Annotated in this window: 186 protein-coding genes and 1 tRNA gene (2 of these 187 running past the window's edge); 125 read left to right on the top strand and 62 right to left on the bottom strand. The window is 65.6% G+C overall.

Annotated elements, in window-relative coordinates; genetic code table 11:
• The 6 genes in view from hpaH to AB4Y40_RS19485 are tightly spaced (at most 34 nt apart) and all read right to left on the bottom strand, a layout consistent with a single transcriptional unit that may run on beyond the window.
• Positions 1–527 carry the 5' portion of a 2-oxo-hept-4-ene-1,7-dioate hydratase gene (gene hpaH, locus AB4Y40_RS19460; protein WP_368689333.1) on the bottom strand. It extends 277 nt beyond the left edge of the window, so only the first 527 of its 804 coding nucleotides appear in the window; its start codon is at positions 525–527; its stop codon lies off the left edge, out of view.
• Positions 527–937 (bottom strand): 5-carboxymethyl-2-hydroxymuconate Delta-isomerase, encoded by a 411-nt coding sequence (locus tag AB4Y40_RS19465; protein WP_368689162.1) that lies wholly within the window; start codon positions 935–937, stop codon positions 527–529. Before AB4Y40_RS19465 ends, hpaH begins: the two co-directional genes overlap by 1 nt.
• Before the next feature lie 24 nt (positions 938–961).
• Positions 962–1,825 carry a 3,4-dihydroxyphenylacetate 2,3-dioxygenase gene (gene hpaD / locus AB4Y40_RS19470; RefSeq protein ID WP_368689163.1) on the bottom strand — a complete coding sequence of 288 codons (864 nt, stop codon included), beginning with the start codon at positions 1,823–1,825 and terminating at the stop codon, positions 962–964.
• Positions 1,825–3,282, bottom strand: coding sequence for a 5-carboxymethyl-2-hydroxymuconate semialdehyde dehydrogenase (gene hpaE / locus AB4Y40_RS19475; protein ID WP_368689164.1), 1,458 nt, complete (start codon positions 3,280–3,282; stop codon positions 1,825–1,827). The genes hpaD and hpaE overlap by 1 nt, the downstream gene beginning before the upstream one ends.
• 34 nt (positions 3,283–3,316) lie before the next feature.
• The gene (locus AB4Y40_RS19480; RefSeq protein WP_368689165.1) at positions 3,317–4,072 is read right to left on the bottom strand and encodes a fumarylacetoacetate hydrolase family protein; all 756 of its coding nucleotides are present in this window, start codon (positions 4,070–4,072) and stop codon (positions 3,317–3,319) included.
• The gene (locus AB4Y40_RS19485; RefSeq protein ID WP_368689334.1) at positions 4,069–4,839 is read right to left on the bottom strand and encodes a fumarylacetoacetate hydrolase family protein; all 771 of its coding nucleotides are present in this window, start codon (positions 4,837–4,839) and stop codon (positions 4,069–4,071) included. The genes AB4Y40_RS19480 and AB4Y40_RS19485 overlap by 4 nt, the downstream gene beginning before the upstream one ends.
• Positions 4,840–5,027: 188 nt before the next feature.
• Between AB4Y40_RS19485 and hpaR the strand changes: the two genes are divergently transcribed.
• Entirely contained in the window at positions 5,028–5,426 is a 399-nt protein-coding gene (hpaR, locus tag AB4Y40_RS19490) for a homoprotocatechuate degradation operon regulator HpaR (RefSeq protein WP_368689335.1), read from the top strand.
• A 99-nt stretch (positions 5,427–5,525) separates the two neighbouring features.
• On the opposite strand, the gene AB4Y40_RS19495 is transcribed toward hpaR, so the two are convergent.
• The gene (locus AB4Y40_RS19495) at positions 5,526–5,837 is read right to left on the bottom strand and encodes a thioredoxin family protein (protein ID WP_368689166.1); all 312 of its coding nucleotides are present in this window, start codon (positions 5,835–5,837) and stop codon (positions 5,526–5,528) included.
• Positions 5,838–6,465: 628 nt separating this feature from the next.
• Between AB4Y40_RS19495 and AB4Y40_RS19500 the strand changes: the two genes are divergently transcribed.
• Positions 6,466–6,741, top strand: a complete 276-nt coding sequence (locus AB4Y40_RS19500; RefSeq protein WP_028207911.1) for a hypothetical protein — start codon at positions 6,466–6,468, stop codon at positions 6,739–6,741.
• A 47-nt stretch (positions 6,742–6,788) separates the two neighbouring features.
• Here AB4Y40_RS19500 and AB4Y40_RS19505 read toward each other — a convergent pair whose 3' ends face one another.
• From AB4Y40_RS19505 to AB4Y40_RS19525, 5 genes are all read right to left on the bottom strand, one after another.
• Positions 6,789–8,057 (bottom strand): winged helix-turn-helix domain-containing protein, encoded by a 1,269-nt coding sequence (locus AB4Y40_RS19505; RefSeq protein WP_368689167.1) that lies wholly within the window; start codon positions 8,055–8,057, stop codon positions 6,789–6,791.
• Positions 8,050–9,798 (bottom strand): FAD-dependent oxidoreductase, encoded by a 1,749-nt coding sequence (locus AB4Y40_RS19510; RefSeq protein WP_368689168.1) that lies wholly within the window; start codon positions 9,796–9,798, stop codon positions 8,050–8,052. Before AB4Y40_RS19510 ends, AB4Y40_RS19505 begins: the two co-directional genes overlap by 8 nt.
• Positions 9,799–9,844: 46 nt before the next feature.
• Positions 9,845–10,834 (bottom strand): DedA family protein/thiosulfate sulfurtransferase GlpE, encoded by a 990-nt coding sequence (locus AB4Y40_RS19515; RefSeq protein WP_368689169.1) that lies wholly within the window; start codon positions 10,832–10,834, stop codon positions 9,845–9,847.
• 267 nt (positions 10,835–11,101) lie between these two features.
• Positions 11,102–11,347, bottom strand: coding sequence for a hypothetical protein (locus AB4Y40_RS19520; RefSeq protein WP_028207914.1), 246 nt, complete (start codon positions 11,345–11,347; stop codon positions 11,102–11,104).
• A gap of 454 nt (positions 11,348–11,801) precedes the next feature.
• Complete coding sequence (locus tag AB4Y40_RS19525; RefSeq protein WP_368689170.1) at positions 11,802–13,451, bottom strand: methyl-accepting chemotaxis protein; 1,650 nt, start codon at positions 13,449–13,451, stop codon at positions 11,802–11,804.
• Between the two features lie 650 nt (positions 13,452–14,101).
• Between AB4Y40_RS19525 and AB4Y40_RS19530 the strand changes: the two genes are divergently transcribed.
• The 4 genes from AB4Y40_RS19530 to AB4Y40_RS19545 all read left to right on the top strand — a co-directional run bounded on the left by AB4Y40_RS19530 (position 14,102) and on the right by AB4Y40_RS19545 (position 19,311).
• Positions 14,102–15,001 carry a glutamate/aspartate ABC transporter substrate-binding protein gene (locus tag AB4Y40_RS19530; RefSeq protein WP_368689171.1) on the top strand — a complete coding sequence of 300 codons (900 nt, stop codon included), beginning with the start codon at positions 14,102–14,104 and terminating at the stop codon, positions 14,999–15,001.
• A gap of 609 nt (positions 15,002–15,610) precedes the next feature.
• Entirely contained in the window at positions 15,611–17,779 is a 2,169-nt protein-coding gene (locus AB4Y40_RS19535; RefSeq protein ID WP_368689172.1) for a TonB-dependent receptor, read from the top strand.
• 141 nt (positions 17,780–17,920) lie between these two features.
• Positions 17,921–18,604: a Fe2+-dependent dioxygenase gene (locus AB4Y40_RS19540; RefSeq protein ID WP_368689173.1), complete on the top strand. Its 684-nt coding sequence runs from the start codon at positions 17,921–17,923 to the stop codon at positions 18,602–18,604.
• Entirely contained in the window at positions 18,601–19,311 is a 711-nt protein-coding gene (locus AB4Y40_RS19545; protein WP_368689174.1) for a PepSY-associated TM helix domain-containing protein, read from the top strand. The genes AB4Y40_RS19540 and AB4Y40_RS19545 overlap by 4 nt, the downstream gene beginning before the upstream one ends.
• 58 nt (positions 19,312–19,369) lie before the next feature.
• Here the strand turns inward: AB4Y40_RS19545 and cobF are convergent, their stop codons facing one another.
• A complete protein-coding gene (gene cobF, locus AB4Y40_RS19550) occupies positions 19,370–20,143 on the bottom strand; it encodes a precorrin-6A synthase (deacetylating) (protein ID WP_368689175.1) in 774 nt (257 codons plus the stop codon).
• A gap of 160 nt (positions 20,144–20,303) precedes the next feature.
• Here cobF and AB4Y40_RS19555 point away from each other — a divergent pair, with 160 nt between their 5' ends.
• Positions 20,304–20,891 carry a LysE family translocator gene (locus AB4Y40_RS19555; RefSeq protein ID WP_368689176.1) on the top strand — a complete coding sequence of 196 codons (588 nt, stop codon included), beginning with the start codon at positions 20,304–20,306 and terminating at the stop codon, positions 20,889–20,891.
• Between the two features lie 16 nt (positions 20,892–20,907).
• Here AB4Y40_RS19555 and AB4Y40_RS19560 read toward each other — a convergent pair whose 3' ends face one another.
• Positions 20,908–21,735: an AraC family transcriptional regulator gene (locus AB4Y40_RS19560; protein WP_368689177.1), complete on the bottom strand. Its 828-nt coding sequence runs from the start codon at positions 21,733–21,735 to the stop codon at positions 20,908–20,910.
• A 136-nt stretch (positions 21,736–21,871) separates the two neighbouring features.
• Here AB4Y40_RS19560 and AB4Y40_RS19565 point away from each other — a divergent pair, with 136 nt between their 5' ends.
• The 6 genes from AB4Y40_RS19565 (at position 21,872) to AB4Y40_RS19590 (ending at position 27,709) form a co-directional block, all read left to right on the top strand.
• Positions 21,872–22,432: an N-acetyltransferase family protein gene (locus AB4Y40_RS19565; RefSeq protein WP_368689178.1), complete on the top strand. Its 561-nt coding sequence runs from the start codon at positions 21,872–21,874 to the stop codon at positions 22,430–22,432.
• Between the two features lie 202 nt (positions 22,433–22,634).
• Positions 22,635–25,004, top strand: a complete 2,370-nt coding sequence (locus AB4Y40_RS19570; RefSeq protein ID WP_368689179.1) for a HAMP domain-containing protein — start codon at positions 22,635–22,637, stop codon at positions 25,002–25,004.
• Positions 25,005–25,007: 3 nt separating this feature from the next.
• Positions 25,008–25,769, top strand: coding sequence for a methyl-accepting chemotaxis protein (locus AB4Y40_RS19575; protein WP_368689180.1), 762 nt, complete (start codon positions 25,008–25,010; stop codon positions 25,767–25,769).
• Complete coding sequence (locus tag AB4Y40_RS19580; RefSeq protein WP_368689181.1) at positions 25,766–26,299, top strand: hypothetical protein; 534 nt, start codon at positions 25,766–25,768, stop codon at positions 26,297–26,299. Before AB4Y40_RS19575 ends, AB4Y40_RS19580 begins: the two co-directional genes overlap by 4 nt.
• 17 nt (positions 26,300–26,316) lie before the next feature.
• Positions 26,317–27,303, top strand: a complete 987-nt coding sequence (locus tag AB4Y40_RS19585; RefSeq protein ID WP_368689182.1) for a chemotaxis protein CheX — start codon at positions 26,317–26,319, stop codon at positions 27,301–27,303.
• 40 nt (positions 27,304–27,343) lie between these two features.
• On the top strand, positions 27,344–27,709 hold the full coding sequence (locus AB4Y40_RS19590; RefSeq protein WP_028229743.1) for a response regulator: 366 nt from the start codon (positions 27,344–27,346) through the stop codon (positions 27,707–27,709).
• Positions 27,710–27,764: 55 nt separating this feature from the next.
• On the opposite strand, the gene AB4Y40_RS19595 is transcribed toward AB4Y40_RS19590, so the two are convergent.
• Positions 27,765–30,086 (bottom strand): FdhF/YdeP family oxidoreductase, encoded by a 2,322-nt coding sequence (locus tag AB4Y40_RS19595; protein WP_368689183.1) that lies wholly within the window; start codon positions 30,084–30,086, stop codon positions 27,765–27,767.
• Between the two features lie 190 nt (positions 30,087–30,276).
• Between AB4Y40_RS19595 and AB4Y40_RS19600 the strand changes: the two genes are divergently transcribed.
• The 9 genes from AB4Y40_RS19600 to AB4Y40_RS19640 all read left to right on the top strand — a co-directional run bounded on the left by AB4Y40_RS19600 (position 30,277) and on the right by AB4Y40_RS19640 (position 45,716).
• Positions 30,277–31,749: a PLP-dependent aminotransferase family protein gene (locus AB4Y40_RS19600; RefSeq protein ID WP_368689336.1), complete on the top strand. Its 1,473-nt coding sequence runs from the start codon at positions 30,277–30,279 to the stop codon at positions 31,747–31,749.
• Between the two features lie 11 nt (positions 31,750–31,760).
• Positions 31,761–32,081 carry an ArsR family transcriptional regulator gene (locus AB4Y40_RS19605; protein WP_368689184.1) on the top strand — a complete coding sequence of 107 codons (321 nt, stop codon included), beginning with the start codon at positions 31,761–31,763 and terminating at the stop codon, positions 32,079–32,081.
• Positions 32,082–32,270: 189 nt separating this feature from the next.
• Entirely contained in the window at positions 32,271–41,330 is a 9,060-nt protein-coding gene (locus tag AB4Y40_RS19610) for a hemagglutinin repeat-containing protein (RefSeq protein ID WP_368689185.1), read from the top strand.
• A 259-nt stretch (positions 41,331–41,589) separates the two neighbouring features.
• Positions 41,590–41,826, top strand: a complete 237-nt coding sequence (locus AB4Y40_RS19615) for a hypothetical protein (RefSeq protein ID WP_368689186.1) — start codon at positions 41,590–41,592, stop codon at positions 41,824–41,826.
• A 171-nt stretch (positions 41,827–41,997) separates the two neighbouring features.
• Positions 41,998–42,789: a hypothetical protein gene (locus AB4Y40_RS19620; protein WP_368689187.1), complete on the top strand. Its 792-nt coding sequence runs from the start codon at positions 41,998–42,000 to the stop codon at positions 42,787–42,789.
• A complete protein-coding gene (locus AB4Y40_RS19625; RefSeq protein ID WP_324141184.1) occupies positions 42,786–43,046 on the top strand; it encodes a hypothetical protein in 261 nt (86 codons plus the stop codon). The genes AB4Y40_RS19620 and AB4Y40_RS19625 overlap by 4 nt, the downstream gene beginning before the upstream one ends.
• Positions 43,047–43,079: 33 nt before the next feature.
• A complete protein-coding gene (locus AB4Y40_RS19630; protein WP_368689188.1) occupies positions 43,080–44,273 on the top strand; it encodes a hemolysin in 1,194 nt (397 codons plus the stop codon).
• Entirely contained in the window at positions 44,270–44,542 is a 273-nt protein-coding gene (locus AB4Y40_RS19635) for a hypothetical protein (protein ID WP_368689189.1), read from the top strand. Before AB4Y40_RS19630 ends, AB4Y40_RS19635 begins: the two co-directional genes overlap by 4 nt.
• Before the next feature lie 403 nt (positions 44,543–44,945).
• Positions 44,946–45,716, top strand: a complete 771-nt coding sequence (locus AB4Y40_RS19640) for a hypothetical protein (RefSeq protein ID WP_368689190.1) — start codon at positions 44,946–44,948, stop codon at positions 45,714–45,716.
• Positions 45,717–45,889: 173 nt separating this feature from the next.
• Here the strand turns inward: AB4Y40_RS19640 and AB4Y40_RS19645 are convergent, their stop codons facing one another.
• Complete coding sequence (locus tag AB4Y40_RS19645) at positions 45,890–46,192, bottom strand: hypothetical protein (RefSeq protein ID WP_368689191.1); 303 nt, start codon at positions 46,190–46,192, stop codon at positions 45,890–45,892.
• Between the two features lie 286 nt (positions 46,193–46,478).
• Between AB4Y40_RS19645 and AB4Y40_RS19650 the strand changes: the two genes are divergently transcribed.
• From AB4Y40_RS19650 to AB4Y40_RS19710, 13 genes are all read left to right on the top strand, one after another.
• Positions 46,479–47,114, top strand: a complete 636-nt coding sequence (locus AB4Y40_RS19650) for a polymorphic toxin type 22 domain-containing protein (protein ID WP_368689192.1) — start codon at positions 46,479–46,481, stop codon at positions 47,112–47,114.
• A gap of 157 nt (positions 47,115–47,271) precedes the next feature.
• Positions 47,272–49,317, top strand: a complete 2,046-nt coding sequence (locus tag AB4Y40_RS19655) for a hemagglutinin repeat-containing protein (protein WP_368689193.1) — start codon at positions 47,272–47,274, stop codon at positions 49,315–49,317.
• A 38-nt stretch (positions 49,318–49,355) separates the two neighbouring features.
• Positions 49,356–49,754, top strand: coding sequence for a hypothetical protein (locus AB4Y40_RS19660; RefSeq protein WP_368689194.1), 399 nt, complete (start codon positions 49,356–49,358; stop codon positions 49,752–49,754).
• 127 nt (positions 49,755–49,881) lie between these two features.
• The gene (locus AB4Y40_RS19665) at positions 49,882–50,349 is read left to right on the top strand and encodes a hypothetical protein (protein WP_368689195.1); all 468 of its coding nucleotides are present in this window, start codon (positions 49,882–49,884) and stop codon (positions 50,347–50,349) included.
• Positions 50,346–50,615 (top strand): hypothetical protein, encoded by a 270-nt coding sequence (locus tag AB4Y40_RS19670; protein ID WP_368689196.1) that lies wholly within the window; start codon positions 50,346–50,348, stop codon positions 50,613–50,615. The genes AB4Y40_RS19665 and AB4Y40_RS19670 overlap by 4 nt, the downstream gene beginning before the upstream one ends.
• A 110-nt stretch (positions 50,616–50,725) precedes the next feature.
• A complete protein-coding gene (locus tag AB4Y40_RS19675; RefSeq protein WP_368689197.1) occupies positions 50,726–51,268 on the top strand; it encodes a hemagglutinin repeat-containing protein in 543 nt (180 codons plus the stop codon).
• A 22-nt stretch (positions 51,269–51,290) separates the two neighbouring features.
• A complete protein-coding gene (locus AB4Y40_RS19680) occupies positions 51,291–51,479 on the top strand; it encodes a polymorphic toxin type 22 domain-containing protein (protein ID WP_368689198.1) in 189 nt (62 codons plus the stop codon).
• 903 nt (positions 51,480–52,382) lie between these two features.
• Positions 52,383–54,110 (top strand): ShlB/FhaC/HecB family hemolysin secretion/activation protein, encoded by a 1,728-nt coding sequence (locus AB4Y40_RS19685; protein WP_368689199.1) that lies wholly within the window; start codon positions 52,383–52,385, stop codon positions 54,108–54,110.
• Positions 54,111–54,188: 78 nt separating this feature from the next.
• On the top strand, positions 54,189–55,118 hold the full coding sequence (locus AB4Y40_RS19690) for a LysR family transcriptional regulator (RefSeq protein ID WP_368689337.1): 930 nt from the start codon (positions 54,189–54,191) through the stop codon (positions 55,116–55,118).
• 90 nt (positions 55,119–55,208) lie between these two features.
• Complete coding sequence (locus AB4Y40_RS19695) at positions 55,209–55,634, top strand: MarR family winged helix-turn-helix transcriptional regulator (protein ID WP_368689338.1); 426 nt, start codon at positions 55,209–55,211, stop codon at positions 55,632–55,634.
• 91 nt (positions 55,635–55,725) lie between these two features.
• Positions 55,726–56,811, top strand: a complete 1,086-nt coding sequence (locus AB4Y40_RS19700; RefSeq protein ID WP_368689200.1) for an HlyD family secretion protein — start codon at positions 55,726–55,728, stop codon at positions 56,809–56,811.
• 64 nt (positions 56,812–56,875) lie between these two features.
• Positions 56,876–58,411 (top strand): DHA2 family efflux MFS transporter permease subunit, encoded by a 1,536-nt coding sequence (locus AB4Y40_RS19705; protein ID WP_368689339.1) that lies wholly within the window; start codon positions 56,876–56,878, stop codon positions 58,409–58,411.
• 8 nt (positions 58,412–58,419) lie between these two features.
• Positions 58,420–59,883: an efflux transporter outer membrane subunit gene (locus AB4Y40_RS19710; protein ID WP_368689201.1), complete on the top strand. Its 1,464-nt coding sequence runs from the start codon at positions 58,420–58,422 to the stop codon at positions 59,881–59,883.
• Positions 59,884–59,912: 29 nt separating this feature from the next.
• Here the strand turns inward: AB4Y40_RS19710 and AB4Y40_RS19715 are convergent, their stop codons facing one another.
• Positions 59,913–60,848 (bottom strand): AraC family transcriptional regulator, encoded by a 936-nt coding sequence (locus AB4Y40_RS19715; RefSeq protein ID WP_368689202.1) that lies wholly within the window; start codon positions 60,846–60,848, stop codon positions 59,913–59,915.
• A gap of 149 nt (positions 60,849–60,997) precedes the next feature.
• Here AB4Y40_RS19715 and AB4Y40_RS19720 point away from each other — a divergent pair, with 149 nt between their 5' ends.
• The 7 genes from AB4Y40_RS19720 to AB4Y40_RS19750 all read left to right on the top strand — a co-directional run bounded on the left by AB4Y40_RS19720 (position 60,998) and on the right by AB4Y40_RS19750 (position 68,198).
• Positions 60,998–61,534, top strand: a complete 537-nt coding sequence (locus tag AB4Y40_RS19720; protein WP_368689203.1) for a carboxymuconolactone decarboxylase family protein — start codon at positions 60,998–61,000, stop codon at positions 61,532–61,534.
• Positions 61,535–61,688: 154 nt separating this feature from the next.
• Positions 61,689–62,873 (top strand): acetyl-CoA C-acyltransferase, encoded by a 1,185-nt coding sequence (locus AB4Y40_RS19725; protein ID WP_368689204.1) that lies wholly within the window; start codon positions 61,689–61,691, stop codon positions 62,871–62,873.
• 62 nt (positions 62,874–62,935) lie between these two features.
• Positions 62,936–63,370, top strand: a complete 435-nt coding sequence (locus AB4Y40_RS19730; RefSeq protein ID WP_158760710.1) for a MarR family winged helix-turn-helix transcriptional regulator — start codon at positions 62,936–62,938, stop codon at positions 63,368–63,370.
• 127 nt (positions 63,371–63,497) lie between these two features.
• Complete coding sequence (locus AB4Y40_RS19735) at positions 63,498–64,856, top strand: TAXI family TRAP transporter solute-binding subunit (RefSeq protein WP_368689205.1); 1,359 nt, start codon at positions 63,498–63,500, stop codon at positions 64,854–64,856.
• Between the two features lie 226 nt (positions 64,857–65,082).
• On the top strand, positions 65,083–66,441 hold the full coding sequence (locus tag AB4Y40_RS19740) for a DUF3300 domain-containing protein (RefSeq protein ID WP_368689206.1): 1,359 nt from the start codon (positions 65,083–65,085) through the stop codon (positions 66,439–66,441).
• Positions 66,442–66,467: 26 nt separating this feature from the next.
• Positions 66,468–67,412, top strand: a complete 945-nt coding sequence (locus tag AB4Y40_RS19745; protein WP_368689207.1) for a DUF2950 domain-containing protein — start codon at positions 66,468–66,470, stop codon at positions 67,410–67,412.
• Positions 67,413–67,610: 198 nt separating this feature from the next.
• Positions 67,611–68,198 carry a YSC84-related protein gene (locus AB4Y40_RS19750; RefSeq protein ID WP_042268112.1) on the top strand — a complete coding sequence of 196 codons (588 nt, stop codon included), beginning with the start codon at positions 67,611–67,613 and terminating at the stop codon, positions 68,196–68,198.
• 109 nt (positions 68,199–68,307) lie between these two features.
• Here the strand turns inward: AB4Y40_RS19750 and AB4Y40_RS19755 are convergent, their stop codons facing one another.
• Entirely contained in the window at positions 68,308–69,531 is a 1,224-nt protein-coding gene (locus AB4Y40_RS19755; protein WP_368689208.1) for a YeeE/YedE family protein, read from the bottom strand.
• Between the two features lie 332 nt (positions 69,532–69,863).
• Between AB4Y40_RS19755 and AB4Y40_RS19760 the strand changes: the two genes are divergently transcribed.
• On the top strand, positions 69,864–71,495 hold the full coding sequence (locus tag AB4Y40_RS19760) for a methyl-accepting chemotaxis protein (RefSeq protein ID WP_368689209.1): 1,632 nt from the start codon (positions 69,864–69,866) through the stop codon (positions 71,493–71,495).
• 142 nt (positions 71,496–71,637) lie between these two features.
• A complete protein-coding gene (locus AB4Y40_RS19765) occupies positions 71,638–72,909 on the top strand; it encodes a D-amino acid dehydrogenase (RefSeq protein ID WP_368689340.1) in 1,272 nt (423 codons plus the stop codon).
• Positions 72,910–72,937: 28 nt separating this feature from the next.
• On the opposite strand, the gene AB4Y40_RS19770 is transcribed toward AB4Y40_RS19765, so the two are convergent.
• The 3 genes from AB4Y40_RS19770 to AB4Y40_RS19780 form a co-directional block, all read right to left on the bottom strand.
• Positions 72,938–73,900 (bottom strand): TauD/TfdA dioxygenase family protein, encoded by a 963-nt coding sequence (locus AB4Y40_RS19770; protein ID WP_368689210.1) that lies wholly within the window; start codon positions 73,898–73,900, stop codon positions 72,938–72,940.
• Positions 73,901–74,113: 213 nt separating this feature from the next.
• Positions 74,114–74,190: transfer RNA gene (locus AB4Y40_RS19775), tRNA-Val, on the bottom strand.
• Between the two features lie 130 nt (positions 74,191–74,320).
• Positions 74,321–75,124, bottom strand: coding sequence for a DNA-binding transcriptional regulator (locus AB4Y40_RS19780; protein WP_368689211.1), 804 nt, complete (start codon positions 75,122–75,124; stop codon positions 74,321–74,323).
• A 192-nt stretch (positions 75,125–75,316) separates the two neighbouring features.
• Here AB4Y40_RS19780 and AB4Y40_RS19785 point away from each other — a divergent pair, with 192 nt between their 5' ends.
• From AB4Y40_RS19785 to AB4Y40_RS19820, 8 genes are all read left to right on the top strand, one after another.
• Positions 75,317–77,167 (top strand): bifunctional 3-(3-hydroxy-phenyl)propionate/3-hydroxycinnamic acid hydroxylase, encoded by a 1,851-nt coding sequence (locus tag AB4Y40_RS19785; RefSeq protein ID WP_368689212.1) that lies wholly within the window; start codon positions 75,317–75,319, stop codon positions 77,165–77,167.
• A 2-nt stretch (positions 77,168–77,169) separates the two neighbouring features.
• Positions 77,170–78,117: a 3-carboxyethylcatechol 2,3-dioxygenase gene (locus AB4Y40_RS19790; RefSeq protein ID WP_368689213.1), complete on the top strand. Its 948-nt coding sequence runs from the start codon at positions 77,170–77,172 to the stop codon at positions 78,115–78,117.
• Between the two features lie 26 nt (positions 78,118–78,143).
• Positions 78,144–78,932, top strand: a complete 789-nt coding sequence (mhpD, locus tag AB4Y40_RS19795; protein ID WP_368689214.1) for a 2-keto-4-pentenoate hydratase — start codon at positions 78,144–78,146, stop codon at positions 78,930–78,932.
• Positions 78,933–78,945: 13 nt separating this feature from the next.
• Positions 78,946–79,893, top strand: coding sequence for an acetaldehyde dehydrogenase (acetylating) (locus AB4Y40_RS19800; RefSeq protein WP_368689215.1), 948 nt, complete (start codon positions 78,946–78,948; stop codon positions 79,891–79,893).
• Between the two features lie 4 nt (positions 79,894–79,897).
• On the top strand, positions 79,898–80,923 hold the full coding sequence (gene dmpG, locus AB4Y40_RS19805) for a 4-hydroxy-2-oxovalerate aldolase (protein WP_368689216.1): 1,026 nt from the start codon (positions 79,898–79,900) through the stop codon (positions 80,921–80,923).
• Positions 80,924–81,017: 94 nt separating this feature from the next.
• A complete protein-coding gene (gene mhpT / locus AB4Y40_RS19810; protein ID WP_368689217.1) occupies positions 81,018–82,265 on the top strand; it encodes a 3-(3-hydroxy-phenyl)propionate transporter MhpT in 1,248 nt (415 codons plus the stop codon).
• Between the two features lie 65 nt (positions 82,266–82,330).
• Complete coding sequence (locus AB4Y40_RS19815; RefSeq protein ID WP_133183800.1) at positions 82,331–83,200, top strand: alpha/beta fold hydrolase; 870 nt, start codon at positions 82,331–82,333, stop codon at positions 83,198–83,200.
• 336 nt (positions 83,201–83,536) lie between these two features.
• Positions 83,537–84,880, top strand: a complete 1,344-nt coding sequence (locus AB4Y40_RS19820; RefSeq protein ID WP_368689218.1) for an MFS transporter — start codon at positions 83,537–83,539, stop codon at positions 84,878–84,880.
• Between the two features lie 7 nt (positions 84,881–84,887).
• Here the strand turns inward: AB4Y40_RS19820 and AB4Y40_RS19825 are convergent, their stop codons facing one another.
• The 3 genes from AB4Y40_RS19825 to AB4Y40_RS19835 form a co-directional block, all read right to left on the bottom strand.
• Positions 84,888–85,790, bottom strand: a complete 903-nt coding sequence (locus AB4Y40_RS19825) for a DUF1932 domain-containing protein (RefSeq protein ID WP_368689219.1) — start codon at positions 85,788–85,790, stop codon at positions 84,888–84,890.
• A gap of 60 nt (positions 85,791–85,850) precedes the next feature.
• Complete coding sequence (locus AB4Y40_RS19830; protein WP_368689220.1) at positions 85,851–87,152, bottom strand: cation:dicarboxylase symporter family transporter; 1,302 nt, start codon at positions 87,150–87,152, stop codon at positions 85,851–85,853.
• 170 nt (positions 87,153–87,322) lie between these two features.
• Positions 87,323–88,240 carry a LysR substrate-binding domain-containing protein gene (locus tag AB4Y40_RS19835; protein WP_368689221.1) on the bottom strand — a complete coding sequence of 306 codons (918 nt, stop codon included), beginning with the start codon at positions 88,238–88,240 and terminating at the stop codon, positions 87,323–87,325.
• Between the two features lie 115 nt (positions 88,241–88,355).
• Between AB4Y40_RS19835 and AB4Y40_RS19840 the strand changes: the two genes are divergently transcribed.
• The gene (locus tag AB4Y40_RS19840; protein ID WP_368689222.1) at positions 88,356–91,406 is read left to right on the top strand and encodes an FAD-binding and (Fe-S)-binding domain-containing protein; all 3,051 of its coding nucleotides are present in this window, start codon (positions 88,356–88,358) and stop codon (positions 91,404–91,406) included.
• 6 nt (positions 91,407–91,412) lie between these two features.
• Here the strand turns inward: AB4Y40_RS19840 and AB4Y40_RS19845 are convergent, their stop codons facing one another.
• The gene (locus AB4Y40_RS19845) at positions 91,413–91,688 is read right to left on the bottom strand and encodes a hypothetical protein (RefSeq protein WP_342918475.1); all 276 of its coding nucleotides are present in this window, start codon (positions 91,686–91,688) and stop codon (positions 91,413–91,415) included.
• 333 nt (positions 91,689–92,021) lie between these two features.
• Here AB4Y40_RS19845 and AB4Y40_RS19850 point away from each other — a divergent pair, with 333 nt between their 5' ends.
• Together AB4Y40_RS19850 and AB4Y40_RS19855 are read left to right on the top strand one after the other, a co-directional pair.
• Positions 92,022–92,357, top strand: a complete 336-nt coding sequence (locus tag AB4Y40_RS19850) for a response regulator (RefSeq protein WP_342918476.1) — start codon at positions 92,022–92,024, stop codon at positions 92,355–92,357.
• A gap of 177 nt (positions 92,358–92,534) precedes the next feature.
• Positions 92,535–94,271 (top strand): ATP-binding protein, encoded by a 1,737-nt coding sequence (locus AB4Y40_RS19855; protein ID WP_368689223.1) that lies wholly within the window; start codon positions 92,535–92,537, stop codon positions 94,269–94,271.
• Positions 94,272–94,278: 7 nt separating this feature from the next.
• On the opposite strand, the gene AB4Y40_RS19860 is transcribed toward AB4Y40_RS19855, so the two are convergent.
• Positions 94,279–95,523 carry a DUF1479 domain-containing protein gene (locus AB4Y40_RS19860; protein ID WP_368689224.1) on the bottom strand — a complete coding sequence of 415 codons (1,245 nt, stop codon included), beginning with the start codon at positions 95,521–95,523 and terminating at the stop codon, positions 94,279–94,281.
• Positions 95,524–95,622: 99 nt separating this feature from the next.
• Between AB4Y40_RS19860 and AB4Y40_RS19865 the strand changes: the two genes are divergently transcribed.
• From AB4Y40_RS19865 to AB4Y40_RS19890, 6 genes are all read left to right on the top strand, one after another.
• On the top strand, positions 95,623–96,594 hold the full coding sequence (locus tag AB4Y40_RS19865) for a helix-turn-helix domain-containing protein (RefSeq protein WP_368689225.1): 972 nt from the start codon (positions 95,623–95,625) through the stop codon (positions 96,592–96,594).
• Positions 96,595–96,798: 204 nt separating this feature from the next.
• The gene (locus AB4Y40_RS19870) at positions 96,799–98,043 is read left to right on the top strand and encodes a branched-chain amino acid ABC transporter substrate-binding protein (protein WP_368689226.1); all 1,245 of its coding nucleotides are present in this window, start codon (positions 96,799–96,801) and stop codon (positions 98,041–98,043) included.
• Between the two features lie 40 nt (positions 98,044–98,083).
• Positions 98,084–99,031 carry a branched-chain amino acid ABC transporter permease gene (locus AB4Y40_RS19875; RefSeq protein WP_368689227.1) on the top strand — a complete coding sequence of 316 codons (948 nt, stop codon included), beginning with the start codon at positions 98,084–98,086 and terminating at the stop codon, positions 99,029–99,031.
• Between the two features lie 39 nt (positions 99,032–99,070).
• Positions 99,071–100,345: a branched-chain amino acid ABC transporter permease gene (locus tag AB4Y40_RS19880; RefSeq protein WP_368689341.1), complete on the top strand. Its 1,275-nt coding sequence runs from the start codon at positions 99,071–99,073 to the stop codon at positions 100,343–100,345.
• On the top strand, positions 100,342–101,109 hold the full coding sequence (locus AB4Y40_RS19885) for an ABC transporter ATP-binding protein (RefSeq protein WP_368689228.1): 768 nt from the start codon (positions 100,342–100,344) through the stop codon (positions 101,107–101,109). Before AB4Y40_RS19880 ends, AB4Y40_RS19885 begins: the two co-directional genes overlap by 4 nt.
• Entirely contained in the window at positions 101,109–101,828 is a 720-nt protein-coding gene (locus tag AB4Y40_RS19890; protein WP_368689229.1) for an ABC transporter ATP-binding protein, read from the top strand. Before AB4Y40_RS19885 ends, AB4Y40_RS19890 begins: the two co-directional genes overlap by 1 nt.
• Before the next feature lie 35 nt (positions 101,829–101,863).
• On the opposite strand, the gene AB4Y40_RS19895 is transcribed toward AB4Y40_RS19890, so the two are convergent.
• Positions 101,864–103,051: a DUF2235 domain-containing protein gene (locus AB4Y40_RS19895; protein ID WP_368689230.1), complete on the bottom strand. Its 1,188-nt coding sequence runs from the start codon at positions 103,049–103,051 to the stop codon at positions 101,864–101,866.
• Between the two features lie 476 nt (positions 103,052–103,527).
• Between AB4Y40_RS19895 and AB4Y40_RS19900 the strand changes: the two genes are divergently transcribed.
• The gene (locus AB4Y40_RS19900; protein ID WP_368689231.1) at positions 103,528–104,727 is read left to right on the top strand and encodes a succinylglutamate desuccinylase/aspartoacylase family protein; all 1,200 of its coding nucleotides are present in this window, start codon (positions 103,528–103,530) and stop codon (positions 104,725–104,727) included.
• A 127-nt stretch (positions 104,728–104,854) separates the two neighbouring features.
• On the opposite strand, the gene AB4Y40_RS19905 is transcribed toward AB4Y40_RS19900, so the two are convergent.
• Positions 104,855–106,255, bottom strand: coding sequence for a GntP family permease (locus AB4Y40_RS19905; RefSeq protein ID WP_342918484.1), 1,401 nt, complete (start codon positions 106,253–106,255; stop codon positions 104,855–104,857).
• A 203-nt stretch (positions 106,256–106,458) separates the two neighbouring features.
• On the opposite strand from AB4Y40_RS19905, the gene AB4Y40_RS19910 reads away from it, so the two are divergent.
• Both AB4Y40_RS19910 and AB4Y40_RS19915 read left to right on the top strand, forming a co-directional pair.
• Positions 106,459–107,070, top strand: coding sequence for a BON domain-containing protein (locus AB4Y40_RS19910; protein WP_368689232.1), 612 nt, complete (start codon positions 106,459–106,461; stop codon positions 107,068–107,070).
• A gap of 158 nt (positions 107,071–107,228) precedes the next feature.
• On the top strand, positions 107,229–107,450 hold the full coding sequence (locus tag AB4Y40_RS19915; protein ID WP_342918486.1) for a hypothetical protein: 222 nt from the start codon (positions 107,229–107,231) through the stop codon (positions 107,448–107,450).
• A gap of 16 nt (positions 107,451–107,466) precedes the next feature.
• On the opposite strand, the gene AB4Y40_RS19920 is transcribed toward AB4Y40_RS19915, so the two are convergent.
• Positions 107,467–108,717, bottom strand: coding sequence for a helix-turn-helix transcriptional regulator (locus tag AB4Y40_RS19920; protein ID WP_368689233.1), 1,251 nt, complete (start codon positions 108,715–108,717; stop codon positions 107,467–107,469).
• Positions 108,718–109,101: 384 nt separating this feature from the next.
• Here AB4Y40_RS19920 and AB4Y40_RS19925 point away from each other — a divergent pair, with 384 nt between their 5' ends.
• From AB4Y40_RS19925 to AB4Y40_RS19940, 4 genes are all read left to right on the top strand, one after another.
• Complete coding sequence (locus AB4Y40_RS19925) at positions 109,102–109,329, top strand: hypothetical protein (RefSeq protein ID WP_254319783.1); 228 nt, start codon at positions 109,102–109,104, stop codon at positions 109,327–109,329.
• A 105-nt stretch (positions 109,330–109,434) separates the two neighbouring features.
• The gene (locus tag AB4Y40_RS19930) at positions 109,435–109,728 is read left to right on the top strand and encodes an H-NS family nucleoid-associated regulatory protein (protein WP_069261447.1); all 294 of its coding nucleotides are present in this window, start codon (positions 109,435–109,437) and stop codon (positions 109,726–109,728) included.
• Between the two features lie 566 nt (positions 109,729–110,294).
• A complete protein-coding gene (locus tag AB4Y40_RS19935) occupies positions 110,295–111,896 on the top strand; it encodes a peptide chain release factor 3 (protein ID WP_368689234.1) in 1,602 nt (533 codons plus the stop codon).
• A gap of 237 nt (positions 111,897–112,133) precedes the next feature.
• A complete protein-coding gene (locus AB4Y40_RS19940; RefSeq protein WP_368689235.1) occupies positions 112,134–114,497 on the top strand; it encodes a GNAT family N-acetyltransferase in 2,364 nt (787 codons plus the stop codon).
• Between the two features lie 30 nt (positions 114,498–114,527).
• On the opposite strand, the gene AB4Y40_RS19945 is transcribed toward AB4Y40_RS19940, so the two are convergent.
• Together AB4Y40_RS19945 and AB4Y40_RS19950 are read right to left on the bottom strand one after the other, a co-directional pair.
• Positions 114,528–115,073 carry a hypothetical protein gene (locus tag AB4Y40_RS19945; protein ID WP_368689236.1) on the bottom strand — a complete coding sequence of 182 codons (546 nt, stop codon included), beginning with the start codon at positions 115,071–115,073 and terminating at the stop codon, positions 114,528–114,530.
• A gap of 121 nt (positions 115,074–115,194) precedes the next feature.
• Positions 115,195–116,028, bottom strand: coding sequence for an IclR family transcriptional regulator (locus tag AB4Y40_RS19950; protein ID WP_368689237.1), 834 nt, complete (start codon positions 116,026–116,028; stop codon positions 115,195–115,197).
• Positions 116,029–116,261: 233 nt separating this feature from the next.
• Between AB4Y40_RS19950 and AB4Y40_RS19955 the strand changes: the two genes are divergently transcribed.
• From AB4Y40_RS19955 to AB4Y40_RS19995, 9 genes are all read left to right on the top strand, one after another.
• Positions 116,262–117,344 (top strand): sugar ABC transporter substrate-binding protein, encoded by a 1,083-nt coding sequence (locus AB4Y40_RS19955; protein ID WP_368689238.1) that lies wholly within the window; start codon positions 116,262–116,264, stop codon positions 117,342–117,344.
• A gap of 83 nt (positions 117,345–117,427) precedes the next feature.
• A complete protein-coding gene (locus AB4Y40_RS19960) occupies positions 117,428–118,939 on the top strand; it encodes a sugar ABC transporter ATP-binding protein (RefSeq protein WP_368689342.1) in 1,512 nt (503 codons plus the stop codon).
• On the top strand, positions 118,929–119,969 hold the full coding sequence (locus AB4Y40_RS19965; protein WP_368689239.1) for an ABC transporter permease: 1,041 nt from the start codon (positions 118,929–118,931) through the stop codon (positions 119,967–119,969). The genes AB4Y40_RS19960 and AB4Y40_RS19965 overlap by 11 nt, the downstream gene beginning before the upstream one ends.
• Before the next feature lie 15 nt (positions 119,970–119,984).
• Positions 119,985–120,314 carry a UxaA family hydrolase gene (locus tag AB4Y40_RS19970; protein ID WP_368689240.1) on the top strand — a complete coding sequence of 110 codons (330 nt, stop codon included), beginning with the start codon at positions 119,985–119,987 and terminating at the stop codon, positions 120,312–120,314.
• A gap of 42 nt (positions 120,315–120,356) precedes the next feature.
• Positions 120,357–121,670, top strand: coding sequence for a UxaA family hydrolase (locus AB4Y40_RS19975; protein WP_368689241.1), 1,314 nt, complete (start codon positions 120,357–120,359; stop codon positions 121,668–121,670).
• Between the two features lie 57 nt (positions 121,671–121,727).
• Positions 121,728–122,765: an aldo/keto reductase gene (locus tag AB4Y40_RS19980; protein WP_368689242.1), complete on the top strand. Its 1,038-nt coding sequence runs from the start codon at positions 121,728–121,730 to the stop codon at positions 122,763–122,765.
• 3 nt (positions 122,766–122,768) lie between these two features.
• On the top strand, positions 122,769–123,644 hold the full coding sequence (locus AB4Y40_RS19985; RefSeq protein ID WP_368689243.1) for an amidohydrolase: 876 nt from the start codon (positions 122,769–122,771) through the stop codon (positions 123,642–123,644).
• A gap of 157 nt (positions 123,645–123,801) precedes the next feature.
• Positions 123,802–124,545, top strand: a complete 744-nt coding sequence (locus AB4Y40_RS19990; protein WP_368689244.1) for an SDR family oxidoreductase — start codon at positions 123,802–123,804, stop codon at positions 124,543–124,545.
• Between the two features lie 69 nt (positions 124,546–124,614).
• The gene (locus tag AB4Y40_RS19995; protein WP_342918499.1) at positions 124,615–125,463 is read left to right on the top strand and encodes an ureidoglycolate lyase; all 849 of its coding nucleotides are present in this window, start codon (positions 124,615–124,617) and stop codon (positions 125,461–125,463) included.
• A gap of 89 nt (positions 125,464–125,552) precedes the next feature.
• On the opposite strand, the gene AB4Y40_RS20000 is transcribed toward AB4Y40_RS19995, so the two are convergent.
• Positions 125,553–125,996, bottom strand: a complete 444-nt coding sequence (locus AB4Y40_RS20000) for a PaaI family thioesterase (RefSeq protein ID WP_069261437.1) — start codon at positions 125,994–125,996, stop codon at positions 125,553–125,555.
• 277 nt (positions 125,997–126,273) lie between these two features.
• On the opposite strand from AB4Y40_RS20000, the gene AB4Y40_RS20005 reads away from it, so the two are divergent.
• Complete coding sequence (locus tag AB4Y40_RS20005; protein WP_368689245.1) at positions 126,274–127,833, top strand: methyl-accepting chemotaxis protein; 1,560 nt, start codon at positions 126,274–126,276, stop codon at positions 127,831–127,833.
• An 84-nt stretch (positions 127,834–127,917) separates the two neighbouring features.
• Here AB4Y40_RS20005 and AB4Y40_RS20010 read toward each other — a convergent pair whose 3' ends face one another.
• A complete protein-coding gene (locus tag AB4Y40_RS20010; protein WP_368689246.1) occupies positions 127,918–129,003 on the bottom strand; it encodes an AGE family epimerase/isomerase in 1,086 nt (361 codons plus the stop codon).
• A gap of 134 nt (positions 129,004–129,137) precedes the next feature.
• On the opposite strand from AB4Y40_RS20010, the gene AB4Y40_RS20015 reads away from it, so the two are divergent.
• From AB4Y40_RS20015 to AB4Y40_RS20045, 7 genes are all read left to right on the top strand, one after another.
• Positions 129,138–129,824 carry an MgtC/SapB family protein gene (locus AB4Y40_RS20015; RefSeq protein WP_368689247.1) on the top strand — a complete coding sequence of 229 codons (687 nt, stop codon included), beginning with the start codon at positions 129,138–129,140 and terminating at the stop codon, positions 129,822–129,824.
• Between the two features lie 251 nt (positions 129,825–130,075).
• On the top strand, positions 130,076–130,912 hold the full coding sequence (locus AB4Y40_RS20020; protein ID WP_368689248.1) for a hypothetical protein: 837 nt from the start codon (positions 130,076–130,078) through the stop codon (positions 130,910–130,912).
• A gap of 201 nt (positions 130,913–131,113) precedes the next feature.
• A complete protein-coding gene (locus tag AB4Y40_RS20025; RefSeq protein ID WP_165822904.1) occupies positions 131,114–131,269 on the top strand; it encodes a hypothetical protein in 156 nt (51 codons plus the stop codon).
• A gap of 209 nt (positions 131,270–131,478) precedes the next feature.
• Entirely contained in the window at positions 131,479–132,093 is a 615-nt protein-coding gene (locus tag AB4Y40_RS20030; RefSeq protein ID WP_368689249.1) for a flavin reductase family protein, read from the top strand.
• Positions 132,094–132,197: 104 nt separating this feature from the next.
• Positions 132,198–132,494 carry a hypothetical protein gene (locus tag AB4Y40_RS20035; RefSeq protein ID WP_368689250.1) on the top strand — a complete coding sequence of 99 codons (297 nt, stop codon included), beginning with the start codon at positions 132,198–132,200 and terminating at the stop codon, positions 132,492–132,494.
• 271 nt (positions 132,495–132,765) lie between these two features.
• A complete protein-coding gene (locus tag AB4Y40_RS20040; RefSeq protein WP_368689251.1) occupies positions 132,766–133,959 on the top strand; it encodes a porin in 1,194 nt (397 codons plus the stop codon).
• A gap of 428 nt (positions 133,960–134,387) precedes the next feature.
• Positions 134,388–136,922, top strand: a complete 2,535-nt coding sequence (locus AB4Y40_RS20045) for a transglycosylase domain-containing protein (RefSeq protein WP_368689252.1) — start codon at positions 134,388–134,390, stop codon at positions 136,920–136,922.
• Between the two features lie 101 nt (positions 136,923–137,023).
• Here the strand turns inward: AB4Y40_RS20045 and AB4Y40_RS20050 are convergent, their stop codons facing one another.
• Together AB4Y40_RS20050 and AB4Y40_RS20055 are read right to left on the bottom strand one after the other, a co-directional pair.
• Positions 137,024–139,036 (bottom strand): Cache 3/Cache 2 fusion domain-containing protein, encoded by a 2,013-nt coding sequence (locus AB4Y40_RS20050; protein ID WP_368689253.1) that lies wholly within the window; start codon positions 139,034–139,036, stop codon positions 137,024–137,026.
• Between the two features lie 277 nt (positions 139,037–139,313).
• Positions 139,314–141,785 (bottom strand): heavy metal translocating P-type ATPase, encoded by a 2,472-nt coding sequence (locus AB4Y40_RS20055; RefSeq protein WP_368689254.1) that lies wholly within the window; start codon positions 141,783–141,785, stop codon positions 139,314–139,316.
• Positions 141,786–142,090: 305 nt separating this feature from the next.
• On the opposite strand from AB4Y40_RS20055, the gene AB4Y40_RS20060 reads away from it, so the two are divergent.
• On the top strand, positions 142,091–143,545 hold the full coding sequence (locus AB4Y40_RS20060) for a DUF1254 domain-containing protein (protein WP_368689255.1): 1,455 nt from the start codon (positions 142,091–142,093) through the stop codon (positions 143,543–143,545).
• A 330-nt stretch (positions 143,546–143,875) separates the two neighbouring features.
• Positions 143,876–147,673 (top strand): DUF748 domain-containing protein, encoded by a 3,798-nt coding sequence (locus AB4Y40_RS20065; RefSeq protein WP_368689256.1) that lies wholly within the window; start codon positions 143,876–143,878, stop codon positions 147,671–147,673.
• A gap of 51 nt (positions 147,674–147,724) precedes the next feature.
• Here the strand turns inward: AB4Y40_RS20065 and AB4Y40_RS20070 are convergent, their stop codons facing one another.
• Positions 147,725–149,272, bottom strand: coding sequence for a PLP-dependent aminotransferase family protein (locus AB4Y40_RS20070; protein ID WP_368689257.1), 1,548 nt, complete (start codon positions 149,270–149,272; stop codon positions 147,725–147,727).
• Between the two features lie 162 nt (positions 149,273–149,434).
• On the opposite strand from AB4Y40_RS20070, the gene AB4Y40_RS20075 reads away from it, so the two are divergent.
• From AB4Y40_RS20075 to AB4Y40_RS20090, 4 genes are all read left to right on the top strand, one after another.
• Positions 149,435–150,526, top strand: a complete 1,092-nt coding sequence (locus AB4Y40_RS20075; protein WP_368689258.1) for an ABC transporter ATP-binding protein — start codon at positions 149,435–149,437, stop codon at positions 150,524–150,526.
• 145 nt (positions 150,527–150,671) lie between these two features.
• Positions 150,672–151,697: an ABC transporter substrate-binding protein gene (locus AB4Y40_RS20080; protein ID WP_368689343.1), complete on the top strand. Its 1,026-nt coding sequence runs from the start codon at positions 150,672–150,674 to the stop codon at positions 151,695–151,697.
• A 76-nt stretch (positions 151,698–151,773) separates the two neighbouring features.
• Positions 151,774–153,051, top strand: coding sequence for an ABC transporter permease (locus AB4Y40_RS20085; RefSeq protein WP_368689344.1), 1,278 nt, complete (start codon positions 151,774–151,776; stop codon positions 153,049–153,051).
• Positions 153,052–153,064: 13 nt separating this feature from the next.
• Positions 153,065–153,904, top strand: coding sequence for an ABC transporter permease (locus tag AB4Y40_RS20090; RefSeq protein WP_368689259.1), 840 nt, complete (start codon positions 153,065–153,067; stop codon positions 153,902–153,904).
• 60 nt (positions 153,905–153,964) lie between these two features.
• Here the strand turns inward: AB4Y40_RS20090 and AB4Y40_RS20095 are convergent, their stop codons facing one another.
• The 6 genes from AB4Y40_RS20095 to AB4Y40_RS20120 form a co-directional block, all read right to left on the bottom strand.
• Positions 153,965–155,440, bottom strand: a complete 1,476-nt coding sequence (locus AB4Y40_RS20095; RefSeq protein ID WP_368689260.1) for an amidase — start codon at positions 155,438–155,440, stop codon at positions 153,965–153,967.
• Positions 155,441–155,558: 118 nt separating this feature from the next.
• Positions 155,559–157,070: an efflux transporter outer membrane subunit gene (locus tag AB4Y40_RS20100; RefSeq protein ID WP_368689261.1), complete on the bottom strand. Its 1,512-nt coding sequence runs from the start codon at positions 157,068–157,070 to the stop codon at positions 155,559–155,561.
• Between the two features lie 16 nt (positions 157,071–157,086).
• Entirely contained in the window at positions 157,087–158,229 is a 1,143-nt protein-coding gene (locus tag AB4Y40_RS20105; protein WP_368689262.1) for an ABC transporter permease, read from the bottom strand.
• Positions 158,226–159,179 (bottom strand): ABC transporter ATP-binding protein, encoded by a 954-nt coding sequence (locus tag AB4Y40_RS20110; protein WP_368689263.1) that lies wholly within the window; start codon positions 159,177–159,179, stop codon positions 158,226–158,228. The genes AB4Y40_RS20105 and AB4Y40_RS20110 overlap by 4 nt, the downstream gene beginning before the upstream one ends.
• Positions 159,176–160,126, bottom strand: coding sequence for an HlyD family secretion protein (locus tag AB4Y40_RS20115; RefSeq protein WP_368689264.1), 951 nt, complete (start codon positions 160,124–160,126; stop codon positions 159,176–159,178). The genes AB4Y40_RS20110 and AB4Y40_RS20115 overlap by 4 nt, the downstream gene beginning before the upstream one ends.
• Positions 160,123–160,863: a TetR/AcrR family transcriptional regulator gene (locus tag AB4Y40_RS20120; RefSeq protein ID WP_368689265.1), complete on the bottom strand. Its 741-nt coding sequence runs from the start codon at positions 160,861–160,863 to the stop codon at positions 160,123–160,125. The genes AB4Y40_RS20115 and AB4Y40_RS20120 overlap by 4 nt, the downstream gene beginning before the upstream one ends.
• Positions 160,864–161,038: 175 nt before the next feature.
• On the opposite strand from AB4Y40_RS20120, the gene AB4Y40_RS20125 reads away from it, so the two are divergent.
• Positions 161,039–161,641, top strand: a complete 603-nt coding sequence (locus tag AB4Y40_RS20125; RefSeq protein WP_368689266.1) for a response regulator — start codon at positions 161,039–161,041, stop codon at positions 161,639–161,641.
• 99 nt (positions 161,642–161,740) lie between these two features.
• Here the strand turns inward: AB4Y40_RS20125 and acnA are convergent, their stop codons facing one another.
• The 5 genes from acnA to AB4Y40_RS20150 form a co-directional block, all read right to left on the bottom strand.
• Positions 161,741–164,458 carry an aconitate hydratase AcnA gene (gene acnA / locus AB4Y40_RS20130; RefSeq protein ID WP_368689267.1) on the bottom strand — a complete coding sequence of 906 codons (2,718 nt, stop codon included), beginning with the start codon at positions 164,456–164,458 and terminating at the stop codon, positions 161,741–161,743.
• Positions 164,459–164,534: 76 nt separating this feature from the next.
• Positions 164,535–165,998: a bifunctional 2-methylcitrate dehydratase/aconitate hydratase gene (locus tag AB4Y40_RS20135; RefSeq protein WP_368689268.1), complete on the bottom strand. Its 1,464-nt coding sequence runs from the start codon at positions 165,996–165,998 to the stop codon at positions 164,535–164,537.
• A gap of 19 nt (positions 165,999–166,017) precedes the next feature.
• Positions 166,018–166,542, bottom strand: coding sequence for a hypothetical protein (locus AB4Y40_RS20140; protein WP_342918523.1), 525 nt, complete (start codon positions 166,540–166,542; stop codon positions 166,018–166,020).
• Positions 166,543–166,829: 287 nt separating this feature from the next.
• The gene (locus AB4Y40_RS20145; RefSeq protein WP_368689269.1) at positions 166,830–167,843 is read right to left on the bottom strand and encodes a CoA ester lyase; all 1,014 of its coding nucleotides are present in this window, start codon (positions 167,841–167,843) and stop codon (positions 166,830–166,832) included.
• Between the two features lie 211 nt (positions 167,844–168,054).
• A complete protein-coding gene (locus AB4Y40_RS20150) occupies positions 168,055–169,041 on the bottom strand; it encodes a malate dehydrogenase (protein WP_254337501.1) in 987 nt (328 codons plus the stop codon).
• 602 nt (positions 169,042–169,643) lie between these two features.
• On the opposite strand from AB4Y40_RS20150, the gene AB4Y40_RS20155 reads away from it, so the two are divergent.
• The 7 genes from AB4Y40_RS20155 to gltA all read left to right on the top strand — a co-directional run bounded on the left by AB4Y40_RS20155 (position 169,644) and on the right by gltA (position 175,563).
• Positions 169,644–170,441 carry a GntR family transcriptional regulator gene (locus AB4Y40_RS20155; protein ID WP_342918525.1) on the top strand — a complete coding sequence of 266 codons (798 nt, stop codon included), beginning with the start codon at positions 169,644–169,646 and terminating at the stop codon, positions 170,439–170,441.
• A gap of 150 nt (positions 170,442–170,591) precedes the next feature.
• Positions 170,592–171,008 (top strand): succinate dehydrogenase, cytochrome b556 subunit, encoded by a 417-nt coding sequence (gene sdhC, locus AB4Y40_RS20160; RefSeq protein WP_133183855.1) that lies wholly within the window; start codon positions 170,592–170,594, stop codon positions 171,006–171,008.
• 3 nt (positions 171,009–171,011) lie between these two features.
• A complete protein-coding gene (gene sdhD / locus AB4Y40_RS20165; protein ID WP_042273220.1) occupies positions 171,012–171,380 on the top strand; it encodes a succinate dehydrogenase, hydrophobic membrane anchor protein in 369 nt (122 codons plus the stop codon).
• Between the two features lie 4 nt (positions 171,381–171,384).
• The gene (gene sdhA, locus AB4Y40_RS20170) at positions 171,385–173,160 is read left to right on the top strand and encodes a succinate dehydrogenase flavoprotein subunit (RefSeq protein WP_368689270.1); all 1,776 of its coding nucleotides are present in this window, start codon (positions 171,385–171,387) and stop codon (positions 173,158–173,160) included.
• A gap of 28 nt (positions 173,161–173,188) precedes the next feature.
• Complete coding sequence (locus tag AB4Y40_RS20175) at positions 173,189–173,890, top strand: succinate dehydrogenase iron-sulfur subunit (protein WP_133183858.1); 702 nt, start codon at positions 173,189–173,191, stop codon at positions 173,888–173,890.
• A gap of 15 nt (positions 173,891–173,905) precedes the next feature.
• A complete protein-coding gene (locus tag AB4Y40_RS20180; protein WP_368689271.1) occupies positions 173,906–174,172 on the top strand; it encodes a succinate dehydrogenase assembly factor 2 in 267 nt (88 codons plus the stop codon).
• Positions 174,173–174,261: 89 nt separating this feature from the next.
• Positions 174,262–175,563, top strand: coding sequence for a citrate synthase (gene gltA, locus AB4Y40_RS20185; RefSeq protein WP_368689272.1), 1,302 nt, complete (start codon positions 174,262–174,264; stop codon positions 175,561–175,563).
• Positions 175,564–175,680: 117 nt separating this feature from the next.
• On the opposite strand, the gene AB4Y40_RS20190 is transcribed toward gltA, so the two are convergent.
• Positions 175,681–176,145 carry a VOC family protein gene (locus AB4Y40_RS20190; protein ID WP_342918529.1) on the bottom strand — a complete coding sequence of 155 codons (465 nt, stop codon included), beginning with the start codon at positions 176,143–176,145 and terminating at the stop codon, positions 175,681–175,683.
• 163 nt (positions 176,146–176,308) lie between these two features.
• Between AB4Y40_RS20190 and AB4Y40_RS20195 the strand changes: the two genes are divergently transcribed.
• From AB4Y40_RS20195 to AB4Y40_RS20210, 4 genes are all read left to right on the top strand, one after another.
• Entirely contained in the window at positions 176,309–177,151 is an 843-nt protein-coding gene (locus AB4Y40_RS20195) for an alpha/beta fold hydrolase (RefSeq protein WP_368689273.1), read from the top strand.
• A gap of 233 nt (positions 177,152–177,384) precedes the next feature.
• Positions 177,385–177,873: a hypothetical protein gene (locus tag AB4Y40_RS20200; RefSeq protein ID WP_368689274.1), complete on the top strand. Its 489-nt coding sequence runs from the start codon at positions 177,385–177,387 to the stop codon at positions 177,871–177,873.
• A 74-nt stretch (positions 177,874–177,947) separates the two neighbouring features.
• On the top strand, positions 177,948–179,288 hold the full coding sequence (locus AB4Y40_RS20205) for a sensor histidine kinase (RefSeq protein ID WP_368689275.1): 1,341 nt from the start codon (positions 177,948–177,950) through the stop codon (positions 179,286–179,288).
• Positions 179,289–179,359: 71 nt separating this feature from the next.
• Complete coding sequence (locus tag AB4Y40_RS20210; RefSeq protein ID WP_368689276.1) at positions 179,360–180,016, top strand: response regulator transcription factor; 657 nt, start codon at positions 179,360–179,362, stop codon at positions 180,014–180,016.
• A 120-nt stretch (positions 180,017–180,136) separates the two neighbouring features.
• On the opposite strand, the gene AB4Y40_RS20215 is transcribed toward AB4Y40_RS20210, so the two are convergent.
• From AB4Y40_RS20215 to AB4Y40_RS20230, 4 genes are all read right to left on the bottom strand, one after another.
• A complete protein-coding gene (locus AB4Y40_RS20215; protein ID WP_368689277.1) occupies positions 180,137–180,544 on the bottom strand; it encodes a TerB family tellurite resistance protein in 408 nt (135 codons plus the stop codon).
• Between the two features lie 55 nt (positions 180,545–180,599).
• Positions 180,600–180,893 carry a zf-TFIIB domain-containing protein gene (locus tag AB4Y40_RS20220; RefSeq protein ID WP_368689278.1) on the bottom strand — a complete coding sequence of 98 codons (294 nt, stop codon included), beginning with the start codon at positions 180,891–180,893 and terminating at the stop codon, positions 180,600–180,602.
• A 148-nt stretch (positions 180,894–181,041) separates the two neighbouring features.
• Positions 181,042–182,028 (bottom strand): TerC family protein, encoded by a 987-nt coding sequence (locus AB4Y40_RS20225; RefSeq protein ID WP_368689279.1) that lies wholly within the window; start codon positions 182,026–182,028, stop codon positions 181,042–181,044.
• A 192-nt stretch (positions 182,029–182,220) separates the two neighbouring features.
• Complete coding sequence (locus tag AB4Y40_RS20230) at positions 182,221–183,135, bottom strand: MipA/OmpV family protein (protein WP_368689280.1); 915 nt, start codon at positions 183,133–183,135, stop codon at positions 182,221–182,223.
• Between the two features lie 642 nt (positions 183,136–183,777).
• Between AB4Y40_RS20230 and leuC the strand changes: the two genes are divergently transcribed.
• From leuC to AB4Y40_RS20315, 17 genes are all read left to right on the top strand, one after another.
• Positions 183,778–185,187: a 3-isopropylmalate dehydratase large subunit gene (leuC, locus tag AB4Y40_RS20235; protein ID WP_368689281.1), complete on the top strand. Its 1,410-nt coding sequence runs from the start codon at positions 183,778–183,780 to the stop codon at positions 185,185–185,187.
• A gap of 18 nt (positions 185,188–185,205) precedes the next feature.
• Entirely contained in the window at positions 185,206–185,856 is a 651-nt protein-coding gene (leuD, locus tag AB4Y40_RS20240) for a 3-isopropylmalate dehydratase small subunit (RefSeq protein ID WP_158760568.1), read from the top strand.
• A gap of 34 nt (positions 185,857–185,890) precedes the next feature.
• Positions 185,891–186,958: a 3-isopropylmalate dehydrogenase gene (gene leuB, locus AB4Y40_RS20245; RefSeq protein ID WP_368689282.1), complete on the top strand. Its 1,068-nt coding sequence runs from the start codon at positions 185,891–185,893 to the stop codon at positions 186,956–186,958.
• A gap of 324 nt (positions 186,959–187,282) precedes the next feature.
• Positions 187,283–188,404 carry an aspartate-semialdehyde dehydrogenase gene (asd, locus tag AB4Y40_RS20250; RefSeq protein WP_368689283.1) on the top strand — a complete coding sequence of 374 codons (1,122 nt, stop codon included), beginning with the start codon at positions 187,283–187,285 and terminating at the stop codon, positions 188,402–188,404.
• A 166-nt stretch (positions 188,405–188,570) separates the two neighbouring features.
• The gene (locus AB4Y40_RS20255; protein WP_368689284.1) at positions 188,571–190,871 is read left to right on the top strand and encodes a FimV/HubP family polar landmark protein; all 2,301 of its coding nucleotides are present in this window, start codon (positions 188,571–188,573) and stop codon (positions 190,869–190,871) included.
• A gap of 16 nt (positions 190,872–190,887) precedes the next feature.
• The gene (truA, locus tag AB4Y40_RS20260) at positions 190,888–191,703 is read left to right on the top strand and encodes a tRNA pseudouridine(38-40) synthase TruA (RefSeq protein WP_368689285.1); all 816 of its coding nucleotides are present in this window, start codon (positions 190,888–190,890) and stop codon (positions 191,701–191,703) included.
• A 75-nt stretch (positions 191,704–191,778) separates the two neighbouring features.
• Positions 191,779–192,459, top strand: a complete 681-nt coding sequence (locus AB4Y40_RS20265) for a phosphoribosylanthranilate isomerase (protein ID WP_368689286.1) — start codon at positions 191,779–191,781, stop codon at positions 192,457–192,459.
• A gap of 77 nt (positions 192,460–192,536) precedes the next feature.
• On the top strand, positions 192,537–193,730 hold the full coding sequence (trpB, locus tag AB4Y40_RS20270) for a tryptophan synthase subunit beta (protein WP_368689287.1): 1,194 nt from the start codon (positions 192,537–192,539) through the stop codon (positions 193,728–193,730).
• A 21-nt stretch (positions 193,731–193,751) separates the two neighbouring features.
• Positions 193,752–194,651: a site-specific DNA-methyltransferase gene (locus AB4Y40_RS20275; RefSeq protein ID WP_368689288.1), complete on the top strand. Its 900-nt coding sequence runs from the start codon at positions 193,752–193,754 to the stop codon at positions 194,649–194,651.
• Positions 194,652–194,704: 53 nt separating this feature from the next.
• Entirely contained in the window at positions 194,705–195,514 is an 810-nt protein-coding gene (gene trpA, locus AB4Y40_RS20280) for a tryptophan synthase subunit alpha (RefSeq protein WP_368689289.1), read from the top strand.
• Positions 195,515–195,683: 169 nt separating this feature from the next.
• A complete protein-coding gene (accD, locus tag AB4Y40_RS20285; RefSeq protein ID WP_342918547.1) occupies positions 195,684–196,556 on the top strand; it encodes an acetyl-CoA carboxylase, carboxyltransferase subunit beta in 873 nt (290 codons plus the stop codon).
• Positions 196,557–196,746: 190 nt separating this feature from the next.
• Positions 196,747–198,057 carry a bifunctional tetrahydrofolate synthase/dihydrofolate synthase gene (folC, locus tag AB4Y40_RS20290; protein ID WP_368689290.1) on the top strand — a complete coding sequence of 437 codons (1,311 nt, stop codon included), beginning with the start codon at positions 196,747–196,749 and terminating at the stop codon, positions 198,055–198,057.
• A gap of 62 nt (positions 198,058–198,119) precedes the next feature.
• Positions 198,120–199,043, top strand: coding sequence for an SPOR domain-containing protein (locus AB4Y40_RS20295; RefSeq protein ID WP_368689291.1), 924 nt, complete (start codon positions 198,120–198,122; stop codon positions 199,041–199,043).
• Between the two features lie 7 nt (positions 199,044–199,050).
• Positions 199,051–199,545 (top strand): CvpA family protein, encoded by a 495-nt coding sequence (locus AB4Y40_RS20300; RefSeq protein WP_069261374.1) that lies wholly within the window; start codon positions 199,051–199,053, stop codon positions 199,543–199,545.
• A 125-nt stretch (positions 199,546–199,670) separates the two neighbouring features.
• Positions 199,671–201,215 carry an amidophosphoribosyltransferase gene (gene purF / locus AB4Y40_RS20305; protein WP_342918550.1) on the top strand — a complete coding sequence of 515 codons (1,545 nt, stop codon included), beginning with the start codon at positions 199,671–199,673 and terminating at the stop codon, positions 201,213–201,215.
• A gap of 140 nt (positions 201,216–201,355) precedes the next feature.
• Positions 201,356–202,552: an O-succinylhomoserine sulfhydrylase gene (locus AB4Y40_RS20310; protein WP_368689292.1), complete on the top strand. Its 1,197-nt coding sequence runs from the start codon at positions 201,356–201,358 to the stop codon at positions 202,550–202,552.
• 80 nt (positions 202,553–202,632) lie between these two features.
• The gene (locus AB4Y40_RS20315) at positions 202,633–203,508 is read left to right on the top strand and encodes an MOSC domain-containing protein (RefSeq protein ID WP_368689293.1); all 876 of its coding nucleotides are present in this window, start codon (positions 202,633–202,635) and stop codon (positions 203,506–203,508) included.
• Positions 203,509–203,523: 15 nt separating this feature from the next.
• Here the strand turns inward: AB4Y40_RS20315 and AB4Y40_RS20320 are convergent, their stop codons facing one another.
• Together AB4Y40_RS20320 and AB4Y40_RS20325 are read right to left on the bottom strand one after the other, a co-directional pair.
• On the bottom strand, positions 203,524–204,327 hold the full coding sequence (locus AB4Y40_RS20320; protein WP_368689294.1) for a helix-turn-helix domain-containing protein: 804 nt from the start codon (positions 204,325–204,327) through the stop codon (positions 203,524–203,526).
• A 54-nt stretch (positions 204,328–204,381) separates the two neighbouring features.
• Positions 204,382–204,723 carry an FKBP-type peptidyl-prolyl cis-trans isomerase gene (locus AB4Y40_RS20325; protein WP_028202932.1) on the bottom strand — a complete coding sequence of 114 codons (342 nt, stop codon included), beginning with the start codon at positions 204,721–204,723 and terminating at the stop codon, positions 204,382–204,384.
• A gap of 154 nt (positions 204,724–204,877) precedes the next feature.
• Between AB4Y40_RS20325 and AB4Y40_RS20330 the strand changes: the two genes are divergently transcribed.
• Positions 204,878–205,639: a sensor histidine kinase gene (locus AB4Y40_RS20330; protein WP_368689295.1), complete on the top strand. Its 762-nt coding sequence runs from the start codon at positions 204,878–204,880 to the stop codon at positions 205,637–205,639.
• 125 nt (positions 205,640–205,764) lie between these two features.
• Positions 205,765–207,171, top strand: coding sequence for a hemolysin family protein (locus tag AB4Y40_RS20335; RefSeq protein WP_368689296.1), 1,407 nt, complete (start codon positions 205,765–205,767; stop codon positions 207,169–207,171).
• Positions 207,172–207,189: 18 nt separating this feature from the next.
• Here AB4Y40_RS20335 and treY read toward each other — a convergent pair whose 3' ends face one another.
• The 8 genes from treY to AB4Y40_RS20375 all read right to left on the bottom strand — a co-directional run bounded on the left by treY (position 207,190) and on the right by AB4Y40_RS20375 (position 226,678).
• Positions 207,190–210,084 (bottom strand): malto-oligosyltrehalose synthase, encoded by a 2,895-nt coding sequence (gene treY, locus AB4Y40_RS20340; RefSeq protein WP_368689297.1) that lies wholly within the window; start codon positions 210,082–210,084, stop codon positions 207,190–207,192.
• Positions 210,081–212,324 carry a 4-alpha-glucanotransferase gene (gene malQ / locus AB4Y40_RS20345; RefSeq protein ID WP_368689298.1) on the bottom strand — a complete coding sequence of 748 codons (2,244 nt, stop codon included), beginning with the start codon at positions 212,322–212,324 and terminating at the stop codon, positions 210,081–210,083. Before malQ ends, treY begins: the two co-directional genes overlap by 4 nt.
• Complete coding sequence (gene treZ / locus AB4Y40_RS20350; RefSeq protein ID WP_368689299.1) at positions 212,321–214,222, bottom strand: malto-oligosyltrehalose trehalohydrolase; 1,902 nt, start codon at positions 214,220–214,222, stop codon at positions 212,321–212,323. The genes malQ and treZ overlap by 4 nt, the downstream gene beginning before the upstream one ends.
• A gap of 26 nt (positions 214,223–214,248) precedes the next feature.
• The gene (gene glgX, locus AB4Y40_RS20355; protein WP_368689300.1) at positions 214,249–216,468 is read right to left on the bottom strand and encodes a glycogen debranching protein GlgX; all 2,220 of its coding nucleotides are present in this window, start codon (positions 216,466–216,468) and stop codon (positions 214,249–214,251) included.
• A gap of 68 nt (positions 216,469–216,536) precedes the next feature.
• On the bottom strand, positions 216,537–218,753 hold the full coding sequence (glgB, locus tag AB4Y40_RS20360; protein WP_368689301.1) for a 1,4-alpha-glucan branching protein GlgB: 2,217 nt from the start codon (positions 218,751–218,753) through the stop codon (positions 216,537–216,539).
• On the bottom strand, positions 218,746–222,201 hold the full coding sequence (gene treS / locus AB4Y40_RS20365; RefSeq protein WP_368689302.1) for a maltose alpha-D-glucosyltransferase: 3,456 nt from the start codon (positions 222,199–222,201) through the stop codon (positions 218,746–218,748). The genes glgB and treS overlap by 8 nt, the downstream gene beginning before the upstream one ends.
• Complete coding sequence (locus tag AB4Y40_RS20370) at positions 222,198–225,692, bottom strand: maltotransferase domain-containing protein (RefSeq protein WP_368689303.1); 3,495 nt, start codon at positions 225,690–225,692, stop codon at positions 222,198–222,200. The genes treS and AB4Y40_RS20370 overlap by 4 nt, the downstream gene beginning before the upstream one ends.
• A gap of 329 nt (positions 225,693–226,021) precedes the next feature.
• Complete coding sequence (locus tag AB4Y40_RS20375; protein ID WP_368689304.1) at positions 226,022–226,678, bottom strand: DUF1345 domain-containing protein; 657 nt, start codon at positions 226,676–226,678, stop codon at positions 226,022–226,024.
• A gap of 351 nt (positions 226,679–227,029) precedes the next feature.
• Here AB4Y40_RS20375 and AB4Y40_RS20380 point away from each other — a divergent pair, with 351 nt between their 5' ends.
• The 3 genes from AB4Y40_RS20380 to AB4Y40_RS20390 all read left to right on the top strand — a co-directional run.
• Positions 227,030–227,629, top strand: coding sequence for a sugar dehydrogenase complex small subunit (locus tag AB4Y40_RS20380; RefSeq protein WP_368689305.1), 600 nt, complete (start codon positions 227,030–227,032; stop codon positions 227,627–227,629).
• Between the two features lie 70 nt (positions 227,630–227,699).
• Positions 227,700–229,301, top strand: a complete 1,602-nt coding sequence (locus AB4Y40_RS20385) for a GMC family oxidoreductase (RefSeq protein ID WP_368689306.1) — start codon at positions 227,700–227,702, stop codon at positions 229,299–229,301.
• A 13-nt stretch (positions 229,302–229,314) separates the two neighbouring features.
• Positions 229,315–230,686, top strand: the 5' portion of a protein-coding gene (locus AB4Y40_RS20390; protein WP_368689307.1) for a c-type cytochrome. 32 nt of this gene lie beyond the right edge of the window; the window shows 1,372 of its 1,404 coding nt (coding positions 1–1,372); the start codon lies at positions 229,315–229,317; the stop codon falls past the right edge of the window.

Below are 230,686 nucleotides of genomic sequence, written 5' to 3' on the forward strand. Positions count from 1 at the left end.
CGGCCGCCCAGCACGATGCCCGCGTTGGCGGCGAAGTCGGAAATCGTGTCGAACACCTTGCGCGGCGCTTTGCTTTCGCGGTCGAACTGCTCGATGCGCGCGTCGATGATTTCGATGGCCGGCGTCACGTAGGCCGTGGCGTCGAGCACGTCGAAGAGCGTGACGTCGGGCCCTTGCAGCGGCCGGTTCAGCACGAACGCCAGTTCCACTTCCACACGCGGCGCGATGAAGCGGTCCGCGCGAATCTCGCTGCCTGCGGGGATGAACATGCTGTCGAGCAGCGGCGCGTAGTCGGGCTCGTCGATCTGCGACGCGCGCTGCATGGCGCGCGACGTGAGGCCAATCTTGCGGCCCTTGATCGTGTGGCCCGCGGCGAGCTTGAGCTTGACCCACTCGCGCTGGATCGCGTAGCCGTCGTCGATCGTCATCTCCGGATGCGACCGCGAGAAATGCCGCAGCTGAGTGCGCGTGCGTTCCGCTTCGTCGAGCCGTGCAGCCAGCTCGCAGATGGTTTGCTGATCTAGCATCATGAACTCACGTTTTTGAGCCGGGCGTGCAGGTTGTTGTGCTTCCACGCGCCTTCTTCGCTGAACTCGACGATTTCGAGCGAGAGCGCGAGGCCGTGCGACGCGAAGGCTTGGGCGAAGTGCTGCTTGATCGCCTCGAAGAGCGCCTCGCCCGTCGCCCGGCGCACGGCCTGGGAGCGGCCCGCGCCGATTTTCAGGCAGCCGTGCAGGAAGGCGTTGCCGGGATCGCCGTCGGCCACGAAGTACTGTTCGCAGCGCAGCGCGCGCGTGCGAATGCCGCCGCGTGGATAGACGCGTGCGCCGCTTTCATCGCGTTGCGCATCGAGCACGTGGGCAAGCGATTCGCATAGCTGACCCATGCTGCTCGCGTCCGCGAGATTCGCGCTGTATTCGAGGGTGAGATGGGGCATGGCGTTCTCCCGTGCTTAAGCCGCTTAGACCGGCAGCGGCGTGACCGGCAGGATGGCGTTGATCTGCCCGGTGCCGGAACTGCCGAAATACGGCGTGACGACTTCCGCGCGGCCTTCGTAGCGGTCCCACCCCAGCGCGCCGAGCAGCATGGCGGTGTCGTGCATGCCGCCTTCGCCCCAGCACTTTTCGTTGTACATCGGCAGCATGGCGCAAAAGGTTTTCCAGTCGCCGCGCTCCCACATCGCCACGACGTTGCGATCGGTCGCTTCGAGAAACGGGTCCCAGACCTTGTGCATGAAGGCTTCGGCCGTGCCGTTGTTGGCGAAGTGGTGGCTGAGCGACCCGCTCGCAAGTATTGCCACCGTGCCGTCGTAGCGCTCTTCGATCGCGCGTCGCACGGCGAGGCCGAAGCGCGCGCTGGTGGCGAGGTCGTGCCACATGCACCAGCCCGCGACCGAAACCGTGCGGAAATGTTCGTCGCCGTTCATGTAGCGCATGGGGACGAGCGTGCCGTATTCGAGGTCGAGCGTCGTTTCGCTATGGGCGCGCGTCTTGACGCCCATTTCGTTCGCGACATCGGCAATCAGATGGCCAAGCTGCGGATTGCCGGGATACGCATACGGCATGTTCTTGATGAAGTGCGGCAGCTCGTTGCTCGTGTAGACGCCTTCGAAGCGCGGCGCACAGTTGATGTGATACTCGCTGTTCACGAGCCAGTGCACATCGAACACGACGATCGTATCGACGCCCAGCTCGCGGCAGCGGCGGCCGATCTCGTGATGGCCGTCGATGGCCGCCTGGCGGCAGCCCTTGTGGGGACCGTCCAGTTCGGAGAGGTACAGCGAAGGCACGTGCGTGACCTTGGCTGCCAGCGCAAGTTTGCCCATTACACGCCCCAGTGCGGAATGTGATGCGAGCCGAGCGAAACACACACGTTCTTCGGCTCGAGGAACACTTCGTAGCTCCACGTGCCGCCTTCGCGGCCCACGCCCGAAGCCTTCGTGCCGCCGAACGGCTGGCGCAGGTCGCGCACGTTCTGGCTGTTCACGAAGCACATGCCCGCTTCGACGGCGGCGGCCACGCGCAGCGCGCGGCCGGTGTTCTCGGTCCACACGTAGCTGGACAGACCATAGGCGATGTCGTTGGACAGGCGGATCGCGTGAGCTTCGTCGTCGAAGGGAATCAGGCATGCCACCGGGCCGAAGATTTCTTCCTGGGCAATGCGCATGCGGTTATCGACATCGACGAACACGGTCGGCCGCACGAAGTTTCCGTTCTTCACCGCGTCGGGCAGCGCCGGCGCGTCGAGGCCGCCGCACGCGAGCGTCGCGCCTTCCTTCGGGCCGAGTTCGATATAGCTGCGTACTTTCGCGAGATGGCCCTGGCTGATCATCGGGCCGACGATGGTTGTCTCGTCGAGCGGATCGCCCACGCTGATGCGCTTCGCACGCTCGACGAAGCGTTCGGCGAACTTCGCGTAGATCGAACGCTGCACGAGAATGCGCGAGCCGGCCGTGCAGCGCTCGCCGTTGTTCGAGAAGATCATGAACACGGCGGCGTCGAGGGCGCGCTCGAAATCGGCGTCGTCGAAGATCACGAACGGCGATTTGCCGCCCAGCTCCATCGAGAACTTCTTGAGGCCCGCAGCCTGCACGATGCGGTTGCCCGTGGCCGTCGAGCCCGTGAACGAAACCGCGCGCACGTCGGGGTGCGCGACGAGCGGCTCGCCCGCTTCCTTGCCATAGCCGTGCACGACATTGAGCACGCCCGCCGGAATGCCGGCATCGAGCGCGAACTGGCCGAGCATCGAGGCCGTGAGGGGCGACAGCTCGCTCATCTTCAGCACCGCGGTATTGCCGAACGCGAGGCAGGGTGCGACCTTCCACGTGGCGGTCATGAACGGCACGTTCCAGGGCGAGATGAGCGCGCACACGCCCACGGGATGAAACAGCGTGTAGTTCAGATGCGTGGACGTCGGGTAGGTGTGGCCGTCCACGGCGGTGCAGACTTCGGCGAAGTAGCTGAAGTTGTCGGCGGCGCGCGGCACGAGTTGCTTGCCGGTTTGCGAAATGGTCTGGCCCGTGTCCTTCGTTTCGGTCTGCGCGATTTCGGGCACATGCTTCGCGATCAGCTCGCCGAGCTTGCGAATCGCCTTCGCGCGCTCCGCGGCGGGCGTGGCCGCCCAGGCGGGAAACGCGTCTTTCGCGGCGCGCACCGCGAGATCGACTTCCTCCGCGCCGCCGCGCGCCACTTCCGCGAGCACGTCCTGGTTGGCCGGATTCACGGTCTCGAAGTAGTCGCGCCCGCTGTGCGCGCGGCCGTTGATCAGATGGTCGATTCGCATGTCTAACGTAGTCCGTGTTCGATTCGTTGGCGGATCAGCGCCCGTAGTCGGCGTCGCTCGCGATGGTGTTGACGAGACGGCCCAGACCGTCGATCTCGCACACCACTTCGTCGCCCGCATTCACGTTGACGACGCCTTCGGGCGTGCCGGTCAGGATGACGTCGCCGGGGGCGAGCGTCATGAAGCCGCTCAAATACTCGATGAGTTCCGCGATGCCGGTGACGAAATCGCGCGTGTTGCCGTTCTGTTTGAGTTCGCCGTTCACGTAAGTGCGCAGGCCGAGCGCGTTGACGTCGGCAACGTCGGCGGCGTCGACGAACCAGGGGCCGAGCACGGTGCCGCCGTCGCGGTTCTTCACGCGCAGATTCGGGCGGTAGTAGTTCTCCAGATAGTCGCGGATCGCGTAGTCGTTCGCGATCGTGTAGCCGGCCACGTACTGCATGGCGTCCTCGCGCTTCACGTGCTGCGCGGTGCGGCCGATCACGACGGCAAGCTCGCACTCGTAATGCATGAACGTGACGTCGGCGGGGCGGCGCGTGGTGCCGCGATGGCCGATCACGCTGCCCGGCCCCTTGAGGAACACGAGCGGCTCTTCCTGCTTCGAGAACTGCAGCTCTTTGGCGTGCTCGGCGTAATTGAGCCCGAGTGCGAAGATCGTGCCGGGCTCGAACGGCGCGAGCCAGACGACTTCGTGCTCCTCGCGCACGCGGCCGTCGGCGAGCCGCACGCGGTGTCCTTCGGGCGTGGCTTCATGGATGGCGCCTGCATAGGCGACGCGTCCGCGCGTCATGCTTGTACTCCTTGCGCTTCACCTGCCGCGACGAATTCGATTTCGAGTGGCGCCCAGTCTCCAATGGAGATCGCTGCACGCGCACCGGCCTGCACCACGGGTGCGCCATGCGGCACGCCGAGCGTGATGACGTCGCCGGGGGCGAGCGTCATGAAGTCGGTGACATCGGCGAGCAACTGGGCGACGCCGCGAACGTTCGTAGCCGTCGTCGCATGGAAGGCCGCGCCGCCTTCGACATTCACCGCAATGGCAAGCTCATCGGGATCGGCCACTTGCCGGCGCGCGACCACGGCGGGGCCGATGACGCAGAAGCTGTCGCGCGCGCGAAACCGCACCGAGGGGCGGTAGACGCTCGCGTGCGGCACGCTCAGATCGGCCACGAGCGTATACCCCGCGATGTAATCGAACGCTTCGTGTGCGGCGACGCGCGCGGCGGTGCGCCCGATCACGACGCCGAGCGACGCGCCCACCTGGACGCCCTCGCTGCCCGGCACGGCCACGCGCGTGCGGTGGCCCGCGAGCGTGTTGCGCGGCTTCAGGTAGAGGATGGGCGCGCGCGGCGGCGCCTTGTAAGGGGGCGCGTTCACGGCGTCGCCCAGCGCTTCGAGCGCGTGACGGTCGTTGAGCAGCGTGCCGTAGACAGCGCCGCTCACCGGCGCCCGGCAACGCGTGCCCGTGGCGAGCAGCTCGCGCATGGCGGCGGCGCTGACGTCGCGCGGCAAGGCCTCGCCTTCGACGTGCAGCAGATGATCGGCAACGGAAAACATGGCTTGGATGGGCTTCACGGAAACACTAATATGTGAGTGATAGTGCGCTTGCTATCATCCGTCGTCAATCGTCGATGAGAATTTTTCGGGTTTCCCCCAGGGCCTGTCCTCGAATTCCTCGTTTAGCTGAAACCGCCATGTCCGATACTTCGCGTCCGACCACTCGCGTTGCGCACCGCAATCTGCCCATGCTGCTGCTGCGCGCGCGCGAAAAGATGATGGAACGCTTTCGCCCGCTCATCACGGCGCACGGTCTCACCGAGCAGCAGTGGCGCGTGATTCGCGCGCTCAACGAAAGCGGACCGCTCGAGCCGCGGCAGATTTCCGACCTCTGCACGATATCCAGCCCGAGCATGGCGGGCGTGCTCGCGCGTATGGAAACGCTTGGGCTCGTGACGAAGGAGCGTTTCGCCGACGACCAGCGGCGCGTGCTCGTCTCGCTCACGAAGAAGAGCCATCAGCTCGTGAAAGCGATTTCGAAGGAACTGGAGGCGCGCTACAAGGCGCTGGAAGCGGAGGTCGGGCCGGAGGTGGTCGAGCGTGTGTATCGCGCGATCGACGATCTGCTCGCCGGCCTGGAGGCGTGAGCGCGGCGCGCGCCTTCGGGCGCGCTCGCGGGCAAAGGTGAGGCTTTTCGGGAGCGGTCCGCGCGGATCGTTCGGACCGCGTAGGAGGGCCGCGCGCGACTACGCGAGCGAAGCGAACGCCTCGTCGAGTTCGGCGGCGTTTTGCGGACGCACGACACGCGCGACCTCCACGCCGTCGCGCAGGAAAATGAGCGTGGGCCAGAGCTTCACGCGAAACGAGCGGCCGAGCGCGCGGCCCGGTCCGTCTTCCACTTTCAGGCGACGCACCTGCGGATTGCGCTCGAACGCCGCGCCGATCAGCGGTTGCGCGCCCTGGCAATAGCCGCACCAGTCGGTGCCGAATTCGACGACGGCGGCCCCGCTCAGCGAATCGATTTCGTTGCGGGCGGGCGCGTGCGTGGCGTAGTTCATCGTGTGATTCCTCGTAATGGCATCTGCAGACATCCACGTACGATACCGCAACGCGCGGCATCGTTCAGACTTCGCATCGGGGGCCCACAAGAACGTTTGCGCGAGAGGTGAGGCTTTTCGGGAGTGAGCAGGTTGGCACCTGATCACGCACCTTGAACGGAACGGTGCGAGCGCGCGGGTTGCGCCGTCACGAGCAAAAGTACCTTGAAAACAAGGGCGAAACGCCAATCCGGCGCGTGATGCGGTGAGCGCGAACCGATCGGCGGACGCACTCGAAGCGGCGTGAATCCACGCTTCGAAGCACAAAGGTGAGCGTTTGCGGGAGAGGCCGGAACGCGCCATCGGCGCTCGTGAGAAGCGATGCGAGGCACCTGCCGATCTATCGTGCGAAACCCACCTTAGCCCTGATTTCAAGGCATTTTTTAATCGCCTGGCGTGACGAAGCGACAAGCCGTCGCGCTCGCCGCCTCGGCGTGTACGCGGCAAAGGTGAGAAGATTCGGGAGTGCGCCTGCCGTCGGCCCTCGCGCCGCGGGGCCTCGAATGGACGCCCGCACCCGATGGGTATATAACATTGAAAAGTGCGGGATTCTTTTGACTACTGCTCACCAAGGGAGATCGACTTCATCATGACGAGCGACGACAAGCAAAAGCAGGACGCTCAAAAGCCTGGCGCCGGTTCATCGCAACCGGATCTGGAGAGTCTGAACGCCGCCTTCAGTCACGTCGACGAAGGCGTGAAGTCCGGCAAGATCGCGGCGGGCGCGGCCAAGGGCCTCGTCTTCAGCCTCGTCGAAACGCTGGGCGCGCTGGTGGGCGACCCCGACCTGCCGCAACACGCGCGTTCGGGCTACGAAGGGTTGCTCGAAGCCGCGCGCGAGCTGCGCGCCAAGCTGGAGCACTAATCGTTCTCAACGCGTGCGGCGGCTCTGGCGGGTCGGCAGCCGCACGCTCACGCAGCCAGCAGGGCGGCCGCGAGGCCGTCCGGCGCGGCGCCGATGCGCAGCTCCGGCGTGCCGTGCCAGTCCGCGCAACGCTGCAGCGCGCGGCGCAAGTCGGCAACCAGACGGCCGCTCGCGCGCACGCCGGGCTCCAGATGCAGCGACTTCACCTCGAACACCTGCTGCCCCCGATGCGCCTTCGCGTCGATGCGCCCGATCAATCGCCCGCGATTCAAGATCGGTAGTACGAAGTAACCGTACTTGCGCTTCGCGGCCGGTACATAGCATTCCATGGCGTAATCGAAATCGAATAGCGCGAGCGCGCGCTTGCGATCCCACACCACCGGATCGAAGGGCGAGAGCAGGGTCGTGACCGTGGAGGCGAGCTTGCCGCTCGCCGCTTCGTCGATGAGCGCCGCGTGCTCGCGATGCACGAACGCGTCGTGCTTCCAGCCTTCCACGCGCACGGGCAGCAGCTCGCCCGCGTCGGCGAGTGCGTGCAGGGCATCGGCATACGGGCGGCGCGGCAGGCGGAAGTAGTCGGCGGCCCAGTCCGCGCGGATCACGCCGAGCGCGCGGCAGGAGCGCAGCAGCAGCTCGCGTTCCGCGTCGGCGCGTGGCGGCAGGTCGCGCGCGTCGTTCCAGTGCGGCAGCACGCGCTCGGCCACGTCGTACACGCGCTGGAAGTTGTGCCGCTGGGCCACCATCAGCGCGCCGGTTGCGAACAGCACTTCCAGATGCCGCTTCTCCGGCTTCCAGTCCCACCAGCCGCTGCCTTTGGCGCCTTCGGCGCGCGCGAAGTCGGCGGAACGCACGGCGCCCCCGGCGCGAATGCGCTCGAGCAGGGCGTCGATCTCGTCGCGGTATTGGTCATGCCACCCGGCTGCGTATTTCCAGCCCATGCCGGAAGGATCGAGCATGCGATGGCGCAGCAGCCCGTAGTCCTCGATGGGCAGGAAGCAGGCCTCGTGCGCCCAGTATTCGAACAGGCGCCCTTGCGCGAGGTGCGCGTCGAGCCACGCCGGCTCGAACGCGCCGATGCGGCTGAACAGCACGAAATAGGGACTGCGCGCGACCACGTGGATCGTGTCGATCTGCAACTGCGCCATGCGGCGGATCGCGTCGAGCACGTCGTCCTGGGTCGCCTTGCGGCGCGGCGGCGCAAGCAGCCCCTGCGCCGCGAGGTGCAGCGTGCGGGCCGCCGCGAGCGGCAGCACTAGCGAGGAACCGGCTTCGGCAAGCGTGGGCGCTTCTGCAACCTCCGCAGCGCGCTCACGCATGGACGCCCGCGACCACCGTCACCGGCCGCAGCGCCGCGAGCCGTTGGTGGATCTGCGCGACCACGGCCGCGCCTTCGCCCACCGCCGCGGCCACGCGCTTGGTCGAGCCCGCGCGCGCGTCGCCGATCGCGTAGACGCCTTCCACCGAAGTCGCGAGGCTGCACGACTCGTTGTCGCCGGTCAGCACGAAGCCGTGCGGGTCGAGCTTCACGCCGCATTCCCGCAGCCAGCCGGTGTTCGGGTCCGCGCCCGTGAAGAGGAACAGATGGCGCGAATCGAAATGGTCGACGCCCTCCGGGCACGGCATCTTCAGGCGCACCGCGGCGAGGCCGCTCGTGTCTTCGTCGAGGCCGCCGATCTCGCTGTGCCCATGCACGCGCACATTCGAGAGCGAGGCGATCCGGTCGATCAGATAGCGCGACATCGTCGATTCGAAACCGGCCTTGCGGATCAGCACGTCGATCTGGCGCGCGTGCGTGGAAAGATAGACGATCGCCTGGCCCGCCGAATTGCCGCCACCCACGAGCACGATGTTCTCGTGCTTGCAAAGCTTCGCCTCGACCGGCGAAGCCCAGTAGTAAATGCCGCGCCCCGTGTAGCGATCGATGCCCTCGATCGCGGGCTTGCGATACACGGCCCCGCTCGCGATCACGACCGTATGCGCGCGCACGTCGCCGCTACAGGTTTCGAGGCGGCGCGGTTCCTCATCGCAGATCAGCTTGCGCACCGAGACCGGAATGGCCACGTGCGCGCCGAACTTCTGCGCCTGCACGAACGCGCGGCCCGCGAGCGCCTGGCCGGAGATGCCGGTGGGAAAGCCCAGATAGTTTTCGATGCGCGAGCTGGCGCCCGCCTGGCCGCCGGGCGCGCGCGAGTCGAGCACGATCACCGAAAGGCCTTCGGAAGCGGCATAGACCGCCGTGGCGAGACCGGCAGGGCCCGCGCCGACCACGGCGACGTCATAGACGCGCTCGCCGTCCAGTTCGGGCAGGATGCCGAGGGACGTGGCCAGTTCGGGCGCGCTGGGACGGCGCAGCACCGAGCCATCGGGGCAGATCACGAGCGGCAGGTCCTCGCAGCGCGCGGCGAAGCGCTCGATCACGCCGCAAAGCATGCCTTCGTCGCGCTCGTCGAGCACGGAATACGGATGGCCGTTGCGCGAAAGGAAGCCTTGCAGCGCAACGAGCGTGGGATCGTCGTGCTTGCCCACGAGAATCGGGCCGCCCGCGCCCTTTTCGATCAGCGAGACGCGGCGCAGGATCAGCGCGCGCACGATGCGCTCGCCGAGTTCGGCTTCGGCGACGATGGCCGCGCGCAGCCGCTCGGGCGGAATCAGGATCGCATCGACAGGTTCGAGCGCCGTGCCGTCCACGAGCGCCGGGCCGCCCGAAAGCTGGCCCACTTCGGCGAGAAAATGCCCGCGCCCATGCTCGACGATGAGCCGCTCGCGGCCCAGCCCGTCGCGCTGGGACACTTTCGCCGAACCGGAGAGCAGCACGAACATGCCGGGGCCGGTTTCGCCCGTGCGAAAGAGCAACTCCCCTGCCGACCAGTGGCGCTCTTCGCCGAAGCGCGCGAGGCGCGCGATTTCGTCGTCGGTGAGCTGGGGGAACATCTGATGGCGCCGCGTGGAGAGCGTCGAGAACGGCGCTTCGGCGGGTTGCGGCTGCGTGTCGGAGTGGCGGCTCGCGGAAGGAAGTTCCGCAGATTCCGGAACCTCGGCTTCGGTGATCGTGCCCATCTGGCGGTTCTCCTCGTGCGGGCGGCTCGGGAGCGGGCCGCCCGGATCAGACAGCTTTAGGCGTGATGTTGACCGGGACGTCGGCGTGGGCGTGCAGCTGGAGCGACTCGAGCGTGCGGCCGGCGTCGCGCCACGCATCGAGACCGCCCAGTAGCGGCACCACGTCGGTAAAGCCGGCCTCGGCGAGCTTCTTCGCCATCCAGGCCGCGGAAATTTCATTGGGGCACGAGCAGTAGATCACGAGCTTCTGGTCGTTCGGGTACTTGCCGACGATCTCGTCGAGCTTGCGCTCGTCGGCGAACAACGCACCGGGGATGATGTACGGATCGAGCTTGCGCTTTTCTTCTGAACGAATGTCGAACACGACCGGCGGCGGCTTGGCGCCCATCGCGCGGTAAAGATCTTCCACCGTGATGCGCGCGTTCGCGAGCTTTTTGATGAGCTGGCGGCGGCGCTGCCAGCGGTAGGTCGCGTAGAGCACGAGCAGCACGGCCACCACGACGAGGGCGAAGCGGCCAAGCCGGCTCGCGCCGCTCATCAGCATGTCGATCTGCGGCGCGAACATCACGCCGACGAGCAGGCCGGTGCCGGACCACAGCGCCGCGCCGATGCCGTCGAAGCCGACGAACTGGCGGTAGGGCACGCCCATCGCGCCGGCCATCGGCACGGACACGAGCGACAGCCCCGGCACGAACTTGGCGACGGCGAGCACGCGCACGCCCCAGCGGCCAAAAAAGCGCTCGGTTTTTTTCACGCAGGTGTCGCGCGAGAGCGAGAGCTTGCAGAGCGTCTTGAGCGTGTTGCCGCCGTAGAGGCGCCCGGCCATGAACCACACGCTGTCGCCAATCAGCATGGCGAAGATGGCGAGCCCGAGCACCGGCGCGACCTGCTGGCCGATCGAACCGGGATGCATGGCCGCCATCGCGCCGAACAACACGAGCGCGGGCATCGCGGGCACGGGCAGCCCAAGCGATCCGGCGAGCACATTGATGAACACCAGCGCAGGCCCGTATTGCGCGACGAGGTCATGTAGCATCGGCTTACTTCCGTTGCGCCGTCAGGCGAGGAACGGGAAAGATAGGAGGGTAACGTAAAGATTATGGACGCATTTCGAAGGCGTGCAAGCGACCCCCTTGTACGCGCGTGAGAATGCCTGCCGAGTGGGACAGGCATGTGAAAAAAGCGCCGGATTGAAACGAGAGAAACGCGAGGTGTTCGCGAGATGCGCGCGATGAGTGGAAAGCGACAGAACGCGGCACACGAGACTGCGCGTGCCGCGTTCGTGCCGGCAGTTTCCGTGCGCTTAACGCGTGTGTGATTCCCCGGGCAGCTCGGCGCCTTGTGCGCGAATGGCCGCGATCAGCTCGGCCGGCGTGATTTCGTAACGCACTTCGCGATGGATGCCCGGCTTGCGCTCGTCGACTTCGACCAGCAAGAGGCTTTTGCCGTCGGCCGCCGATTCGAGGCGCAGTGAACGCAGTTCGCGTCCGGTCGCGTCGTCATGCTCGGTGAGCAGGGTCATGTTTCCGGAAGACCCGGTCGTGCGCATTGATGTTGTCCTCGTGCGTTGGGTGGTCGAGCCATTGTACGGGGTCGGCTGCACGGCGTGTTTATGCAAGTGAGCGCAGACACACACAGCGAGATCGCTGTGCCGCGACCCTGGCCAGCCAGTGTAACGCGACTCGCCGCCGCAACGCCCGTTTTTGCGCGCGCAGCAACGGGCCATGCGAAATGCGTTGCGCGTTGCACCGCTGTCATGGTTGCGAAGCAAAGCGATGCCAGGCACCAGGCGGGCGCAACAGAAAAAACGGCCCACCCGGGCAGGCCGGGCGAGCCGTTGAAACGCCGTTGTTACTCGGATCAGCAAACCGGGGTACGGCTTGCTGACGGTTTTTATGGTGCCGCCCGCGCGCCGCACTGTCGAGATGGGACTAACGCCGATCTCTCAGACCAATAGACGAAGCCACCCGGCTGTGTTTGCAGCGCGGCGTGCGAGCCGGTCGTTATGCCGCGATCTCCTCGGCCGCTTCGGCAAGATTGACGCTCCGGCGGCGCGCCGGGGGGCGGGCGGGCTTCGCGCGTGTGGCCGCCTCGGCGCCCGCCACGGTAAAGAGGCGCACGGCCTCGTCGAGCACGTCGGCCTGCTCGGCGAGCCGCTGCGCCGTGGCGGCGGCCTGCTCGACGAGCGCGGCGTTCTGCTGCGTGGCGCTGTCCAGATGCGCGACGGCCTGATTGACCTGGCGGATGCCTTCGGCCTGCTCGCCGCTCGCGTTCGCGACCTCGGTGATGATCGACGAGACACGGCTCACGGCTTCGTCGATCGAGCGCATCTGCGCGGTCGTGTTGCCGACGAGGCGCGTGCCCTCGGCGATCTCGTTGACGCTGGCGTCCACGACCTGCTTGATCTCTTTGGCCGACGCCGCGCAGCGCTGCGCGAGCATGCGCACCTCGCCCGCCACCACGGCGAACGAGCGGCCGGCCTCGCCCGCGCGCGCGGCTTCGACGGCGGCGTTGAGCGCGAGGATGTTGGTCTGGAACGCGATGCCGTCGATCACGCCGGTGATGTCGCTGATCCGGCGCGACGCGTCGGTGATGCCCGTCATCGTGCGCTCCATCTGCGCGGCGATCGAGCCGCCCTCGGCCGCGGCGGATTGCGCGTCGCGCGCGAGATCGAGCGCGCGGGCGCTGGCTTCGGCGTTGGCCTGCACGGTGGTCGTGAGCTGATCCATCGTGGCGGCGGTTTCTTCGAGCGAAGCGGCCTGCATTTCGGTGCGGCGCGAGAGATCGAGATTGCCGCTCGAGATTTCGTGCGCGGCGTCGAGCATGCCGTCGATCTGCGAGCGCACGTCGAACACGATCGCCGTGAGATTGGCCTGCAACTGGTTGAGCGCCTGCAGCACGTCGCCGAGATCGTCGTTCGTGGCAACCGCGAGCGTGGCCGTGAGGTCGCCGGCGGCCATGCGCGTGGAGGCCGTGGTCATCTGCGCGAGCGGCGCGCCGAGGTGGCGCGTGGTCAGACGCCAGGCGCCGAGCGCACACACGCAGGCCGCGCCGAAGGCGCCCCAGAACGGCAGCGGCGGCAGGCCCTGCCACGCGGCGAAGCCGGCCGCGGCGAACACGGCGGGCACGGCGCCATAGCCGAAGGCGATACGCGTGGCGATCGGCACGCGCAGCAGCGACTGCAGCGCGCCCACGAGTCCCGTGCGCACCACCGAGCCGTGGCGCAGCCGCACGCCTTGCAGACGGCCCTCGCGCATTTGCGCGTAGAAGGATTCGGCCGTGCGGATTTCTTCGCGCGTGGGCTTCACGCGCACGCTCAGATAGCCGACCACCGTGCCCTGCTCGGAGACTGGCGTTACGTTCGCGCGCACCCAGTAGTGGTCGCCGGACTTGCGGCGGTTCTTGACGATCCCGGTCCAGGGACGGCCATCGCGAACGGTCTCCCACAAGTCGGCGAACGCTTCGGCCGGCATGTCGGGATGACGAATGATGTTATGTGCCTTGCCGATCAGCTCTTCTTTCGTGAAGCCCGACACCGCGACGAACGCAGGATTGCAGTACTGAATGCGGCCCTTGAGGTCGGTGGCCGAGACGAGCATCTGCGAAGCGGGATAGTCGAATTCCTGTTGCGTGACGGGTTGATTGTTGCGCATGAGATTCCTTCGATGGGGCCGCTTGAGACCCAACAACACAGCGAGGCTTAACGGCATTTCCCTTACAAACTTTAGGGGTATGCACGCGTGAGGCAGGTCTGAGCCGATCCGCGGGCAGCGAGAAAATCCGTTGTGCTATCAATGGATTGGCGCGGATGTTGGGGGCTGTATGCACAGACTTTTCCCCGTTAACTGTGGACAAGTCCAATGCCTCCAAAACGTGCAACTTCTCTGTCGCTTGGCGCATTGACGTTTGCGATCAGGGACTTAGGTTCGCTGTCCAGAAGTTGTGCACAGGGCTGCCAACAAAATCTGTGGAAAAGACGGGTGAGTTTCGAGGCGCTGCGAGACGCTGTTGCCGCGATTGGGAACGCCATGGGTTAACCGAAACGCATCAAGGACTTGATGCGGTCTTCCAACGGTTACGCACAGGGCTGCCAACAAAATGTGTGGACAAGTCATGGCGCGCGGAACGGTTCGTGTTGCCAACGAAACCGGCCTCGACGGCGGCGCTTCGAACGGCGCGCCTTCACCGGCGACTTAACCTTGAGTTATGTCGACGTAACCGATTTCAATTGCCGCCTCGCTGCAAGGCATGAATACTCGAGTGCGGCGCACGAAGCGCCGACGGACCATCCGGAGGAGACTCAATGAAAAAAGTTACAACGCTCGCAGCCGTCGTCATGGGATGCACGTATCTCGCACCGGCTCAGGCGCAGGACGCCACGAGCGCTACCCTCAAAAAAATCCGCGATACAGGCGTGATTTCCCTGGGCGTGCGGGAATCGTCAGTGCCGTTCTCCTACTACGACAGCGAGCAACACACGATCGGCTATGCGCAGGACATCGCGCTGAAGATCGTCGACGAGGTGAAAAAGGAGCTGAAGCTCGACAAGCTCACGGTCAAGGAAATTCCGATCACTTCGCAGAACCGCATCACGCTCGTGCAGAACGGCACGATCGATATCGAGTGCGGTTCGACCACGCACACGAAGGATCGCGACAACCAGGTCGCCTTTACGAACAGCTTCTTTCAGTATGGCGTGCGCCTGATTGCGAAAAAGGATTCCGGCATCAAGGATTTCCCCGATCTCGCAGGCAAGACGGTGGTGACCACGGCGGGCACGTCGGAGGACCGGCTGCTGCGCGAGATGAACAACGACAAGAAGATGGGCATGCAACTCATCGCCGCCAAGGACCACGCGGAGTCGTTTCTCAACGTGAAGACGGGGCGCGCGGTCGCGTTCGTCATGGACGAGCCGCTGTTGTACGGGGCGCGGGCCAAGGAAGCGGACCAGCAGGACTACGTGATCACCGGCACGCCGCCGCTCTCGGAGGTTTATGGCTGCATGGTGCGCAAGGACGATCCCGTCTTCAAGAAACTGGCCGACGGCGTGATCGCTCGCATGCAGACTTCGGGTGAAGCGCAGCGGCTGTACACGAAGTGGTTTACGCAGCCCGTGCCGCCCAAGGGGATGAACCTGAACTATCCCCTGTCCAACGAGAATCGGGCGCTGTTTGCGCATCCGAATGATCGGGCGCTCGACTGATCGCAGGTTTTCAATGTGGCGGCCGCAAGCGCGCAAGCGCGCGGCCGCCACGCAACGCGCGCTTATTTCGCTTCCCCTTCCTGCCATTCTTCGGTCGCTTCCACATCCCCCGCAACCGAGTAAAGCACACGCGTATTGCGGTGCGGAGCCGATCGGTATTCTCCGGCGCAGCACCGCTACGCTCGACGGGGCGATTGGCGCCCTCGCGCAGCAATTGCGCGAATGCGCGCAGTTAGCCTGGAGCAACGCTTTGAATTTATTTCGGCATGCAGATGATATGTGCCGCGCGCACAGGTTTTAATCAGACGATTCATCGGCGTGCCCATTCTTTCGTCATTCGTAAAATTACATTTACCTTGATGTCACCAATGGTGTCGCTAAAACGGTGTCGCTAAAACGCCAATTCCATTTGAAAGAATATGCAAGATATGGAATGATATCGATTCTCATTACCGCGGACATTTCCGCGGCCAAACAACAAGACCAGCCAGCCTAGCGTCGTTTCCCTCGGTCCTTTCGGGGCGGCCCAGCCAGCCAATCGACCCGTGTCGTCCACGCCAGCTATCCGCGTGTCGCACGGCCGGGTCATACGCCGTGTACAGGGACCTCATGTTGAACCGGACGCCGCTCGCGAGTGCGCTCGCGCTGACCTTTGCTGTGCCTTTCGCTTCGTCTGCACTCGCCCAAAGCGAGCCTGCCGCCGCCACGGCGGCAAGCGCCACGAACACCACCACGCTGCCCACGATCGCCGTATCCGCCCAAAGCGATGCCCGGGACTTCCAGGCGGATCGCTCGACCGTCGGCGCGAAGACGCCCACCGCGCTGCGCGACATTCCGCAGTCGGTCACGGTGATCAACAAGGCCGTGATGCAGTCGCAGGGCGCCACGTCGTTCCAGGACGCGCTGCGCAACGCGCCCGGCATCACCATCGGCGGAGCGGAAGGCGGCCAGATCGGCAACAACATCAACCTGCGCGGCTTCACGGCGCAAAACGACATCTACCTCGACGGCTTTCGCGACCGCAACCAGTACTACCGCGACACCTTCGACCTCGAATCGATCGAAGTGCTCTACGGCCCCTCGTCGATGCTGTTCGGCCGCGGCTCCACGGGCGGCGTCATCAATCAGGTCACGAAGCAGGCGAACCTCAAGCCGCTCACCGAAGTGTCGACCACGATCGGCACCGACGACCGTTATCGTGCGACGCTCGATGTGAACCGTCCGCTCGGCGATCACGCCGCCTTTCGTCTGAATGCGTTCGGCCAGTCGATGGGTTCGACGCGCGACGTGATGAAAAACAAGGACTACGGTTTCGCGCCCGAGTTGCGCTTCGGCATCGGCACGCCGACCGAGGTCACGATCTCGGCGCTCATTCAGCACAACTACGACATGCCGGACTACGGCGTGCAGGCGGTCAACGGCCGTCCGTTCGCCCCTTCGAAGAGCACGTTCTACGGCCTGACCGACGACCGCACGATCCAGGACGTGCAGACGGTGCAGGCGCGCGTGGAGCACCGTTTCAACGACCAGTTCAAGCTCACCAACCAGACGCAGTTCTCGCACTCGCTCACGGACGCGCGCGAGACCGCGCCCGGCGCGGTGCTGACGGGCCCGCTTGCTTCGAGCACGGCGCTCAAGAACGGCAACTTCACGAACCTGCCGCTCGAAGATCTCTACATCAAGCTGGCGAGCCACGATCGCGTGATCGAGAACCACTCGATCTACAACGATACGATGGCGCAATACAAGTTCACCACGGGCTTTCTGAAGCACGAGATGCTCGCGGGCATCGAGGTGGGCCACGACAGCTACACGAATCAGGCCTATACGCGCAACAACCTGCCGATTCTCTCGCTGCTGAACCCCGTCTATATCTCGACGCCATCGAACGTCACGACGACGGTCGGCAATCACGCGGAGTCGGGCGCAAACACGTTCGCGGCCTACTTCAACGAGACCATGTCGATCGGCGAGCACTGGAAGCTCATCGGCGGCGTGCGTTGGGATCGCTTCCAGGCGCATATCGCCAACACGATCAGCGCGCCGGCCTACGCGGATCAGACCAACACGTTCACGAGCGTGCGCGCGGGGGCGATCTATCAGCCGACCGACTGGCAGTCGTACTACTTCTCGTACGGCACCTCGTTCGATCCGTCGCTCGAAGCGCTCACGGTCACGAACAACACGCAAAACCTCTCGCCCGAACATACGAAGTCGTATGAAGTCGGCGCGAAGTGGGACCTGCTGGGCGGCAATCTTTCGGTGACGTCCGCCTTCTTCCAGCAGGAGATGGACAACGCGCGCACGCAGACTTCGACGGGCGAGTACACGCTCGAAGGCGATATTCGCGTGCGCGGCTTCCAGGCGGGCGCGACGGGTCACATTACGAACAAGTGGCAGGTGTTCGCAGGCTACACCTACATGGACGGCGTGGTCCTCAAGGCGCTCGACGGCACCCAGGGCAACACGCCGGCGAATACGCCGCGCAATACCTTCACGCTGTGGACCACGTACGCATTCACGCCGCATTGGGAGATTGGCGGCGGGCCGACCTATATGTCGGCGCGTTACGCAGCGAACACGAATTATGTGGAAACCGGCGGCTACACGCGCTGGGATGCAACGGCCGCGTACCACGAAAAGAAGTGGGACGTGCGGCTCAATCTGCTGAATCTGACCAACAAGTTCTACTACGACGCCCTCATCCAGTCGGACGGTGGGCGGTCGGTGCCGGGTATCGGTCGCACGTTCCTCGCGACGGCCGATTACCGGTTCTGACACCCGAGTGTTACGCGTGGGCCGAGCGTTTTTGCGTGCCGTCGCGCGAAGCTCGGATAATGCGGGCTTTTTGCGCAACGGCGCGCATGCACATGAACGCGGCCGCCTTGCCGCTTATGCGGCACAACGAAGGAATTGACGATGCTGGTTCACGTCCCCAACGTATTGACGCCCGAGCAGGTGCGCACGCTGCGCGCGCGGCTCGACAACGCGGGCGACGCCTGGGTGGACGGCCGCGCAACGGCCGGCTGGTCGGGTGCGCCCGTGAAGCGCAATGTGCAGATCGCCGAGCACACGCCCATCGCACGCGAGCTCGGCGACATGGTGCTCGCGGCCATCGAGCGCAATCCGCTTTTCATCAGCGCTGCGCTGCCCAACCAGGTGTATCCGCCGCTCTTCAACCGCTATGAAGGCGGCATGACGTTCGGCAGCCACGTGGATGGCGCAGTGCGTGTGCTGCCCAACGGCGTGAAGCTGCGCACCGACGTTTCCTGCACGCTCTTTCTCTCGTCGCCCGACGAATACGACGGCGGCGAACTCGTGGTCGAAGACACCTACGGGGTGCAGGAGGTCAAGCTGCCGGCGGGCGACATGATCGTCTATCCGGCCACGAGCCTGCACCAGGTCACGCCGGTCACGCGCGGCGCGCGTGTGGCGAGTTTTTTCTGGGTGCAGAGCCTCGTGCGCGACGACACGAAGCGCGCGCTGCTCTTCGACATGGACACCGCCATCCAGCGCCTGAACGCAAGCGACGCCGACGCCCAGGCGCGGCGCAGCCTCGTGGGCTGCTACCACAATCTTTTGCGACTCTGGAGTGAAACATGAGCTTTTCCGATACCGCCGAGATCGACGCGCCGGCAACGCCGCGCACGCATCTCGACGCCGAACAGCGCGACGAACGCGCGAAGCGTTCGCGCCGTGCGACCTTCATCAAGTGGCTGCGCAAGGTGCACGGCTGGGTAGGCCTGTGGGGTGCGGCGCTCGGCCTGCTGTTCGGCGCAACGGGATTCGTGCTCAACCATCGCGCGGAACCGCTGCGCATTTCGCCGGGCGCGCCGCAAGTTTCGACGGTGCAGATTGCCGTGCCCGACCCCGCGCCCGAAACGCCGCGTGAGATGGTGAAATGGCTGCGCTCGCAACCGGATCTCAAGTTGCCCGCGCGCATGGGCCGCGTGCAGAAGGAGCCCGAGCACAACGTGGCCTGGGGCGACCGCGAGGTCGTGCAGCCCGAGCATTGGCAGATGATGTTCACGTCGCCCGGCGAGAGCGTGATGGTCGAGTACTGGGTGGGTAACGACAAGCTCACGCTCAAGCGCAACGACAACTCGCTGGTCTCGACGATCACGAACCTGCACAAGGGTACGGGGATGAGCGTCGGCTGGGTGCTGTTCATCGACAGCTTCGCCGGGGCGCTCATTCTGCTTTCGCTCACGGGCGTGCTGCTGTGGACGGAGCTGAACAAGCGCAAGACGGTGGGCGCCGTGCTGTTGTTCGGCTCGATTATCGTGGCGGTATGCGTCGGGCTGGCGTAAGCCTCGACGTGTGAACCCGGCAACGGGCGCGAACGCCGAAGTTCGCACCCGTTCGATTTCAGTCTTTCACGCCGCGCTTGCGCAGCAGATAGGTGTCCATGATCCATCCGTTCGCTTCGCGCGCCTCGGCGCGAACGCGGACGATCTCGTCTTTCACGTCTTCGAGCCGGCCCGCCATCAGGATCTCGTCGGGGGTGCCGACATAGGCGCCCCAGTAGATATCGAGTGCTTCGCCCGCGAGCTGCGCGTACGCGTTCTGCGCGTCGAGCATGACCACCGCGCTGTCCACGTCCTGCGGAAAGCCGCCCTCCGCGAGCCGCCTTCCCGTCGTGATGCTCACCGGTTTGCCGATGAAGTTGAGCGGCACGCGATGCTTCGCCGCGAGCGCCTGCACGCTGCTGATGCCGGGAATCACCTCGAAGTCGAACGCGAGCCGGCCATCGGCCAGGATCGAATCGAGAATGCGGATCGTGCTGTCGTAGAGCGACGGGTCGCCCCAGACGAGAAACGCGCCGCATTGGACGTCGGTCAATTCCTCTTCGATCAGGCGCTCGAATACGCGCTGCTTGTCGCGGTTGAGCTCGTCCACGGCGGCCTTGTAGTCGAGACCTTCGTCGCGGCGCCGCTCGGGGCTCGTGGCTTCCACGATGCGATAGTCGTGGTCCTGGATGAAGCGGGCGCAGATTTCCTTGCGCAGCGCGACGAGCTTGTCCTTGGCCGCGCCCTTGTCCATCACGAAGAACACGTCGGCCGCGTTGAGCGCTTCGATGGCCTGCACGGTCAGGTACTTCGGATCGCCCGCGCCGATGCCGATGATGAGGATCTTTTTCACGTTGCAGTTCCGGAATGGGAGTCGTCGGTGCGGCGCAATGATAGCGCGAGTTCCGCGCGGTGCCGCGCTCGCGGGCAGGGCAATTTTCTTCAATACGCGGGCGGCGCGCGCGTCTACCCTCGACGCATGTTGATCGCCCCTGAGCGTAGCGAGGAAAACCGTGAGCACTGCCTTGTCGATGGCCGCCTTCGCGCTGGCCACTTCCATTACCCCCGGACCCGTCAATATCGTCGCGTTGAGTGCGGGCGCGCGCTACGGGCTGCGCGCGAGCCTGCGCCACGTCACGGGCGCGACCGTGGGCTTCACATTGTTGCTGCTGCTGATCGGTCTCGGCATGCAGGAACTGCTCGCGCGCCTGCCGTTTCTCACGCGCGCGCTCGAATGGGCGGGCGTGGCTTTCCTGCTGTACGTCGCCTACCGGCTCGCCACCGACGATGGCCGCATCGACTCCCCGAACGCGGCGCGCGGTCCCTCGCTAATGGTGGGCGCCACGATGCAATGGCTCAATCCCAAGGCGTGGCTCGCCTCGGTGGCGGGCATGGGCTTATATGCGGCATCCAGCGAGAATGCGCTCGTCTGGCAGTTCGCCGCGATCTATTTCGTGGTGTGCTACGTGTCGATTGCGTGCTGGGCGTGGGCGGGCGCGTCGCTGCGCCAGGCCTTGCGCGAACCCGCACGCGTGCGTTTCGTGAATCGCGCGATGGCGTTGTTGCTGGCGGGCAGTGCGGTCTGGCTGGTGCTCGCCTGAACGCGCGACGGCTCCGTTAGCCGCGATACTGGCCAGGCGTCGCGGCAACGAACTGGCGGAACGCGCGCTGCAGATGTGCTTGATCGGCGAAACCCGCTTGCGCCGCCACATCGGCAATGGCGTGCCCGCGACGCAGTTGTGCGCGGCTGAACTCGATCCGGCGGTTCACGACATACGCGTGCGGCGTCATGCCATATTGCTCGCGAAATGCGCGAATGAGGTACGAAGGCGAAAGATCGGCGGCGGCGCAGATCTCTTCGAGCTTGAGCGTGCGCGTGTAGTTGCCGTCGATGAATTCGGCCGCGCGCGCGAGGCGCTCGTTCGGTTCGCGTGCGCTGACCGGCGCAGGATTCAGGGACTGCTGGAGCCTCGAGAAATAGGCGACGGAGGCGCATTCCTTGCGCAATGCCGACTCATTTGTGTCGACGAGCAACGCGTAGAGCGCGTTGAGCCCGTCGAACAAATCGCGCTCCCAGCTCAAGGTCTGTTCGAACGGGCGAAAGCCCTCGTGCGCGCCAAAGCCCAGGCCGTGTTGCAGATTCGCGAGCCACGCGGTGTCGAGATAGAACATGCGGTAGGCCCAGGGCTCGTCCGCGGCCGGGTTGCAGGCGTGCACGACTTCCGGGTTGATGACCACCACCGCGCCCGCGCTGATATGCGAGAGCGTGCTCCCGTTCAGGTAGGTGCTGCGCCCGCCCGTGACCGCGCCGATTGAGAACGTGCTGTGTGCGTGGCGGCCGTAGCGGACCTTGCGGCCGTCGGCGATGGCGCGCACCTCGATGAACGGCAGGTCAGCGTCGCGCCAAAAGTAGGGTTGTGCGTCGGACGTCGTGGCTTGCGGCATGGGAGACCTCGGAGTGATGCTGCGTGCATCGAGCGACGCAGGTGGTCCATATTAGCGCAACGCGAGCAGGCAGGGGGACGTGATAGGCTTGTTCGATTCGCGCGGGTGATTCCCTTTCCATTGCCAGGCACTGCACATGAACGAAACGAAGCCAACGCATGCAACAAACGCAACGAATGCAACGATTCGCCCGTTGACCGAGCAGGACGCCGAGGCGTTTCATGCCATGCGTTTGTACGCGACCGAAAATTATCCTGCCGGCATCGTCCCGACCTATGAAGAGGAATCGAAGCGCACGCCCGAAGAGAGCCGGGCCCGGGTGCGCGCCACGGGGAACCAGGTCGTATTCGGCGCATTCGTGGGCGACACGCTCGTCGGCATCACCGGCCTCATGCGCGAGCCGCGCCGCAAGCTCGCGCACAAGGGGCTCATTTGGGGCGTGTTTGTCGATCCCGCGTGGCGAGGCGCCGGCATCGCCAGGCAATTGCTGGAAGGAGCCATCGCTCATGCCCGCGCGCTAGGCCTGCTCCAGGTGCAACTGGTGGTGAGCGTGCTGAACCCCCGTGCCCAGGCACTCTACCGCGCGTGCGGCTTCGTGCGCTACGGGGTCGAGCCCCGCGGCCTGTGCATCGACGGCGAGTACGCCGACGACGAACTCATGGTGCTCTTTCTCGACGACCCCGCCGAGCCCGACTGAGCGCCACGCCGTGGCCGGACAATGCGCAACGCAGCGCGAACGTCAAGTGTGGTGTAACGCACAGTGCGCTCGGGCGAATTATGCGTAGTCATCATTTCGTCATACCTGAACGTCGATAATCCACCGCGAATAAATTGGCCAACGTGTCCCGAGCTGCGCAACCATAGCGCAGCCGGCGCGACGAAGGCCCGGGGATTTCGACATGACCATTCGTCACCGCATCACGCTACTCATCGTCCTGATGTTCGTCGCGCTGTCCGCCATCGGCGGCTACGCGGCCTTGCAGGCCCGCCGCAGCGCCACCGACGTCCGCCAGGTTACCCAGGGCGTCGTGCCGAGCGCTCTCGCTTCATCCGACCTCGTGTCGCTCGTGAAAGACGTGCAGCTCGCCACCATGACGCTCGTCTACGCACCCGACGCCACGGTCGCGTCGCTCGCGCAAAACGAACTCAAGGACAAGGAAGCCGCGCTGCGCGCCGCGCTCGACGTGCAGCGCAAGGCGGCAGCCAGCCACGCGCAGGAAGGCCTGGTTTCGCAGGCCCAGGAAAGCCTCGCGAACTACTTCTCCGCGATCGACGACACCGCGAAGATGAAGGCGAGCGGCAAGAACGAACTCGCGCAGGCCTATCTCTTCGCGAACGTCGCGCAGTACCGCGACGAACTCGAAGGCATCGTCACGACGATGCGCGTGGAAAAGAACCGCCAGAAGGACGACGCCATCCGCACGCTCAACGGCACGCTCGACACCACGACGAGCGCGATTGCCGGCGTGACGGGCGGCGCGGTCCTGCTGCTCACGCTCATCGGCGCGCTGCTGTACCGCCAGATCACCCGGCCGCTTTCGCGCATGCAGGCCATGATGAGCGAGATCGCATCGAGCCAGGACTTCACGCGCCGCGTGCCCGTGGGCCGCATGGACGAAATCGGTCATTCGATCGTCGCCTTCAACGGCATGATCGAGAAGATCCAGCAGAGCTCCGCGCAGCTCAAGCGCAAGACCGCCGACATTCAGGCGATGCTGCAGAACATGCAGCAGGGCATTCTCACGGTGGTGGAAGGCGCGACGATCCACAACGAATATTCGGCGTATCTAGAGGCAATCTTCGAAACGAACGAGATTGCGGGCCGTTCGCTGATGGACCTCGTGTTCTCGCATACGGATCTCGACGCCGACACCCTCGCGCAGATCGACGCCGCCGTGCACGCGTGCCTTGGCGAAGACGACGTGAACTTCGCGTTCAATCAGCATCTGCTCGTGAACGAGATCACGCGTACGCTGCCCGATGGCCGCGCGAAGGTGCTCGACCTGAGCTGGTCGGCCATTACCGACGAAAACGACGTGGTCGTGCGCCTCATGCTGTGCGTGCGCGACGTGACGGAGCTGCGCGAACTCGCGGCCGAAGCGGGCGAGCAGAAGCGCCGCCTCGAAATGATCGGCGAAATTCTCGCGGTTAGCGAAGAGAAGTTCCATCACTTCGTGGAAAGCTCGACGAGCTTCATTCACGAGAACGAGCACATCATTCGCCAGCACGACTGCGCGGACACGAGCGCGATTGCCGCGCTGTTCCGCAACATGCATACGATCAAGGGCAATGCGCGCACCTACAGCCTGCAGCATCTCACGGGCGTGGTGCACGAAGTCGAGCAGCGCTACGACGCGTTGCGCCGCGAAGACACGAGCCACACGTGGGACCAGCAGGCGCTCATCGACGATCTGGAGCGCGTGAAGACGGCGCTCGAGCACTATACGAGCATCAACGAAGTGAGCCTCGGGCGCGGCCCGCGTGCGGCTGGCGCGCAAAACGGCGCGGCGAGCCTCACGGTCACACGCGAAGCGATCGAAGAGACGCTGCGCATCGTCGATCGCACCGACGACAACGACCTGCCCGCACTGCGTGCGATGCGCGCCGAACTGCGCGCCACGCTGCGCGCCATCGGCACCGAGCGCGTGGCCGATGCGCTCGCGGGCGTGACCGGTTCGCTGCCCTCGCTCGCCCTGGAACTCGGCAAGGTCGAACCGGTGGTGCAGATCGCCGACAACGGTTATCGCCTGCGCAGCGAGGCCGCCGGCACGGTGAAGAACGTGTTCATGCACCTGCTGCGCAACTCGCTCGACCACGGCATTGAAATGCCGGCGCAACGCCGCGCGATCGGCAAGGACGAGTCGGGTCATATCGACATCGACGTGAACGTGCACAACGGTGCGCTGCAACTGACGCTCGCCGACGACGGCCGCGGCCTCGCGCTCGCGCGCATTCGCGGCATCGCGGTGGAGCGCGGCTGGCTGCAGGCCTATGAAGCGGTGAGCGACGACGTGATCGCGGCGTTCATTTTCCGCCCCGGTTTTTCGACGGCGGCGAGCGTGACCGAAGTCTCGGGCCGCGGCGTGGGCATGGACGCGGTGCGCGATTTCCTCGAACGCGAGGGCGGCGCCATCGAACTGCGTTTCACCGATGACCGTGCAGGCGCCGATTACCGGCATTTCCAGACCGTCGTGCGTTTGCCGCAGCAGTGGGCCGTAAAGATGACGGATGCAACGCAGGCAAAGCAAGAGGAAGCGCTGGCGGGCTAGCGCATGGCGGGGGTGGAAGTGGTCTTACCGTATTTGATCGAAGGCGCGGCGCTCGTCGCCGTGGCGGCCGGCCTGGCCGTCGCGTGGGGCAAGCGCGCACAAACGCAGGCACGTGAGGCAGCGCGCGCGCAGGATGCCGCGCACGCGGCCGTGCTTGCACAGGCTCAGGCGCACCACGCGGCGCAGCAGGAAGACGCGGCGCGCGAACACGAAGGGCTGGCTGCGCAAATCGAGTCGCTGCGCGCGGAGCTCGCGCAGCGCCGGTCCGTGGCCGACGCACTCGAAGCGGCGCTCGCCGGCGAGCGCGCGCAGCGTGACGACGCCATGCAGCACGCGGCGCGCATCGCGAGCGAGGCTTCGCGGCTGAAGCTCATGTCGTCGACGTTCGAGCGCTGGCACGAGCAAATGATCTCGCTGATGGCGCAGAACAACGACATGCACAAGAAGAACCAGGAGCTGTCGTCGATCGTGAGCCATGTGCTGATCGTCTCGCTCAACGCTTCGATCGAAGCGGCGCGCGCGGGCGCGGCCGGCCGCGGCTTCTCGATCGTGGCGGGCGAAGTGCGCTCGCTCGCCACGCGCTCGCAGGACCTTTCGAAGAGCTATCGCGACAGCCTGAACCGCAACGACCTCATCACGGCCGCGACGTTCCAGGACATTCAGGCGGGCGGCAAGATGATCGCGGCGACGCTCGCGAGCGTGGAAGCGTCGACGCAGCAGCTGCATCACCAGCTCGAAGCGACGCGCGCCGGGGCGCACGCATGATCGGCACGCACGCGAAGGACAGCATCGAGCGGATTTTTTTCGCGGCGGCGCGCATGCGTCTCGTGACCGACACGCAGCACAGCTGCGAAATCGAGCCGCGTGCGGGCGACGCGCCCCAGGGCGAGCAGTTGGTTGTGCTGACGATTTCGTCGATGCAGTTCCGCCTGTTGTTGCTGCTGCACTTCGAAGACGACGAGCGCACGCAGCGCTACTACGTGGGCGACACCTCGCGCGCGCTCACCGAATGCTTCATGGAGTTCGGCAATCTGTGCTGCGGGGCTATGAACCAGCAGCTGGTCGAGCATTTCCCCGACCTCGGCATGTCCACGCCCTATGCGCTCAGCAGTGGATGCCTGCCGTATCTGCGCGAACTGAAGCCGGATTACGTGCAGTCGTATGCGCTCACGATCGATCACGACGTCCGTCTGGGCGCCACGCTGTGCGTCTGCACGCAAGCGCCGCTCGATTTCGTGGCGAGCACCGCAGCGGTCGAAGTGCACGACAGCGCGGGCGAACTCGAATTGTTTTGAAGGCAGAGAACGGAAACATGAACGCGAACAAGCCAGTCAGCAAGCTGTTGCTGCTGGAAAGCGACACGGCGCGCGCCGAGGCGATCGCGCGAATCGCAGCCGCATACGATTGCGTGTGCGTGCCGGTGCGACGCGACGCGCTCTCGGCGGCGCTGAAGACGCATTACGATCTGGGCGGCGTGCTGCTCGGCGAGGACTTTGGCGGCTCGCTCGAAGCCGCGGCGGCGGTGGCCGTCGCGCTGGAAGCGGAGCGCCCCGAACTGCCCGTCGTGCTGCGGCGCGCGGCAAGCGAGCAGGACGATGCGTTGCCCGAGCCGTTGCGCCGCCTGCCGTGCGCCAGCTGGCACGACAGCGATCCCGCCACGCTGATCGCGGCGCTCGAAGCGCACGTGTTCTCGCACGACTATCCGGACCCGCTCGTGGACGGCATCACCGACATGACGCTCGGGCGCCTGCGTGGCCTCTTTGCCGGACTCGAAGTGAACTGGGACACGCCGAGCATCGTGCGTGACCGCATCATCTTCGGCGAGGTGTTGACGCTCATTCCGATCGAGACCGCATGGTGCCGCGGCTGGCTTCTCATGCAGACCGAGGAGACGCCGCTGATCGAGCTGCTGCCGCCGCGCGCGGGCCGCGACGAAGCGAGCGACTTCCGCGACGTGAACGGCGTGCTCGCCGAACTCACGAATCTCGTGTGGGGGGCGTTCCGTAACCGCTATCTGGGCAACGCACACGCGGCCGGCGAGGCGGGTTGGGGGCGCGCGCAGGTGCAGGTGCCGCTGCTCATCAATCATCGGCGGCGCTATCTGTCGTTTGGCTCCGACAACCCGCAGTTGTGCATCAAGTACCGGCTCACGTGCCCGGATACGGGCCGCGAAGTCGTGATCGACCAGCGTTTCGTGTTCAGCCTCGGCTGGTCGCGCGAAGGCTTTGACGAGACGGCCGCGCAGGCCGCAGCCGCTGCCGTTGAAGAACAGGCGAGCGGCGAACTCGAATTATTTTGATCAAATGCGCGCCCTACGCGGCGCAACAGAGAGGGACAACATGGCAAAGATTCTGGTGGTGGACGATTCGAGCACGGTGCGCGACGAAGTGGCCGGCTTTCTGCGCAAAAACGGTCTGGACGTCGATACGGCCGTGGACGGCAAGGACGGCCTCGCGAAACTGCGCTCGAATCCGGGCGTGAAGCTCGTGGTGAGCGACGTGAACATGCCGAACATGGACGGCCTCACGATGGTCGAGAAGATCCGCAGCGAACTCGCGAATACGGCCGTGAACGTGGTGATGCTGACCACGGAAAGCAGCCCGGCCATGAAGGAGCGCGGTAAGGCGGCCGGCGTGCGCGGCTGGATCGTGAAGCCGTTCAAGGGAGAAGCGGTGCTCGAGACGTTCCGCAAGCTCGCGAGCTAAGCGCAGCGCACGCAAAAAGGCCCCGGCGCCATTGCCGGGGCCTTCGGATCAGACATCACGCCGCGATGGCGTGATCGTTAGCCTTCGCCGGGGTCAGCAGCACCGGAATCGACTTCGAAGTCGGCGTGCCCGCGCCGTCAGCAATCGACGAAAGCGGCACGAGCGGATTGGTCTCGGGATAGTACGCGCCGAGGCAACCGCGCGGAATGTCGTACTCCACCAGCATGAAGTCTTCGACGTGGCGCTCCACGCCGTCGTCCCACACGCTCGTAATGTCCACGTGCTGGCCGGGCTCGAAGCCGAGCATCGTCATGTCTTCGCGGTTCGCGAACAGCACGCGGCGCAGGCCGTACACGCCGCGATAGCGGTCGTCGAGACCGTAGATCGTCGTGTTGTACTGATCGTGCGAACGCGTGGTCATGAGCGTCATGAGCCGCGGGCCATGCTCGGCGCGCGCGCGGTGAATGGGCGTATCGAGCGCGATGGCGTGCACCACGAACTGCGCCTTGTTGCTCGGCGTTTTCCACACGCGGTCGCGCGAGGCCACCCCCAGGTGGAAGCCGCCCGGGTGCTTCAGGCGTTCGTTGTAGTTCTCGAAACCGTCGAACACTTTTTCGATGCCGTCGCGGATCTTCGCGTAGTCGGCGGCGAGGTCGAGCCAGTCCACCTTGTCGCTGCCGAGCGTGGCGTGCGCCATGCGCGCGACGATCGCGATTTCCGAAAGCAGGTTCGTCGAAGCGGGCCGGTTCATGCCGTAGGAGATATGCACCATGCTCATCGAGTCCTCGACGCTCACGCCTTGCGGCACGCCGTTCTGCAGATCGATCTCGGTGCGGCCGAGCGTGGGCAGAATGAGCGCGTCGTGGCCGTGAACGAGGTGGCTGCGGTTGAGCTTCGTGGTCACATGCACCGTGAGCGCGCACGCGCGCATGGCTTCCCACGTGCGCGGCGTGTCGGGCGTGGCGATCGAGAAGTTGCCGCCCAGACCGATGAACACCTTCACGTGGCCTTCGAGCATCGCGTGGATGGTTTCCACGACGTCGTAGCCGTGCTCGCGCGGCGGTTCGAAATCGTAGGCCTTGCCGAGGCGGTCGAGGAACGCCTGCGTGGGTTTTTCCTCGATGCCCACGGTGCGGTCGCCCTGCACGTTCGAATGGCCGCGCACGGGGCACAGGCCTGCACCGCGGCGGCCGATATTCCCGCGCATCATCATGAGGTTCGACAGCAACTGGATCGTCGCCACCGAATTCTTGTGCTGCGTGAGGCCCATGCCCCACGTCGAGATGACGGCGCGGCCCTTCACGTAGATGTCGGCGAGCTTGAGCACTTCTTCGATCGGCACGCCCGCTTCGGCGACGATGGTGTTCCACGACTCGGCACGCAGGTCGGCGGCGAAGGCGTCGAAGCCCACGCAGTGTTCGGCGATGAAATCGACGTCGAGCACGCGCTCCGTGCCTTGCGCGAGCGCTTCGTCGTCGAGTTCGATCACGCGCTTCGCCACGCCCTTGATCAGCGCGAAGTCGCCGCCCACGCGCGGGCGGATGAACACGGAACTGATCTGCACGCCCTTGGGCGAGAGCATGTCGAGCGTGTGCTGCGGGCTCGCGAAACGCTCCAGCCCGCGCTCTTTCAGCGGATTGATCGAGACGATGGTCGCGCCGCGCTTCGCGCAATCGCGCAACTCGCCGAGCATGCGCGGATGGTTCGTCGCCGGATTCTGGCCGAAGATGAGCAGCGTGTCGGCGTGCTCGAAGTCGTCCAGCGTGACCGTCCCCTTGCCGATCCCCACCGTGCCCGGCAGGCCGCGGCTCGTGGCTTCGTGGCACATGTTCGAGCAGTCGGGGAAGTTGTTCGTGCCGTACATGCGCACGAACAGCTGGTAGAGGAACGCGGCCTCGTTGCTCGCGCGGCCCGAGGTGTAGAACGCGGCGCGGTTCGGGTCGTCGAGCGCGTTGAGGTGCTTCGCGATCATCTTGAATGCGTCGTTCCACTCGATCGGCACGTAGCGGTCCTGCAGCGCGTCGTAGACGAGCGGATCGGTCAGGCGGCCGTGCTGCTCCAGCTCGTAGTCCGACTGGGCCATCAGCTCGCTAACTGTGTGCTCCTGGAAGAACTGTGGCGTCACGCGCTTGCTGGTCGCCTCCGCCGCCACGGCCTTCACGCCGTTTTCGCAGAATTCGAACGTGGACGCGTGCTCGCGGTCGGGCCATGCGCAGCCGGGGCAGTCGAAGCCGTCGGGCTGGTTCTGCTTGAGCAGCGTGCGGTAATTGCCGCCCGTCACCTTCTCCTTGATCAGGTTGATGGCGACCTGCTTGAGCGCGCCCCAGCCGGCGGCGGGGTGGTGATAAGGCTCGATGCGACCTTGCGGCTTCTTCATGATGCGGTTGGCTTTTCGTTTTCCAGGGCGGTCTGCCCGATGAGTCAAGGCTACTGTGTTCCTGTGCCCCCGGAGATCACAGAAAAACCAAAAAGCAAGGGATACAGTTGCGGCGTTTTGTCATAGACTTGCCGGGATCGGCCCCGCGCGCGTGGCCTCACCCTTTCGCCTGATCGAACGCAACCCGAACGTGACCCGCTACGAGCAACTCGCCGACGATATCGAAGCCGCCGTGCGCCGCGGCGTGTTCGGCCCCGGCGAGCGCATTCTCTCCGTGCGGCGCGCGAGCCAGCAGCACGGCGTGAGCATCAAGACGGTGCTGCGCGCTTATGCGCTGCTGGAAAGCCGCAGCGTGATCGAGTCGCGGCCGCAATCGGGCTATTTCGTGCGCGCGCGCGTGGGTGCGCCGCAAGGGCGCGGCGCGGCGGACGCACGAGGCGCACAGGGCAAGGACGCCGTCTCCCCGGGCAAGCCGCGCCGCGCCAGCGCGCCGCGGCAGCCCGTGCCCGCTAACGTGGACGTGAGCCGGCTCGTGCTTTCGACGCTGCGCAGCATCGGCGCGCAGGACGCCGTGCCGCTCGGCTCGCCGTACCCGGACCCGGCGCTGTTCCCCTGGCGGCGCATCAACCAGTACGCCAACGCCATAGCGCGCCGCCATGCGAGCTGGAACCTCATCGACGACCTGCCGCCCGGCAACCCCGAGCTGATCCGCCAGATCGCGCGGCGCTACGCCGAAAACGGCGTGAACGTCGATCCCGAGGAACTCGTCATCACCGTGGGCGCCACCGAGGCGATCAACCTGAGCCTGCAAGCCGTGGCCAAGCCGGGCGACACGGTGGCCGTCGAATCGCCGACCTACTACGCGATGCTGCACGCCATCGAGCGTCTGGGCATGCGCGCCATCGAAGTGGGCACGCACGCGGATACCGGCATCGACCTCGACGCGCTCGAGCGCGTGCTGACGCGCCAGAAGGTCGCGGCCTGCATGGTGATGCCGAACTTCCAGAATCCGCTGGGTTTTCGCATGCCCGACGCAAACAAGGCGCGGCTCGTGGCGCTTGCCGAGGCGCACGACTTGCCCGTGATCGAGAACGACGTCTATCAGGAGCTGTACTTCGGACAGACGCGGCCTTCCACGCTCAAGCAGTTCGACACGCGCGGCCTCGTGCTGCATTGCGCCTCGTTTTCGAAGAGCCTTTCCGCCTCGTACCGCATTGGCTGGGCGCTGCCGGGGCGCTACCGCGCGCAGGTCGAGAAGCTCAAGTTCCTCAATACGCTCACGACACCCTCGGTTCCCCAGGTGGCGCTGGCCGACTACTTGCGCCACGATGGCTACGACCGGCACCTGCGCCGCGTGCGGCGCTTCTACCGGCAACAGGCGCGACTCATGCGGGCGATGGTCGAGCGCTTCTTTCCGGCGGGCACGCGCACCTCGGAGCCGCAAGGCGGCTACGTGCTGTGGGTGGAACTGCCGCCGCGCGTCGATTCGATGCGGCTTTATCAGGCGGCGCTCGCGCAGGGCATTACCATCGGGCCCGGCTACATGTTCTCGATGCGCAACGAGTATCACCACTACATCCGGCTGAACTACAGCTACCCATGGAACGCGCAGACCGAAGCCGCGCTGAAGACGCTAGGCGAAATGGCCGCGAAGATGGCATGAGGAGACAGACGATGAACGCAGATAAAGAACGCGAAGATGGCGACGCAGACGAGTCTGGCGTCGACCCGGTGCTGATTGCCGTGCTCGAGCAGTTGTGGCGCGCGGAGTGCGAGAAGCACGCGCGGCATGAGACTCAGGGCCGGGCGTGGTCGCTCGCGAAACTCTCGAAGCAGGCCGGCGTGCCGATGAGCGGACTGCGCAGGCAACTCACGGCGCTCGTGGACAGCGGCCTGGTGGTGACGACGCAGGCCGAAGACGGGACCGGCACGGCGAGTCTGTCGGATGAGGGGCGGGCGTTTTGTGCGGAGGTGTTCGGCGAGGGCGAAGCGTAGCGCGACGCCTTGCTCGTTTGTAACCCGATGTTGCCGTTGTCTGTTTGCGACAAGTCTCATGCGCAACGGGTCAATACATCTAAGACAAATCTGAAACTTCTGCGACATCGCCGTTTTGACAATTTTTGACGTGTTTTGAGATAGCCGCCTGACCAGAATCGCCTGATCAAATGAAAGTGTCGGGCGACGATGAACAAGATTTACAGGCTGGTGTTTAGCCGTGCGCACAACATGCTCGTCGCAGTCGAAGAGTGCGCAACGGCATGTGGCAAACGGGGGCGCGGCGAGGCCGCTGTGGCGGCGGCCGTGTTGCTGCTGGGCGGGGCACCGCTGCTCGCGCACGCCCAGATCGTTCCATCGGGTGCCCATGCGCCCGGCGTCATCGACACGCCCAATGGCCTGCCGCAGATGAACGTCAACCGCCCTTCGGGCGCTGGCGTGTCGATGAACAGCTACTCGCAGTTCGACGTCCAGCAGCGCGGCGCGATTCTCAACAATTCGCCGACGATCGCGAATACGCAGCTGGCGGGGCAGATCAATGGCAATCCGAACTATGTTGCGGGCCAGTCGTCGCGGATCATCGTCAACCAGGTCAACAGTGCCAACCCTTCGCAGTTCAATGGCCCACTCGAAGTTGCAGGTCGGCGGGCCACGGTCGTGCTGGCCAATCCATCGGGGATTTCCGTCAACGGTGGCAGCTTCATCAATACGAACCGTGCCGTTCTGACGACCGGTGTCCCGCAACTCGACGCAAACGGCGCGCTCACGGGCTACAACGTCACGGGCGGCAATATCGCCGTCCAGGGCGCGGGCTTTAACGCGTCGAATGTCGATCAGGTGGATTTACTGGCAAGAGCCGTGCAAATCAATGCGGCGGTCTATGCCAACAGCCTGAACGTCATCGCCGGCGCGAACAACGTCAATCACGATACGCTCGCGGCGACGCCGATCGCGGGCAATGGCGTTCCTGCGCCGGTCTCGATTGACGTCAGCCAGCTGGGCGGTATGTACGCGGGCAAGATCTATCTGGGGTCCAACGAGCACGGCGTGGGCGTGTCGAACGCGGGCGTAATCGCCGCCCAGGCGGGCGACTTTACGCTGCGTTCGGATGGCCGCGTCCTGCTCACGGGCAGGACGACCGCAAGCGGCAACGTCGCCCTGAACTCGAATACCGGTATTACGAACACCGGCACCACTTACGCGCAGGGCTCGCTTGCGGCGATTACCGCAGGCGATCTCACGAACAGCGGCACACTCGCGGCGCAGGGCGCACTCGATGCGGGTGCGGCGACGGTGAATTCGACCGGTTCGCTCGCCGCGGGCGTGAACGGCGATGGCGCGGTGACGCAGATGGCGAATCTGAATGTTGATTCGTCGGGCGCGCTTTCAGCCACGGGCCATAACGTCGCGGGCGGCGATGCGTCGCTTTCGGGCGTGTCGGTCAATCTCGCAGGCAGCGAAACGGCGGCGAACGGCAACCTGTCGCTCACGGCGAACGCAGGCGACCTGAATCTCTCGGGCGCGACGACGAGCGCCCAAGGCGCAGTGAACGCGCAGGCATCGGGCGCGATGGTCAACGACCACGGCGCGATGACGGGCGGTGCCGTGACGCTCAACGCGGGCAGGCTCTCGAACCAGGGCGGCAATGTCTCGGCGCAGGGGCCGCTCAACGCGACGGCGGCAGGTGACGTGTCGAACCAGGCCGGTGTGTTCGTTTCGCAGGGCGCGATGCAGGTGCGCAGCGGTGGGGCCGTCGCCAACGGCCAAGGCACGATGCAGAGCGCGATGGGTTTTTCGCTGTCCGGCACGTCTCTGGACAACACGGCAGGCCGCATTACCTCACTGAACGGCGACGGCCTGAACCTCGGTGTGACTGGCACGCTGCTGAACAGCGTGGGTGGCGTGATCGGCGGCAATGGCAACGTGCGGATCAGCGCCTACACCTTCGGGAATGCGGGGCAGGTCCGCGCGCTGCATAACGCCATCCTGAACGCATGGAACCTGAACAATAGCGGCTCGGCGAGCGCGGGCGATGCGTTGACGGCTACCGCGACCGGGTCGCTATCCAACGCAGGCGGCACGCTCTCGGGTACGACCGTGACGGCTACGGGTGCGTCCATCGACAACGCGAAGGGCAACATCGATGCGGATACCGTAGCGGTCTCGACGCCTGGAGACCTCAACAACGAAGGCGGCGTGATCACGCAGACGGGCAGCAGCGCGCAGACGGTGAGCGCGGGCGGCAGGCTGGACAATTCGAACGGCGGGCGGATCGCATCGAACGCCACGAACCTGCGCGTAACGGGAGCATCGATTGATAACGGAGCAGGCGCGATTGCGCACGCTGGTACGGGCACGCTGACGGTCAGCGCGGGCAACGGCGCGGGTGCGGTATCGAACGCCGGCGGCGCGATTACCAGCAATGGGAATGTCGTGGCCCAGGCGGGCTCGCTCAACAATACGGCGGGTTCGGTCAGCGGACAGCGCGGCGTCGCGGCGACGGTCAGCGGCGCGCTGGATAACACCGGCGGCAAGCTACTGTCGAACACGGATCTGAGCGTCACAAGCGCCACGCTCGCGAACGATGGCGGCCAGCTTGGCGCGGGCGCCAACGGGACGATCCGCACCGGTTCGATGACGAACAGCGGCGGCAAGGTCGTCGCGCCAAACCTCACGATCTCGACCGCCGACACGCTGGACAACAGCGGAGGCGATATCGAGGCGAACCGGCTCGCGCTCTCCGCCACCGATCTGCTGAACCACGGCGGCACGATCACGCAATACGACGCGGTGCCGATGGGCCTGCACATCAGCGGGACATTCGACAACTCGTCGGGCGGTACGCTGCAAACCAGCAGCACCGACTTCTCGCTCACGCCCTGGGCGCTCAACAACAACGGAGGCTCGATCCTCCACGCCGGCACGGGCACGTTCACGATTGCACCGGGCAACGGCGCGGGTGCGCTCTCAAACGTGGGCGGCAGGATCATCACGGCGGGCGAACTCGTCGCGAACGCGGGGAGCGTCGACAACACGTCGGGCGTATTTGCCGCGCAGGGCTATCTCTCGGCCGCCATCGCGGGCGTGCTGAACAACACTCAAGGTGTAGTGCGCTCGCTCGCGTCCGCTTCCATCGACAGCGGTGGCGCGCTGACGAACGTGAACGGCCAGATCCAGTCCGGCAGCGGGGCGGTAGGCGACGTCAGCACGCTCGCCGTCCGGGCTGCGTCCACTGACAACACGCGCGGCGTCATCGGCAACCTCGGCAGGGGCGACACGACGGTTCAGGGCGGCAGCGAACTCCTGAATGCGGGTGGCCAGGTCACGGGCAACGGCAATCTCGACGTCACAGCGTCGTCGATCCTGAACACCCAGGGCGCTCAGGTGAGCGGCGCGAACGTCACGGTGACAGGCGATAACCTGAACAACACCAGCGGCGCAATCGGCAACGTCGCGGGCCTGACCGGAGATGTCACGGTCACGACTACGGGCGCGATCGACAACACCAGCGGCCAGATCGGCGCGACCCACGACCTCGTGGTGAGGGCATCGACGCTCACGGGCGGCGGCGCGTACAGCGCAGCCAATGACGTGACGATCAGCATGCAGGGCGATTTCGCGCCCACGTCCGATATGCAGTTCAACGCCGGTCACGACCTCGCCTTCACGCTGCCGGGGACGTTCAGCAATGCCGCGCTGGTGGAGGCGGCCAACAACCTCGGCGTCAACGCGGGCGATATCTTCAATAGCGGCACCATGATGGCGGGCGGCACGCTCACCACGCGCTCGGGCACACTGCAGAACACGGGCGCCATGGTGGGCGGCAGCGTGTCGCTGAATGCGAACCGCAGCGTGACCAACGTAGGGCCGACCGCGCTCATCGGTGCGACGGACAGCAACGGTACGCTGGAACTGCTTGCGAACGATATCGAGAACCGCGACGACACCACGGCGACCGATTCACAGGCGACGACCGCGATCTACGGGCTTGGCAAGGTCGTGCTGGCGGGCGGCAAGGATGCGAGCGGGCACTACACCAACGCGGCGCTGATCCGCAATCAGTCGGCGCTGGTCGAATCGGCGGGCGACATGGAGCTGCACGCCGACCAGGTGACGAACACGCGGCGCGTGATGACGACGACCGGCCTTAATCAGCCTGTCGATCCCGCGCTGCTGGAACAGCTTGGCATCAGCCTGTCCGGGTGCGTCGCGACCTATATGGCCGCGTGCGGGCCGGGTAATCCGCAGGTCCTGGGTTCAAAGGGCGATCCGACGATGATCGGCGGTGTGCCGACCGACCCGCCGCATGGCGGGCAGTGGAACAGCACGTACCAGTACACGACCTATACGGGCGTCGCGGTGGCGAACCTGATTGCCGGCATCAGCCCGCAGGCGCAGATCATTGCTGGTGGCACTCTTGATGCCTCGTCGGTGGGCCTGTTCCAGAGCTACTGGAGCGCGGTCGCGGCAGTCGCCAACATCGCTGCGCCTGTCTCGCTCGACCAGAATAGCTGGCGGGTTCAGGCCGCACCCGGCGTGCAGGTTACGTACTCGGGCCAGTATCACTACGACAACTACGACAACAGCGAGCACAACTGGCAGTTGCCGTTCGGTGATGCCGGGTTCGTCACCAACCATCCGGGCGGCTATACGCAGGCCGCACCCGCAGACATCCGCAACTACGCGCTGCCGGCCTACGAGTCGAGCTTTGTTGCGGGCGGCACGCTCTCCGGGGCGGGCATCCGCATCGACAACACGGCAGGCAACGCGGGCATTCCCTCACTCGGGCTTGCCGCTGGCCAGTCGCTGACCGGTGCGGATATCGGCGCGGTGAGCGGCAATGCCGGCGGCACGAAGGGCGGCACGGCCTCGGTCAAGGGCGGCGGGAGCAGGGTCGATCCGGTCATCGCGAGCGCGACCGCACAGAACGTGCTGCAAAACCTCACGATCCCCCAGGGCGGTCTCTTCAGGCCGGTGAGCACGCCCGGTGTGAGCTACCTGATCGAGACGAACCCAGCGTTCACGAGCCAGAAAGCGTTCATCTCGAGCGACTATTACCTGCAACAGCTTGGCCTGAATCCGCAGACGACCGAAAAGCGCCTGGGCGATGGCTTCTACGAGCAGCAACTCGTGCGCAACCAGATCACGTCGCTCACCGGCAAGGCCGTCCTTGGGCCCTATACCGATCTCCAGTCGATGTACGAAGCGATGCTTGCGGCGGGCGCGTCGCTTTCGAAGTCGCTGGACCTGCCGCTCGGCATGAGCCTTTCGCCCGAGCAGGTGGCGCAACTCACGAGCAACGTCATCATCATGCAGACGCAGGTTGTGGACGGACAATCCGTGCTCGTGCCCGTGGTCTATCTCGCGAAGGCGAGCCAGCAGAACATGGACGGGCCGCTCATCGCGGCGACCGATATCGACCTCAAGAACGCGCAGACCTTCACGAACAGCGGCACGGTGCAGGCGGCGAACTCGATGCAGATCGACGGCCAGTCGATCAACAACGCGTTCGGCGCGCTCACTAGCGGCGGCCTCATGGCGCTGGCCACAGCAGACAACGTCGATCTGACCTCTGCGAAGGTGAACGCCGGGAGTCTTGTGCTCAACGCGGGCGGCAACGTGATCCTCGACACGGCCACGAAAACGCTCAACCAGGTGAGCGCCACAGGCGCCACGCGCGTGAACACGACGTTGGGGCCAGTTGCGAGCCTGAACGTGGCGGGCGATGCGGCGATCATCACAGGAGGCAACTTCGAGCAGCACGGGGCCAACCTCAATATCGGCGGCAACCTCGGCATGGCAGTGGGCGGCAACTACGATATTGGCACGGTGCAGACGGGCGAACACAAGGTGGTCGAGCGCGCGAATGGCGTGTCGGACACGAACATCAACAGCGTGACGGGCAGCACCGTGAACGTGGGCGGCGTCTCGGTGATTGGCGTGGGCGGCGACCTGACGGCGAGCGGCGCGAACCTCAACCTGGGCGGCGGGGGCACCATCGCGGCGAAGGGCGACGTCACGCTCGATGCGGCGAAGGCAACCTCGACCATCGACAGCAATAGTTCCGGCAGCGACGGTCACGGCAGTTACTCGGAGTCGTCGCACAGATCGCACGATGCGTTGACGGCGACCACGCTCAATGCGGGGGATTCACTCGCGGTGGTGTCGGGCAAGAACATCGACATCAACGGCAGCTCGGTCAACCTCGACAAGGGTACGCTGGCACTTGCAGCAACGGGCGATGTCAATATCGGCGCGGCGACCGAAACGCACGTCGATAGCTCGCAGGAGCAGCACAGCCACAGCAACGTGGTCAGCGGCAAGGAGGTGGCGAGTTCGCGCGATACGGCCGTCACGCGCTCGCAGGGCAGCACGATTTCGGCGGATATCGTGTCGATCTCGGGCGGCCACGATATCAATGTGAACGGCAGCACGGTTGTCGGGACGAACGATGTGGCGCTCGCTGCCGCGCATGACGTGAACATCGGCACGTCGCAGGACACCATGCAGTCCTCGGGCAGTTATGCGGAGAAGCGCACGGGCCTGGGCACGAGCGGCCTGACGGTGACGGTCGGCACCAGCAAGCTCGCAACGACTGATCAGGAGTCGAGCGTCACGAACAACGCGAGCACGGTGGGATCGATCAACGGCAATCTGGCGATCCAGGCGGGCAATACGCTGCATGTGACGGGTAGTGACTTGCTGGCGGGTGGCAACGTCACGGGCATGGCCTCGAACATCATCATCGATTCGGCCACCGATACCGCGCACCAGGCGCAGACGCAAAAGACCAGCAGCAGCGGCGTGACGATTGGCCTCGCCGGTTCGGTGGGCGATGCGATCAACAATGCGTATTCGGAAGGTCGCGCCGTCAGCCATTCTGCGGACAGCGGCAATGATCGTGCGGCGGCGCTGCATGCGATTGCAGCGGGGAGCGATGCGGCAATGGCAGGCGCGGGAGTGAAGGCCCTTGCCGATGGTGGGAAGCCCGATATCGGCATCAAGGTGAGCATCGGTTCGAGCAAGAGTCAAAGCCAGTCGTCGGAGGACATGACGACGCAGCGCGGCTCGAACGTGGCGGCGGGCGCTGCGGCGGCGTTCGTCGCAACGGGCGACGGTACACCCGGCAGCGGCAACGTCACGATTGCCGGATCGAACGTGAGCGCGAACGACGTGCTGCTGGCCGCGAAGAACCAGGTGGACGTGGTCAACACCACGAACACCGATTCGACGCGCAGCTCGAACAGTTCCAGTAGCGCGAGCGTTGGCGTGCAGTACACGCTGGCCGGCGGCTTTGGTGTGTCGGCTGCGATGGCGAACGCGCACGGAGACGCGAACAGCGACGCGGCGATCCAGAATGCCTCGCACGTGAACGGCGCGAACAGCGTGACGGTGATCTCGGGCAGCGACACGAACATCACCGGCTCGCAGGTCAACGGTGGCAAGGTGATCGCGGAGGTGGGCGGCAACCTGAACATTGCAAGCGTGCAGGACGTGACGAACAGCGCCGCGCACCAGAGCAGCGCGGGCGGTGGCTTCACGATCAGCCAGGGCGGTGGCAGTGCGAGCTTCAGCGCGCAGAACGGCCATGCAGATTCGAACTATGCGGGCGTGAAGGAGCAGGCGGGGATCAATGCGGTTAGTGGTGGCTTCGATATCAGCGTGAGGGGGAACACGGACCTGAAGGGTGCGGTGATTTCCAGCGCGGCGGATGCGGAGAAGAACAGCCTGAGCACCGGGACGCTCACATACAGCGATGTGCAGAACCACTCGCACTACGATGCGACGAGCAACGGCGTCAGTGCGGGCGTGGGTGTTGCAAATACGGGCAAGGCGGTAGGCCCCGGCTTGGGGTCGAACAAGGGCGGCGTGGCGCCGATGCTGCCGCAGAGCGACAGCGGATCGGCGGATGCGACCACGCGCAGCGCCGTGAGTGCAGGTGCGATCACTGTGACGGACGGGGCAAACCAGAGGCAGGACGTGGCAAATCTCTCCCGGGACACGACGAACACGAACGGTACTGTGTCGAAGCTGCCTGACGTGAGCGCCCTGCTGAACGAGCAGGGCGACCGAATGAACGCCGCACAGGCCGCAGGGCAGGCGGTGGCGCAGCGCATCGGGGACTACGCGGACGCGCAGGCCAGGGCGACGGGTGACCCCGCATGGGCCGAAGGCGGCAACAAGCGTGCGGAGATGCAGGCGGCGGGCGCGGCGGTCGTAGCGGGCCTGGGCGGCGGAGTGGGCAGTGCTGTCGCGGGTGCAGCAGGCGCGGGTATTGGCTCGAAGATTGGGGGCGAGTTGAACAAGCTCAGTGATTCGATTGCGGCGTCGAACCTGACCGGCGATGCGAACATGAACGCCGCGCTTGGCAACATCGTGGCGAACGTGGTCGCGACGGGCGCGGGTGCGGCAGTAGGTGGCGCGGGTGCGTTTGGCAGTTCGACCGTGGACCTGTACAACCGGCAGTTGCACGTAGACCGCGACCCCTACAAGGACGAGCGCACGCTTGCGAAGCAACTGGCCGACAAGAGTGGCGGGGAATATACGCAGGCGCAAATTGAAGACCAGTTGCGCATCATGGACATGTGCACGAATGGTAAGTGCCAGTCGGGCGCGCCCGATACGTTGATCGGACAAATTCCAACGGACCCAGGTGCAAAATGGATCTCTGGCGGCACGACAGCGGACGGCAAGCCGATCGTGACACAGATGACCGCGCAGGCGGATCCGCGATTGCAGGAATATATCCGCGCTAACTACAACTCAGCTTCACCGGGCGAGGTGCCGAGCGTGGTTCAATATCCGCAAATGTCCGCCACCGGGTCGATCAATATCACGGGGCCGCTAACGAAGTTCGATCAGTCAGATGTCAACTTCATGCGTAATACGACGGCAGATGCCTCTGCGATGGTTTCAACCAATGCGGGACGGTTTAGCGCGGCGACCGCCGCTGCAGCCGCAGTGCCCTCCCCATATTCACCTATATTTGAGGCGGCTGCCTATGTAGGTACAGTTGTCGGAATTGGTGCAGACGCGGTTAGTCAAGCCATCCGTCCTGATGTGGGGCAATACTGGACGAATAGTGGCAGCGCCATGATTTCCGATCGTTTCTCTTCGAGATATCCGCTCGCGAGTCCCGTAATCAATGAAGCCGCAAACGCATTCAATACCAGCACTTTTTCCCAAAAAATTCAGGATTTCGTAAATGCATCGTGGAATAGCTTCGTTACTGAGCCGGTGAAAAAGTGAAAATTATAGACGACGGTAATTTATCCGGTTGGGCATGTACCATGCTAATCGCGGTTGGCATTGGGATTTCATACGTAACGTTCAAATGCGCACCTCCCTCAATCTGGAGCGCTTTCTTGGCGCTATTTGGATTCGTTCTTATGGCGGTTGGTGGCCTATGTAGTAGGGCCCGAATGCTACACATTAAGCCCTTCGACAACAGCTACAAAAAGGCGCGCGACAGCTACAAGGCCAAGGACGACAAACAGGAATAGCGAGAATGAATGAACCAGAACTTGGCAGGGTCGCGATCGAGGATAACTTTGCCGTCGCCCAGATTGCGCTCTACCTGTTTGCGATTCTGCAGGTGGTACCCGCGTTGATGACTGCCACCGGGGCGGTTCCGCTCGGCATCGCTGCGCAAACCTCGACAATGCAGCGCCTGTCGGCGACGACAAATACGGCCGACAACCTTCTTTGCTTTGCGGTGGGTTATGTCCGCTGGCGCGGTGTCTGAACCGCTGTACACCACTGGTGTGGCGTATTGCGTTGGGCATATTCCTGCTCAACACAGGTGTCGCTGCACTAGCGATTGCCGCTCAACCCAACCCCTATCCAGTCTTGACTTGTGGCCTTTCTGTCGCCGGCGCGATATCGATATGGAACGGGCGCGGACTGATCAGAAGGTATGAAAGTCCGGACCCGATCACCTGACCTTTACAACAGACAACTCCACCCTGATGAATACGCGCTAGCGAAGAAGAATGCGAAGCTCGTTGCCGATAAGCTGGGGATCAGTGTTCAGGAAGCGGAAGGCCGAATCATAGCGGAAATCCTGCGAAATTCCGATAAGCAGACGGCGGAAGCTTCGGGCGGCAAGCACGACTGGGAAATCCGCAGCATCGTGGGTTGCCAGAACTTGAACTGCGATGGCTACAAGAAGGATCCGAACTACGCGAACCACGATTACAACAGTCAGTACATTACGCAGAACCAGGGTGCATTTGACGTTGGGCAAATTCAGCTTGGAAGTGGCCTAACTGATGCGGAACTCCGGCAGAAGAATTTGGTGTACGAGCGCGCCGGAAAGCTCGCCACCACGGGAGTTGCCTGTCTGGTTGCAGGGCCGGTTGCTTGTAAAGCAGCGGCTTCTGGGTTGGCGACAACGCTTGGGTTGAGCTATTTGTCTGGGAAGCCCTTGACCACGGCCGAAACCATCGGTGGACTCTATGGTGGAGCTCTGGGGGGCATCTACGGTCAAGCCTTGAGCACATGGGCAGGCGGGACCAGTTCGCTAATGCAATCAAGCGTTCTCTTCGTGACGAAACCGGGGACGATTGCTGCCGGAAAGCAAATAGGTGTTCCGCTGGGAAGTTCGACCGGGTTGGCTCAACCGGTTGACCCTATGTTTGATCCATTCACCAACCCGTGGTGGGGGATTAGAAACACTTGGGATCAGCTTGGGGAGACGAAAAAATGAACATGGAAATCGGTGCGTTCGTAATTGCTCTTGCGGTTCTGCTGGTTACCTTTCTTCTCTTCGGTAGAAGGCTGGAGGATTCGTTTAGAGCGAAGTTTTCATATTGGCTGAAGTCAACGATGACGATGGCGCCGCTGCTGTTTGCATGGTTTTCCTATAACGAACCGAGTGCCTTTGGCGTGGTTGGTGCGCTAGTGAGCATCGGCTTGGCAGCCGCATTCACTTTTGGGCGTTCATACCTTGTTGCGATGTTGTAGCAGCACAAAACTGCTGATCTGTACAACAGGCAGTTGCACAGTGGCACGAGCATTAACACGGACGAACGTCAGCTTGCGAAGAAACTTGCCGACGGCAGCGACGGGAAATACACGCAGGCGCAGATCGAGGACCAGATGCGCATCATGAGCGTGAGCGTGAGCGTGAGCGTGAACGGGGACTACGCGGACGCGCAGGCCAGGGCGACGGGTGACCCCGCTTGGGCTGAAGGAGGCAATAAGCGTGCGGAGATGCAGGCGGCGGGCGCGGCGGTCGTAACAGGCCTGGGCGGCGGAGTGGGCAGTGCTGTCGCGGGTGCAGCAGGCACGGGTATTGGCTCGAAGCTGGGGGGCGAGTTGAACAAGCTCAGTGATTCGATTGCGGCGTCGAACCTGACCGGCGATGCGAACATGAACGCCGCGCTTGGCAACATCGTGGCGAACGTGGTCGCGACGGGCGCGGGTGCGGCAGTAGGTGGCGCGGGTGCGTTTGGCAACTCGACCGTGGATCTTTACAATCGACAACTTCACCCTGAAGAAAAGACGCTCGCCAAACAGCTTGCCGACAGGAGTGATGGCCTGTACACCCAGGCTCAGGTCGAGGAACAGATACGCATCATGGGAGTTTCCACTGATGGAAATCATGAGTCAGGGGCACCCGACACACTGATCGGACAGGCCCCGAGCGATTCGGGAGCGCGATGGATTTCGGCTGGAACGACTGCCGACGGCAAGCCAATCCTGACGCAGATCACCGCACAAGCCGATCCTGAATTACAGGCCTACATTCTGGCGAACTACAACTCGACATCGCGGGGCGATGTGCCGAGCCAGTTCACCTATGACCGACTGACCGGGACGGGTTCGTGGAACATCTCGGGACCTTTTACGAAGTTCGATCAGTCGGATATGAACTTCGTACGCAGTACAACGGCGGACGGGGCGTCGATGATTTCGACGAATGCGGGGCGTATCGGCGCAGCAGCCGGTGCTGCAGCTGCAGTTCCCGGCGTGCACCAACCCGCCGCAGCTTCGTTGGCAGCCGGGTCGGGGATGGTTGGCTTGGCAGCCGATGCCGTTGCTCAAATAATCAGACCGGACCCGGCTGCCATGTTCAAGGATGACATCATTATTGGCGTGCCGACCAGCATCCTGGGAGATCGGTATCCCATGCTAGGTCCAGTAATCAACGAAGTCGGCGAATACCTAAAGGGGGTGACTAGCAAATGAAACTATTGCAAGAAGGGAACCTAGCCCAACCACTTCGCGACCTGTGCATAGTGCTCGGATTGGCGCTGATATGGGGAAGCGCCTTTTTCATCAAAGACCTAGCTAATCCCTTGCTTTGGATATGCGTGTCAATCGGCACATTATTGGGCGGTGTCGGCGGCGCGTGTCATTTAGCCAGCAAGGCGGGTATCAAGCCCTTCGACAATAGCTACAAAAAGGCGCGCGACAGCTACACGGCTAAGGACGACAGACAGGAGTGGCGAGAATGAATGAAACAGAATTTGATAGAGTCGCGATCGAGGATAGCTTTGCCGTCGCCCAAGTTGCGCTCTACCTATTTGCGATTCATCAGGTGGTGTCCACGGTGATGACTGTCACCGGGGCGGTTCCGCTCGCATCGCTCCGCAGGCATCGACAATGCAGCGCCTGTCGGCGACTACAAATGCGGCCGTCAACGTGCTTGCTTTGCGGTGGGCTACATGCTGCTGGCGAGGTGTCTGAATCGATGCACGCCTCTGGTGTGGCGCATTGCGTTGGGCGTATTCCTGCTCAACATAGGCGTCGGCGCACTGGCTATAGTAGCGCAACCCAACCTCTATCCAGTTTTGACCTGCGGTCTTTCTGTCGCCGGCGCGATCTCGGTATGGAACGGGCGCGGAGTGATCAGAAGGTGTGAACGTCTGGACCCGATCCGCAGACCTGTACAACCGGCAGTTGCATGAGGACGGCAAGGCGCAGGAAAAGACGCTAGCGAAGAAGCTGGCCGACGAAAGCGGTGGCAAGTACACCGAGCAGGACGTGGAAAACCAGATGGCGATGATGAACCTGACGGTGAACGGCCAGACGGAATCGGGCGGTGTGCGGGTGGCGACGGGTGCGCAGCCGCAGGACGGGACCAACTGGCAACCGTATGGCGTGAACCAGGCTGGCCAGCAGGTATGGGCGCAAAGCCTTGGCCCGGGCGATCCGGATTTGCAGGCGTATATTGTGAAGGGCGCGCAGGGCAGCGGCCTGTCGTATCAGGCGACAACAACCGGCTCCAACCTTGGATTGGTCCGCGCGCCGGACATGGTGAATTTCCAGGTGGACTACTTTGTTGGCAGCGCGTGGGGGACGTTCACGCGGGATGGGAATGCGTACTTTGGCGGCGGCCTGAACTTGAATGTTCCTAATCCGGTTAATGCTGGCGTTGGAATTTCTGCTGTCTGGCTCAACTCTTCAACCGTGAGGCCCGGACAGGCAAATAACTTTGCAGGTGGTTACGCCGGAGGTTTGACGGGAGCATACGACTTTGTTGGTGGTGGTTTGATGTATTCGCCTGGTAACGGAACTGCCACTGCAATCGGCATCGGTGCCGGGGTGAATCTCGGCAAAACCACTAATATTGGAACTGTCAGCGGAGGGTATTCCGTTGACCAAGGACAAACCCGGATGAAATGGTGATGTGATGCCTAGTTTCCCGTTCTCGTCTTCTACCCGATCGCGCCGCAGTCGAATTGCATTCCTGATCATCTTTACGGCGATGATGGGCTTCATCGTGTACGTGGTGGTGAAGAACATCTTATTTAGCTAAACCAACAAACCCGGCCTTTCTCGGGGTTTGTTGTTTGTGGCCATCAGAAGCGCTCGGGCGAGATGGTGAGGCAGTTGTTGCGGTAATCGAAAGCGATGCGCATGCGCTGGCCGGGCGTGAAACCGGCGTGTTTCAGCCATACGTCCGCGATCTGCATCCAGGGGATGAACGGCGCGGGCGGCAGGGCTTGCTGCGCTGAGCCGTAGTCAGGCGAATCACGCAGCGTGACGCAGGTGCTTGCGTCACGCGGGGTGCGAGACGGACGTGGTTTAAGATTGGCGTTAGCCATGATCAGTTCCTCCGTTGAACTGGTGGTGGTCAGCGGGCCGTATGAGTTGCCGCCCATGCGGCCCGCGCTTCGTTTACGGTTCTCTCCTTCAGCTCGTCATGAGCCTGGCCATCTGCGAACGCTTGACCAGGCTGTCCATCAGGACGATGAGCGCCTGCTGGTCCTCGTCGGATAACGAATCCATCTGTTCGTACAGCTTCAGCAGCCGTCGCGTCTGCGGCGGCAACTCATCGAGCGTGCGGCCCAGCGGATGACAGCCAGTATGGGGAATATGCGTCGACCGCCGTTGTGGTTCCGTTGAACGCAGACACGCACAAAGAGTGCGGTCTACGACACGACGGGCATGAAGCTGGTGACGGACAGCGCCGGGAGTTATCTGGTGCAAGACCAAGACCCGTCCATGCTGGCGACGCCATCGAAGGTAGCGCAAGACCTGATTACGGAAGGCACGGGCGGCGCAAGCTCGCCGTACAGTTGGGGCACGTCAAGTACCCAGGCAGCGACGCTAAAAGTTGATCCGCATGGACCGTTCTCGGCAGGATTTAATACGGGAGACTATTCGGCGGGATTTGGTACGGCAGGGCGAGGTTTGGCGGGTGATTATGCGAGTGGCGGCGCATCTGTCCTGTCGGGTACTGCGGGAGTAGCAAGGAATCTGTATGATGGGACAACTTATCTTTCAGGTGGCGTTTCACAGCCGTTTCCCGGCGCATCGTGGAATCCCGGTTTGACCGCAACCGTCGGGTGGATTTGGGGGGCGAACGATGCCAAATCGGTCAATGCCTTTTTAAATGGTGACGGTAACCAAGCCTACATTTCTATTCCAACTCCATTCGGAGCTAATATGGTCGGTGCAATTACACATGCCTATGGTGGCTCAACTGCGCTTGAGCTTGGCATAGGCACTCCGGGCGGGCTGAACTATGGTGTCACCCCATGGAGGGGTACCGGTTATCCAGCCAACGAAGTGAGGCAATAATGGTTCGAGGACCGACGCAAGAAGAGTATGAGAAATTCACTCCAGGGCAGAAGGCCATATATTGGACCTGCGTTGTAATCATGTTCGTGATTATTGGTGGCCTAGCAGTAAAGAAACTCTTCTTTAGCTGAAACAGCAACCTCGGCTGTGGCCGGGGTTGCTGTTTGTAGTAGCGCTGTTCGTGCGTGATGACGAGCCTGCAGTGGTGCACTTCGACCCTCGAGCGCACGGAGATGCGAACAGCGACGCGGCGATCCAGAATGCTTCACACGTGAAAGGCGCGAACAGCGTGACGGTGATCTCGGGCGGCGACACGAACATCACCGGCTCTCAGGTCAACGGTGGCAAGGTGATCGCGGACGTGGGCGGCAACCTGAACATTGCAAGCGTGCAGGACGTGACGAACAGCGCCGGGCATCAGAGCAGCGCGGGCGGTGGCTTCACGATCAGCCAGGGCGGTGGCAGTGCGAGCTTCAGCGCGCAGAACGGCCATGCGGATTCGAACTATGCGGGCGTGAACGAGCAGGCGGGGATCAATGCGGGTAGTGGTGGCTTCGATATCAACGTGAGGGGGAACACGGACCTGAAGGGCGGCGTGATAACGAGTGCGGCCGACGCAGCACAAAACAGCCTGACGACCGGGACGCTGACGTATAGCGATATCGCGAACCAGTCGCACTACAGCGCCAACAGCAGTGGCATCAGTGTGGGCGGCGGGCTAGATTCGACGGGCAAGGCGATCGGCCCCGGCTCGACGCCGGGCGGGGCGATCCCGACGTTTGCATCGCAGGCGGGCGACGAAAGCGCGACGACGAGGAGCGCCATTGGCGCGGGTACGATCACGATTACCGACGCGACGAACCAGACACAGGACGTGGCGAGCCTGAGCCGCGACACGACCGGCACGAACGGCATGGTGTCGAAAACACCGGACGTGAACGAGATCCTGAACCAGCAGGCCGACACGATGCAGGCGGCGCGAGCGGCGGGTCAGGTGATTGCGCAGGGGATTGGCACGTATGCGCAGGGCAAGTACAGGGAGGCCCAGGATCAGGCGGATGCGGCGACAAAGGCGGGTAATCTGGAACTGGCCGCTCAGTACCAGGCGGTCGCGGATTCGTGGGCTGAGGGTGGGAGTAACCGTGTAGCGCTGCATATCTCGGGCGGAGCGCTGCTGGGCGGGCTGGGTGGCGGCAGTGTCGGGACGGCGCTGCAGGGGGCGGCCGGAGCAGGGCTGTCGGCAGCGCTGGCGAATCAACTGGACAGTCTGTCGAAGGGAATCGCGGACAGTACTGGCTCAACGCTGCTGGGCAGTCTGGCGTCGAACGTGGCGGCGGGTATTGGTGGCGCGCTGGTTGGTGGGGGTGTGGGCGCGACCACGGCGGCCAATGCGGACCTGTACAACCGGCAGCTGCATCCGGATGAGCGGCAGTGGGCGAAGGACAACGCAAGCAAATTCGCGCAGTTCTACAAAGATCAGACCGGACAGACGATCACGGCTGACCAGGCGCAGCAGATGTTGTTGGCAAGCGGCTACCGGTCGGTTGATGCGGCAGCAAGCGCAGGACCGGCGCCGGACGGAAACCAGTACGCGACGGCGTTCATCAGCCAGAAAGGTGGAAGCATGTTCCGTGCGGCGCCAACTGAGTACAACAGTCCGTTCCTCTATGGCAACGCGGACCATTCGCTCTCGCCGGAACAACAGGCCCTTCCAGGACACGACGCTCACCCGCAAGTTGGTGTTGCAGCAGGAGGCGCTCTCGCAATGGTCGCAGTCGGTACTGTTTCGCCATTGCTCGCAGGAGCGTGGGCTCTCAATACCGCCTACGATTTCTCCGGTGACGCGATCGGTTACCTTACCCACACGAGCAGCGACGCCCCGAACGCTGGGAAGTCTCTGGTAGTTGGAGGTGCGGCCGCCGCCTTGACACCACTTGGACTTCCTCTGGATACACTTGGAAGTGGTATCGGAGCGAAGATCGCGGTCGGCACCTACAATGGACTTGTAAGCGCGACGGGAGCGTTCGCTGGGGGGGGGAATGGTCAATCCATCGAGCGACCCGTCCGCTTCCGCAGCGACTTCGGCAACCGCGTATGGCGTTGGCACGGCAGCGCAAATTTGGCTCCCCGGTCTCACGGGCAATATTGCAAACCACGTTGTCCAAATTCTCTCAGGGCCAGCGCAAACGAAGGTCCAGAATAGCTTGAACAATCCGAATTCCTCAAAATGAGATCGCTCTAATGAGTCGCTTGCTAGTTTTTCCGTTCGAACTGGTCAATCAAGGCGGTCTAAGCGCCGGTGTCGGGTGCCTATTTTTCGCTATAGGGCTATTGCTAATTTTCATCGTTTTCAAAATCTCACTTGGTTTACTCAACTTCAGTGTCGTGAGTCCGGCAACAAAGAAGGGCCGGGTAACACGAAAATTCGTCGAGCCGGAACACACCGAGCAGCAAGGTCGGCTTTTGGTCAAGGTGCCGGCTAGAAATATGCTGGAGGTGGACGTGGAGGGCCACTTGTTTGTGATTGGGCCACCAGATTGGAAATACGAAAGAGTAAGCGAAGGTGACGAAGTTGATGTTCTGTTGCGCATCGGTCGCCTAACCCGAGCCGAAGTACTCGACGATATCGGGCCGTTTTAAAACTGCCGCTGAACGGGGCGTTTCGGCGGGGGCGCTAGACCTGTACAACCGGCAGCTTCACCCGGACGAGCGAAAACTGGCGAAAAATATTGCCGATAAAAGCAACGGCCAGTACACGCAGGCGCAGGTGGAAGACCAGTTGCGGCTCATGGGCCTGTCGTCCGCGGATGGTAGCTCGGTGCTGCCGGGAACCGCCGAGGAACTGAACGGGCGCACCCCAACCGATCCGGGCGCGAAGTGGATCGATACGGGCTTGACGAACGCAAACGGAAATCCGCTGGTGATCCAGGCTGCCGCTGCGGGAGCCAGTCTTCCGACGCCGTATGCCCCGGCCCTAGATACCATCGCCTTTGGCAGCACGGTGACGGGCATCGCAGCAGATTTTATCCAACAGATCGCGCAGCCGAATTCGGCGCAATATGTGTTCAACGGCTTCACGGCAATGTTGAGTAACTACGCATCAAGCAAATTTCCTGGGCTCACGCCGGCTATTAATGAGCTAACAAACCAGGTGAACTCCAGTAGCGCCGTAGCCTCGATTCAAGACCGTACGAATAAAGCGGTGGGCGCAAACACCACAGGGAAAAAGCAATGAAGATTCGATTCATCGAGGACGGAAACCTTAGTTCGTGGCTGCGTCTTCTTCTTATTCTCCTCGGCATTGGGTTCGCTGCCACTGCAATTGAGTTCGATCTTCCCTTTGTCTGGGCTCGCATGCTCCTGCTTATCGGATTCGCAATTGCACTTGTTGGGGGAATGACGAGTCGCGCTAAATTTCTGCACATAAAACCGTTCGACAACAGCTACAAAAAGGCGCGCAAGAGCTACGAAGTGAAAGACGACGGGCAGAACAAGTCCTGATAACAAACCGGCGTTGGCCGGGTTTATTGTTTGCAGTACTGTTCAATCTGTCGTGGTGACAAGCCTGCTGTGCTTGACGATGATTCTCACGCGCTGACCGGGTTCCTCATTTGAGCGTCGGCTCCAGCAAGAGTGAAAGCCGGTTTTCGGAGGACCAGACGATCCAGCGCGGCTCGAACGTGGCGGCGGGCGCTACGGCGGCGTTCGTCGCAACGGGCGACGGTACACCCGGCAGCGGCAACGTCACGATTGCCGGATCGAACGTGAGCGCGAACGACGTGCTGCTGGCCGCGAAGAACCAGGTGAACGTGGTCAACACCACGAACACCGATTCGACGCGCAGCTCGAACAGTTCCAGTAGCGCGAGCATTGGCGTGCAGTACACGCTGGGCGGCGGCTTTGGTGTGTCGGCCGCGATGGCGAACGCGCATGGAGATGCGAACAGCGACGCGGCGATCCGGAACGCCTCGCACGTGAACGGCGCGAACAGCGTGACGGTGATCTCGGGCAGCGACACGAACATCACCGGCTCTCAGGTCAACGGTGGCAAGGTGATCGCGGACGTGGGCGGCAATCTGAACATCGCGAGCGTTCAGGACGTGACGAACAGCGCTGCACCGTGGAACGATTGGTTATATATTTGGTGCACATGATGCAAAGTCGACCAGCGACTTCTTGACTGGCGATGCAAATCAGGCATTTATTTCTGTGCCTACACCGTTTGGCCGCAACGTTGTTGCTGCGATAACGCATTCGTATGGCGGCGCAACGCCTATTGCAGTAGGCATTGGTCAGTTCGGTCCTGTTACGTTTGGCGTGGTGCCGTGGGGACACACCACGCAGATTACCGGGCAACCGAAGTAAGGAGACTTGTATGGCTGTGGGTGGAGGTCCGACTCCCGAACAATGGGAGAAAATGACGCGTGAGCAGAAAATTAGATACTGGATTTGGGTCGCTCTTGCATGCGCGTTTATTGGTGGTTTGCTGATCAAGAAGGTCTTCTTTAGCTGAAACAACAACCCCGGTGCTGGCCGGGGTTGTTGTTTGCAGTGCTGCTTACTCGTGCATGATGACGAGCCTGCCGTGGTGCACTTCAATCCTCGCTTGCTGCCCGGCCTCGAAGCCCGCAAGCTCAAGTCATCGCCCCGATAACGTGCGCCACGGATAAAGCGGCGACTCGGTGCGCGTTCGCGCGCCGGTATCGCCACCACTGCTAGATAGTGACGCGCCGCCCGGGGATGAGCGGCGCATACATTAAGACTGCCATTAGCCATGATCAACTCCTGTGTTGAGTTGGTGGTGGTTGGCGGATTGTATGAGCTGCCACCCACGCGGCCCGCGCTTCGATTATTCGCCTACAACGGAGCTGCCACTGCGCTAGGCGTCGGCGCTGGGTCGATACTCGGCGAAACCGTCAATATTGGAACCGTCAGCGGGGATATTCCGTTGACCACAGACAAAGCCGGATGAAATGGTGACGTGATGCCTGCTTCCCGTTCTCGTATCCTAATCGATCGCGTCGCATTCGAATTGCGTGCCTGATCGTCTTTACAACGATGATGGGGTTCAACTATTACGTGGTGCTGAAAAGCATGCTCTTCGGTTGAAACACCACCCCAGACCGCGGCCGAGGTGTTGCCTGTAGTCACCAGAGACTAATGAATTTCCATAAATCGTAGTAACCAGCCACCACACTCCAGTCGCTATCTCAATAATTCAGGAATCCAAAAAAAGCAACGTATGATTTTCCACACCCCATCATCACCATGAAAATCCAAAAGAGGTTATCAGCGCTGCCGCTCACAGCCCTGGCCACACTCGCGTCCAACGTGCCGGCACAAAACCTGGGCGGCATGGAAACCGAGCAAATCCAGCAACAGCGACTCGACGCGCAGCAGCGCGAGGCCACCGTCCAGGCACCCGCCGTGCGCTCGGCCGTGCCGCAGGCGCAGGCGTATCCCGACCTGCCGCAGGAGACGCCTTGTTTCCGTATCGAAGCATTCACGCTCGACGTGCCGCCCGCGCTGTCCGACGCGGTACGAAAGCAGGGCGCGTCCGCGCTGCCGCAGGACCCGTTCGCCTTCGCGCTCGAGTGGCTCGGCCACTACCAGGGGCAATGCATCGGCAAGGCCGGGATGGACGTGCTCGTGAAGGGCCTGCAACAGACGATCCTCTCGCGCGGCTACGTCACCACGCGTGCGCTGATGCCCGAGCAGGACCTCTCCTCGGGCGTCATGAGGTTTGCGCTCGTGCCTGGTGTCGTGCGTCAGGTGCGGCTGGCCGATCCGTCGATGTGGGGCACATGGAGAACGGCATTCCCCACCGGCAGCGGCGAGCTGCTGAACCTGCGCGACCTCGAGCAGGGCCTGGAGCAGATGAAGCGCGTGGCGAGCCAGGACGCCGACATGCAGATCGAGCCCACCGGCGCACCCGGCGAAAGCGATGTGATCGTGACGCTCAAGCGCAGCAAGCCGTGGACGTTCGTCGCCTCGGTGGACAACTCGGGCACCGACGCCACGGGCAAGTGGCAGGGCAACGTGAGTCTTGGTATCGACAACCCGCTCGGCCTGAACGACATCTTTACGCTAGGCGCGAACCAGGATCTCTCGTTCGGCAACAAGTCGCTGGGTTCGCACGGTTTCAATGGCTCGTATTCGGTGCCGTGGGGCTACTGGACGGCCACGCTCTCGGGCAACACGAACACCTACTACCAGAACATCGCGGGCGTGAACCAGACGTTCGTATCGAGCGGCAATTCGCAGATTGCCGCGCTGCGTCTCGCGCGTGTCATCGCGCGCGGCCAGAACGATGTCCTCGGTGGCTATATGCAGCTCTCGAAGCGGTTTGGCGACAGCTTTATCGATGACACGACCATCCCCACGCAGGCGCGCAACAACACGTTCCTCGAACTCGGGGTGACCGATCGTCATTACTTCGGCGCGGCACAGTTCGACGGCACGCTGGCGTATCGCCAGGGCATCGGGGGATTTGGCGCGACACCGGATCCGTACACGAACGGTCCCACCTATCGTTTCCACATGGCGGTGCTCGACGCCAACCTCTCGGTGCCGTTCGCCATCGCCTCGCAGCGCTTCGCTTATACGGGAACCGTGCATGGCCAGTTCACCAACGACACGCTGTTCTATATCGACGACCTGACCATCGGCAGCCGCTACACCGTGCGCGGCTTCGACGGCAACACGATGCTGGCCGCCGAGCGCGGCTTCTACTGGCGCAACGAGCTGCAATGGTCCGTGTTCCAGACGGGGCAGACGCTCTACGCAGGCGTTGACTACGGCCACGTGTTCGGGCCGGGTACGGCGTTCCTCGCGGGTACGCAGCTCGCGGGCGCGGTGATCGGCGTTCGCGGCGGGATCCCGATGAAATACGCAGGCTTGAGCTATGACCTTTTCATGGGAACGCCGATTTCCAAGCCTCACGGTTTCCCAACTTCACGCCTGACGGTCGGCGTGCAGGCCACCGCACAGTTCTGACAAATCGCCCCGTCGTCGTGCGTGAGTGGGCCGCGTTGCCCGGTGTTAAGCTACGCCAACACCATCCCCCTCACGATCATGGACTACATCGACAGCCTGCGGATCTTCCGCTCCGTCGTCGAGGCGCGCAGCTTCACACGCGCCGCGGACATGCACAGCCTCACCACGCCCGTCGTCTCGCGCGCCATCGCGCGCCTCGAAAAGCGCCTCGGCAGCCGGCTCTTTCATCGCAGCACGCGCGCGGTGTCGCTCACCGAGGCGGCTGAGCGCTTCTACGAAGGCTGCTGCCGCGTGCTCGACGACCTCGACGCGCTGGAGGCCGACGCCACCGTGCAAACGCGTGAAGCGAGCGGCGTGCTGCGCCTGGTCGCGCACACCACGGCCACGGTCAATCGCCTCGTGCCGCTCATCGCCAGCTTCAAACGCGCGCATCCCAAGGTGACGCTCGACGTGATCCTCACCGAGCGCCCCGTCGACCTGATCGCGGACGGCTACGATCTCGGCCTCGTGCTGCCGTTCATGCTCAACAACGAATCGACCGTCACGCGCCTGCTCGAGCGCATTCCGCTCGCGCTCGTCACGACGCCTGTGTATCTCGAAGCGCATGGCACGCCGAAGCATCCTGCCGACCTCGCCAACCACGTGTTCGTGCCGATGCCGCCTTCCATGCGCAAGCCCGTGATCGCGTTTCGCGTGGGCGAGGAGGAAGTCGTCGTGCCGTTGCATCACGAAATCGCCTCGAACAACCCCGAGTTCAACCGCGCGATGGTGCTGCAAGGCTTCGGCATCGGCATTCTCCCCACCGCGCTTGTCGGGGAGGAACTCGAGGCGGGCAAGCTCGTGACGGTGCTCGACGATTTCCCGCTCATCGACATGCAGATCGAGATTCGCCTCGCCTACACCACGCGCACGCTGCTGCCGGCGAAGGTGCGCGCGTTCATCGACCACGCCACGGCGTTTTTCGATGACGTGACGCACGAGACATCCTCCGAAATGAAGGCGGATTGAAAGGTTGGCGGCGATTATTGTCGCCGCGTCCATAATGTGATGCGGCGCATAAGCCTTGTTCGCGGCCTGACTGCCGACTAATCTGTGCATATGCACATCTATCAGTCACCCGAGCTCGACGATTGCTTTGCCGTACGCCAGGCCGCGCGGCATCTGTCGCAGCTGTACGAGCGGCACCTGAGCGCGGCGGGCCTCACGCCCACGCAGTTCAGCATTCTCGGCGCGCTGGGCCGCGCGTCGAGCCTCACGATGGCGGAACTCGGGCGCTCGATGGTGATGGAGCGTACCACGCTCGTGCGGGCCTTGCGACCGCTGTTGCGCGGTGCGCTCGTGGCCGATGCGCCGGACCGCGGCGGACGCCGCCGCCGCCTCGCGCTCACGCAAGTGGGCCGTACGCGGCTCGACGCGGCGCACGAACACTGGCGCGCGGCGCAGGACGAATTCGAGCGCCGCTTTGGCGCACGACGCGCCGCGTGGCTGCGGCGCGAGTTGTTTCGCATCACTCGGGCAGTTTAGTGTTTTCGGTCGGGTTTGTGGGTTGCGTCGCGCTTCTTCCCCTCGCGGCGCTTTTTTCATCTTTAGCAGTGTATATGCACAGGTAAACGTCATGTCGAGTCCTTCCACTTCCGTCGTGGTCGAGCCGACGCAAGCGAGAGAGCGTACGCGCATCTCGCGCATGCGTCTCGCGCTCGGCGCGGTCGCTCTCGTGCTGGCGGCCGCCGCCGGCTACTGGTTCTTGGTGCTGCGCTTCGTCGAGACCACCGACGACGCCTACGTCGGCGGCAATGTCACCGTGATGGCGCCGCGTGTTAGCGGCTTCGTCGCCGAGATTCCCGTGCAGGACAACCAGCGCGTGCACGCGGGCCAGGTGCTGCTGCGTCTGGACTCGCGCGACTACGACGCGAAGCTCGCCCAGGCCAACGCGGAGCTTGCGAGCGCGCGCGCCGCGGTCGACGAGTTGCAGGCGAGGCGCACGTTGCAGGAAGCGGTGATCAACCAGCACCAGGCCGAAGTGCGCGCGTCGAATGCGGAACTCACGCGCAGCGGTCAGGACCAGACGCGCTATCGCGAGCTGGTAAAGGACGACGCGGTCTCGAACCAGCTGGTCGAGCGTGCGGATTCCGACTACGCGAAGGCCCAGGCGTCGGTTGCGCAAAGCGGCGCGGCGGTGCTGGCGGCGCAACGCCAGCTCGACGTGCTGGCCGCGCAGATCAACGACGCCCAGGCGCGTGTCGCAACGGCCGAGGCCAACCAGCGCCTCGCGCAACTGAACGTCGAATATACGACGTTGACCGCGCCCGTGGATGGCTACATCGGCAATCGCACGGCGCGGGTGGGCACGCTTGCCAACGTGGGCGCGCCGCTGCTGACCGTGGTGCCCGCCACGGGCCTGTGGGTGGACGCGAACTTCAAGGAAGACCAGTTGAAGAAGATGCACGCGGGCGACCGCGCCGACGTGACGCTCGACGCGGCCAGCGGCACGCTGCACGGCACCGTGGAGAGCCTCGCGCCCGCCACCGGTGCGACCTTCAGCGTGCTGCCGCCCGAGAACGCCACGGGCAACTTCACGAAGATCGTGCAGCGCGTGCCGGTACGCATCCGTGTCGACGCGAATGCGCCGGCGGACCTGCAAGCCGCGCTGCGGCCCGGTCTTTCGGCGACCGTGAAAGTGCATCTCACGCAAGCGCATTGAAGAGGCGACGACGATGAACGCCGCGACCAGCGTCGACCCGACACTCGCTCCCCATCTTCAACCGATGGCGCAACGCGCCTTTGCGTTCGCGCTGATGTGCATCGGCTTCTTCATGGCCACGCTCGACATCCAGATCGTCGCTTCGTCGCTGCGCGACATCGGCGGCGGTCTTTCCGCGAGCCAGGACGAGCTGTCATGGGTGCAAACGGCTTATCTGATTGCCGAGATCATGGTGATTCCCATGTCGGGCTGGCTCTCGAAGGTGTTCTCCACACGCTGGCTCTTCGTGGCCTCCGCGGTGGGCTTCACCATTACGAGCATGTTGTGCGGCCTCGCCTGGGACATCAACTCGATGATCGTGTTTCGCGGCCTGCAAGGCGCGCTCGGCGCGGCGATGATCCCCACCGTGTTCACCACGGCCTTCGTGCTCTTTCCCGGCAAGCAGCGCCTCGTCGCCTCGACGACGATTGGCGCGCTCGCCTCGCTCGCGCCCACGCTCGGGCCCGTGATCGGCGGCTGGATCACCGATCAATGGTCGTGGCATTGGCTGTTCTATCTGAACCTCGTGCCGGGCATTGCGGTGGCCGCGCTGGTGCCGAAGTACGTGAACATCGACAAGCCCGATCTTTCGCTGCTCAAACGGGGCGACTATCTCGGCATCGTGCTCATGTGCGGCTTTCTCGGCTGCCTCGAATACGTGCTCGAAGAAGGCCCGCGCAAGAACTGGTTCGGCGACGACGTGATCGTTGCCTGTACGTGGATCTCGGCGATCTGCGGCTTTCTCTTCATCGTTCACGCGCTCACGGCGAAGGACCCCATCGTCGATCTGCGCGCGTTGCTCGTCCGCAACTTCGGCATTGGCAGTCTGCTTTCGTTTGTCACGGGCATCGGCATTTTCGTGGCCGTTTATCTCACGCCGCTCTTTCTCGCGGAAGTGCGCGGCTACAGTTCGCTGCAAATCGGCTTGTCGCTGCTTTCGGTGGGCGTGTTCCAGTTGCTCGCGCTTGGCGTCTACGCCTACGCGACGCGCTATTTCAGCATGCGCGCGCTGATGCTGTTCGGACTGGTCTGCTTCGGGTTTGGCTGCTACCTGTATGTGCCGCTCACGCACGACTGGGGCTGGCAGCAGTTCCTCGTGCCGCAGGCGCTGCGCGGCATCGGCCAGCAGTTCGCCATTCCGCCCATCGTCACGATGTCGCTCGGCTCGCTGCCGCCTTCGCGGCTCAAGTCGGCAAGCGGGCTCTTCAACCTCATGCGCAATCTGGGCGGCGCGATCGGCATTGCCGTGAGCGCGACGATGCTCAACGACCGGCTCAACTTCCACTATCTGCGTCTGAACGAGAGCGTGACCGGCGGCGCGCCACAGGTGCAGTTGTTGCTGGCGGGCCGCACCGCGTACTGGTCGTCCGTGGCGGGCAATGCCGTCGATGCCGCCGAAGCGGGGCTCGCGCAACTGCATGCACTGGTGCTGCGCGAAGCGCTCGTGATGACGTTCTCCGATACGTTCTTCGTGCTCTCGCTTTGCTTCCTGGTCGCCATTGCGAGCGTGGCGTTCTCCAAGCCCATTTCGCTGGGCGGCCCGCCGCCCGACGCCCATTGAGGTGACCCATGAAAACCCCTGAACGCTCATCGACTCCCATGCGTCTCGTACTCTCGCTGCTGTCCGCTGCCGTGCTCGCCGCGTGCGCGGTGCAGCCCGCGCAGCATCCCGCCCTGCCCGCCACGGTGCACGAAACGGCGCCGGCGGCATGGCGGATCGACGCGCCGCAGGATGCCATCGAAGCGCGCGCCTGGTGGGCGCAATTCGGCGATCCGACGCTCGATACGTTGCTCGCCACGGTGCTCGAAGGCAACCTCGACTTGCAGGCCGCGGCCGAACGCGTGAAGCAGGCGCAATCGATCACGACGCAAAAGCACGCGGCGCTGCTGCCGCAACTCGATTTCACCGCGCATGGCGCTTATACGCGGCAGAACACGCCGCCGCCGCTCGGCTATGTGAAGCAGGCAGGCGCGGGCCTCGCGCTGAGCTGGTCGCCCGACGTGTTCGGCGGCGAGCGGCTCGACCTGCTCGCGGCGCAAGCGAACCTCGTGGGCCAGAAGCATGCGCTCGATGCCGTGCGTCTCGCGCTCGCGGCGAACACGGCCTCGGCGTATGTCGATCTGCGCTATGCCCAGGCAGAGTTGAAGATCCTTCAGGATAACCTGGAGATTCGCAAGCGTACCTTGCTGCTCACACAAGACCGCCTGAAATACGGCCTTTCCACGCAACTGGACGTGGCGCGTGCGCAAACGCAGCTAAGCGAGCTGCAGGCGCGCATTCCACGCGCGCAGGCGAGCATCGATCATCAGTTGAACCTGATCGCGGTGTACACGGGGCGCACGCCGGAGTCCGTGGCGCAGCTCGCACTCGCGCAAACGGCGCCCATTCCCGGCGTGCCCGCGAGCGTGCCGCAGATGCTGCCTTCCGAAGCGCTGCTGCGCCGCCCCGACGTGCAGGCCGCCTACGCGACCGTGCAGCAGCGCGCGGCGGAAGTGGGCGTGGCGCGTGCCGAGCGTTATCCGAAGTTCACGCTCAATCTCACGGATGGCATTCTCGCCGCGTCCTATCTCGGCATGCCCACGCTCACGGATAACCTCTTTAGCGCGGCGATCGGCGCGACGAGCCCGATCTTCAACGCGGGGCGCATCACGGCCGACATCGACCAGAGCGAGAGCCGCATGCGCGAGTCGCAATTGAATCTGCAGGAGACCATGCTGCAGGCTCTGCGCGAAGTGGAAGACAGCCGCAGCGATCTGGTGAGCACGGCGAGCCAGACCCAGCAGTTGAACGACGCGCTGGGTTCGTCGGCGCAATCGCTCAAGCTGGCCAACCAGCTCTACAAGGGCGGCGCCGCGGACTTTCTCGATGTGCTGAGCGCGCAGCAAACCCTGCTCGCCGATCAGGACCTGCTCAACGACGCGCAGCGCGAGCGCGCGCAGGCCGCGGTGGCGCTCTACCGGTCGCTGGGCGGCGGATGGAGCCAGAGCGGCGACGTGGTGCTTGCGCAGGAAACGCCGGCGCACGGCGGCTAAAAAGCACGGACGGAGCCATGACCTCGAGATCAAGCGCCGGATGCCGCCTCGCGAGCCAGCGAGCGCCACTGCGCGGGCGTCATGCCGACGTGGCGCTTGAAGCCGCGCTGGAACGCGGCGTCCGACTGGTAGCCCACGAATTCGCCGATCTCGGCCACGCTGTCGTTGCTCTGCGCGAGCATGCGGCCCGCGAGGGTCATGCGGATATCGGTGAGCACGTCGGCGGCCGAGCGGCCGATGGCCTCGTCGAAATGCCGCGCGAACGTCGCGCGCGACATGTGGCAAAGCTCGGCAAGCTCGGGCAGCGTCCAGGACTTGCCGGGCGTTTCGAACATGGCGTCGATCGCGGGTTGCAGGCGCGGCCGCTGCGCGAGCGCGAGCAGGCCGCGCGGCGGCGCGTCGCCGGCGCTCGCATAGCGCAGTGTGAGCCCGAACAGCGCGCCCGACAGATGGTTCACGAGCGACTCGCTGCCCGGCGCCGCCTCATACGCTTCGTCCCGCAACAGCGCGATCAGGCGCACGAGACGTTCGGGCGCCTGCGTGCCGTCGCGCGCGCTATGCACGACGAGCCGCGCCGGCAGATTCTCGCGCAGCAGCCGCTGCGGCACGGCGGGCAGCAGGAAGCGGCCGCACAGGACGTCGGCGATGGCGCCGTCGCCCACATTGGTTTCGATGCTCACGCCGTTTTCCATCCGCCTGGCAACCGCGGCGGGCGCCGTGCCGCTGCCGTCGTGCAGCACGTGCGCGCTGCCCGAGGGAAACAGCACGATGTCGCCTGCATGGAGCGCGACGGGCGCGCCGTGCGCATCTTCGACGATGGCGCGCCCCGCAAGCAGCACGTGATAGCGGATCTCGCGCTCCTTCGCAGCGGGATCGTCGATGCGCCAGGGCGCGCCGAAATGGCAGCGCACGTCGAGGCGGCCGGCAACGGGCATCAGCGCGAGAAGGCGGCTCAGCAGATCCATGGTGGGCGAGTGAGACGATTGAGCATGAAGTCGCGCCATTCTGGCATTAAAAGGGCGACGGTGCGCGACTAGACTGCATCCATGCCATCGACGATGGCAGCGCGACACAGACACCCGCTCGCGACCACGCAACGTTAAAGGAGCAAAACATGTCCCGTCTTTCCGCCATCAAGCCTGAAGCCGCCACCGGCGCCGCCGCTGAGATCTTTGCAAAGATCCGCAAGGCCGTGGGCAAGGTGCCCAACGCCTACGTCACCATCGGCACGCATAGCCCCGAAGCGCTGGGCGCATTGCTCAACATGGAGGCCGTGATCTCCGCCGGCACGCTGTCGAAGCCCGACATCGAAGCGATCAAGCTCGCGGTGAGCGAAGTGGCGGGTTGTGACTACTGTCTCGCGGCCCACACGCTGGCGGGCAAGTTCGCCGGGCTCGCGCCGGAAACGATGAAGGCGGTCCGCGCAGGCGAAGCGAGCGGCGACGCGAAGCGCGACGCGCTCGTGCACTTCGTTCGTCTGCTGGTGACCACGCACGGGACGCTGCCCGAAGCGGACGTGAGCGCGATTCGCGAAGCCGGTTATACCGAGCGCCAGATCGTGGAAATCGCGCTCGCCGTGACGTCGATTACGTTCACGAACCTCGTGAACCGCGTCAACGATACGACACTGGATTTCCCGGCCGCACCGTAACGTAGCGGCAACGGTTTTACCACCCCGCGTGCGCTGGACACGACATCAATCGTGCCAGCGCACGCGAGCGCTTGTTCCACAAAAACGTTTGAAAGTGTGCATATGCATACATAGAATATAGCTGGAACGGTGCACATGAAAAGGAGAGTCGACCATGAGTACACGCGAGATCGTTTTGTGCCAGCCGGTGCGTACGGCAATTGGCGGATTCAACGGTGCGTTCAAGGGCGTGCCGGCCACGGAGCTAGGCGCGGCGGCGGTGCGCGAAACGCTCGCGCGCGCGAAGCTCGACCCGGCGCGGCTCGGCTCCGTGGTGCTCGGCAACGTGATCCAGGCGGGCAACAAGATGAATCCCGCGCGGCAGGCCGAGCTTGGCGGCGGCGTGCCGGTTCAGGTGCCCGCGCTCACGGTGAACCGCGTGTGCGGCTCCGGTGCGCAAGCGGTTGCGAGCGCCGCGCAAGAGGTGATGCTGGGTCTTGCCGACGTCGCGCTCGCGGGCGGCATGGAGAACATGGACCGCGCGCCGTATTTGCTGGACGGCGGCCGGTGGGGCTATCGCATGGGCAACGCCGAGATTCACGACAGCATGCTGCGCGACGGTCTCGTCGATGCGTTTTCGGGCCAGCATTCGGGCTGGCATACTGAGGACCTCGTGACGCGGGCCGCGCTCACGCGCGCGGAGCAGGACAACTGGGCCGCGCGTTCGCAGCAACGCTTCGCTGCCGCACAATCGGCCGGACGCTTCAAGGAAGAAATCGTCGCGGTGGAGATCAAGGGCAAGAAGGGCATGGAGCGTATCGATACCGACGAAGCGCCGCGCCCCGACACGACGCTCGAAGGGCTCGCGAAACTGCGTCCCGCGTTTCGCCCGGACGGCACGATCACGGCGGGCAACGCGCCCGGCCTGAACAGCGCGGCGAGCGCCATGCTCGTGGCCGAGCGCGGCTTCGCCGAAGCCGAGGGGCTCTCGCCGATGGTCAGGCTCGTGGCGTGGGGCGTCGCGGCGGTGGAGCCGGGCCTGTTCGGCCTCGGTCCCGTGCCCGCCGTGCAACTCGCCTTGGGGCGCGCCGGCTGGTCGCTGGCCGACGTCGAGCGCTTCGAGATCAACGAGGCATTCGCGGCGGTGCCGCTCGCGGTCATGAAGCAGCTGGGCATTCCCGAGGACATCGTGAACGTCGAAGGCGGCGCGATCGCCCATGGCCACCCCATCGGCGCGACGGGCGCGATTCTCACCACGCGCCTCGCATGGTCGATGCAGCGCGACGGGCTGCGTCGCGGCGTCGTGACGCTTTGCATCGGCGGCGGCCAGGGTATCGCGCTCGCGCTCGAGAAAGTATGATGGCCGGGCCACGTGAGGCGCGTGGGGATGAGATACGGACTGGGATACAGGCGGGGAACACGATGACGAAGCGGATCACACGCGAGGAATGCAACTGTTTTGCGCTGCGGCAGGCCGCGCGCTTCGTCACGCAGCTTTACGAGCGGCACCTCTCGCAGGCCGACGTGACGGCCGCGCAGTTCACCATCCTCTCTCGCCTCGCGGGCCGGCCCGACGCCACGGCCGCCGAACTCTCCGACGACCTCGTGATGGACCGCACGACGCTCGTGCGGGCGCTCAAGCCGTTGCAGCGCGACGGCCTCGTGCTCACGGCGGCGGCCGAACACGACACGCGCACGCTGGTCTACCGGCTCTCGGCCGCGGGCTTGCGCCGCTACGACAAGGCGCATGCGTTATGGCTCGACGCGCAGGCCGAGTTCGAGCAGCACATGAAGCGCGACCGCGCGAAGGCGCTGCGCACCGAGCTGTTCGCCTTGACGAAGGCTGCAGCGGGCTGACACGACACCTGCGCAAACACGCGTTTCGTAAGCTCTCCGGGGCAGGCGGCCACGCCGGCGATCAGATCTGGCGCGAAAATGGCATCATGAGAATTCCAGGAGTCTGACGCTTTGCCGCCGGGTTCTCATGAGACGATATCGACCGCCGCCACCCAATTTCCTGCGTGACCACGCGCATCCAGCCTGGCGCGATATCGCGTTGACCACGCTGCCCGTGGCCCTGTTCTGCGCGGTGGTCGTCGGTCTCGTCTTCTGGCTCGTCGACCCGGCGCCGCCGCGCACGATCACGATCAGCGCGGGCCCCGCCGACAGCTCCTTCATGCAGATGGCGCAAGCCTACCGCGCGATCCTCGCGCGCAACGGCGTGACGCTCAAGATCCTCGAATCGGACGGCTCGGTGCAGAACCTGCAGCGCCTGCTCGATCCGAAGCAGCACGTGGACCTCGCGTTCGTGCAGGGCGGCGTCGCCGACGGCGCGGACACGCGCTCGCTGATGTCGCTCGGCAGCGTGGCCTATTTGCCCATCGTCGTTTTCTACTACGGCTCGGGCCTCACGCGGCTCTCCGAACTCGACGGCAAGCGCATCGCCATTGGCCGCGTGGGCAGCGGCACGCGCGAGCTGGCGCTCAAGCTGCTCTCCGCGAACGGCATCGACCCCGGCGGCGACTCCACGCTCCTGCCGCTCGACGGCATGGATGCGGCCACGGCGCTCGTCTCCGGCCGCGTCGAGGCCGCGATGCTGAGCGGCGACTCGACCACGCGCGCCCTGATGCTGCGTTTGCTCGACATCCCCGGCATCTCGGTCATGAGCTTCGGCGAAGCGGCCGCCTATACGCGGCTCTTTCCGTATCTGGAGAACGTCGACCTGCCGCCCGGCGTGCTCGATCTGCGCCGGCGCCAGCCGCGCGAAACGGTGCATCTGATCGGCCCGACCGTCGAACTCGTCGCGCGCGATACGCTGCATCCCGCGCTCTCCGATCTGCTCATCGAAGCGGCGGGCGAGGTGAACGGCGCGCCCGGACTCCTGCAGCGCGAGGGCCAGTTTCCGAGCCCGGCGGTGCACGACTTTCGTGTGAGCGAGGACGCCACGCGCTACTACAAGTCGGGCAAGAGCTTTCTCTATCGCGCGCTGCCGTTCTGGCTCGCGAGCGTGACGGACCGTCTGCTCGTGCTGCTGCTGCCTCTGGCCGTGCTCGTGATTCCCGCGTTGCGCACGATACCGGCGCTGTATCGCTGGCGCGTGCGTTCGCGCATTTATCGCTATTACGGCGCGCTCATCGCCATCGAGCGCGACGCGCGCATGCATACCAACGAAGAGCAGCGGCGCGCGCTGATCGAAGAACTCGACGAGATCGAGCGCTCGCTCAATACGCTGCGCATGCCGCTCGCGTTCGCCGATGCGTTTTACGTGTTGCGCGAACATGTGGGTTTCGTGCGTATGCACTTGAATGCCGGCGAGTCGCAATCGCACTCCAGCGCGGTCTAATTCGTATTCACGATATTGTTACGCTCAACGTAGTTTTCCGACTCGTTGATGCACATCGCTTAATGCAGTGTTGCAACACTTCTTCGGTTGACACTGCGAGTCTCGCCCCTTTATTTTTTGTAGCCACGCCGTCGCGGCTTCGAGACAGTGAGGCTCGCTCGAGGTTTGCGAATGTTCGATCCCTGCGCCTATTAGAACCATTGTTCGTAACCGGGAGGACCATAACGTGAAAACATCCGGTGCAAGCCAGCGTCTTGCCTGGCTCGTGTGCGCCACGCTCGCGGGCGCGCCGCTCTTCGTGGGGCCGCTTGGTCCCGCTGCCGCGCTTGCGCAGAACGCGGCGCATCTCTCGAACCAGCAGCTCGATTCTCTCACCGCGCCGATCGCGCTCTATCCAGACGCATTGCTCGCACAGGTGCTCATGGCCGCCACGTTCCCGCAAGACGTGTCCGCCGCCGCCGCGTGGGCCAAGTCCAACCCGAACCTCAAGGGCGACGACGCTGTGAAGGCCGTCGCTTCCCAGCCGTGGGACCCGAGCGTGCAGTCGCTCGTGGCGTTCCCGCAGGTGCTCGAAACCATGGCTTCGAAGCCCGACTGGGTCCAGCAGATCGGCAACGCGTTTCTCGCGCAACCCAACGACGTGATGGACTCGGTGCAGCGCCTGCGCGTGCAGGCGCAGAAGGCGGGCAACCTCAAGTCCAACGAGCAGCAGAAGGTCGTGGTCCAGCCAGCCTCGAGCACCTCGACCACGCAGACCATCGTGATCGAGCCGGCGAATCCGCAGGTGGTGTACGTGCCGACCTATAACCCCACGGTGGTGTATGGCGCGTGGCCGTATCCGGCTTATCCGCCCGTGTATATGCCGCCGCCTCCGGGTTACGCGATTGCGTCGGGTTTCGTCGGCGGGCTCGCGTTCGGCGCCGGCATCGCGGTCGCCAACTCGCTGTGGGGCGGCTTCAACTGGAACAACCATGACGTGAACATCAACGTCAATCGCTACAACAACGTCAACGTCAACAACCGCATCAACTCGGCCAACGGCACGGCGAACTGGAATCGCAACGCCAATGTCGAGCGCCGCCAGAACTACAACAACGCGAACCTGAACGGCCAGCGCAACCAGTACCGGGGCTACGACCAGTCGCGCACCCAGGCCATGGAGACCTTGCAGAACCGCACTGGCCAGAACATGAGCGGCAATGCGCAGCAAAGACTCCAGGGCATCCAGGAGGGCGGCCGGCCGAATGCCGACGGCGGCAATGCGCTCAACAACCGCGCGCAAAACGGCGCGCAAAACGCGAACCGTGGCAACGAGTTGAACAACCGCGCGCAAAACGCGAACCGCACGAACGATCTCAACAACCGGGCGCAGAGCATGAATCGCGACAACGCGTTACGCGGCGCGGGCGACGGCGCCAATGCGCGCCTCGAACAACAACGCGGCCAGCAAAGCCGCGCGGCGTTCCAGAGCCATGGCGGCGGCGGCTTCAACGGCGGCGGGGGCGGAGGCGGCTTCCATGGCGGTGGTGGTGGCGGGTTCGGCGGTGGCGGCGGTGGCGGCGGACGTCACATCGGCCGCCGATAACGTTGAATCTCATGAGGAGTCGAAAAATGATCCGCATTTCCGCACGCCGCCTGCCGCACGACTACGCGCTCGCGCTCGGGACGGCACTCGCGCTCTTCGGCGCGCCCGCGCTGCTGCCGGCCCAGTTCGGCGGCGCCGCCGTCTACGCGCAAGCCGTCTTCTCCACGCCCGAAGCCGCCGCAAACGCGTTCACCGACGCACTCGCGACCAACGACCAGGGCGCCATGAAGCACGTGCTCGGCAACGATTTCACCGCGTTCATCCCCACGCAAAACATCGGTCAGGACGATATCGACGACTACCTTGGCGCCTGGGCGAAGGGTCATCGCGTCGTCCCCGACGCCACGCCGGTTGCCGGCAAGGCGAGCGCTCACGTCGAGGTGGGCGACAGCGGCTGGACGCTGCCCATCCCCATCGTGCAGTCGGGCAAGGGCTGGCACTTCGACCCGCGTGAAGGCGCGAGCGAAATTCTCACGCGCCGCATCGGCCGCAACGAACGTGCTGCCATGCTCACCTCGCTCGCCTACGTCGACGCGCAGAACGACTATCGCAAGCTCACGCAACACTATGCGCAGCGCCTCGTAAGCACGCCGGGCACGCACGACGGTTTGTACTGGCCGGTCGAGCCGGGCGAGACCGAAAGTCCGCTCGGACCGCTCGCAGCAGCCATGCCGGGCAACGCGAAGATCACGCCGGGAGAGGGGTATCACGGCTATCACTTCCGCATTCTCACGGCGCAGGGGCCACACGCCGGCGGCGGTGCGCGCAGCTATCTCGACAACGGGGATCTGAGCGGGGGCTTTGCGCTCGTGGCCTGGCCGGCGCAGTACGGCAAAACCGGTGTGATGAGCTTCATCATCAACCAGGACGGCCAGCTTTATCAGAAGAACCTCGGGCCGAACGGCGCGCATATGGCAGAGGCGATCAAGGCCTTCGATCCCGACTCGTCCTGGCAGGCCACCACACCCTGAGCGGCGATCCGCCGTCCGTCGGACGGCGTGATTTCTGACGTTGTTCGCTAACGGACGCCTCACACGGAATTCGGGCACAATCAAGCCACGGCGACGTGGCTGTCGCCAGATGCGGGCTTTGGCCAACGGACGCGGAGAGGTTGGGCATGTGGCTTGCGCAATCTTTCTCCGCACTCTCATTCGTGTGGAGATAACCAAATGCAACGACGCAACTTCATGCTAACGGCGGCGGTGACCCTTGCCTCGGGCGGTCTCACGCTCGCGGGCTGCACCACCACGACGAATTCGAATTCCACGGCGTCGCAGAACATGTCCAAGCGGCAGTCGATCGACGCCTCCGTGGACGGCACCCTCTCGCGGCTGTATTCGACCGTGAAAGGCTCGCACGAACTCCTCGCGAAGTCGCGCGGCGTGCTGGTGTTCCCCGAAGTGCTGCAGGCCGGCTTCATCGTGGGCGCGCAGTATGGCGAGGGTGCGTTGCGCGTGGGCGGCGCCACGGTCGGCTACTACAGCACCGTGTCGGGCTCGTTCGGCCTGCAGGCCGGCGCCCAGTCGAAGGCGCTCATCTTCGCCTTCATGACGCAGGACGCACTCGACAAATTCCGCGCGACGGACGGCTGGGCGGCGGGGGCCGACGCTTCGGTCGCGCTCGTGACCGTGGGCGCGAACGGCGTCGTCGACACCAACACGGCCACGCACCCGGTCGAAGTCTTCGTGCTGACCAACGCGGGCCTGATGGCCGACGTCTCGCTGGCGGGCACCAAGGTCACGCGCCTGAACATCTGATAAGGCGCGCTCCGGTAAAAAGCGCCGGATCATGTAAAAAGGGCAAGGCGATCAAGCCTTGCCCTTCGTCATTTCTGCGCGGCCCGCACTGCCGGCGCCGCCTACGGCCTCAGCAGCCGGTATTCTTCACGCGCTCGACTTCGAGGCCGAACCACGGGCGCAGCTTCGTGCCGAGCACATTGCCCGCGAACGCGCACACGAGCCACAGCCAGCCGTGCAGGCTGCCCGAAACGATACCGCTAAAATACGCGCCGATATTGCAGCCGTAAGCGAGGCGCGCGCCATAGCCGAGCAGCAGGCCGCCGACCACGGCCGCCACGAGCGAGCGCAGCGGAATACGCCACACGGGCGCGTAGCGGCCCGCGAGCGAGGCCGCGGCCATGGCGCCGAGCACGATGCCGATGTCCATGACCGTGGTGACGTCGTGGCTTGCCGGGGCGGCGAGCGCGGCGGCGTTCGGGCCGGCCATCCAGTACCTCCAGCTCGCCACGTCGATGCCGAGCGAGGCGAAGCCCTTCGCGCCCCACAGCGCGAACGCCGAGGTCACGCCCCAGGGGCGGCCTGAGAGCGCGAGCGTCGCGAAATTCAGGATCGCGAGCGCGACGGCGCCGGCAAGCAGCGGCCACGGGCCATGCAGCCACGGCGAGCTGTGCGGCGCGCGAGGCTCGTTGACGAGGCGGCCGTGGCGGCGCTTCTCGACGAGCACGGTGAGCGTGGCGATGAGCGCGAACACCACGAGATTGAGCGCAATGGCGGGCGCGGCGCCGAGCGCGTTCACGAACGAGAACGGCTTCAATTGCGGCATCGACGTCCAGAACGGCATGTGCGCCGTGGCGACCACGGAGCCCACGATAAAGGCGATGAGCGTCACGACCATGCGCGTGCTGCCGCCACCCACGGTATAGAGCGTGCCCGAGGCACAGCCGCCGCCGAGCTGCATGCCCACGCCGAACAGGAACGCGCCGACGATGACCGACGTGCCTGCGGGCGACACGAGGCCCGTGACCGGATGGCCGAACAGCGTTCCTGCCGCGAGCGCGGGGAAGAACAGCAGCACGCCGATGGCGAGCATGACCATCTGCGCGCGCAGGCCGGCGCCGCGCCCGTCGGCGATGAATACGCGCCACGCCGAGGTGAAGCCGAACGCCGCGTGATAGAGCGTCATGCCGAGCAGCGCGCCGACCACATAGAGCGCCGCCTGACGCCCGCTGACGGTCTGCGCGAGATACACCGCGCCGAGCGCGACGAGCAACAGCGCGATGCCCAGCGGCCTGGGATTGATGGAGTCGAGTCGGCGCGGCGCGCGCGCGAGCGGCGTGGAGAGGTCGGACATGGGAGCGAGGGCTGCGTGGAAAAGTCGCCAGGAAAATCAATCGGCGAAAGCAAAACGATAGCACGAATCGCAATTCGGTCTGACCGAGCCGCCAGGCCGGCTTTGGGCGACCCTTAGCAAGCCATGAAAAATCGCCGCGAACCCCGTCCAGATACGGTTTTCCCAGACATTGGGACGAACCCGCGCCAACCCTCGCGTAGCCCTGCAATCGTCATGGATTTCCCCTATGCAGCGCCGCGCGCCGTCTGCCGTTACGCGAGACGAGGTGCGAAGGCGCGTCGGGCCGCGCGGGTTCGCACTGGCTGGAAGATAAAAAACGCAACGGAGACCTCATGCTGGGAAACATCACCATTCGCCGTGGGCTAACGCTCGTCATCGGTATCTTCGTCGCGTTTCTGCTGACGGTGATCGGCGTGTCGTATGGCGCGCTCAAGATCACCAACGACAGCCTGCACGACGCCCAGCGCGGCGCGCAGTCGCTCGACGCCCTCAAGACCAGTTCGGAACGCCTGCTCCAGGTGCGCCTCGCGCTCGGCGGCTACGAGACGCTCTTCAGCGTCGGCAAGGCCACGGACGGTTTGCTCGACAAGGCGCACCAGGTGCTCGTGAATTCGAACAAGGAGTTCGCGCTCTACAGCGCCGGCCCGTTCGACGACCCCGAAGAGGCGCGCCTCGCCCAGGCCGTGAGCAGCGCGCGCGAGGCGCTCGTCTCGCAGGCGCTCGAGCCCGAGTACAAGTCGCTCGTCGACAACGACTTCAACACCTTCCGCACGATCCAGGGCGAAACCGCCGACCGCTACTACGCCGCCTACGCGAAGGCGATCGACGCGCTCGAGACCTGGCAAGCCGCGCGCCAGCAGCAGGACGCCGACACGGCCGCGCAGCGCTTTCGCCTGTCGCTCATCGTGTTCGGCCTGATCGGCGTGGTGGGCGTGGCGATCGGCGTATTCGCGCGCGTGGGGCTCGCCGCCGCCGTGGTCAAGCCGGTGAACCATGCGATCCGCCATTTCGAGCGCATCGCCGCGGGCGACCTCACGGTGGACGTGCGGGTGCGCTCGAAGAACGAGATGGGCCAGCTGCTGGGCGCGTTGCAGACCATGCGCGACGGCCTCGTGGGCACCGTTTCGCGCGTGCGCGGCAGCACGCACGAAATCACGCAAGGCGCGAAGCAGATTGCGTCGGGCAACGTCGATCTCTCGGACCGCACGGCGCAGCAGGCCGCGGCGCTCGAAGAAACGGCGGCGAGCATCGAGGAGCTTTCGGCGGCGGTGCGTCAGAACACGGACGGCGCGAAGGAAGCGAGCGGGCTCGCGCAGACCGCGCTCGAAACGGTCACGCGCGGCGCCGAAGTGGTGGCCCGCGTAAACGCGACGATGAGCGACATTACGGCATCGTCGCAGAAGGTGGAGGAGATCACCGGCATCATCGAGGGCATTGCGTTCCAGACCAACATCCTCGCGCTCAATGCGGCGGTGGAGGCGGCGCGCGCGGGCGAGCAGGGCCGCGGCTTCGCGGTCGTGGCGAGCGAGGTGCGCAGCCTCGCGCAGCGCTCGGGCACGGCGGCCAAGGAGATCAAGGAGCTGATCGCAGCCTCGGCGGCGACCGTTGGCGCGGGCGCGCGCCTCGTGGAAGACGCGCGCCGCACCATGGACGAGGCGCGCAGTGCGGTGGCGCGCGTGAGCGGGATCATGAGCGAGATCGAGACCGCGACGCACGAGCAGAGCGACGGCATCGAGCAGGTGAACCGCGCGATTGCGCAGATCGACGAGGTCACGCAGCGCAATGCCGCGCTCGTGGAGGAAGCGGCGGCGGCCGCGCAGTCGCTCGAATCGCAGGCCGATCTGCTGCGCGAGGCCGTGGCGGTGTTCAATCTGGGCGGCGCGGGGCAGGCCGGTGCGCGCCCGGCGCAAGCTGCTGCGGCGGACGCGCGAGCCGCCCGCGGGAGTGCGCCGGCGCTGGCATGAGCCAGCCGTTGCGGGTTGTCCTTGCCGTTGCAAGGACAACCTCCGGCCGTTTTAACCTGAGGTTATACCCCGCGCGCAATTCGCAATTGAGTTCCCCATCGTTCCCGGCGAGACTGGCAGCATAGGCCGTCAGGGTTTGGCCATCAGCGAAAGAGAACTACGGATCATGCGAGTTTGTGTTTTGGGCGGTGGGGTGATTGGCGTGAGCGCGGCGTACGCGCTCGCTCGCGATGGACACGAAGTCACGCTCGTCGAGCGCCATGCCGACGTGGCGCGCGAAACGAGCCACGCCAATGGCGGCCAGCTCAGCTACAGCTACGTCGCGCCGCTTGCGGACCCCTCCGTGCTGCCCAAGCTGCCGCAATGGCTCTTCTCGCGCGACGCCGCGCTGCGTTTCGTGCCGCGGCTCGATCCGCACCAATGGCGCTGGTGCGCCGCGTTCCTGCGTGCCTGCACGCGCGCGCGCAGCCGCGCGACCACGGCCGAACTGCTCGGCCTCGGTTTTTTGAGCCAGCGTCTCATGCACGAAGTGGTCGAGCGCGAAGCGCTGTCATTCGACTACGTGCGCAACGGCAAGCTAGTGGTGTATCGCGACGAGGAGGGTTTCGCGGGAGCGCGCCGCCAGGCGCAATACCAGTCGACGCTGGGCTGCGTACAGCACGCGCTCGACGGCGCGGCGTGTGTCGCGCTCGAACCCGCGCTTGCGCATATCGGCGCAGGGATCGTGGGCGGCATTCACACGCCAGGCGAAGAGGCCGCCGACTGCGATCAGTTCACGCGCGGCCTCGCCCGCGCGGCGCAGCGCGACGGCGTGACCCTGCAACTGGCCACCGAATTTTCCGGACTGCGAACGAAAGGGCTGCGGGTGCTCGCCGCGCAGACCTCGCAGGGCGACATCGAAGCCGACGCGTTCGTGGTGTGCCTCGGTTTCCAGAGCCAGCCGATGCTCGCCTCGCTCGGCGTACACGTGCCCGTGTATCCGCTCAAAGGCTACAGCCTCACGCTCCCCAACGCGAATGCGCAGGGCGCGCCGCGCGTCTCGGTTACGGATGCGCATCACAAGGTCGTCTACGCGCCGCTCGGCGAGCGCCTGCGCATTGCGGGCATGGTCGATCTCACGGGCATGAACCCGCACGCCGACGACGCCCGCATCGCGCTGCTCACGCGCCAGGCGCGCGAAACTTTCCCCAACGCCGGCGACTACGACGCCATGCAGACGTGGACCGGCATGCGGCCCGCCACGCCGGACAGCAAGCCTGTGATTGGCGCCACGCACTTTCGCAATCTGTGGCTCAACACGGGACACGGCGCGCTTGGCTTCACGCTCGCGCTCGGCAGCGCGCAGCTGCTCGCCGATCTGTTGGCGGAGCGCGAGTTGCCGATCGACGGTGACGCCTTCGCGCCGGCCCGCTGACCGGGCTCACTGATTTATCGCCGCGACGTTACTGCAGCGTTGCGCTCTCCTCGCGCACGACCACGCTCGTGCGTCCGTCGATGCTCACCGGCACTTCGCCGCGCACAGTCGCGCGCCGGACAATGCGGCGCGCGTCGCCGTAGTCGTTGATCGCGTAGTGCTGCGTGGCGCGGTTGTCCCAGATCGCGACGTCGCCTTCCTGCCAGTTCCAGCGCACCGTGTTTTCGAGCCGCGTGACGTGCTCATGGAACACCTGCAGCAGATGCGCCGAATCGGACGATGAAAGACCCTTGAGCCGCTGCACGAAGTGGCCGAGCACGAGCGTGCGTTCGCCCGTTTCCGGATGCACGCGCACCACGGGATGTTCGGTTTCGTAGAGCTTCGACGTGAACACTTCGCGGTAACGCTTGAGCTGCGCGCTGTCCGCGTTCGTGTGCGTGGACGCGTAGTCGTAGGCGTTGGTGTGGAGCGCCCAGAGCGTATCGGCGAGCGCGCGCAGCGGCTCGGGCAGTTGCGCGTACGCGGCGGCCGTATTGGCCCACACCGTGTCGCCGCCAAATGGCGGAATCACCACGGCGCGCAGGATCGAAACTTTCGGGTAGGCGTCGACGAAGGTGACGTCGGTGTGCCACGAGTTGGCGCGAGCGCCGTGCAGCGAATCGAGTTCCAGCAGGCTGCCGCCTTCCACCGAAGGCACCGTGGGGTGCGCGACCGTCTCGCCGAAGCGCCGCGCGAAGGCTTCCTGCGCGGCATCGTCGAGATGCTGCTGGCCGCGGAAGAACAGCACTTTGTAACGCAGCAGGGCGGCGTTGATCGCGTCGAAGGTGGCGCTGTCGAGATCGGCGTTAAGGCGCACACCGTCGATGCGCGCGCCAAGGCGGCCCGCGACCTGATGGAGGTCGAGCGTGGTATCGGCGCGTTGCTGCGTGGAGGAATGCAGATGCGCAGACGGAACGGAAACGGCGGGGCGCTGCGGGTGAACGTCGGACATCGAAAGTCTCCTCGGCTGGACGTGGAACGCCCATTCAAGCAGGCTTGCGCCGCGAGAAGAACTGACGATTTCTGCGAAGCTATGCGCGCGTTAGTGCGCTATGGATAGCTGCGTGTGTGATTAGCGCGCACCAAAAGAAAATGACGCAGACCCGCGAGGGAATGCGTCATTCACAAGATGCTGCAAGGTACAGCTTCTTTACTGCATGTTCGTTGGTAGGCTCGATTGGATTCGAACCAACGACCCCCACCATGTCAAGGTGGTGCTCTAACCAACTGAGCTACGAGCCTGTCGAGGCGCGAATTATAGAGACACTCGCGCGCGCTTGCAAGCGCTTTTCTCGAATCGGGCGAAACGCCGTCGGGCGTGCGGGATCGAGCGCGAAGTGGCGCAGGTCGAACTCGTGCGCACGAACCAGGCTTAACGCTTCGCGCCTTCCTCCTGCGCCTCCAACGCAGTCACCATTTCCTGCGCCGCGCGCTGCAACTCGGGCACGAAGCGGCGCACGGCCTCCGCAGGATTGATGGCCTGTTCCAGGTAGACCACGTTCAGGCTCGCGAGCACGCGCCCATGCGCCTCGATGGCCGTTGCGAGCGCACCGATCTTGCGCTGATCCGACCAGTCGCCGTGGTTCGAGCCGAAGCCGTCCGCGCGCGTCTGGCGCACGAGATTGCGGATATAGGCCTTGTCGCTAGCCAGCTTTTGCTGCTGCTCGCCGCCCGCACCCGCGCGCAATAGTTCGAGAATGTCCTCGCGCTCGGCCTCGGGACACATCGCAAAGTACACGCGGCCAGCCGCCGTGAGCAGGATCGGCAGGCGGCGGCCCACCATCGCGCGGTGAAACGAAAGCGGGCTGAAGCGGTGCGTGGTCTCGCGTATCACCATGGAGTCGCCGTCGGGCGTCGTGAGGTCCGAAGGCCACACGGTGCGCTGGAGCATTTGCGCCATGATCGGCGGCGCGATGGTCGCGATCAGCTCGTCGTCGGTGAAGCCTTCGCTCAGACCGCGCACGTTCATCGTCAGACGAAAGCTGTCGTCGGAAGCGCTGCGGCGCACGAACTTCTCCTCGACCAGGGTTTCCAGCAAGCGCCTCACCGTCGTGCGATGCAGACCCGTTGCCTCGCTCAGCTGCTGGCTCGTGGCGCGCCCGTTCTCCATGGCGTTGAGCGCCTGGAGCACCTGCAGGCCGCGCGCCAGCCCCCGCACGTTTGCATACTTCGTCATCGAAAATGCCTTAAAAATCAACTGTGTGCATTCTATGCACATTTCTCTAAAAATGTTGAGCGCGCATCGGGCGGAACCTAGACTCGCTTCCATTCACCGCACTGTGACAAAACGTCCAACCGGGTGATCCGTTTTCAGGCACCACCTGTCAGCATCCGCAGCGGCTCCATAAGCCGCGCGAGAAGGAGACACATGAACACCCCCCTCGCCCAGGTGGCGGATACCATCCGCCCTCGCCAGATCGCCACCGACGTCGCCATCATCGGCGCCGGTCCGGTCGGCCTCATGATCGCCAATATTCTCGGCCTGCAAGGCGCGCGTGTCACGCTCGTCGAGAAGCTCGACCAGATCATCGACTACCCGCGCGCCATTGGTCTGGATGACGAAGCATTGCGTGTGTTCCAGTCCATTGGTCTTGCCGATGCGCTGCTGCCGCACACCACGCCCGACCACTGGATGCGCTTCGTCACGAAAGACGGCCACTGCTGCGCCTCGATCGAGCCGCGCACCGACGAATTCGGCTGGCCGCGCCGCAACGCCTTCATTCAGCCGCTCGCCGACCGCGTGCTGTATGAAGGGCTCGCGCGCTTCGAGCACGTGGACGTGTTGTTCGGCCACGCGGTCAACGCTTTCGAGCAGGATGCTCAGGGCGTGACGATCGACGTGAGCGACGCGAACGGCGAGCGCCGCACGATCCGCGCGGCGTACCTGGTGGGTGCGGACGGCGGCAACAGCTTCGTGCGCCGCGCGCTCAACGTGCCCTTCGAAGGCCGCACGAAGCCGAATCAATGGATCGTCGTGGACGTGCGCAACGACCCCATCGGCTCGCCACATATCTACATGCATTGCGATCATCAGCGCCCGTATGTGTCGGCTGCGCTGCCGCACGGCATTCGCCGCTTCGAATTCATGGTGATGCCGGGCGAGACGGAAGAAGAGCTCTCGAAGCCCGAGAACATGGCCGCGCTGATCCGCAAGGTGGTGGCGGACCCCGACAAGGTCGACTACATCCGCAAGCGGGTGTACACGCACAACGCGCGCCTCGCCGAAACGTTCCGCGTGGACCGCGTGCTGCTCGCGGGCGACGCCGCGCACATCATGCCCGTGTGGCAGGGCCAGGGCTACAACAGCGGCATTCGCGACGCGAACAACCTGGGATGGAAACTCGCGATGGTAGCGAAGGGTCAGGCCGATGGCCGCCTGCTCGACAGCTATACGGTGGAGCGCCGCGCGCACGCGCGCTCGATGATCCACCTCTCCGAAGTGGCAGGCGATATCTTCGCGCCCACCACGCGCTTCGGCGCGCGCTTTCGCGACACGTTCGTGCGCTACATGAACGTGTTCCCCTCGGTGAAGCGCTATTTCGTGGAAATGCGCTTCAAGCCGATGCCGCGCTACGAAGCGGGTGTCGTGCTGCTGCCGCCGCCGCAAAAAACAGGCGGCTGGCTCGCGAGCCTGCTGGAGCGCTCGGGCAACTCGGCGCCGGGCCGCTTGCTCGGCCTGATGAGCCAGAAGCGCGACTCGCTGATCGGCCGCCTCGCGTATGGCCGCGATCCGCTCGCGGCGTCGCCCGTGGGCCGCATGTTCATCCAGCCGCGCGTGCGTCTTGCCGATGGCCGCGTGGTGCGCCTCGACGACGCGATCGGCAACGGCTTCGCGGTGCTGGCGTGGGGCGCGGACCCGACCTTCGGCCTCACGCCGCAAGCCCGCGCATTGTGGGAGCGCCTGGGCGCCCGCTTCATCTTCGCGAAGCCCGACGTGCAGCTCGAATACGCCGACGACGTGCCCGAGGGCGTGCTCGCACTCGGCGACGTGCAGGGCCGCCTGAAAGAGTGGTTCAGCCGTCTGCCCGAATCGGTCGTGCTGCTGCGCCCGGACCGCTTTGTCGCGGGCGTGTGCACGCCGCAACAGGTTTCGGACGCGATTGTCGAACTCGCGGGCAAGCTCGGCATGACTGAAGCCGCCTTGCATGGGGCGAGCGCTGCTGCCCCGCAACACCGTCCCGTGCGCGGCGTGGCCGTTGCGCGCACCGCAGGAGCATGAGCATGCCGATTCACCTCGAATGTCTGTCGCATACGCCGTTGCATGGCTATTTCGATCCGCTGCCTGAGGTGGTGGCGGAAGTCGAACGGGTTGGCCGCGCCGCGCGCGAACGCGTGGAAGCCTTCAACCCGGACGTGATCGTCGCGTTCGCCCCCGATCACTTCAACGGCTTCTTCTACGACGTGATGCCGCCGTTCTGCATCGGCGCGCGTGCGCAAGCGATCGGCGACTTCAAGAGCATGGCTGGTACGCTGCCGGTGCCCGAAGCGCTTGCGCACAAGCTCGCCGAAAACGTGCTCGACGCCGATATCGACGTGGCGCTTTCGTACCGCATGCAGGTCGATCACGGCTGCGCGCAGGCGCTGGAAGTGCTCACGGGCGGTCTCGACCGTTACCCGGTGATTCCGGTGTTCATCAACTCGGTGGCGCCGCCGATGGCGGCGCTGCGCCGCGCGCGTCTGCTCGGCGATGCAATTGGCCGCTTCTTCTCGCGCAGCGACAAGCGCGTGCTCGTGGTGGGCTCGGGCGGTATTTCGCATGAACCGCCGGTGCCGGAACTGTTCGGCGCGACGCCCGAAGTGGCCGAACGCCTGATCGCGGGCCGCAACCCCTCGGCCGATTCGCGCGCCGCGCGCCAGGCGCGCACCGTGGCCGCGGCGAAGTCGTTCACGGCGGGCGACAGCCATCTGCATCCGCTCAACCCCGAATGGGACCGCGCGTTCCTCGCGCGCCTTGCATCGGGCGAATTGACTTCCGTGGACGGCATGACGAACGCGGCCATCACGCGCGACGGCGGCAAGTCGGCGCACGAGATCCGCACGTGGGTCGCAGCATTCGGCGTGCTGGCCGCTTACGGCCCGTATCGCGCTTCGCTCGATTACTACCGCGAAATTCCAGAGTGGATTGCGGGCTTCGCCGCCATGCACGCCACGCCCGACGCGGCTCGATAGAACAGTACGGACTCCGGAGAATCAACATGTCAGATTCGAAACTCGTCGCGGCGCTGGCCGCGCGCCTCTACGAAGCCGAAGCCTCGCGCAACGTGATCGAGCCGGTGCGCGGCGAGATCGCGCTGGACGATATCGCCACCGCCTACGCCGTGCAGCAAGCCAACGTCGATCTGCGCGTGGCGACCGGCGAGCGCATCGTGGGCCGCAAGATCGGTCTCACGTCGCTCGCGGTGCAAAAGCAGCTCGGCGTCGATCAGCCTGACTTCGGCGCGCTGTTCGCGTCGATGGCTTACGGCGATGCGCAAGCGATTCCGCTCTCGCAGCTGATCCAGCCGAAGGTGGAAGCGGAAATCGCGCTCGTGCTGGAGCACGACCTCACGTTCGAGAAGCACACCTTCGTCGATATCCTGCGTGCGAGCGCGTATGCACTCGCGGCCATCGAGGTGGTGGACAGCCGCATCCAGAACTGGGACATCCGCTTCGTCGATACGGTGGCCGACAACGCGTCGAGCGCGCGCTTCGTGGTGGGCAGCCGCCCGGTGCCGCTTTCGCAAATCGACTTGACGGGGTGCGCGATGGAGCTTTCCCGTGACGGCGAAGTGCTCTCGCGCGGCAGCGGCGCCGCCTGCCTCGGCAACCCGCTGAACGCCGCCGTGTGGCTCGCCGACCGCATGGTCCAGCTCGGCACGCCGCTGCGTGCGGGCGACGTGGTGCTCACGGGCGCGCTCGGGCCCATGGTCGCCGTGAAGGAACCCGGCACGTACACCGCGCAGATCGAAGGCCTCGGCAGCGTTCGCGCGACTTTCTCCGCCTGATACAGGAATTCATATGGCTTCCGAAAAACTCAAGGCCGCGATCATCGGCTCCGGCAACATCGGCACGGATCTGATGATCAAGATCATGCGCAACAGCAAGCATCTGGAGATGGCGGCGATGGTCGGCATCGACCCGAACTCCGACGGGCTCGCGCGCGCCGCCCGGCTTGGCGTGGCGACCACGCATGAAGGCGTCGAGGGCCTTACGCGCCTGCCGGTGTTCAACGATATCGACTTCGTGTTCGACGCGACTTCCGCTGGTGCCCATGTGAAGAACGACGCGCTGCTGCGCACGCTCAAGCCGTCGATCCGCGTGATCGACCTCACGCCTGCCGCCATCGGCCCGTACTGCGTGCCGGTCGTGAACCTCGACGCACACATCGAAGCGACGAACGTCAACATGGTGACGTGCGGCGGCCAGGCCACGATCCCGATGGTTGCGGCCGTGTCGCGCGTCGCGAAGGTCCACTACGCGGAAATCGTCGCGTCGATCAGCAGCAAGTCGGCGGGTCCTGGCACGCGCGCCAACATCGACGAGTTCACCGAGACGACCTCGAAGGCGATCGAGGTGGTGGGCGGCGCCGCAAAGGGCAAGGCCATCATCGTGCTGAATCCGGCCGAGCCGCCGGTCATGATGCGCGACACGGTCTATACGCTCTCCGAAATCGCCGACCGGGAGAAGGTCGAGCAGTCCATCGAGGAGATGGTCGCGAAGGTGCACGCCTACGTGCCGGGCTATCGCCTGAAGCAGAAGGTGCAGTTCGACGAGATTCCCGCGAACGCGCCGTTGAATATTCCGGGCCTCGGCAGGTTCAGCGGCCTGAAGACCTCGGTGTTCCTCGAAGTGGAAGGCGCCGCGCATTATCTGCCCGCTTACGCAGGCAATCTCGACATCATGACTTCCGCCGCGCTCGCCACCGCCGAACGCATGGCGCAGACGCTTCTGAGCGTGGAGGGATAACACCATGAGCAAGAAACTCTATATCTCCGACGTGACGCTGCGCGACGGCAGCCACGCCATTCGCCATCAGTACTCGATCCAGAACGTGCAGGACATCGCCCGCGCGCTGGACCGCGCGAAAGTCGACAGCATCGAGGTCGCGCACGGCGACGGCCTGCAGGGTTCGAGCTTCAACTACGGCTTCGGCGCGCACAGCGACCTGGAGTGGATCGAGGCGGTGGCCGATGTGGTGACGCACGCGCAGATCGCCACGCTGCTGCTGCCCGGCATCGGCACGATTCACGACCTGAAGGCCGCGTACCACGCCGGCGCGCGCGTGGTGCGTATCGCCACGCACTGCACGGAAGCCGACATTTCGAAGCAGCACATCGAATACGCGCGCGAACTCGGCATGGACACCGTGGGCTTCCTGATGATGAGCCACATGACCACGCCGGAGAACCTCGCCATTGAAGCGAAGAAGATGGAAAGCTACGGCGCGACCTGTATTTATGTGGTCGATTCGGGCGGCGCGCTCACGATGAACGACGTGCGCGACCGCTTCCGCGCAGTGAAAGCCGTGCTCAAGCCCGAAACGCAGACGGGCATGCACGCGCACCACAACCTCTCGCTGGGCGTGGCGAACTCGATCGTGGCGGTGGAAGAAGGCTGCGACCGCGTCGATGCCTCGCTTGCGGGCATGGGTGCGGGTGCCGGCAACGCGCCGCTCGAAGTGTTCATCGGCGCGGCGGAACGCATGGGCTGGAACCACGGCACCGACCTCTACACGCTGATGGACGCCGCTGACGACATCGTGCGCCCGCTGCAGGACCGCCCGGTACGCGTGGACCGCGAAACGCTCGCGCTCGGCTATGCGGGGGTGTATTCGAGCTTCCTGCGCCACTCGGAAGTGGCCGCGAAGAAGTACGACCTGAAGACGGTGGACATTCTCGTCGAACTGGGCAAGCGCCGGATGGTGGGCGGTCAGGAAGACATGATCGTCGACGTGGCGCTCGATCTGAAGAAGCGCCAGCAAGCATTGCAGTCCTGATCAAGCACGCCGCGCATCGCCTTCGGGTGGTGCGCGGCGTTGCCACTTATAGCCGCCGGAAAGAGCGGCTCGTATCTACACATGGAGACTTTTTATGACGTCGCGAAACAGTAGTGCTGGAGGAAGTGGAACGAGCGGCAAGGCAACCATCGCCCTGTGTCTGGCGATTGCGCTGCTCGAAGGGTTGGACCTGCAATCGGCGGGCGTAGCGGGACCGCGCATGGCGAAGGAGTTTCATCTCGCCGTCGCGCAAATGGGCTGGGCGTTCAGCGCCGGCGCGATCGGCCTCTTGCCGGGCGCGGCGCTGGGCGGGCGGCTTGCCGACCGCTTTGGCCGCAAGCGCGTGCTCATGTGGTCGGTGGCGCTGTTCGGGCTGTTCTCGCTCGCCACGACCATGGTGTGGAATTTCGAAAGCCTGCTCGTCGCGCGTCTGCTCACGGGTCTCGGTCTCGGCGCGGCGATGCCGAACCTGATCGCGCTGTGCTCGGAGGCGGCGGGTGAGCAGCAGCGCAGCACGGCTGTGGGCGCGATGTACTGCGGCATGCCGTTCGGCGCGGCGATTGCCGCCGTCATCGGCATGCTCGGCACGGGGGACGCGAGCTGGCGCCACGTGTTCTATGTCGGCGGCCTCGGCCCGATCGTGATGGTGCCGCTGCTCGGCCTGTTCCTGCGCGAGTCGCAGCAATTCGTCGCCGCGCGAGCTTCGAAGGTCGCGCAGGCCGGCGCGCCGAGCGTGACACAAGCGCTCTGGCAAGAAGGCCGCGCACGCACCACGATTGCGCTGTGGATCAGCTACCTCGGCACCTTGATCGTGCTGTACTTCCTGATGAACTGGCTGCCCTCGATGGTGCTCGCACGCGGCCTCACGCGCGTGCAGTCGAATCTCGTGCTGATGCTGTTCAACATCGGCGGCGGCATCGGCGCCGTTGCAATCGCAACGATCATGGATCGCTTCGGCCGCCGCGGCACGGTGATCGGCATGTACATCGGCATCGTGGCGGCGCTCACCGTGCTCGCAAGCGCGGGCGGCGCGAGTTCGACGGCGGTGGGCGGCCTGCTGTGCGGCTTCTTTATCGTGGGCGGCCAGTCGGTGCTGTACGCACTCGCGGGCCATGCGTACCCCACTGAAGTGCGCGGCACGGGTGTGGGCGCGGCCGTGGCCGTGGGGCGTCTGGGTTCGATTCTCGGGCCGCTCGTGGCGGGCCAGCTGTTCGCACTTGGCCAGAGCCCGTCGATGCTGGTGGGCTCGAGCATTCCGCTCGTCGTGATCGCGGCGCTTGCCGCGCTCAGCGTGGTGGGTGCATTCAGGCAGCGCGGCGCGCTGGGCGCACAGGGCGCATGAATGTGAAGGGGAGAAGGTATGCGCCTTCTTCCGCATGGGTTATTACGTTTTAAAGGATGGTCATCATGACGGATACGGCACAAGCAATCACCGAAGCCTCGACGAGCAAGTTCGCGCGCGTGAAGGACGGCGACGTCGAGTTCCAGATTCACTACAACGACGCAGGCGCTGGCGCCGAAACCGTCGTGATGCTGCACGGCTCGGGTCCGGGCGCGAGCGGCTGGGCCAACTTCAACCGCAACGTCGAACCGCTCGTCGCGGCCGGCTACCGCGTGATCCTGATGGACTGCCCGGGCTGGAGCAAGAGCGATCCGATCGTCTGCACGAGCTCGCGCTCGGACCTGAACGGCCGCGTGCTCAAGGGCCTGCTCGACGTGCTCGACATCGAGCGCGTGCATATTCTCGGCAATTCGATGGGCGGGCACAGCGCCGTTGCGTTCGCACTGGCGAACCCGCAGCGCGTGGGCAAGCTCGTGCTGATGGGCGGCGGCACCGGCGGCCCGAGCAGCTTCATGCCGATGCCCACCGAAGGCATCAAGCTGCTGCAAGGTCTCTATCGCGATCCGACGATCGAGAACCTCAAGCGCATGATGAACGTGTTCGTGTACGACGCGAGCGCGCTCACCGACGAGCTGATGCAAACGCGCCTCGACAACATGCTCGCGCGCCGCGACCACCTGGAAAACTTCGTGAAGAGCCTCGCGGCCTTCCCGAAGCAGTTCAGCGACTACGGCCCGCGCCTGGGCGAAATCGCCGCGCCCACGCTCGTGATCTGGGGCCGCGACGACCGCTTCGTGCCGATGGATATCGGCCTGCGCTTGCTCGCGGGCATGCAGAACGCGCAATTGCACGTGTTCAACCGTTGCGGTCACTGGGCGCAATGGGAGCACGCGGAAGCGTTTAACCGCATGGTGATCGACTTCCTGAAGCACTAAACCGCGAAAGCACTGGCGGTAACGAAGCGGCGCACCTCGCGGTGTGCCGCTTTTTGTTGGGGCGAGTGCATTGCGTCTGCAAACCGGCTTTTGTGTGACGAAACCGTGAGTCAATGCAGCGTCAGCAAGTTTGCCTAAAGGCAAACCCGTATTAGCGTAAAACGAAACGATTCGCCATTGACAAATTAAACCTGTCCCACCTATGATCGGCGTCACTGCCTGGATACTCGCGAACCACGCGTCCAGGCGAGCCGCGCAAGGCGCGCAAGACGCCGCGCATCAACGGTCTGCCCGGGTCCGCCCGGGTGAGCCGCAGTCATGTTTGGAGACAGGCAGATGCCCCAATCGATTGCCCCGGACCGCCGGTCCGAAGCCGCGCGCGCGTACGCTACGTCCGCGCATCCCTCGCAGCAGGACGACGCGCTCTACCGGAAAGTTTCCGCGCGCGTCATTCCGTTCCTGTTCGTTTGCTACGTCGTCTCGTTCCTCGACCGCATCAACATCGGCTTCGCACAGTTGCAGATGAAGCACGACCTGGGCTTCAGCGACGCGATGTACGGCCTCGGCGCCGCCGTGTTCTACGTGGGCTACGTGCTGTGCGAAGTGCCGAGCAACATGCTGCTTGCGCGCTTCGGCGCGCGCCGCACCTTCACGCGCATCATGCTGCTGTGGGGCATTGCCTCGACCAGCATGATGTTCGTGTCGAGCCCCACGCAGTTCTATGCGCTGCGCTTTTTGCTGGGCGTGTTCGAGGCGGGCTTCTTTCCTGGTATCGTGCTCTATCTCACGTACTGGTATCCGGCGCGGCGCCGCGCGGCCGTGTTCTCGATCTTCTTCGCGGGCGTGGCGGTGGCGGGCGTGCTCGGTGGCCTCATCTCGGGCTGGATCATGCGCGACATGGCCGGCGTGGCGGGACTCGCCGGCTGGCGCTGGATGTTCCTGATCGAAGGGCTGCCGGCCGTGGTGCTCGGCCTCATGGCCGCGTTCTGGCTCGTGGACGGGCCCGAGAAGGCGCGCTGGCTGACCGATGCGGAAAAGGCCCACCTCCTCGCGCAACGCGACGGCGAAGGCGATCACCCGCATTCCACGCGTTCGTTCGGGGCGGCGCTGCGCAACCCGCGCGTGTATCTGTTCGCGTTCATCTACTTCTCGCTGACCTGCGCCTCGCTCACGCTGAACTTCTGGATGCCGCTCATGATCCGCGACTTCGGCGTGCATGACGTGCTGGCGATCAGCCTCTACACGGTCATTCCGAATGCGGTGGGCGCCGTGGGCCTCATGTGGATCGCGCGCCGCTCGGACCGGCGCGGCGAACGGCGCTGGCACTTCGCCGCGTGCACGGTAGGCGGCGGCATTGCGTTGGCGCTGCTCACGCTGCATCTCGCGAGTTTCGCCGCGATGATGGCCATTCTTTCGATCGCCGCGGTGCTGATCTTCGCCGCTTTGCCGATCTTCTGGGCGGTGCCTTCGGCGTATCTCACGGGCAAGGCTGCGGCTGCGGGCATCGCGCTCATCAGCAGTATCGGCATTACGAGCGGCATTGTGAGCCCGTGGGCAATCGGGCTCATCAAGACACATACGGGCAGCATGGACAACGCGCTCTATCTGCTCGCGGCGTTGCTGGTGGCGAGCGGTGCGGCGTTGGTGGCCGGTGTGCCGGCGGTGAAGGCCGGCCGCTGAGCGCGCCTCACGCAGGCTTGAGCAGCGCGCGCCACGCCGGCAGCCTGCCCTTTTCGTCGAGCGCGTCGACGAGCGGTGCGGCACGCTCGGCCAGCGCCTCTTGAACATTCGCGATGGCGGTGGCCAGTTCGCACGACATGCCGAGGCCGTCGAGCATGGCCGCCGCCTCGCGCATTTCCTCGGAGCGCCGCTGTCCGTGCTCGACCACGCGGCCGATCAGGTACGACTCGTAGCCCGTGTCCCAACCCATGCCCGGGAAGCTGGCCGCAAGCGATGCGAGCACGCGGTCGTCCACGCCGAACTGCTTCGCGGCGAGCATCGATTGCACGCACATCGCTTCCATGCCTTTGATCATGATGCTGCGGCACAGCTTGATGGCGGAAGCGAGTCCCACTTCGGCGGCGACGGCTTGCGCGCGCATGCCGAGCGCGTTGAGCACGTCGGCGGTGCGCCCGGCCGCGCGCCCGCCCAGCAGCATCGGCACGCGTATGCCTTGCGGCGGCACGGGCGCCATGACAGCGGCTTCCACGTAGTCGGCGCCCACGCGCTCCACGGCCTGGCTGTTGCGCTGCTTGACGGCGGGCGAGACGGAGTTGAGATCGATGAACGTCTGGCCGGCCAGCAAGTGCGGAGCGCACGCGCTCGCCACGGCTTCGGCCTGGCTCGCCGTAACGGCGGAAAACACGAGTTGCGCGCCCTTGAGCGCAGAGGCGAGATCATCGGCTACGTGAGCGCCGCTTTCGCTCGCGCGTTTGAGGATCGTCTCGCGCGTCGCGCTTTCCTGCAGCTTGATGTCGTACGTCGAAACGTGCAGACCGGCATGCGCCAGTGCTTGCGCAAAAATAGGGCCCACTTCGCCGAAGCCGATGATCGCAACACGTGTGACCGGCTGCTGGTTTTGCTGTTCCATGTTTGAATCGCTCTCGATGACGTTGATGAAGAGACAAGCGAAGAGACCAGCGCGCCAGGCTCACACGCGAGGTTCACTCGCCTGAACCGGCGGTGACTCGACCGGGGCCGCGAGACGCCGGTTCATGTGGGCGTCGAACTTTTGCTTGTCGAACATTCTTTCCCATTTCGACAAAACGAGCACGGCCACCGAATTGCCGATCACATTGGTCGTGGAAGTCGCAATGGCGAGAACGCGGTCGATGCCGAACAGCAGGCCCACGCCCGCAAGCGGCAGTGCGCGCGAGGTCTGGATCGTCGCCGCGAGCTTGACGAGCGCGCCGCCCGCCGCGCCCGCACCGCCCTTGGACGTGAGCATCATCACCGCGAGCAGCGCGAGTTGCTGCGAGAGGCTCAAGGGCGTATCGGTCGCCTGCGCGATGAAGCCGACGCCGCAGGCCATGTAGAGGCACGCGCCGTCGATGTTGAAGCTATAGCCCGCCGGCAGCACGAAGCCCACCACGACCTCGTCGCAGCCCGCCTGTTCGAGCTTGCTGACGAGCCGCGGAAACGCGACTTCGCTGGCGGCCGTCCCCATCGCGAGAATCGCTTCTTCCTTGATGAGCGAAAGGATTCTGAAGATCGAGAATCCCGCCAGGCCGGCCACGACGCCGAGCACGATGAACACGAAGCACAGCGTGCTGGCGTAATAGGTGAGCACGTAGCGCAGCAGGAACAGCAGCGTGACGCTGCCGTAGCTGCCCACGGCCGCCGCCATGGCGCCGAACGCGCCCAGTGGCGAGAGCCGCATGATGAAGCCGAGCATCTTGAAGACGACCGTTTGCGCTTCCTCGATCAAGCGGAATATGACCCAGTCGGGCTTCGCGCAGGTGGCGAGCGCGAAGCCCGCGAGCAGCGAAACGAACAGCACGGGAAGAATGTCGCCGCTGACGAACGCCGAAACGAGCGTATGCGGAATGATGGAGGTGAGAAAGTCCGTGAACGAGAAGTCGCCGCTCGTGCCCGCCTTGATCGCCGCTGCGGCGCCTTCACCGGCGCTCAGCGAGCGCGCGTGGAGCCCGTCGCCGGGCCTGACGATGTTGACGACGGCAAAGCCGGTCAGCATGGCGAGCGTGCTGACCACTTCGAAATAGAGCAGTGTCTTTACGCCGAGCCGTCCAAGGCGTTTGAAGTCCTTGATGTGCCCAACGCCATGCACGACGGTGCAGAAGATGATGGGCCCGAGCATCATCTTGAGCAGCGCAATGAAGCTTTCGCCCAGTGGCCTCATCTTCACGGCCTCGTGCGGCGCGAGCAGGCCGAATGCAATAGCCAGCGCGATGGCAATTAAAACCTGGATGTACAGCTTGCGCGACAGCCTCACTGTCTCCTCCGCTGTGATTATTCATACGGAATTATGGAGGGGCGGGCGGATATTCAGGCTTTGCGAAACGCTAAATAAGCCATCTGTTCTTCTTATTGGCGAGACCGAAATGCGAGGGTGGCTGTACAGCAATTTTCATTCCGCATTCCCTTGCGGATGCAACCTTGACGTCACGACTGCCCGCCGAGCTCCTCCAGCAGCCAGTCGCGAAACGCCACCAGCACGGGATGGCGTTGAGCACGCTCAGGGTAGACGAGGTAATACGAGCGCGAGCTCGGCACCGCTTCGAACGGGCTGAGAAGCCGGTTTTCCCGCAATTCGTCTTCCACCAGCATGCGCGGCACGAGGCCTACGCCGATACCGGCCACGACTGCCTGGATCAAATGCGAGGTCAGCTCGAAACTCGGGCCCGGCCGCAGCGCGTCGTGGGGCAAACCGAAGTGCGCGCACCATTCGCGCCAGGCGTCGGGAAAGCTGCGCACCCGCAGCAGCGTGAGCCCTTCGAGGGAGTCGATGGTCGGCGCGGCGGCCCTGCGCCGCGATTTTCGCGCTCGCGGCAACGCGGCCGGGTTGCCGACCAGCACCAGTTCTTCCGCGTAAAGCCGGTGTGCCGTCACGCCCGGCCAGCGGCCGTCGCCCACCACGATGGCGGCGTCGAGGTCCTGGGTCGAAAAATCGGCGGCCTCGATGCGCGAGTCGAGATCGATCTGCAGATCGGGGTGCGCCTGATAGAAGCGGTGCAGGCGCGGCAGCAGCCACTTGGCCCCGAACGTCGGCAGGGTCGCGACGCGCAACTGCGTTTTCGGCGCGTTCGACGTGAGCGCCTGCAGCGTCGCGCTGCGGATCAGCGTAAGCGCATGAGAGATATCGGCCATATAGGCGCGGCCGATATCCGTGGGGATGATGCGCTTGCCCTCGCGCGTGAAGAGCGCGAGATCGAGCATCGCTTCGAGTGCCTGCACCTGGCGGCTCACGGCGCTCTGCGTGAGCGACAGCTCCTCGGCGGCACGCGTGAAGCTCTCATGCCGCGCGGAGGCCTCGAACGCGAGCAGCAGCGACATGGAAGGCGTGAGCTTGCGGAAATTCATTCATAAACCTCATGATCAACCCAACGAATATACGTTTGCCCGGTGCCGGCCGGGGACGCGACAATACCCTGCCAGTAAGGGAATCGTGCGCCCACGGCGAGACTTCGAGAACGATATGACAATTGCCCCGCTTGCCATCGGCGAATTCAGCAACCCGCTGATCCGTCAATTTTTGCATGAATTGGAGAGGTCGGGTTTCGAAGGCGAGGTGGACGCGACTCACGCGACGCGCACGGTGCTGGCCACGGACAATTCGATCTACCAGCGCTATCCGCAGGCGGCGGTGTTTCCGCGCCATGCGCAGGACGTCGTGCGCCTCGCGGCGCTGCTCGGGCGCGAGGCGTTTCGCGGCGTGGCAGTCGCGGCGCGCGGCGGCGGCACGGGCACGAACGGGCAGTCGCTGACCGAGGGCATCGTGGTCGATATGTCGAGGCACATGAACCGGATCCTCGAAATCGATCCCGTTGCGCGCACGGCAAGGGTGGAGGCCGGTGTCGTCAAGGACCAGCTCAATGCCGAACTGAAGCGGCACGGACTCTTTTTCGCGCCGGAGCTGTCGACTTCGAACCGCGCGACCGTCGGCGGCATGATCAGCACGGATGCGAGCGGGCAGGGCAGCTGCACCTACGGGAAAACGCGCGACCACGTGCTCGCGCTGGAAACGGTCCTCGTTGGCGGTGAGCGCCTGTCGAGCGCGCCGGTCGATGAGCCCGCACTCAGGGCGTTCTGTGCGCGCAAGGACAAGGTCGGCGAAGTGTTCCGCACCGCGCGCGACATCTGCGAGCGCGAAGCCGGCCTGATACGCGAGCGCTTTCCCGAGCTGAACCGCTGCCTGACGGGTTACGACCTCGCCCATTTGCGTGACGGCGAAGGACGCTTCGACATCAACAGTGTGCTGTGCGGCTCGGAGGGCACGCTCGGCTTTATCGTCGAGGCGACGCTGCACGTGCTACCGGTTCCGAAGCACGCCGCGCTCGTCAATATCCGCTATGAAGGTTTCATGGATGCCCTGCGCGACGCGCGCGCGTTGATGGCCCATCGTCCGCTCTCGATCGAGACCGTGGACTCCACGGTGCTGCGGCTGGCGCGCGAGGATAGCGTCTGGCAAAGCGTGGCCGACTATTTCCCCGCCGACGAAGGCGTCGAAGGCGGTGCGAGCGGCATCAACATGGTCGAATTCAGCGGCGACGATGCGGACGAGTTACGCGCGCGCGTGGCGGCGTTCGTCGAGCACCTGCGTGCCGACGCGAGCGTCAGGCGCCTGGGACATACGATCGCCGAAGGCGACGCGGCGATCCATCGCGTCTATGCGATGCGCAAGCGTGCGGTGGGCCTGCTGGGCAACGCCCGCGGTGCGAGCCGCCCGCAGCCCTTCGTGGAAGACACGGCTGTGCCGCCCGAAAATCTCGCCGACTATATTGCGGAGTTTCGGGCGCTGCTTGATGGTTTTGGCTTGCGTTACGGCATGTTCGGCCACGTCGATGCCGGCGTGCTGCACGTGCGCCCCGCGCTCGACATGCGCAATCCCGACGAGGCCGCACTCGTGCGCCCCATTTCGGATGCCGTGACCGCCTTGACGATGAAGTATGGCGGCCTGCTATGGGGCGAGCATGGTAAGGGCGTGCGCTCGGAGTATGTGCCCGAGTACTTCGGGCCTTTGTATCCCGCGTTGCAGCGGCTCAAGGCGGCATTCGATGCGCACAATCAGCTCAATCCCGGCAAGATCGCCACGCCGGCCGGGGCGAGTGCGGCGCTGCTGAAGGTCGACGCGACGACGCTGCGCGGCGAACTGGACCGGCGCATCGACGAGCGCGTCTGGCAGGCCAATGCCGACGCCGTTCACTGCAACGGCAACGGCGCCTGCTACAACTTCGACCCGAACGACGCCATGTGTCCGTCGTGGAAGGCGACGCGCGAGCGCGTGCATTCGCCGAAGGGCCGGGCTTCGCTGATGCGCGAATGGCTGCGCCGGCAACAGGATGCCGGAGCGGATCTCACTGCTGTGCCAGCTGCGGCGGCGTTGCCGGTGCGCATGGTCAATAGCCTGCGCAAACGCCAGGGCGAGCAGGACTTCTCGCATGAGGTGTACGACGCCATGGCGGGTTGCCTCTCGTGCAAGTCATGCGCGGGGCAGTGCCCCGTGAAAGTGAGCGTGCCCGAGTTTCGCGCCCGCTTTCTGGAGCTGTATCACACGCGCTATTTGCGGCCGCTGCGCGACTACTTGATCGGCGCGCTCGAGTTCACGGTGCCGCGCGTAGCGGCGGTACCTGGAGCGAAAAGCGTCTACAACGCGGTGATGGGCGCGGGTCCAGTCAAATCGCTGCTTGCGCGCGGTCTTGGCCTTGTCGATAGCCCTTTGTTGAGCCAGGTGTCATGGCGTAGTGTGCTGCGCCGCTCGGGAGCAGAGATCGCAACGCCCGAACGCCTCTCGAAACTTGACGAAGCCGAGCGCCAGCGCAGCATGATCGTGGTGCAGGACGCGTTCACGCGCTACTTCGAAACGCCGGTCGCCGCCGCGTTTCTGGAACTCGCCGCGCGGCTCGGGTTCAAGGTCTTCGTCGCGCCTTATCTGCCGAACGGCAAGCCGCTGCACGTGCAAGGGTTTCTGCCGCAGTTTCGCCGGGCCGCGCGGCGCAATGCGGCGCAACTGGCCGCGCTTGCCAGAACGGGTGTGCCGCTGGTGGGCATCGATCCGGCCATGACGCTCGTGTACCGCCAGGAGTATCGCAAGGTGGAAGGCATCGAAGCCTTGCCCGACGTTCAGTTGCCACAGGAGTGGCTGATCGGCGCCTTGCGCACGCGTGCAACATCGCCGCGAGCGTCCGGCTCGTTCAGACTGCTATCGCATTGTACCGAGCGCACCAACGCGAGCGCTGCCGCGCTCCTGTGGAAAGACGTCTTCGCGGCGGCAGGCCTCGCGCTCGCGACGCCGGCCAGCGGTTGCTGCGGCATGTCGGGCACTTACGGCCACGAGGCGCGCAATCGCGCGACCTCGGAAGCGATCTTCGAACAATCGTGGGCGCGGCATGTCGATGCGGCATCGACGTCGACGCAGGGGGCGGATGAACTGCTCGCCACGGGCTATTCATGCCGCTGCCAGGTGAAGCGCCTGCGCGGGCGCCCGTTGCGCCACCCTGTTCAGGCGCTGCTGGACGCCCTGCGCTGATCCGGGTCAGTAGTTCCAGCGGCCCCGGTCGTGCCATTCGCGTTCACGCCACTGCCGCTCGCGCCATTCATGCTCGCGACGTTCGTGCTCGCGCCATTCGTGTTCCCGCCAACGCCGCGCGCGCCAGTCGTCGTCGCCTCGCCAGTCGGTCTGGACGGGAACCGGCGCATAGGCCGCGCCAGGCACGCCGACGCCCACAGCCACATCCACGTGGGCCAATGCAGCGGTCGAAGCCGCCAACGCCGTTGCGCCCAGGACCAGGCCGAGAATCGTCCTCTTCATATCGCCACTCCTTCGCACGCTGCGTGCGTTCTTGATGAGCACGGCTCCGAGTCTAGGCGCCGTCCCCTGACACAGGTGCAACGGTGCTGCGAGATCGGTAACAACGAGTTAAGCACTTGCCGCGTTGCTGCTGTGCAAAGCAGATTGCTCAGTACAACGATGAATTGCGCGTGATGCAGCATGCCGGATGGACTCCGACCCCGGGCGTGAGGTGACGCGGGCGTTTGCCGCTGGCGGAATCCGGGTACACTCGAAGGCGAACCGCGGTGCGGGTTCTGCCTGTGTCGCGCCCGTTCTCCAGCCAGCTTTTTGTGCCCGATGCCAAAACGAATCTTGCTAGTCGACGACAACCGCGACGTCGCAGATGCGCTCGCGGCGCTCGTCGAGTTCGAAGGTCATCAAGCCCGATGCGCCGCCGATGGACAAGAGGCCCTGCTCGTCGCCGGGTCGTTCCTTCCCGAGCTTGCCCTCGTGGACTGGAAGCTTCCCGACATGAGCGGCGGCGACCTGGTGAGCCAGCTTCGGCTCAACCCCGCGCTGTCGCATACCCGGTACGTTCTGCTATCGGGACACGCCGACCCGGATATCACGGCCAGGGCGGCGGCAGCCGGTTTCGACAAATGTCTGATGAAACCGGTGCGGCTCGAAGACCTGCTCGCCTGCCTGTGACGCCGGTCTGACCGGCTGCCGCTTCGGCGCCGGTCGCCCTTTGTGGCGGTCTTGACGGGTCCCGCCCGGAGCCGGAACAATAATTGCGCGCACCGTCTCGCTCGTGCGCAGCCTCGAATCTCCACGTGCATCGCAGTTCCGATCTCCAGCAGCGTCTCCTGGGAGCCGAGTCGCGTCATGAACAAGGAAGTTCCACCGCCGATCGAGCGCCCCTCGACCCGCTGGCCGGGCGAAATGGCGGAGCGCATCGCCGCATTCGACTGGAGCAACACGGCGCTCGGCCCGCGCGAAACGTGGTCGGCGAGCCTCGTCGCCGCGATCAACATGCTGCTCGCCTCGCCATCTCCGCTCGTCATGCTTTGGGGCCGCGAAGGCACGATGGTCTACAACGACGCCTACGCGGTTTTCGCGGGCGGCCGGCATCCATTCCTGCTGGGCAAACCGGTCGAAACCGGCTGGCCGGAGGTGGCGGCGTTCAACCGCAATGTCGTCGATACGTGTCTCGCGGGCGGAACGCTGGCCTTCCAGGACAAGCAGCTCGTGCTGTATCGCGAGGGGCACCCCGAAGACGTCTGGATGGACCTGAGCTACAGCCCGGTTTTCGAAGACGACGAGCGGCCGGCGGGCGTCATCGCCATCGTGTTCGAAACGACCGCGAAGATCCTCGCGGAAAGGCAGCGCAAGGTGGCCGAAGACGCGCTGCTGCAACTGACCCAGACACTGGAGCAGCGCGTCGCCGAGGAAGTGGGGGCGCGCGTGGCGATGGAGGAGCGGCTGCGTCAGGCGCAAAAGCTGGAGGCGATCGGCAGTCTTACGGGCGGCGTCGCGCACGACTTCAACAACGTCCTGCAGGTCATCTCCGCCAACCTGCAGCTCATCGAGCTTTCGACGCGAGGCAACGCCGCGCTCGAGCGGCGCGTGGCTGCGGTCAGCAACGCGGTGTCGCGCGGCGCGAAACTCGCCGCTCAACTGCTGGCCTTCGCACGCAGGCAACCGCTCGCGCCGGCCGTTCTGAATCCCTTCCGGCTGGTCGAAGGCATCGCCGAGATGCTGCACCGCACGTTGCCGGAGACGATCGAACTCGCCATCGTGCCGGCGCAGGAGAGCTGGAATATTTGTGCCGACCGAAGCCAGCTGGAAAGCGCGCTGTTGAATCTGGTCATCAACTCGCGCGACGCGATCGACGGACCCGGACGCATCTGCGTTTGTCTCGCGAACATCGATGCGGGCAACGACGAACTGGCGCTTCGCGATGGCGTCCCAGCGGGCGAATATGTGCGCCTGCAAGTCTCGGACTCGGGCAGCGGCATGCCCGACCACGTGAAAGCGCGCGTGTTCGAGCCGTTCTTCACCACGAAGGCCGAGGGGCAGGGAACGGGGCTGGGTTTGAGCATGGTGCACGGGTTCGTGGCGCAGAGTTCGGGCCACGTTTTCATTGAAAGCGCGGAAGGCCAGGGCACGACCGTCAACCTCTATTTCCCGCGCAGCCTGGAAGCGGAATACGACGCTTACAAACCGACCGTTGCGAGACAGGAGCGGGGCGGCCAGACCATTCTCGTCGTCGAAGACGATGCCGACGTTCGCATTGCCGCGATCGAGATGCTGGCCCAGCTCGGCTACAAGGTGCTCTCCGCGCAAGATGGCGAAAGCGCGCTCAAGCTGATCCAGAGCGGCCAGCGTTTCGACCTGCTGTTCACGGATGTCGTGACGCCGGGCACGGTGAGAAGCAGCGAACTGGCTCGTATTGCGAGCGGGCCGCCGTATTACGCCGAGGTCCTGTTTGCCTCCGGCTATACGCGCGACGTCATTTTCCACGACGGCAAGCTCGACGAAGGTGTCGCGCTCATCAGCAAGCCTTATCGATACGACGAGCTTGCCGTTGCGGTGCGCAATGCGCTCAACAAGACCGACTGACGCAAGGTCAGGGCTTCAGCCCGATCTGCGCGCGTCCGAGCGGCGTCAGGTCTTCCACCGTTGCACGCCCGACGAAATCGACTTCGAAATGATCCGTCGGGAAGTCCGGCGGACTCTTGCCTTCGAGGAAGCTCGGTAGCTGCCGCGCGAGATACGCGTCGTTCTTGGCGCAGGACGGCGCCGAAGCGATGTACATCACGTTGCTGTAGCCCTTGCCGCGATGCGCATCCTCCACGGCATGAATCACGTCGCTATGCCAGAAGACGGTGTCGCCCGGCTGCATCAGGGGAATCGACGAAAGCGCGTGGAAAAGCGGCGCGTGATACTCCGGCTTGATCGAAAGCGCCCGGCCCGGCATCGCGCCGCACAGGTCGTCGTCGGCAATGTCGTCCTGCAGCGCGCGCAGCAGGATGTAGACCATCGCGTTCGCAATGGGCACGAGCTGCAGCGTGCCGTCGCCGGGGCCTTGCTGCGTGAGCGCCGTCCAACCCTGAAACGTGCGGAACATCGAGCAGACAGCCGGTGACGGAATCTCTTCGACGGCGGTGCGCCACGCCGCATCGAACGCGTCATAGTCGCGCCAGTTTCCCGAGAACACGTGACGGTAGACCTTGCGGAAGTTCGCTTCGATCCAGCGCTCGACCGAACCGCCGTCGCAGTGCGCGGAAAGCCCCAGCGATTCGGAGCCGGGCGGCCGGCGGCGCAGCCGGTCTGCATAAACCGGCACGTGATCCGGGTCGAAATGCACGCGGCCTTCGCTCTCGGTGCGCCACAGCCGGTTCAGGAACACGCGCGCCTCGGTGAGTTCCGGCGACTGGCGCGCCAGCACTTGCGGCTTCGACCAGTAGACGCCGTAGATCTGCGGCTTGCTCGAGGCCAGCTGGCCGAAGTATTTGTCTTCGGCGCGATGCAGCAGCTTGCGGTCGAGATCGTTGCCCTCGACGTAGTCGGCAATCTCGTTGTCCCACAGCTCCACGAGCGAGCGGTCGAATACCTTGCGGATGATGCACGCGCCACGCGCCTTTACGTGCGCGATCTGCTCCGCGCTCACCCGGTTGCCGACGATGTCCGCGAAGGCGATTTCGGGGATGACCGGCTCACCCCGGTCGCGAAGCTGGGCAATGCGATGCGCCTCTTCGTGCATGGCCGCTTCGACCTCGGCGAACACGGCCTGGTAGTTGGGCAGTTCTTCCCGCAGTTCCTGCTTGGCCTTGCGGATAGCCGCGGGCAGGTCGTCGATATGCAAAGCCATGTCCTTGTCTCCACCCTGGTGATTTCGAATGATGGGAGCGTACGCCGGCGCAGTCCTGGCCGGTGATACTATCGAGTCAATCTTTTTGTAGTTTCGGCCATGAAAGCAGCGTACGAGCACGTCGACTTCGGCAGCAGATGTTCGGTGCGGGTTTACCACCGGCGCTTGCCGCGCATTCCGTTCGAGTGGCATCACCACCCGGAATACGAACTCACGCTGACGATGAACAGCCAGGGCAAGCGCTATATCGGCGATTCGGTCACCGCTTATGGCGCCGACGATCTCGTCCTGGTCCCGCCGGACATGCCCCACACCTGGTCGTCCAATCGCTCGATCGACCCGGCGGACTCTCAGGTTGCCATCGTCATCTGGTTCGAAGGCAGCTGGGTGCAGCGCCTCGCCGACGTTTGCCCGGAATACGCGAACCTGCGCAACCTGCTGCGTCGCGCGGCCTGCGGACTGGTCTTCGAGGAAGGCGCCGGCGCGCAGATGCGCGGCTATCTGGACCGTCTTTTGTCGGCGGACCCGCGTGGGCGTCTGGCTGCCGTGCTGGAGATCCTCGTCTGGCTGACCGACTTGCCTGCCACCCAGCTGGCGACGCCCAGCGCGTTCGAAGGCCGCGTTGGCGCGTCGTCGGGCTACGAACCCGAGCAGCTGAACCGGGTGCTTGCGCTGATCGAAACGCAGTTCTCGCAACCCTTGCGCCTTTCGACGCTCGCCAAAGCCGCAGGTCTGTCCGAACGCACACTGACGCGGCATTTCGTGCAGCACACGGGCGAAAGCGTGGGGCAGTACCTCGCGCGGGTGCGAATCGGCCATGCCTGCCGGCTGTTGACCGACACGCAGATGCCCATCTCGGTGGTCGCCACCCGCTCGGGGTTCCCCAACGCCGCGAATTTCAACCGGCAGTTCAAGGCCACGAAAGCGTTGACGCCCGTGGCCTACCGGCAGCAATTCAAGGGCGCAGAGCATGACGAGGATCACGCTGCACCGTCCCTGACCGAGCGCTCGCCTTCTCTCGAGCCTGCCCGGCGGACCGCGGGCGGCAAGCCCCGCGTGCGCCGGGCCTGAGGTCCCGGATGCGCGGTTGACACGTCGCAAGTGGACCCAGGCGAACCGTAAGCCGGTCGCAATGACTCGCTATGCCGGCTCGCGTCAGCGATTTCCCTGGAGTGCTGTTATTAGCGTCTGGAATGTGGTGATATAACGAAAAATCGCACGGTCGGACAGAAAATTCACGCTCGATAAGCAATGCCCAAACAAAGGAGACAGTCCATGAGGATGTTGCGCTCGTTGCTGGTTGGTGCGGTGGTATCGTCGGCGTTGTCAGGAGGGGCCGCGCAGGCGCAGACGGTCAAGATTGCCTTCATCGATCCGCTGTCCGGCCTGATGGCGTCACTCGGAACGAATCAGCTGCACAGCTGGCAATACACGGCCGAATACGCCAACGAGCACAACTGGGCAAACGGCACGAAGTTCGAGGTGGTCGGATTCGACAACAAGCTGTCGCCGCAGGAAAGCCTGACCCTGCTGAACCAGGCCGCCGACCAGGGCATCCGCTATATCGTGCAGGGCAACGGCTCGTCGGTCGGCCTCGCGCTGGAGGATGCGGTCGCCAAGTACAACTCGCGCAATCCTGGCAAGGAAATCGTCTACCTGAACTACGCGGCGGTGGACCCGGCCATGACCAACGCGAAGTGCGACTACTGGCACTTCCGCTTCGACGCCAACGCCGACATGAAGATGGATGCGCTCACCACGTTCCTCGCGCGCGACAAGGACATCAAGAAGGTCTACCTCATCGATCAGGACTACTCGTTTGGCCACGACGTCTCGCGCGTGGCGCGCGAGGACCTGAAGAGCAAGCGCCCGGATATCGTGATCGTCGGCGACGATTTTCATCCGCTCGCGCGCGTGAAGGACTTCTCGCCTTACGCCACCAAGATCAAGGCGTCCGGCGCCGACACGGTGATCACGGGCAACTGGGGCAGCGACCTCGCATTGCTCGTGAAGGCGAGCAAGGACGCCGGTGTGACGGCCAACTTCTATACCTATTACGCGGGCACGACCGGCGTGCCGACGGCCATGGGCGCGTCCGGCGCCGACCATGTGAAGTACGTGGGCGTGTTCGGCCCGAACACGGCGAACAACCCGCCGGTGGTGGGGCAGATCATCGAGGGCTACAAGAAGAAGTACAACGACGACTACTACCTGGCGACGGCCTATGCCGGCATCGAAATGCTGAGCAAGGCGATCAGCGCGACGAAGTCGAGCGATCCCGTCAAGGTGGCCAAGGCCATGGAGGGCATGACGGTCGACGGCATGAACGGTCCGGTCGCGATGCGCGCTGCCGATCACCAGGCGCAGCAGTCGCTCGTGATCGCGACATGGACCAGGGCGGACGGCAAAACGGTAAAGTACGACCAGGAGAACACCGGCTATGGCTGGCGCACCGACGTCCAGCTTGGGCCGACCGCGGCAACGCAGCCGACCACTTGCCAGATGAAGCGCCCGGGCTGAACGTGCTCTCGCTACGACACTTCACAAGGATCATCGGGCAGTGGAATTCCTGACCATCTCTCTGTTGAACGGCATCGGCTACGGGCTGCTGCTGTTCATGCTTTCCTCGGGCCTCACCTTGATCTTCAGCATGATGGGCGTGCTCAACTTCGCGCACGCCAGCTTTTACATGCTCGGGGCCTACTTTGCCTACACCATAGCCAGCAAGATCGGTTTCTGGCCGGCGCTCGTGGCGGCGCCGGTGCTCGTGGCGTGTGTCGGCGCGCTCGTCGAGCGTTTCGGCTTGCGTACCGTGCACAAGTTCGGGCACGTGGCGGAATTGCTGTTCACCTTCGGCCTGTCGTATCTGATCGTGGAGGGCGTCAAGCTGGTCTGGGGACTGGCCGCGGTGCCGTACGCCATTCCGCCTGAACTAAACGGGGCGCTGTTCAAGGTGTACACGTCGGAGTTTCCGAAGTATCGCGCCTTCATGATGCTGATTTCGATCGCCATGCTCGCGGCGCTGTATCTGGTGCTCACGCGCACGCGCATCGGCCTCGTCATTCAGGCGTCGCTCACGCACCCGGAAATGGTCGAGGCGCTCGGGCACAACGTGCAGCGCGTGTTCATGCTGGTGTTCGGCGGCGGCGCCGCGCTGGCGGGCCTCGCGGGTGTGATTGGCGGCAATGCGTTCGTCACCTCGCCCTCGATGGCCGAGTCGGTCGGCACCATCGTGTTCGTGATCGCCGTGGTGGGCGGCATGGGCTCGCTGCCGGGCGCGTTCATCGCCTCGCTGCTGATCGGCATCATGCAGACCTTCGCCGTCACGATCGATGCCTCGCTTTCCGATCTGTTTTCACTTGTCGGCATGAGGGTCACGGACAGCACGACGCTCTCGTCGCTGTTGCACATGCCGGTCTCGCAGGTCGCGCCGATTCTGCCTTATCTGCTCATGGTGCTCATGATGATCCTGCGACCGCGCGGGTTGCTCGGCAAGCGGGAGGGCTGACCGATGAAACCGCTCATTCAGGCCAGCGCCGGTTCGGCCATGCAACGCCACGGATGGCGGCAGTCCGCGCATTCGGTGCGCTGGATCATCTGGGGCGCTACGGTGCTCATCATGCTCGTGCTGCCGCTCGTGTTTTCCAGCGGCTTCGCGATCGCGCTGCTTTCGCAGATGGGCATCATGATCATCTTCGCGCTCTCATACAACATGCTGCTCGGGCAGACCGGCATGCTCTCGTTCGGGCACGCGGTGTACTCCGGGCTCGGCGCATTCGTGGCGGCGCATGTGCTCAACCAGATCGGCGCGAACCATTTCCCGTTGCCCGTTTCGCTGCTGCCGCTGGTCGGCGGGCTCGGGGGCATGCTGTTCGGCGTGCTGTTCGGCTACGTGACCACGCGCAAGTCGGGCACCACCTTTGCGATGATCACGCTCGGCATCGGCGAAATGGTGGCGGCGAGTTCGCTGATGTTTCCCGGGTTTTTCGGCGGCGAGGGCGGGGTGCCGACCAATCGCACGGTTGGCCATGCGGTGCTCGGCATCACCTACGGACCGGCGATTCAGGTGTACTACCTGATCGCGGTATGGTGCCTCGTGTCGATGATCGCCATGTACGCATGGACGCAGACACCGCTCGGCCGCATCGCCAATGCCGTGCGCGACAATCCCGAGCGTGCGGAATTCGTCGGGTACAACACGCAGCGCGTGCGCTTTTTCGTGATGGTCCTCTCGGCGTTCTTCGCCGGCATAGCGGGCGGCCTCTCCGTGATCGACTTCGAGATCGTGACGGCCGAGAACGTCGGCGCCGCGCAGTCCGGCGGCGTGCTGCTCGCGACGTTCATCGGCGGCGGCGCATTCTTCTTCGGGCCGATCATCGGTTCGATCCTGTTCGTGCTGTTCGCGGTCGCGCTGTCCAATCTCACGCCGGCATGGTTGCTGTACCTCGGCCTCTTCTTCGTGCTGGTGGTGATGTTCGTGCCGGGCGGCGTGTCGAGCCTGCTGATGAAGCAGGTGCCTCTGATTGCGGCGCGCAAGCTGCACCGCATGCTGCCTTCCTATGCGGCCGCGCTGGGCGCCGCGCTGATCTTGCTGGCTGCGCTCGTGCTGACGGTCGAACTCGTCTACAAGGTGCAGATCGATAGCGACAACGGCACGGCTATGGCGTTCTTCGGCCTGCACTTCGATGCCGCGTCGTGGAAGCCGTGGGCCGTCGCGGCGGTGCTGTGGGCGCTGGGCGCGCAGGCGGGACGCCTCGCGGCCGCGCGGGTGCGCGACGCGTGGGATGGCGTGCAACGGGAAATCGCAGGGAGCGACGTATGACGGCCGCACTGGAGTTGCGTGACGTGCGCAAGAATTTCGGGCGCACCGAGATCATTCGCGGTGTGGACCTGAATATCGCGAAGGGCGAACGTCACGCGCTGATCGGTCCCAACGGCGCGGGCAAGTCGACCACGTTCAACCTGATTTCGGGGCGCATGGCGCCGAGTTCCGGCACGGTCAAACTCAACGGCGTCGAGATCGGCGGGCTGCCGCCGTACAAGATCAACCGCATGGGGCTCTCGCGCAGCTTTCAGGTGACGAACATTTTTCACCGCCTTTCGGTGTTCGAGAATTTGCGCTGCTCCGTGTTGTGGTCGCTCGGCTACCGGTATTCGTTCTGGCATCGTCTCGAGCAATTGCGCGACGCGCGCGAACGCGCCGAAGCAGTGCTCGAGCTGATCGGCCTGCAGGGCCGCCACGACACGCTCGCCGGGCTGCTGACTTATGCCGAGCAGCGCGCGCTCGAAATCGGCATCACGATTGCGGGCGGCGCCGAGGTGATCCTGCTCGACGAACCTACGGCGGGCATGAGCCGCTCGGAGTCGGATCACGCGGTGGAACTGATTCGCCGGGTCACCGTCGGCAAGACGCTGGTGATGGTCGAGCACGACATGAGCGTCGTGTTTGGCCTCGCCGACCGCATCTCGGTGCTCGTGTACGGCGAGGTGATCGCCACCGACACGCCGCAAGCCATCCGCAACAACCGCCGCGTGAAGGAAGCCTATCTGGGCACCACGCTGGACGAACCCGCAGGTACACATTGATGGCGACCGCGAATTCCATGCTCCAGGTGCGCGACCTGCATGCGTACTACGGCAAGAGCCATATCCTGCACGGCGTCGAGATGCAGGTGGGCGAGGGCGAGATCGTCGCCCTGCTCGGACGCAACGGCGTGGGCCGCTCGACGCTGGCCAAAGCCATCATGGGGCTCGTGCGGTGCGAGGGGCAGATTCTGCTGCGCGGCGAGGAAGTGCGCGGGCTGCGCACCTTCGAGGTCGCGCACCGGGGCATCGGCTACGTGCCGGAGAATCGCGACATCTTCCCGACGCTCACCGTGCGGCAGAACCTGATGCTCGGCGAAAAGCGCAACCGCTCGCGCCAGAAGCCGCGCTGGCAGTTCGACGACATGTACCGGATGTTCCCGCGCCTGAAAGAGCGCGAGGACACGCCCGCGGGCCTGCTGTCCGGCGGCGAGCAGCAGATGCTGACGCTGTGCCGCACGCTCATGGGCGACCCCGACCTCATCATCATCGACGAGCCGACCGAAGGGCTCGCGCCGCTCGTCGTCGCGCAGGTGGGCGAGTATCTGAAGACGCTGAAGGCGCGCGGTATTTCGGTGCTGCTCGTCGAGCAGAAGCAGGCCATCGCGCTCGATATCTCGCAGCGCGTGTACGTCATGGGGCACGGGCAGATCGTGTTCGAGGGGACGCCGCAGCAGTTGAAGGGCGATGCGCGCGTCCGCCAGGAATGGCTGGAGGTGTAGGACTTCGTTCGTTCGCCCTGCCGAAGCAATGCCGCTTAGCGTGCTGGCAAGTTACCCGGTGAGTAGTTGGGCTGCTGCCCGTTAGCCCCAAAAAGTTCTTCGGGTTGGCCGTTCATCCGCTGCCGTATGTTGTCGTTGACGACCATGCCTGCCGGGAAGGCCCGCGCGCCCACGCCCGCGGCCAGCCAGACAGCGTCCGCCACCCATTCGCGATGCCGCGGCCCCAGGGGATTGGACTGGACCGCAACGGGCGGATGAAGGGCGAACTTCAATCCGACATCCGTGTGCTGCAATCGGTCCACGATCCAGACCAGCGGGCCGTCGGAGAGGCCGTGATCGGTATAGCCGCCGCCGACATCGCAATGACCGCCTGGAAAGAGCGCTTGCGTCACGTTCGGGTTGGGATTCCACAGCGTCGGTTCGAACGGCCTGCGTTGCTCGTCGAGCGAGACGGCGTGCACGCCGAGGCCAATGGCCGGGTTGAGCGTCAGATCGCAGAACCGGAACAGATCGATGGCGGAACCCTCATAGTAGATGGGAATGCCGAGCGAACCGACCGTGTCCCAAACTGCCACTGCGGTGACTTTTGCGTTCACAAACGAGTTGGCGTCCAAAGGCTTCGCTTTGGAGAAGGCGCGATGGATCGTCAAGAACTCCATCACGCCGTCTGCGATCTTCTGGAACGTCGTTTCGTGGCCGTGTCTCCATCGATACCAGGCCGCCACGGCGGTGTCGTAACGATTCTGATCGTCGATCGCGGCGAGCTCTGGCCGAAGCAGGCCCTGTCCCGCAATCAGTCCGGAAAGGGCTCGTGCGGTGTACGCGCCGCGGCTGAAACCGACGATCACGATGCTGTCGCCCGGCTCGAAGTTGCGCGAAATATACGTATAGCCACGCGCGATGCGGGCGACGACACCGACGCCAAACGCGCCGCCGGCGACTTTATCGAGCAGTTGCCCGGAATTCCCGACCCCGTGAATGTACTTCGCGATCTGTACGGGTTTGCCGTTGGCGTCGGCAAGCGCCTTCTCCATCTCGACTCCGCCCCAGTCGGTGCCTTCGGGCAGCATGTTTCCGTCGAGCCACGCGAAAAGCTTGCATACGTTGGTCAGTCCCGGCTGACACCCGGCTGCGGCGTCAGGCGCGACGCCATCGCCTTTTCCTGCCGGATCTTCGGGGCCGTTCCACGTGCCGTCTGCGCAAAAGACCATCGTTTTGGACATCGCTGGCTCCTCACACACGCAATCCAGTCGCTATCTACGCAACATTTGTTCGCTATCCTGAGTATCGTCTTGATGCGCCAACCCAGCCGATGCGGTGTCGCGTGCGCTGCGCGTGCCAAACATCAGATCTACAAATATAGCTTCTGTGTTCCGGATTGCGAGGTCGGAAGTGTGCGATTGCGTACGTATGACAGGGGGGCAGAAGTGCTGAAGTGGGCCGCAGGGGCCCCGGCGGGTCAACTGAACTGCTCTGAAGGGGCTTTCGCGTGGGGGAAGCAAGCTTTCGCGCTTGGGGGGAGAATGCATGTCGACGCGCGCTCGGAGACGTGCGAAAGGCGGGCGCGCGGTTTTGGCCGCGAGCTTCGAGAGGCTGAGCAGGATGCCTGGTCGAAGTAACTCGTCGGAAACGAATGTAGAAGACGTTAACAGATGTTCTGAACTGACCGACAGGTTCCGAACGTCAGGACCTCGCTATCATGCAAAACGAATCGGAAGATGTTGTCGCTCGTCGCGCCTTCATGAAGAAGTCCGTTGCGCTGGTCGGCGCAACATCCGCATTGGTCGCGCAAAGCGAGGCCGCAAGTGCCCAAGGCGCCAATGCGCCGACCGCCGGGGGCCGGCAAGGGACGGGGACGGTTTATACCGGCGATGTGATCCAGGGAAAGAAAGTCATCAGCGCGCTCGACGTCGGCGACCTCGAGCGCGGCAAGACACACAAGTTCTACTTTCAGGGCGTGCAAATGCCGACGGGTCAGGACTGGTATGTGTCGGTTATCGTTGTCCACGGTGCGAGGCCGGGCAAGCGCGTCGCGCTGATCAGCGGGGTGCATGGCGACGAAATGAGCCCCGTGCATACCATCCACGGCGTGATAAGCCAGCTCGATCCCGCGCAGATGTCAGGCACCGTGCTGGCAGTTCTCGACGTATCGCGCCCCGCGCTCGAAGCCATGGAGCGCAGATGGCCCAATTCCGCACTTGGTATCGGCCTCATCGACATCAACCGCGAATGGCCGGGCAACGAGAATGGCGCCAGCGCGCCGAGCCGGCATGCGGGACTGCTGTTCAACCGGCTGTTGAGGCCGAACACCGACTACGCACTCGATTTTCATACGGGCACGACCGGCATGGACGTGACGTCCTTCATTCTCGCCAGAATGGAATTGCCGGAGGCGCGAGCCATGGCGGAGCTTTTTCCGATCAAGCAGATCTTCGACAACCCCGCCTATCCCACGCTGCTTGCCAATGCATTCATCAATGTGGGGATTCCCGCAATCACGCCCGAGATCGGATCTGCGCGCGCTTTCGATTTCGACATGATTCCGTCGTTCGTCGAGGGCACGATGAACGTGCTTAAGCGCTACAACGTCGTATCGGGTCCGATGGGGCGCACCGGGCGAGACGTCGGGACCATCGTTGGCAACAGCGGCCACACAGTCATGTCGACGCACGGTGGATTCGTCGAACTGCTGGTCAAGGTGAATGACAAGGTCAAGGCGGGCCAGAAAGTGGCAATCCAGCGCAATACCTTTGGCGAAGTGGTCGCGGAGTATACGACCGAAGTCGCGGGCGAGGTGACGGCACGACGAAGCGACGCCACGGCAGAGCCCAGAATTCCTCTCTTGATGGTTCTTTATCAGAGCGCGGCAAAGGAGAATCCGGAGGACTTTTCCGAATGAATCGGGTCGGGCAGGGCGGCACGGGTTTGCCGCCCTTGTTTCAGATGATATGGCCACGCTGCAGCTTGCGTTTCCGGAGAAAGAAAAACTCAAGTTGTTTCGCCAGCGCCGCTGCGAGCCCCCCACATCAAACAATCCCCGTCGAATAGTACACAGCGATCACGAAGAAGACGGCCAACGTCTTGATCACCGTCACCGCAAAGATGTCCCGATACGACTCGCGGTGCGTGAGCCCAGTGACCGCGAGCAGCGTAATGACCGCGCCGTTGTGCGGCAGCGTGTCCATGCCGCCGCTGGCCATGGCCACCACGCGGTGCAGCACTTCCATCGGAATATGCGCCGCCTGCGCGCTCTTGATGAACAGATCCGACATGGCCGCGAGCGCGATGCTCATGCCGCCCGAGGCCGACCCCGTGATACCCGCGAGCGCACTCACCGACACGGCGGCGTTCACGAGCGGATTCGGAATGCTTTTGAGTGCATCGCTCACGACGATGAACCCGGGCAGCGCCGCAATCACCCCGCCGAAGCCGTATTCCGAGGCGGTATTCATCGAGGCCAGCAGCGCCCCGGCCACCGCCGCCTTCGTGCCGTTCGCGAAGCGGTCTTTCACGCGGCCGAACGCCGTGACGATCACGAGCACGATGCCCGCGAGCAGCGCGCCCTGAACCGCCCAGATCGCCACGACCTGCTTGACGGTGGCCGTGACCGGCGTATGAATGCCGGGCAGCACTTCGGGCGGCACGGTCACGGTGTCGCCGTACCAGACGGGAATCCAGTGCGTGAGCAGGAAGTTCGCCACGCCCACGAGCACGAGCGGCGCGACGGCGAGCAGCGGGTTGGGCAGGTGTTCGGTCTTCACGTGTTCCGGCTCGTTCACGAGCGAGGTGCCGTAGCCTTCGCCTTTCGACATCGCACCGCGGCGGCGCCATTCGAGGTACGAGAGGCCCACCACGATGATGAAAAGCGATCCGATCACGCCAAGCGCGGGCGCGGCCCACGCGGTGGTCTTGAAGAAGGTGGTGGGAATGATGTTCTGGATCTGCGGCGTGCCGGGCAGCGAATCCATTGTGAACGAAAAGGCTCCGAGTGCGATGGCGCCCGGCATGAGGCGCTTCGGAATATCGCTCTGGCGATAGAGCTCGGCTGCGAACGGGTAGACGGCGAACACCACCACGAAGAGCGACACGCCGCCGTAAGTGAGCAGCGCGCACACGGCGACGATCACGGCGTTGGCGCGCGAGCGGCCGATATAGCGGATGGCGGCGTGCACGATCGCCTCGGAAAATCCCGATAGTTCGATCACCTTGCCAAATACCGCGCCGAGCAGGAACACGGGAAAGTAGAGCTTCACGAAGCCCACCATCTTTTCCATGAAGATGCCCGAAAAGACGGGCGCGACGGCGGCGGGTTCGGTGAGGAGGACCGCGGCGAGCGCGGCGATGGGCGCGAAGAGAATCACGCTGTAGCCGCGGTACGCGGCAAGCATGAGGAACGCGAGGGCGGCGAGAACGATAACAAACGACATGGAGTCTCCTGCGGATCGATCGTGGTGCGCGATTCAGCTTGTTGCCTGGGCGAGGGCTTTAGCTGCGTCTCTTCATGCGGCGAGGCGGTGGTGCGTCGCAGCGATTGTAACGAAAGGATTTTTCTCGTTATTGCGAGCGTGGCCGCGCGGTCCTATCGTTGCGCAGAAGAGCGAGCCGGAGTGAGGCGGTGAGGTGACAGTCGATGAGTGCAAACGGTAAGGGCGGCCCAGGTGCGTGGCGCGCGCGGGCGGCGCGGACAGCGCGGCTTGCAACAGCGCTCGTTTGCGCGGGCGTTTTCGCGGGCATTTGGGCGGGCGCGGCGCTCGCGCAAGCGCAGGCCGGCGCCTCCGCGCACGCCTCAAAGGCAGAGAACGCACCGGACACCCAGCGCAAGAACTGGTACAACGACCCGTTCTTCGCGCTGTCGAGCGCGATCAGCGCCTGCCCGCAGCCGCTCGGCCCGCGCATGACGAAAGCCGAAGCCGACGACGACGCCCACTATCGTGTGGAGCGCGGCACGACCTGCTGGCTCGCGCACAAATGCTCGAAGCCGAACTCGTATCTTTACGATGCGGACATTGCAGCGGCGATTCGCCAGCAACTGCAAGGCGATGCCCTGTTTGTGGGCACGAGCATCTGGATCACGGTGCAGCGCCGTTTCGTTTACGCGGAAGGCTGCGTGGGTCCGGGCTTCGACAGCGCAGCGCTCGAGCGCAGGCTCGCCGCGATTCCCGACGTCGAGCAGGTCTTCGTACGCGTGAGTTCGGACCCACGCGGCGCGCTGCCGTACAAGACGCTTTCGACGGCGCCCTGAGCGCGCACAGCTGGCGCTCGCGGCGATGCATCGCACATGGCTCGCGGCATGGCACAATCGCAACGTCGAAAAACTAGAAGCCCGTTGGGGTGCTCCAAATGACTCGTCCTGGTTCGTCGTTGTTCCGTTTGCGCAGATTGCCGTTCGCGGCGTGCGCGTTGTCCTTGATCGCGGGGCTGTCTGCATGCAGCAGCGGGCCGCCGCTGTTCCTGTCGGACGGCCGACCGACGATCCAGGTGCAATGCCCGGCCTCGGGCGATCGCGATTCCTGCGCGCAGCAGGCGCGTGCCCGTTGCGCCGGCGCAGGCTACGACACCGTCGCGACCTCGACCGACAACGGCAACTACACCCTCGTATTCGCCTGCCGCAAGGCCCAATAAGCCTGTCGCACGCCGCTCAGCCTTCGGCGGCGGCGCCCGTGCCGCGCGCCGGCAGATTCAGCAACAGGCGCAGCAGGTCGGGCTGGCGGCGCGTCGCCGTCTTCTGAAAGATCGATTGCAATTGTTTGCGCACGGTGTCGTGCTGCACGCCGACGTGCGCGGCGATTTCCTTTTGCGTGAGACCTTCCGCGAGCAGCAGCGCAATACGGCATTCGGCCGGCGAGAGATCGAAGGCCGTGGCGAGCACCCGCTCGTCGACCAGCGGCGCGGAGCGCGGGTGGTAGAAGGTCAGCGCCGCGAAGGCGCGCAATTCCGGGGCCGAGGCGTCGTCGGCCGTCACCACGTTATAGAACGCGTAGAGCACCTCCTGCTGGCTCGCCGAGGCCTGTGCGCGGCCCCGCCCGCTATGGGTCTGGCCGTGCGGGTCCGTTGCGGCCGCAGCGTCAGGCGCATCCGGCGCGAGCGTGCCGTCGGCGGCGCCGACGATACGCAACGCGCGAAAGCGCGCCGCCGCCGCGCGCGCGCCGCTCATGCGGTTACGCAGGCGCGCCTCGCTCACGGCGATGTCCTCGAGCAGGCGCGCGTGATGGGGTGCCGCGAGCGTGATGCGCCGGCCGCGCACCCGCACGAGCGAGGTCGCCTTCAGGAGCCGCTGTGCGGCCTCGTTGCTATGGAGCACCTCGCCCAGCGCGCTCACGAGCATCGCTGGCGGACGTGAGCGGTTTGCAAGCGTGTCGGCGTTCAAGGCAAAGCGGCGTAGATACAGGCGCACCGCGCGCACGAGGTGCGGCGTGAGCCGCTCGAGCAGTGCGCGATGCTCGCCCGGGAGCGGCCCGGCCTCGGCGTGCGCGCTGCACGCGAGCATGACGGCGAGCCCGTTCTGTTCGATCAGCTTGCACAGCGCCGCGCAGCGATGGCCTTCTTCGAGCGGACAGAGTTCGAACCCGGCTGCGCAGTCGCCGTCCGCGCAGTCGAATTCGATGCCGCAATGCAGCCACTTGCCCGGCGGGTAGGCGCGCAGCCATGCCAGGCGCGCATCGTCGCGGTACAGCGGCCGGATGCGTTCCAGCGGTTCCGCGCCGGCGAGTGCGAAACCGTCGCTCCAGGAAAACAGATCGCGCTGCCGGTCAAAGGCATACAGATGAATCGACGCCACTCCAGTCGCCTCGCGCAATTGCGCGCAAAAATCCTTCCAGGCGCAAGGATTATCGAGTGTGTCGTAAACAAGATGCAGCAGGCGGTCGTATTGTGATTCGTTTGTTTTCACGCCATTCTCGTTGTTCGTATTGTGAAAAGCCGTCGGCAACAAAATGCGCTGCGCATAGCGTTCCACAATTGAGGAATATACAGACGCAATAGCCCCCGTTAATCTGCCTTCCGATATGGATGCGGATACAACCGTCAGCGTGGAGGAGCGGCCTTTGAGATTCCGTGCGGTATCCAACGGATAGCCGGGCGCGCTGGCCTTATTCTGGTCTGACAGTACGAACAAAAGCCGTCAATCCGCTGCGGCGTGCATTTTGCACGGTCAGCCAGCGCGATTACCAAACTGACCGATTATCCGCAGCGTGCGGAAAAGCGGCGATGCGACGAAAGTGAGTGCGTGCTATTTGTGCGCGCTCGATAAAATTTGTCATTACCGGGGGCAGCGATGAATCATCACCAACTCGAAAAGGACATTGAGCATCTCGAACATATCATCGGGCGGCTCTCGGGGCGCGACCGTATTCCGCTCTCTTATTGGCGCGGCCGGCTCGAGTCGGTTTCCAGCGAGAACCTCGTGCCTTCGCAGGTGCAGCGCGTGAAACGGCTCAACGAAGCGCTGCGCGCGCTCGAAAGCCGTCTGTCGCACGAATCGCTGCGACAGCGCGAACGGTAACGCCAACGTTTGCGGTAGCGTTGTAAAAAAGCGCGCCTGCATCGTCGCACGGGCTCCAAACCGGTCACAATGGCACTCTCTTGACCGAACTGGAGATGCGTTTTCATGCCGAGCTACAAGCAACTGACCGCCCAGCTGGAGAAGCTTCACAAGGAAGTGGCTGCGGCGCGTGAAAAGGAAATTGACCAGGCGATCGCCGAGATCAAGGAAAAAATCGCGGAGTACGACATCACCGCGGAAGAACTGGGCTTCACGAGCCGGCGTGCAGGCCCCGCGCGCAAGAAGGCGCTGCCGGCCCGCTACATGAACCCGAAAACCGGCGAGACCTGGAGCGGCCGTGGCCGTGCGCCGGGCTGGCTGGCGGGCAAGAACCGCGAACGCTTCCTCATCAAGGAATAACGGGCCAATTCTCGCCAGGCCGTTGCACCAGGGGTGCGCAGCACCCGATGTGACGGCCGCGGCGCTTCAAGCCTCCCGAAAAAGCTCACCTCACGCCCCGCGCGGCGCGCAGCGGCACGCCGCGACGTGCGGGACCACGACGTTCACGCAGCGGGTAGACGTCTGAGGCGAAAGGAAATCCTCGCGAAAATGAGGGGCGACTTGCGAGTGCGGCGGGTGCACGAAGGTGTCGACGGTGTACTCGCATCGAGGTCCTGTAAAAGCTCACCTTTGCCGAAGCGGTGCCAATCCGCACGCCTAACCCGTTCGAACCCCATCAAACCTTTAGTCGGCGGGGCGAATGCCGTGTATCATTCGGTCCCGGCGCCTTTTCGCTTTTTTTGCGCCGGCATCCGCGGGACATTCCCGATCGCTCGTGCTATTTGCCCTGCGTCGCGGTCCGCGCACTGCCGCCGCACGCGCCGTAAGCGTTGCCTGAAAACGCGCCCGCAAGCGCCGCCGCGCTCGCCGCAACCCCCGCCGCGCGGCCCGGTTGCCCGAATTCATCCGTGATACCCGCCAGATCCATGTCAGTAGCCGAACTCAGACGCCGCCGCACGTTCGCGGTCATTTCTCACCCGGACGCGGGCAAGACCACGCTCACCGAAAAACTGCTGCTGTTTTCGGGCGCGATCCAGATCGCCGGTACCGTGAAGGGCAAGAAGAGCGGCCGCTTCGCGACCTCCGACTGGATGGAGATCGAAAAGCAGCGCGGCATTTCGGTTGCCAGCTCGGTCATGCAGTTCGAGTACGGCGACGCCGTCATCAACCTGCTCGACACGCCGGGCCACGAGGACTTCTCGGAAGACACCTACCGCGTGCTCACGGCCGTCGATGCGGCCGTGATGGTGATCGACGGCGCGAACGGCGTGGAAGCGCAAACGCTCAAGCTGCTCGAAGTCTGCCGCAGCCGCAAGACGCCCATTCTCACGTTCATCAACAAGCTCGACCGCGAAGTGCGCGAGCCGCTCGACCTGCTCGACGAAATCGAGCAGCACCTGGGCGTGGCAGCCGTGCCGTTCACCTGGCCCATCGGCATGGGCAAGGAGTTCCAGGGCGTGTACGACATTCAGCGCGACCAGGTGCGCGTGTTCCGCGCGGGCCAGGAGTCGCTGGGCGGCGCGGTGGAAACGCTGCAGAACCTCAGCGAAGCCGATGGCGAAGCGCGCTTCGGTTATCACTGGAAGCGCACCAAGGAAGAAGTCGAGCTGATCACGGGCGCGACGCCCACCTTCGATCGCGACGCCTTCCTCGCGGGCGAGCAGTCGCCGGTGCTGTTCGGCTCGGCGATCAACAATTTCGGCGTGAAGGAAATTCTCGACGCGCTGGTCGATCTCGCGCCGCCGCCGTCGCCGCGGATGGCCGTGCAGCGTCCGGTCTCGCCGGACGAAACGAAATTCACGGGCGTCGTGTTCAAGGTGCAGGCCAACATGGACCTCGCGCACCGTGACCGCGTGGCGTTCATCCGCGTGTGCTCGGGCCATTTCGAGCGCGGCATGCAACTGAAGGTCACGCGCAACAACAAGACCTTCCGCGCGAACAACGTGGTGAGCTTCCTCTCGCAGCGCCGTGAGACCGTGGCCGAGGCGTATCCTGGCGACATCATCGGTATTCCTAACCACGGCACGCTGAGCCTCGGCGACACGCTCACTGAAGGCGAAGACCTGCAATTCACGGGTCTGCCGTTCTTTGCGCCGGAAATCTTCCAGACCATCGAAGTGGTCGATCCGATGCGCGCGAAGCAACTGGGCGAAGCGCTCAAGCAGCTCGGCGAAGAGGGCGCGATCCAGGTGTTCCGCCCGATCCACGGCGGCGCGACGATTCTGGGCGCGGTCGGCCAGCTGCAGTTCGAAGTGGTGTCGCACCGCCTCGCGGCCGAGTACAAGGTTGCCGTGCGCCTGATGCCCGCGCGCTATCGCCTCTCGCGCTGGGTGACCTGCGACGATCCCACCGAGCTGCGCCGCTTCACCGATTCGTACGAGGCACGCATGGCCTACGACGCGTCGAACGCGCCGACCTATCTCGCCTCGCACGTCTCCGAAATCGAGGTCGCGCAAAAGGCCTGGCCGAAGATCGTGTTCAACGAGCTGCGCGAGCATTCGGGCGCGCCGTTCCGCAAGTCGATGTAACACGCGCGGCGCGCTCGCGCCGCGTTCACAAACCAGCGAACTTCCCTCTTGTGCATCGTGGTGTCACACGCCCAGGGCGGCGTGCGACGCCATACCGCCGCATTTGCGCTCATACGCGCCGGGCGAAAATTGCGCAGCGCCTGCGCGCTTGCCCTATCCTCTTCTCGTAACGGTAAAAGACGACAAACCGGCGTTCGCCTGGATGGCCAGCGCCTGTCCGACCGACGAGGAGTGCCTGTGACCGTACGCAATCTCGATGCAGTGTTCCAGCCGAAATCCGTGGCCGTGATCGGCGCTTCGCAGCGCCCCGGCAGCATCGGCAGCATGGTGTGGCGGCGGCTGATCGATGGCGGCTTCACGAGCCCGCTGTGGGCCGTCAATCCGCGCCATGCGGGCGACTTCGAAGCCTTCGACGGGCGACCCGTGCTCGCCGACGCAGGCGACCTGCCCGAGGCGCCCGGCGTCGCCATCATCTGCACGCGGCCCGCCACGTGGCCCGCGCTCGTGCATCGCCTGGGCGGCATGGGCACGCGCGCGGCGATCATCGTCGGCGAGGTGAGCGATGAAGCCGATCAGGCCGACCTGCGCCACGCGCTGGCGGCGGCGCGCCCGCATCTGCTGCGCATCGTCGGCCCCGGCAGTCTCGGCGCGCTCACGCCCGCGCTCAACGCGCAGCTGGGCGCGGCGGCATCGATTGCGCGCAAGGGCGGCGTGGCCTGGGTGTCGCAGTCCAACGCGCTCACCAACGCGGTGCTGCGCTGGGCCGCGCCGCGCGGCCTGGGCTTCTCGCACGTGATCGCGCTCGGCGACGAGGCCGACGTCGACGTGGGCGACGTGCTCGACTATCTCGCGAGCGACCCGAGCACGCGCGCGATCCTGCTCGAAGTGGACACGATCCGCGCGGCGCGCAAGTTCATGTCGGCGGCGCGCGCGGCGGCGCGCAACAAGCCCGTGCTCGCGCTGCGCAGCGGCCGCGACGACAAGGGCGATGCGCTCTACACGGCGGCCTTCCGGCGCGCGGGCCTCGTGCGTGTCGACACGCTCGACGACCTGCTCGACGAAATCGAAACGCTCGGCGTGGGCCGCGTGGCTGCGAGCGACACGGCCACGCTCATCACGAGCGACCGCGGCGTGGCCACGCTTGCGCGCGACGCCTTCATGAAAGCCGGCGACACGCTCGCCCGCTGGAACGACGAAGCGCTCGCGGCCGTCCAGGCCGCGCTGCCGCACGCGCAAGCCGGCAATCCGCTCGTGCTCGGCGACACCGCGAAGCCCGAGCACTTCGGCCTCGCGCTGCAAACGCTCGCTCCGCACCGCTCGAGCGGCACGGCGTTCGTCGTGCACGCGCCCACCCACAGCGCGCCGGTCGACGCGGTGGCGCGCACCCTCATCGAGCAACAGCGTTTCGCGTATCGCGGCATGCTCGCGTGTTTCTTCGGCGGCGTGGACGAAACCACGCGCGACGAACTGCACGCGCACGGCATTCCGGTGCACACCACGCCGCGGCGCCTGGCGCGTGCGTTTGCGCGTCTCGTCGATTACCGGCTGGGCCGCGAGCTCTTGATGCAGACGCCCGAGACGATGCCCGCCCAGGGGCCCGCCGCGATCGAGGCCGCGCAGGGCGAAGCGCGCGCGGCGCTGGCGGCCGGACGCACGGAACTGAAAGGGGAGGAGGCGGGCCGATTGCTGGCCTTGTTCGGACTCGCCACGCAGGCGCAGGACGAACCGGGCGTGAAGCCGGTGGTGGACGTGTCGGTCGAGTTTCGCGACGACGACAACTTCGGCCCGGTGTTCCGTTTCGCCGCGCCTTCGCCGGACGACTTTTCGCCGCCGCTGCGCGTGTACAGCCTGCCGCCGCTGAACCCCGTGCTCTCGCGCGACATCGTCGCGCACTCGCCCTACGCACGCTACACGGCGCCCGAGCCGACGCTGGCCGCGCTCACCGAGCTATCGCAGTTCGTGTGCGAGGTGCGGGAAATCGTCGGCATGCGTCTGACGCTGCGTGTGCTGCCCGAGGCGGTCGTGGTCGTTGCGCCCAGCCTGCAGATCGCGGAAAAGCGCAGCCGCTTCGCGATCATGCCGTATCCGCGGCGGCTGGAAGAAACCATCGACTGGCACGGCGAGCGCCTCACGATCCGCCCGATCCGTCCCGAAGACGAGGACATGCACCGCACGTTCGTCGAGTCGATGACGCCCGACGACTTGCGCCTGCGCTTTTTCTCGGCGGTCCGCAGCTTCGATCACACGCAGCTCGCGCGCATGACGCAGATCGATTACGACCGCGAGATGGCGCTCATCGCGGTCGTGCGTGGCGAGGACGGCCAGCCGCGCACGCTGGGTGTGGTGCGCGCCGTGGCCGATCCGGACAACGAGACCGCCGAGTTCGCGGTCGCGATTCTGTCGAATCTCAAGCGCGGCGGCCTTGGCCGCTTGCTGATGTCGCGCATCATCGAGTACGTGCGCTCGCGCGGCACGCACTGGCTGCTCGGCGAGGCGCTGCGCGAGAACGCGCCGATGATCGGCCTCGCGCGCGCCTGCGGCTTCACCGTCACGCCCACGGAAGACCCGGGCGTGGTCGGTTTTCGCATGCCGCTCGACTGAGCGGGCACGCGGCCTGGTTCGTGACGGCGCTTACGCGGCCAGCTTCGCGAGCGCGTCGTCGATCTGGCCGCGCGTGAGGGCGAGCTCTTCGAGCCAGGCCTCGCCGTACTGCGCGCCGGTTTCCTTCTCCAGCCGCGCGATGGTCGCGGCGCAGCGCGCGGCGTCCTTGGGCGTGGCGATGAACGCCTTCACCGACTGGCCGCCCTGGAACGCCTCGAACAGCGGCATGCGGATTTCCTCGGGCAGCGCGCGCGTGGTCCACTGGTGCGTCTTGCCGTTGAAGGTGAGCGACGGCGGCAGCACGCGCTCCTTGCGCGTGGCCGGAATCAGGCCGAAATTGCGCGCGGCTTCGGCGATCTGCTCGGCCGTGAAAAGCTCCTCGGGGGCGATTTCGAATTGCGCGATGGCGGTTTCGACGGTCTTCATCGCGTCGGCGCGGTCGTCGCGCTTTTTCTGCGCGCGCGCGACGATGTCGCGCAGTTCGTCGGCTTCGTCGGCCGAGATCGTGAAGCTCGCCTGTTTCTGCTGAAGCTCGGAAAAGCGCTGGAATTCTTGATCGGTCAGAAGTTTCGCCATGGGTTTCGAATGCGCGTGAGCCGCTCGCTCGCCGTTTTGCGGCAGCGCGCGGCGCACAGGTTTTTTTGAGAGGGCCGCCATTCTAACCGTTTTGCGTGGCCGGCTTGAGCCCCACTGCGCATCAGGCCGCGCCGTCCTCGCGAAACATCGACAAGGTCTGCATGGTCGCGCTAAGCATTCGGGTCGCCTCATCGAGCGAGGGAGCGACATAGTCGTCGATGCGCTTGAGGAACGGGCAGGTGAGCGCCGCGATCGCCTGACCCGAAGGCCCGAGCACGGGAAACGTCACGTCCGTCACGCCGAAAATCTGCTGACTGTCCTTGCGTGAGAAGCCCGCCTCGCGCACCTGCTCGCACGCGGCTTCGAGCGCCGCGTGGTCGATCGCCACCTCGCCCTTCACCTTCGTATGCTCCGCGAGCATGTGCGCGCGCTGCTCCGGCGTTTGCCAGGCGAGCAGCGTGCGGCCCGAACTCGTATCGACGAGACCCACGCGCGAACCCAGCCGCACCGCGATGCCCCAGGTGCCCGGCCCGTCCACCTGGGCGATCACGAGCAGGTTGCCGCGGTCGTAGACGGTGAGATGGCAGGACTGCTCGGCTTCGTCGGCAAAGCGCTGCATGAGCGGCAGCGCTTCCGAGATCAGGCGCTCCATGGGCGGGTGACGGTGGGCGAGCGCGAAGAGTTTCAGGCTCAGCGCATAGCGGTCGCCGCCTTCCGAGCGGATGACGTATTGCCGCGCCACCAGCCGCTCGAGCATGCGGTAGATCTCGCTCGCGTTGCGCCCCAGCGCCTTCGTGATCTCGGCGCGCGTGAGGCCGGCGCGCTGCTCCGCAAGCAGTTCGAGAATGTCGAGCCCCTTGTCCAGCGCGGGCGCGCGATAGCGATCGGCGTCGTCTTTCTCGTCGGCTTCTTCGGGCACGTTGTCCGTCTGGCGCTTCTTCGTGTTCTTTTCCATTCGATCGTCCCCAGGGAAATCACGGACCCATGCTGCACTGCACATCGCTTGACCTCGCGATGTGCGTATATGAATAATACGTTCACTGGTGAACAAAAACCAGCATCGTCAGATAAGGAAGAGGCAGTTGCAACGGGTCGCCGGCGCTTCGAGCATTCCACGTGGGCGCGGCAAACACATGCGATTCATCAACGACAGCATCGGCGTGCGAGGCGCGTCGACAGGAGACACACATGGCGTTCGCATTCGGGCTCTCGAAGGCCCGCCGCTCCACCGGCATTCATCAAGCGCGCGGCGCCTTCGCCCGCGCCTCCACCCGGACGCTGTGCGTCGCCGCGGCCTGTGCTGCGGCGTTCGGCGCGTCGAGTGCAGTTAACGCAGCCGAACCCGGCAAGGTCGGCCTCGGCCTGCCGCTCCTCACTTCGCCGTTCTGGCAGTCGTACAACAACTACCTCGGCGCTTATGCGAAGCAGGACGGCATCGACATCCTCGCGCCCGTGAACTCGAACAACGATCCCGCCCAGCAGATCACGGACATGAACAACATGATCAATCTGGGCGCGAAGGGCATCGTGGTCGGGCCGATCGATTCGGCGGCGATCAGCCGCGCGCTCGGCAACGCCGCGCAGAAAGACGTGAAGGTCGTGGCCGTGGACGTCGCGCCCACGCAGGGCAACGTGGCGATGGTCGTGCGCGCCGACAATCGCGCCTACGGCGAGCAGGCCTGCAAATACATCGGCGAGCACGTGAAGTCGGGCAAGGTCGTGCAGATCATGGGCGACCTCGCCTCGGTGAACGGCCGCGACCGCTCGGAAGCGTTCCGCGCGTGCCTGAAGCACTATCCGAATCTGTCGCTGCTCGAAATTCCGGCCGGCTGGAAGGGTGACGTCGCGGCAAGCTCGCTGGACAGCCTGCTCACCGCGAACCCCGACGTGAAGGGCATCTACATGCAGGCGGGCGGTGTGTATCTCTCGCCCACGCTGCAAACGCTGCGCCGCAAGCAGCTGCTCTTTCCCGCGGGCGATCCGAAGCACATCGTGATCGTTTCCAATGACGGCATTCCGCAGGAGTTCGACGCCATCCGCAAGGGCGAGATCGATGCGACCGTATCGCAGCCCGCCGACCTCTATGCGAAGTACGGCCTCTACTACATCAAGGCCGCGCTGGAGGGCAAGACGTTCAAGCCGGGCAAGACCGATCACGACAGCACCATCATCCAGCTGCAGTCCGGCATTCTCGAAGACCAGTTGCCGGCGCCGCTCGTGACGAAGCAGAACGTCGACGACAAGAACCTGTGGGGCAACACCGTCAAATGAACGATCGAACCAGCGATCGGGCCGTGGCGGATAGCGCGCCGCCGTGGGGCGGCGCGCTATGGGCGGGCAGCCGCGAGGCGGCCATGCGGGCCCGCTTGCCGGTGGTCGAGGCGAGCGGCGTGACGAAGCGCTATGGCTCCACCGCGGCGCTCGCCGACGTGAGCCTGCGCGTGATGGCCGGCGAATCGCACGCGCTGGTGGGCCGAAACGGCGCGGGCAAGTCCACGCTCGTTTCGATCCTCACCGGCCTGCGCAAGCCCGACGAAGGCAGCGTGCGCTTCAACGGCGAGAGTGCGCCCGCGCTCGCCGACCGCGACGCCTGGCGCGAGCGCGTGGCCTGCGTGTATCAGCATTCGACCATCATTCGCGATCTCACGGTCGCGGAGAACCTTTTCATCAATCGCCAGCCAACCCGGCGCGGGGTGATCGACTGGCCCACCATGCGTCGCGACGCGCGTGCGCTGCTCGACCACTGGCGCATCGACGTGCGCGAGAACGCGCGCGCGGGCGACCTCACGGTCGAGGCGCGCCAGCTCGTCGAGATCGCACGGGCGCTTTCGTATGGCGCGCGTTTCATCATCCTCGACGAACCGACCGCGCAACTTGACGGCGACGAAATCAAGCGGCTCTTCCGGCGCATCGACGAATTGCAGCGCGAAGGCGTGACGTTCCTGTTCATCTCGCACCATCTGCAGGAGGTGTACGAGATTTGCCAGGCCGTCACGGTGCTGCGCGACGCGCGGCACATCGTGAGCGCAAGCGTGGCCGAGTTGCCGCGCGAGCGGCTCATCGAAGCCATGACGGGCGAGCGCGGCGGCCTGAATGTCGCCGATGCGGCGGCGCGCGCGGCGCTGCCCGCCAACGCGCCGCTCGCGCTCGAAGTGCGCAGCCTCACGGGGCATGACTATCACGACGTGTCGTTCACGCTCAAGCGCGGCGAAGTGGTGGGCCTCACGGGCGCGACAAGCAGCGGCCGCACGAGCGTGGGCGAGGCGATTGCGGGACTCGCGGCGCAGCGCGCGGGCGAGATTCGCGTGAAGGGCGTGCCGCTCACACCCGGCGACGTGCCCGCGGCGCTCGCGAGCGGCGTGGGCTGCGTGCCGAAGGACCGCCATCACGAAGGGCTCGTGCTCACGCAGTCGGTGGCCGAGAACGCTTCCATGACGATTGCGGGCTTGCTGGGGCGCTTCGGTTTCGCCCCGCCGGCGAAGAAGCAGGCATTCGGCAAGCGCATGATCGAGGCGCTCGGCATCGTCGCGCAGGGTCCGGATCATGTGGTGTCGGGGCTGTCGGGCGGCAACCAGCAGAAGGTGGTGATGGCGCGCGCATTGGCAAGCAATCCTGACGTTCTCGTGCTGATCGACCCGACGGCGGGCGTGGACGTGAAGTCGAAGCAAGCGTTGCTCTCGGTCGTGGGCCGTGTGCGCGAGGAAGGCAAGGCCGTGCTCGTGGTGTCGAGCGAACTCGACGACTTGCGCACCTGCGACCGCGTGCTCGTGATGTTTCGCGGCGAGGTGGTCGCCGAGATGGCGGCCGGATGGCAGGACCACGAACTGATCGCATCGATTGAAGGAGTCGATCTCCATGAAGAATAGTGTTTCGACGCCCGCGTTCGCCGCGGCGCAGGCCGATGCGGCCGCGAGCGCTCGCCGGGCGCGTCCGCGCATCCAGCTGGCGCGCCTGCGCGATTTCGCGCTGCTGCCGGCGCTGGTGCTGCTGCTCGTGATCGGTGGCTTCGTGAGCCCGAGCTTTCTCACGCGCGCGAATCTCATCAGCGTGCTCGGGGCTTCCGCTGCGCTCGCGCTCGTGGTGCTCGCCGAATCGCTGATCGTGCTCACGGGCAAGTTCGATCTTTCGCTCGAATCGACCGTGGGCATTGCGCCCGCCGTCGGCGCGATGCTCGTCATGCCGGCCGCTTCGGCGGGCTTCGGCCTGCAATGGCCCGCTTTTGCGGGGCTCGCCGCCGTCGTGGCGGTGGGCGCACTGATCGGCTTTATCAACGGCTTTCTGGTGGTGCGGCTGCGCCTGAACGCGTTCATCGTCACGCTGGCGATGCTGATCGTGCTGCGCGGCATGCTGGTGGGCGCAACCAAAGGAGGCACGCTCTTCGACATGCCCTCATCGTTCTTCGCGCTCGCCACCACCATCGTGCTCGGCCTGCCGGTTTCCGTGTGGCTCGCCGCTGCCGCGTTCGCGATCGCCGCGTTCATGCTGCGCTATCACCGCGTGGGCCGCGCGCTCTACGCGATCGGCGGTAATCCCGACGCGGCGCGCGCCGCCGGCATCCGCGTGGAGCGCATCACGTGGGGCGTGTTCGTGCTCGGCAGCGTGCTCGCCGCGATTGGCGGCTTGATCGTCACCGGCTACGTGGGCGCGATCAACGCGAATCAGGGCAACGGCATGATCTTCACGGTGTTCGCGGCGGCCGTGATCGGCGGTATTTCGCTCGACGGCGGCAAGGGCACGATGCTCGGCGCGCTCTCGGGCGTGCTGCTGCTCGGCGTGGTGCAGAACCTGCTCACGCTCGCCCAGGTGCCCTCGTTCTGGATTCAGGCGATCTACGGGGCGATCATCCTCGGCTCGCTGATGGTGGCGCGGCTCGCCGGCGGCGAGGCCCAGAACTAAACGCGGAGACTATCTGTGAACGGCAACGCACCCCATACCGACTCACGCCTGATTCTGCTCGCGCCTGAGGACAACTGCCTGATCGCGGCGGCGCGTCTGGCAGCGGGCGAGACGGTGGAGATAGAAGGCGAGCGCGTGACGCTCGCGAAGACGATCGAACTCGGTCACAAAGTGGCGCGCCGCGCGCTTGAGCAAGACGAGAAGGTGCTGCGCTATGGCGCGCGCATCGGCCACGTGAACGAGCCGGTGGCGCGCGGCGAGCATCTGCACACGCACAACCTGGAAAGCGATTACTTGCCGACCTATACGCACGACGCGGGGCACGAGTTCGTGCCGCACAAGTAACGCCACCATGATGCGGCACGCGCCGCGAGCAGGATTCAAGTTATGAGCGATAGCAACGTCACCCCTTCACCAGCCTCCGCGCCCATGCTCGCAGGCTGGCTGCGCAACGACGGCCGCAAGGGCATACGCAACGTGGTTGCGGTGGCCTATCTCGTGGAATGCGCGCACCATGTGGCGCAGGAAATCGTCGCGCAGTTCCGCGAGCCCTTTGGCGCGTTCGACGATCCGCACTCGCTGCGGCAGCCAAAAGAGCCGCCGGTGCATCTGATCGGTTTTCCGGGCTGTTTCCCGAACAGCTACGCCGAGAAGATGATGAAGCAGCTCACCACGCATCCGAATGTGGGCGCGGTGCTGTTCGTTTCGCTCGGCTGCGAGAGCATGAACAAGCACTATCTCGTGGAGCAGGTGCGCGCGAGCGGCCGTCCGGTAGAGGTCCTGACGATCCAGGAAAAGGGCGGTACACGCAGCACGATCCAGTACGGTCTCGACTGGGTACGCGAAGCGCGTGCGCAACTTGCCGCGCAACAGAAGGTGCCGATGCGGCTCGACGAACTCGTGGTCGGCACGATTTGCGGCGGCTCGGACGGCACGAGCGGCATCACCGCCAATCCGGCTGTGGGCCGCGCCTTCGATCAGCTGATCGCGGCGGGTTCGGCCTGCATTTTCGAGGAGACCGGCGAGCTGGTGGGCTGCGAATTCCACATGAAGAGCCGCGCGGCCAGGCCCGAGCTGGGCGAGGAGATCGTCGCGTGCGTGGCCAAGGCGGCGCGCTACTACTCGATTCTCGGCCACGGTTCGTTTGCCGTCGGCAACGCGGACGGCGGCCTCACCACGCAGGAAGAGAAGTCGCTCGGCGCGTATGCGAAAAGCGGCGCCTCGCCGATCGTCGGCATCGTGAAGCCGGGTGACGTGCCGCCCACGGGCGGTCTCTATCTGCTCGACGTGGTGCCCGACGGCGAGCCGCGCTTCGGCTTTCCGAATATCAGCGACAATGCGGAAATCGCGGAGCTGATCGCCTGCGGCGCGCACGTGATCCTGTTCACGACGGGGCGCGGGTCGGTGGTGGGTTCGGCGCTTGCGCCGGTCATCAAAGTGTGCGCGAACCCGCTGACCTACCGCAACCTCGCCGGCGACATGGACGTGGACGCGGGCCGCATTCTCGAAGGGCGCGCGACGCTCGACGAAGTGGGGCGCGAAGTGTTCGACCGCACGCTGGCGGTGGCGGGCGGCGAGCGTTCGAAGTCGGAAATGCTCGGGCACCAGGAGTTTATCCTCACGTACAAGAGCTTCGAGCCCGTCGGTCCCGCATGCCTGCCCGCCAGTGCGCGCGTGCCGATCGTCGCAGCCGCGAACTGAACCGCGCAGTCGGACGATTTCGTTGTGGGAACAACCATCTCCCGGAGGAGACGAGCCATGGCGCAAGAACAGCATCCCAGGGTGGCGCACAGGCGCCGCATCGGCCGCACGGCGCTCGAAGTCAGCGCATTGGGTCTAGGCACCGCGCCGCTCGGCGGCCTGTATCGCGACCTGTCCGAAGAAGAGGCGCAAGCCACCGTCGACGCCGCGTGGGAAGCCGGCATGCGCTTTTTCGACACCGCGCCGCACTACGGCCACACCAAGGCCGAGCACCGGCTGGGCGCGGCGCTGCGGCGCTATCCGCGCAACGAGTACGTGATCTCCACGAAAGTGGGCCGCCATTTCGTGCCGCGCACGCACCCCTACGACGGCAGCGAGGGCTGGCAAAATCCGCTGCCCTTCGAGGCGATCTTCGACTACACGCGCGACGGCATCCTGCGTTCGTTCGAGGACAGCCAGCAGCGGCTCGGCCTCGTCGATATCGATATCCTGCTCGTGCACGATATCGGCCGCTACACGCACGGCGAGCGCAACGAGCACTACTGGCGGCAACTGCGCGACAGCGGTTTCAAGGCGCTCGATGAACTGCGCAAGGCGGGCGCGATCAAGGCGATCGGCTTCGGCGTGAACGAGCGCGAAGTGATACGCGAGGCGATGCAGGAGTTCGACATCGACTGCGCGCTGCTGGCGGGCCGCTATACGCTGCTCGAACAGGCGCCGCTCGACGACCTGCTGCCCGAATGCGAGAAGAAGGGCGTGAGCATTCTGCTCGGCGGCGCGTTCAATTCGGGCATCCTCGCGCACGGGCTGCTCGGGGAACTCAAGTTCAACTACGCCGACGCGCCGCAGGAAGTGGTCGAACGCGTGGCGCGGCTCGATACGATCTGCCGGACCTACGACGCGCCGCTCGCGGCGGCGGCGCTGCAGTTTCCGTATGCGCACCCGGCCGTGGCGACAGTGCTCAACGGCGCACGCAGCCCGCAGGAGGTGCGCGAGAACGTCGCCTCGTTCGAGACGAATTTGCCCAGCGAGTTGTGGCTCGCGCTGCGCGACAAGGGTCTCCTCGATCCGCGCGCGCCGCTTCCGCAGGCCTGAGCCATGGCTACGACCGAACGGATCGACGCCCATCAGCACTATTGGGACCCCGCGCGCGGCGACTACGGCTGGCTCACGCCCTCGATGACCGTGCTTTATCGCGCGTTCGGACCCGCCGATCTCGCGCCGCTGCGCGCGTCGTGCGGCGTGGCGCGCACGGTGGTCGTGCAGGCCGCGCCGACTGTCGAAGAAACGCGCTGGCTGCTCGATCTTGCGCGCCATGAGCCGTCGATTGCAGGCGTGGTGGGCTGGGTGCCGCTGGACGACCCGCATGTCGCCACGCTGATCGCCGAACTCGCGCGCGAGCCGAAGCTGCGCGGCGTGCGCCCCATGCTGCAGGATTTGCCCGACGACGACTGGATCGAGAACGCCGATACCGCGCGCGGCGTGGAAGCGCTCATCGCACACGATCTCGCCTTCGACGCACTCGTTTTCACGCGCCATGCGCATGCACTCGCGACATTTCTCGCGCGCAATCCCGCGCTGCGCGTGGTGATCGATCATGGCGCGAAGCCGCCAATTGCCGACGGTGGCGAAAGCGGTTACACGGCGTGGTCGCAGGCCATCTCGCGGTTCGCGCGATTTCCGCAAGTGCACTGCAAGCTCTCGGGGCTCGCGACCGAAGCCGCGCCCGGCTGGGACGACGCCACGCTGGCGCCGTGGGTCGCGCATCTGCTTGCGTCGTTCGGGCCGCAACGCCTCATGTGGGGCAGCGACTGGCCGGTGCTGAACCTCAACGGCGACTACGCGCGCTGGCACGCAAGTGCGCAACAGCTTACACAAGCACTTTCCGTAGACGAGCGCGCCGCCGTATTCGGCGGCAACGCTGCGGCTTTCTACCGGCTTAAAACCGGGCTCGGGGACCCTCCAGCCGGTTAGAAAACGTCCGCCGAACGCCACGAGGCGCGCCTGCGTCGCCATAATGGCCGTTTGCGTCATCCCAACTTCTTCCCGCGATTGCATCGCTCGATCGCGGCATGAGACGCCTGCTGCAATACGGGGTATCGCCGTGCCGCGCTTCCAACCGGAGTGGCAGATGGTACAAAGACTGGCCGGCAAGACGGCCTTGATCACCGCGGCGGGCCAGGGCATCGGCTACGCGGCCGCCGAACTGTTCGCGCGCGAAGGCGCACGCGTGATCGCCACGGACCTGCGCATCGACGCGCTGGCGGCGCTGCCGGTCGAGGCGCGCAAGCTCGACGTGCTCGACGCCGCGGCCATCACGGCGCTGGCGCAGGAACTGGGCGCGATCGACGTGCTGTTCAACTGCGCGGGCTTCGTGCACGCGGGCTCGATTCTGGAAGCGAGCGAAGAAGACTGGGACTTCGCGTTCGATCTGAACGCGAAGGCGATGTACCGGACCATCCGCGCCTTCCTGCCGGCAATGCTGGCGAAGGGCGGCGGATCGATCATCAACATGTCGTCGGCGGCGTCGAGCGTGAAGGGCGTGCCCAACCGCTTCGTCTACGGCGCCTCGAAGGCCGCTGTGATAGGGTTGACGAAGGCCGTGGCCGCGGACTTCGTGACGCGCGGCATCCGCTGCAACGCGATCTGCCCGGGCACCGTGTCGTCGCCGTCGCTGGAGGAGCGCATCGCCACGCAGGCGGCGGCGCAGGGCACGAGCGTGGACGCGGCGCGCGCTGCGTTCGTTGCGCGCCAGCCGATGGGGCGCGTGGGCAAGCCCGAGGAAATCGCGGCGCTCGCGCTCTACCTTGCCTCCGACGAATCCGGTTTCACGACCGGCCAGGCGCATGTGATCGACGGCGGATGGTCGAACTAGTTAGCCCGAACCATCGCCCCAGGCGATTCTGACCGACTGCAACGCACAGACACACGAGGAACACAGACGATGAAACTGCTTCGCTATGGCCCGAAGGGCCACGAAAAACCGGGCCTGCTCGACGCCGAAGGCCGCATTCGCGCGCTCTCGGGCAACGTGGCCGACATTGCGGGCGACGTGCTCTCGGACGCTGGCCTCGCGCAACTGCGCTCGATCGACCCGGAAACGCTGCCGCTCGTCGAGGGCAATCCGCGTATCGGGCCCTGCGTGGGCCATATCGGCAAGATGGTCTGCATCGGCCTGAACTATGCCGATCACGCCGCCGAGTCGGGCATGCCGGTGCCGGGCGAGCCGGTCGTCTTCAACAAGTGGACGAGCGCCATCGTCGGCCCGAACGACGACATCGAGATCCCGCGCGGCTCGAAGAAGACCGACTGGGAAGTCGAACTGGGCGTGGTGATCGGCAAGCATGCGAAGAACGTGAGCGAGGCCGATGCGCTCAACTACGTGGCGGGCTACTGCGTGATCAACGACGTCTCCGAGCGCGAATGGCAGATCGAGCGCGGCGGCCAGTGGGACAAGGGCAAGGGCTTCGACACCTTCGGCCCGACCGGCCCGTGGCTCGTCACGCGCGACGAAGTGGCCGATCCGCAGAACCTCTCCATGTGGCTCGAAGTCGACGGCCATCGCTACCAGAACGGCAGCACGCGCACGATGATCTTCACGGTCGCGAAGCTGGTTTCGTATCTCTCGGAGTGCATGAGCCTGCAGCCGGGCGACGTGATCTCCACCGGCACGCCGCCGGGCGTGGGCATGGGCGTGAAGCCGAACCCCGTGTACCTGAAGGCGGGGCAGACGGTGCGCCTTGGCATCGAGGGCCTGGGCGAGCAGCAGCAGAAAACGCGCGCGGCCGAGTAAGCGCGCCTGAAGACACACGAAAAAGCGCGCGAGGGGAGGCGGGATACACCCGCTTCGCCTCGCGCGCTTCGTTTTACGGCGCGGACCTTTCAGTTCGTCGGACTTTTGTCTTCCGGCCCGCTGCCTTCCGCGAGCCGGTTCACCGTCCCCTGCGCGAGCGCCACGAGCTTTTCGTCGCCGTTTTCCATCACGTACACGCTGCACTGGCAGGTGGCCTGGTGGCGCCCCGCGTGCACCACGCGCGCCCGCGCCATCAGCGTGCCCTTGAGCGCCGGGCGCAGATAGTTGATCTTGTATTCCCCCGTCACCACCCGCGGCCCGAGCGCCAGCGCGCCGGCGAAGGTCAGCGCGTTGTCGGCGAGATAGCTGATCACGCCGCCATGCACGTAGCCGTGCTGCTGCTTGAGGTCGTCGCGTACGGGCAGGCGCAGGGTCAGCTCGTCGGCTCCCACGTGGGTCAGTTCCGTTCCGAGCAGCACGCTGAACGGTTGGGCGTGCAATGCGCCGCGTGCGCGGTCCACAAGATCTGTCATCGTCGCGTTCCCTGGGTCTATCCCCGAGTGGTTTCCTAACCACTCTAGGAAGCCACAGCGTCGAGTCAAGGTGAATCGAATCGAGTCGGCATTCTATTGTTGCGAGAAATGCATGGAATGGCCGTGCAACCATTGCCGAAATGATCCGTTGCGCATTTTGGGGCGTTTTTTCACGGTTTAGGGCTCAAAAACCGGGGTTGCGTGGCCGTAAACGCAGTGCGGGCCCGAGCGATCACATGCTCGCGCCTCACTCATTCACTGCCATCCAGGTGTCCCGATGTTCAGCAAGATCAAGGTCGCATCCGGCCTGTTGTGTGTCCTCGTCGCGTTCTGTGTACTGCAACTCGTGACCGCAGGACTTGGTTACTGGTCGCTCACGCGCACGCACGACGACGTGGCCGACCTCTCGAAAGTGGCGTTGCGGCAGGCGAGCGCCGCCAACGTCATCACCCAGCAGTTGATGGACGCCCGTATCAATCTCTCGCGCGCGGGCACGCGCATGGTCCGTGGCGGCACGGTGCCGACCGACATGGTCAATCACGCGCGCGACCAGCTGGCCGCCGCCGATACCACGTTCGCGGCGCTCATGGCCGTACCGCCGATCAACGACGACAACCGCGCGCGCGTCGCCGCGCTCGGCGAGCGCTACCAGGTGTACCGCAAGGCGCTCGGCGAGCTGATCGACGACCTCAACGGCAACAATCTGCAGGCCTTCCTCGACCAGCCGACGCAGTCGTACCAGGACGCCTATCTCGCGGAGCTGCACGCGTTCACGCAGTTCAACGCCGCGGCGAGCCGCGCTTCGCTCGATTCGATCGACTCGCGCCTCGCGCTCTTCCAGGGCGTGGGCATCGTCATCCTGCTCCTGCTGATCGCGCTCGCGACCGGCGTGCACTTCGCGCTGCGCCGCGGTGTGGTGGCGCCGCTCGAGGAAGCAGGGCGCCATTTCGACCGCATCGCACGCGGGCGCCTCGACGAGCGCATCGCCGCGCGCGGCGAGAACGAGATCGGCCGGCTGTTCCAGGGCCTGTCGCTGATGCAGTCGAGCCTCGCGCGCACGGTCCACACCGTGCGCGAAACGGCGGGCTCGATCAACGTGGGCGCCGACGAGATCGCCACCGGCAACGCCGATCTGTCGGCGCGCACCGAATCGCAGGCGGCGTCGCTCGAGCAGACGGCAGCGAGCATGGAGGAACTGACGGGCACCGTGCGCAACACGGCCGAGAACGCGCGCGAGGCGAACGCGCTGGCCGAGGCGGCGCTCGACGCGACCGCGCGCGGCGGCGCCGTGGTGGGCGAGGTGGTCGAGCGCATGCGCGGCATTGCGCAAAGCTCGGACAAGATCGCGGAGATCATCGGCGTGATCGACGGCATCGCGTTCCAGACCAACATCCTCGCGCTCAACGCGGCCGTGGAAGCGGCGCGCGCGGGCGAGCAGGGCCGCGGTTTCGCGGTCGTGGCGGGCGAGGTGCGCGGACTCGCGCAGCGCAGCGCGCAGTCGGCCAAGGAGATCAAGACGCTGATCAGCGAGTCGGTGTCGCAGATCCGCGGCGGCTCGGAGCTGGTGGAGCGCGCAGGCGAGTCGATGCGCGAGGTGTCGAACTCGATCTCGCGGGCCACGCAGATGATGGCGGGGATCAGCGCCTCGTCGCTCGAGCAGAGCACGGGCATTGATCAGGTGAATCAGGCCGTTTCGCAGATGGACCAGATGACCCAGCAGAACGCGGCGCTCGTCGAGGAGGCCGCGGCTGCCGCGGCTTCGTTGCATCAGCAGACGCGCCAGCTTTCCGAGGCTGTGGCGGCGTTCGAGATTTCGCCGGCGGTGCTGGCGGCCTGAATGGGCTTGAACTGCCGGAACGGCTTTATCGCTCCGGCTGGCGGGCTTGCGCCCGCCTGCCTCGGCGCTTCGCGCTATTGCGCCTCAGACGCCCATGCCCTGGTAGGCCGTCAAGAGGTGATACGGCGTCGTGGACGGCATGTCCGCGCGCGCCACGTCGCCGTTTGCGCTGCGGCATTCCACCCAGCCCTGCGGCGTGAGAAAGCGCGGCGCGAAACGGCCGATCTGCGGCGCGAGCGCGGCGCGCACTGCGGCGTCGCCGTGCGTGGCGAGCGCGCGCAGGTATTCCGTTTGCGCCCAGATGCGCTGCGTCGCATCAATGACCCGGCCCTGCTCGTCGAGCGCGGCCGCCACGGCGCCCGTTTCCGGGTCCACGCCGTGCCTCTGTGCAAAGACGAAGGCGCGCGCGAGCGCTTCGTCCAGTCCTGATGCGCCCAGCCGCGCGCCTGCGCGCGTTGCCAGCCAGAACCATTCGAACTGATGTCCGGGCTCGAGGCGGTTGTCCGCCGCGCCGATCGGCAATTCGGCGATGCAACCCGTCGGCGCGTGCAGGAAGCCGCGTGCGAGCGCCTCGACGAGACGCGTGATCGCCGTGTCGAACGCGCTGTCGCCGGTCGCTTCGCTCGCCGCGAGCCAGGCTTCGGTGAGGTGCATGAGCGGATTCTGCAGCGGGCCGCCGGTGACGCTCGCGAAGGACGCGTCGAGCGCCGCGTTGAGCAGGCCGTCGCGGGCCGCGAAGCGGTCGACGATCAGCGCGGACGTTTCGCGCGCGACGTCGAGCGCCTCGGCCGCGCCGAAGCGCTGGCCGTAGGCCGCGGTGGCGAACACCACGAAGGCGTGCGTGTAGAGATCCTTGGTGGTGTCGAGCGGCGCGCCGGCTGCGTCGACGCTATAGAACCATCCGCCGTGCTGCGGGTCCCGATAAGTGTGGCGCAGGGTTTCGAAGAGCGTTTGCGCGTGCGCGGCGTCGCCGGCCTGGGAGAAGACGAAGAGCTGGCGGGCGCACGCCATCGCGCGGTAGCGCGTGACGGGCAGCGGCTGCGCGCCGGCCGCATCGAGCGCCTCGTAGGGCAGGCGCAGTTCGGCATTGAAGCCCGGGCCGCGCCACATCGGCAGGACGACGCGGTCGAAATGCTCGCGCAGGCTGGCTGCGCTCGTAGGTGTGTTCATGGCGTAAAGGTGCGGCGAAGCGCGTCGCATCAAAAGAGCAATGCCGGCGATTGTACGCATTCGCGCATGGCACGGACATTCCGGCCCGCCGCAGCGCGTTTGCCCACGACAACAAGACCCGGAGGGTAATAACAATGATCGGAAACTGGGAACTCATTGCGCGCCTGGTGCTGGCCGCGCTGCTCGGCAGCGTGATCGGCTTCGAGCGCGAGCGGCTTTCGTGGGCGGCGGGGCTGCGCACCCATATGCTCGTGAGCGTGGGCTCGGCGCTCATCATGCTCGTCTCGGCGTACGGTTTCGCCGACGTCCTCAAGGACGACCACGTCGTGCTCGATCCTTCGCGGATGGCGGCGCAGGTCGTCTCGGGCATCGGCTTTCTCGGCGCGGGCTCGATCCTGCTGCGCGGCGAGATCGTGCGCGGCCTCACGACGGCGGCGAGCCTCTGGTCGGTCGCGGCCGTGGGCCTCGCGGTGGGCGGCGGGCTCTATACGGGCGCGATTGCCGCGACCGTCATCATTCTCATCATCCTCGCGGGCATCAAGCCGCTCGAGCGGCGCTTCATCACGTTCCGGCAGCGACGCCAGCTCACGCTGCTGGTGAGCCGCGGCGCGCTCACGTTTCACTCGCTGCACGACGCGCTCGGCACGTCGAGCCCGCGCGTGAAGCAGTTCGTCGTGCAGCAGAGCGACGACTCGCCCGAGCTGGACGAGGTGATGATCACGCTGAGCCGCGTGTCGTCGACGGAATACGAGGCGATTTGCGCGACGCTGCGCCGCCTGCCCGACGTGAAGGACTTTCGCGAGGACGGCGCAGCGGGTTGACTGCGCGGGGCGCCGGATCGATGCCGGCTGGGTAAGTCGGGGCAGAGCCCCTGGCCGCGCGTTCCGGCATGCGACAATGCGCGTTCGAACCAGAACACGAGGACGTCGCCAAGCGGCCGTGACCGGCCGGCGCGCGACGCGAACCGCATCGCTGACCCATGGCTGATTACGCAGATACCGCATCCTTGAGCTCTTCGCATCCCGAACGCAACGCGCCGTGGCAGCCCCGCGCGACGTCTGCGTCGTCCGACGTGACTGAATCCCCGCTTGCTGTCGAATCCGACGCTCCGCACGCGCTTGCCGGCGAGGAACTCGCCGCCGTTGCCGAAGCGGATGCCCCTGTGCGCCAGGGCACGCTGAGCGGCTTCGAAAGTCCCGAGTCCACTCAAGCGGTGGCGGCGCCCGTCGACGAAGCCAGCGCGGCGAGCCCTGTTGCGGCTGCAACGACCGCGCGCCGCGCGCCGCGGGCGAAACGTGCCGCGACGCCTGCCGTGGCCGAGGCGGCGGAGCCGGGCGTTGGAGCGGTCCAGGAACCGGCTGGCGCAGCCTTTGTCGCCGAGCCGTCGTTTGCCGCCGGCCCTGCCGAGCGCGTGGAGCCCATTGGGTTCGCGTCCGAAGCGGCGCAGGCTGCCACCGAGCCGGACACGCTCGCGCAGCGCCTCGACGCGCTCCAGGGCGCGCTCGCCGAGCAGCGCCGCATGGCAGTCGCCTCGTCGCGGCAACAAAAGTGGGTGCTCGCCGCTGCTTCGGTGGCGGTGCTCGCATCGGTCGGTTTCGGCATTGCGCAGTCGGTGCGGCTCGACAGCCTCGCAAACGAATCCCGCGCCGACGAGGCGCGCCTCGAGCAGTTCATCCTGAAGCAGCAGTCCACGCTCGACGACCTGTCGCAGCGCGTGGCCGCGCAAACCGCGGCGGCCGCCGCAGCTGCTGCGGCCGCGACCGCCGCCGCGGAAACCCCGGCGGCGGCGCCCGCACGCATGTCGTCCAGGGCCGCCCCCGCCAAGGCATCGCCGGCCCCCGCACGCCGTGCCGCGGCGCATGCCCCGCATACGGCTCACGCGAAAAGCGCCCAGAAAGCCACGCGCTGACCGGCTTCGTCCGGCGATCCCGCCCCTGTATCCGAAATCTCGAAGCGTTGTATTGCTGCAACGCATTGATTGCGCTCGACCCTGTGCGACGGCGCGTCGCAGATTTTTTGCTGCGCTGCACTAGCGTTGCCCTAGGGAAAACCCTATAATTCGTTCTGTCTTAAGGGAAAACCCTGAATTGCAGCCTAACTGGGAGTCGCCATGAGCTTCATCTTTGCCCTGTTCCAAAAGGTAAGCGACCTCTTCGCGTCGCCGTATCTGCCGATGGATTCGGAATACTCGTACGAAGCGCGCCACCGCGAAGCCGAGCGCGTTCGCCGTTCGCACTACATGCCGTTCGGCATGCCGCGTGACTGATCGAAGCTGAGGCGCTTCGGGCGGCGCGCGCCGTCCAACGCGTTTCTCCGGTCAGACCGCCAGGTCTTCAAGCAAGGCCGGCTCTCGCAAGAGAGCCGGCCTTGCTGCGTTTGGGGCGGCTGCAAGCCGAAGCCGTTTCGCCTCGCGTGACGGCAGCCGCGCGCGGCTCGTGTCATAGTGATGCCGCTTCGAAATCGCTACGCCTCATCATGTCCAATACCTACTTCTACGACCCCGCCCAGGGCCATGGCCTGCCGCACGATCCATTCAAGGCGATCGTCGCGCCACGCGTGATCGGCTGGATCTCCAGCCGCGCGAAAAGCGGCGCGCTCAATCTCGCGCCCTACAGCTTCTTCGGCGCGTTCGCCACGTTTCCACCGATCATCGGGTTCTGCAGCGAAGGCCGCAAAGACAGCATCAGCAATATCGAAGAGACCGGAGAGTTCGTCTGGAATCTCACGTCGAAGGCGCTGGCGCTGCAGATGAACCGCACCTCCGCGCCGGTCGCCGCCGACGTCGACGAATTCGCGCTCGCCGGCCTCACGGCCGCGCCGGGCCGCAGCGTGGCGGTGCCGCACGTGGCCGAGTCGCCGGCCGCGCTCGAATGCAAGCTGCTGAAAGTCGTGCGGCTCAACACGCTCGATGGCGCGCCCATGGACAACTGGCTCGCGCTCGGGCAGGTGGTGGGTGTGCACATTCGCGAGGAATTCCTGAAGGACGGCCTGTTCGACACGCACGCCGCCCAGCCCGTGATGCGCGCGGGCTATCGCGCCGACTACGCACAGATCGGCGAGATGTTCCAGATGGTGCGGCCGGGCGCGTAAGCCGCTGCGGGCGTGCGCTTCGGGATCAACGGGGCGCGGCGTTGCCGCGTCCTGTCCGCCCGCCGATAATGGCCGACAGCGCGAGGCGCGCAAGGAGGCAACTCATGCAATCTCCGACAGGATCGGTGGTGGCGCTCAGCTCAGCCGCCTCGACGATGTTTTCGATCGGCATGATCGCGCTGGGCTACTGGGGGCTGCACGAGCCTTCGGCCTGGCGCATTGGCGACCGGGTGGTCGTCGGCATCGCGCTCGCGGGCTTCGCCTGCCTCGGCAGCGTGCCCTGGCTCGCCACTTCGCCCGCGAAGCCCAACGACGAGTCGCGCTTTCTGATGGCGCGCCGTGCCTTTCTTTGCGGTGCGGCCGCGGTGTGGGTGTCTATCGCGCTCTCGCTGGCGTTGTGACGCGCGCATCGAACGCGAGCAATTCACCCGCCTGTGACTGGCTACACCCATTGGGCCAGGGATTGCTGTTGCGGGCGTGCAACTCAAGCAACACATCAAGGCTCGTTATTGATTTCGCCGCACGCGCCCAAGGCCGCATCGCAGCGCAATTGCTGCAATTTTGTGAAAGATTATGCCAATCCCAGGAAGAAACCGTTCTTAGCGGGCCGGCTTTTGCGCTTCTAAACTAGCGCCGCGTTTCCTTCCATCTCAAGCAAACACGGGCTATCCCATGAAGAAAGTTTCCATTGCCGCTGCCGTTTGCGCAGCGTTTGCGGCGTCCGCTGCCCACGCGCAGAGCTCGGTCACCCTCTACGGCCTGGTCGACGCGGGCATCGCCTATACGAACAACGTTGCCACCACTCAGAATGGCCTGCCCGGCCACGGTAGCGGCCGCGTCGCACTTGCAAGCGGCAATATCAGCGGCAGCCGCTTCGGCCTGCGCGGTGCGGAAGATCTCGGCGGCGGTCTCAAGGCTATCTTCGTGCTCGAAAACGGCTTCAACGTGAACAACGGCGCGCTCGGCCAGGGCGGCCGCATGTTCGGCCGTCAAGCGTTCGTCGGCCTGAGCACCGATCAATACGGCACCCTCACGATGGGCCGCCAGTATGACTCGATGGTCGACTACGTGGCGCCGCTGTCAGGCACCGCGGGCACGTTCGGCGACGCGGGCTTCGCGCACGTGTACGACAACGACAACCTGCAACATACGGTCCGCTTCAGCAACTCGGTGAAGTTCTCGAGTATCGACTACGCCGGCTTCAAGTTCGGCGGCATGTACGCCTTCAGCAACAGCACCAGTTTCGCCGTCGATCGTGCGTACAGCGCCGGTGCGAGCTACAACAACGGCCCGCTGCGACTGGCCGCGGCCTACCTCCAGATCAACGGCTCGGCGGCGGCGAGCAGTCCGTCGGGCGCGGTAAATCAGAACGTTGCGGCTGACCCGAGCGAGTTCAAGTCGACCGCGGGTGGCGGCAACCTGACGGCGGATGTGCAGCGCACAGTCGGTGCAGGCGTCGGCTATACGTTCGGCCCGGCGGCGGTCAACTTCGTCTATACGCACAGCCAGTACCAGAACACGTCCGCGTTCGGCCTGAACGCGGCGAGCGGTTCGACGCACTTCGACAACTATGAACTGAACGTCAAGTACGCACTCACGCCGGCGCTGAATCTCGGCCTCATGGATACTTTCACGGACGGTCATCTGAACGGCGTGAGCAAGTCGAACGTCAGCTCCGATCCGAAGTGGAACCAGGTCAACGCGATTGCGCGCTACTCGCTGTCGAAGCGCACGGAAATTTACGGTGAAGCGATGTACCAGCACGCGATCGGTGGCAACAACGTCGCAGTGATGTACAACGCCGGTGGTTTCTCGGGGACGAGCAATCAGGTGATGGGCGCGGTCGGCATGCTGACCCGCTTCTAAGCGTCCATTAGAACCCCATCCTGCGGCGGTCGGGGGTGGATCGTTGCAGCAGGACTGCGAGGCAGTCAGTGGATATCGCAGTCTGCTACAAGGTAAGTCATTGGCCCGCCGCCTCGGCGGGCCTTTTTCATGTGCAGGCGAGGCAGGGCACGAGCTATCCAGTCGCGATGGAGGAATGCCGGCCTTGTTCGGCAAGCTTCGCATTTCCTTCTCGTCGAACTCGCGGGTAGGCGGGCGTCGTCGTGCCGGCTTGATCATCTCGAGCCCTTTAGCCTCGTTCCCGTTCATGCCGGACATGCGAAGAAAGGGGCGACCGGCGTGGGCGACCGGCGAGGGCGACCGGCGAGTTTGGTACGATGCACGCTTTGCCAGCCGACCCTACCTGCCGCGTGAAGCGTTACGTGCCGTTGATCCGCGATCGAATCGCGATGTCTTTTTCCCGCCTGAAGCCCGCCGCCGCGCGGCTTGGCGCGCTTGCCCGCTCGCTCGGCGCGCGCGCGCTGCACCACCTGCGGCATCCCACGCGGCGCGGCGTCCTCATGACGATTGGCGCGGTGCCGGCGCTCGTCCTGCTCTACGTGCTTGTGCTGATTCCGTTCACGCCGAGCATTGGCGACATCCGCAAGGCGCGGGTGGACGAACCGGCCCAGATTCTTTCCGCCGACGGCAAGGTGCTCGCCGAGTTCAAGCCCTCGAACCGCGAATGGGTGCCGCTCGCACAGATCTCGCCGCACATGGTCGATGCGCTGATCTCCACCGAGGATCACCGTTTCTACGAGCACCACGGCATCGACTTCAAGCGCACGGCGGGCGCGGCGCTGCACACGTTCTCGGGCGAGCGCCAGGGCGGCTCGACCATCACGCAGCAACTCGCGCGCAATCTTTATCCCGATGAAATCGGCCGCGCGCCCACGCTCACGCGCAAGATCAAGGAAGCGATCACGGCGTTCAAGATCGAGGCGGTGTACAGCAAGCAGCAGATTCTCGAGACGTATCTGAACACGGTGCCGTTCCTCTACAACGCCTACGGCATCGAGATGGCGGCGCGCACCTACTTCGGCGTTTCGGCCGATCAGCTCGACATCCTGCAAGCCGCGACGCTCACCGGCATGCTCAAGGGCAACGCCTACTACAACCCGGTGATCAACCCCGAGCGCGCGCTCGCGCGGCGCAACACGGTGCTCGGCCAGATGGTGAAGTACGGCAAGCTCAGCGAGGCCCAGTACGCCACGCTCTCGAAGAAGCCGCTGCGCCTCGACTTCGAGCGTCAGACCGAGCCGCCCGGCCCCGCGCCGCACTTCGCGCTGCAGCTGCGCAAATGGCTGATTTCCTGGGCCGACCGCAACGACTACAACATTTATTCGGATGGCCTCGTGGTGCGCACCACGATCGATTCGCGCCTCCAGCAGATGGCCACCGCCGCGCTGCGCCAGCACACGAACCAGCTGCAGGGCATCGCCAACGGCGCATGGAGCGGACGCAACGGCTGCGTGGCCGGCAACGACCTGTTCGCGACCTTCATGCGCGAAACGCAGGACTACAAGAGCGCTCGCGACGCCGGTGCGAACGACGCCGACGCGCTCAAGCAACTCGCTGGCGACCGCACCTTCATGCGCAACCTCTGCAAGAGCAAGACCGCGGTGGAGGCGGGCTTCCTCGCCATCGACCCGCGCAACGGGCAGATCAAGGCGTGGGTGGGCAGCCGCGACTTCACCGACGAACCGTTCGACCACGTGCAGCAGGCGCGCCGTCAGCCGGGCTCGACGTTCAAGCCGTTCGTGTACGGCGCGGCCTACGCGGCGGGCGCGAAGCCGAGCGACACGTTCATCGACCAGCCGGTGGAGATTCCGCTGGCGGGCGGCGAAATCTGGAAGCCGACCGACGACGTGCCGGCGAGCAATCGCCCGATGACGCTGCGCGACGCGATCGCGTTCTCGCGCAACCGCATCACCGCGCAACTGATGCAGACGGTGGGCCCGGACAAGGTCGCGCGGCTCGCGCGCGCGATGGGCGTGCGCGACAGCCAGCTCGACCCGGTGCCGTCGCTCGCGCTCGGCACGAGCCCGGTCACGTTGAAGGAGATGGTCTCCGCGTACAGCACCATCGCCAACGACGGCGAGTATCTCGAACCGCGCATGGTCACGAGTATCGAGGACCACAAGGGCAACGTGCTCGCGCAGTTCGAGAGCGCTTCGCCCGAGCGGGCGCTTTCGGCAGAGGCGGACCGCACGCTGCTCGACACGATGCGTGACGTCGTGAACCGCGGCACGGGTGCGGCCATCCGCTCGCGCTTCGGCATTCGCGGCGACGTGGCGGGCAAGACCGGCACGACCCAGGGCAACACGGACGGCTGGTTCATCCTGATGGACCCGCAACTCGTGGCGGGCGCGTGGGTGGGCTTCGACGACGGCCGCGTGACGCTCGACGACTACTGGGGGCAGGGCGCGCGCAGCGCGCTGCCGATCGTCGGCGACTTCTTCCAGCGCGCGCAGCGCTCGCGCCTCGTCGATCCGCGTGCGCGCTTCAACACCGAGGTGACGCCGGGCGCGTTCGAAACCTTCCGCGAGAACCTGCGGGCGTGGATGGACAAGCTGTTCGGCAAGCACGAAGCGCCGCCTGCGGCCCCGCCGGTGCGGCATGCGCCGCCGCCGCGCGTGAGCGCGCCGGCACCGGCCTCCGTGCCGGCTGCGGCCTCGGAGGCGGGGGCGTCGGCGCCTGCGGAGGCATCGGCACCGTCTGCCGCTTCGGCGGCAGCCGCGGAATCCGCGGCGCGCGCGATCATGGGCCTGCCGCCGATCATCGGGCCGTCCAGCGCGCCGGCGGCGCTTGCCCCGCAGCCCTCGTATCCGGCGCAGGCGCCGGCGCTTGCGCCGACCCCGACGCCCGACGAGGCGGACCCTGACACGCCGGGCGCGAGCGCCAGCTACACGCCGCCCGTGGCCCAACCGCAGCAGGGGCAATGAGCGGGGCGTCGTGCCTTTAACAAAAAAGGCAGCGTCTCGTGACGCTGCCTTTTTAATTTGTTGGGCACTGCGAATCATGCCCTGAAGGTGCTACGCGTGCGTTACTCGCGCACCTTGAACACGGAAACGAGTTCGGTGAGCGCTGCCGCATGATCGTTGAGCGCGGCGGCGGCGCGCTCGGCGTCGCCCACCAGCGCGGCGTTCTGCTGCGTCGCCGCGCCGATCTGCGAAACCGCGATATTGACCTGCTCGATGCCGCCCGACTGTTCGCGCGAGGCCACGCTGATTTCGCCGATGATCGAGCGCACTTCATCCACGCGCGCGACGATGCCGCGCATGGTCGTGCTCGCTTCGCCGGCAATGCGGTAGCCCGTCTCGACCGTCGACGACGACTCGGTGATCAGCGCCGAGATTTCCTTCGCGGCCGCCGCGCTGCGCTGCGCGAGCGCGCGCACTTCGCTCGCGACCACCGCGAAGCCCTTGCCGTGCTCGCCTGCCCGCGCCGCTTCCACGGCCGCGTTGAGCGCGAGAATGTTGGTCTGGAACGCGATGCCGTCGATCACGCCCGTGATCTCGGCGATCTTCTGCGATGCGCGGCTGATGTCGTTCATCGTTTCCACGACGCGGCTCACGGCGCGCCCGCCGTCGAGCGCGGCTTCGGCTGCGCTCGTTACCACGGTGTTGGCGCGCGTCGCGTGATCGGCATTCTGCTGCACGGTCGAGGTCAGTTCCTCCATGCTCGCCGCCGTCTCCTCCAGGCTGCTCGCCTGGCTCGCGATGCGCGAAGCGATCTCGCCGCTGCCCTGCGCGATGCGCGAGGTGTCCTCGCTCATCTGCGCCGTGGCGCTGCGCACCTGCGCGACGATCTGCGCAAGGCCCACGCCGATGCCGTCGATGGCGCGCGTGAGGCGGCCGATCTCGTCGGCGCCCGCCGCGCCCTGCGCGTTTGCGGCACTGCCATTGCCATTGCCGATGCCGTTGCGGCTGTCGTTGCCGATGCGCACCGTGAGGTCGCCCGCGGCGAGCTGGCCGGCGGCTTGCGCGGCGGCGTCGAGCGGCCGGCTCACGAGGCGGCGCGCCGCGTAGATCGACAGCGCCGCGAACAGCGCGACCAGCACGAGGCCGATGGCCGCAAAGCGGTCGCGCGTGGCGTTCACCTCCGACATGATCTCGTCGCGCACGGCCACGCCGCCCACGAGCCATTGCCACTGCGGCACGCTCACGAACGAGACGAACTTCGCGCGTGCGTCGCCCTCGCCGCGCGTCGAGTCGGCGGAGGTGTAGTCGAGCGTGCCTTCGCGCGCTTCGAGCATGCGCGACCAGGGCGCGTCGGCGTCGTCGTAGTGTTTGCCGACGGCGCTCGGGTGCACGAGGAAGGTGCCGCGCGTCGGGCCGTTCGAAGCATCCATCACGAAGTAATAGCCGCTCTCGCCGATCTTGAGCTTGGCGATTTCGCTCTTGAGCGCATCGATCTGCGCGCCCACGTCCACGCCGACGAACAGCGCGCCGATCACGTGGCCGCTCGCGTCGAGAATCGGCTTGTACTGCGTGATGTACTGCTTGCCGAACAACTGGGCGAGGCCGGTATAGGTGCGGTTGGCCATCACCGGGCCATACGCGGGGCCCTTGCGGTCGAGCAGCGTGCCGATCGCGCGCGAGCCGTCCTGCTTTTTGAGCGAGGTGGTCACGCGCACGAAGTCGTCGCCGCTGCGCGCGAAAACGGTAGCGATTTCACCGCTGCGTGCGAGGAACTGGTCGGGGATTGTGAAGTCCAGGTTCAGCACGTGGTCGCCGGACTTGAAGACCGGCGTGGCCTTGCCGCCAATGTCGACTGTCTGCGTGGGGTCGAGCGTGAAGGCGCCGGGCAGGAAGCTCTCGAAGAGCTGCATGGCGCGGTCGACTTCGGCTTCGAGCGCGCCGTTGATGAGCGAGATCGACGAGGCGACCGCCTGATCCTTTTCGGCAATGCGCGAGCGCACCTGTTCGCCGACCTGCGTTGCCGCCGAATGCGTGATCGCCCACGTGAAGGCTGCAAATATGGCTGCGACGAGCACGCACGATAGCAAGGCGAGGCGCACGCCGACGCTCGCGCGGCTTGATAAGCGTGAAAGCATGAATTCGGTTCCGGAAAGAGCTTGTAAAGAAGGAACCTGCGCCTTCGAGGCGCTGGCATGACGCATTACGGCGCGCGCGCGCGATCCTTTAGGGCTAGAACCGAAAAACCTTACAATCGCGTAAAGATTACCGATGGATTACGCCATTTCGGTGTGCAGATTGTGGGATATTTCGGAACCCTAAATAACATCGCCACAAAGAAAGGGCGCATCAAGCGCCCTTTCGTTATGTTTATCGCGATACGTCGCTCGCGCTGTGCAATCCTCTGCGCGGCCGTCAGCGGCGGCCCCGCCACGTTCTGAGCAAGAGCGCGTTGGTCACGACGCTCACGCTGGAAAACGCCATGGCCGCGCCCGCGAGCATGGGGTTGAGCAGGCCGAAGGCCGCGAGCGGAATGCCGATCAGGTTGTAGAAGAACGCCCAGAACAGGTTCTGCTGGATCTTGCGCCACGTGCGCCGCGAAATATCGATTGCGGCGGCAACGAGCGCGGGGTCGCCGCGCATGAGCGTGATGCCTGCCGCGTGCATGGCGACGTCGGTGCCCGTGGCCATGGCGATGCCGATGTCGGCGGCGGCGAGCGCCGGCGCGTCGTTGATGCCGTCGCCGGCCATCGCGACGATGCCGCCGCTCCTGATCTTGAGGTCGCGGATCGTGCGTGCCTTGTCGTCGGGCAGCACCTGCGCGTGGACTTCGCCGATGCCGAGCTGCGCAGCCACGGCCGCGGCGCTGCCCGCGTTGTCGCCGGTCACCAGCACGCTGCGGATGCCCATCGCCTCGAGGCTCGCAATGGCTTCGCGCGCCGTGGGCTTCACGGTGTCGCCGAAAGCGAGCAGGGCGAGCACGCCGCCGTGCGGTTCGAAGAGCCACGACACCGTATTGCCCGCCTCTTCGAGCGGACGCGCGCGGGCCGCGAGCGCGGGCGGCACGGCGAGCGCCAGTTCGTCGAGCCAGCGGCCGCTGCCGATGGCGAGGCGCCGGCCGTTCACTTCGGCCTCCACGCCGCGCCCGGGCACCGCACGCGCATGAACGGCGACGGCCAGGGCGCCCGGCGCCTGGGCCTGCGCTTCATACGCCTGCACCACGGCCTTCGCGAGCGGGTGATCGCTGTGCCGCTGTACGGCGGCGGCGAGCGCGAGCGCCTCGCCGCGCACGAGTCCTTCGGCCGCTTCGAACGCGGTGAGCGAGGGCTGGCCGAGCGTGAGCGTGCCGGTCTTGTCGAAGGCGACCACGCTCACGTTGTGGGCAGTCTCCAATGCTTCGGCGTCCTTGATGAGTACGCCGTGGCGCGCGGCCACGCCGGTCCCGGCCATGATCGCGGCAGGCGTGGCGAGGCCGAGTGCGCACGGGCAGGCGATCACGAGCACGGCCACGGCGTTGAGGATCGCCGTTTCGGCGCTCGCGCCCGCGAACAGCCAGCCGCCCAGCGTGATGGCGGCGATCACGAGAATCGCGGGGACGAACACGGCGCTCACGCGGTCGACGAGACGCTGGATCGGCGCTTTTTCGGCCTGCGCGCTTTCGACGAGACGAATGATGCGCGCGAGCGTGGTTTCCGCGCCGATAGCCGTGGTGCGCACGGCGATCGCGCCTTCGCCGTTGATCGAGCCGGCCGTGACGGGATCGTCGGGCGCTTTCGGCACCGGCAGGCTTTCGCCCGTGATGAGCGATTCGTCGATGTGGCTGCGCCCTTCGAGCACGACGCCGTCCACAGGCAGGCGCTCGCCGGGGCGCACGACCACCACGGTGCCGACGCGAACCTGAGCGAGCGGGACTTCACGCTCCTCTGCGTTGGCGCCATTTGCGCCATCGACACGGATGCGCGCGCGATCGGGCCGCAGCGCATTGAGGGCGCGGATCGCGTCGGTAGTCTGGCGCTTCGCGCGCGCTTCGAGCCACTTGCCGAAGCGCACCAGCGTGATGACCACCGCAGAAGCCTCGAAATACAGGTGCGCCATGTCGCCGGGGTGCGCGAGCATCGCATAGACGCTCGCGCCGTACGCGGCCGAAGTGCCGAGCGCGACCAGCAGATCCATGTTGCCGGCGCCGGCGCGCACGGCCTTCCACGCGGCGCGGTAGAAGCGCGCGCCGAACACGAACTGCACGACGCTCGCGAGCGCCAGCTGTGCCGCGGCGGGCAGCATCCAGTCGAGGCCGAGCCAGTGGCCGAACATCGGCAGCATGAGCGGGGCCGTGAGCACGGCCGAAATCAGCACGGCGCGCCATTCGCGGCGCGCCTCGTCGCCGGCGGCAGCGCTTTTCGCCGGGGTGGCGGCGTCTTCGTCGGCGGCGAGCGGCGTGGCTTCGTAGCCGGCTTTCTTGACGGCGGCGACGAGCAGGTCCTGCAATTCGCCCGTGAGCGGCGAGCGCGTGTTTACGGTGGCCTGCTCGGTGGCGAGGTTGACGCTGACGCCGGCCACGCCGGGCACGCGCGCGAGCGCCTTCTCGACGCGGTTCGCGCACGACGCGCAAGTCATCCCGCCGATGGCGAGCGTGGTGGCTTCCGTGGCGACAGGCACGGCTTCATAGCCGGCCTTTTCGACCGCGGCGACGAGCGCGGCGGGCGCGACGCCGCCGCTGGCCTCGACGGTGGCCTTTTCCGTGGCGAGGTTGACCGAGGCGCGCGTGACACCCGGGACCTTTGCAAGCGCTTTCTCGACGCGCATGGCGCACGAGGCGCACGTCATGCCGTGGACTTCGAGTTCGGCCACGGCGGTATCGGTGCGTTCTGCAACGAGGGGTTCATTCATGATGGGGTGCGAGCACTGGCTGTCATCGATGTTACGCAGTATCTACGTTCCCATCATGGGAAGGTCAAGGGGCGCGACACTACGCCTCTTTCGTTTCAGAGGGAAGTCCTGAGCGCAAGCTCTCCGCCTGTAAGGCAATATTCCACGCCACAGTCTTTTCAGGCCCATGCGCGAGCGATACGATACCAACCGGCGGCATTGGCGCCTTGCCGCGCGCAGACTACGGCCCTGGGGGGGCCCGCGCGCGGAGTGGCCAGCCGGTCGACGTCACTTCATGGACCGCCCGCACCGAATACAACCAACAAATGACAACAATACATCGAGCATTCTCTACGTACCGTAGCTGCTCTGCGCTTGCCTGCCTTGCCCTGATTGCCGGATGCGCCTCGGCGCCGGGCGACGTTGCGCCGAAGAGCAACGGCTGGATGAAGGACGAAGTCTCCGACTCCTATGTGTTCGGCTATCCGCTCGTGCTGATGGACGTGGCGCGCGAAGCCGCCACCGGCAGCGGACCCGGCCAGGCCGCGCCGAACACGCTGCGCCACGCGCAGTCGTTGCCGCCCGTCGGGGCCTCGAGCCCGCCCGAACCCAACCTCGACACGCTGACTTCCAGCGGCTGGCTCGACGTTTCGAGCGAGCCGGTGCTCGTCACGCTGCCCGACACGCATGGCCGCTACATGGACGCACGCGCGCTCGACATGTGGACGAACGTCGTCTGGTCGACGGCCGCCGCGCAGACCGGTGAACGTGTCAGCGGTCTGAAAGCGCAAACGATTGCATTTGTTCCGGCCGGCTGGAAGGGCACGCTGCCTGCGCGCGTGAAGCGCGTCGACGTGTCGACGCGCTACGTGTGGTTCCTCGCGCGCATCCAGACGCGCGGCGGCGCCGACCTCGCGGCCGTACGGCGGCTGCAGCACGGCCTGCAGGTCACGGCGCTGTCCGGCTGGGACGAGCGCAGCGCGCGCGGCAAGGCCGGCGCGCGCGGCGGCCGCGGCAACGAGCCGAGCGGCGCTACGCAGAGCGGCGATCCGGCGGCGCCGGGCACGCCGTCCGCCCAGGTCGCGGCGCTCGACGCGCACGGTTTCTTCGACCGGCTCGCCCTGGCGCTGGAAGACAACCCGCCCACGGCGGACGACGCGCACGCGCTCAAGATTCTCGGCGACATCGGCGTACACCCGGGCGACCCGGCGCAGCTGCCCGCGGGCGCGAAGGACGCCGCGGTCGTCAAGGCCGGTCTCGCCGATGGGCGCACACGCGCCGCGACGCCGCCGCCCAACCTGCTGGCGGGCAACGGCTGGCTCTGGGTGGGCGACGACGCGGGCAACTACGGCCCCGACTACTCGCTGCGCGCCTACGCGGCGTACACGTCGCCGGGCCTGCCGACGACCCGCGACGAAGTGCGCGCCCGCGTGAGCCAGGACAGCGACGGTCATGCGCTCAACGGCGCGAACCGCTACACGATCCACTTCACGGCGAAGCAGTTGCCGCCGGTGCGCGGCTTCTGGTCGATCACGGCCTATACGACCGACGGCGCGCTCGATGCCGATGCGCCCGTGCGCGTGGCGTTCGGCGACCGCAGCGGCGCACGGCGCAATCGCGACGGCTCGCTCGACGTGCAGGTGAGCGCCGAGCGGCCGCGCGGCGGCGCGAACTGGGTGCCGGCGCCGCATGGCGACTTCCGGCTCGTGATGCGTCTCTACGCCGCCAAGCCGCAGGCGACCGATGGCAGCTGGCAGCCGCCCGCCGTCGAGCGGCAGTAATGGCTGAACCGGGCTGAACCAGGCGTTGGCGGGCCGCTGTCCCGCCAACGTTTTTTTTGCGCCGCATAAGCCCGTTCGAGCGCGCCACGCCCGGCTTCTCCGCCCGCGCTTTCATGCGTCGCGCAACACGCGCGACGGACTCCCCGCATTCGCCGGGCCATCGTCTTTGCGCTGTTACTTCTTGTTGCGCAATACCTGCGCCGCGGGCGGCGTTTTCCCGCTGTCCGATCTTCTATCGGACCTATACTTCCGGCTGTCGGCATCCCCGGATTTCCGACATCAGACCCACATCCCGCGGCGGGCCTGTTGCCGCCTCATCCGCAAGCAAGCATGGCAAGCCTCAACAAAGCGTCGCTCAACTCTTCCTTGCAATCGGTGCGCGCGGTCGCGCGTGCGCCCCGCACCCGGCACATCCTCACGGGCGTCCTCATCTTTCTGATTGTGTTCGGCCTGGTCGGCTTCTTTGCCGCGCCGCCGATCATTCGCCACGTTGCCGAGCAGCAGTTGAGCAAGCAGCTCGACCGGCCCGTCACGATCGGCCGCATCGCGCTCAATCCGTACACGCTGCGTCTCGAAGCGGACCGCGTGCATATCGGCGAGCGCGGCGGCAATGGCGACTTCTTCGATGTCTCGCGCGCCGTCGTGCAGGCGTCGTGGTCGTCGATCTTTCGCGCGGCGCCCATCGTCGACGAACTGCGGCTCGACTCGCCGCGCGCCACGATCGTGCGGCTCGACGCGCAGCATTTCAACTTCTCGGACCTCATCGAGAAGTTCTCGACACCCTCGAAACCCAGCAGCAAGCCCACGCCATTTTCGGTTTCAAACATCCGCATCGAGAACGGCCAGATCACCTTCGACGATCGCCTGCTCAACGAAAAGCACGTGATCGACCGCTGGTCGCTCGGCATTCCGTTCATCGCCACGCTGCCTTCCAAGACCGATATCTTCGTTCAGCCGATGCTGCGTGCGCGCATCGACGGGGCGAGCACGCTCGCCATCGACGGCAGGACCAAGCCCTTTTCCGCGACGCGCGAGTCGGAGGTGGAGCTGCGCCTGACCGACCTCGACGTGCCGAAGCTGCTCACCTACGCGCCCACCAAGCTGCCCGTCACGGTGAAGAGCGGCAAGCTCTCGACCAACCTCAAGCTCGATTTCGTGATGTCGGGCGAGAAGCCCACGCTGCGTGTGACGGGCACGACCGACCTGAACGACTTCGACTCGACCGACAACGCCAACGCGCCGTTCTTCGGCGCGCGCAGCCTGCACGTGGCGGCGGCCTCGCTCGAACCGTTCAGCAACGTCTATCGTTTCGACGACATCCATCTCGACGCGCCCACCGCGTGGGTCGCGCGCGACAAGCAAGGCGTGCTGAGCGTCGAGAAGCTGATGGGCGCGCCGGCCGCACACAACGCGCCGGCCGCAAACGAGGCCGCGGGCAAGGCGGCGAGCGCCGCGCCGGCCTCGGGCGCCTCGGCTGTCCAGAGCGCGCAGGCGGCGCCCGAGCAAGCGAAGCCCGCGCCGCTCGATGTCTCGATCCACCAGCTCGCGCTCACGAACGGCACCGTGCACATTGCTGACGATCTGCCCGCGCGGCCGGTGAACGTCGAACTCACGCAGCTCTCCACCACGCTGACCAACTTCTCGACGACCGCCAAGGCCGGCGCGCCGTTCACGTTTGCGACCAACGCGAACGACGGCGGCACGATCAAGGCGTCGGGGACGGTGAGCCTGGCGGGCAAGAACGCCGAAGCCAACATCGCGCTCGAGCGCTTGAGTTTGCCGCGGGCGCAGCCGTATATCGACAACGTTAGCCGCGCGCAAGTCCTCGACGGCAAGCTCAATCTCACGTCCACGCTCAAGGCCGACTGGACGCAGCAGCCTGCCGCCGTACAAATCGGGCAAAGCACACTAGGCCTCGAATCGCTCAAGCTTGCGGAGCCAGGCGCGACGACGCCTTCCATCACACTCGCCCAGGGGACGGTGCAGGTGAGCGGCATCGACCTCAACGCGCGCAAGGCCCAAATCGCCTCGGTGGATGTGACCGGTCTCGTGGTGAACGCCGAGCGCAGGAAGGACGGCAAGATCGGCCTGGCGGAGCTTGCCTCCACGCAACAACAGGCGGTGCCCGAGCGCACGGCGATTCGCGCGGCGCAGAAGTCGGTGCAGGAGGGGCCGGCCTGGCGCTACACGATCGACACGTTCACGCTGAACAACGGCACGATCAACGTCACGGACAGCTCGACGCCGCGCCCGGTGAAGCTCGCCATCACGCCGCTCGACCTGAAGATCCAGCAGATCAGCGACGACCTGCGGCACCCGCTGCCGATCGACCTGAAGGCGACCGTCAACCGCAAGGGCACACTCGCGCTGAGTGGCAAGATCAACCCGACGCCGCTCACGGCGCAGCTGAAGATCGACGCGAACCGGCTCGACGCCGCCGCGTTCGAGCCTTACTTTGGCAATCAGCTCAATGCGGTGGTCGCGAGCGCGCTGCTCAACATGAACGGGCAGCTTTCGGTGGAGCAGGGCAAGGCGCTCAAGGCGAACTATCGCGGCGACGCGGCGCTCGTGGACGTGCGCATGCTCGACAAGGCCACGTCGGGCCCGTTCGCGGGCTGGCGCTCGCTCGCGCTCACGAACCTGAAGGCGAACTACGACGACGCGCGCGGCACCGACGTGGACGCGAGCCGCGTGACCTTCGCCGGCTTCTATGGCCGCGTGCTGCTCGACGCGCAAGGCAAGCTCAATCTCAAGGACGTGGTTGCGCATCAAACCGGCGCGGCGCAGTCGCTCACGCAGGACGCGAGCGGCAAGCCAGGCGCGCGCGAACCGGTGCCGCTCACGCCGCAGGCGGCGAGCGCGCCGGTGCAGACAGCTTCCGCACCGGCGCCGGCTTCCGCGCCGGCAACCGTCGTGGCCGCGCAGCCGCCGAAGAACCCGGTGCGCCTGCACTTCGGCGAGCTCGTGCTGCAGGACGGCCGCGTGAACTACACCGACAACTTCATCAAGCCGAACTACAGCGCCGATCTCGTGCAGATCCACGGCACGGTGGGCGCGTTCGGCACGCAGTCGACCACGCCCGCGCCCGTGGATGTCTCCGCGAAGCTCGCGGCGAACGGTCCACTCTCGATCAAGGGCACGGTGAACCCGCTCATCGAGAAGCCGTCGCTCGACCTCACAGCGAGCGCGCACGATATCGAGCTCACGAACCTCACGCCGTATTCGGCGAAGTACGCGGGCTATCCGATCACGAAGGGCAAGCTCAACGTCGATCTGCATTACCAGCTCGCGAACGACGAACTCACGGCGAACAACCATATCTTCATCGACCAGCTCACGTTCGGCGATCACATCGACAACGATACGGCCACCAGGCTGCCGGTGCGGCTCGCGATCTCGCTGCTCAAGAACCGCAAGGGCGAGATCGACGTGAACATTCCGGTGTCGGGCTCGCTCTCGAACCCTGAGTTCAGTCTGGGCGGCCTGATCTGGAAGGCGGTGCTCAACCTCATCGCGAAGGCGGTGACCGCGCCGTTCACGCTGCTCGCCAACGCATTCGGGGGCGGCGGCGAAGACCTGGGCTATGTCGAATTCGCGGCCGGCACGGCAACGCTGACCGAGGCCGACCAGAAGAAGCTCGACACGATCGTCAAGGCGCTCGACGACAAGCCTTCGATCAAGATCGATCTGATCGGCCGGGTCGATCCGGCCGTGGACACGCCTGCGCTGCGCGAGCAGTACGTGGATCGCCTCGTGCGGCTTCAGAAGGTGAAGGACACGGTGGGCAACGGCGAGAGCGTCGATACCTCGCAGGTCAAGGTGGACGACAAGGAGTACGAGAAGTACCTCACCAAGGTCTACAAGGATGCGGACTTCAAGAAGCCGCACAACATGATCGGCTTCACGAAGACGCTGCCCGTGGACGACATGAAGCAGGCGCTGGCCGACCACGCACCCGTTGACGACGCCACCTTGCGCAACCTCGCTCAGGACCGCGCGCAGGCGGTGCAGCAGTACTTCGAAGGCAAGGTCGATCCGAGCCGCGTGTTCATCGTGGCGCCGAAGCTCGACGCCAAGGGCATCGACGACAAGGGCGCGACGACGCGGGTGGATTTCGGGCTGAAATAAGCGGCGCGCTTCTATGCAAAGGCGTGACTCGATGCAGCGGCGCGTTTCGGTCTAACCGGCGCGCCGCAGCTTTTTCGGGCTCGCAAATGCGTGTTCCTCGATGACCTGCGCGAGCGTCGCAAAGGCCGGCGCGATTTCCTCATGCGGTACGCACGCGTAACCCGTTAGCAATCCTTTGCGGTCCTGGCGTACGCTGTAGTAGGCCGCAAGCGGGCGCACGATCACGCCCGCGTCGTAGGCGGCCGTAGCGACGGCGCGATCGTCGGCATGGTCGGGCAGACCGAGCACGAAGTGCAGGCCCGCTTCGTCGCCCATGACCGGCAGCGCATCGCCGAAGTGGCGCGTCACTGCGTCGATCAGCAGCTGGCGCCGCTCGCCGTAGAGCGTGCGCATGCGGCGCACGTGCGAAGTGAGATAGCCATCCATGATGAATTCGGCGAGCACGGCCTGCTGCATGAGCTGGCCTTCGCGATACAGCTCCGCCACGCCCGTGCGGAACGTGGCGGCGAGCCGCTCGGGCACGACCATGTAGCCGATGCGCAGGCCCGGAAACAGCAGCTTGCCGAGGCTGCCCACGTAGATTACGCGGTCCGATTCGTCGAGACCCTGGAGCGAGGCGAGCGGCCGGCTGCCGTAGCGGAACTCGCTGTCGTAGTCGTCCTCGATGATCCACACTTTGTGCTGGCGCGCGTATTCGAGCAGCGTGCGGCGGCGCGCGAGACTCATCACCATGCCGAGCGGGTATTGATGCGACGGCGTGACGAGCGCGATGCGCGGCGGGTCGCGCAGGTCCTGCTCGCGCGGATTGAGTCCTTCGTCGTCGACGGGAATGGGTGCGAGCTTCAATCCCGAGGACTGCAACACACTGCGCGCGCCCCAGTAGCAGGGTTCTTCGACCCACGCCGTGTCGCCGTGATCGGCGAGCAGCCTCACGGCGAGATCGATGGATTGGTGAATACCCGTAGTGATGATGATCTGGTCCGGCGTGCAGCGCACCGAGCGCGCCACGCGCAGGTAGTCCGAAAGCGCGCGCCGCAGCGGACGGTAGCCGCCGCCGGGCGCGTAGGTAAGCAAACCATGATTCGCCGACTTCCACAGCCGGGCCTGCAGGCGGCTCCACGTGCGCGCCGGAAACTCGGCCACGTCGGGCACGCCCGGCATGAAGGCGCCCCACTGCCTGGCGGAGACGCCCGCCTCGTCGATGAGCCGTTGGCCGCGCATCGACATGTCGCCGCGCGGAGAGGCGCCGCTCGCGTCGTCCTCGTCCTCGTCTGCGGAGTCGCCCGCCGGCGAGGGATTGCTCGTCGGCGTACTGACGGCGGCCGAGTCGGGGCGTGTGTCGGCGACATACGTGCCGCTGCCCGTGGTCGAAATCACGTAGCCTTCCGCGCTCAACTGGTCGTAGACGTGCAGCACGGTGTTGCGGGCCACGCCGAGGTCGACCGCGAGGATGCGCGAACTGGGCAGCTTGGTGCCGGGCGCGAGCCGCCCCGTCAGGATGGCCTGCTGCATGAGCTGTAATAGCTGACGATAGGCGGGTTCGGCGCTCTCCTTGTCGAGTTGCGCCGCGAGCCATTCGGACAGGATGACCATGGCCAAGTGGTTCCATCAGGAATAATGAAATGGCTCCATTGAATAGAGCCGGGACCATCTATAGTAATTCGCACGTCAGTTCCGGTTAATGCCCGCGACAGGATTTATTTAATCGCGTCAGATGGGGCGGGCGGACCGGGAAAAGAGCACGCAAAGGAGACAGGGCGAATGAAGACCTCGGATGTGATCGTCAGCTTTCGCGGCGTACGCAAGACCTACGACGGCGAATCGCTGGTCGTCAAACAACTTGACCTTGACATTTATCAAGGTGAGTTTCTGACGCTGCTCGGGCCGTCCGGCTCGGGCAAGACCACCTGCCTGATGATGCTCGCCGGCTTCGAGTTTCCCACCGGCGGCGAAATCCGCCTCGAAGGCAAGCTGCTCAACAACGTGCCGCCGCACAAACGCGACATCGGCATGGTGTTCCAGAACTACGCGCTCTTTCCGCATCTCACGGTCGAGCAGAATGTCGCTTACCCGCTCGGCGTGCGCAAGGTGCCCACTGCCGAGCGCGCCCAGCGCGTGAACGACGCGCTCAAGATGGTGCGCATGGAAGGCTTCGCGAAGCGCTATCCCGCGCAGCTCTCGGGCGGCCAGCAGCAGCGCATCGCGCTCGCCCGCGCGCTCGTGTTCCAGCCCAAGCTCGTGCTCATGGACGAGCCGCTCGGCGCGCTCGACAAGCAGTTGCGCGAACATATGCAGTACGAACTGAAGTCGCTGCACGAAAAGCTCGGCGTCACGTTCGTCTATGTCACGCACGATCAGGGCGAGGCGCTCACGATGTCGGACCGCGTCGCCGTGTTCGACAAGGGCATCGTGCAGCAGCTCGACAGCGTGGACCGGCTCTACGAGTCGCCGTGCAACGAGTTCGTCGCGAACTTCATCGGCGACAGCAACCGGCTGCGCGGCACCATTGCCGCCGTGGATGGCGAGTACTGCGAAATGCATCTCGCCGACGGCACGCGCCTCAAGGGCCGCAATGTGGCGGGTGCGCAGGCGGGCGCCTCAGCCATCGCCTGCATTCGCCCCGAGCGCATGAAGCTCGCGAACGGTTCGAAGGGCAACGGTGCGAACGCGCTGGCGGGCGAAGCGCGCGGCCTGATCTATTTCGGCGACCACGTGCGCATGCGCTGTGGCCTGCCCCAGCAGGACGAGTGCTTCGTGAAGGTGCCGCTCGGCACCGAGGCGCTCGACGGCTTCGCGCCCGGCCAGCCGGTCGCACTCGAATTCGCGCCTGAGCATTTGCGCGTGTTCGCTTGAGGCGTGCGGGCGCGGCGCGCAATCTCGCGCGCCGTTGCCTCGCGAAGCAGGCGTCTCGACGATCGGGCCACGTTTCTCGCATCGAAGGGCCCGGCAAGACAAACCACCAAGGAGAAGGGACTCAACCATGAAGCAGATCGGCAACATGCGCGTTGCAGCGGTCGCGGCCGCGCTCGCACTCTCGTTCGGCGTGGCGAATGCCGCGGAGCTGACCGTCGTGAACTTTGGCGGCGCCAATGGCAATGCGCAGAAGGCGGCGTTCAACGAGCCGTTCCAGTCGCAGACGGGCAACAAGATCACCGCTGTCGAGTACAACGGCGAGCAGGCCAAGGTGAAGGCCATGGTCGATGCGAAGCACGTGGACTGGGACGTGGTGGAAGTCGAGACCGGCGACATCGCGCGGGGCTGCGATGAAGGCCTCTACGAGAAGCTCGACTGGGCCAAGCTCGGCAACAAGGGCGATTTCATGAAGGCGGCACAGCAGCCCTGCGGCGCAGGCTTCTTCGTGTGGTCCACGGCGCTCGCCTATAACGCCGACAAGCTCAAGACCGCGCCCACGAACTGGGCCGACTTCTGGGACGTGAAGAAATTCCCGGGCAAGCGCGGTATGCGCAAGGGCGCACGGTACAACATGGAATTCGCCCTGATGGCCGACGGCGTGGCGCCGCAGGACGTCTACAAGGTGCTCTCGACGAAGGCCGGTCAGGACCGCGCTTTCAAGAAGCTCGATGAGCTGAAGCCGAACATCCAGTGGTGGGAAGCCGGCGCGCAGCCGCCGCAGTTCCTGGTCGCGGGCGACGTGGTGATGTCCACGGCGTACAACGGCCGTATCGACGCCGCGCAGCGCGAAGGCAAGAACCTCAAGGTAGTGTGGACCGGCAGCATCTACGACCTCGACTACTGGGCGATCCCGAAGGGCGCGCCGAACAAGGCGCTGGCCGAGCAGTACATCGCCTACACGCTTTCGCCGAAACCGCAGCAGGAGTATGCGCAGCACATCGCGTATGGCCCGGTGAACGCGAACGCGATCAAGGCGCTCGATGCGAAGACGCTCGCCAACCTGCCGAATTCGCCGGCCAACGGCAAGGACGCCATCCAGGAGAACCTCACGTTCTGGACCGACCACGGCGACGAACTGGAGCAGCGTTTCTCCTCGTGGGCCGCGAAGTAAGGGTGGGTTAGACGCTCCGGCGTGCGAGCGCCGGAGCGTTTTGTAGCATGGCAGGGGGAGACCAGGTGTGACTACGATGACGACCGTGACCAACGTTGCCGGCGCGGCACGCGAGGAGACCGCGCGGCTGAAGCGCGAGCTGCGCGTGGCGCAAGCGAAGAAGCGCACGATGGCGCTCATGCTGATCGCGCCGCTGGCGATCTTTCTGCTGCTGATTTTCGTGGTGCCGATCGCGGCGCTGCTCACGCGCGCGGTGCAGAACCCCGAAGTGGCGACAGCGCTGCCGCATACCATCACGGCGCTGCGCGGCTGGGACCGCAAGAGCGCGCCGCCCGACGCGGCTTACGCTGCGCTTGCGCAGGACCTCACCGTCGTAAAGGAAGGTGATGCGATGGGCGCGCTGGCGCGCCGCCTGAACGTGGAAATCGCGGGCTTCCGCTCGCTGGTCGCGAAGACGGCGCGCGCCATGCCGCTCGCCGACGACGACGGCAAACCGCTTACGCTGACGCCCGCGCAAACGCGCGCCAGGATCGTCGAGCTCGACGACCGCTGGGGCGACGTGACCTACTGGCAAGCCATTGCGAAGAACAGCTCGCGCATCTCGCCGTTCTATCTGCTCGCCTCGCTCGATCATCGTCAGGATGCGTTCGGCCGCATCGTGGCCGCCGATCCCGAGCAGCAGATCTATCTCGACGTGTTCGCGCGCACCTTCGTCATCAGCGTGTTCGTGACGGTGTTCGCGCTGCTGCTCGGCTACCCGCTCGCTTACTGGATCTCGACGCTCTCCGAGCGCCGCGCGAATCTCGTGATGATCCTCGTGCTGATTCCGTTCTGGACGTCGATTCTCGTGCGCGTGGCGGCGTGGATCGTGATCTTGCAGGGCGAGGGCCTCGTCAACAAGGCGCTGATGGGCTCGGGCCTCATCTCGCATCCGCTCGCGCTGCTGTTCAACCGCGTGGGTGTCTATATCTCGATGACGCATATCCTGCTGCCGTTCATGGTGCTGCCGCTGTACAGCGTGATGAAGTCGATTCCGCCCACTTACCAGCGCGCGGCCGTGTCGCTCGGCAGCCATCCGTTCGCGGCCTTCTGGCGCGTGTATGTACCGCAGACGTACCCCGGCGTGGGCGCGGGCGTGCTGCTCGTGTTCATCCTCTCGATCGGCTACTACATCACGCCGGCGCTGCTCGGCGGCCCGGGCGACCAGATGGTCAGCTACTACGTGGCGTACTTCACCAACGTGTCGATCAACTGGGGCATGGCCTGTGCGCTCGGCGCGCTGCTGCTGGTGGCGACCACGTTGCTCTATTTCGTCTACGGGCGCTTCACGCGCACGCAACTGAGCCTTGGCTGAGGGAGGCGCGATCATGAAATTTGCCAAGCCGCTGTTTGCGCCGCATACGTCGGCCGTCGAACGCGTGTGGTACTTCGCGCTGCGCGCGCTCGTCGTGCTCACGCTGCTGTATCTGATCCTGCCCGTGCTCGCGATCGTGCCGCTGTCGTTTTCGTCGAGCACGTTCCTTGTGTATCCGATTCCGGGCTGGTCGCTGCGCTGGTACGAGAACCTCGTGATGTCCGACGAATGGCGCATGGCCGCGAAAAACAGCTTCATCGTCGGCCCCGCCGCCACGGTCGTGGCGACCGTACTCGGCACGCTCGCGGCCATTGGCATCACCAAGGCCGATTTTCGCGGCAAGGCGGTGCTCATGGCGGTCCTCATTTCGCCGATGATCGTGCCCGTGGTGGTGGTGGGCGTGGGCATGTATCTGTTCTTCGCGCCGCTTGGCCTCGCCAATACGTATCTCGGCCTGATTCTCGCGCACGCGTCGCTGGGCGTGCCGTTCGTCGTGACCACGGTGGCGGCCACGCTGCAGGGCTTCAACCATAATCTCGTGCGTGCGAGTCTTTCGCTCGGGGCGAATCCGGTCACGACGTTCTTCCGCATCACGCTGCCCGTGATCGCGCCGGGCGTGATCTCGGGCGCGCTGTTCGCGTTCGCCACGTCGTTCGACGAAGTCGTCGTGACGCTGTTCCTCGCGGGCGCCGACCAGACCACCTTGCCGCGCCAGATGTTCACGGGCATCCGCGAGAACATCAGCCCGACGATCGCCGCGCTCGCCACGATCCTGATCGTGTTCTCCACGTGTCTGCTGCTCGCGCTCGAATGGCTGCGCGGCAGGAATGCGGCGCGTGCGGTGAAGGCGTGAGCGTGTGAGATGTCGATGCAAAAAGGCAGCGCCGCGGCGCTGCCTTTTTGCTTTTGCGCGTTACGCCTGCAGCAGCGCCGGCACGCGCCGCTTGACCCACTGCGTGGCCTGATCGTACGCGTGGGCGAGTTGCAGCACGGAGAGATCCGCGTGCGGCTTGCCGATCACCTGCAGCCCCATCGGCAGGCCTTGCGCATTGAAGCCCGCCGGCACGCTGATGACAGGCAGCCCCGCGAGACTGCCGCCGATCACGACTTCCATCCAGCGGTGATAGGTATCCATCGTGCGGCCCGCGATCGACTTCGGCCAGTGCTCGTTCGCGTCGAACGGGAAGAGTTGGGCGCTGGGCAGCACGAGGTAGTCGTAACGCTCGAACAGTGCGAGCAGCGCGTTGTACCACTGGCTGCGCGTGACCGAGGCGTTCCACACGTCTTCGCCCGAGAGCTTCAGGCCGCCTTCCACTTCCCATTGGGCTTCCGGCTTGAGCAGCGCGCGCTTTTCCGGGTCGCGATAGAGCGCGCCGAGCGTGCCCGCGCACGAGAAATGGCGCAACGTGAGCCACGTTTGCCACACGCGCTCCATGGCGAAGTCGGGGCGCGCGGCTTCGACCTTGCAGCCGATGGATTCGAAGTCCTTGAGCGCCGTTTCGCAGAGTGCGAGCACGCCGTCTTCCATGGGCAGATAGCCGTCGTAATCGCCTAGCCAACCGATGCGCGCGCAACCAAAGTCGCGCTCGAGCGGACCCGCGAACTGCGCGGGATCTTCGGCAATGGACAGCGGCGCACGCGCGTCGTAGCCGGCCTGGGTGGCAAGCAGCATCGCGAGGTCGGGGACAGTGCGGGCCATCGGTCCCGCATAGCCGAGCTGGTGGAAGAACAGTTCGTGCGCAGGCACGGAGGGCACGCGGCCTTGCGACGGACGGAAACCAAACACGTTGTTCCAGCCCGCGGGATTGCGCAGCGAGCCCATCATGTCGCTGCCGTCCGCCACGGGCAGCATGCGCAGTGCGAGCGCCACGGCCGTGCCGCCGCTGCTGCCGCCCGCGCTGCGCGTGGGGTCGTAAGCGTTGAGCGTGGCGCCGAAGACCGTGTTGTAGGTGTTCGAGCCGAGGCCGAATTCCGGCGTGTTCGTCTTGCCGATGAAAATCGCGCCCTGTGCGCGCATCCGCGCGGCCATCAGGGAATCTGCCGCGGGCACTTCGTTGCGGAACAGCGGCGAGCCTTGTGTGTACGGGATGCCGGCCGTGGCCGTGAGATCCTTCGGCGCTTGCGGCATGCCGTGCATCCAGCCAAGGTACTCGCCTCGCGCGATCTGGGCGTCGCGAACGTCCGCCTCGGCGAGCAGCGTGGCGCGCTCGCGCAGCGAGACGATGGCGTTGGCCGGCGTATTCACGCGCTCCGTATGGTCGAGAAACGCCGTCATCACTTCGCGGCAGGACACCTTGCGCAGGCGTATCCATTCCGAAAGCTCGAGCGCGTCGGCCGCGACGAGATCGTTGGGGGACAGTCTTGCGGGGGATAGCGATGCCTGGTTCATACGTGTCTCTCGCTTGCGGATGGAGCAGGGGGAGGGTCATTGTCGCGCAGGCGCGGCGCAAGCGAAAGGAAACGGATGGTTGCCGCCGGGTCGATGGTTGCCGCGTGGGGCGGCCAGGTTACCGGACGGTCGCGGCGGGCGCCGACGTGTCGTTGCCTTGCCCTGGCGGCGCGGCGCCGGGGAGTGGGGCGCCACCGAGGGCTTGATAGAGCGCCGCGGTGTCGGTTAGGCGGTCCGCATGAGCGCGCGAGCGGTCGAGCGTAGTCTGGAGTGCCTGGCGTTGCGCATCGATCAGCGAAAACTCGCTCACGCCGCCCGCGTTGTAGCGCGTTTGTGCGATCGCTGCGTTAGCCTGCGCCTCGCGAGCGGCGTCGTCGCGCGCCTGCAGCTCGGTCGCATCGTTCTGGAGCGCCTGGAGCGAGTCGGCGACCTGCTGCAGCGCCTGCAGGACCGTCTGTCGATAGTCGGCGAAGGCGGCCTCATAGGCGGCTTCTGACGCGCGTTTCTTCGCGCGCAATTCGCCGCCATGAAACAGCGGCTGCGTGAGGCCGAGTCCCACGTTCCAGATGTTCAGTCCGCTGATGACGTCCTCGATACGCGTGCGCTCCGAGCCAATACTCGCCGACAGCGAGATCTGCGGATAGAGATTCGCCGTCGCCACGCCCACGTTGGCGCCGGCCTGGTGCAGCAGCGCCTCGGCGGCGCGTATGTCGGGACGTTCGCGGGCCAGTGTGGAAGGCACCGTGAGCGAAACCGTATCGGGCAGATGCAGTGTATCGAGAGAGAGGGCGTCGAGCGGCGCGGCGAACTGCGCTGGCGCAACGCCCAGCAGGGTGGCGAGCTGATGCTCCGCAGCCGCGCGCTGCGTTTCGAGCGGCGGCAGCGAAGCGCGCGTCTGCGCGAGCAGCGTGCGCTGGCTACGCAGGTCGATCTGCGCCACACCGCCGGCCGCGTAGCGCGACTGCATGATCGCGAGCTGGCGCGCCTGCGTCTGCGCGAGTTGTGTGGTGAGGTCGATCTGGCGTTGCAGCGACGCACGGCGGATGGCAGTGGACACCACGTTGGCGGCCACCGAGAGTCGCGCGGCTTCCATTTCGTACGCCTGATAATCGACCTGTGCGAGCGTGGATTCCAGCGCACGACGGTTCGCGCCGAACAGGTCGAATACGTACGAGACGCTGACCGAAGCGTTGTAAAGCGTAAACGGCGGCGGGTTCGGCACTTGCGTGATGCCGAAAGCGGCGAGATCGACCTTCTGGCGCGTACCGGAGAGTTTCAGATCGACGGCGGGATAGTTTGTCGCGCCTGCCTGCGCGTTGTAGTTTTCGCGCGCTTCCACGAGTTTCGCGCGCGCCGAGTCGAGCGTGGGGCTCGCGCGCAAGGCCTGATCGACGAGTTCGTTCAACTGCGCGCTGCCAAATTGCGTCCACCAATCGTTTGGAGCGTATTCCGCAGCCGTGAAGGTCTGCGCGCCGCCGCCGGGGCCGGTGGCGCTGGCGGTGGAAGACGGCACGGGCTCGCGCGTCCAGCCCGTGGCATCGGGTGCGGCGGGCGGGTGGAAGTCGGGGCCCACGGTGCAGCCCGCGAGCATGAGCACAAGCAGGAAGGCAAAGGCGGCGTCGCGGGTCATGGTCGTGTGCCTCGCGCTAGTCGAGCGTGCGCCGGTAAAAGCGCACGGCGATCGCCATGACCGCGACCGTGAAGACGGCGAGTGGCCAGACCGCGGGCCACAGGTCGGTCCAGCCGTTGCCCTTGAGCAGGATGCCGCGCACGAGCCGGTTGAAGTACGTGAGCGGCAGCAGATTGCCGAGCCACTGCGCCCAGCGCGGCATGCCGCCGAACGGGAACATGAAGCCCGAGAGCAGCAGGCTTGGCAGGAAATAGAACATCGTCAGCTGCATGGCCTGCAACTGGTTCTGCGCGAGCGACGACAGCGTGATGCCCACCGTGAGATTCGCGGCGATGAACAGCAGCGCCGAGAGATAGAGCGTAACGAGGCCACCTGCGAACGGCACGTGAAAGACGTAGCGCGCGGCGAGCACGATGATGGTCGCCTGGATCAGCCCGATCGCCACGTACGGAATGATCTTGCCCGTCATCACTTCGATGGGCAGCACCGGCGTGGCGAGCAGGTTCTCCATCGTGCCGCGCTCGCGCTCGCGCGTGATGGCGAGGCCCGTCATCATCACCATCGTCATGGTGAGGATCACGCCCATGAGGCCGGGCACGACGTTGTATTGTGTGATGCCCTCGGGGTTGTAGAGCCGGTGCACCTGCACGTCGAACGCGGCGGGCGTGCCGTTCAGATGCGCGAGCGGACCGGTGAGGTCTTTCGCGGCCACGGGCGCGACCAGTCCGGGCAGCGCCGCGAGTGCGGTAGTGATGGCGGTGGGGTCGCTCGCGTCGGCTTCGACGAGCAGCGAGGGTCGTTCGCCGCGCAGCAGGCGCCGCGAGAAATCGACGGGAATGCTGAGCACGAACTGCACCGTGCCGCGCGCCAGCGCACGACGCGCCGAGGCTTCGTCGGGCAGCGTTTCGATCACGTCGAAATAGGCGGAATTACGCATGCCCGCGACGAAGCTGCGCGCGAACACGCTGTCCTCGCCCACGACGATGGCCGTGGGCAGATGCTTGGGGTCGGTGTTGATCGCATAGCCGAACAGCGTGAGCTGGATGATCGGCAGGCCAACGATCATCGCGAACGTGATGCGGTCGCGCTTGAGCTGCAGGAACTCCTTGAGCACGATGCTCCACCAGCGCGCCACGGAAAACGGGAACGACGCGCTCACGACGTGACTCCGTAATTGTCCTGAGCATGGCTCATCAGGTAGATGAAGACATCTTCGAGACCGGTGTCGATGCGTTCCGCGCGCAGCGGCTGGCCTTCTACCGCACGCTCGACCGCTTTGGCAAGCGCTGTGTGATCGCGTCCGCTCGCATGCAGTGCGGAGCCGAACACCACGGTCTGGTCGATGCCCGGCGCTTCGCGCAGCTGTGTGGCGAGTGCGCTGAGCCGCTCGCCATGAATCGCCCACGTTGCGAGGTTCTGTTCGGCGATGACCTCGGCGGCGGTGCCCTGCGTGAGCAGCTTGCCGTAGGCGATATAGGCGAGCTTGTGGCAGCGCTCGGCTTCGTCCATGTAGTGCGTGCTCACGAGCACCGAAATGCCCCGTGCGGCGAGCCGGTGCAACTCCTCCCAGAAGTCGCGGCGCGCGGTGGGATCGACGCCCGCCGTCGGTTCGTCGAGCAGCAGCAATTCGGGCTCGTGCAGCATGCAGGCCGCGAGCGCGAGCCGCTGCTTCCAGCCGCCCGAAAGCGCACCCGTGAGCTGGCTCGCGCGGCTCGCGAGCCCGAGCGATTCGAGCGCACGGTCGACGGCTTCACGGCGGTTCGGCATCTGGTAGATGCGCGCAACGAAGTCGAGGTTCTCGCGGATCGTCAGGTCTTCCCAGTACGAGAAACGCTGCGTCATGTAGCCCACGTGACGCTTGATCTGTGCGCTCTCGCGCAGGATGTCGTAGCCAAGGCAGGTGCCCGAACCGGAGTCAGGCGTGAGCAGCCCGCACATGAGCCGGATCGAGGTGGTTTTGCCGCTGCCGTTCGGTCCGAGAAAGCCGAAGATCTCACCGCGCGCCACCCGCAGCGACACGTCGTTTACGACATGCTTGCTGCCGAAACGCTTGTTGAGATTGCGCACGTCGATGGCGTACTCGCCGGAAGGTTGATCAGGTGTGCTCATTGCAGCGTCACCTCGACCGGCTGGCCCGGATGCAGCTTCACGGCGTCTTCTGCGGAAGGCCGCGCCTCGATCATGAATACGAGCTTCGCGCGGTTCTCGTTGCTGTAGATGACGGGCGGCGTATATTCGGCGGCGTTCGAAATCCACGTGATGGTGGCGGGCACCAGGGCGGCGCAGCCGTCGCAGCGCACGTTCACTTTGCGGCCGGGCGCGAGCGATCCGACGATCGTTTCCGGCACGAAGAAGCGCACCTTCACGTTCTGCGGCGGCAACATCTGCACGACGGGGTTGCCCGCCTGCACCCACTCGCCCACACGAAACAGCGTGTCGTAGACGAGGCCGCCGCTCGGCACGCTCACGCGCTTCTGGTCGAGCCGCCATTGCGCCTGCGCGAGCGAGGCGCGCGCGGCCTCGACATCGGCGGCCTGGGCGGCGATTTGCGCGCTACGTCCCGGCAGATTCGCCACGCGCACCTGGTTTTGCAGCTCGCGCACCTGGGCGGCCGTGGAGGCGGCCTGCGCGCGCGAGTCGTCGAGCTGCGCCTGTGCAATGCCGCCCGCGCGCAGTTGCGTTTCGTCGCGCGTGAGCTGGAGCGCGGCCTTGCGCGCGTTCGCCTCGGCCTGCGCGAGCTGCGCCTCGGTCACGCGCACTTCGGGCGGACGCTTGCCGGTCTGGAGGTCGGCGAGCTGCTGCTGTGCGGCCGTTAGCCGATGCTGCGCCTCGTCGCGCGCGGCCGCTTCCTCGACGGAGTCGAGCGCGAAGGCGGGCGCATTGGCGGCGACAGTCTGCCCGCGCTGCACGTCGAGGTGCGTGAGCGTGCCCGGCTGCGACGACGCGAGATAGACGTACTCACCTTCGGCATAGCCCTGCCAGCCTGCCGGTCCATGCCGGGAACATGCGGCGAGCACGAGCGCCGCTGCGCATATGACGGCATAGGGGCGCTTCATGACGCGTCCTCCTTGCGGCTCGCTGCTGCGCCCGTCACGCGGCGCGCCCGTGCGGCCTGCGGCGCGGGCCGCAAGGCCGCGCTCAACAGCGCACTCACATGCCGATGCAGCGCCTCGCGCTCGATCTTCGGAAAGCCGCGCACGCTTTGCCAGAGCTTCGACGTGGCGAGCGGCAGCATGACGAGCGCGAGAATCGAGATGAAGAGCAGCGGCGCTTCCAGTTCGGCGTTGACGCTGCCGTCGCGCTGCGCCTCGTTGACGCGCGCGGCAAAGCGCTGCAATTGCTCGGTGGGCAGCCGCTTGAGCATGCGCTCGCGCAGCAGGCCACCTTCGTTGACGATTTCACGCAGCCAGAGCGGCGGCAGCCAGGGCATGCGTGCGGTGACATCGAAGAGCCGCGCGACCAGTTCCTCCACGAGCGCGTGAGGGTCTTGCGCGAGGTCCCCCCGGGCGCTGTCCACACTCTCCCACACGAAGGCGATCGAGCGCGCAATGCGCTCTTCGACCACGGCGTCGAGCAGCTTTTCGCGGTTCGTGAAGTAGTAATGAACCATGGCGGACGTCACGCCTGCGGCCTCGGCGATCTGCGCCATGGTGGTGGCCGCGATGCCCTGCTCGCCGAACAGTTGCGTGGCGCTGGCGAGCAGCCGCTCGCGCATGTCGAGGTCGGCGGCGCCCGCGCGGCGCCGGCCGCGCGGGCGGGGCGCCGCAGCAGCGGTGCGGGTGCGCGTGATCATCGTTCTACTTTAATTCACGCGTTAGTTAAATTCAAACTGTGCGCGCAATGGTTAACCCTGCGACGTTTTCTTGCAGGTTCTTTCAGATCTTTCCTATACAAAATCGCCGGCAGGTCGGTCAGGCTGTGAGATTCACGCTGAAGGGTCAAACAAATACGCCACCATGGAACAAAAAATGAAACGCGTCGTCGTCGTCGACGACCATCCGATTGTGCTGAAGATGCTCGCCAACGTACTCAATACGGAGTACGAACTGGTGGGCGAGTGCTGCGACGGCGAAGCGGGCCTGCGTCTCGCACAGGAATTGCATCCCGACCTGGTGATTCTCGACCTCGAGTTGCCGAAGCTCGATGGCCTTTCCGTCATCCGCGGCATTCGTGCGACGCAGCCCGGCGCGCGCATTCTCGTGCTCTCTGCGAAGCCCGAGCTGGTCATGGCCAATCACACGCGCGTCGCGGGCGCGAACGGCTATGTCAACAAGAATCGCGGTGTGGAGGAACTGTGCGGTGTGGTCAAGGCGGTCTTGCTCGGCTACGACTGCTTCCCGGCGGGCAGCTGCGGCGGCGGCCGCGACGTGGCGCTCAACGGGCTGTCGCCTCGTGAAGTCGAAGTCCTGCAGTATCTCGCGCGCGGTTTGAGCAACAAGGGTATCGCGGCTCGGCTCGGGCTTTCCGATAAAACCGTCAGCACCTATAAGACCCGCGTGCTGGACAAGCTCGGCGTGTCGTCACTTGCGGCGTTGATCGAGTTTGCGACGTTGAACAAGCTGATCGAATAGCCCGACCCGAAGCACAGCCGAAAAAAAGCCCGACTTGCGTCGGGCTCCAAGTGTGACCGCACTCGTTGCCGGGCGCGGCACCTGCAAAAAACTGCGTACTTACGCCGCGAGCAGCGAGCGCAGCACGAACGGCAGAATACCGCCGTGCTTGTAGTAGTCGACTTCGATCGGCGTGTCGATGCGCAGCAGCACCTGCACGCGCTGAACCTTGCCGTCCTTGTGGTGGATTACGAGCGTCAGGTCCTGTTGCGGCTTGAAGTCGTCCGTCAGGCCTTCGATGTCGAACGTTTCTTCGCCGGTCAGGCCGAGCGACTGAACGCTGTCCGAACCCTTGAACTGCAGCGGCAGAACGCCCATGCCGACGAGGTTCGAGCGGTGGATGCGCTCGAAGCTGCGTGCGACCACGGCCTTCACGCCCAGCAGCTGCGTGCCCTTGGCTGCCCAGTCACGCGACGAACCCGTGCCGTATTCTTCGCCTGCGAACACCATGGTCGGCGTGCCGGCGTCGATGTACTTCATCGCTGCATCATAGATCGAGAGCTGTTCGCCGCTCGGCTGATGGATCGTCAGGCCGCCTTCCACGCGCGTGCCGTCGGCCTTCGCCGGGATCATCAGGTTCTTGATGCGCACGTTCGCGAAGGTGCCGCGCATCATCACGTCGTGGTTGCCGCGGCGCGAGCCGTAGCTGTTGAAGTCGGCCTTCTGCACGCCGTTTTCCTTCAGCCACTTGCCTGCGGGCGAGTCTTCCTTGATCGAGCCGGCCGGGCTGATGTGGTCGGTCGTGACCGAGTCACCGAAGATGCCCAGGGCGCGCGCGCCCTTGACTTCGGCCACCGACGACGACGGCGTCATCGAAAAATCGCTGCCGAAGAACGGCGGCTCGGCGATGTAGGTCGACTTCGGCCAGTCGTAGACCTGACCTTCTTCGCCTTCGATCTTGCTCCACAGGTCGCCCTTCTTCGTGAGCTGGCTGTAGTTCTTCTGGAACGCGTCCGGATCGAGCGCGAACTTGAGCAGCGCGTTGACTTCGTCGCTCGTCGGCCAGATGTCGCCGAGGTAGATGTCACGGCCGCCCTTGCCCTTGCCCACCGGCTCCGTCATCAGGTCGCGCGTGATGTTGCCCGCGATCGCATAAGCGACCACCAGCGGCGGCGAGGCCAGGAAGTTCGCACGGATGTTCGGGTGGATACGCGCTTCGAAGTTGCGGTTGCCCGAGAGCACCGCAGCCGCGACGACGTCGTTCTTGACGATCGATTCGTTGAGTTCGGCCGTCAGGTCGCCGGCGTTGCCGATACAGGTCGTGCAGCCGTAGGCCGCGAGCTCGAAGCCGAGCTTCGAGAGGTAGGGCAGCAGGCCCGTCTTCGTCAGGTATTCCGTGACGATGCGCGATCCCGGCGCGAGCGACGTCTTGATGTGCGGCGCGACCGTCAGGCCCGCTTCCACGGCCTTCTTCGCGAGCAGGCCGGCGGCCAGCAGCACGCTCGGGTTCGAGGTGTTGGTGCACGACGTGATCGCGGCGATCAGCACGTCGCCGTTGTGCAGCTTGACCTTGTCGCCCGCCGCGTATTCGGCGGAGAGGTCGGCGGCCTTCTTGTTGAAGCCGTTTTCCGCGACCGGCTTCGAGAACAGGTCCGTGAAGGTCGACTTCACGTTGCCGATTTCGATGCGGTCTTGCGGGCGCTTCGGACCGGCCAGCGACGGCGCGACCGTGCCGAGGTCGAGGACGAGCGTCTTCGTGTAGTCGATGTCGCCGGCCTTCGGCACGCCGAAGAGGTCCTGCGCCTTGAAGTAGTTCGCGAATGCGTCGATTTCGGCTTCCGTGCGGCCCGTGCCCTTGAAGTAGTCGATCGTCTTTTCGTCGACCGGGAAGAAGCCCATCGTTGCGCCGTATTCCGGCGCCATGTTGCCGATGGTCGCGCGGTCGGGCACGCCGATCGACGCCGTGCCTTCGCCGAAGAACTCGACGAACTTGCCGACGACCTTCTCCTTGCGCAGCATTTCGGTGATGGTCAGCACGAGGTCGGTGGCCGTGCAGCCCTCGCGCAGCTTGCCCTTGAGCTCGACGCCCACCACATCGGGCGTGAGGAAGTACACCGGCTGGCCGAGCATGCCGGCTTCCGCTTCGATGCCGCCCACGCCCCAGCCCACCACGCCGATGCCGTTGATCATCGTGGTGTGGCTGTCGGTGCCGACGAGCGTGTCAGGGTAGTAGACGGTATCGCCGCCTTCGGCCTTCTTGTGCACGCCGCGTGCGAGGTATTCCAGGTTCACCTGGTGGACGATGCCGATGCCCGGCGGCACGACCTTGAACGTGTCGAACGCCTGCATGCCCCACTTCATGAACTGGTAGCGCTCGTTGTTGCGCTGGAATTCCAGTTTCATGTTCAGGTCGAGCGCGTCCTTCTGGCGGAAGTAGTCGATCTGCACCGAGTGGTCGACGACGAGATCCACCGGCACGAGCGGCTCGATGACCTTCGGGTCACGGCCGACCTGCCTGGCCACGCCGCGCATGGCGGCGATGTCGGCGAGCAGCGGCACGCCGGTGAAGTCCTGCAGCACGACGCGGGCGACGACAAACGGGATTTCGTCGACGCGCGTGGCGTTCGGCTTCCAGTTCGCGAGTTGCTCGATGTGCTCTTCCGCGATCTTCTTGCCGTCGTAGTTACGCAGCACAGACTCGAGCACCAGACGGATCGAGACCGGCAGACGATTGATCTTCACGCCAAGCTGCTTGCCGAGTTGCGGCAGCGAGTAGAACTTGCCTTTGCCGGAACCGCTGTCGAATTCTTTTAGCGTTTTGTGGAGATTGTGGGCCATAGTGTTTTCCTTCGTTTAATCGCGGAAATAACGCTTACTGCTCGTTTGCTGCTGTCACTGATACCTGCCTGATTGCTCAGATCACATACATGTCGACGTACTCGTTGACGGGCAGGGCGCAAAGCCGCGCCTCGTCGAGCGAGACATCGAGAATCGCCTGCTGCTGCTTCGCGGGGAAGCGGCGCGCGAGGTTGATTCGAAACTTCTCGATCAGCAGCGGAATGCCTTCTTCGCGGCGCCGCTTGTGGCCGATCGGGTACTCCACGACGACCTCGTCGAGCGTCGTGCCGTCGCTGAGCTCTATGGTGAGCGCATTCGCGATCGAGCGCTTGTCCGGATCGTGATAATCCTGCGTAAATTGCGGGTCTTCCACGCATACCGTCTTCGCGCGCAGCGCGTCGATGCGCGGGTCGCCCGCGACGTCGTCTTCGTAGTCGGAGGCGGTGAGGCGGCCGAAGATCAGCGGCACGGCGACCATGTACTGAATACAGTGGTCGCGATCGGCCGGGTTGGCAAGCGGCCCGCTCTTGTCGATGATGCGGATGGCCGCTTCATGCGTGCGGATGGTGATGCGCTTGATGTCCCCAGCCGTTTTGCCGCGTTGCGCGAGCACGCCGTGCAGCGTCATCGCGGCTTCGGCGGCGGTCTGCGCGTGGAATTCGGCGGGGAAAGAAATCTTGAACAGCACGTTTTCCATCACATACGTGCCGTAGGGGCGCTGGAACCTGAACGGCTGTCCCTTGAACGAGACGTCGTAGAAGCCCCACGTTTTTGCCGTGAGCGCCGAGGGACAGCCCATCTCGCCCGTTTTCGCCATGAGCGCGAGGCGCACGGCGCGCGAGGTGGCGTCGCCTGCGGCCCACGACTTGCGCGAGCCCGTATTGGGCGCGTGGCGGTAGGTGCGCAGCGACTGGCCGTCGACCAGCGCGAGCGAAACGGCGTTGATCAGCTCGTCGCGCGTGAGCCCGAGCATGTGTCCGACCACGGCGGTCGAGGCGAGCTTCACGAGCAGCACGTGGTCGAGACCGACCTGGTTGAACGAGTTTTCCAGCGCAATGCAGCCCTGGATCTCGTGCGCCTTCACCATCCCTTCGAGCACGTGCTTCATGGTGAGCGGCGACTTGCCCTGGGCGACGGCGGTGCGCGAGAGCCAGTCGGCGGTCGCGAGGATGCCGCCCAGGTTGTCCGACGGATGGCCCCATTCGGCGGCGAGCCAGGTGTCGTTGAAGTCGAGCCAGCGGATCATCGCGCCGATGTTGAACGCGGCCTGAACCGGATCGAGCTGGAATGACGTGCCCGGCACCTTCGCACCGTGCGGGACGATCGTGCCCGGCACGATCGGTCCCAGCAACTTGGTGCAGGCGGGGTAGGAGAGCGCCTCGAGTCCGCAGCCGAGGGTATCGATCAGGCAATGCCGGGCCGTAGTCAGCGCGAGCGCGCTGTCAACCCCGTCTTTGGCAAACCCGCCCAGCACATAGTCGACGATATCGACCAGTACCTGGTCCGGCTGCGGCCTGACGTTGGAGATCAGGGCGGACATCGAGGCGATCCTGCGGTCCTTACTGGCCCGCGGCGCCGCTGGCGGCTGCCGGAGCGCGGGTGGCCGGGTTCAGCGCTTGAGCCTGGGTCGGCGCCATTGCGCCTTGCTGCATTGCAACAGTCTTGCACTCGTCGGCCAGACGCGAGCTGTCCTTGTCCGAGAACAGCATCGCCTTCGTCGGGATCACGACGAGGTCGAGGCCGGTGGCGGCGTCGTGGAAGCGGTCGGCGCCAGTGGTCGTGACCTGACGCGGCAGGTTGTAGTTCTTGTTCGCCCAGTGAACGGTGACGATCTGGTCACGTGCCATGTCGCCCTTCAGGTCGAACTGTGCGCCTTCCGCGCAGCTCCAGTGCTCCGAGCCTTCCGGGACCGGATCGACCTTCGCTTCCTTGGCCGGGTTGGCCTTGCGCTTGATGATGCGATGCTTCGGAGCCGGCTTCTTGGCCGTCGTGGTCGACGTGCCTTGTGCGGCGGCGTCAGTGGCAGCCAGCATCAGCGTCGAGGACAGCGTGCCGATAACAGCGGCGATCAGCAGTTTCTTCATGAGTGTCAAACCTTTATCTATCTAAAAGCGGTTGATCAGTGCGCGGTTGAACAGGCAACCGCCGTTTGCACTGCGCGCGCCCCGAAAGCGCGCAGCGGACGCTATTTTCACCTATTTATCGCCATGAACTTCAATTTCTCCGGCCCGGTGTTGTTTGCAGCCTAGTTCGCAAGTAACTGCCTGTAACTGTCCGTGACTGCCGTCGCTGCGCTATGCGGTGCGAGATCCGCGTGGTTGCCCGGGCGCGGTACGCTGAAAACGTTTTCTGCGTCCGTTCGCGGCGCGCATCAGGCCGACTCCTGCGTGAGCTCGCCTGGTGCGAACAGCGGCGCCGCCTCGGCCGGCACGGCGCGGCCCGTGGCGCGCGCGCGGCGCAGCACCGACCAGTAATAGCGATAGCTCGCGCGGTCGTGCAGCGTGTCGCCGTGGCGTGTCGGACCCCATTGTGCGTGTTGCGCGGCCAGCAGGATTTCGGCGGCCAGCGCAATTTCTTCGTCGCGCGGCGCGAAAGCGGCGACGATCGCGGGAATCTGCGCCGGGTGAATGCTCCACATGCGCGTGTAGCCGAACTCGTTGCGTGCGCGGCGCGCGTCGTTCGCCACCACGTCCATGTCGCGCACTTCCGTGCTGACATTGTGCGAGGGCACGCGGCCGAACGCGTGGCACGCGGCCGCGATTTCGAGCTTCGCGCGGCGCACGAGCGGGTGGTCGAACTGGCCGGGCGAGCGCATGGCCGTGTCGGGAATCGCGCCGTCGTGCGCGGAGACGAAGTCCATCAGCCCGAAGCTAAGCGACTCGACCCCGCGCAGCGCGGCGAGGTCGAACACGCGCGCGAGTGCGCCATGCGTTTCGACGAGCAATTGAACGGGAATGGGCTGGTCGATGCCCATCTCGACGCGCGTGGCTTCGATGAACGCCGTCATTTCGGCGGCGTCGCCCACGGCGCGGATCTTCGGCACGGTGATGAAGGCCGGCGCGCGCTTCGCGGCGCGCAGGATCATGCGCACGTCGTCGCGCCAGTGCGGGTGATGGAAATCGTGGATGCGTACGCCGACGCGGCCGAAGCGGTCGTGTTCGCCGCCGATGAACGACGCCACGAGTTCGGCGTGTTCGGCCTCGCGGCCCACCTGCGCGCCGTCTTCGCAATCGAGCGTGATGTCGAATACCGGGCCCAGCTGCTGCTGCAGCGCGAGCGATTTGAGCATCAGCTTCTCACTGCCCGCGTAGTGGTCGCATGCGGGCAGGATGGCGGGCGGCGCTTCGCCGTCAAACAGCACTTCGGCTGGCAGAATGGCGCGCATCTTCGGCGTCGGGAGTCGAGTTTTGTAGGAGATACCGGATTCGCATGCGCCCTGCCGGCAAGGCGGGCAGGGCAAGGCGCATGCGGATCGGGCGGCACCCTGGCCGGCCCGCATGGAACGGGCCGCTCAGGCCGGGCTGCGGAGGCTGTCCGCGTGCCCGTAAAGCAGAACGGAACGGGCGTCAAACGCGCGTTCCGTTCGTCAAGCTGGCTTACTTGCCGAGCAGGTGAGCGACGCCTTCGCGCTCTTCGAGCAGCTCGTTGAGCGTGCCGTCCATCTTCTCGCGCGAGAACGCGTCGATTTCGAGGCCTTCCACGCGCTTGTACTCGCCGTTTTCGCAGGTCACCGGCACGCCGTAGATGATGTCTTCGGGAATGCCGTACGAGCCGTCCGACGGGATACCCATCGTGACCCACTTGCCGTTCGTGCCGAGGACCCAGTCACGCACGTGGTCGATCGCTGCGTTGGCGGCCGAAGCTGCCGACGAGAGGCCGCGCGCTTCGATGATCGCCGCGCCGCGCTTGCCGACCGTCGGGATGAACGTGTTGCGGTTCCATTCGTCGTCGTTGATCAGCTTGGTCAGCGACTGGCCTTCCGCCGTTGCGACACGGAAGTCGGGGTACATCGTCGGCGAGTGGTTGCCCCACACGGCGAGCTTCTCGATCGAAGCGACCGGCTTGCCCGATTTGGCGGCCAGTTGCGAGAGCGCGCGGTTGTGGTCCAGACGCAGCATGGCGGTGAAGTTCTTCTTCGGCAGGTCCGGAGCCGACTTCATGGCGATGTAGGCGTTCGTGTTGGCCGGGTTGCCGACGACCAGCACCTTCACGTCGCGGCTGGCGACGTCGTTCAGCGCCTTGCCCTGAACCGTGAAGATTTCGGCGTTGGCCGAGAGCAGGTCCTTACGCTCCATGCCCTTCGAGCGCGGACGTGCGCCAACCAGCAGGGCGACGTCGGCGTCCTTGAACGCGACCTTCGGGTCGTCGGTGATGACCACGCCCGCGAGCAGCGGGAATGCGCAGTCGTCCAGTTCCATCACGACGCCCTTGACGGCGGCTTGCGCTTGCGGCAGGTCGAGCAGCTGCAGGATGACGGGCTGATCCTTGCCGAGCAGGTCGCCATTCGCAATGCGGAACAGCAGGGAGTAAGCGATCTGACCTGCGGCGCCGGTGACGGCAACGCGCTTTGCGGGCTTAGCCATTGAAAATCTCCAGGAAGATGCGTTAGACGCCAGGGTAAAACGCCATTCTATATGCGCGATACACGAAGCGTAGGTGAAACAGGCGGTCTTGATCGCCGGCGTGCGCGCTTCACTGGAACAACCATGACTGACAAGCCGTGAAGCGTGCGCCGCCGGCACGGACCGCCGTGCCGGTAACCTGTGCAACATGGCAAGAGGTGAACGGGGCGCCCTTCGAGGGACACCAGACGCTGGCCGCTTCGCGTGTGCCGACTCCTGCAACAGCTCGCTCGGGCTCTCCCACAGACGCGCGGCGCGCAACGACTCACGCGTGCCGGCTGGGCGGATCGAAACCTCTACTGCGTTTACTGCGTGAGGGAACAGCATCGTGCAAGGCGGCTCGCGGCGCATTCGCCACGAGGTGGATGCAGCCGGCGGCGCCTCTTCGTCATGCCGCTTTCATGTCCTGAAATTAGCATGCAGGCCGCCCGCAAACCCTTGCTCGATCGGGAGTGTAGGAGTCGTCAGGGTCAAAGTCAACAGTATCTTATGTCTTATATAAGACATAACTATTGCAGGCAAAATGCTTGATGCGTAGGGGGCTTTATGTTGAAATGCGCGCCATGAGTGCAAACCCGGCCAGCAACGCGAATTCCACCGCTCCCGAGAGCGGGGCTCAAGCGTCTGCGCCCGCGGTGCCACCGTCCCCGACCTTCAGTCCGCTATACCAGCAGATCAAGGGGCTCATCACACAGAGCCTCGAGTCCGGCGAATGGAAGCCCGGCGAAATCATCCCCAGCGAAGTCGAACTGGCCGCCCGTTACAAGGTGAGCCAGGGGACCGTACGCAAGGCGATCGACGAGCTGGCTGCCGACAATCTGCTGGTGCGCCGCCAGGGCAAGGGCACGTTTGTTGCAACGCACAACGAAGAACGCGCCCAGTTTCGCTTTCTCAGGTTACTCGCCGATGACGGCGCGGAACACCCGCACGTGAGCAAGCTGCTCGAGTGCCGGCGCCTGCGCGCTTCGGCCGAGATCGCGCGCCAGCTCGACCTCAAGCCCTCGGACCCGGTGGTGCTGATCCGGCGTCTGCTGCAGTTCGACGGCGAAAGCACCGTGCTCGACGAGATCTGGCTGCCCGGCGGCGTGTTCCGCGGGCTGACGAGCGAGCGCCTCGCCGAGTACAAAGGCCCGCTCTACGCCATGTTCGAGGCGGAATTCGGCACGCGCATGATTCGTGCGACCGAGAAGATCCGCGCCGTGGCCGCGGAGCCCACGGTGGCCGATCTTCTCAAGGTGCCTGCAGGTTTTCCTTTGCTATCGGTCGAGCGGGTGTCCTATACCTATGGAGACCGGCCGGTCGAGGTACGCCGCGGATGGTATGTCACAACCGGGTACTACTATCAGAATGATTTGAGTTGACGGGCGACCGCGCAAAAGGCGCGGAGCCCTTTCCCAGAGTGCCTTTGCTTGCGCGCACCACCAGCCGTACCCGACGTGGATTTCGCTGCAGCGCGATATGAAAAGGCGCTAAAATTGCGAATTAGTGTTAACACATAGTAGGGGTCTAGCATGGCAGAAGCCGCAAAAAAACCGAGGCCGGAATACCGGAACATCGGGCTTGGGCAGATATTGTTCGCATACCGCCTGCCTCTGGCCGGTCGTGTGTCGATCGGCCACCGCATCAGCGGTGTGTTGTTGTTCCTGTTCCTGCCTTTCATCTTGTTCCTGTTGGACCAGAGCCTCACTTCGGAGCTTAGCTTCGAGGTCTTCAAGGGCTTCCTCTCCAACATCATCGTCAAGCTCATCGTGCTGGTCCTCGGGTGGGCGTTCCTGTTTCACTTCTGCGCTGGCGTGCGTCACCTGTGCATGGACTTCAACCATGGCCTCGTGAGCAAGGAAAAAGGCAAGTCGACCTCCCTCGTCGTCGTGATCATCTCCACGGTCCTCACGATCGCCTTTGCGGCAAAACTCTTCGGAGCGTTCTAAAAAATGTCGGCTAATAACGGTATCGGTCCGAAGCGCCTTGTCGTTGGCGCTCACTACGGCATTCGCGACTGGATCGCACAACGCGCCACCGCCGTGATCATGGCGATCTACACGATCGTGCTGCTCGTCCTGTTCTTCGGCGCGCACGACTTCTCGTATGACGGCTGGGCCTCGATCTTCGCCGCGCAGTGGATGAAGCTCGCGACGTTCGTCACCCTGATCGCGCTGTTCCTGCACGCGTGGGTCGGTGTGCGTGACATCTGGATGGACTACATCAAGCCGGTCGGCCTGCGCATCACGCTGGACGTCCTCACGATCGCATGGCTGCTGGGCAGCCTCGGCTACGCCGCTCAGATTCTCTGGAGAGTGTAAAAGAATGGCTGCAATCAAGAATTCATTGCCGCGTCGCAAGTTCGACGTGGTCATCGTCGGTGCTGGCGGCTCGGGGATGCGCGCTTCGCTGCAACTCGCGCGCGCTGGCCTGTCGGTTTGCGTGCTCTCGAAGGTGTTCCCCACGCGTTCGCACACGGTGGCGGCGCAGGGCGGCATCGGCGCCTCGCTCGGCAACATGAGCGAAGACAACTGGCACTACCACTTCTACGACACGATCAAGGGCTCCGACTGGCTCGGCGACCAGGACGCGATCGAGTTCATGTGCCGTGAAGCGCCGAACGCCGTGTACGAACTCGAACACATGGGCATGCCGTTCGACCGTAACGCCGACGGCACGATCTACCAGCGCCCGTTCGGCGGCCACACGGCCAACTACGGCGAGAAGCCGGTTCAGCGCGCCTGTGCGGCGGCTGACCGTACCGGCCACGCGCTGCTGCACACGCTGTACCAGCAGAACGTCGCGGCGAAGACCACGTTCTTCGTCGAATGGATGGCACTCGACCTGATCCGCGACGCCGACGGCGACGTGCTCGGCGTGACCGCGCTCGAAATGGAAACGGGCGACGTCTACATCCTCGAAGGCAAGACCACGCTGTTCGCCACGGGCGGCGCGGGCCGGATCTTCGCGGCATCGACCAACGCGTTCATCAACACCGGTGACGGCCTCGGCATGGCGGCCCGTTCGGGCATCGCGCTGCAGGACATGGAGTTCTGGCAGTTCCACCCGACCGGCGTGGCCGGCGCGGGCGTGCTGATCACGGAAGGCGTGCGCGGCGAAGGCGGCATTCTGCGTAACTCGAACGGCGAGCGCTTCATGGAGCGTTACGCGCCGACCCTGAAGGACCTGGCGCCGCGCGACTTCGTTTCGCGTTCGATGGACCAGGAAATCAAGGAAGGCCGTGGCGTGGGTCCGCACAAGGACCACGTGCTGCTCGACCTTTCGCACATCGGCGCAGAGACGATCATGAAGCGTCTGCCGTCGATCCGCGAAATCGCGCTCAAGTTCGCGAACGTGGACTGTATCAAGGAGCCGATCCCGGTCGTGCCGACCATCCATTACCAGATGGGCGGCATCCCGACGAACATCAACGGCCAGGTCGTTGGCACGCCGAAGGGTCACGAAGAAGTCGTCAACGGCTTCTACGCCGTGGGCGAATGCTCGTGCGTCTCGGTGCACGGCGCGAACCGTCTGGGCACGAACTCGCTGCTCGACCTCGTGGTGTTCGGCCGTGCGGCTGGCAACCACATCGTCAAGCACGTCAAGGAGCTCAAGGAGCACAAGCCGCTGCCGGCCGACGCCGCCGACTTCGCGCTCTCGCGCCTTGCCGAGCTCGACAAGTCGACCTCGGGCGAGTACGCGCAAAGCGTCGCGAACGACATCCGCGGCTCGATGCAGAAGCACGCAGGCGTGTTCCGTACGTCGAAGCTGCTCGCAGACGGCGTGAAGGACATCGCGCAGATCGCCGAGCGCGCGAAGCACATCCACCTGAAGGACAAGTCGAAGGTGTTCAACACGGCGCGCGTGGAAGCGCTCGAAGTGGCGAACCTGGTCGAAGTTGCGCGCGCAACGATGGTTTCGGCCGAAGCCCGCAAGGAAAGTCGTGGTGCGCACGCACAGAGCGACTACGAACACCGCGACGACGAAAACTGGCTGCGCCATACGCTCTGGTTCAGCGAAGGCGACCGACTCGAATACAAGCCGGTCCACATGCAACCGCTGACCGTCGAGTCCGTGCCGCCGAAGGCGCGTACGTTCTAAGGCACACGCCAGTCAAAAGGAATTGGAAATGGCCAAACGCATTTTTGAAGTCTATCGCTACGACCCGGACAAGGACGCGGCGCCGCGCATGCAATCGTACGAGCTGGAAATCACGCACGAGCGCATGCTGCTCGACGCGCTCGTCAAGCTCAAGGAACTGGACGAAACACTGTCGTTCCGCCGTTCGTGCCGTGAAGGCGTGTGCGGTTCGGACGCCATGAACATCAACGGTAAGAACGGTCTTGCGTGCCTCACGAACCTGAACGACCTGCCGGCGAAGATCGTGCTGCGTCCGCTGCCGGGCCTGCCCGTCGTGCGTGACCTGATTTGCGACTTCACGCAGTTCTTCAACCAGTACCACTCGATCAAGCCGTACCTGATCAACGACACGCCGCCGCCCGAGAAGGAGCGTCTGCAGTCGCCTGAGCAGCGTGACGAACTCGATGGCCTGTACGAGTGTATTCTGTGCGCAAGCTGCTCGACTTCGTGCCCGAGCTTCTGGTGGAACCCGGACAAGTTCGTCGGCCCGGCAGGTCTGCTGCAGGCTTACCGCTTCATCGCGGACAGCCGCGACGAAGCGACCGGCGAGCGCCTCGACAACCTCGAGGACCCGTACCGTCTGTTCCGTTGCCATACGATCATGAACTGCGTCGACGTTTGCCCGAAGGGCCTGAACCCGACGAAGGCGATCGGCAAGATCAAGGAACTGATGTTCCGCCGCGCGGTTTGATGTTGCTGTTCTGAAATGGAATCGCACCAGTCTGACCCCCATCGCCGCGCGCGCCTTCGCTGGCGCGCGCGGCGCGGCCTGCTCGAAAATGATCTGATTTTTGAGCGGTTTTTCGAGCGCTATGAGCATGAACTCAGCGACGCCGACGTGGGTGCTCTCACGCGCCTGCTCGAGCTGAGCGATAACGACCTGATGGACTTGCTGCTCGCGCGCAAGGAACCAGAAGGCGAACTTGCCGACCCGGACGTGAAGCGGGTGCTGGAGCTGCTTCGGAACGTCTAAGCGCGGCGGCGCGCAGTCATGTCGACTGTCGCCGCGCCGGACGTACAAAACTATCGAATCCCGTGTTTATCTTCGATTGAGGATGTGCTATGACCCCGTCTGATGTAAAAGCCACGCTATCGTTCAGCGACAATTCGCCGAGCGTCGAACTGCCGATCTACAAGGGCACGATGGGCCCGGATGTGATCGACATCCGCAAACTGTACGGTCAGACCGGCAAGTTCACGTATGACCCGGGCTTCATGTCGACGGCGTCGTGCAACTCGGCGATCACGTACATCGACGGGGACAAGGGCGAGCTGCTCTACCGCGGCTACCCGATCGACAACCTCGCGCAAAACGCCGACTTCCTCGAAACCTGCTACCTGCTGTACCGCGGCGAACTGCCGAACGCGGCCCAGAAGGAAGAGTTCGTGAAGACCGTCACGCAGCACACGATGGTTCACGAGCAGATGCAGTTCTTCTTCCGCGGCTTCCGTCGCGATGCGCACCCGATGGCGATTCTCGTCGCCGCAGTCGGCGCGCTGTCGGCGTTCTATCACGACTCGCTCGACATCAACAACGCGAAGCACCGCGAAGTTTCGGCGATCCGCATGATCGCGAAGCTGCCGACGCTCGTCGCCATGGCGTACAAGTACTCGATCGGCCAGCCGTTCGTGTATCCGCAGAACAATCTGTCGTACAGCGCGAACTTCATGCGCATGATGTTCTCGAACCCGTGCGAAGAGTACAAGGTCAACGACGTGCTCGTGCGCGCGCTCGACCGTATCCTGATCCTGCACGCCGACCACGAGCAGAACGCTTCGACCTCGACGGTGCGTCTGGCTGGCTCGTCGGGCGCGAACCCGTTCGCGTGTATAGCTGCTGGTATCGCTTGTCTGTGGGGCCCGGCGCACGGCGGTGCGAACGAAGCCGCACTGAACATGCTGGAAGAAATCGGTTCGCCGGACAAGATTCCTGAGTTCATCAAGCAGGTGAAGGACAAGAACTCGGGCGTGAAGCTGATGGGCTTCGGCCACCGCGTGTACAAGAACTACGACCCGCGTGCGAAGCTCATGCGCGAAACGTGCTACGAAGTGCTGAACGAACTCGGTCTGCACGACGATCCGCTCTTCAAGCTCGCCATGCAGCTCGAAAAAATCGCGCTGGAAGACGAATACTTCGTGTCGCGCAAGCTGTACCCGAACGTCGACTTCTACTCGGGCATCGTGCAGCGCGCGCTGGGCATCCCGACCTCGATGTTTACGTGTATCTTCGCGATGGCGCGTACGGTGGGCTGGATCGCGCAGTGGAACGAGATGATCGCCGACCCCGAGCAGAAGATCGGCCGTCCGCGTCAGCTGTTCATCGGCGAAACGCCGCGCGAAGCGAAGCCGATCTCGCAACGCTAAGCAGTTTCGCTTTGCCACGCCGCGCGCCCGATGGCGCGCCGCGTGCAGGCTCTCATGCAAACGCCCCGACGGGTTATCGCCCGTCGGGGCGTTTTCTATTTGAACCCGCGGACGCGCTCAAATCCAGCCGTCGATCTTCAGCCCGCTCGCCGCTTCCGCTTCCTCGCGCGTGACCTCGCGCACCGTCTCGCCGAAGCTCCACACGTGGCCTTCGGGGTCGCATGCCACATAGACGCGGTCGCCGTAGAACTGATCCGCCGGCTCGCGGATGATCTTTGCCCCGGCGGCGCGGGCGCGTTCGCAATGCGCGTCGAGGCCGCTTTTCAACTGCACGTGCACGGACTGCGTGTTCTTGCCGTCCGCGTCGGCCGGGCTCGCGTAGGGCATGCCGGGCCAGCCGCTACAAATCATCACGTAGCCGTCCCCAAAGCGCATTTCCGAGTGACCGAGCTTCCCGTCCGGCGACGTGACGACGAACTGGCGCGTAAAGCCGAACGCCTTTTCGAGCCAGTCGAGCGCGGCGAACGGATCGCGATAGTAAATGGCAGACCCAAAGGCCGGACGCGGCGAGGTGTTGCTCATGCTTGTCTCCTGAGCTGTATATATGACGAATCTAGCACCAGCGTGGTGCGACTGCGCGCAGCGCGCTCACGTGCGGCCATTACCTCCGACGTAATCGTCAGCCCGCACGGCATCGACGACGATGTCGCTCATCGGCACACCCCACCCGCAAGGAGCGACGACCATGGCAACCTTCAACGCCCGCCAACCCGGCTATATCCGCATCGACGACGATACCGCGCTGCACTATCGCGACTGGGGCGATGGCGCACCGCTCGTGTTCCTCTCGGGCTGGACGCTCAACGCCGACATGTGGAACTACCAGTGCGCGCCGCTCGCGGTCGCGGGTTTTCGCTGCGTGGCCTACGACCGCCGCGGGCATGGCCGCTCCAGCGACCCGGGCCGCGGCTATGACTACGACACGCTCGCCGACGATCTCGAAGCCGTACTCGCCGCCCGAGGTCTGGAACGCGTCACGCTGGTCGGCCATTCGTTCGCGAGCGGCGAGATCGTGCGTTATTTGAGCCGGCACGGCTCGCGCCGCGTGGCGGGCATCGTGCTGGTCTCGCCGGCATCGACGCCTTTCTTGCTCAAGACTGCTGACAATCCCGGCGGGCTCGATGCGAGCCTCTTCGAAGCGTCCATCGACGAGATGCTCACGTCGTTTCCCGACTGGATCTCGCGGCGCGCCGAAGCTTACTTCAGCCCCGGTACGTCGCACACGGTTATCCAGTGGACGGCCGACATGATGCTGGACACGTCGCTCTACGGCGCGGCGCAACTGTCGCGCGTACAGATGGTCACCGACTTTCGCCGCGAACTGGCCGCGATCGACGTGCCGGCGCTCGTGCTGCACGGCGACTGCGATGCCTCGGCGCCGCTCGAGATCACCGGACGCCCCACGGCGGCGGCGCTCGAACACGCGACGCTGAAGGTGTATGAAGGCGGCACGCATGGCATGTACTTCAACCACGCCGCGCGGGTGAACGACGATATCCGCGCGTTCGCCACGCGGTGGCAGGCGTGAAATGCGACACGGCCAGCTGGCGAATACACGTCGCGGATACAAGTCGTAATCAGGGCCCGGCCGCTCGTGCCGGGGGCAAAGGAATAGCGCCCCTGCGCCCCTCGTTTTGCAGATGACACGCGGCCGGCGCGAGCCCGCTCACGCGCCGCGCGCCAGGCGTACCGATGGAGTCTTCACGGCCAAGGCGCACAGCCCGTGCGCCGCGAGGCCGGTCCATCGAGAGGGGCGACATCATGCGCAAACTTCTCGCCTTCACGGCGCTGGCCGGTCTGCTGAGCGCGTGCACGACACCGGTCGCGTCGCAGCAGCCCGCGGACGCGTCGTATTACCCGCCACCGCCCGACTGCCGCACCGTCACCGGCACTGCCGAGATCGACGGCACGCCGCAGGTGATCAGCGGCCTCGCCTGCCTGCAGCCCGACGGCACCTGGCAGATCGTGCAGGGTAACGACGGCACCCAGGTCTACCCCATGGCATGGACCGACGCGACGACCTGGTACGCCGGCCCATGGTACGGCTGGTGGCCGCCGGTGTTCGTGGGCGGCGCGTTCGTGTTCGTCGATCACTTCCATCACTTTCATCACATGGATCACGTCTTTCCGGGCGGCCCGCATATGCATCCGGTGCCAGGCATGCATGGCGGATTTCATGGCGGCTTCCATGGGGGGCATGACGGCGTCTGGAGCGGGACGGGGGGCATGCACGGGGGCTCTCATCGCTGAAACACATCGCACAGCCTGATTTGCGCACGGCGAATCCTTTATGATGGAGCGCGCCTTTCCACCCGAGACGCTCCATGTTTTTCGCCGCGCATTCCCTGCATCGCCGCCTGAGCATTGCGATCGGCACGCTCGCGATCCTCGTCGGCGTGCTGGGTGCGCTCGGCACCTTCCTCGTCGTGCGCAGTCTCGCCGCCGAGTTCAACACGACGCTGCGCGACGCCGCCGCGCACGTGCAGACCGGCGTGCCGCATCGCGCGATCGAGCCGCGCGGCGACAGCGACGCCGCCGACAATTTCGTCGTGCAGATCTGGTCCGCCGACGACGGCGCGGTCCCGAGCCGCACGAGCAACGCGCGTATCGCGTTGCCGCGCGCGCAAAGCGGCTTCTCGTCGGTCGATTACGACGGTGAGTCCTGGGACGTGTTCGCGCTCGCCGCCGGCGACGAATACATTCAGGTGGCCGAATCGCGCAGCATGCGCAATCGCAACGCCTTGCGCGTGGCGTTCTGGAGCCTGCTGCCCGTGCTCGCGCTGCTGCCGCTGCTCGCGCTCACGATCGCGGTGACAGTGCGGGTTTCGCTGCGGCCGCTGGAGCGCGTCGGGCGGCGTGCGGCGAAGGTCGATCTGCACGACCTCAAGCCGCTCGAAGTGGGGCAGGCGCCCGTCGAGCTGCGGCCCTTCGTCGAGTCGATCAACCGCATGATCGAGCGCCTTTCCGTGCTCGTGAATGCCGAGCGCATGTTCATCGCCGATGCCGCGCACGAACTGCGCTCGCCGATCTCCGCCATGCAGTTGCAGATCGACAACCTGCACAACGCGTCGCCCGACCAGTACCCCGAGCGCTTCGACGAACTGCGCCGCGGCATCGTGCGCACCGGGGCGCTCGTTTCGCAACTGCTCGGTCTGGCGCGCGCCGAAATCGGCAGCACGCAACGCCTGCTGACGGAGGTGCCGCTCGCGCAGGTCGTCACGGACGTGCTGGCCGACCTGCTGCCGCTCGCCGACGCGCGTGGCGTCGATCTGGGCGTGACGCGCCTCGACGACGTGACCGTGCGCGCCACCGAGACCGACATGCGCGTGCTCGTGCGCAATCTCGTGGACAACGCGATCCGCTATAGCCACGCAGGCGCGAACGTGGACGTGGCGGTGCGCCGCGAGGACCAGGGCGTCGTCATCGACGTCACCGATAACGGCCCCGGCATTGCGGAGGCCGATCTGCCGCGCGTGTTCGACCGGTTTTTCCGCGCGGGCGGTCATCGGGGCGACCCGCGCGGCGAGCATGACTCGCACGGCAGCGGCCTCGGCCTCGCCATCGCGCAGGCGGTGGCGCGCAGTTATCGCGGGTGCGTGACGCTCGCGAACCGGCGCGACGGGCAAAGCGGCATCGTCGCGCGTATCGAACTACCGCGCGCGTGAGCGTCGCGCCGATCCAGCGAACGCAGGTCAGGCAAAATCCGGGAAAGCATGCGAAACAAAGGAAGGACACGATGCGCATTCTGCTGATCGAAGACGATCTGCTGATCGGCCCGGCGCTGCTGCGCGCGTTGAAGGACGCGTCGTACAGCGTCGACTGGGTGCGCACGGGCGAGAGCGGCCGCGACGCCATTCGCGACGGCTCGTATACGGCGGTGCTGCTCGACCTGGGGCTCGGCGACATGAGCGGGCTCGACGTGCTGCGTGCGCTGCGCGAGTCGCAGGACGCCACGCCCGTGCTCATCATCACCGCGCGCGACGACGTGGACACGCGCGTGGAAGGCCTCGATCTCGGCGCCGACGACTATCTCGTGAAGCCATTCGAGAGCAAGGAGCTGCTCGCGCGCATCCGCGCCGTGGTGCGGCGCAAGTCGGGCTTTGCCTCGCCGACCATGGGCAGCGGCCGCGTCACGCTCGACATGAATGCGCGCCGCCTCATGTTCGATGGCCAGTCCGACGATCTCTCCGCGCGCGAATATGCACTCATGCTCGCGCTGCTCGAGCGGCCGGGCGCGATCCTGTCGCGTCAGCAAATCGAGGAGCGGCTCTATGGCTGGGGCGAGGAAGTGGAAAGCAACGCGGTGGACGCCGTGATCTACAGCGTGCGCCGCAAGTTCGGCCACGCGGTGATCCGCAATGTGCGCGGGCTCGGCTGGGCCGTGTGCGTGTGAGCGCCGGAACAATCGAATAAAAAAAAGCGCGCAAAGAACTGCGCGCTGTAAAAGCTGCGGCGAGCGCGGGGCTCGCCGCGTGGCGCGATGCGCGGGGGAAGGCACGCATCGCGCTCGAACTTACGCCAGCAGGCGCTGCCAGGGTTCCTTCTGCCATGCACGGCTAAGCGAGGCGAGCAGCGCGACTTCGCTTTCGGCCACGTGCCGGTCCGAATACACGGCCACATGGCACAGATTCAGCACTTCGGCACGCAGCGCGGGATCGTCGAGCTCGCGCATCACCTGCTGCATCACGTCGGAGTCGAGCTTGCACGCATCGCTCCAGTTCAGGTGCGAAGTGGTCTGCAAGTCTTCGCGCAGGCCCTTGAGAATGTCGCCGAATTCGCCGGGTGCGAGGCCGAGCCGGTCGGCAAGGCGCGCGCGATGGACGGCTGCAAGCTCCTCGCTGCTCAGGTGGCCGTCTGCGAGCAGCGCGACGGCGACGATCCGACCCGCGGCTTGCGGGCTGTTGCAGGTGTAGGTACGCACGGTCAGGAATCCTCTTGAAACGTGATGTCGATGAAACGGTAGGCTTGGCCGAGGCTCAGTCGAAGATTTCCTGCAGCCACGACTTGCGACGCTGGCCATTGCCGCGATAGCTTTCGTGGGCGCGGCGCGGGGCGTAGTCGCCGTGTTGCGCGCCGTGCTTCGAGCCGTGCTGGCGGAACGCCTGCGCATCGTTTTCGTTGCGATAGTGCCGGTTGCCGCTGCGTTCGATCAGCTTGTCGAGTTCGCCGCGATCGAGCCAGACGCCGCGACACTGCGGGCAGTAGTCGAGTTCGACGCCCTGACGCTCGGCGAGCGAGAGGGTGACGTCAGGGCAGTTGGGGCATTTCATGATGCGCTCCGTGATGAGTGACAGGTCATCGAGGCCCGGGCCGTCTTGCGTGGAGGGCAACGCGGCCTCGATGGAACCCATCCTGGCAGAGCAAAATGAGCGAAGAATGAGGAGCGCGCGGGGCGCTCCGTTTGAGTCCGGTTCGGCTTCAGGACGTGCCGAGCGTGTCCTTCGGCTTCTGCGTCTTGACGAGCGACACCACCACGCCGCCCGCGAGCAGCGCGGCGGTCACGCCAAGGCTGAACAGCGCGGGAATCTTGCCGATGATGCCCACCAGAAAGATCTTCGCGCCAATGAACACCAGCACGAGCGCGAGCGCATGCTTTAGGTAGTGGAAGCGATGCGCCATGGCCGCGAGCGCAAAGTAGAGCGCGCGCAGGCCGAGCACGGCGAAGATGTTGCTCGTATAGACGATGAACGGATCGGTCGTGATCGAGAAAATCGCCGGGATCGAATCGACGGCGAAGATCAGGTCGGCGAACTCGATCATCAGGAGCGCGAGCAGGAGCGGCGTGGCGAGCAGCGCGGGTTTGCCGGTGCGCGGATGCGCTTGCCTCACGAGGAACGCGCGGCCCTCGAGCTGCGGCGTGACCGGCAGCTTGCGGCGCAGCCAGCGCAAGAGGGCGCTGTCGTTCATACCGGGCTCGTCCTTCGGGCCCAGCAGCATCTTCACGCCGGTCACGGCGAGAAACACGCCGAACACGTACAGCATCCACTCGAAGTGCGTGACGAGCGCGGCCCCGAGCCCGACCATCAATGCGCGCAGCACCAGCACGCCGACGATGCCCCAGAACAGCACGCGATGCTGAAGCTGGCGGGGCACGGCAAGCGCACCGAAGATCGACGCGATCACGAACACGTTATCGAGCGACAACGACTTTTCGATCAGGTAACCGGTGATGTACTCGGTAGCGGGCTGCGCGCCGAGCTGCCACCAGACGAAGCCGCCGAACAGCACGCCCACGGCGACATAACCGAGCGAGAGCCAGAGACTTTCGCGGATGCCGATTTCGTGGTCGTCACCGTGCAGCACGCCGAGGTCGAGTACGAGCAGCACGATCACCACCGCGAGGAAGGCGATCCAGAGCCACGCGGGCTGACCGAGGAAGGAGGCCGTGGCGATCGGCGCGAGCATGGTCGATCCTTTGAACGTAGAGGGAAACGCGGCTCGCGTGCGCGGTTTTTGCGCGCACAAGCGGCCGACTGGGCCTGGCGCCCATACGGTCAAGGATAGTGGCGAAGAATGAGCGGTGAATGAGCGGTGGCCGGGCAGGCGCCTGCTCGCGCGACGCGCGCCGGCCTGACGCCGGTCAGGCGGCCGGCCGTGCTAGAACTGGTAATTGATCGAGACGTCGCAAACGCCGCCCGTCTTCGACTGGATGATCGGGCTGTGCGAGGCGCTGCCGAGCAGGCGCTTGATGGCGCCGTCCGCGCTCACGAACCAATGTTTGTTGACGAAGTACACCATCGTGATGCCGAAGCCGGCCGACTTGAGGCCCGCGTTCGCGTTGTACTGACGGTAACCCGATGCGGCCGCCTGCTGTGGCGTCACGCCAAACCAGCTCTGCATGTAGTTCGAGTCGGCGAACGTGACCGAGGGGCCGGCGAACCAGTAGAAGTTCTGGTTGCTGCCCGGCAGCGGCATATAGGCGCCGAGATCCGCGGTCCAGCCATTCGAACCGCCGAAACTGCGCGTGAAGGCGGTGCGGAACACGAGCGGAAAGTCCTTCGAAATCACGTACTCGCCGGCGATCTTCAATTCCGGCGCCGGGTTGATGTTGCCCATGCCGTGCAGGCGCGTCGGGTCGTCCTGGCCGCGCCGCCCGAGGTCGTAGGCCCCGGCAACGCTCACGCGCCAGTTCGGGCCCTGCAGAACGTTGACGCCGAAGCCTTCGCCCGTCGAGCCGAACAGGATGTCCTTGTAGCGCAGGTCGATGCTTGGCCCGACCAGCGTGTGATAGCGGTCCGAGCCGTCGTAGCGCGGTTCGAAGGTCGCGCCCACGCCGAGCCGCGCCTCGAAGTCGGGACGGTTCGGCTGAAACATCTTTTCGAGCGGAATGCCTGCGGAATATTGCCATTCGCCGAGCGGCGAGGGGGTCTGCGCCTCGGCGCGCGGGGCGAGCACGGCGAGGGCGCATGCCGCGGCGGCGAGCGACGCACGCTGCGTGACCCGCGAGCGGCGCGGCGCTGCTGGTTTTATTCTGCTTTTTCGTTGTTGCGCAGTGCGGATTGCGAGTGGCATGAAGCCTCCGGGTTTGCCTGGTCGGCCGCGACGTCGTTCGTTGAGTGCGACGCACTCACGATGGAACTCCGCGCGGCCGGGCTCGACTCGCAAACCTCGTGCCTGGCTTATCCATGACCGCGCGGCGTCCGCCCCGGCGGCTCGCGGTGCCCGCCGCACGCGATGGCCGTCAAACGCGCGAAACAAGCCTGGATAATCAGGAAGGCTAACTGAATTGCGGGGGCTTCGACGCACCATTCTGGAGCGCCGCCTTCACCCCGATTAAACCCTGGCGCCAATTTGCCGTTAGACAACCATGGACCTCGGCGATGCGGCCCCCCCTGTGTCGCGGAACCCGAAGCCCATGTTGCACCGTTCTCACAACGGTCACCAACTTGCGCCGGTCGTGGTCAGGCCGGCGCATCTCCTTTTTGCATCCCCGAACCCTTGCAACGAGCGGCAAAGCGGCGCCCGCTACGGCGTGGCCCAGATTTGCGCCGACGACGCGCGCGCCGGGTAACGCTGATACAGGTATCGCGACTACCACCATAACTCCCTGTTTTTTATCGCTTTTTTCAGGAAAGGCCCTGTGGCGAGCGGGTTTCGCGTGGCATAATCGATTCACACCGTATTGCCCCGCAGACAAACATTTCCCCGCACATCATGGCAAAGACGCTCTACGACAAATTGTGGGACACGCATGTGGTCCACACGGAAGACGATGGCACGACGATTCTCTACATCGACCGTCATCTGTTGCACGAAGTCACCAGTCCGCAGGCTTTCGAAGGCCTGAAGATGCACGAGCGCCCGGTGTGGCGCATCAGCGCGAACCTGGCCGTTTCCGACCACAACGTGCCGACCACCGACCGCAGCCACGGCATTGCCGACCCGGTCTCGAAGCTGCAGGTGGACACGCTCGATTCGAACTGCGATTCCTTCGGCATTACGCAGTTCAAGATGGCCGACCAGCGCCAGGGCATCGTGCACATCGTCGGTCCGGAACAGGGCGCGACGCTGCCCGGCATGACCATCGTCTGCGGCGACTCGCACACGTCCACGCACGGCGCGTTCGGTGCGCTCGCGCACGGCATCGGCACGTCTGAAGTCGAGCACGTGCTGGCCACGCAAACGCTCCTGCAAAAGAAGAGCAAGAACATGCTCGTGAAGGTCGAGGGCCAACTGCCGCGCGGCTGCACCGCGAAGGACATCGTGCTCGCCATCATCGGCAAGATCGGCACGGCGGGCGGCACGGGCTACGCCATGGAGTTCGGCGGCTCGATGATCCGCAGCCTCACGATGGAAGGCCGCATGACCGTGTGCAACATGGCGATCGAAGGCGGCGCGCGCGCCGGCATGGTCGCCGTGGACGACACCACGATCGAATACCTCAAGGGCCGTCCGTACTCGCCGCAAGGCGCGGAGTGGGATCAGGCCGTCGAATACTGGAAGAACTTCCGCACCGACGAAGGCGCGCACTTCGACCGCGTGGTCGAACTGAGCGCGGCCGACATCGTGCCGCAGGTCACGTGGGGCACGTCGCCGGAAATGGTCACGGCAGTCGACAGCCGCGTGCCGGACCCCGAGCGCGAGAAGGACCCGGTCAAGCGCGACGCGATGGAACGCGCGCTGCAGTACATGGCGCTCGAACCGAATACGCCGATCGAGTCGATCAAGCCGGACAAGATTTTCATCGGCTCGTGCACGAACGCGCGCATCGAAGACCTGCGCTCTGCCGCTTACGTCGTGAAGAAGCTCGGCCGCCGCGTGGCGCCGAACATCCGCCTCGCGATGGTCGTGCCGGGCTCGGGTCTCGTGAAGGCGCAAGCCGAGCGCGAAGGCCTCGACAAGGTGTTCACCGAAGCCGGTTTCGAATGGCGCGAGCCGGGCTGCTCGATGTGTCTCGCGATGAACGCCGACCGGCTGGAGCCGGGCGAGCGTTGCGCGTCGACCTCGAACCGCAACTTCGAAGGCCGCCAGGGCGCGGGCGGTCGCACGCACCTCGTGAGCCCGGCCATGGCAGCCGCCGCGGCAATCGAAGGCCATTTCGTCGACATTCGCAAGCTGGGCTGAGCTGAGGCTACACGGATCATGGAAAAATTCATCGTACACACCGGCGTCGTGGCGCCGCTCGATCGCGAGAATGTCGATACCGACGCGATCATTCCCAAGCAGTTCCTCAAGTCGATCAAGCGCACCGGCTTCGGCCCGAATGCCTTCGACGAATGGCGTTACCTCGACCACGGCGAGCCGGGCCAGGACAACTCGAAGCGCCCGCTGAACCCGGACTTCGTGCTGAACCAGCCGCGTTATCAGGGCGCCTCTGTGCTGCTCACGCGCAAGAACTTCGGCTGCGGCAGCTCGCGCGAGCACGCGCCGTGGGCGCTCGACCAGTACGGCTTCCGCGCGATCATCGCGCCGAGCTTCGCCGACATCTTCTATAACAACTGCTTCAAGAACGGCCTGCTGCCGATCGTGCTTTCCGAATCGGATGTGGATCACCTGTTCAACGAGACGTACGCGTTCAACGGCTTCCAGCTCACGGTCGATCTGGACAAGCAGGTCGTGCGCACGACGGACGGCTCGAAGGAATATCCGTTCGAAGTGGCCGCGTTCCGCCGCTACTGCCTGCTGAACGGCTTCGACGATATCGGCCTCACGCTGCGTCACGCCGACAAGATCCGCCAGTACGAAGCCGAGCGCCTCGCGCGCCAGCCGTGGCTGAACAACCGCGTGCTCTGATCAACGCAGAACAAAATACAGCGAGGAAACAAGGATGAAGATTGCAGTGCTGCCGGGCGACGGCATCGGTCCCGAGATCGTCAAGGAAGCCGTGAAGGTGCTCAACGCACTCGGCGAAAAGTTCGAGCTGGAAGAGGCGCCGGTTGGCGGCGCGGGCTACGAGGCTAGCGGCCATCCGCTGCCCGAGGCAACGCTCGCACTGGCCAGGTCGGCCGACGCGATCCTGTTCGGCGCCGTGGGCGACTGGAAGTACGACAAGCTCGAGCGCGCGCTGCGTCCCGAGCAGGCCATTCTCGGCCTGCGCAAGCATCTGGAACTGTTCGCGAACTTCCGCCCGGCGATCTGCTATCCGCAGCTCACGGGGGCCTCGTCGCTGAAGCCGGAAATCGTTTCGGGCCTCGACATCCTGATCGTGCGCGAACTGAACGGCGACATCTACTTCGGCCAGCCGCGCGGTACGCGCGAAGCGCCGGACGGCAACTTCAAGGGCGCGCGCGAAGGCTTCGACACGATGCGCTATGCGGAGCCCGAAGTGCGCCGCATCGCTCACGTGGCGTTCCAGGCCGCGCAAAAGCGCCAGAAGAAGCTCACGTCTGTCGACAAGGCCAACGTGCTCGAAACGTCGCAGTTCTGGAAGGACATCATGATCGATGTCTCGAAGGAATATCCGGACGTCGAGCTGTCGCACATGTATGTCGACAACGCGGCCATGCAGCTCGTGAAGGCGCCGAAGGCGTTCGACGTGGTGGTGACCGGCAACATGTTCGGCGACATTCTCTCGGACGAAGCCGCGATGCTCACGGGCTCGATCGGCATGCTGCCCTCGGCCTCGCTCGACAAGAACAACAAGGGTCTGTACGAGCCGTCGCACGGTTCGGCGCCGGACATCGCGGGCAAGGGCATTGCCAACCCGCTCGCCACGATCCTCTCGGCGGCCATGATGCTGCGCTACTCGCTGGGCCGCCCGGAACAGGCGGACCGCATCGAGAGCGCGGTGAAGAAGGTGCTGGAACAAGGCTATCGCACTGCCGACATCGTCACGCCGGACTGCAAGCAGGTCGGCACGGTGGCAATGGGCGATGCGGTGATCGCAGCGTTGTAAAGTCGCAAGAAGGGCATGCCGTTTCAGGCGTGCCCTTTTTTGTATCGCGCGCCAGAACGGGCGTCCAAATAGCGGAAAGTATGGTTTTTTCCGCGCAAATTAACTGTTTCGTGTATATTGCTTCGATGGCGAAGATCTCCCAGATCACGACTGTTACGAACATCCACGGCATGAAAGCCCGTGCGATTTCGCTCGCCATCACCACGAAAACGACGATTATCAAAACGATCACCATTCGTTGATCGCTCGTCGTGCCCGCTCATCTTCCCCGCGCGGCCACGCCGGGCGAGCGAAGCGGGGAAGTGTCCATCTCAAGGGTTAGTCATGAACGTAGGTCTCGTAGGTTGGCGCGGCATGGTCGGCAGCGTGCTGATGCAGCGCATGCAGGAAGAACGTGATTTCGACCTGATCGAACCGGTGTTTTTCAGCACCAGCAACGCAGGCGGCGCAGCTCCGTCGTTCGCCAAAAACGAGACGAAGCTCAAGGACGCGAACAGCGTCGACGAGCTCAAGAAGTGCGACATCATCATCACTGCCCAAGGCGGCGACTACACCAACGAGGTGTATCCGAAGCTGCGCGCGGCAGGCTGGAACGGCTACTGGATCGACGCGGCCTCGGCGCTGCGCATGAAGGACGACGCCGTCATCATCCTCGACCCGGTCAACCTCGACGTCATCAAGGACGCGCTGGTCAAGGGTCAGAAGGACTTCGTCGGCGGCAACTGCACGGTCAGCCTCATGCTGATGGCGCTGGGCGGCCTGTTCCGCGAGAACCTCGTCGACTGGATGACGGCCATGACCTACCAGGCCGCTTCGGGCGCGGGCGCGCAGAACATGCGCGAACTGCTTTCGCAGATGGGCGCGCTCAACGCATCGGTCGCGAGCGACCTGGCGAATCCGTCGTCGGCGATCCTCGACATCGACCGCAAGGTGCTCGCCACGATGAACAGCGACGCCATGCCGACCGAACACTTCGGCGTGCCGCTCGCGGGCTCGCTGATTCCGTGGATCGACAAGGATCTCGGCAACGGCATGTCGAAGGAAGAATGGAAGGGCGGCGCGGAAACCAACAAGATTCTCGGCAAGCCGGCCATGGGCCAGCCGGGCTCGATTCCGGTCGACGGCCTGTGTGTGCGTATCGGCGCGATGCGCTGCCACTCGCAGGCGCTCACGATCAAACTGAAGAAGGACGTGCCGCTCGACGAGATCGACAGCATCCTCGCTTCGGCCAACGACTGGGTCAAGGTCGTGCCGAACCAGCGCGAGGCTTCGATGCGCGATCTGTCGCCGGCCGTGGTCACGGGCACGCTGTCGGTGCCGGTGGGCCGTCTGCGCAAGCTGGCGATGGGCGGCGAGTATCTGTCGGCCTTCACGGTGGGCGACCAGCTGCTGTGGGGCGCGGCTGAACCGCTGCGTCGCATGTTGCGCATTCTGCTCGACAAGTGAATGAATTAAACTACGCGGCTAATGACGCGTAGACAGGGTGAAAAGCGCCGCGCCAGTCGCGGCGCTTTTTTTATTGCATGCTTTTTATTGCATGCATCGATGCAATCGCCCCGAAGCACACACCTATTTGATCGACAGCCGCAAGAGCGGTATGCCAGGGCAACTGATGATCGTTCGATTTGATTCTGTTTCCGCCGCGCCTCGCGCGAAGCGCGCCCAAGGGCGGCGCGCCATCCGCGCCACCGTGGCGGCGGCGAGTTTGCTGTTCTGCGGCCTCGCTGCTGCGCAGGGTGGCGCGAGTGCGGCGCAAAGCGCTGCAGGTGCCAGCGCTCCCAGTGCTGCATCGTCCGCCGCGGCGGCGGTGAGCGTCGCGGGGCAATACACCGTTCATCCCGGCCAGTCGTTGCACGACGTGGCCGTCGACCTGACGCAGACGCACGACAAGGCCGCGCTCGCACGCATGAGCCAGGCGCTGTTCGATGCGAACCCCAATGCGTTCATCAAACAGGATCCCAGCCGCATGCGCGTGGGGGCGAACCTGAACGTGCCGGCGACGCCGGACGTTTCGAGTGCGGCGCAGGGCATGACGGCGGCATCGGGTGGGGCTGCAGCTTCGGCTGCCGCCAGCGCGGCCGCCACGGCGGCGACCGCGTCTGCCAGCACACCGGCCGCCGCTTCGAGCGGCGCTGCCGAGGTTGTGGCGGCTGCATCGTCGGCGGCTGCTGCCGCAACGGCTGGCGCGAGTTCGGCAAGTGCTGCCGCGACGACTGCGGGGGCTGCCTCGGCAGTCGCAGCGAGCGGCCCCGAAGCGGCCGCGCAAGGCGCTTCTGGTGCCGCTGCCGTGGGCGCCAGCGCCGCGGCGCCGGCGTCGGCGGCCAGCGACTCGCACGTATGGAGCGGTGCGGTCCAGCAGGCCCCGGCCAGCAGCGCATCGGCACAAGGCGGGAAAGCGCCCGTGACGGTCTCGAGCCTGCAGCAGCTCCTCGCCTTGAAGAACCGCGTGCTGATGGCGTTGCAGCAGCACGGCATCGGCAAGCCGGCGCAGACGGCCGGCGGCGCGTCCGCGGGTGCGCCTGCTGCGCAAGGCGGGGCGCCGGTGCAGAACGGCGCGGCGAACGCCGGGCCGGCTGGCGGTCAACCGGAAGTCTCGCCGATCGCCATGGGTGCCGTTGCGGCGGTCGTCGTGGTGCTGCTCGCGTTGTTCGTGCGCCTGCTCACGCGCAAGCGCAAGAAACCGGCTGAGCAGGCGCCTGAGGCCTCGCCGGAAGCGCACGAGCCGGCGCCGTCCGGATCGGCTGCTGCTGCCGTGGCCGCCGCGCCTGTGGCCGAGGAGCCGCCGGTACTGCACGAGCCGATTTCGCGCGCCGCGGATGAACCGGGTGTGAACGAAGTCGCGCCTGTGGAGGAGTCGGAGTTTGTGCCGCCGGTTGCGCCGGTAGAACCCGCAGCGGACGAAGTCGCGATCACGCCGGTGCCCACGCCGGCCGTCACTGCCGCGCCGCTCGAACACGATGAAGCGCTGCCGCCCACACTGACCGACAAGTTGCACCCGGCCACCCCGCAAGAGCCTTCGGTTGCGCAGGAAGCTCCCGCAGCACACGAACTGCCGCACGGCGTCGAGCCGGGCGAACCGCAGACGCTTGCCGACGCGACCGACGCCGCCAGCCACGCCGCAGCGGCGGAACTGGGCGCGGATGCGCTGCCGCCCGACAGTCTCGGCGCGCCGCGCGCAGCCGAAGACGCCGAAGCGCTGGCGCGCACGCTGGAAGAACCGGCGCACGCCGAAAAGCCCGCTACGCCCGATCTCGCGCTCGACTTCGGCGACGGCGCACCGCAAGCCGAGCAGGCGCCGCAGGCCGAACCGCCCGTCGCAACGCCGCCCATCACGGAAGCCTTCGAGCGCCCGCCGGCACCGCTTACCGCACCCGAAATTCCGTCAGTACCCGCAGTCACCGCAGAAGACATGAGCTACGCCGAAGTTCCGATCGCGTTCCCGCAAGATGCAGTAGCAGCGCTGGGCGGCCTCGACCTGCCTCTGCCGCCGCGCATCGGGGAGCCGGTCATGCCCGCGGCGCCGCTTTCGACCGAGCCGGCCGCCACGCCCGAGGCGTCGGCGCGTCTCGCGTCGCCGTTCTTCGAGCCGCCTCCGCCGCTGGCGGGCCAGGCCATCGAGGCGGGTACGGCGGGCGCAGGTGCGCTCGCGGGCCTCGGCGCGCCGCGCTTTGGCGCGCTCACGCTCGACTTCGACCTGAACCTGCCGCCCGATTCGGCCGAGCCGCTGCCGGTCTTCACGCCCGAGCAGCTCGCGCGCATCGCGCGCAACAAGCTCGACCTCGCGCACGAATACATCGCGCTGGGCGACGTGTCCGGCGCCCGCTCGCTGATCAACGAAGTGATCGAGTCGAACGACCCCGCCACGCGCAGCGACGCGCAGGCGCTGCTGTCGACGCTCGCGCCGCTTTCGTGACGCTGCTGCAAGCCGTATGCGTATCGCGCTAGGAATCCAGTACGACGGCGCCGCCTTCTGCGGCTGGCAGTCGCAGCCGCACGGCAAGACGGTGCAGGACGTGCTCGAGCGCGCACTGCGCGAGTTCGCCACCGTGCCGCTGTCCACCATCGTCGCGGGCCGCACCGACACGGGCGTGCACGGACTCGGCCAGGTGGTGCACTTCGACACCGACCTCGACCGCACGCCGTTTTCGTGGGTGCGCGGCACCAACGCGTTCCTGCCCTCCACAGTGGCCGTGCAGTGGGCGAAGCCGATGCCCGAGACGTTCCACGCGCGCTTCGCGGCGTTCGAGCGCACCTACTACTACGTGCTCTACGTGAATCCCGTGCGCTCGCCGATGCTGGCGGCCCGCGCGGGCTGGATCCACACGCCGCTCGACGTCGATGCCATGCGCGAGGCGGCGGCGCACCTCATCGGCGAGCACGATTTTTCGTCGTTTCGCTCGTCGGAGTGCCAGGCGAAGACGCCCGTGAAGCATCTGTACCAGATCGACATCCGGCCGCAGGGCGACTTCATCCACTTCCGTTTTCGCGCCAACGCGTTCCTGCACCACATGGTGCGCAACCTCATGGGTTGCCTCGTGGCCGTGGGGCGGGGGCGCTATCCGTCCGCGTGGATGGCCGAGGTGCTGGCGGGCCGCGACCGCACCGTGGCCGCGCCGACCTTCATGCCCGACGGCCTCTATCTCGCCCAGGTAGGCTATCCTGATGCGTTCGCGGTACCCGCTCCGCATACCGCGAGCGTGCCGTGGAGCGCGATCTGGAGCGACGCGCCCGAAGGCCGTGCCTGAAGCGGCCCGCACCGCGAATCGCGCCAGCATATACGTTGCGATTGAATCATCGAGACCAACCCCGCATCCAGAACCATGACGTCAGCCGAGCCACTCGCCCCCGCGCACCGCACCCGCATCAAGCTGTGCGGACTTTCGACGCCCGAGGCGGTTGCGCACGCCATCGACCTGGGCGCCGACGCCGTCGGTTTGGTGTTCTATCCGCCCAGCCCGCGTTCGGTGAGCGTGGCGCAGGCGGTCGAGCTCACGCACGACCTGCCGCCGTTCGTCTCGGTCGTCGGTCTCTTCGTGAACGCCACGCCGCAATGGATGAGCGAAGTGGCGAGCAATGTCTCGCTCACCATGCTGCAATTCCACGGCGACGAAACGCCCGAGCAGTGCGAGTCGCTGGCTTCCGTTGCCGGTTTGCCCTGGTTGCGCGCGCTGCGAGTGGCGGCCGATACTCAGCAGGCCGATTTGATAGAATCGGCTAATCGTTATTCATCAGCCAGCGGCCTGTTGTTCGACACCCATGTCGAAGGTTACGGCGGCGGCGGAAAGGTCTTCGATTGGTCACTTATTCCCGCAGGGCTCGCGCGTCGGGCCGTTTTGAGTGGTGGCTTGAACGCGCAAAACGTCAGTGATGCGATTCGCCAGGTGCGTCCGTTCGCTGTCGATGTCTCCAGTGGCATCGAAGTGCCGGGCGCAAAGGGCGTGAAGGATCACGCCCGCATGGCGGCGTTCGTACGCGCAGTGCGCGAAGCGGACGCGGGATGAATCCGGGGCGGATGCCCCTTTGGCCGGCACGGCCCGCGCAACGCGGGTCCTTCCAAGCCCGGCCGAGCGAGTGACCTATGTACAATTTGCCAGATGAACGCGGCCATTTCGGCCCTTATGGCGGCGTATTCGCTGCCGAAACCCTCATGCAGGCGATCGACGAGCTGCGCGACGCCTACACGAAATACAAAGACGATCCCGGCTTCCGCGCTGAATATGAGCGCGAGTTGAAGCATTTTGTCGGCCGGCCGTCGCCGATTTATCACGCACAGCGGTGGAGCGAGCTGCTGGGCGGCGCGCAGATCTATCTCAAGCGTGAAGACCTGAATCACACCGGCGCACACAAGGTGAACAACGTGATCGGCCAGGCGCTGCTCGCCAAGCGCATGGGCAAGCCGCGCGTGATCGCCGAAACCGGTGCGGGCCAGCACGGCGTGGCGACGGCAACGATCGCGGCGCGTTTCGGCATGGAGTGCGTGGTCTACATGGGCGCCGAGGACGTGCGCCGCCAGGCTGCCAACGTCTACCGCATGAAGCTGCTGGGCGCGACCGTGGTGCCGGTCGAGTCGGGCTCGCGCACGCTCAAGGACGCGCTCAACGAAGCCATGCGCGACTGGGTCACCAACGTCGAAAACACCTTCTACATCATCGGCACCGTGGCGGGCCCGCACCCGTACCCGATGATGGTGCGCGACTTCCAGCGCGTGATCGGCGACGAATGCCGCGTGCAGATGCCTGAAATGACGGGCCGCCAGCCCAACTCCGTGATCGCCTGCGTGGGCGGCGGATCGAACGCGATGGGGATCTTTTACCCGTATATCGACGACACTTCGGTGCAGTTGATCGGCGTCGAGCCTGCCGGCGACGGCATGGACACGGGCCGTCACGCCGCCTCGCTCGCGGCGGGCACCGTGGGCGTGCTGCACGGCAACCGCACGTACCTGCTGCAGGACGAGAACGGGCAGATCATCGAGACGCATTCGGTTTCGGCGGGCCTCGACTATCCGGGCGTCGGTCCCGAGCACGCGTGGCTCAAGGACAGCGGCCGTGCGCAGTACGTCACGATCGACGACGAGGAAGCGCTCAAGGGCTTCCACGACTGCTGCCGCATCGAAGGCATCATTCCCGCGCTCGAATCGAGCCACGCGCTCGCGTACGCGGCGAAGCTCGCACCGACGTTGCCGAAGGAGAAAATCCTGCTGGTGAACCTGTCGGGCCGCGGCGACAAGGACATGCACACGGTCGCTGAGCGATCGGGCATCCAGTTCTGAGCGCCCGGAGCGATACAAGCGATGCGTGACGAGTTCGACGAGCCGCAGATGCCGGCGCCCGTGGGTGAGGTGAACGCCGAAGCGGCTGCTTTGGAGGCCGCGGAGGCGGTCGCCAACGCCGCCGAGTTACCCGCACTCGCCACGGTGCCGGAAACCATCCGGCTCCTGAACCGCGATTTTCTGACCGATGCAGCCAACCTGCCCGATGCCTCGATCGACCTGATCGTCGCCGACCCGCCCTACGGGCTCGGCAAGGACTACGGCAACGACTCCGACATGCGCTCGGGCGAGGACTTCCTCGCCTGGACGTATGAATGGCTCGACCTGGCGATTCCGAAGCTCAAGCCCACGGGCTCGCTCTACGTGTTCTGCACGTGGCAGTACGCGCCTGAGATCTTCGTCTATCTCAAGTCGAAACTCACGATGATCAACGAGATCGTCTGGGATCGTCGCGTACCCAGCATGGGTGGCACGACGCGCCGCTTTACCTCGGTGCACGACAACATCGGTTTCTTCGCGGTCTCGAAGAATTACTACTTCGACCTCGATCCTGTCCGCATCCCGTACGATGCCGCCACCAAGAAGGCGCGTTCGCGGAAAATATTCGAAGGTAGCAGGTGGCTGGAGCTCGGCTACAACCCCAAGGACGTCTGGTCCGTCTCGCGGCTGCATCGCCAGCACGCGGAGCGCGTGGATCATCCCACCCAGAAGCCCCTGGAAATCGTCGAGCGCATGGTGCTCGCGAGCTGCCCGCCGGGCGGCCGCGTGCTGGACCCGTTCATGGGCAGCGGCACCACGGCAGTGGCTTGCGCACGTCAGCAACGCGAATTCGTCGGCTATGAAATTAACGAAAGTTACTGCGCGATCGCGCGCGAACGCGTCAGCGCGGCCGCCGCAAGCGCCGTTGCGGCCGGCGCCTGATGCGCCGCCGCCGGACCCACGCGCAGTAACGCCTGAAAATTGAGGACCCTGAAATGTCCCGTATCAAGACCACGTTCGAGGCGCTCGCCGCCCAAGGCCGCAAAGGCCTGATCCCGTTCATGACGGCCGGCGACCCCGATCCCGCGCGCACCGTCGAGTTCATGCACGCGCTGGCCGCCGGCGGCGCCGATGTCATCGAGCTGGGCGTGCCGTTTTCCGACCCGATGGCCGACGGCCCCGTGATCCAGCAGTCGTCCGAACGCGCGCTCGAGAAGGGCGTGACGCTCAAGAGCGTGCTCGCCGACGTGAAGTGCTTTCGCGAAACCGACGACAAGACGCCCGTCGTGCTGATGGGCTACGCGAACCCCATCGAGCGCATGGGCGCCGATGCGTTCGCGCAGGCCGCGAAGGAAGCGGGCGTGGACGGCGTGCTCGTGGTGGACTATCCGCCCGAGGAGTCGGTCGAGTTCGCGGCGAAGATGAAGGCCGCCGACATCGATCCGATCTTCCTGCTCGCGCCGACGTCGACCGATGAGCGCATCGCCGAAGTGGGGCGCGCTGCGAGCGGCTATGTTTACTACGTCTCGCTCAAGGGCGTGACGGGCGCCGCGAATCTGGACGTTTCGAGCATCGCGGGTAAAATCCCGGCGATCAAGAAGCATGTCTCGCTGCCCGTGGGTGTGGGCTTCGGCATTCGCGACGCGCAAACGGCCGCTGCCGTCGCGCAGGTTTCGGACGCCGTCGTGATCGGCAGCCGCATCGTTCAGCTGCTCGAACAGGCCGCGCCGGAGACAGCCGCCGACACGCTCACGCAGTTCATCACGGGCATTCGCGCGGCGCTGGACGAAGTCTCCGTCGCGTAGCGCTGCAGGCTGGCGTAGTTGGCTAGAGTCGAGACTGCTGTAAAATCCACTTTTCGCCATGCGCGGTCGGGGTCGAACCCGGTCTGGCTAGACCCGGTCGGTTTTACCGATCGGACGATGAAACGATCCGCCGCGCCCGCGCATCACGAAGGTCAAGGAAGGAACATCAATGAGCTGGCTCGATAAACTGCTGCCGCCCAAGATCAAGCAAACCGATCCGAAAAGCCGCAAGAGCATTCCGGAAGGGTTGTGGATCAAGTGCCCGTCGTGCGAAGCGGTTCTGTACCGCAACGACGTCGAGGCGAATCTCCACGTCTGCCCGAAGTGCGATCACCACATGCGCATCAATGCGCGCGAGCGTCTTGACGGCCTGCTCGATCCGGAAGGCCGCTACGAGATCGGCCAGGAGATCGTGCCGGTCGACGCGCTCAAGTTCAAGGACAGCCGCAAGTACCCGGACCGCCTGAAAGAGGCGATGGACGAAACCGGCGAAACCGACGCGATGGTGGTGATGGGCGGTGCGATCCGCACGCTGCCCGTGGTGGTGGCCTGCTTCGAGTTCTCGTTCATGGGCGGCTCGATGGGCTCGGTGGTGGGCGAGCGCTTCGCGCGCGGCGCGCAGAACGCGCTCGAGCAGCAAGTGCCGTTCATCTGCTTCACGGCATCGGGCGGCGCGCGCATGCAGGAAAGCCTGCTGTCGCTCATGCAGATGGCCAAGACCACGGCCATGCTGACCAAGCTGGCCGAGGCCAAACTGCCGTTCATCTCCGTGCTGACCGACCCGACGATGGGGGGCGTTTCGGCGAGCTTCGCGTTCCTTGGCGACGTGGTGATCGCCGAGCCGAAGGCGCTGATCGGCTTTGCCGGCCCGCGCGTGATCGAGCAGACCGTGCGCGAAAAGCTGCCGGAAGGCTTCCAGCGCGCCGAATTCCTGCTGCAGAAGGGCGCGATCGACATGATCGTGGACCGCCGCAAGCTGCGCGACGAAATCGCGCAAATGCTGGCGCTGCTGCAGCGTCAGCCCGCCGACGCGGTGGCTTGATCCTTGTTTTGAGCGATCTGCGGCGCTGCGTGCGCTGCAAGCCGCAACGCTATACCCGACGCGCCGCGAGCGAAAGCAAGCGGCGCGTTGTCATTTCCGCGATAATGCCGTTCTTTCGAAGCGGATCATTCGTGTGAACCCGCCGCCGTTGGCGGCGTCTCACGCGCAGCACCTGGCAATTTCTATCCTGATGAGTACCTTTCCCACCCTCGACGCGTGGCTCACGCACCTCGAAACTGCGCATCCGGTCGGCATCGACATGGGGCTGGACCGCATCCGTCAGGTGAAGGACGCGCTGGACCTCAAGTTTGACTGCCCGATCATCACGGTGGGCGGCACGAACGGGAAGGGCTCGACCTGCGCGATTCTCGAAACGATCCTGCTCAAGGCGGGCTATCACGTGGGCTGCCACACCTCGCCGCATCTGCTCGAGTTCAACGAGCGCGCGCGCGTGGATGGCCAGCAGGCCGGCGACGCCGAGCTGCTGCCGCACTTCGAGGCCGTGGAAGCCGCGCGCAATTCGCTCGCCAAGCCCGTTACGCTCACGTACTTCGAGTTCACGACGCTCGCGATCATGCATCTGTTCGCCTCGCGCGGGCTCGACGCCGTGATCTTCGAGGTGGGTCTGGGCGGGCGTCTCGACGCCGTCAACGTGCTCGACACCGACTGCGCGATCATCACGAGCATCGACCTCGATCACACCGAATACCTCGGCGACACGCGCGAGAAGATCGCGTACGAGAAGGCCGGCATCTTCCGTGCGGGCAAGCCCGCGATCTGCGCCGACCCGATGGCGCCGCAGTCGCTCATCGACCATGCTGAGGCGATCGGCGCCGAACTGTGGCTCTTCGGCCGCGATTTCCGCTACGAAGGGCAGCCCGGCAACGAACGCCAGCAGTGGAGCTACGTGGGCCCGACGATGCGGCGCTCGGCGCTCGCCTATCCGGCGCTGCGCGGCGCCAACCAGCTGATCAACACCTCGGCGGCGCTCGCGGGCCTCGAGTCGCTGCGCGACCGCCTGCCGGTATCCGCGCAGGACATCCGCCTCGGCCTCGCCAACGTCGAACTGCCGGGGCGCTTCCAGGTGCTGCCGGGCAAGCCTTCGATCATTCTCGACGTCGGCCACAACCCGCACGCGGCGGCCGTGCTCGCGCAAAACCTCGGCAGCATGGGCTATTTCCCATACACCTACGCGGTGTTCGGCGCGATGCGCGACAAGGACATCGCGGGCGTGATCGAGCACCTGAAGGGCGAGATCGACTACTGGTGCGTGACCGATCTGCCGCTGCCGCGCGCGGCCACGGCCGGGCAGCTCGAAGAAGTGCTGCGCGAAGCGGGCGTGACGGACGGCGCCGATAGCAGCGTCACGCGCTACGAAAATCCCGCGGCCGCCTTCCAAGATGCGCTAAAACGTGCAACCGAAAATGATAGAATTCTTGTTTTCGGAAGTTTCCTGACGGTTGCCGGGGTCATGGCCTGGCGAAAGTCGCAGCAACACTGACCGCCCGGCACCCGCACGCCGCCCACGTAAGACAGGCCAGGTAGGCCAACAGCAAGCCATACATGGGAATTTTCTCGTTCGGCAAGAAAGATGAAGCTGACGCGCCCCGCCGGCGCGGCACCGAGTCCGGCTCCAGCCGGCGCAGCAATCAGAGCGCGCGCGTGGAGCGGCGCAGCCGCCGGCCGGACCGGTCGGGCGACGCCGAGGCGATGCTGCTCGACCCCACACTCCCTGAAAAGCAACGCGCGCGCCGCCGTCTCGTCGGCGCGATCGCGCTGGTGCTCGCGGCCATCGTGATCCTGCCGATGGTGCTCGATTCGCACCCGAAGCCCGTCACCGACGATATCGCCATCGACATTCCGAGCCGGCCGGCCGACAAGGCCGCCGCGCGCCAGCGCGACGCCGAAGACACGCAAGCCGGCGTCGCTCCCGACAATCCCGCAGCCGCCGAAGCGACGCCTGGCGCGTCGGGTCTCGCGGCCGCTTCGGGCGCCGCGGCCGCGCAGAGCGCCCAAAGCACGGACAACACGCCGGCAACGGCTGCCAAAAAGCCCGCCCAGGCGGCAGCCGCTCCCGCCCAGTCGACGCAAACCGCCCAGACGCCAAAGCCCGCTGCCAAACCGGCCGCGCCGGCCAGCACGGCCGTTGCCGCGAGCAGCAAGCCGACGACCGCCGCAAACGACACGGCTGACAGCAGCGACAGCAACGGCGCGAAAACCGAATCCGGCAAGCCGGCAGCGCCTCCGGGCGCGCGTTTCGCGGTGCAGCTCGGCGCGTTCTCGAACGGCACGACGGCGAACAATTGGGTAACGAAGTTGAAAGCGGCGGGTGTACCCGCATATACCGAACAGCGTAAGGAAGCAGACGGCACGATGCGCACGCTGCTGCGCGCGGGCCCGTTCCCGGACCGCGCCTCGGCCACGGCGGCGATCGCCAAGGTGCGCGGCGCCGGCCTGATGGCGGGCTCGAACGCCAACGCGGAATAAGCCGTCGATGTTCACCGCATTCGACTACGCTGTAATGGCGGTGATGGGCCTGTCGGCGCTGCGCGGCGCATGGCGGGGCTTGATCGGCGAGATTTTTGGATTGATCGGCTGGATCGCGGCGTTGCTCGTGGCCTGCCGCTACGTGGACCACGTGGTGCCCTGGATTCCGGCGAACTGGCCGGGCGGGGCGCTCACCCAGTGGCTGATCGCCTTCGCGCTGATCGTCATTGCCGTGGTGCTCGTGGCCGGCGTGGGCAACGCACTGATCGGCCGTCTGGTGCAGGTGAGCGGATTGTCCGGCGTGGACCGTTCGCTCGGGATGATGTTCGGCCTCGTGCGAGGCGTCGTGCTGGTGCTGATCCTCGTCGTCCTCGGCGGGCTGACTGAGCTGCCCCAGCAGGACTTCTGGCGCCACGCGCTGCTGCGGCCCTATGCCGTGCAGGGCGTGCTCGAACTGAAACCGTTGTTGCCCGAGGCGCTCGCGGCCTACGTTCACGTCTGATCAGAAACTGATCGGACGCGATGCGAGGCGCAGCTTTCCGGCAACACTGCCCATTTGCGGCGCTCGACCGGTGTGGATGAAGCTGGGCGACCCGCGACCGATTTCGCTTTTTTGAAGGACCTGCCATGTGCGGCATCGTAGGCGTAGTTTCCCGCTCTCCCGTCAACCAGCTCCTCTATGACGCGCTGCTGCTGCTGCAGCACCGCGGTCAGGACGCGGCCGGCATTGCCACCGCGAACGGCAGCACGTTCCACATGCACAAGGCCAACGGCATGGTGCGCGACGTGTTCCGCACGCGCAACATGCGCAGCCTCCCCGGCACCAGCGGCATCGGCCAGGTGCGCTACCCGACGGCCGGCTCGGCGTCGAGCGAAGAAGAAGCCCAGCCGTTCTACGTGAACGCGCCGTTCGGCATCGTCCTCGCCCACAACGGCAATCTCACGAACTGGCAACAGCTCAAGGAAGAGATGTTCCGCGTGGATCGCCGCCACATCAACACGCATTCCGACACCGAAGTGCTGCTCAACGTGCTCGCGCACGAAGTGCAGCTCGCGACCTCGGGCCTCGAGCTCGACCCGGCCGCGCTCTTCAAGGCGGTTGCGGGCGTGCACCGCCGCCTGCGTGGCTCGTACGCGATCGTCTCGCTGATCTCCGGCTACGGCCTGCTCGCGTTCCGCGACCCGTTCGGCATTCGCCCGCTGTGCATCGGCAAGATGGAAACGCCGGAAGGCACCGAGTGGATGGTCGCATCGGAATCGGTGGCGCTCGAAGGCATCGGTTTCGAGTTCGTGCGCGACGTTCGCCCGGGCGAAGCGGTGTTCATCGACTTCGACGGCAACTTCCACTCGCAGCAATGCGCCACGGCGCCGACGCTCAACCCCTGCATCTTCGAACTCGTGTATCTCGCGCGTCCGGACTCGGTGCTCGACGGCGTGCCGGTGTACAACGCGCGTCTGCGCATGGGCGACTATCTCGCCGAGAAGATCAAGCGCGAGCTGCCCGACGTGAAGATCGACGTGGTCATGCCGATTCCCGATTCGTCGCGCCCCGCGGCCATGCAGGTCGCGAACAAGCTCGGCGTGGAGTATCGCGAAGGCTTCTTCAAGAACCGCTACGTGGGCCGCACCTTCATCATGCCGGGCCAGGCCATGCGCAAGAAGTCGGTGCGCCAGAAGCTCAACGCCATGGGCATCGAGTTCAAGGGCAAGAACGTGCTGATCATCGACGACTCGATCGTGCGCGGCACCACCTCGCAGGAAATCGTGCAGATGGCGCGCGACGCCGGCGCGACCAAGGTGATTTTCGCCTCGGCGGCGCCGCCCGTGAAGTACCCGAACGTCTACGGCATCGACATGCCCACGCGAGGCGAGCTCGTCGCGCATGGCCGCACCGACGACGAAGTGGCGCGCATCATCGGCGCGGACTACCTCGTGTATCAGGACGTGGAATCGCTCAAGCAGGCAGTGCGCGACATCAATCCGGAGTTGAAGGAGTTCGAGGCTTCGTGCTTCGATGGCGACTACATCACCGGCGACATCACGAGCACCTACCTCGACAACATCGAGACGGCGCGCCTCGCGCCCCAGGCGCAGTCGGACCGCGACGCCGCCAGCGATGCGATGGACGGCGGCTCCCGCTCGCAGTTGCACCTGCAGCTCTCGGTGGAGTGACCCCTTCGGCAAGCGCGAGCGTGAGGCTCGCGTTCCCGCCGAATCCGAAAGCCCGCTTTCTGCCGACGCAAAAGCGGGCTTTTTTGCGCCTGCGCGTGCAGGATTGAAGCCTGATTGTTCAGCACACGGAGAACACGAACATGGACGACACCTTCAACTTCGACACGCTGGCCGTTCGCTCCGGCACGCTGCGCAGCGAGTTCAACGAACATTCGGAAGCGCTCTACCTCACGTCGAGCTTCTGTTTCGGCAGCGCCGCCGAAGCCGCCGAGCGCTTCAAGAACGCCGAAACCGCCTATACGTACGCGCGCTTCTCGAATCCGACCGTCACCATGTTCCAGGAGCGCCTCGCCACGCTCGAAGGCGGCGAGGCGTGCATGGCGACGGCTTCGGGCATGGCCGCGATCATGTCGGTGGTGATGGCCGCGCTGCAGGCGGGCGACCACATCGTCAGCTCGCAGAGCATTTTCGGCTCGACGCTCGCCATGTTCTCGCAGATCTTCAGCAAGTTCGGCATCGCGACCACCTTCGTCGATCCGACCGATCTCGCCGCGTGGCGGAACGCCGTGCGCCCCGAAACGAAGATGTTTTTCCTCGAAACGCCGTCGAACCCGCTCACCGAAGTTGCCGACATCGAAGCCGTGAGCAAGATCGCCAAAGCGGCGGGCGCGCTCTTCGTGGTCGACAACTGCTTCTGCAGCCCGGCGTTGCAGCAGCCACTCAAGTTCGGCGCGGACGTGGTGATGCATTCGGCCACCAAGTTCCTCGACGGCCAGGGCCGTGTGCTGGGCGGCGCGCTCGTCGGCTCGAAGGCGTTCATCATGGAGAAGGTGTTTCCGTTCGTGCGCACCGCGGGCCCGACGCTATCCGCGTTCAACGCGTGGGTGCTGCTCAAGGGCATGGAAACGCTTACGCTGCGCGTGGAGAAGCAGTCGGCCAACGCGCTCGACATCGCGCGCTGGCTGGAGACGCATCCGGCCATCGAGCGCGTTTTCTATCCGGGCCTCGAGTCGCATCCGCAGCATGCGCTCGCCATGCGGCAGCAGAAGCTGGGCGGCGCGATCGTCTCGTTCGAGGTGAAGGGCGACACGCCGGAGCAGCAGCGCGCGAATGCCTGGCGCGTGATCGACGGCACGAAGATCTGTTCGATCACCGGCAATCTCGGCGATACGCGCACGACCATCACGCACCCGGCCACGACGACGCACGGCCGTATCACGCCTGAAGCGCGTGCGGCGGCCGGCATCACCGAAGGGCTGATCCGCCTCGCCGTCGGCCTCGAAAACGCGCAGGACGTGCGCAACGATCTCGCGCGCGGACTCGATGCGGCGCAGTAAACGGTTTTAAGCAGCGGTTGTATCATCGTGGGTCGGGCGCTGCCCGGCCCATTTCCTTTTTCTTTTCCCGTGAGCTCGCCATGCCCATCGTTCGTGCGTTGTTCGTCTATCCCGTGAAGTCGTGCGGCGCGATCGCGCTCGACGATGCGCAGCTCGGCCTCAAGGGCATCGAGTGGGACCGCCACTGGATGGTCGCCGACGAGAACGGCCGGCTCGTCACGCAGCGCCAGTACGCCGCCATGGCGCGCATCGTGCCCACCTTCGTCGAAGACGGCGTGCGCCTCACCATGGAAGGCATGAGCGCAGCGCTCCATCTGCCGTTCGCGCCGCGCGGCGGCGAAGCGCGCGTGCCGGCCTCGGTCTGGGACGACGATTTCGAGGCGCTCGACGAAGGCGATCACGCGGCGCAGTGGTTCACGCAGGCGATAGGCGCGCCGGTGCGCCTGCTACGCTTCGCGCACGACGTGACGCGTCTCGCGAGCAAGAAGTGGACGAACGGCGAAGACGCGCCCACGCAATTCGCCGACGGCTTTCCGATTCTCGTAACGAGCGAGGCGTCGCTCGCGGAACTCAACGCGCGCCTCGCGGCGAAGGGCGCGCCGCCCGTGCCGATGGCGCGCTTTCGTCCGAACATCGTCGTCGGCGGCATTGACGACGCATTCGAGGAAGACTTCATCGACACGCTCGCCATCGAATCGGCAACGGGCGGCGAGGAGATCGTGCTGCGTTTCGTGAAGCCCTGCGCGCGCTGCCCGATCACGACGATCGATCAGCTATCGGGCGAGCGCGACGCGCAATGGCCCACCGAACCGCTCGACACGCTGGCCGTATTTCGCGCCGATCCGCGCGTGGACGGCGGCCTCACGTTCGGCCAGAACGCGATGGTCGTGACGGGCGCGGGCAAGCACGTGACGGTGGGCGCACGCGCCGCATGGGAATACCGCTTCGACGAATGAGGCGCGGCTGCGCGCTCAGTGTGACGGCAGCGCGCGCCACTGGCCGGGCGCGAGCCCGAAGCGGCGCGTGAACGCGTGTGTGAACGCGCTCTGGTCGCCGAAGCCCACTTCGAGCGCGATATCGGTGAGCGAGGCGCGCGGGTCGGCGAGCAGCGTGAGCGCCGTGTCGAGCCGTAGCCGCTGCAGGTAGCGATGCGGCGTCTCGCCGAACGCCTCGATAAAAAGCTGATGAAAGCGCCGCATGCCGAAGCCGCAGTGCGCGGCGAGATCGGCAATGCGCAGCGGCTGCGCGAGATGAGCGCGCAGCCAACGGTCGATGCGTGCGAAGTCCAGCCCGGCAGCCGCGCTGAACTGGGCGCTGGCTGCCACGCCGGTTTGTGCGATGAAGGCCGCGCACAGGCGCGCCGAGGCGTCCCAGTGAAAGCGGCGCGCGCGCAGGTCGGCGCCGTCGCGCGGCGGCGCGGCCGCGGCGGCGCGCTGCGCGATCTGGCTCACGAGCTGCGTGAGCGCGGGGTCGAGGCGCACGGCGCGCGCGGTGTCGAACAACCGTTCGGGCACCGCGAGCGTGGCCGCGGGCAGGTCGAGCACGAGCTGGCGGTTATCGCCAATACCCATGTAGTCGTGCCGCGCGCCCGCCGGAATGAGCCACGCGGAACCACTGTCGATGCGCTCGCCCCGGCCGTTCACGGTCATCTCCATCTCGCCGTCGAGCCCGAGCACGATCTGGTGAAAATCGTGCAGATCGGTTGCCTCGATCGCGCCGTAGCGGCGCAGTTCGACGCCGGGCGCGGTGACGGGAGTGTGGTGATGCGGATTCATGATGACCGGTTGCGATTGCAATTAAGGCGAGCGCCGTGACGCGTCAAGCGGGCGTCAGACGTCGAGCAGCTCGACTTCGAACACGAGCGTCGCGTTCGGCGGAATCACGCCGCCTGCGCCGCGCACGCCGTAGCCCAGTTGCGGCGGAATCGTCAGCTTGCGCACGCCGCCTACCTTCATGCCCTGCACGCCTTCGTCCCAGCCCTTGATGACCATGCCGCCGCCCAGCACGAAGGCGAACGGGTCGTTGCGGTCCTTGCTCGAATCGAACTTCTGGCCGTCCGTCAGCCAGCCGGTGTAGTGCACGCTGACGGTCTGGCCGGCCTTGGCTTCGGCGCCGGTGCCTTCGGTCAGGTCCTCGTACTTGAGGCCGGATTCGGTGGTCACGATAGACATGAAAAACTCCTGATTCGGATAGGTTGGACCCGTTATTGTAGGCGCTTTGCCGGGCCGGGCGGGCAGCGCCTTGTCGGGCACGCCGGTTGCTCGCTAGCCGCTGCCTATAATGGGGGACCGCTCGCCCGGCTTGTGGCGAAATACGAGGAATCTGATGTCGACTTCGCAAAACCGTACCGAGCGCACGGCGCGCTTGTGCGCCGAGGCAGCGCTGTTCATGCGCGACCATGTGCTCTCGCGCGTCTCGCATGATCTGCGCAGTCCGCTCAATGCAATCCATAGCTGGGCTTACGTGCTCGAACGCAAGATCGACAACGCCGACGCCTCCGCGCAACGTGCGCTGGGCGGCATTCGCACGGGCGTGGAGCAGCAGGTTCGGCTGCTCGAAACGCTCGTCGATACCACGCGCGCCGAGACGCGCAAGCTGCGCATCGAGCGCGCGCCGTTCGCCGTCGCGGCACTGATCGGCGAGGCCGTGGACGACGCCCGCGCCGCACTCGGCGATGCGCGCGGCGTGACGTTCGCCGTGCACGATTCGACAGGCGCGGCGACGCTCGACGGCGACCGCGAACGCATTGCGCAGGCGCTGTGGCTGATGCTGGTGTTCGCGGCGGAAACGAGTGCTCAGGGAGCCAGCGTGACGCTCGCGGCGAGCGCGAGCGCCACTGCCGCCCAACTGGAAGTGCAATGGCGCGCCACGCGTGCAGCGCTCACCGACGGCGCGCTGGCGCACGTGCTGGAACCGTTCGCGCGTGCCCAGGCGAGCGAGCAGCAGGAAGCGGGGCGCTACGCATGGGTGCTGGCGCTGTGCCACCGCGTGGCCGAGGCGCACGGCGGACGCTTCGAGGCGCCGGCGCTCGTGGGCGAGGACGAGGAGATGGTGCTGGTGCTGAATGTGCCGCTGAGCGGCGCGTGAGCGGGGTCGAGCCGGATTGCACGTGAACGGCTGCCGCGTGAGCGGCGGGCCGGATTGAGCCCGCCACACCTTTCATCCACCTTGCACCCTTATACTGAGCGCTTCGTCCCTCGGAGCCATGTGTCTTGATCCAGCTTCTCGCCCTCATCGGGGCGTTCCTGCTCGTTGCCCTCAACGGTTTCTTCGTCGCGGCCGAATTCGGCCTCGTCAAGCTGCGCGCCACGCGCGTGCAGGCCCTCGCGCACCAGCACGGCCTGCGCGGCCGCCTGCTCGCCAAGGTTCACGGCCAGCTCGATGCCTATCTTTCCGCGTGCCAGCTCGGCATCACGCTCGCTTCGCTCGGCCTCGGCTGGATCGGCGAGCCCGCTTTCGCGCAGTTGCTCGCGCCGGTGTTCGAACTGCTCGGCGTGCAATCGGCGGAGCTCGTGCACGCCATCTCGCTGGTGTTCGCGTTCACGGTCATTTCGTTCCTGCACATCGTGGTGGGCGAGCTTGCGCCGAAGTCGCTCGCCATCCGCCAGGCCGAGAAGATTTCGCTGTGGACGGCCATGCCGCTCTACGGCTTTTACTGGACCATGTATCCCGCGATCTGGGTGCTCAACACGAGCGCGAACGCGGTGCTGCGTCTCGCGGGCCTGTCGTCGGAGCACGGCCACGACACGCACTATTCGACCGACGAACTCAAGCTGATCCTGCGCAGCCGCCGCGCCGCCGCCCAGGCCGAGGCGCATGACGCGACGCACGAGCCGCGCGGCGCAAAGAGTGCAAACGGCGCGGTGCCGCTGCTCCCCGCACCCGCCGCGAACGCCTATAGCGCCGACGAATGGAACACGCTCGCCCATTCGCTCGACTTCTCGCGCCTCACGATTTCCGACCTCATGCGGCCGACGCACGAGATGGTGGGCCTGCGTCGCGACCTGTCGCTGCGCGAGAACATGCAGATCGTGGCGCGCCATCGTTTCAGCCGCTACCCGCTGTTCGAGGACGCCGCGGGCGAACGCGTGGCGGGCCTCATTCACCTGAAGGACCTGCTGCTCGCCCGCGAGGCGGGCAACGCCCTCAGCGATCTCGGCAAGTTCGTGCGCCCCGTGCAGTACGTGCGGCCCGACACGCCCGCGCTGGCACTGTTCCGCCGCTTTCGCAAAGGCGCGCCGCATTTCGCGCTGGTGGGCCACAAGAACGCCCGCCCGGTCGGCTTTCTCACGCTCGACAATCTGCTCGGCGCGCTCGTGGGCCAGATTCACGACGAGTTTCACCAGGCCGACACCGACTGGACGCGCATGGACGACGGCACGCTGATGGGCCGCGGCAGCCTGCCGGTGGTGTCGCTGGAGCAGGCGCTCGGCATCGATATCGACGAAGGGCGCGCGGAGTCGGTGGGCGGTCTCGTGATTCATGCGCTCAACGATCTGCCCACCGAAGGGCAGCGCGTGGAGTTCGACCGCTTCGATATCGTCGTGAAGAAAATGAAGGGGCCGCGCATCGTGCTCGTGCGCGTGTATCCGAAAGATCTCGAGGACGAGGGCGGCTGAGCGCGCCTCGCGTGCCGCCTAGCTGCGTGCGAGCGTGCTGAGCACGGCCACGGGCATGGCGCCCAGGATGTCGCGCAGTGCGAGCGTGCCGCCTTCGCGCACCGTGTACGTGGCCTCGCTGAGCCAGTCGTGCAGCGTGCCTTGCGCGCATCCTTTGGGCAATTCTATGGCCGTATCTTCCCAGCGTTCGGGCGCGACGAGCGGCGTGTCGCCATCCAGCAAGCCCGCCGCGAGGCGGGTGCCGATCACGACGGCCCACGCGTTGCCGTGACGGCGCGCGAACGCGATCACATGCGAGGCCTGCGCGCCGCTAGCCGTGAGCGGCAGATAGTCGCCTTCGCGCAGCAGTTCGGGCGCGCGCGAGCGCAGCGCGAGCAGGCGGTGCACGGTGGCCAGCTTCACCTGTGCGTTGCGCCAGTCCTTCAGCTTCGCGGCGGGCGCCTGCTCATCGAGTGCGGCCGCGCGGGCGGCGTAATCGACGGGCCGCCGGTTATCCGGATCGACGAGACTGAAGTCCCATAGCTCGGTGCCCTGATAGAGGTCGGGCACGCCCGGCGAGGTCAGCCGCAGCACCGTCTGCAGCAGCGTATTGAGCGCCCCGGCGGGCGCCACGCGCGCGACGAATTCGGCCAGCGCCTGCAGGAAGCCGTCGCGCCGCTGCGGTGCGAGGATATCGAAGAGAAATGCCTGGCAGTCCGATTCGTAGGCCTCGTCGGGCGAGAGCCAGTTCGTGCGCAGCTTCGCTTCGCGCAACGCCTTGAGCAGCCACGTCGAGACGCGCTCCGCCAGCGCACGCACGCCCGCTTCGTCGCCCGGGTCCAGTTCGGGCGGCCAGCAGCCCACCAGCGTTTGATACAGCATCGCCTCGGCTGCCGGTCCCGGCGACCAGGACGTGCCGGCCGTCCCGTCGTTGCGGCGATGCGTCTGGTTCAGCGTCGACCAGGCGCGCAGCGTGGCGCTCCAGTCGAGCGCAATCTCGCTCAACACGGCGAGCCGCGCGCGTACGTCCTCGCCGCGCTTGTGGTCGTGCGTGGCCGTGGCGAGCAGCCCATAAGGACGCCGCTGGCGCAGCCGGTTGGTCGCATGAAAGTCGTGGGGCGTGCGCGCGAAATCGTCGGGGTCTGCGCCCACTTCGTTACGCGAGAGCAGGCGGCCGTAGCGATAGAGCGCCGTGTCCTCCGTGGCCTTCGCCGCGAGCGGCGCGGTGAGCTGCGAGAACAGCGCGAGCGCCGTGCGTTGCGCGATGAGCGCGTGGCTGAGCGGCGTATTCGCCGGGTTGGCGCCCGCGCTCGCACTCGCGCCCGCGTTCGCGCCGGCTGGCGCGGCGCGTGGCGTCCTGGCGCCGCTGCCTCCACTGTTGCCGCTGCCGCTGCTGGCGCTGTTCGCGGCCGGTTCGGGCGTGCGCCCGCCTAGCCAGCCATCGACGAGGTCGAGCGCCGCGAGGCTTGCGCGCGGCAATGCGCGTCGCGCGGCGTCGAGCGCAACATCGAAATAACGGTTGTCGAGCGCGCTGCGCAAGCCGTTCGCCGGATAGATCCGGTAGATCGGAAAGTACATGGCCAGATGCGCGGCCACGCGATGCACCGACGCATAGGTGGTGTCGCGTGTGCCGGGGAGTTCGCGCGCGATGCGGTGCAGCGCGCGCGTCACGTGGTCGAGTTCCGCGGGGAGATAGGCGGCCAGCATCTCGCGGCGCGCGTCGAGCGCGTAGGCCGCGAACGGCCGGTCGTCGCTGGAGATGGCGGCCCACGCTTCGGCAAGCGGCGCCGCGCCCGCGGGATCGTGCAGCAAGGCGCCCACGTCGTTCATGAAGTCGTAGCCGGTCGTGCCTTGCACGGGCCAGTCGTCGCGCAGCGTTTCGCCTTGCGCGAGGATCTTCTCGACCACGATGAAGGGCGGCGTGGCGCGCAGCGCGGCGAGCCGCTGCCGCAGGCGCTCGCAGTACTCGCGCGGGTCCGCGAGCCCGTCGATATGGTCGATGCGCAGGCCGTCGATCACGCCGTCGGCGTAGAGGCGAAACACGAGCTTGTGCACGGCCTCGAACACGTCGTGACGTTCTACACGCACGCCGGCGAGCGCGGTGATGTCGAAGAAGCGCCGCCAGTTGATCTCGTCGGTGGCGGTGCGCCACCACGCGAGCCGGAAGTGCTGGCGCTCCAGCAGGCGGTGCAGGCGCTCGCGCGGCACCGGGTCGCCGCTTGCATAGGATTCCAGAACGAAGTCGATGGGGGCCGTGCCGACCCGCTCGACGAATGCGCGCAGCGCGTCGCGCCCGGCGCTGGCGCGCGCCTGGTCGTCGGGCTGGGTCGTGAGGCCCTGGAATGGCCCGGCGAGCGTGTTGAGATCAGCGCGGTTCGCGGACTGCAGGAGCGTCGCGTAATCGGTCGGGCAGATCGGGCACACGTGCGGCCCGTACTGCACGTAAAAGCGCGCGGCGGCGGGGTCGAACTTCAGCTCGATGCGGCCCGCGGCGAGTTCTTCGCCGTACTGTGCGCCGAGAAACGGCATCAGTACCTTGCCGCGCAGGGCGGGGTCGGGCGAGTGCCAGTCCACGTCGAAGTGGCGCGCATACGCGCTGTGACGGCCCCATTCGAGGATGTCCAGCCACCAGGCGTTGTGGCCGCCGCCCACGCCCATGTGATTCGGCACGAAGTCGGCGATGATGCCCATGCCGCGCTCGTGCACTTTCGCGGCGAAGCGGCGCAGCGCGCCTTCGCCGCCCAGCTCCGCGCTCACCGTGCCGTAGTCGACGGTGTCGTAGCCGTGCATCGAGCCGGGCTGCGCGGTCGTGACGGGAGACAGGTAGAGATGGCTCACGCCGAGCGCGGCGAAGTAGTCGAGCTGCGCGAGCGCGTCGACGAACGTGAAGCCGTGATGGAGCTGCAGGCGCAGCGTCGCGCGAGGGTGTGTCATGGCGTCGGCTTCTTTTCGGTCGCACCTGGCGCCGAGCTGGCGGTTGGGTTGGCGTCGCTCGCGCCTGCACCGGCGTTCGGGTCGGCCTGCGTGCGCGCGACGGCCTCGCGTGCGCGTACGACGGCTTCGACGCGCGCGGCGACGGCCGGATCGGCGAACAGCGTCTCGACGGGCAGCGGCAGGCGGCGGCGCCAGTTCGGATGCTCGTCGATCGAGCCGGGCAGATTCGGCTGGTCGGACAATGCGAGCAGGTCTTCGAGCGGGCAGGTGACGAGCGGGCTGCGCGTTGCCGCGACGTAGGCGAGCGCGGCATTCACGGGCGGCTCGTCGGTGGGCGGCGGTTCGGTAGCGCGCGGCGCGAGCCCGCTGTGCTGCAGCGCATGCCAGAGCGCGACGCGATCCGTCGCGCGCCGCGCACGGTCGAGCGCGACGGGGTCGCGCCCGTCGGCACGCGGGAGCGTCTGGCCGATGCGGTTTCGCCAGTCGATATCCGCGCCGCTCCACCAGCCCGCGACGGTCGGCAGATCGTGCGTGGTGGTCGTCGCGACGCCGTGCGGGTCCCAGCGCGCGGGCGCGAGAAAGCCCTTGCCGTCGTGCTCGAACCACAGCACGCGAATGCCATACAGCCCGTGCGCGGCGAGCCGCTCGCGCAGCCCTGGCGGCACGGTGCCGAGGTCTTCGCCGATCACGATCGCGCGATGCCGCCACGATTCGAGCGCGATGAGCCGCACGAGGTCGTCGAACGGATAGCGCAGATACGCGCCGTGGCGCGCGCTTTCGCCTTCGGGCACGAGCCAGAGCCTGCGCAACCCGAGGATATGGTCGATGCGCACGCCGCCCGCATGGGCGAAGGCCGCGCGCAGCATGTCGATGAACGCGCGAAAGCCGTTGGTATGCATGGCGCGCGGCGAGAACGTCGTGAGCCCCCAGCTTTGCCCGGCCTGGTTGAAGATGTCGGGCGGCGCGCCGACCGACACGCGTTGCAGCATGTCCTGCGGCAGCGACCACGCGTGCGAGCCGCCGCCGTCGCAGCCCACGGCGAGATCGGCGACGAGGCCGATCGCCATGCCGGCCTCGCGCGCGCGGCGCTGCGCGCCCGAGAGCCCAAGCGCCGCGAGCCATTGCAGGAAGCAGTGAAAGTCGACTTCGCGCCGGTGCTCCTGCGCGAATGTCGCCACGTCGGCGCTGCGCGGGTCGCGCAGCGGTTCGGGCCAGTCGCGCCAGTGACGCGCGCCGCCGGGGCCATGCAGCATGGCTTCCTGCAGTGCCTCGAAACGCGCGTGGTCTTCGAGCGCCTCGCCGCCCTGCGCGCAGAACGCGGCGAAGGCGGCGGCACGCGGCGAGCCGCTAGCGCGCTCGTCGGCGTCGAAGCGCTCGAACAGCGCGCGCAGCACCTTGAGCTTGAGCGGCAACGCACGCTGCCAGTCCACGAGCGGCGCGGCTTCGAGTTCGCGCCAGGCGTCGAGCGCATTCGCGGCCACGCTCGCGTCGTGCGCGCCCTTGGCGCCGAACTCCGCGGCGGGGTCGATATGCGCGACATTGACCCACAGGCGCGACGACGGCGAATAGGGGCTGAAGTGGCCCGCCTCGGCGCTGAACATCGCATGGGTCGGGCTCACCGCGAGCGCCTGCGCGCCGCGCCGCGCGCTTTCCGCGGCTAGCGTGGCGAGCGCGGTGTAGTCGCCGATGCCGCCGTCGCCGTTGCGTCGGAGTCCATACAATTGCGCGGCGAGCCCCCACAGCGGCGGCACCGCGCCGCTGTCGCCGTGACGTGCGCGCCAGGCGTCGGCGACGGTATGGCAGTGCGGCGGCGCGACCGCAATCGTCAGGCGATGATCGTTGACGGTGAGCGTGTGGTAGCCCGGCTCCGCGAGCGGCGCGAGCAGCGCGCTCTCGCCGCGCGGCGAGGTGAAGCGGCCCTCGATATGCTCGCCGCTTTCGAGGTCGATCCGATAGTGGCTGCCCGCGCGTACGGCCGAAGGCGGCAGCTCGATCGCGCTGTCGTATTCGGCGGTGATGAGCGGCGGTAGTCGCCGCGTCGACTGTTCAGCGTTGAGCGCGGAGGTGCTCTGGCGGATCTGCGTGGCGTTGGCGCAAGGCAGGCCCGCGCATTCCAGCAGGGCAGCGAGCGTGCTGTCGGGCACGCGCTGCACGGTGCCGTGCGCGTCGGTCCATTCGACCTCGAAGCCCGCGCGGGCGGCAAGGGTCGCGAGCGTTTCGCCGCGGCGCGCCGTGCTCATGCGTTGGGCTCCTCGCGATGCACGACGCGCGCGTCGTGTTCGCTCGAATACTCGGGCACGTCGCCGGTGAGCCATGCAATGCACGCGCTCTCCGGCAACACGCCGTTGTCGGCATGGTCGCGCGCCCGCGGTGGCGTTTCGAAGATCACCATACCCTCGGGCCGTGGCTCGAGCAGCACGCCGTCGCGGCCCAGGTTCAGCGCGATCGTGAGCGTTTCGCCATCGTCGAGGCACCAGCGCGCGACGAGCGCGGCGAGGCCGTTCGCGGCGTCGTCGGCGAGCACGGTCGCGCCGAGCGCGCGTGCGTGGTGCAGGCGCGGCATCAGCAAATGCGCCCGCACGCACAGCGCCGACTTGTAGAAGTGCATCCATTCGAGCCGTTCGCCGTCGAGCGGCGCATCGGCCAGCGGCGACGAATTCAGGAAGGTCTGCAGATCGTTCGGATCGGGAATGCGTGCGCGGCTCGCTTCGTCGTTGAACGCGCTGAATGCCTTGAATTCGCGGCGCCGGCCTTCACGCACTGCATCGGCGAGCTGGCCGGTGAAGGCGGTGAAGAACTGGAACGGCTGCGTCGAGCCGTATTCCTCTTCCATGAAGAGCAGTGGAATCTGCGGCGACAGCAGCAGCATTGCCGTGGCCGCGCGCAGGGCGTCGTCGTCGGCCAGCGTGCGCAGCCGGTCGCCGAGCGCGCGGTTGCCGATCTGGTCGTGGTTCTGCAGGAACATCACGAACGCGGTGGGCGGCAGGTGCGCGCTCGGTTCACCGCGCGGCTTGCCCGCATGCACCGGCGACGGGTCGCCCTGGTACACGAAGCCTTCGCCGAGCACGCGCGCGAGCTTGCCGATGGGCGAATCCTTGAAGGCGCGATAGTAGCCTTCCGACTCGCCGGTCAGCAGCACGTGAAAGCAGTGATGCGCGTCGTCGTTCCATTGCGCGCTGAAGTGCGATTCGAGCAGATTGGCTTCGTTGTGCTCGTTTTCGAGCACGAGGTGCACATGCCGCCCGGGCTCGACACGCGCCTTGACGTGGTCGGCCAGCTCGCGCAGCCAGTCGGTGTTGCCGATCGCGTGCGCAGCGTCGATGCGCAGACCGTCGAAGCGATATTCCGTGAGCCAGTAGAGCGCGTTGTCGCAGTAGAAGTCGCGCACTTCGAAGCGGTCGAAGTCGAGCGCTTCGCCCCACGGCGTCTTCACGTCCTGACGGAAAAACGGCTTGGCGTAGAGGCCGAGCCAGTTCCCGTCGGGGCCGAAGTGGTTGTACACGACGTCGATGAACATCTGCAGCCCCAGCCCGTGCGCGGCATCGACGAGCGCTTTCAGTTCGTCAGGACTGCCATAGGCTGCGTGCGGCGCGTAAGGCAGCACGACGTCGTAGCCCCAGCCGCGCTCGCCCGGATAGTCGTTGAGCGGCATGAGTTCGACGGCCGTCACGCCGAGCGCCGCCAGCGCGGGCAGACGTTTCATGACACCCTGATAGCCGCCCAGCGCGCCCACGTGCAGCTCGTAGAGCACGGTCTCTTCCCAGGGGCGTCCTTGCCAGTGCGCGTGCTGCCAGGCGTACGCGCGCGGGTCGAGCACTTCGCTCGGCCCGTGCACGCCCTGCGGCTGGAAGCGCGATGCGGGGTCGGGTACGCGTTGCTGGCCGTCGAGGCAGTAGCGGTACAGCGTGCCCGGACCGCACGGCGCCTGTGCTTCGAACCAGCCGTTGCCGGTCGGCGTCATGTCGAGCGGCGGCGCGTCTCTCACGTTCTCGAACACGATCTGCACCGTTTGGCACGACGGCGCCCAGAAGCGAAAGCGCGTATGCGGCTGCGCGTGCGCCGCGCCGATCAGCTGCGCGCCGAACGGCAGGCAATGCATGTATTGGCGGGTGTGCGGATCGTGCGAAAGCGGGGACATGGTGGATTCCTGGTTGCGTCCTGTTCCTATCCAGCGGCGGCTTCGTCCGGGCCCGCGGGGGCGCCCGAGCCGGAAGCGCCGGGCGTGCGACGCGGGTCCGGCGTGGGCGCGTCGCCGCGCGCGCCCGCTGGCCGGTGCGTGTCGGCACGCGCCGGACGGGCGCAGAGCACGGCGAGCGCGCGCGCGGCCAGCTCGTACGTCGTGTCGGGCAGCGCGTAGGGCGCCGCGTCGGGCCGCGCGGTATCGAGCAGCACCTCCCATGCCATGTGCGGCGCGGGCGCCATGAACGTCACCGCGCCCTGCGAGGCGTTCAGCATCATTAACAATACTTCCATTTGGCCGTGGAGTCCCGCTCCCGCGCGCCGCATGGTGAACGCGCTCGCTTCCGGGTCGTGCCAGGCCTCGGGCGAGAGCGGCTCGCCGCGTTCGTCGAACCAGTCGATGTCGTGCATGCCGGGCATCAGTTCGCGCTCGCCGAACAGAAAGCGCGTTTCGTGCAGCAGCGGATGTTCGCGGCGCAGCGCGATCACGCGCGCGGCGAAACGCGTCATCGCCTTGCCCTGGGGCGTTTCGGCGAGCGCCCAGTCGAACCACGAAATGTCGTTGTCCTGGCAGTACGCGTTGTTGTTGCCGCGTTGCGTGCGGCAGGCCTCGTCGCCGGCGAGCAGCATCGGTGTGCCGAGCGCGATGAGGAGCGTGGCCATCATCGAGCGGGCCACGCGCGCACGCGTGGCGAGGATGGCGGGGTCGTCTGTCGGGCCTTCCACGCCCCAGTTCGCGCTCCAGTTTTCATTGTGGCCGTCGCGGTTTTCTTCGCCGTTCGCTTCGTTGTGCTTGCGCTCGTACGAAACAAGGTCGGCGAGCGTGAAGCCGTCGTGCGAGGTGATGAAATTGATCGACGCCCAGGGCCGGCGCTTGCGTTTGTCGAACAGGTCCGCGCTGCCGGTCAGGCGTGCCGCGAGGTCGGCGCGCTGGCCCGGCGCGCCGCGCCAGTAGCGCCGCACGCTGTCGCGAAAGCGATCGTTCCATTCGGAAAAGCCGGGCGGGTGGTTGCCAAGCTGATAGCCGCCCGGGCCCACGTCCCACGGCTCGGAAATCAGCTTGCATTGCGACAGCACGGGGTCCTGGCGCAGCACGTCGAAGAAGCCGCCGTTCGGGTCGAAGCCTGCCGGTTCGCGCCCGAGTGTCACGCCGAGGTCGAAGCGAAAGCCGTCGATGCCGTATGAGGTGACCCAGTGGCGCAGCGAGTCGGCGACCATCTGCAGCACGCGCGGATGCGAAAAGTCGAGCGTGTTGCCGCAGCCCGTGTCGTTGATGAAGTGGCGCTCGTCGCCAGGCACGCAGCGGTAGTAGCTGGCGTTGTCGAGGCCGCGCCACGAGACGGTGGGGCCCATTTCGCCGCCTTCGCAGGTGTGGTTGTAGACCACGTCGAGCAAGACTTCGATACCTGCCGCATGAAGCTGCCGCACGGCAATGCGCATTTCGTCGGTGTCGTAGCCCACGAGGTAGCTGGGCTCGGGCGCGAAGAATGCGGCGGAATTGTAGCCCCAGTAGTTGCGCAGTCCGCGATCGATCAGAAAGCGCTCCGAGAGAAACGCGTGCATCGGCAGGATCTCGATGGCCGTCACGCCGAGATTGTGCAGATGCTCGATGAAACGTGGCGCCGCCAGCCCGGCGAACGTGCCGCGCATGTGCGTGCGCAAATCGTGCCGCTGCATCGAAAGACCGCGCAGATGCGCCTCGTAGATGACGGTGTCGCCCCACGGCGTGTTGGGGCGCCGGTCGCGCGACCAGTCGAAGTTGTCGTTCACGACCACGCACTTGGGCATGGCCGGGGCGGAATCGCGCCGGTCGATCGACAGGTCCACGCGGTTCGAATGCGCGCGGTAGCCATAGAGCGTGTCCGACCAGCGGAACTGGCCGATGAGTTGCTTCGCGTAGGGGTCGAGCAGCAGCTTGTGCGGATTGAAGCGGTGCCCGAGATGCGGCTGATAGGGCCCATGCGCGCGCAGGCCGTAGACGGTGCCGGGATGCGCGCCCGGCAGATAGCCGTGCCATACCTCATCGGTGCATTCGGGCAAGGTGTAGCGAGTGCGTTCCTTGCGGCCCGTGGGGTCGAACAGGCACAGTTCGATGCGCCACGCGTGGGACGAGAACACGGCGAAGTTGGTGCCGAGTCCGTCCCACGTCGCCCCGAGCGGCCAGGGGGAGCCGGGCAGCAGGCGCTCAGGCGGACCGTTTGCCATGACGATGCTCCATCTGTTGTTCTTCGTTTTGCATCGGGTTCCTGATCAAATCCCGCCGCTGCGCCGGCTTAGCGGCGCAGGCGCAGGATCAGCGTGCCGAGCGGCGGCAGGACGAGTGCGGCCGACTGCGGCTTGCCGTGGCTCACCACGCTCTCCGTGGTGACGAGGCCCCCGTTGCCCATGTTCGAGCCGCCGTACACTTCGGCGTCGGTGTTGAGCGCTTCTTCCCACTGTCCCGGCTGGGGCATGCCGATGCGGTAGCCGTGGCGCGGCACCGGCGTGAAGTTGCAGATCACCACGATCTCGCGGCCCGAGCCGTCCACGCGGCGCCATGCGAGCACGCTGTTTTCGCTGTCGTCGGAAACCAGCCATTCGAAGCCGCCGGGTTCCGAGTCGAGCGTGTAGAGCGCGGGCTCGCTCGCGTAGAGACGGTTGAGGTCGCGCACGAGCGTTTGCACGCCGCGGTGCAGCGGGTCGTCGAGCAGGTTCCAGTGCGGCGTGCCGTCGTGATCGAACTCGGCCATCTGCCCGAACTCGCCGCCCATGAACAGCAGCTTCTTGCCGGGGTGCGCCCACATGAAGCCGAAGTACGCACGCAGGTTCGCGAACTTCTGCCAGCGGTCGCCCGGCATCTTGCCGAGCAGCGACCCCTTGCCGTGCACCACTTCGTCGTGCGACAGCGGCAGCACGAAGCGTTCGGACCACGCGTAGACCATCGCGAACGTCATCAGGTGATGGTGATAGCGGCGATAGACGGGGTCCTCGTGCATGTAGTGCAGCGTGTCGTGCATCCAGCCCATGTTCCACTTGAACTGGAAGCCGAGGCCGCCATCCTCGGGGCGCGCCGTGACGCCCGGCCATGCTGTGGACTCCTCGGCAATGGTGATGACGCCGGGGCGTTGCGGAACATATTGCGTTTCGTGATTGAGGCGCTTGAGGAACGCAATCGATTCGAGATTCTCGCGGCCGCCATAAATGTTGGGCACCCACTCGCCTTGCGCGCGCGAATAATCGCGGTAGAGCATCGAGGCGACCGCGTCCACGCGCAGCGCATCCACGTGGTAGCGCGTGAGCCACGCAAGGCCCGACGCGACGAGGAACGCGCTCACTTCGCGGCGTCCCAGGTTGTAGATCATCGTGTTCCAGTCGGGGTGATAGCCCTCGCGCGGGTCGGCATGCTCGTAGAGCGCCGTGCCGTCGAAATCGACGAGACCGTGCGCGTCGTTCGGGAAGTGCGCGGGCACCCAGTCGAGAATTACACCCAGCCCCGCCTCGTGCGCGCGGTCGACGAACGCCGCGAAGTCCACCGGCGCGCCAAGACGCGCGGTGGGCGCGAACTGCGAGAGCGGCTGATAGCCCCACGAGCCGCCAAACGGGTGTTCCGCCACGGGCAGCAATTCGATGTGCGTGAAGCCCATGCCCTGCGCGTAGGGGATCAGGCGCTCGGCGAGCGCGCCCCAGTCGGGCGCCGGGGCGTCGGCGCCTTGCGTGGGCAGCCACGAAGGCGCATGGACCTCGTAGACCGACATGGCCGCGCGCGCGTTCTGCCGTTCGGCGCGCGTTTGCAGCCACTCCTGATCGCGCCACGCGTAGTGGTCGATCGCCTCGACGGGCGCGACGATCGAGGCCGTGCCAGGCGGGCATTCCGTCTGCAGCGCACAGGGGTCGGCCTTGAGCGGCAGGACCGCGCCGCGCGCGCCGAGTATCTCGTACTTGTAGCGCGCACCGGGCGCCACACGCGGAATGAACAGTTCCCATACGCCGGCTTCGTGGCGCAGACGCATGGGGTGGCGCCGCCCGTCCCACGCGTTGAAGTCGCCCACCACGGAGACGCGCTTCGCATTCGGCGCCCAGACCGCGAAGCGCACGCCGGGTACGCCATCGCACGTCAAGGGCCGCGCGCCGAGGCATTCGAGCACCGCGTAAGGGTCGCCGTCGGCGAGGCGCACCAGCGCTTCGTACGAAAGCTGCGGGCCGAATGAATAGGTGTCCTCGATTTCCTGGCTCACACCATGCCAGTCGACCTCCAGCCGGTAGGGCACCGCTTCCGCGAGTGGCCCCGCGTACAGGCCTGCGGGATGCACGAGCGAGAGTTCGCCGAGCGTGTGGGCGCGGTCGCGTGCCACCACGCTCGCGCCCGAGGCGTTGGGCAGCCATGCGCGCACGTAAGGGGCGCCGTCCACCCAGTGCAGCCCGAGCACGGAGAAGGGATCGGAGTGGTACGCGCCGGCGAGTGCGTCGGCGTCGTGGGGATTCAGGCCGGCCTGGGGTGCGCGTTCAACCATGGCCACCTCCGCCGGAATGCGATTGCGTGGACTGTGTGGGCGTGAGTCCGAGCACGCGTGCCGCCAGCGCCGCGAGACCGCGTACCGGCAGCGCGAGCCAGGTGGGGCGGTTGGCCGCCTCGTAGCGGATCTCGTAAGCCGCTTTCTCGATCAGGAACAGGTCGAGCAGCGCCTGCTCGTGCGAAGCGCTGACGAGCGTGAGCGGACCTTCGGCGACGGCTGCGCGGTACTGGCTCAGGAACGCTTCGGCCGCATAGCCGCGGAAGCGTTCGAACAGGGCGCGCTTGCGATCGACGACTTGCTGCGGCGCGCTTTCGAGCGTCGATTGCGCGGCGGCGCCCGCATACGAGAGCGAACGCAACAGGCCCGCCACGTCGCGCAGCGGCGAGGCCTTGGCGCGCCGGTATTCGAGCGCTCGCGCGGGCTCGCCTTCGAAGTCGATCAGATACGCGTCGCCCTGGGACAGCAGGACCTGGCCCAGGTGGAAATCGCCGTGGATGCGGATGCGCGCGGCCTTGGTGTCGTCGGGCACGAGTTCGTCGACCTTCGCGACGAGCGCCTTGCGGCGATCGATCAGACTGCGCGCGAGGTCGCGTGCGTCTTCGTCGAGCGTTTGTTCGTCTTCGCCCGTATGCTGCGCGACGATGTCGAGTGCTTCGTTGAGCATGGTCTTCGTGTCGGCAATCCAGTTGCGCACGTCGTCGGGTGTGGCGGCAACGGGCGCGAAGGCTTCGTCGTCGCTGGGTTGGGAGAGCATCGCGTGCAGCTCGCCCAGGCGCTTGCCGATGGCGCCGATCACCGCGCAGTAGCCCTGCACGGCTTCCTCCTCGTGCGCCTGGTCGACGCTCGTGTCGTCGTCGACGGCGAGCGCGAGCTCGTCGATCGTGCGGCGCTGATAGTCGAGCGCCCAGTCCCACGCGTTGCCCTGATTGTCGATGAAACCCTGCACGATGATGAGCGTATGCGGCACGCCCGCGGGATCGACACGCACCACTTCGCCATAGAGCGGCGCCGTATTCGCGTAGCCGAGCTTCGTGAGGTAGCGGCTCATTTCCGCTTCGGGGTGCACGCCCGCCATCAGCCGGCGCACGATCTTGAGCACGAGGGTTTCCGCGATCACGAGCGAACTGTTGCTCTGCTCAGCCGCGAGCCAGCGCACTTCCGGCGTCTCGCCAAGGTCGAGCTCGTCGAGGCGCTCCGTCGGCTCGAAGCGGATCGTGCTCTGCTGCACGGTGGGCACCGTAGCGCGCTCGCGCAACTTGCGCAGCACGCCATAGGCGAACCACGGCAGCGAGAACGCATCCGTGAGATAGCCCACCGTGCGGCCGCGCCGCACGCGCGAGAGCGCGAGCTGAATGTGCAGCGGCGTGGTGATTTCGGTGCCCCAGGTAATGGCGATCGGCAGAACGTAGCGCTCGCTCGTGCCATCCGCCAGCTCGGCCTCGATCTCCGTGAACGCGAAGCCCGCGCCGTAAATCGTCGTCAGTGCCGCGAGGCGCACGGCGCGCAGCGGCTTGTCCTTGGAGGCGAACCAGCGGCGACGCGAGAGCCACGAAGGCAGCACTTCCGATTCGAGCAGCCGCACGTTTTCGGGCGTCGCACCGGTCTGCCCTTCGCGGATCACCACGGTCACGAACTCGGGCAATTGCTCCGAGGTCGGCTGGCTCCACGAAGGCCGCTGATCGCCGGCGCTCAGGAGGAACCACAGGAAGCCGTAGGGCGGGAAAGTCAGCAGATAAGGCAGCTGCCCGATGGCCGGAAACACGGAGTCGGCCGTCATTTCGACGGGGGACATGCCTGCGAATTCGGAAAGATCGAGTTCCACCGCCTGCGGCGCGCGCGACAGGTTCGCCACACACAGGATCGGCGCTTCGTCGGGCATTTCGCGCAGGTACGCGAGAATCTTGCGGTTCGCGGGCCGCAGGAAGCGGATCGTGCCGCGCCCGAACGCCTGTTTGGCGCGGCGCGTGGCGAGCATGCGGCGCGTCCAGTTGAGCAGCGAATGCGGGTCGCGGCTTTGCGCTTCGACGTTGATGGCGTCATAGCCGTAGAGCGAGCCCATGAGCGGCGGCAACACGAGCTGTTCGGGGTCGGCGCGCGAGAAGCCGCCGTTGCGGTCCGACGACCACTGCATCGGTGTGCGCACGCCATCGCGGTCGCCCAGGTGAATGTTGTCGCCCATGCCGAGTTCGTCGCCGTAATAGATCACGGGTGTGCCGGGCATGGAGAGCAGCAGCGAGTTGATGAGTTCGATGCGGCGGCGGTCGCGTTCCATGAGCGGCGCGAGACGCCGGCGAATACCGAGGTTCAGGCGCGCGCGCCGGTCGCTCGCATAGGTGTTCCAGAGGTAGTCGCGCTCGGAGTCCGTCACCATTTCGAGCGTGAGTTCGTCGTGATTGCGCAGGAAAATCGCCCACTGGCAGCTCGGCAGCAAGTCAGGCGTCTGCTTCATGATGTCGAGAATCGGGAAGCGGTCCTCGCTCGCGATCGCCATGTAGAGGCGCGGCATGAGCGGGAAGTGGAACGCCATGTGGCATTCGTCTTCGTTGCCGAAGTACTCCTGCACATCTTCCGGCCACTGGTTCGCTTCGGCCAGCAGCATGCGGTTCGGGTAATGCTCGTCGATGGCCGCGCGTATGCGTTTGAGAATGCCGTGCGTCTCGGGCAGGTTCTCGTTGTTCGTGCCTTCACGCTCCACGAGATAGGGCACGGCGTCCAGACGCAGCCCGTCGATGCCCATGTCGAGCCAGAAGCGCATGACCTGCAGCACTTCGCGCAGCACGGCCGGATTGTCGAAGTTCAGGTCGGGCTGGTGCGAATAGAAGCGGTGCCAGTAGTACGCGCCGGCCACCGGGTCGTGCGTCCAGTTGGACGGCTCCGTGTCGATGAAGATGATGCGCGTGCCCTGGTACTTCTGGTCGGTGTCGGACCACACGTAGTAGTTGCGATGATTCGAGCCGGGTTTGGCGCGGCGCGCGCGCTGGAACCACGGGTGCTGGTCCGAGGTATGGTTGATGACCAGTTCGGTGATCACGCGCATGCCGCGCGCATGCGCTTCCTGAATGAAGCGGCGCACGTCGGCGAGCTGACCGTAGTCGGGGTGAACGTTGCGATAGTCGGCGATGTCGTAGCCGTCGTCGCGGCGCGGCGAGGGATAGAACGGCAGCAGCCAGATCGCCGTGACCCCGAGGCTGGCAATGTAGTCGAGCTTCGCGAGCAGGCCAGGAAAGTCGCCCACGCCATCGTTGTTCGCATCGAAGAACGATTTCACGTGCACCTGGTAGATGATCGCGTCCTTGTACCAGAGCGGGTCGTCGGACAGCATCGACGGCTTGCCGCGCCGTTGCGTGCCGCGTTCCTCATCGTGCGGATCGTGTGCGGTCGAGTCTCGCGTGACGGTCTGCACGTTCGTTGCCACAGGCTCGTGCGTAGCGGGGTCGCGTTTCATGTCGCTCCTCCGGGCGGGAAGTCCGCGTCCAGTTCGGGATGGCCCTCGATGTGCTCATCGGCGTGTTCAGGCAGCGGTTCTTCGCGCGGCAGGCCCTTCGCGGGCTCGATGCGCCAGATCGCAAACGCTCGCGCATGCGGGTCGAGCCGCACGTGCTGCCAGCGCCCACGCCACTCGAAGCGCTCGCCCGTCATTTCGTCGATCACATTGAGGGGGGCGTGGTCGTCGAGGTGCCAGCGCTGGAACGTCGCCCACGAAAGTTCGAAGTCGGCGCCCTGCTCGTTGAAGGCATCGAGATTGATCGCCACGACGAGCACGTTGTCGCGCGCAGGCGTGGCCTTCTCGAAGCAGAGCAGCGAGTCGTTGCGCGCGTCGAGGAAGGTGATGCCGAGATGCGTGTGCAGCGCCGGGTTGGCGCGCCGGATGCGGTTGAGCGTGGCGATCTCCGCGACGATATTGCCGGGGCGATGCCAGTCCCAGGCGCGCAGCTGATATTTTTCGGAGTCCAGATATTCCTCCGAATTGGGCATGGCGCGTCCTTCGCACAGTTCGAAGCCGCAGTACACGCCCCACAGCCCGGAGAGCGTCGCGGCCAGCGCGGCGCGGATCAGGAAGCTCGAACGCGCGCCGGTCTGCAAATGGCGCGGATTGATGTCGGGCGTGTTGACGAAGAAGTTCGGCCGATAGAAGTCGCGCACCTCGGTCTGGGCGAGTTCCGTGAGGTACTCGGTGAAATCGCGCTTCGATTCGCGCCACGTGAAATACGTGTACGACTGCGAGAAGCCGAGCTTGGCGAGCCGGTACATGAGGCGCGGCCGCGTGAAGGCTTCTGAGAGGAAGATCACGTCGGGGTGGCGTGCGCGCACGTCGGCGATCATCCATTCCCAGAACGGCAGCGGCTTCGTGTGCGGATTGTCCACACGGAAAATACGCACACCCGTGTCCACCCAGAACAGGATCGCGTCGCGCAGCGCGAGCCACAGATCAGGCTTCGAGTCGTGCGCGTAGAACTCGGGGTTGACGATGTCCTGGTATTTTTTCGGCGGATTTTCGGCGTAGCGCAGCGTGCCGTCGGGCCGCCATGCGAACCAGGTGGGATGCGCCTTCAGCCACGGGTGGTCGGGCGAGCATTGAATCGCGAAGTCGAGCGCGATTTCGAGGCCTTGCTCACGCGCCGCGGCAAGCATGCGGCAGAAGTCTTCGAGTGTGCCCAGTTGCGGATGCACCGCGGTGTGGCCGCCTTCGGCCGCGCCGATGGCGTAGGGGCTGCCCACGTCGCCGGGCTGCGCATTGAGCGTGTTGTTGCGCCCCTTGCGGTTGGCGAGGCCGATGGGGTGGATCGGCGGGAAGTACAGCACGTCGAAGCCCATTTCGCGGATGCGCGGCATCTTCGCGATCACGTCGTCGAAGGTGCCGTGGCGCGATTCGTCGTCGCTCATCGAGCGCGGGAAGATCTCGTACCAGCTCGCGAAGCGCGCGGCGCCACGCTCCGCATCCACGCGATTGACGATCGTATCGCGCGAAAGAAACGGCCGATGGCGCGCGGCGCGCACGGCCGCGGCCGTCGAAGGCGCGGCGATGATCGCGCAGCGTGTTTCGGTGTCCGCAGCAATGAAGCGTTTGACGATGGCGTCGAGCGTTTCGTTGCTGCGCTTCTGGTCGTTGCCGCCCACGCCCGATGTTTCCGCAGTGGCGAGCACGAGCGCGAACAGGCGGCTCGCTTCTTCCAGCTCCAGATCGACGGGCTGGTTCGCCGCGCGCTTCTTGTGCAGATGTTCCGCAAGCGAAGCGAAGTCGTCGCGCCACGCGATCACGACATACTCGTAGCGTCCGATGCGATCGAGCGGAATGTGGCCCGCCCACAGGTCGGTGCCCGCAGGCGGCACGGCCGTCATCGGCGATTCGTGCCAGGCGGTTTCGTCGGCGGCGCGCCAGAGCACGGCGGCGTCGATGCGGTCGTGGCCCTCGGCGAAGATGGCCGCGCGTACTTCGCAGCGCTCGCCCACGGTGCGCTTCGCGGCGAAGCGGCCGTGATCGACCGAGGGCTGCGCGCTTTCGATGGCGATGCGGGGCGCGGCGATCGCTTCGAGCACGCTCTTGTGTCCACTCGTGTCGGTCTTGCCGCGATCTTCGGGCGGCGCGAGCACCACGAGCGGGCTCGCGAGCGCGCGGAACATCCAGCATGCGCCCGCGGGCAGCGTGAACGTCTCGGGGATCGCGCTGGCGTCGCGCGGCGCGGGCAGGCGCGCGCCGCGCAGCGTTTCGGCGTCGAGCGGCGCGAAGCGCGTGAAGCCGCCAGGCACACCGTCGAGCAGGCGCGCGAGATCCACGCGCACCGGCGCGGCGAGCGCGGGATTGATGAGCGTGAGGATGGCGTCTTCCGCGTCGCGCAGGTCCGCGCGGTCGCCGCGCAAGAGCGCCGCGACGCTGGCGCCGGGGCCATTGAGCGCGCGCAGTTCACCGTTGGTCTGCAGCGCCCACGTTTCGCGTTGCAGCGCGTTGGCGTGCGCGACATCGGCGCTCAGATCGAATGGCGCGCGCGCCTTCGCGGCTTCCCACGCCTGCGCGCTGTTGCCGCTGTGCGAGGTCGCTTCGTCCACGCCATATTCGAAACCCATCGGCATGAGCCAGCCGGTGCCGAGCGCGGCTGCCGCACGCAGCATGCGGCGATACGCGCGCTCGACCGCGCGCGCATCGGCAGCGCCTTCCTGGTCGTGCGCGTAACGCGCGCCATAGGGCGCTTCTGGAAACGTTATCGGCGAGCCCACGCGGCGCAACGCGGCGTGCTCCTCGACCATCCAGCTCGACGAGAAGTCCCACCAGCGCAGCGAGGAGAAGGCCGCGTCGAAGCCCGCACCTTCGAGGTGCGCGAGCGCCTCGCGCGGCAGGCCAGGCGTCGCGGCGAGCCAGCGCGCTTGCGGAAAGCGCGCGCGTACGGCATCGAAGATCGCGCGCAGCACATGGGGCGGCGTGCGGTGCGGCGAGTCCACGCGAAAGCCGCCGATGCCCGCTTCGACGAGCGCGATGGCGCGCGCCGTCCACCATGCGATGAGCGGCGCGCTCGCGCGCTCGAAATCGGCATAGGCGACGTTGGCTTCGCTGTGGCCGTGGCGTGGGTCGAGGCGCGCGTCTTCGGGCTCGAAAGGGTGGAACCACTCGGGATGCGCGGCGTAGAGCGCGCCGTCGGCGGCGCTGCGATCGAGGACGAGATCGGCGAGCAGCGTGACGCCGCGCGATTGCGCCGCGAGCGCGAGTTCGCGCACGGCGTCGTCTGCGGAAAGCGGGCTGCCGAATGCCGCGTTCAGGCGCGCGTGGTCGGCGACGACGCGGTCGTCGCCAGACGCGCCCGAGGCGAACAGCGCGCCGATCAGGACGTGATCGAAGCCCAGCGACGCCGCGCGGGCGATGTGCGCCGGCCACGCGTCGAGGGGTCCTGCCAGGACGGAATGGACGAAGTAGATCCGCGGCGCATAGGCGTGGGGGGGTTCCATCGGTCGTATTCCAGGTACGTCAGGCGAAGGGGATGCAAGCCGGGGTTAGCCGAAATGCGATCGCGCCGCCCGGGGGCTGCCGGAGCGTGCCGCGCTGCGCGTGGTGGACAGGCACCTGTTCAGAGTAGTGCAAGAGCAGGCCGGAACCAAACCGCTTGCGCCGCGTGGCGACTTGCGGGGGAGTCGAGCAAGGCACATGCCCATGCGCGACCCAGGCGCGCGGCGCCGCGTGCAGGCGCACGTTCGCAAAGGCTGGGCGCAAAGACGGGGGATTCGAGCGGAGAAAGCGGCGGCGATTGCCGGTATCCGTTGCAGCGGAGAAAAACGGCTCAGCTACCGACCATGCTCGCGGCGATGTTCACGCACAGACCTAGCACAGAAACGTTGAAATAGAACGACAAAATCGATTGCGCGAGCACGCCGCGCCGCGCGCTGCGTCCGCGCAGGCCGATATCGGCGGTTTGCGACGCGCAGGCGATGGTGAACGAGAAGTACAGAAAGTCCCAGTAATTCGGCGTGAGCTTTTTGTCGGGAAACACGAGGGCGGGCTCGTTGGGATCGGAACCGTAGTAGAGGCGCGCGTAGTGCAGCGTGAAGATGGTGGGGATGAGAAACCACGCCCCGATGAGCGTGAGCCCCGTGAGCAGCGAATGCAGCACTTTCGAGGCCGTGCCGAGATCCTTCGTCGTGCCCAGCTCGATGACGATGGCGACGATGCTCGCCACGGTTGCGATGCAGATGAGAAACAGCACGGTGCCGGCGTTTTCGTCTTCGCGGCGGGCGTTCGCGCGCACGCTCTCTTCGTTTGCTAACACCATGTGCAGCCAGATGAGCACGAGGTAGGTCCATACCGTGGCGTCCCAGCCGAGCAGGACGCGCGCGGAAGTATGGATCGAGGCGGGCGCGAGCAAGCCGAGCACAACACCCACCGTGATGGCGATCATCAAGTGCGGCCGGTTGCGTAGTACCAGCGGGATGAGGTTCATGGCGTGGCGCGGGGTGGCGCGGGTTAGCAATCGATTGCGGCGATTCTACCGTGCGTGGTCCGCCGGGGTGACGCGCTGTTCGCTGTTATGCCGGGCATGCAAGCTTTCGGTTTGTCTTATCGGGCCTTTCGGTTTGTCTTATCGGGCCATAAGGGGCTATATTGCTTGCGCAACGCGGCAGCGCGCTTTCGCAGGCAGCGCAACGATGGTGCATATGCGGTGATCCGCGTTGAATGACGATAGCAAACGTTGTTGGTATGACCTGGTTTCAGGCGCCGCCCGCGCCGGCGGCAAGCGTGTTTCGCCCCCAGCCAGGGGAACCTGGCGGGATCGACCTCATCTGGAGTGCCCATGACAGATGTGACACAACACGGGATGTCTCAGGCGCCGCACGATCTTCCCGCTGTACTCGAGCGCCTTGGCCGTCCCGGCCGCAGGCGTTTCGTCTCGGGAACGTGCGCAGCGGCGCTGCTCGCCTTCGCGGCTGCCGGGCGCTCGCGCGCGCCGTTCGGCATGGGCCGCGCTTTCGCGGCGACGCCGGCGAGCGCATCCGGCAGCGGCTATGACGCGTTCATCAAGCTATCGCAGCGCCTCACCGGCCGCACGAGCTTCGACGCCGTGCTCAGCAAGCGCGTCTATGCCGCGCTCGACCACGCGAGCAGCCAGTTCGACGCGAACGTCGCGACGCTCAACACCTGGATTCAAGGTCACGGCGGCGTGCCCTCCGATACCGTGACCGCCGCACTCGAGCCCGATCAGCCGGAACTCGCCTCGATGGTGGGTGACATCATGCGCGCGTGGTATCTCGGTCTCGTGGGCGAGATGCCGAAGGTGCAGGTGGTGGCCTTCGAAAAGGCGTTGATGTTCGACCCCGTCAACGACGTGCTCACGATTCCCTCGTATTGCCGCGACGTGCCGTTCTACTGGAAGCACAAACCCGCAGGCGAATAGCGGCGCAACGGGCACGCGCATCACGGCCGCGCCAGGCCCCCACAACGAAAGCCAAAGGATGAGGTCGACAATGGCGACAGGACATTCCGCCGACGTGGTCGTCGTCGGTTCCGGCGTGGCGGGCAGTCTGGTGGCGCACCAGCTCGCCCGGGCCGGCGCTTCCGTGGTGTTGCTCGAAGCGGGGCCGCGCCTCGCGCGCTGGCAGATCGTGGAGAACTTCCGCAACTCGCCCGCCAAGGCCGATTTCGCTACGCCCTATCCGTCTGTGAGCTACGCGCCGCATCCGGAATACGCGCCGCCCAACGAGTATCTCGTGCAGAAGGGCGATTATCCGTACAACTCACAATATTTGCGGGTCGTGGGCGGCACCACGTGGCACTGGGCCGCCGCCGCGTGGCGTTTGCTGCCGGCGGACTTTCGTTTGAAAACACAGTACGGCGTGGGTCGCGACTGGCCCTATCCCTACGAGACGCTGGAGCCGTGGTATCAGCTCGCGGAAGAGGAACTGGGCGTGTCCGGACCGGACGCGACCTACGATCTCGGCTCGCCGCGCGCGAAGCCGTATCCAATGAGCATGCTGCCGCTTTCCTGGATGGATCAGCGCTTCTCGCAAGTACTGAATGCGAATGGCTTTCACGTGGTGCCCGAGCCGGTCGCGCGCAATAGCCGCCCGTTCGATGCGCGTCCCACCTGCTGCGGCAATAACAACTGCATGCCGATCTGTCCGATCGGTGCGATGTACAACGGCGTGGTTCACGCGGACAAGGCCGAGCGGGCGGGCGCGAAGCTCGTGCCGCAGGCCGTGGTCTATCGTATCGAGGCCGACAACAAAGGGCTCGTTACCGCGGTCCACTACAAGGACCCGAGCGGCAGAAGCACGCGCGTGACCGGCAAGCTCTTCGTGCTCGCCGCGAACGGCATCGAGACGCCCAAGCTCATGCTGATGTCGAAGAGCGATGCGTTTGCCCACGGCATCGGCAACAGCTCCGACCAGGTGGGCCGCAATCTCATGGATCATCCGGGCACGGGCATCACGTTCATGGCCAACGAACCGCTCTGGCCGGGGCGCGGGCCCATGGAGATGACTTCGGTCGTGAACTTCCGCGACGGCGCGTTCCGCTCCGCGTATGCCGCGAAGAAACTGCATCTGTCGAACGCGGTGCCCACCATGGCCGTCACGGCTGCGCTCATCAAGAACGGCCTGACGGGCGGGGAGCTGGACCGGCAGATCCGCGAGCGCACGTCGCGTACGCTCACCATCAACAGTTTCCACGAGCATTTGCCCGAACCGCAGAACCGCGTGCTGCCCTCGGGCGAACACAAGGATGGACTGGGCATTCCGCAGCCCGAGATCTATTACTCGATCAACGATTACGTGAAGAAGAGCGCGGCGAACACGCATGAACTCTATGTGCAGATCGCGCAGCTTTTCGGCGGCACGGACATCGCGTTCGACGACACCTTCGCGCCCAACAACCACATCATGGGCACGACGATCATGGGCGCGAGTGCCGCCGATTCGGTCGTCGATGCCGATTGCCGCACGCACGATCATGCGAATCTATTCGTCGCCAGCAGCGCGGTGATGCCCTCGGCCGCCTCGGTTAACTGCACGCTGACGATTGCCGCGCTGTCGCTGAAGCTGGCCGACAAACTGCGCCACGAGCTTTGATACGAGCCAGACGATGAAAACAGCGAAGTCCTCCACCGTGGCCACCACGCATCACGAGCGAGAGAGACGCGCGCGTGCCGCTATCGCGGCCGCGCTCTTCTGTGCCTTCGCGCTCTATATCGCGTGGCACGCGTCGCACGAATCGCGCACGCGTCCGGTCGACGAACTGCCGATGTCCACGGCGCGCGGCGACGACACATCGACGCCGATTGCGGACGCGGACAAGCCCGAACTCATCAAGCGCGGCGCCTATCTGGCGCGCACAGGCGACTGCGTCGCGTGCCATACCGCCGACCCTGGCAGGCCGTTTGCGGGCGGCCTGCCCATCAGCACGCCGTTTGGAAAAATCTACACGCCGAACATCACGCCGGACCCCGATACCGGCATCGGCCAGTGGAGCGATACCGACTTCATACGCGCGCTGCACGAAGGCATCGGCAAGGGCGGCGAGCGGCTGTATCCCGCGTTTCCATACGTCGAATTCACGCGCATGACCGAGCAGGACATGCTCGCGATCCGCGCGTATCTGAATACGGTCGCGCCGGTGCACTACACGCCGCCCGCCAACGAGCTGCGCTTTCCATTCAACCAGCGCTGGCTGATGATCTTGTGGAATCTCTTCAACTTCAACGAAGGCCGTTTCGTGCCGGACCCGAAGCAGAGCGCCGAATTCAACCGCGGCGCCTATCTCGTCGAAGGCCTCGCGCATTGCGAGGAATGTCACACGCCGCGCAACTTCATGCAGGGTCTCAAGACGACGGAGCGCTTCTCGGGCGCGACGCAAGCAGGCTGGCAGGCCTACAACATCACGCCCGACCGCACGAGCGGCATCGGCAACTGGAGCGACGACGCGCTGATCGCCTATCTTTCCACGGGCATTGCCGCGGGCCACGCCAGCGCAGCCGGTCCGATGGCCGACGTGGTCCAGCACTCGACGCAATACCTGACGCATGAGGACCTGCGTTCGATCGTGGCGTATCTGCGCGCGCTGCCGCCGGTTTCGGGCGGCGTGACGCGGCCGCGCGACGGCTGGGGCAAGCCCACTGTGAACGACATCACCGCGCTGCGCGGCACGGCGATCACGTCCGTGAACGGCTTGCAGCTTTTCGTGGCGAACTGCGCGAGCTGCCACCACTGGACCGGCGAGGGCGTCGGGGGAAGCGCGCCGGGTGCGTATCCATCGCTCATTCATAACAGCGTCGCGGGCGCGCCGAGCCCGAACAACCTCGCGATGGTGATCCTGCGCGGTGTAAGGCGTCAGACGAAGGACAGCGACCTGCTGATGCCGGCATTCGGCGATGCATTGAGCAACGAACAGGTGGCGGCAATTTCCAACTACGTGACGACGCAGTTCGGCGATCCGCGGGCCACGCTCACGGCCGGCG

This window comes from Paraburkholderia sp. EG287B (assembly GCF_040965595.1).
Lineage (GTDB): Bacteria > Pseudomonadota > Gammaproteobacteria > Burkholderiales > Burkholderiaceae > Paraburkholderia.

Excerpts from the sequence above, each read along its gene's own strand:
- AB4Y40_RS19540 (WP_368689173.1), top strand. The coding sequence starts at position 17,921 with ATGCTGGTTCACGTCCCCAACGTATTGACGCCCGAGCAGGTGCGCACG.
- asd (WP_368689283.1), top strand. The coding sequence starts at position 187,283 with ATGAACGTAGGTCTCGTAGGTTGGCGCGGCATGGTCGGCAGCGTGCTG.
- AB4Y40_RS20100 (WP_368689261.1), bottom strand. The coding sequence starts at position 157,070 with ATGACCCGCGACGCCGCCTTTGCCTTCCTGCTTGTGCTCATGCTCGCG.
- leuB (WP_368689282.1), top strand. The coding sequence starts at position 185,891 with ATGAAGATTGCAGTGCTGCCGGGCGACGGCATCGGTCCCGAGATCGTC.
- AB4Y40_RS20145 (WP_368689269.1), bottom strand. The coding sequence starts at position 167,843 with ATGCGCGCCATTCTGCCAGCCGAAGTGCTGTTTGACGGCGAAGCGCCG.
- leuD (WP_158760568.1), top strand. The coding sequence starts at position 185,206 with ATGGAAAAATTCATCGTACACACCGGCGTCGTGGCGCCGCTCGATCGC.
- AB4Y40_RS19770 (WP_368689210.1), bottom strand. The coding sequence starts at position 73,900 with ATGTCCGACGTTCACCCGCAGCGCCCCGCCGTTTCCGTTCCGTCTGCG.
- AB4Y40_RS19570 (WP_368689179.1), top strand. The coding sequence starts at position 22,635 with ATGACCATTCGTCACCGCATCACGCTACTCATCGTCCTGATGTTCGTC.
- AB4Y40_RS20255 (WP_368689284.1), top strand. The coding sequence starts at position 188,571 with ATGATCGTTCGATTTGATTCTGTTTCCGCCGCGCCTCGCGCGAAGCGC.
- hpaE (WP_368689164.1), bottom strand. The coding sequence starts at position 3,282 with ATGCGAATCGACCATCTGATCAACGGCCGCGCGCACAGCGGGCGCGAC.
- AB4Y40_RS19760 (WP_368689209.1), top strand. The coding sequence starts at position 69,864 with ATGCTGGGAAACATCACCATTCGCCGTGGGCTAACGCTCGTCATCGGT.
- AB4Y40_RS20110 (WP_368689263.1), bottom strand. The coding sequence starts at position 159,179 with ATGAGCACACCTGATCAACCTTCCGGCGAGTACGCCATCGACGTGCGC.
- AB4Y40_RS20040 (WP_368689251.1), top strand. The coding sequence starts at position 132,766 with ATGAAGAAAGTTTCCATTGCCGCTGCCGTTTGCGCAGCGTTTGCGGCG.
- glgB (WP_368689301.1), bottom strand. The coding sequence starts at position 218,753 with ATGGTTGAACGCGCACCCCAGGCCGGCCTGAATCCCCACGACGCCGAC.
- AB4Y40_RS19730 (WP_158760710.1), top strand. The coding sequence starts at position 62,936 with ATGACGAAGCGGATCACACGCGAGGAATGCAACTGTTTTGCGCTGCGG.
- AB4Y40_RS20200 (WP_368689274.1), top strand. The coding sequence starts at position 177,385 with ATGCGCAAACTTCTCGCCTTCACGGCGCTGGCCGGTCTGCTGAGCGCG.
- AB4Y40_RS19580 (WP_368689181.1), top strand. The coding sequence starts at position 25,766 with ATGATCGGCACGCACGCGAAGGACAGCATCGAGCGGATTTTTTTCGCG.
- AB4Y40_RS20140 (WP_342918523.1), bottom strand. The coding sequence starts at position 166,542 with ATGAAGAAACTGCTGATCGCCGCTGTTATCGGCACGCTGTCCTCGACG.
- AB4Y40_RS19860 (WP_368689224.1), bottom strand. The coding sequence starts at position 95,523 with ATGGCTTTGCATATCGACGACCTGCCCGCGGCTATCCGCAAGGCCAAG.
- AB4Y40_RS20150 (WP_254337501.1), bottom strand. The coding sequence starts at position 169,041 with ATGGCTAAGCCCGCAAAGCGCGTTGCCGTCACCGGCGCCGCAGGTCAG.
- trpA (WP_368689289.1), top strand. The coding sequence starts at position 194,705 with ATGTCCCGTATCAAGACCACGTTCGAGGCGCTCGCCGCCCAAGGCCGC.
- AB4Y40_RS20315 (WP_368689293.1), top strand. The coding sequence starts at position 202,633 with ATGCCCATCGTTCGTGCGTTGTTCGTCTATCCCGTGAAGTCGTGCGGC.
- AB4Y40_RS20320 (WP_368689294.1), bottom strand. The coding sequence starts at position 204,327 with ATGAATCCGCATCACCACACTCCCGTCACCGCGCCCGGCGTCGAACTG.
- hpaR (WP_368689335.1), top strand. The coding sequence starts at position 5,028 with ATGCTGCTGCTGCGCGCGCGCGAAAAGATGATGGAACGCTTTCGCCCG.
- folC (WP_368689290.1), top strand. The coding sequence starts at position 196,747 with ATGAGTACCTTTCCCACCCTCGACGCGTGGCTCACGCACCTCGAAACT.
- AB4Y40_RS19935 (WP_368689234.1), top strand. The coding sequence starts at position 110,295 with ATGTCAGTAGCCGAACTCAGACGCCGCCGCACGTTCGCGGTCATTTCT.
- AB4Y40_RS19960 (WP_368689342.1), top strand. The coding sequence starts at position 117,428 with ATGCGGGCCCGCTTGCCGGTGGTCGAGGCGAGCGGCGTGACGAAGCGC.
- AB4Y40_RS20205 (WP_368689275.1), top strand. The coding sequence starts at position 177,948 with ATGTTTTTCGCCGCGCATTCCCTGCATCGCCGCCTGAGCATTGCGATC.
- AB4Y40_RS19890 (WP_368689229.1), top strand. The coding sequence starts at position 101,109 with ATGGCGACCGCGAATTCCATGCTCCAGGTGCGCGACCTGCATGCGTAC.
- AB4Y40_RS19990 (WP_368689244.1), top strand. The coding sequence starts at position 123,802 with ATGGTACAAAGACTGGCCGGCAAGACGGCCTTGATCACCGCGGCGGGC.
- AB4Y40_RS19710 (WP_368689201.1), top strand. The coding sequence starts at position 58,420 with ATGAAAACCCCTGAACGCTCATCGACTCCCATGCGTCTCGTACTCTCG.
- AB4Y40_RS19965 (WP_368689239.1), top strand. The coding sequence starts at position 118,929 with ATGAAGAATAGTGTTTCGACGCCCGCGTTCGCCGCGGCGCAGGCCGAT.
- AB4Y40_RS19615 (WP_368689186.1), top strand. The coding sequence starts at position 41,590 with ATGAATGAACCAGAACTTGGCAGGGTCGCGATCGAGGATAACTTTGCC.
- AB4Y40_RS19885 (WP_368689228.1), top strand. The coding sequence starts at position 100,342 with ATGACGGCCGCACTGGAGTTGCGTGACGTGCGCAAGAATTTCGGGCGC.
- AB4Y40_RS19620 (WP_368689187.1), top strand. The coding sequence starts at position 41,998 with ATGAAAGTCCGGACCCGATCACCTGACCTTTACAACAGACAACTCCAC.
- AB4Y40_RS20385 (WP_368689306.1), top strand. The coding sequence starts at position 227,700 with ATGGCGACAGGACATTCCGCCGACGTGGTCGTCGTCGGTTCCGGCGTG.
- AB4Y40_RS20080 (WP_368689343.1), top strand. The coding sequence starts at position 150,672 with ATGCGCGTTGCAGCGGTCGCGGCCGCGCTCGCACTCTCGTTCGGCGTG.
- AB4Y40_RS20380 (WP_368689305.1), top strand. The coding sequence starts at position 227,030 with ATGACAGATGTGACACAACACGGGATGTCTCAGGCGCCGCACGATCTT.
- AB4Y40_RS20055 (WP_368689254.1), bottom strand. The coding sequence starts at position 141,785 with ATGAATGAACCCCTCGTTGCAGAACGCACCGATACCGCCGTGGCCGAA.
- AB4Y40_RS19520 (WP_028207914.1), bottom strand. The coding sequence starts at position 11,347 with ATGCGCACGACCGGGTCTTCCGGAAACATGACCCTGCTCACCGAGCAT.
- AB4Y40_RS20195 (WP_368689273.1), top strand. The coding sequence starts at position 176,309 with ATGGCAACCTTCAACGCCCGCCAACCCGGCTATATCCGCATCGACGAC.
- AB4Y40_RS19575 (WP_368689180.1), top strand. The coding sequence starts at position 25,008 with ATGGCGGGGGTGGAAGTGGTCTTACCGTATTTGATCGAAGGCGCGGCG.
- AB4Y40_RS19910 (WP_368689232.1), top strand. The coding sequence starts at position 106,459 with ATGAGTGCAAACGGTAAGGGCGGCCCAGGTGCGTGGCGCGCGCGGGCG.
- AB4Y40_RS20065 (WP_368689256.1), top strand. The coding sequence starts at position 143,876 with ATGGCAAGCCTCAACAAAGCGTCGCTCAACTCTTCCTTGCAATCGGTG.
- AB4Y40_RS19495 (WP_368689166.1), bottom strand. The coding sequence starts at position 5,837 with ATGAACTACGCCACGCACGCGCCCGCCCGCAACGAAATCGATTCGCTG.
- AB4Y40_RS19745 (WP_368689207.1), top strand. The coding sequence starts at position 66,468 with ATGATCCGCATTTCCGCACGCCGCCTGCCGCACGACTACGCGCTCGCG.
- purF (WP_342918550.1), top strand. The coding sequence starts at position 199,671 with ATGTGCGGCATCGTAGGCGTAGTTTCCCGCTCTCCCGTCAACCAGCTC.
- AB4Y40_RS19735 (WP_368689205.1), top strand. The coding sequence starts at position 63,498 with ATGAGACGATATCGACCGCCGCCACCCAATTTCCTGCGTGACCACGCG.
- AB4Y40_RS19695 (WP_368689338.1), top strand. The coding sequence starts at position 55,209 with ATGCACATCTATCAGTCACCCGAGCTCGACGATTGCTTTGCCGTACGC.
- AB4Y40_RS20045 (WP_368689252.1), top strand. The coding sequence starts at position 134,388 with ATGTCTTTTTCCCGCCTGAAGCCCGCCGCCGCGCGGCTTGGCGCGCTT.
- AB4Y40_RS20330 (WP_368689295.1), top strand. The coding sequence starts at position 204,878 with ATGTCGACTTCGCAAAACCGTACCGAGCGCACGGCGCGCTTGTGCGCC.
- AB4Y40_RS19700 (WP_368689200.1), top strand. The coding sequence starts at position 55,726 with ATGTCGAGTCCTTCCACTTCCGTCGTGGTCGAGCCGACGCAAGCGAGA.
- AB4Y40_RS20005 (WP_368689245.1), top strand. The coding sequence starts at position 126,274 with ATGTTCAGCAAGATCAAGGTCGCATCCGGCCTGTTGTGTGTCCTCGTC.
- mhpD (WP_368689214.1), top strand. The coding sequence starts at position 78,144 with ATGTCAGATTCGAAACTCGTCGCGGCGCTGGCCGCGCGCCTCTACGAA.
- AB4Y40_RS20035 (WP_368689250.1), top strand. The coding sequence starts at position 132,198 with ATGCAATCTCCGACAGGATCGGTGGTGGCGCTCAGCTCAGCCGCCTCG.
- AB4Y40_RS19645 (WP_368689191.1), bottom strand. The coding sequence starts at position 46,192 with ATGGGCGGCAACTCATACGGCCCGCTGACCACCACCAGTTCAACGGAG.
- AB4Y40_RS19815 (WP_133183800.1), top strand. The coding sequence starts at position 82,331 with ATGACGGATACGGCACAAGCAATCACCGAAGCCTCGACGAGCAAGTTC.
- AB4Y40_RS19560 (WP_368689177.1), bottom strand. The coding sequence starts at position 21,735 with ATGCCGCAAGCCACGACGTCCGACGCACAACCCTACTTTTGGCGCGAC.
- AB4Y40_RS19585 (WP_368689182.1), top strand. The coding sequence starts at position 26,317 with ATGAACGCGAACAAGCCAGTCAGCAAGCTGTTGCTGCTGGAAAGCGAC.
- dmpG (WP_368689216.1), top strand. The coding sequence starts at position 79,898 with ATGAGCAAGAAACTCTATATCTCCGACGTGACGCTGCGCGACGGCAGC.
- acnA (WP_368689267.1), bottom strand. The coding sequence starts at position 164,458 with ATGGCCCACAATCTCCACAAAACGCTAAAAGAATTCGACAGCGGTTCC.
- AB4Y40_RS19715 (WP_368689202.1), bottom strand. The coding sequence starts at position 60,848 with ATGGATCTGCTGAGCCGCCTTCTCGCGCTGATGCCCGTTGCCGGCCGC.
- AB4Y40_RS20060 (WP_368689255.1), top strand. The coding sequence starts at position 142,091 with ATGACAACAATACATCGAGCATTCTCTACGTACCGTAGCTGCTCTGCG.
- treZ (WP_368689299.1), bottom strand. The coding sequence starts at position 214,222 with ATGTCCCCGCTTTCGCACGATCCGCACACCCGCCAATACATGCATTGC.
- AB4Y40_RS19650 (WP_368689192.1), top strand. The coding sequence starts at position 46,479 with ATGAAGCTGGTGACGGACAGCGCCGGGAGTTATCTGGTGCAAGACCAA.
- AB4Y40_RS19515 (WP_368689169.1), bottom strand. The coding sequence starts at position 10,834 with ATGCTACATGACCTCGTCGCGCAATACGGGCCTGCGCTGGTGTTCATC.
- AB4Y40_RS20175 (WP_133183858.1), top strand. The coding sequence starts at position 173,189 with ATGGCCAAACGCATTTTTGAAGTCTATCGCTACGACCCGGACAAGGAC.
- AB4Y40_RS19945 (WP_368689236.1), bottom strand. The coding sequence starts at position 115,073 with ATGGCGAAACTTCTGACCGATCAAGAATTCCAGCGCTTTTCCGAGCTT.
- AB4Y40_RS19865 (WP_368689225.1), top strand. The coding sequence starts at position 95,623 with ATGAAAGCAGCGTACGAGCACGTCGACTTCGGCAGCAGATGTTCGGTG.
- AB4Y40_RS19635 (WP_368689189.1), top strand. The coding sequence starts at position 44,270 with ATGAAACTATTGCAAGAAGGGAACCTAGCCCAACCACTTCGCGACCTG.
- AB4Y40_RS20025 (WP_165822904.1), top strand. The coding sequence starts at position 131,114 with ATGAGCTTCATCTTTGCCCTGTTCCAAAAGGTAAGCGACCTCTTCGCG.
- AB4Y40_RS19480 (WP_368689165.1), bottom strand. The coding sequence starts at position 4,072 with ATGACGCGCGGACGCGTCGCCTATGCAGGCGCCATCCATGAAGCCACG.
- AB4Y40_RS19720 (WP_368689203.1), top strand. The coding sequence starts at position 60,998 with ATGTCCCGTCTTTCCGCCATCAAGCCTGAAGCCGCCACCGGCGCCGCC.
- AB4Y40_RS20220 (WP_368689278.1), bottom strand. The coding sequence starts at position 180,893 with ATGAAATGCCCCAACTGCCCTGACGTCACCCTCTCGCTCGCCGAGCGT.
- AB4Y40_RS19825 (WP_368689219.1), bottom strand. The coding sequence starts at position 85,790 with ATGGAACAGCAAAACCAGCAGCCGGTCACACGTGTTGCGATCATCGGC.
- glgX (WP_368689300.1), bottom strand. The coding sequence starts at position 216,468 with ATGGCAAACGGTCCGCCTGAGCGCCTGCTGCCCGGCTCCCCCTGGCCG.
- hpaD (WP_368689163.1), bottom strand. The coding sequence starts at position 1,825 with ATGGGCAAACTTGCGCTGGCAGCCAAGGTCACGCACGTGCCTTCGCTG.
- AB4Y40_RS19510 (WP_368689168.1), bottom strand. The coding sequence starts at position 9,798 with ATGGGCACGATCACCGAAGCCGAGGTTCCGGAATCTGCGGAACTTCCT.
- AB4Y40_RS20275 (WP_368689288.1), top strand. The coding sequence starts at position 193,752 with ATGCGTGACGAGTTCGACGAGCCGCAGATGCCGGCGCCCGTGGGTGAG.
- truA (WP_368689285.1), top strand. The coding sequence starts at position 190,888 with ATGCGTATCGCGCTAGGAATCCAGTACGACGGCGCCGCCTTCTGCGGC.
- treY (WP_368689297.1), bottom strand. The coding sequence starts at position 210,084 with ATGACACACCCTCGCGCGACGCTGCGCCTGCAGCTCCATCACGGCTTC.
- AB4Y40_RS19500 (WP_028207911.1), top strand. The coding sequence starts at position 6,466 with ATGACGAGCGACGACAAGCAAAAGCAGGACGCTCAAAAGCCTGGCGCC.
- AB4Y40_RS19610 (WP_368689185.1), top strand. The coding sequence starts at position 32,271 with ATGAACAAGATTTACAGGCTGGTGTTTAGCCGTGCGCACAACATGCTC.
- AB4Y40_RS19930 (WP_069261447.1), top strand. The coding sequence starts at position 109,435 with ATGCCGAGCTACAAGCAACTGACCGCCCAGCTGGAGAAGCTTCACAAG.
- AB4Y40_RS20125 (WP_368689266.1), top strand. The coding sequence starts at position 161,039 with ATGAAACGCGTCGTCGTCGTCGACGACCATCCGATTGTGCTGAAGATG.
- AB4Y40_RS20295 (WP_368689291.1), top strand. The coding sequence starts at position 198,120 with ATGGGAATTTTCTCGTTCGGCAAGAAAGATGAAGCTGACGCGCCCCGC.
- AB4Y40_RS20190 (WP_342918529.1), bottom strand. The coding sequence starts at position 176,145 with ATGAGCAACACCTCGCCGCGTCCGGCCTTTGGGTCTGCCATTTACTAT.
- AB4Y40_RS20115 (WP_368689264.1), bottom strand. The coding sequence starts at position 160,126 with ATGAAGCGCCCCTATGCCGTCATATGCGCAGCGGCGCTCGTGCTCGCC.
- malQ (WP_368689298.1), bottom strand. The coding sequence starts at position 212,324 with ATGAGCACGGCGCGCCGCGGCGAAACGCTCGCGACCCTTGCCGCCCGC.
- gltA (WP_368689272.1), top strand. The coding sequence starts at position 174,262 with ATGACCCCGTCTGATGTAAAAGCCACGCTATCGTTCAGCGACAATTCG.
- AB4Y40_RS19855 (WP_368689223.1), top strand. The coding sequence starts at position 92,535 with ATGAACAAGGAAGTTCCACCGCCGATCGAGCGCCCCTCGACCCGCTGG.
- AB4Y40_RS19800 (WP_368689215.1), top strand. The coding sequence starts at position 78,946 with ATGGCTTCCGAAAAACTCAAGGCCGCGATCATCGGCTCCGGCAACATC.
- AB4Y40_RS19525 (WP_368689170.1), bottom strand. The coding sequence starts at position 13,451 with ATGCGCAACAATCAACCCGTCACGCAACAGGAATTCGACTATCCCGCT.
- mhpT (WP_368689217.1), top strand. The coding sequence starts at position 81,018 with ATGACGTCGCGAAACAGTAGTGCTGGAGGAAGTGGAACGAGCGGCAAG.
- AB4Y40_RS19985 (WP_368689243.1), top strand. The coding sequence starts at position 122,769 with ATGGCTACGACCGAACGGATCGACGCCCATCAGCACTATTGGGACCCC.
- treS (WP_368689302.1), bottom strand. The coding sequence starts at position 222,201 with ATGAAACGCGACCCCGCTACGCACGAGCCTGTGGCAACGAACGTGCAG.
- AB4Y40_RS19840 (WP_368689222.1), top strand. The coding sequence starts at position 88,356 with ATGACAATTGCCCCGCTTGCCATCGGCGAATTCAGCAACCCGCTGATC.
- AB4Y40_RS20095 (WP_368689260.1), bottom strand. The coding sequence starts at position 155,440 with ATGAACCAGGCATCGCTATCCCCCGCAAGACTGTCCCCCAACGATCTC.
- AB4Y40_RS20090 (WP_368689259.1), top strand. The coding sequence starts at position 153,065 with ATGAAATTTGCCAAGCCGCTGTTTGCGCCGCATACGTCGGCCGTCGAA.
- AB4Y40_RS19950 (WP_368689237.1), bottom strand. The coding sequence starts at position 116,028 with ATGGAAAAGAACACGAAGAAGCGCCAGACGGACAACGTGCCCGAAGAA.
- AB4Y40_RS19755 (WP_368689208.1), bottom strand. The coding sequence starts at position 69,531 with ATGTCCGACCTCTCCACGCCGCTCGCGCGCGCGCCGCGCCGACTCGAC.
- AB4Y40_RS20050 (WP_368689253.1), bottom strand. The coding sequence starts at position 139,036 with ATGCTTTCACGCTTATCAAGCCGCGCGAGCGTCGGCGTGCGCCTCGCC.
- AB4Y40_RS20300 (WP_069261374.1), top strand. The coding sequence starts at position 199,051 with ATGTTCACCGCATTCGACTACGCTGTAATGGCGGTGATGGGCCTGTCG.
- AB4Y40_RS20030 (WP_368689249.1), top strand. The coding sequence starts at position 131,479 with ATGTCCAATACCTACTTCTACGACCCCGCCCAGGGCCATGGCCTGCCG.
- sdhD (WP_042273220.1), top strand. The coding sequence starts at position 171,012 with ATGTCGGCTAATAACGGTATCGGTCCGAAGCGCCTTGTCGTTGGCGCT.
- AB4Y40_RS20180 (WP_368689271.1), top strand. The coding sequence starts at position 173,906 with ATGGAATCGCACCAGTCTGACCCCCATCGCCGCGCGCGCCTTCGCTGG.
- AB4Y40_RS20230 (WP_368689280.1), bottom strand. The coding sequence starts at position 183,135 with ATGCCACTCGCAATCCGCACTGCGCAACAACGAAAAAGCAGAATAAAA.
- AB4Y40_RS20210 (WP_368689276.1), top strand. The coding sequence starts at position 179,360 with ATGCGCATTCTGCTGATCGAAGACGATCTGCTGATCGGCCCGGCGCTG.
- trpB (WP_368689287.1), top strand. The coding sequence starts at position 192,537 with ATGTACAATTTGCCAGATGAACGCGGCCATTTCGGCCCTTATGGCGGC.
- AB4Y40_RS20015 (WP_368689247.1), top strand. The coding sequence starts at position 129,138 with ATGATCGGAAACTGGGAACTCATTGCGCGCCTGGTGCTGGCCGCGCTG.
- sdhC (WP_133183855.1), top strand. The coding sequence starts at position 170,592 with ATGGCAGAAGCCGCAAAAAAACCGAGGCCGGAATACCGGAACATCGGG.
- AB4Y40_RS19845 (WP_342918475.1), bottom strand. The coding sequence starts at position 91,688 with ATGAAGAGGACGATTCTCGGCCTGGTCCTGGGCGCAACGGCGTTGGCG.
- AB4Y40_RS19590 (WP_028229743.1), top strand. The coding sequence starts at position 27,344 with ATGGCAAAGATTCTGGTGGTGGACGATTCGAGCACGGTGCGCGACGAA.
- AB4Y40_RS20225 (WP_368689279.1), bottom strand. The coding sequence starts at position 182,028 with ATGCTCGCGCCGATCGCCACGGCCTCCTTCCTCGGTCAGCCCGCGTGG.
- AB4Y40_RS20135 (WP_368689268.1), bottom strand. The coding sequence starts at position 165,998 with ATGTCCGCCCTGATCTCCAACGTCAGGCCGCAGCCGGACCAGGTACTG.
- AB4Y40_RS19750 (WP_042268112.1), top strand. The coding sequence starts at position 67,611 with ATGCAACGACGCAACTTCATGCTAACGGCGGCGGTGACCCTTGCCTCG.
- AB4Y40_RS20155 (WP_342918525.1), top strand. The coding sequence starts at position 169,644 with ATGAGTGCAAACCCGGCCAGCAACGCGAATTCCACCGCTCCCGAGAGC.
- AB4Y40_RS19605 (WP_368689184.1), top strand. The coding sequence starts at position 31,761 with ATGAACGCAGATAAAGAACGCGAAGATGGCGACGCAGACGAGTCTGGC.
- AB4Y40_RS19530 (WP_368689171.1), top strand. The coding sequence starts at position 14,102 with ATGAAAAAAGTTACAACGCTCGCAGCCGTCGTCATGGGATGCACGTAT.
- AB4Y40_RS19685 (WP_368689199.1), top strand. The coding sequence starts at position 52,383 with ATGAAAATCCAAAAGAGGTTATCAGCGCTGCCGCTCACAGCCCTGGCC.
- AB4Y40_RS19660 (WP_368689194.1), top strand. The coding sequence starts at position 49,356 with ATGAGTCGCTTGCTAGTTTTTCCGTTCGAACTGGTCAATCAAGGCGGT.
- AB4Y40_RS20000 (WP_069261437.1), bottom strand. The coding sequence starts at position 125,996 with ATGACAGATCTTGTGGACCGCGCACGCGGCGCATTGCACGCCCAACCG.
- AB4Y40_RS19505 (WP_368689167.1), bottom strand. The coding sequence starts at position 8,057 with ATGCGTGAGCGCGCTGCGGAGGTTGCAGAAGCGCCCACGCTTGCCGAA.
- AB4Y40_RS19895 (WP_368689230.1), bottom strand. The coding sequence starts at position 103,051 with ATGTCCAAAACGATGGTCTTTTGCGCAGACGGCACGTGGAACGGCCCC.
- AB4Y40_RS19870 (WP_368689226.1), top strand. The coding sequence starts at position 96,799 with ATGAGGATGTTGCGCTCGTTGCTGGTTGGTGCGGTGGTATCGTCGGCG.
- AB4Y40_RS19820 (WP_368689218.1), top strand. The coding sequence starts at position 83,537 with ATGCCCCAATCGATTGCCCCGGACCGCCGGTCCGAAGCCGCGCGCGCG.
- AB4Y40_RS19975 (WP_368689241.1), top strand. The coding sequence starts at position 120,357 with ATGAGCGATAGCAACGTCACCCCTTCACCAGCCTCCGCGCCCATGCTC.
- AB4Y40_RS20375 (WP_368689304.1), bottom strand. The coding sequence starts at position 226,678 with ATGAACCTCATCCCGCTGGTACTACGCAACCGGCCGCACTTGATGATC.
- AB4Y40_RS19880 (WP_368689341.1), top strand. The coding sequence starts at position 99,071 with ATGCAACGCCACGGATGGCGGCAGTCCGCGCATTCGGTGCGCTGGATC.
- AB4Y40_RS19980 (WP_368689242.1), top strand. The coding sequence starts at position 121,728 with ATGGCGCAAGAACAGCATCCCAGGGTGGCGCACAGGCGCCGCATCGGC.
- AB4Y40_RS19545 (WP_368689174.1), top strand. The coding sequence starts at position 18,601 with ATGAGCTTTTCCGATACCGCCGAGATCGACGCGCCGGCAACGCCGCGC.
- AB4Y40_RS19725 (WP_368689204.1), top strand. The coding sequence starts at position 61,689 with ATGAGTACACGCGAGATCGTTTTGTGCCAGCCGGTGCGTACGGCAATT.
- AB4Y40_RS19925 (WP_254319783.1), top strand. The coding sequence starts at position 109,102 with ATGAATCATCACCAACTCGAAAAGGACATTGAGCATCTCGAACATATC.
- AB4Y40_RS19995 (WP_342918499.1), top strand. The coding sequence starts at position 124,615 with ATGAAACTGCTTCGCTATGGCCCGAAGGGCCACGAAAAACCGGGCCTG.
- AB4Y40_RS19905 (WP_342918484.1), bottom strand. The coding sequence starts at position 106,255 with ATGTCGTTTGTTATCGTTCTCGCCGCCCTCGCGTTCCTCATGCTTGCC.
- AB4Y40_RS19465 (WP_368689162.1), bottom strand. The coding sequence starts at position 937 with ATGCCCCATCTCACCCTCGAATACAGCGCGAATCTCGCGGACGCGAGC.
- AB4Y40_RS19835 (WP_368689221.1), bottom strand. The coding sequence starts at position 88,240 with ATGAATTTCCGCAAGCTCACGCCTTCCATGTCGCTGCTGCTCGCGTTC.
- AB4Y40_RS20120 (WP_368689265.1), bottom strand. The coding sequence starts at position 160,863 with ATGATCACGCGCACCCGCACCGCTGCTGCGGCGCCCCGCCCGCGCGGC.
- AB4Y40_RS19705 (WP_368689339.1), top strand. The coding sequence starts at position 56,876 with ATGGCGCAACGCGCCTTTGCGTTCGCGCTGATGTGCATCGGCTTCTTC.
- AB4Y40_RS19595 (WP_368689183.1), bottom strand. The coding sequence starts at position 30,086 with ATGAAGAAGCCGCAAGGTCGCATCGAGCCTTATCACCACCCCGCCGCC.
- sdhA (WP_368689270.1), top strand. The coding sequence starts at position 171,385 with ATGGCTGCAATCAAGAATTCATTGCCGCGTCGCAAGTTCGACGTGGTC.
- AB4Y40_RS20075 (WP_368689258.1), top strand. The coding sequence starts at position 149,435 with ATGAAGACCTCGGATGTGATCGTCAGCTTTCGCGGCGTACGCAAGACC.
- AB4Y40_RS20310 (WP_368689292.1), top strand. The coding sequence starts at position 201,356 with ATGGACGACACCTTCAACTTCGACACGCTGGCCGTTCGCTCCGGCACG.
- AB4Y40_RS19565 (WP_368689178.1), top strand. The coding sequence starts at position 21,872 with ATGAACGAAACGAAGCCAACGCATGCAACAAACGCAACGAATGCAACG.
- AB4Y40_RS20010 (WP_368689246.1), bottom strand. The coding sequence starts at position 129,003 with ATGAACACACCTACGAGCGCAGCCAGCCTGCGCGAGCATTTCGACCGC.
- AB4Y40_RS19900 (WP_368689231.1), top strand. The coding sequence starts at position 103,528 with ATGCAAAACGAATCGGAAGATGTTGTCGCTCGTCGCGCCTTCATGAAG.
- AB4Y40_RS19690 (WP_368689337.1), top strand. The coding sequence starts at position 54,189 with ATGGACTACATCGACAGCCTGCGGATCTTCCGCTCCGTCGTCGAGGCG.
- AB4Y40_RS19955 (WP_368689238.1), top strand. The coding sequence starts at position 116,262 with ATGGCGTTCGCATTCGGGCTCTCGAAGGCCCGCCGCTCCACCGGCATT.
- AB4Y40_RS19535 (WP_368689172.1), top strand. The coding sequence starts at position 15,611 with ATGTTGAACCGGACGCCGCTCGCGAGTGCGCTCGCGCTGACCTTTGCT.
- AB4Y40_RS20370 (WP_368689303.1), bottom strand. The coding sequence starts at position 225,692 with ATGGAACCCCCCCACGCCTATGCGCCGCGGATCTACTTCGTCCATTCC.
- AB4Y40_RS19785 (WP_368689212.1), top strand. The coding sequence starts at position 75,317 with ATGAACACCCCCCTCGCCCAGGTGGCGGATACCATCCGCCCTCGCCAG.
- AB4Y40_RS20325 (WP_028202932.1), bottom strand. The coding sequence starts at position 204,723 with ATGTCTATCGTGACCACCGAATCCGGCCTCAAGTACGAGGACCTGACC.
- AB4Y40_RS19780 (WP_368689211.1), bottom strand. The coding sequence starts at position 75,124 with ATGACGAAGTATGCAAACGTGCGGGGGCTGGCGCGCGGCCTGCAGGTG.
- AB4Y40_RS19790 (WP_368689213.1), top strand. The coding sequence starts at position 77,170 with ATGCCGATTCACCTCGAATGTCTGTCGCATACGCCGTTGCATGGCTAT.
- AB4Y40_RS19670 (WP_368689196.1), top strand. The coding sequence starts at position 50,346 with ATGAAGATTCGATTCATCGAGGACGGAAACCTTAGTTCGTGGCTGCGT.
- AB4Y40_RS20085 (WP_368689344.1), top strand. The coding sequence starts at position 151,774 with ATGACGACCGTGACCAACGTTGCCGGCGCGGCACGCGAGGAGACCGCG.
- AB4Y40_RS19485 (WP_368689334.1), bottom strand. The coding sequence starts at position 4,839 with ATGTTTTCCGTTGCCGATCATCTGCTGCACGTCGAAGGCGAGGCCTTG.
- AB4Y40_RS19625 (WP_324141184.1), top strand. The coding sequence starts at position 42,786 with ATGAACATGGAAATCGGTGCGTTCGTAATTGCTCTTGCGGTTCTGCTG.
- AB4Y40_RS20265 (WP_368689286.1), top strand. The coding sequence starts at position 191,779 with ATGACGTCAGCCGAGCCACTCGCCCCCGCGCACCGCACCCGCATCAAG.
- accD (WP_342918547.1), top strand. The coding sequence starts at position 195,684 with ATGAGCTGGCTCGATAAACTGCTGCCGCCCAAGATCAAGCAAACCGAT.
- leuC (WP_368689281.1), top strand. The coding sequence starts at position 183,778 with ATGGCAAAGACGCTCTACGACAAATTGTGGGACACGCATGTGGTCCAC.